Here is a 227,973-nt window from a genome sequence, read left to right as displayed (position 1 = left end):
AGGCGATGGGCATCCGTCCTCGGACGGAGAAAAAGCTGGCAGGCTATTCCAGTTGGTACAACCGCTATCAAAACATCACCGAGGACACCATCCGGGAGGACATGACCGGCTGCCGCAGCCTGCTTTGCCCGGGAGACCTGTTCCAGATCGATGATGGCTGGGAGCCGAAGGTGGGGGATTGGCTGGAAACGGATACGCAGAAATTCCACCACGGGCTGAAAGGCATGGTGGAGGAGATCCACGCCAGTGGCTTTCAGGCCGGGCTATGGCTTGCACCCTTTGTGTGCGAAAAGGACTCTGCCCTTTTCCGGCAGCACCCGGACTGGCTGCTGAAGGTGAACGGTGCGCCATGGTGCTGCGGCAGCAACTGGAGCAGTTTCTATGCGCTGGATATCGACAACCCGGCCGTGCTGGACTATCTGCGCCGGGTGTTTGACCGGGTGCTGAACGATTGGGGCTTCGACCTTGTCAAGCTGGATTTTCTGTACGGCGCTGCCCCCTTTGGCAACGCCCGTGAGAGCCGGGCAGCCCGGATGTACCGTGCTATGGAGCTTTTGCGCACATGGTGCGGGCAAAAGCAGATTCTCGGCTGCGGCGTACCGGTGATGCCTGCCTTCGGGCTGGTGGATTACTGCCGTGTCAGCTGTGACGTAGGGCTGGACTGGGACGATGTGTGGTATATGCGCCTGTTCCACCGGGAGCGGGTATCCACAAAACAGGCCATCAACAACACTGTATTCCGGCGGCAGCTCAATGGCCGCGCCTACGGCAGCGACCCGGATGTGTTCTTTCTCCGGAAGGAAAACTGCAAGCTGACGGCAGAACAAAAGCACACCCTTGCCACGGTCAATGCCCTGCTGGGCGATGTGTTCCTTACCTCGGATATGCCGTCCCGCTACACACAAGCGCAGCGGGCAGAGTACCGCCGCCTGCGCACCCTCTTTGAGCGTGCCACGCAAGTGCAGGTGGAAATGGAAAACGGCCGTCTCTATATCCGGTATCTGCTGGGTGGAACACCGCAAAAACTTTGTTTCGACCCGTTTTGACAGTGCAAACAAACCACAATCAAACAACAACACCCGCCCATATACTGTGCTTTGCACACGATACATGGGCGGGTGTTTTGCTGTTCTGCCAGTATGATTTCTCAGCTTTTCAAATGTAGCTTGGGTCTGTGCAGCGCCGCCGAGGTTTTATACGTCCTACTGCTTTTCCCGTGCTTCAAAATGACACCGGCTCTATTATAATGGATGGAAATGCTGGGAACAAGATGAAAGATACCGGTGTATAGGATCTGTCCCCGGAGAGTTGTAACAAGCCATCCGGGGACATTTTTGTTTTTCGGTATCTATTCTGTAGGAAAAAAGCATGGTATACTGAACAAAACAACTTGGAATTTGTGGAGAAAAACCCGATGGAAGAAAAAACGTATCGTACCCGTTGCGGAACGATCCACTATTGGGCAAGTGTGTCAAACCTGAATCTTTTCAAGTTTGCGGCGACCAAAGGCAATCTTTCCGCAGTAGACGGGATTTTTCAGAATGGCCCGAATCAATGTTGCGCTGAAAAGGGGAGAGGTACCGTTCTGACGGGCGAGTTTCTGAAAACCGTGGGTCTCCAGATATTTGGAAAGACCATTTGCACCTGTGTCCGTATTTACATATTGCTCAAAAATCGTGCGTATGGCAGGGGCTTCATCCTCATTGATTTGCAGCACACAGTCAACCAAACGATAGCCATAAGGCGCAAAGCCGCCGTTCCAGTGGCCTTCTCGTGCCTTGTCCACTACCTGCTTGTGGGTCACACTGCCATTTCCAACAAGAAGGCGCTCACCGCTCATGGTTAAAATGCGGTCAAGGTGGTTTGCCCAATCCTGCATGGCCATGGGCTGTTCGCGTTCTGCCTGACGTTCTGCGAAATCCAGATAACCGGAAACCAACTGCCCCATAGCACGAAGCTCTTTCTCGTTCAGATAATTTTTGGCAATAGTAGCTTCTCGTAAGGTGGGTTGATTTCCTACAAAAGTGGTCAGACCCATAAATCCCTTTTCGGCATCTGCACGGTTGTAAATGACCTCGGCGGCAGTCTGACCGTGGATGGCATAATGAATTTTATTCTGAACTTTTTTGAAGAATTGGACGGAGACTTCTGCTTTTGGGTCGTAGTCAATGCTGGTTGCATAGATTTCCAGAATTTGACGGTAGAACACCTTTTCAGAAGCACGGATGTCGCGGATGCGTTCCAACAGCTCTTTGAAATATCCACCGCCGCCCAAATTTTTCAGGCGTTCATCATCCAGCGCAAATCCCTTGCGCATATATTCTTTCAAAATGCCAGTTGCCCAGATACGGAATTGTGTGCCTCGTTTGGATTTGACGCGGTAACCAACGGAAATGATAACATCAAGATTATAGTAATCCACGTCGTATGTTTTTCCATCAGCGGCAGTGTAGGCAAATTTTGCCCACACTGATTCCTTTTGGAGTTCATCTTCTTTGAAAATGTTTCGAATGTGTTTTCCGATAACGCTGCGGTCACGTTGGAACAAATCGGCCATCTGGTCAATGGAAAGCTAGACAGTGTCACCATCAAAGGTAGTATCGATTTTGGTTGGTTGTTGAGGATACGGCGTTGTCTATTTCCAAGGCCGATGCGTACTTCTCGATCACATCGGCTAGAAAAGCTGCGAATGCGCTCCATTCATCGAGTGTGGGCGTAGAGCATTCCGAAGAGGTGGGATTGTTTTCTGTACGGTGGCAATTATTCAATGGGCATCTCCATTTCCTTGTAGCAGAACTTTGACTGTCCTGCGAATTTTAGAAACATCCCTTGATTCATCCGCTCAAAAGTTTCAGTCGCTCCAGCTTTTCCTGCGCTGTTTCTTTGTGGAAACTCACGCCGATGCAGGAAACAGGAACGCACATTTCCAATAGGCGGTCATAGATGCGGGCATGAGCAGTATCTTGTGGGTGCCGTTCTCTCTGCACGGACTTCCTACCCCCTTCCAGCGGCGTTTTCCGGCTCTCCCTTGCGGGGTCATGGCCGGGTATCCCATGCAGACGGTCATTCGGTTCTCAAGGTTCGATGAAGGCTTGTAGAAAGCCTATCACAATTAAATAAGTGTTTTTAGGACGTATCAGGTCCGGTTTTGAGGGAGAAAACCGGACTTGGGAGGTTCGGTTCTTGTGAACGGCTCTGGATAGAGCATACCATAAAATTGCTCGATTTTTTAGGAAGTGATACTTCCGCTTTTTGCCTTCAAAACCGGAAGTAATAGTTCCGGTTTTGCGCAATATTGAATGAATCAACGACAATTTTTCGGAAACGATTTTTTCTACAAGAAATTTGCTTATTCAGCGTCTGTTAAGATACGCAGTCGGCACAGTTTATGTGCTGAATATCGGGTTTTGGCGAAGCCCAACAAGTGTTTTTGAAGTCGGATTTGAAAAATCTGATTCAAAACTTGTGAGTTGGCACCAACTCGCCCTGCTTGCTGCGGTTGCAAACTCGAAAATTTTTGTGCAGAAAAATAACCGCCCGCTTCAAGGTGAACTTGAAAGCTGACGGTCTGATTTGCAAAATGATTTTCAAATTTGGAAGTCGCATTGAGAGGTTTCATAGCGCCTGCAAGCAATGCAGACGTATATACATCTGCGAACTTGTCGGGGCGAGGCCCCTCCATCTGCTGTCGCAGACCGTTCTGTCGCTTAAAAGCCCCACTGGGGCTTTCATTGCTGCGCTACGCTCCGCAAACGCGAATTTTGCTCTGCAAAATACTTGTTGGGAACACCCAAACCCTCGAACTGCATCCCGTGGATGCAGGCTGTTTTAAGCAAACAAAAAGGAAAACGGTTTTACTTTTTGCGAAATTCTCCATACAGCCACTCTGCCAGAGCTGACATAATAGCCTTGTACTTGCTGGTGTCCTCAAACAGAGAAGAGAAGGTGTCCTGCGCTTCGAGATAGCTGTCCTGTGCGGCAGTATCAAAAGCCTTGGGGAAGATGCTCTCGGTGAAGATCTGCGGGTCGGAGCTGCGCGCCAGCTTTGCCAGCTTCGGGTCGGCCAGCAGACGGTCATGCAGAGCAGTAAGCAGCACCCGGTCGGCATTGGTGAACTCGCCCTTGAACTTCTCGTTGATCTTCAAAATGATCTCGTCCAGCGGCTCCTTGGGGTCGTGGCCGAGAGCGCCTTTCTGGGTGACTGGCTCATAGACACCCTTGGCGTGTTCCAACTCGATGGCACCGGCAAAGGTCTTTTGCAGCTTGTAATACTCCAGCTGCAATTTGCCCTCCAAGTCCAACGGAGAGACCTCGTCCGGCGGCAGCAGCTTGAGCAGGTAAGCGCAGAATACGTTCTCCTTGTGCAACTCTTCATCGAACATCCGTGCCACCTGCGAAACGTAGCCGTACCACTTGACAAGGCTGCGCAGCAGGCGGCGGAACTGGTACCGCTCGGCCTGCGTTTTCTGGTTGTAGCGGTCTGCCACCGGCTTCAAGACGCTGCTCATGCGGCCTACGGCGTTTTTATCCTGCTTGGTGCTGCGGAAATACTCCTTGGCAAAGGCTTCCACGTCTGCATCGGAATAGACGGCAAAGCTCCGTAGCTCCTTCTGGGTCTTGTAAATGAGGTCGGTGTTGACCTCCTGCTCCAGAAAGGTCTCCTGATAAAACGGCTGGAAGGCCTCCCGGATGTCCTCTGCCTTGTTTACAAAATCCAGCACAAAGGTGTCGGTTTTACCGGGACAGGTACGGTTTAATCGGGAGAGGGTCTGCACCGCCTTGACGCCCTTCAGTTTTTTGTCCACGATCATGGTGTGGAGCAGCGGTTCGTCAAAACCTGTCTGGTATTTTTCTGCCACGATGAGCACATTGAAGCTGTTGTGGAACTCCTTTTTGGTCTGGCTCTCTGCAATGTGGCTACCGTCGGCGCGGACGTTCAGGGACTGCTCCGTGTATTCCACGCCGCCGTCCGGTACGGCACCGGAAAACGCCGCTAAGATCTGCACATCATCATAGCCCTGCTCCGCAATGTAGCGCTTGACCTCGTGAAAGTACCGTACCGCCGCCAGCCGGGAGGAGGTGACTACCATCATCTTGCCCCGCCCGCCGATCTTGTGGCTAGTGGTCTCCCGGAAGGTCTCTACAATGATCTTTGCCTTCTGGCTGATGTTGTAGGGGTGCAACTCTTCATACTTGCGGATGAGCTTTGCCGCCCGGCTGGCAGGCAGGTCGGGGTTGTCCGGGATGGTCTTGGCGATCTTGAAGCAGGTGGAATAGGTCATGTAGTTTTGTAGCACATCCAGAATGAACCCTTCCTCAATAGCCTGCCGCATACTGTAAATGTGGAAGGGGTGGTGGCTGCCGTCCGGGTACTCGGTGCCGAACAGCTCCAGCGTGGCGGCTTTTGGGGTGGCGGTAAAGGCAAAGAAGGACAGGTTCTTGTGCCGTCCGTGGGAGGTCAGCTCCTTCACCAGTGCATCCTCCGGGTCGATCTCGTCCTCCGCTTTGCCTTCTAGCTCGGCATATTCCCGCAGCGCATCCTCGGTGTCGGCAAGGGCGGCTTTCAGCTTCAAAGCAGAGGTGCCGGTCTGGGAGGAGTGCGCTTCGTCGATGATAACGGCATAGTTCTTCCCGGCGGTCTTGTTCACCTCAGTGTAGATGACCGGGAACTTTTGCAGTGTGGTGATGATGATGCGTGCGCCGTTGTTGATGGCATCCCGCAGGTCGCCGGAGTTTTTATCCTCGCCGATGGCCTCCACCGCACCCAGCGTATGGTCGAAGCCGGAGATGGTCTCCTGCAGCTGTGCGTCCAGCACGGTGCGGTCAGTCACCACGATGACGCTGGCAAACACCGGCTTGTTCTCGGTGTTGAACAGGGAAGCCAGCCGGTACGCCGTCCAAGCAATGGAGTTGGACTTGCCCGACCCGGCGCTGTGCTGGATGAGATAGTGCTGCCCGGCACCCTTCTGCCGCACATCTGCCACCAGCTTGCGCACCACGTCCAGCTGATGGTACCGGGGAAAAATCAGGGTCTTGCCGTCCTGCAGGCTCATGAACTTTTGCAGGATGTCCATCATGCTGTCCTTCTGGAACACTTCTTCCCAGAGGTAGGCGGTAAGGTAGCCGTTGGGGTTGGGCGGGTTGCCTGCACCGCCGTCCCGCCCGGCACCGTTAGAGCCCTGATTGAAGGGCAGAAAGCGGGTGTCCTTGCCTGCCAGCCGGGTGGCCATCCACACCTCGGTCAGGTCTACGCAAAAGTAGCCCAGAATGCGCTTGTTGAACTGGAAACACACCTCCCGGGGGTCTCGGTCGTGCATCCACTGCTGTTTGGCGTTCTCCACGGTCTGCCCGGTGAACTGGTTCTTCAGCTCAAAGGCGAACACCGGGATGCCGTTTACCGCCAGCACCATGTCCACCGAGTTGTGGGTGGTGTCGGAGTAGAACCACTGCCGGTTGCAGGTGATCTCGTTTTGAGCGTAGCGCTGGGCGTCCTTCTGGTTCAGCGCGGACTCCGGCTGAAAATAGCACACCCGGAACCGCCGTCCCCGGTGCTTGAACCCATACCGCAGCACCGAAAGCAGCCCGTCCGCATCGCAGGCATTGTTAAAGGCCGTGCAGAACTTCCGCACAGGGTTTACCGGGTTCTGCTTTTCAAAAAATGCCCACTCGTTGGGCTGGGTCTTTTGCACAAAGCGAATCAGGGTATCCACAAACAGCCCCAGCTTGGGGTCGTAGCAATCCCCGTTGCGGGTGTAGCCCCCGGCAGGGGAGAGCATCGCCGCCGCAATGTCCGATTCAAACTGCTTTTCGGTGGTGTTGAGGGACATGGTTAGACCTCCTTATATGATTGACCTGAAAGTCTGGATGAAAGTTGAGAATGCTTTAACGAGAGAGTTTAAAAAGGCTGCAACAGGTTCTGTGTTTTCGGGAAAAATGAGAAAATAAAGAGTTATAACAGAAGCAATCATGCTGAACCAAGAGAATTTACTATTTTTAGATTCGTTTTTATAGTCGGCAAGATGTTGGAGAATCTCGGTCTTTCGGTCAAATTCCTGACGGATTGATAGGATTCTCTTTTCTAGTAAACGGGTCTTTTCGAGAGGAGGTTTTGTCAATTTACGGTAATCGGTTTGAAATCCGAGAGAGTCAAAAGTTTTTCCATGAAAAGCCTCTGAAATCAGAGATGCGGAATAATCAAGAATATCGTGGTCATTCGCAAGAAGGAGATAAGCATCAATAGACTTTTCAAATTGGTACCGATATTTAAGCAGTCGTTTAAGATTTTTTCTCGCAAGCTTTATACGTGTCAGTTTCTGGAGATAGTAGGCAACAGATTCTTCTGCTGAAGAAGAAAGGGCTTCGAGTAATTTAAAATTAAATACCGCTGTAGAAAACTCATAGGAACACGCACTGACGGCTTGAAAATCTTTCGTGATGTAACCGGGCTCTAACTCTATTTTATCTATATTTACAACATAAGCGATGTCGTTACATTTTTTGCCAGTAGACAAAGCTGTCCTACTCAATCTGAAGAAGAGCTTGTCATAGTCTTCTAGAAATTGCCCTTCGGTATCCTCAATGCCGATTGATAGCCAGAAAAACCGTGTATCTTTATTTTTGTAATCAATATTTGTCTTGTAAATGATAATTGCAGGTGGAATCTCAGAAGAGGAGTGAAGAAACGTTTTAAAAAACTTGTTTACTTCGTGAAAGAAAAGCCATTTTTTAATACAGAGGTTTTCATAGAGCTGGTTGCTTTTTGCTGAAAAAGAATCGGTGAATGTGACAGAATAGTGCTTCTTGCATCTGCGGGTGTTTTTGGAAGCCTGCAAATAAGGCTTAACGGAATTTAGAGATTTTGGATGGCCTGTATTTATAATGGAATTCAACTCTTCCATATAGGAAGCAGAAAAGAAAATCCGAAACTCGATAGCCCAATAAGAAGAATTGATATCGGCAATTTTAAAATCAAAATAATCTATGAATGGACAATTTGGAAATTCTAAACTATGAAGATAGATTTGAGAAAATGAAGATGAAATTTTAGAGTCGGTGTTATCAAGAATCTCTTCGAGATGATCAAAAGAGAAGGTGTTTGGAAAAAATCGAGCAGAAGTGCATTGTATAAGTAGTTTTTTAAGGCCGTGCTTAAAGGAAATGCTATTTTCCCGTGGAACTAAGTCGGATACAATCATGCAGAAAGGTGTACAGTATCCCCCTGCTGGAATTGAACAATCAAGATTAGGGTGATTTAGCGGAGGATAAAAAGAAAATTGATAGTGGCTTTTTCGGTGAGAGCGCTTGACTGAATCTAGACATGTATAACAAGAAAGTTTGCGGCGCAGGCGGACGGAGTGATATAAAAGGGTACGCTTAAAAGTGGCATGTTTAATTCCATAATAACGCAATCTTACACCTCCCTTTTCCCCGTTACAACCTCATAAATCAAACTTTTCTTGTAGCTTTCCAGTTCTTTTACCAGCTGCTCCTTCTTTGCAATCAGTTTGTCAATCTCGGCGCACTTGGCGTCAAGGTAGTCGGCAATTTCTTTTTGCTCTTCAAGTGGTGGCAACAAAACAGGCATGGATTTAAGGAGGCTCTGCCCAAGACTAGCCCGTGTTACAAGATTCATTTCCTTAACAAGATAAAACCGTAAGTGAGTGCTTCTAAAATAATACTTTGCATACGGCGTATGCAATTTGTCTGAAAATGGACGTACTCGGATGAGAAAACCAGCAAACGTGGCATTGGGAATATCCTTTTCACAAACACAAGAAAATCCAACTTCTTCGATCGTTTCGGAAGTCCGGGTAAAGAAAATGTCTCCCTCCTTTACAGAGTATCGCTCTTGTTCTTCTGGAGTGGACTCGACTAATCCAGATACGGCAAAAGGCAGAGAGTAATTTTTATAAACATCACTATAACTTACAAATGGAAAACCTTTTCCAAAAAATTCGCTGCTCTTACTTATACCGTTCTGCGTATCTCCAACATTGCGGAGTTTACCAAGAACCCACTTAGCTGGAATTTGACCAATATAGTCAATCCCACTATCCTTCATCTCCCGCTCACCACGCACGCCTTTGGTAACCGACTGCGTAATAACTGCCTGCTTGAGCTTTTTGTATTCCTCGATGCTGGAACGAGTTTTGGAGAGCAGATTATCAATTTTAGAACATTTTGATTCAAGATAACAGACGATGAGTTTTTGTTCATTAAGATTGGGAACAGGAACAAACTCGTCTGCGAGCATGGAAGATAAATCAAGGTTTTGGATGCCGGTTGTTTGCTTAATATAGTTCTGTGTATAACGATTTTTGTAGAATGTAACAAATACATACTGAAGATATTGAGGAAGAATAAAGTCGGAACAACGCAACCGATCCATAAAATTTGCAAAAAGTGCAGGATACTCTTTGTCAAATAGTACAGTCCGCCCAACGGGCGTCTTTTCACCGCCGCCTGATTTTTCTATAAGAATGTCATTTTTCTGTAAAAGAAGCTTCTTTATAATGGGTGATGCATAATGCCGGATCGTTAAGTTATTGGAATCAGTAAAACGAAAATGCCCATAATCAAAATCGGCGATTCGCAAACAAATGCAGTCGCCCGTTTCGCCGGTGGCTTCATCGCCCCAAGCACCACCGTCTCTTTGTGAGATGCAGGATTTCATGCGATGAACCTCCCACCCCTCCGGAATCTCCCCAATCCATTCAATGCCGCTGTCTTTCATTTTCCGTGCCATGGTCAGCCCTCCTTATGGAACAGTTCTGCCAGCCCGGCGGAGATATCCTGTTCCAGTGCGGTAATGCGTGCCACGATATCCTCCACGGCTTCCGGCGCCTGATACTCGTAGAAATAGCGGGTCATGGGGATCTCGTAGCCCACCTTGGTCTTGCTGTGGTCGATCCATGCGTCGGGGGCGTAGGGCAGAACTTCCCGGGCAAAGTAGGCGTCAATATCCTGCACCAGCGGCACGTTTTCAGTGTCCCGCAGGCTGGTGTCCGGCACAGGCTTGCCGCGCTTCAGGATAACGTTGCCCGCTTCGTCCCGCTGGGGGCGCTCCACCACGATCTTGTTGTAGCCGAACTCCACGCTCTCGAACACCTTGCTCTCGCAGTAGATGCCGTTTTTGTCGCCGTACACCTTGCCGTTGGCAAACTCGCCGTAGGCGGTGACGATCAGTTCCCGGCAGGCATCGGTGATGTCGTTGCGCTTGGTGCCGATGCTCTTGCGGCGTGGCTCGAAGCAGTGGCTGGCGTCAATAAGCTGCACCTTGCCCGCACGGTGGGCGGGCTTATCCTTGCTGAGCACCCAGATGTAGGTGGAGATGCCGGTGTTCATGAACATATCGGTGGAAAGCTGGATGATGCAGTCCAGCCAGTCGTTTTCCAGAATATACTGCCGGATGTTGCTGGGCCCGCTGCCGGCATCGCCGCTGAACAGGGGAGAGCCGTTCTGGATAATGGCCATCTTGCCCTTGTTTGCCAGCTTGGCAAGGCCGTTCAGCACAAAAAGTTGCTGCCCATCGCTGATCTTGGGCAGACCGGGGGCGAAACGCCCCATCTCGCCCCGGGCAGCCTCGGCTTCCACCGCCTTCTGCTCCCGCTTCCAGTCGATGCCGAAGGGCGGGTTGGAGATGATGTACTGGAAGGTGAACCCGGGAAACTGATCCTCCGACAGAGTGTCACCGAACCGCATATTGTTAGGGTCGCCGCCGCGGATCATCATGTCCGCCTTGGCGATGGCAAAGGTGGAGGGGTTGAACTCCTGCCCGAAGCAGGTCACCTCAATGTCGCTGTTCAGCTCGTGGATGCGCTCCTCCATGCAGCTCAGCATCTGGCTGGTGCCCATGGCCATATCGTAAACGGTCATGCTGCTGGTGTCCAGGTCAGCTTCGGACAGCAGCAGGTCGGTCATCAGATAGATGATGTCCCGGCTGGTGAAGTGCGCTCCGGCTTCCTCGCCAAAGCTCTCGGAGAACCGCCGCACCAAGTCCTCAAAGATGTAGCCGCAGTCCACGGCGCTGATCTTGTCCGGGCCAAGATAGCCCTTCTCAGAGCCGAACTCCTTGATGACGAGGTAGAGGGTGTTGCTCTCTACCATCCGCTTGATGATGTTGTCAAAGTCGAACTTTGCCAGCACGTCCTGTGCGTTGGCAGAGAAGCCGGACAGGTAATCCCGGAAGTTGGATTCAATGTTGTCCGGGTCTGCCAGCAAGGTCTCGAAGGTGAACCGGCTGGTGTTATAGAACTGGTAGCCGGAGGCCTTCTGCAAAAAGCCGTCGATGACCTGCAGCTTTTTCACCTTTTCGTAGGTGTCCAGCACTGCCTGATGGGTGGGCAGCAGGCAGTCGTGAAACCGCTTCACCACGGTCATGGGCAGAATGACCAGACCGTACTCGTGGGGCTTGAACGGCCCCCGCAGCATATCGGCTACGTTCCAGATCATGGCGGCTTTTTCGGCAATGTTGGCACCTACGGCGGTGATCTTATCGTTTGGCATACGTTGCTCCTTGTTTTTTGTGATAGGTGGACATCCTGATTTTACAAAAATGGGTGTCCTATAAATCGGATAGCAGGGGGCTTCTCCTGAAAAATGATTCTTGCACCTATTGTACCACGATAAAAGTGGAAACACCATATTCCGGCAAAAGAAAATGCCCGCCTGAAAACCAGACGGGCGGGTGACGGATAATGGGTTTTGAGGCTTCCTTAATGACCACCGATTGTGCTTATAAGCCGGCAGCATCGGTACCCTTGGAAAGTGCAATGACACATTCCACATGCTCATTATTGTCCAAACTCAAGTTCATATCTTCCTCAATAATGGGAAGCCTAAAACGAATGGATTTTAACCACTGGCCGTTAGGCTGGCGATCTTCATGAATCTGAATTTCAGAGATGAGCGCTTCCATTACTCGACGCCGTTCCACATCATTCATGGCTGTATACAATTTATCAAAGCACATCAATACCTTATAGATGTTATCACCGGTCAATTTCTCAGCTTCAATCGCCTGCCTTTTGGCTCTTGCCTCAATCATTTGCGATTCTTCATCTTCTATCTTATCATACATCCGATAAAGACGATCATCAAGATCTGCTTTCCGTTTGAAATAGTGACGGTCATCAGGGTCAAGGGAATCTATTTCTTCCATCAGTTTCGATTTTATAGAATAGAACTGACGTAGCTGCTTTTCATGGTTTGCAATCTCCTGATCCAACATGGAAGTGTCTACTTTCATGTTGATTTTTTCCTGCATCATAGATGCAAATTTAGGCTTGCTAACCAATGCTACAATAACCTCTGTCACCGCATCGTCTAACAGTTCCTCACGAATCTGCTTTCTGTACTCGCATTTGTGCCCCCGTGTCATGGTACGATGCTTGCAGCCATAATAATAAAAATCCTTGTACTTTGTACCATCTTTTTTATGCTTGATACATTTATTTCCGTACATCCCTGCGCCACAAATCGGACACTTCACAATGCCTGAAAGCAGGTGGGTTCTGGTATCTTTGCCTTTGTTCACATGCTCATATTTTTTTGCTTGTGCAAGCAGCTTAACCTGTGCGGCCTGCCAGACTTCTTCAGAAATAATAGCTTCATGCAATCCATCTACCAGCAAATAATTATCTTGTTCAACAAGATGATAATCGTTTCTGGTTCCATGAACTTTTTCGGTTCTTCTGCGTCCATAAGCAATTTTCCCACAGTATACTGGATTTTTTAGAATCAAACGAATTAAATGGGCATCAAACAAAGGATTCTTTCCATTCTGCCGCTGGATTTTTCGTATTCCATGATTCTCCAGATATTTTGCAATGCCATTGGAGCCAATGTCCGTATTAACATAACGATCAAAAATCACCCGGATTGCGGCAGCTTCTTCTTCGTTGATCTGTAATTCGCCATCAACAAGCTGATAACCATAAGGGGCAAAACCACCATTCCATTTTCCCTCTCTGGCTTTCTGGATACGCCCCTCCATTGTTTGGACACGAATATTTTCACGCTCAATCTCAGCAACCGCAGAGAGAACCGAAATCATCAGTTTACCGGCATCCTTAGAAGAATCAATTCCGTCCTCAACGCAGATAAGGTTTACCCCAAAATCCTGCATAACCTGTAAAGTTGAAAGCACATCCGCCGCATTTCTTCCAAAACGAGAAAGTTTAAAAACAAGAACAAAGGAAACGCCGTCTTTTCCCGACTTAATATCATCCATCATTTGATTGAACTGTATCCGTCCCTCGATGGATTTTCCAGATTTTCCGGCATCTTCATATTCTCTAACAATCTCATAATCGTTATAATCAGCAAAGGCTTTTATCCTGGACTTCTGGGCATCCAGAGAATATCCGTCAATCTGCATTGTCGTTGACACTCTTTTATAGGTATACACTTTCACTCTTTCTCTGTTCATATTCAACCTCGCTCATAGTGCCACAACAATGCACTACTTAATTGTTATTCGTTTTTGCCTTAACACTTAAGCCGAATTTATTTGATGCTGCTCTACAGAGCTGCACACTTCTTCGTCAAGTGTTTGGACTTAATTATCACGATACAATTATATCATGCGGCCTTTTGGTTTTCAACGCTTTCTTGCTTTAAAGTGCTAAATTCTTTTGACTTTTTTATCTTCGGCGGTTCTGGCAAATTATCAATATCCAATTCGTCTGCATACTTCTCAATCAAGTTAGCAAGTAAATCTGCAAAACCGCTCCATTCATCTCCCATAGGCTACCTCCATAGATAGAAAAAGCCAGCCTCCTACCACATCATCACACCTTTCTATATCAAAAAGAAGTGCTGCACCGGAATAGTCCAGTGCAGCACCGCTTTAATCTTATTTTTGATACCGTATTATCTGGACAGCAGGACTGCCCATCAGCACACCCCCGGTACTGGGAATATTCAAGCCGGTTCAGGGTTTCCAGCCAGATGGCTGCTGAACCGCCGCATACCGCCGATAGGTGGTTGACACCATATTCGCAGTAAGTTTCGGTGAGTGGCTCGGTTTCTTATGCTGCGTGTTATGGCACTTTCCAGCCCACCACAGGCCGGTTATCAGCCACCAAATAACCGCTCGGCCCCTTTGATGTCATCGTGTTGACGGATGCTCTGACCATCCGCAGGGGGTCTTGGCGTTTGTGCTATGTGATGCTCGGCGCAGCACTCAAAAACTTGAATACTGGATATGAACGGTTGCCCGCTGTTTGTCAAGGTTCCATGAGTGAAAAGGGAAGATTTCCCCTTTCACTATAAAGGACTGGGAACGGGCAAAAGTTGTTATCACGCAGCCAGCTTTTTCTGAATTTTCTTCAGTGCCACCTTTGCGGAACGCATCACGGTTGACTTATTGCTTCCCTCCATTTTTGCGATCTCCATGTATGTATACCCGTAGGCAAAATGGAGCAAGAAGCGCCGCCGCTGTTTCGGAGTAAACTCATTGAGAGCTTCCTGGATTTCATGCAAAGTCCTTATGCGCTCATAGGTCTGCTCCAGCGTTTCCGTAGATACTTCAAAGATCAGGCAGGTATCCCAGGAACGGGCATCACGGTGTCTAAAATCCGCCTTGCGCTGACGTTCAACTTCACGCTCGTAATCAACAAATACCTGATAGATTTCACGGGATACCTCAACCGTAACCGGGATTCCATTTTCATCCAAAATCGTAACTCTGCACATTGGATACTCCTTATGCGGCTTCATCCAGCCGCACCAGAATGCCATCAAGAAAAGGAGCATCCTCACAGATGTCATTCTGCATCATGCAGGCACAGCAGCACGGGCAGGGCGCAGGCTCGTCCTCTGCCAAAATGACAACTGCTTCACCGGGTTGTAATTTAATGACTCGTACCAATTTTTCCATCTTATAACCTCCAAAATTATATTGAGGGCTTGTCCCTCTACTTATCGGAGATGCCAGAGGGGAAAAATTAAGGAGTAGAAGAAATTTTTTGAAAAACTCTATTACTGAATAGACAAAAGTAACGACAGCATCTCAACTTGTGGGATGCTGCCGTTGCTTTTACCTATCCATCAGATAAACACGGAGCCGTTTATAAACTCTGTGCATCAAATCTGTTACCGCCGCCGGACTACAACCAAACATCGTTGCAATCTCTTTGCATTGATACCCTTTCCAAAAATAAAGCTCAATGACTTGCCGCTGCCGGTCGGTTAAATGCCGTAAACCCTCCGCCAATCGCTCATTCTGTATGGTATCTATGAAGTCCCGGATTTCACACTGGACTGTAAAATCTTCTTGTATGTAGAAGCAGCGCTCCTGGAATGTCAATTCCTCACTCATACTCTCAAGAGAATTACAGTGATACCGGTACTTGCGATCTGAATTGCTCAATAGACGATCTTCCTCTTTTAAGACCGCCACCCAATATTCTTCGGTCAATGCCGTATGCTCCTTTCATCAGTTTTTGGGCAGAAACTGATAAAAGGCGGGCCACGGCATCTATACCCATCGGGGGATTCTCCTAAAAATCGATAAACAAAAACGCCAGGAAGCTGTTGAAACTTCCTGGCGCTCAAACACTCCGTTTGATATGGGGATTCATAATGCTGTTTTAATATATACTCTAGTGCGGTTTTTAGAGCGGAAAGCTGTGCTTTGAAAATACCAATTTTTTTGGTATTATCCTCGGTCTATTCTTATGTTCTGGATAAAGAAAAATGCCCATGACCTTCTCCGACAGCTAGTCACAGGCAGTAACTCAATTAAACCCTGCTGTGAAAAGCCGTTTTTTTTATTGGCTATCAACAGGGCTTAATTCAATTCAAGTTAAAATATAAAAATCGGCATAGTAGCACGTTTTCTATACATACTTTAGAGTGATTCCTTTTCGCTTATCGGTACGATAGAATATATTTGAGGTGAGCCACTATGCCGGAAGATAAGCTTAAGTTTTTGGGTGACCGCATTCGCTCGGCACGAAAAGACTGTGGATTGACCCAACAGGCGCTGGCTGATCAGGCTGATTTGGCGGTTAAGACCATTCAAGACGTAGAACGAGGGAGAAAGAATACAACTTATGAAACCCTTTGCCAGCTAATTGAGCGGTTGGGGATTTCTCCTAATTCACTGTTCCCATCGCAGATGTCCCCGGAAGATGAAGCAATCCAACGCTTTATAGGTAAATTTAGGGCTTGCGATCCTGAAAACCAGGAGATCCTCCTCAGTACATTGGATTTTCTGGCTGAAAAACTGTTGGCTCGTCAACATACATCTGAATCAGACAGTTCCAAGTGAACCAGCAGACAAGAAATTCTTGTTTCTGCTGGTTTTTATTTTATCTCTCAAAAAATGGACGGAAATTCTTTCGATATTCAATAGGAAAAATTATTTTAATGTCTTGTTCGACAAAATTCTTCTTGCATAGCAAAAGCCAGCAGGTAAAAGACTTTACCCACTGGCTTTTCTACATTAACGGCTATCTAAATCAAGAAAACCGGGCTTTACTTCAGCATATTAATCGCCACTGTTTTGTTTTCGATATTCAGCCGGTGCGATCTTCAAAACATCCCGAAAAGCTGTTGCAAACTTGCTCTGATTTTCATACCCGACCTGGTTGGCGATTTCCGCTATGGTTGCCTGTGTCTGCCGGAGCAGAATAGCAGCCTGTTTAATTCGGTATTCTTTCATGTAGGTTCCGATGGGTTGTCCATAAATTCCCTTGAATGTATCTTTTAAAGTCGCAGTATTGATAAGATATTTTTTGGAAAGCTCCTCAATCGTTGGCCGTTTCTGTAAATCGGAAATCAGCATTTTGTGAATCTCTTTTACAACCTCCACCTGGGGAGAAGTATAGATCTCACGTTGCTTTTCTTTTTTTACATCGACCAAATACAAGAACAGAAGCAATTCTTGTACTTTAATCTGAAAATAAGGTTTTTGCAAACAATCCGGTACAGAGTAAAGTTCGGAAAAGATATGCTCAATTTCGTCTTTCGCCCTCATAATGAAGCAGGCTCCGTCCGTGCAGAACTTTTCCTTAAATTGCAGAATGTCAATGCCGCTTTCAGCCAATGTTCCCGGAGGATTCTTTGCCACAGCTTCCAAATTCAGCACAACGGAAATTCCACGGTAATGCTTGAGTGGGAAAGACATTTCCGATGCACAGTTATCCATTGTGTGGATGGATAAGTCACCCTCGCCCAGATAAAGACAGGAACCGCTGGGCAAGCGGCAGCCCTCACGCCCCTCTCGGCAATGGTTGATTTCCAGTATATTTTTATCAATATTTCCATCCCAATAACAGCCCGTTGCTTCAAAATCATTGTAAATAAGCTGTATGCCGGGATAGACCTGATAAACCGTCATAAGACCCAGGCCATCTGCACAATCCATTTTATAGACGGTACAATACCCGTCATTATCTTTCGGAATGACAGCAGATAACCCTTTTGACATGGTAATAGGGTTCTCGTCCATAACATTCCTTTCTGGTGTTCCAGAGTTATTTATTTGCTCTGCCAAAATCTTTCTGGCATCTTTTATTATATATTCTTTTCTCATTTTATTCCGCTCCAATCAGCAGGATTTACAATCCAATTTGAATTATATTACATCCCTGCCAACTGTGCAAATGGAGAAAAGAAGCCGATGCCCTCCGTTCAGAAAGCATCGGCTGAACATCTATTTATTTGCTGCAATATTCCTTGCCTACACAGCCGGAGCAGCTACCGCCGCAGCAGGAGCCGTTCTTGCGATCCTTTCGGATTTTCCGAACAGCCCATACCGCATAGACCGCTACTCCCAAAACGATAATACCCGTAACAAGCATTTTATCCGCTCCTTTCTCAGATGAAAAGTCCGATACGATAAACAATAAATGTGACAACCCAAGCCACAACCAACTGGAACAATGCCGATAAAAGCATCCAACGGGTGCTGCCTGATTCCTTACGGATCGTTGCCAAAGCTGCCGCACAGGGAATATAAAGCAGACAGAAAACCATCAGACAAAACGCATTAAGCTGTCCAAAGCCGGAAGCACTCAGGATGCCGACCAGCGTATCCATTCCTGCCCCGGAATTGATATTCGGAACACCAAACAGAACGGCGCAGCTGGACACCACAACTTCCTTTGCGGAGATACCAGCAATCAGCGCAACCGCAATCTGCCAGAAGCCCAGACCAATCGGCGCAAAGAACGGCACCAGCCAATGACCCAAGATTGCCCCGAAACTGTCTGCCATTTCCGTGGTGTAACCCTGCGGCCCGAAGTTTAAGATCACCCACATCAGGATAGATGCCACAAAAATCGTAGTTCCCGCTTTGGTGAGGTAGTCCTTTACCTTTTCCCACACATAGATTGCCACGGTTCTGGAACTGGGGATTTTATATTCCGGCAGCTCGATCAGCAGATAGTTTTCCGACTTTCTGCGGTCGATCAGATGAATGACCGCAGCGACCAGGATAGCGACCAGCAAGCCGATTAGGTACATGGAGTAGGCTACCAGCATGGCGTGTTCCTGAAAGAACATCTCTGCAAACAGGATATAGATTGGCAGACGGGCGCTGCAACTCATAAATGGTGTAATCAGCATGACTTTGAAGCGGTCACGCCGGTTCTCCAAAGCCCTGGACGCCATAATTGCCGGAACCGTACAGCCAAAGCCCAGTATCATGGGAATGAAAGCCCTACCGGATAAGCCCAGCTTACTCATAATACCCTCCATGACATAGGCGACACGGGCCATGTATCCGCTGTCCTCCAGGAATGCCAATGCCAGGAACAGGATAAAAATGTTTGGCAGAAAAGTGAGGATTCCACCTACACCAGCTACAATACCGTCCACCAGCAAGGAACGCAGCATCTCGTTTACCCCGGCAGCGACTAAGCCATCGCTCAACAGTGCTGACAGGCTTTCAATGCCCATTTCAAAATATCCTTTCAGCCAGTCGCCAATGGTAAACGTCAGGAAAAATACCACCGCCATGATACCAAGGAAAATCGGGATACCCCAAACCCGGTGGGTCAGTGCCTGGTCTACTTTTTCAGTCAAGGCATCCTGCCGGTCTTTATTTACCAATACTTCCCTGATGATCTCCTGGATAAAATCGTACTTCTCATTGATGATGTCCGATTCATAGTTCCGGTCGATCACATCCGGGAGGCTTACCGGATAGCGTTCGGAGATTTCCTTATCCTGCTCCAACAGCTTAATTGCGTGCCACCGGTAATTCGTTAGGTTCGGATATTTCCGTTTCAGTTCCGCCATAATAAGGTCAATCTTGTCCTCAATAGCGTCGCTGTAAACCATCGCATATTCTGAATGATGGTCGTGCCGGTGCTTTGGCTTGTATTTGTGGTGATGAATCAAGCACTCCGGGTCTTTGCAGTCCTTGTGATGTGCCGCTGCGTGAAGAAGCACATCCAGGCCGATTCGCTTTCTGGCTGAAACCGGAATGACCGGGATGCCCAGCATTTCCGGCAGTCTGTGTGTGTCAATTTCCATGCCACGCTTCTCCACAATATCCATCATGTTTAACGCCAGCACGACCGGCTTGCCCAGCTCCAAAAGCTGCAAAGTCAAGTATAAGTTTCGCTCCAGAGCGGAAGCGTCCGCAACATCAATAATCACATCGACTTCATCACTTAGTATGAACTGCCTGGATACCTGTTCCTCCATCGTGTAGGAGGTCAGGCTGTATGTGCCGGGAAGATCAACCAGACGAATATTCAAATCATGGTCTTTAATGGCACCCTCTACTTTTTCAACCGTAACTCCCGGCCAGTTCGCCACTTTTAAGTTTGCGCCGGTATACGCATTAAAAAGCGTAGTCTTTCCGCAGTTCGGATTTCCGATGAAGCCTATTGTCAAGTTTTCTCTCATCGGAATTTACCCCACTAAAATATTTTTGGTGATATTGCGCCCAAGAGCAAACCGTGTTCCTCTCACCTTGACGATCAGAACACCGTGGCTTTTGCTGTTCAGAACGGCAACGGAAGTCCCACGGGTCATGCCCAGGGCTTCCAGCCGCTTTTCCATATTGGTGGGCAGCTCAATATCTGAAACTTTGTAGTTATTTCCTATCTTTCCATCGCAGAGGTACATATACGGCCCTCCTTATCGCTTTACGCTGGAAGTCGCCGGCATCTTGCCAAACTCATACAGCATCATGGAAATCGTGATAACGACGAGGATCGCATCGGTCAGCGCAATCGCCAGCCACACGCCACGGATGCCCATGCCGCCGATCATCGGCAGAATGACGCAAAGCGGGATAAACAGGATAATCTGACGGAACAGCACCAGCCAGGTCGCCTTATTTGCCTTGCCCAAGGACTGGAACAAAGTTACGGCAATCAAGAAGCTGCCTTGCAGGATATAGGTGCTGAACATGATACGGAAGTTCGTGGCTCCCGATGCGGCGATACCCGGTGTTGTTAAGAACATAGACAAAATCTTTTCCGGGAACAGCTCCACCGGAATGTAGAATACCAGTGACAGTAACGTAGCGGCAATGATAAACACCTTTGTCAGCTTCTTTACACGGTCATAATCCTTTGCGCCGTAGTTCGTACCGGCGGCAGGCTGGAAGCCCTGGCTGATACCCCAAAGAGGAACAAAAGAGAAGTTCCAGAACCGGAGTGCTGCTCCCAAAAGAAGCTGGGAGGTTTCGCCGCCATAGTTGGATGCCACACGATAAATTACAGTCTGCTGTACCAGCGTCAGGATCTGCATCAACAGAGCAGATACGCCGACCGAAAGAACCTGCGGGAGCAGCGTGCCGTCGATGCGGATGCGTCCGATTTTCACGTTTGGGCTTTTCTTCTTGAAATACCACAGGGTAACAGCGGCCTGGATAAACTGGGAAAGGACGGTCGCATAAGCAGCGGCCTCAATGCCCATGCCATAGGGATTTAAGATCGTAATAAAAATCGGGTCGAGAATGATGTTAAGGATTGCACCGCTGGCGATGATGGTCATTGCTTTTTTAAGCTGCCCCTCACCACGGATTACCATGTTTGCACTCTGGAAGAAGTTTACGAACAGAGAACCGGCAAACACGATCCGCAGATATTTTTCAGCATAGTTCAGAATATTGTCGCTTGCACCGGCCAGGGACAGAAGCTGACGGGTAAACGTCATGCCGATCACTGTGTATATCACCGACAGCAGAAGAACCATAGCAACCAGGTTGCCCATGATCTTTTTGACGGTGTTTTCGTCCTTTTTGCCAATGGCACGGGACAGCACCGAAGCGGAACCCACGCCCAGCATAGCGGCTGAACCAGCGTTGATTAAGGTAAACGGATAGGATACAGAAACGGCTCCCATCTGCACGTCGCCCACCAACTGGCCGACAAAGATGGAATCCATCATGTTGTAAAGCCCGACAACCACCATGCCCAGGACAGCAGGGATGCTCAGTTCCAGCATGAGAGGCCAGGGACTTTTCGTTAAAAGTTTTGTTCTTGTGTCAAGTGCCTGTTTCATCACTTATTTCCTCCTGATCTTCATTCATTAGCCACATCTAACCACCTAAAGTATATAAAATTAGGGCTTTTTTGTACGCTCCTAATTGCAGGATTTACAATCCAATCCGAAACGAAATTAGGAGCGGAAAGGCAAGAATCCCTTTCCGCTCCTGGTATTACCGTGCCATTTTTTCAAGTAGTTTCAGGGCTTCCTCCAGCTTCGGATTTTCTGCATCGGTTTGCAAAGCCTCCCGGACACAGTTTCGGATATGTGCCTGTAGAATCTGTTGATTTACGCTCTTTAACAAAGCCTGCACGGACTGAAGCTGCGTGGATATATCTACACAATAGCGATCTTCCTCAATCATTTGCAGGATACCGTCTATTTGTCCTCTGGCAATCTTCAATTTGTGGGTAATATCATCTTTTTTTGCTTTCATAGGCCGCCCGTTTACTGGATACCCACAACCTGATAGCCCGCATCCTCAATCGCCGCTTTCAATACTTCATCCGGCACATCCTGATTAAGCTGCACCTGTGCCGATTTGTTTTCAAGGCTGACAGAAACCTCCCTGATGCCCTGGATTTCACGCAGCGCCTTGTCAACGTGCTTTACGCAGTTCATGCAGACCATCCCCTCAATATTCAATACTTTTTCCATTTCAATCGCTCCTTTGCTTATTTTTTTAGCTGGTGTTTCTGCATACGATTGGGCCGTGTCTGGCTCCGTATGGGATAAATGCTTTGCCTTGAACCATCTCAGCCGCAGGGCGTTCGATACCACAAATACAGAGCTGAAGCTCATGGCAAACGCACCGATCATTGGATTCAATTTCAGGTCAAAAGGCAGGTAGAAAAGCCCTGCTGCCACCGGAATCCCGATAATGTTATAGATAAATGCCCAGAACAGATTCTGCTTGATGTTGCGGATCACCGCCTTACTAAGCTGAATTGCCGTCGATACATCCAGCAGGTCACTTTTCATTAAGACAATATCTGCGGATTCAATCGCCACATCGGTTCCCGCTCCGATGGCGATACCGACATCTGCTCTGGCAAGTGCCGGTGCATCATTGATGCCGTCGCCAACCATCGCAACCTTTTTCCACTCGTTCTGTAATCGCCGGATCTCCTTTTCCTTGTCCTGGGGAAACACCTCGGCAACCACACGGTTCACACCGACTTGACGCCGGATTGCTTCAGCAGTCTTGGCATTATCCCCGGTCAGCATGACGACTTCAATCCCCATGCGGGCCAGTTCCTGCACCGCCTGTCTGCTGGTGGGCTTCACTACATCGGCCACGGCAATGACACCAATGAGCTGCCCGCCACGGGCAAAGAACAGCGGTGTTTTGCCATCCACAGCCATTTCCTCGCCCAACTGGAGGAGTGCGCCGCCCTGGATATCATTTGCCTCTATTAACCGGCGATTGCCGGCAAGGCAGGTATCATCACCGATCCAACCGACAATACCCTGGCCGGGAATCTGCTTAAAAGCGCTCACCGGCAGGAAAGAAAGCCCCTCTTTTTCAGCTTCTGTTACAATCGCATCTGCCAAAGGATGTTCGGACAGTTTTTCCAGAGAAGCCGCAATTTGCAGCAGCTCTTTTGAGCGGATACCCTCTTTGCAGAGCATATTTGTTACCACAGGTGTACCCTGGGTAATGGTTCCGGTCTTGTCCAGAACGACCGTATCAATGTTATGGGCGGTTTCCAGGGCTTCCGCTGATTTAATCAGGATGCCATTTGTCGCACCTTTGCCGGTTCCAACCATAATAGCAGTAGGTGTTGCCAGTCCCAGCGCACAGGGGCAGGAAATGACCAGAATGGAGATACCGATAGAAAGGGCAAATTCAAATCCATAGCCCAACAACAGCCAGACTACAACGGCAATCAGGGAAATCGTGATAACTACCGGTACGAATACGCCGCTAACTTTATCAGCCAGCTTTGCAATGGGGGCTTTTGAACTGGTCGCCTCATCCACCAGGCGGACGATCTGCGCCAGCGTTGTATCATCGCCCACTTTGGTAGCCTGCATTTTGAAATAGCCGGACTTACTTGTTGTCGCACCGATCACTTTGTCCCCAATATGCTTTTCCACCGGGATGCTCTCACCGGTTAAGGCGGATTCATCAACAGAGGAGAATCCCTCAATCACAATGCCATCCACCGGCACGGATTCTCCGGCCTTGACAATCAGGGTTTCACCTATCTGCACATCTTCAACAGGAACTTGAAGTTCCTGGCCGTCCCGCTCCACGGTAGCAGTCTTGGGAGCCAGGTTCATCAGTTTTGTAATCGCATCAGAAGTTTTGCCCTTTGCACGGGCTTCCAGAGTCTTGCCCAGCGTAATCAGGGTTAGGATCATACCTGCGGATTCAAAATACAAATCCATCATAAAGCTGTGAACCGTAGCCATATCCCCGTGACCGAATCCGATGCCGATTTTATAAATGGCATAAATACCATAGACGATTGCCGCACTGGAACCTATGGCAATCAGGGAATCCATATTGGGCGAACCGTGGAACAAAGTCTTGAATCCCATGCGATAGTATTTGAAATTGATAAATACCACCGGGATCAGCAGAAGAAACTGGGTAAATGCAAAACTCATCGCATTTTCCATGCCCAGCAGAAAACCGGGCAAGGGCCAGCCCATCATGTGACCCATAGAGATATAAAACAACGGTATCGTAAAGAGCGCAGACAGCAAAAGCCGTTGTTTCATCTGCTTATATTCTGCCTGCGCTGTGCTGGCTTCCGGCTTTGCTGCCGGGGCAGCCGTGTGGCTTTTCGTTTGTGCCGGAGTTTTTGGAAACGCACCATATCCGGCTTTTTCAACTGCCTGGACAATTCCCGCCGTGTCCAAAACAGACTCATCATAAGAAGCAACCATGCTATTCTTCAGCAGATTGACGGACACTTCTTTGATGCCGGGGAGCTTGCCCACGCTCTTTTCAATCCTGGCAGAGCAGGCCGAGCAAGTCATACCCGTAATGTCAAATTGCTCCTTTTGCAAAAATTATCCCTTCTTTCTTTTTGGGTATTGTGCGAGTACCCTCCCCCCGTAGGGCACTAAAAACCGTTATGGAAAGGGGCGTTTGGCATCTTTGGGGGAAAGATACCTGTCCGCCCCAGTCATAGCGTTGCACGAATGGTCATTACTTGACCGTGCATTATTATACTTGCCAGCACCGTTTTTTGTCTGCTCCAATGGGTAGGCTTTCAAATCCATTTAGCTGTTTTCTGAAAAGAAAAAGGGAGCTTGCTTCAGCAGCAAACTCCCCGTGTGGCAGAGTATTATTTTTTCGGCTCGAAAGAATCCCCGAAATACCAAAGATCAATCCAGTTACCAGAGATATTACCGCTAAAACCAGAATGATAAAAGCTGAATCATTTCCGTTGAAGCCAAGTGCTGTTAAAGTATAGAGAAATACAAGAGTGAGCATCAAGCAAAAGATACCGAAAAGGATTTTAGTGTTATCGCTCATATTTATCAGCCTCTCTCCTAATTAGCTCTAAGTGTGACCGGAGCTGCTGTGTACTTTGAATATAGAGTATTATTTTTCTGGCATAAAACGGTTTCCAAAATCAGCGGTCTTTTCCTTTTGATAGTAAATATATAATAGCCGCTCCAATAATGCTAACCGACATTACTACCCCGATGCCTGGATTGAAAAAAGCAAACCAAGTTCCAACTATTGCGCTAACAAGTCCAATCAAAACAGCAATAACAATTCTCATGATTTCACCTAATAGCTAAAAGTTTTCTGATTGCCTCGTTCGTCAGAGGAACCGAGATTTTTATTCATAGAATACTTTCTCTCAAAAAGGCACCTTATCTGCTTGGTTAGAGTTATTATATGAAATATCGCTTTTTGTGTCCGCTCCATAAAGGAGATTTTTTTACCCAAAAAGCAAGAGATTTTTTGAGTAAAAATCCAATCAGCAGGTTTTCCAATCCAAAGGGCAATATCAGCTCCCAAGCCATTGACTAAGGGCTTTTTTGTGAATATACTGGCGGCATGAACGATTAAACATCCTTTTAATTGTTCAGCCATGTCAAACCAACCAAATCACAAAAAGAAAGGGGGCTATCTCCATGAAAAAGACAATTAAGCTGATTGACCTGGATTGTGGTCACTGTGCGGACAAAATCCAGAACGCCGTAAAGAAAATCGACGGTGTTACCAGCGTATCCGTCAACTTCCTGGGCCAGAAGATGGTTCTGGAAGCGCCGGATGACAAGTTTGATGCCGTCCTGGCCGAAGCAAAGGCACTGATTAAAAAGATCGAGCCGGATGTAACCGTCAAGGCGTAATAAAAGCCATCCACCGGCTGCCATCCCTGGTAGCCGGTGTTTTCATGAAAGGAGAACTTAACTTATGACACGAAAACAAAAGCATCTGCTTACACGCATCCTTGTGGCGGCGGTGCTGTTCCTTGCAGGCAGTCTGCTCCATCTCCCCGAATATGTGGAGATGGGAGTATTCCTTGTCTGCTATGCAGTAGTTGGGTGGGATATTGTTTGGAAAGCAATTACGAACATTCTGCATGGGCAGGTGTTTGATGAAAATTTCCTGATGACGATTGCCACCATCGGCGCATTGATTTTAGGCGAACATTCAGAGGGTGTCGCCGTTATGCTGTTCTATCAGGTTGGAGAATGGTTCCAATCTTATGCGGTTTCCAAATCCAGAAAATCTATTGCCAGCCTGATGGATATTCGACCGGACTATGCGAACGTCGAACAGGACGGCAAACTGGTGCAGGTTGACCCTGACGAAGTTCAGATCGGTTCTGTTATCGTAGTAAAGCCGGGTGAACGTATCCCGTTGGATGGAACCATCATCAAAGGTTCTTCCGCTCTGGATACATCCGCCCTCACAGGCGAATCCATGCCTCGTGAGGTGGAACCGGGAATGGAGGTCATCAGCGGCTGCATCAACCAGACTGGTATCTTGACTATCCAGACAACAAAAGAGTTTGGGGAATCCACCGTAGCGAAAATCCTTGACCTGGTTGAAAATGCAAGCGATAAAAAAGGAAAAACCGAGAACTTTATTACACGCTTTGCCCGTTACTACACGCCTGCGGTGGTGTTTGCCGCCCTTGCGCTGGCAGTCCTGCCGCCGCTTATTACTGGGCAGGCGTTTGGCGTCTGGATTTACAGAGCCTTGACTTTCCTGGTTATTTCCTGTCCTTGTGCGCTGGTCATTTCCATCCCGCTTAGCTTCTTTGGCGGTATCGGCGGTGCTTCCAAGATTGGTGTTCTCGTAAAGGGCAGCAACTATCTGGAATCTCTGGCTCATGCCGAAGTTGTAGTCTTTGATAAGACTGGCACTTTGACCAAAGGATCTTTTGCGGTAAGTGAAATCCATCCCAATGGCATGAAAGAGGAAAAACTTCTGGAGCTGGCGGCATACGCAGAGGATTATTCCAACCATCCTATTTCGCTCTCGATCAAGAAAGCCTATGGGAAGAAAATCGACAACAGCCGTATTTCCAACGTGCAGGAAATTGCCGGTCATGGTGTGCAGGCTGTCATTGACGGCAAATCGGTTCTGGCTGGCAACGCCAAACTAATGGAAAAGGAACACATCAAGTACAAACCGTCTGTTTCCATTGGTACAGTGGTTTATCTGGCCTGTGACGGAAAATATGCCGGGTGTATTGTCATCGAAGATGAAGTCAAGGAAGATGCACCGGCAGCTATTAAGCTGCTGAAATCTTCCGGTATCCGCAAAACTGTTATGCTGACCGGTGATGCAGATGCGGTTGGGCAAAAGGTAGCCGGCCGCCTTGGTCTGGATCAGGCATATACCGAACTGCTCCCGGCTGACAAGGTTGACCGTGTGGAAGATCTGCTGAAGCAGAAAAGCGAAAAGGGCAAGCTGGTCTTTGTCGGGGATGGTATCAATGATGCCCCTGTGCTGGCAAGAGCCGATATAGGTATTGCTATGGGAGGTTTGGGTTCCGACGCTGCTATCGAAGCTGCCGACGTCGTTCTGATGACGGATGAACCGTCCAAGATTGCCGCCGTTATGAAGATTGCCCGTAAGACCATTGGTATTGCCAATCAGAACATCGTATTTGCCCTGGGCGTTAAATTCCTGGTACTGGTTTTAGGCGCTTTGGGGTATGCAAATATGTGGGCGGCGGTATTCGCTGACGTAGGTGTTTCTGTCATCGCTATCCTGAACGCAATCCGGGCCATGCGTGTGAAGCAGCCGAATATGACTGCGTAAAGAAAATACAGGTTGGAGAATAAAAGCAGAAATGCGCCGCTGTTTTCTTCTGCGGCGCATTTCTCTATTACAAATCAGTCGGACATGATATTTCAAACAACGCATCTATGGAACGATGCAGCAGCTTTGCCTGTGGCGTGTCGGCTAAAGAATAATAGACTTCCTTTCCGTCCCTCCGGCTGGATATAATGCCGCTTTTCTTTAGTATCCGCAGATGATGCGATACAGCCGGGGCACTCATATCAACAGCCGCCGCAATATTGCAGACACATTCGTCGCAATGGCACAAAAGCCATAATATCCGCAGGCGTGTCGGATCTCCAAGTTGCTGAAACAGAAAAGCTATATCTGTGAAGTCCTCTGTGTGAGGCATTTTATTTAAAACCCGTTCCATATTCTGCCCGTGGTTATGAGGTAAATTATAATGCGGCATAAGGCTCAGCTCCTTCCTGAAATAATGATACCTGCATCTATTTTATCTGTCAAACAGCTTATATAGATTGGAGAAAATACATGGACAAAACAGAAAAAATTGTTTCCGCAATTCCCAGTGCTGCCGAATTAGAGCAACTGGCTGAATTGCATAAGGCAATGGGCGACCATACCCGAATGCGAATCCTCTGGCATCTAACGCAGAAAGAATACTGCGTCAGTGATCTTGCCAAGGAAATCGGTGTTACAGAATCCGCTTTATCCCACCAACTCCGTGCATTGCGGATTGTTCGATTAGTCCGGTCACGCAAAGAGGGAAAGAAAGTAATCTATTCCTTGCAGGATGAACATATCGGATGGGTACTGGAAGAAACCTATGCCCATATTTCAGAAAGATGAAAAGGCAGCCCCTGCGTTGTGGGCAGGGGCTGCGCTGGACGCTCGTTACAGGTTTTCGTAGGAAACCAACTGGCTCATCGGGATACGCTGGGAATCGAAACGATTGGTGTCAGCGTCCTCCTCATCTGAGTAGCCGACAACCAGGATGTTGACCGGCTCCAAGTTGGCCGGGAGGTTAAATTCCTGCTTCAGCACATCAGGCTGGAAATAGCAAACCCATACCGTGCCAAGTCCCAGCTCTGTGGCCTGGAGCATCATGTGATCTGTCAAAATGGAAGCGTCGATGTCACCGCTCTGCTTCTTATCGAAAGGCCGTGTCCATGCCTTATTGTGATCGGCGCACACGATGATTGCCAGGGGCGCACCGTAGATGCCCGCTGCCTTGCTGATTTTAGCAAGGCCCTCCTCACTCTGAACGACAAGCAGATGAACCGGCTGGAGGTTCGCCGCAGTCGGAGCCACATGAGCGGCTTCCAAAATCTGCTCCAGCTTTTCCGGCTCAACTTTCTGGTTAGTGTAACTGCGTACCGAGTGACGCTGTTTTGCGATATTGATAAAATCCATAGTATGAAGTCCTTTCTGTAATCATGTATTGTGTCAAATCAACCGTTGAATTTATTGTAGCACTTAGAATGAAAACCGCAAGAATGCACTTTTTTGATAGGCACTATCCCAAAAGATAGCAGCTTGCGTGAAAGGAGTTATCTTAAATGAAATGCGAAACGAACCCAAATAACTGCCCTATTGAAGTAACATTGTCCTTAATCGGCGGCAAATATAAGCCGGTGATTCTCTGGTTTCTGATAGACCATCCCCTGCACTATGCTGAATTGCAGCGACTCATACCAAAAGCAACCCCTAAAATGCTCTCTCAACAGCTCCATGATCTGGAAAACAGTGGTATCATTCATCGTGAAGTTATACCGGAAAAGCCACCAAAGACTCTGTATTCCCTCACTGCTTTTGGCAGGAGCCTTATCCCTATTTTGGACGCAATGTGCCAATGGGGAAACAGTTATCTGGACGGGCTGGATGTTCAGGCACCATGCTGTCAAAATCATAACTCTCAATAATACAAAAATTGGATAATCGCCTTTTCATGGTAACTACCCGTATGTTGTGCTTTGTTAGAATGTGTTGTATCATAAGAACCAAACTGTCATAATATGAGCCAATAAATCTGGAATTTGTAAAGGAGATATAGAAAGAAAATTGAGAAATCAAATTTGGGATTGCCTAATATAATTACACAGCGCAACAAAGTCAACATCTGGACTTTTACCCAAAATATTTTTCAAGCTTTCTTCCGCCTTTTTATGCAGCTCCGGCTTTTTCAGATCATCCAGCAGAAAGAAAATGTTGAGCCGCCTGCCAATCGTAAAAAGAAGTTTTTCATCCGGGGATAAAGACAAAAACCGATCAATCGCCGATAGCATTTCCTGTTTCTCTGTCCGCAAATTGCCCCGGACTTCCAGAAGAAGATTGATGATGTGTTCATTTACATAGTAGCTGTCCATCGCTTGTAACTGCTGCAAAAACATCTTTTGCTCTATTACAATTTCTTCTTCTGATTGCAAGGTGAAAGAGCCATCACGGACGAACTCCCCCAGCTTGGATTCCGGTTTAATACCCGTAGCATGGACACGGATAAAATCAGGCTGGATCACGTTCAATGCTTTTGCCGTCTGGATCGCATTTTCTTCCGATAACTCTTTACCGCCGATCCCAAGCAATATAAACTCTGACAAAATCATGTCAGCGTCTTTTGCCATGCAGCCACTTCGTACAACCGTATCTGAATCGAATCCTTTATTTATTAGTCTCAATATCTGAGCTGAACCGGTTTCCATTCCGCAGTAGAGATGATTTAGTCCAGCTTGCCGGAGTATCTTTAACTCTGCTGGAGTTTTCCGAGTGATACTATCCGCACGGGCATAGGAAGTGATGTATTGAATGTCGGGGAAATACTGATTGATTGCGTCCAATATGCGAAGCAAATAATCTGTTTTCAACACCAGAGCATCCCCGTCCTGCAAGAAACAGGAATTGATTTTCTTGCCCTGATAAAACTGGGCTTGCTGTCTAATGTCCTCTATGGTTTCGTCGATGGGACGCATGGAAAACTGCATGGATTTATAAAGCCCACAAAAATAGCACTTATTCCAATGACATCCTCTTGTAACTCGTATCAGTAGGCTATTACTCTCAGAGGGCGGGCGAATAGGCCCAATTTCTATATCTTTCATGAGTATATGTCCTTTCTATGTATTCATGTTTAGGGTATCATCCCGGACAAATCTAAACAAGAATGTACTTTTTTGAAAGGCACTATCCTTTTGGAAAGTAGCAAGATGCGGTACACGGGAGCAAATAACGAAAGATTTTGCAAGCAATGGAAAGGGATATCCTTTTGCCCTCCACCCCTTATGGGGCGGAGGGCAGAAGTTTATCCCTTTCCGCTTGTTGGGGAGTTCCCCAAGCCCCCGGCAGAGTGCTGGCGCAACTCTGACCGAACACCACATAATTGTGGTGGCTACGCTTCGCTTATAAAAGAAAAAACCGGAAGCTGGACACTATGCCACGGCTTCCGGTTTTCCTAATACCTTAGCGGTCTTGCTCCTGTTTTTTCTCTTGTTCCTGTTCTTTCTTTTCTTCCTGCTTAATCTGAAGCAGACTGTCCACATTTGACTTGACCGCCTGCAATTCCTGATTTTCCTGCCGCAGCCGCTTGAAATCCTCATAGGCTGCTTTTTTCTTTGCCAGCAGGTCGGTGTACTCCGCTTGCAGCACCTTAACCGTCGGCAGCTTCTTCACGCCTTGGGCATCAAACGCCCGCTTCGCCGCTTCATGCAGAAGCAGATCCGTTTCATGGGCTGCCCTAAACGCCGGTTTATCCGCAGCTTTTGTTTTCCGGTAAGCCAGATAGGTATTCCGGGTCTTGGCATAGTTGATGATATGCGTCTTTAAGGCTGCGATCTGTTCCATACGATGTTCTATCTGCTTGATAGAGGTAGAAACCGCTTCAAAATCTGCCGAAGCCGTTTCTGCTTTGGATACCAGAACATCATACTCCGTGATACCATGCTCTGTAAGATAGTTGAGGGTTTTTGCGGCCTCTTTCAGATTGTGAATCTTCATCCACCGCTCCATGCCAGGGCCACGCCCTTGCAGGCGGGCCTGAATGTCCATAAGCAGATTGATACGGGTATCCTTTTCCAGATTGACTTTCTTTTTACGGCGGGGTAACTGGGTCTTTCCAATACGCTCTTGCAGGGCTTCCAGCGTGTAATCGGCTCCCAGTGTCCGGGAGCGGGTAAAACGCTCCTGTCCCTGGGCACGAAATTTCAGAATCTTTTTACTCTGGACGACCTCATAGCCCTCCTGCCGCATAGCTTCCAGAAATTCATCAAAAGTCTTAACCGCAGGCAGTATCCGGTCAATATTTTTCCGCAAGAGATTTTTCCAACTCTTGCCGTTTTTCTCTGCCGCCCACTCCGCATAGTGCTTGCCTTTTTCCTGGGGTTCTTCAATGATGTTCAAGCCAAATTCCTGGCATATCCGGTCATTGGCTTTCCGTAGAGGGAGAAAGCTGTTTTTCACATTGTTGAACTTGTGGGAGCAGTCCAGAGCGGTGCTGTTAAATTCGATGTGATTATGGATATGCTTCTTATCCACATGGGTCGCCACAATAAATTGATGTTCTCCACCAGTAAACTCCAAAGCCAATTTATATCCCAGCTTATTGGCATCCTCCGGCGTGATGGTTCCCGGCTCAAAGGACTGGATAATCAGATAAGAAATCACATCCTGATCCGGGGCACGTTTGCGCCCGGTTGTAGCGGTATAAATCTGCTTGGACACCGCAAATTCCTGCCATGCCGTATCCGGGGAACACTGATAGCCAGTGACCAGTAAGCCGCCGTCTGTTTTCTCTGGATTCTTGTCATAGTCCAGCCGGTCTTTTAACACAGCGGCAATGCTGCGCCCCTCGCTGGCATGGCGGGGTTTGAGTTTTGAGATCGCCATACAGCGGCTCCTTTCTGTCAAAAGTAAGGGCACGGCAGCTTGAAAATACTGCCGTGCCCGGTTGGGGTTATGCTGTTAAATTGCCTTTCGCATACTGTTTATATCGTCTACTTGTTCTGTCAGCCAGACAGCCGCCCCCGGCGGTTCACAAATCCTCAAACTTGGAGAGCAGGGAGCTGAACGCTCCCCACAGTTCTCCGTATCTGGTTTTTAAATCTGCGATGTCCTCCCCATACAGATTGCCGGTGCTGTTCACACGCCTTGCGATCTGGTTCAAATTGTTGGAGCAGGTGCGCAGCAGGGCGGCCAGTTCCTTAACGTCTGTCATATCTACCCGGACAACGTAGCCGTCCACCGCCATTTTTCTGAGGTACGCCCTCTGGTTGTGCGTGCCGAGCAGTTCCATCTTTTTGTCAATAATCTCTTTTTCTTCGGGCGATACCTTGAAATACAAGGGAATGGTGCGCCCACTGCGTGGATTCATTAAATTGCCACCTCCATTTCTTTATCTTTCTTTGGTGCTGCACTGGCGGCGGACTCCACACCCATACGGCGCAAAAGCCGCTTGATGGAAGTCTTGCCGTCATGCTTTTGCCGTTCCCGGCTGTTTGGTTTGTCTTTGCCGCCGATATTTAACGCCACATTTAAGGCAGCCAGCCGCTCCGATTTTTCCGCAAGCTCCGCTTCCTGGGGGAATGGACGCTTGACCTCAACCTTGGCGTCCTCCATCTGCTGGAGTAGGTTTCCAAGAACCGTCTGATGCTGTTTCAGGTTATCCCGCATTCCCTCCAGCACATTGTCCATACGGGTAATGTTGCCAAAGGGGTCGCTGCCCGGTTCAAAGGTGTGGGAGCGTGTATGCTTCAAAGTAATCTGAAGTTTCGGAGATAGGCCGCTGTCGGATACCCATAACGTCATGGGAAAACCACGATATTCGCCCAGTTCCACCTTGTCGCTCAAATCTTTCAGGCTTTCAAATGCAGCGATGATCGCCTGACCTGCTTCTTTCTTCTCGGTGTAAGTAGTGCCCCTGACCGTCATGGAAAAATGCTCCTTGTCCGGCGGCGTATGGGCTTCCAAGTGCCGGATGTCTGTCTCCAGGTCAGCAATCGTTTCCTGTTCCCGTTTGATTGCCTGGGGATAGAACTTAATCAGGTTATCCTCCAGGGCATACCGCTGGCTTTCATGGTTGGCTTTTAACAGCTTTAGCTTCGTGACCTGCCCATCCAGTTCGGTCTTTTCCATAATCCTGGGGTCGCCGGATGCCAGCGCCTTGACTTCTGCATAGGAAAGAGCAGCTTCGTCCACATCCTCGCAAGAGCGGGATGGGTTTTTGCCGCTCATAAGCTGGCCGATGAATTTCTGTTTGTTCTCAATCAGCCCCCAGTTATAAGCATCAAAGGTTCCCTCGGTCACATACTTAAAGATCTTGACGCTCTTAAACTGGTTGCCCTGGCGCAGAATACGCCCTTCTCGCTGTTCGATATCCGCAGGCCGCCACGGACAGTCCAAATGGTGGAGCGCCGCAAGCCGTGTCTGGACATTGGTGCCAGCCCCCATCTTGGAGGTGGAGCCTAAGAGGACACGCACCTGTCCTTTCCGTACTTTGGAAAAAAGCTCCGCTTTCTGAACGTCGGTCTTTGCGTCATGGATAAAAGCAATCTGTTCCGGCGGAACGCCCTGCGCCATCAGCTTCTGTTTGATGTCATCGTACACATTAAAGGAATTATCCCCGTGGGGTGTGGAAAGGTCGCAGAAAACAAGCTGGGCACCTTTCTGGGGTTCCGTATCCCGCCAGACTTTTAGCACATTTCCCACACAGGCATTGACTTTGCTTTCCGGGTCGTCAGGCAGTTCAGGATATGCCAGACGCTGATCCAGCGCCAGCTTCCTGCCGTCCGATGTAATCTTGAGCATATTGTCCTCCCTGGGGTCCACTAAGCGGTTTCTTACATCCTCCGCACGTTCTCCCAGTTCAGCAACCAGCTCTTTTTGAAATTCGCTGGGCTTTGTAACTACCGTGATATTTTCCGATGCCGGAACCGGCAGCTTTAACATTTCAGCAGTCTGGATGTCCGCCGCCTCTTTCCACATGGCCATCAGTTCCGGCAGGTTGAAAAACTTGGCAAACCGGGTCTTGGCACGGAAACCGCCGCCCTCCGGGGCCAGCTCCAGCGCCGTGACCGTTTCGCCAAATGCTGCCGCCCAGCTATCAAAATGGTCAAGGCCGGTTTCTTTTAGCAGGTCATATTGCAGGTAGCGCATCATGGTGTAAAGTTCCACCATGCTGTTGCTGACCGGGGTTCCGGTGGCAAACACCACGCCTTTCCCTCCGGTCAGATCGTCCAGATACCGGCACTTGGCAAACATATCACTGGATTTCTGGGCTTCGGACTGCCCGATACCGGCAACATTCCGCATTTTTGTTGTGAGGAAAAGATTTTTAAATCCGTGCGCCTCGTCCACAAACAGCTTATCCACGCCCAGTTCCTCAAAAGTGACCACATCATCCTTGCGGCTCTGGTCATTTAGCTTTTCCAGTTTTGCCTGCAAGGATTTCCGGGATTTTTCAAGCTGTTTGATGGTGTAGCGTTCACCGTTCTGGGCTTTGGCTTCCTCAATGCCGTCAATCACCTGGTCGATCTGCTCCCGCAGGATTGCTTTCTGCCGCTCCGGGGAGAGGGGGATTTTCTCAAACTGGGAATGCCCGATCACCACCGCATCATAATCACCGGTGGCAATCCGGGAGCAAAATTTCTTCCGGTTCTGGGGTTCAAAGTCTTTCTTTGTGGCAACCAGCACTTTGGCACCGGGATAGAGCCGCAGAAAATCTGCGCCCCATTGTTCCGTCAGATGGTTAGGAACCACTACAAGGTTTTTCCGGCATAAGCCCAGTCGTTTGCCCTCCATAGCCGCCGCAATAATTTCAAAGGATAGCGATAGGTAATCCTTTGGGCAGGATATGCAGCCGCAGGCTGCATATCCGTTCCTCCAGATTTTCCCCCGCTCCAAACCGTGCGTGACAGTTTCCCATCACACGGCTTTCCATCGTCAACAATTTTTATGACAATCTATACATCAAACAGATTTGCCCTTTAGAAAACGAGTTCCGGCATTTCTGCCAGCACACGGAGCTTATTGAGCTTTGCCAACTGCTTCTTATCAGGATTTAGCACTTTCAGGTATTTTCGGATGGTGCGCTCATTGCTGGAATGAATGAGGATGTGAACCACATCGGAAACAATAATCAGGTTTTGATAACTGTCATTGCCCCCAAGCACCAACGGCTTTTTGTGGTGACAGTCCACTTGATTTGCTTCCAGTTCCACACCGGAAACAGCACATTTTCCTTTCTGCGCAACATAGAGCGCAATGCGGTTGTCGTTGTACTCCACACTTTGCTTGCCGCAGGGATTGTTCATCAGATAATAGAGGACAGCCATATTGATACCGGCAAGATTCTTGTGAATCTCACCCCGTCCCTCAGGCGTGTACTTATTTACCCGACTTTTCTTGTCCATGGGTACTCTGTGCTGAACATAGGCAATCGGGACGATGGCGTGACCATTCAGATAACGCACCTCCCGGCTTGTGCCGTATTTCTCCTTGATATACCTGTTTGTGATTTGACCTTTCTTTTGCAGTCTGTGCTTCAATCTGTTGTAAAGGCTCTTTTTGACATCGAAAGCAATTTTGTGAAAGTCAATATTCACATGGGTTGCAATGCTGTAATAGTTATGAACGCCCATGACATAGGAGTTGTATTTCTGTATCAGACGATATTCCATTCCTGGGTCATAGGTCTGCCGTATCTGCCCAATGATTTCCTTGCTTTTCTTCCGGATTTTCTGCAATGCTTTATCCTTGATATGCGCTTCTACTACATACCTTGGTTGTCCATCTGGCTTCTTTCCTTTTGTTCGAACTTTCAGCTTAAAGCCAAGAAATTCAGAGTAATGGCGTTTCAGATTTACGATCTTTGACTTCTCCGGGCTGATTTCCAGTCCCAGACGATCTAAAAGCCATTGTTTCGTAGCCTCGAACAGCTTGATTGCATCCGACCGCTTTTTGCAAAAGATTTTGAAATCATCTGCATAACGGACAACATAGCACTCTTTTAGATTCGTGTAGTTACGCAGAGTACGGATGGTACTGCTTTTGTCGGGAGTTCCATTCGCATAGATTCTGTGTACATAGTTCCTTTGGGTGGGCATTTCCTCCCACTGGCTGACAATCCACCAATCCAGTTCATTTAGAACGATGTTTGACAACAGTGGGGAAATGATACCGCCCTGCGGCGTGCCCTTTTCGGGAAAACCGATTCCAGCCACTTCTGCCTTTAACATGGTAGAAATGATGGATAACAGCTTTTTGTCCCGGATACCAAGTGTCCACATCTGCTTCAGCAGCTTGCCGTGGTTCACATTGTCAAAGAAAGATTTAATATCGATATCAATGACGTAATGACAACCGACGTTCTGTATCATTCTTTCCGCTTGGGCAATGGCATTTTCCGCACTGTGGTTTGGCCTGAAGCCATTGCTTCGCTTGAAGAATTTTGCTTCACAGATAGGTTCTAATACTTGCAGAATACATTGCTGAATGAGCCTGTCCATAATCGTGGGTATTCCGAGGGGACGGGTTTTCCCGTTATCCTTTGGTATTTCCACTCTACGGACAGCGTTGGGAACATACCAGTCCAGCTTGCGCTGAACATGGGCAACTAAGGCATTTTCGTTCCACTTATTCAAATCGCTTATTGTCTTGTTATCCACACCCGCCGTCCGACTGCCGCTGTTCTTTCGGGTATTCCTATATGCCAACTTGATGTTTTCAGGGCGTTTTATCAGTTCCACAAGATTGCAGAACCGCTGCCCCTTGACACTTGCGGCATACAGTTCGTCAAAAACAAGCTGCATATCGTAGTATTCAGAGTTGCGGATTTTCTGTTTCTTTAAGGGTTTCTTCTTGTTTGCCAAAGTCAGGTACTTTCCTCCTTGTATGGGGGATTTCGCTTTTCTTAGTCATACTCGAACCTTTGTGTCTGTATAGTTTTCAATTTATTGATTGCTGACGACTAATGGCCATCCCTCCACCGTATTTCTACGGCTTCAACGGTACTGTGCCATCTCTCTCAGCTGGATAAAGGATTGTTATACGCAATGCGCTTTCCAATCCAACACCTCATAGCCTGTAACTGGCTCCGTGTTCCAGCCTTTCCACGTTCCAATATTCCTATCTGTACATATCTGCCCTTAGGTGTCCCTCTGAGCCTGTATGCTGGGCGGTGCCTGTAACACCGCAAGGACTTTCATAGTAAAAATTCTTACTCATCCTCACATACTTCCGTAATCGGAAAGGAACATTTCTGCTCCTGCGCCTTTTAGACCCGTACATTCGGGATTTCGTCAGTCATCGTGACATTCTGACCATAGGCAGTTTTTAGACCTCCGGCGTATCATGCACACATCCCACCGCTGAGATACTTTCCACGGCATAACCTGTTTGGGTACATTTCCGCCGACTTTAGCGAGCGTTATACCGCAATCCTTGTTACAGAGGACTGCCGCATATCGCAGTTTATAAGGTAGGCGTTTCAGGGCGTTACCCCATCATTCCACCTATCGGAATATTAGTTCTCCAAGTCTTTTCAGGGACTCCTTTCCAGTTCCCGATTCTATTGTTAGCTGACTTGTGCGTAACCTTTTCAGTTACGAACGTGTCGCACTCTTGCCAGCGCCCACACAGTGGGCAAGCAGGCTGTTCCCGCCGTAAAGCATCCGGGCAACGGCATTCTGCTGGTGAGGACGCAGCTTGATTTCCGGTGTCATACCGGTAAAGCGGATATGGCTGCCGTCATATTCACGGGGTTTGATGCTGTTGAAGATTTCATTGTATTTCTGGCACAGCGCTTCCCGGCGCTCCGGGTCTTTCCATATCCAGGATTTAAAGGCTTCCCGCACCATTTCCTGTTTCTGCTGGGCCAGCATGGTTTCTTTCGTGTTGAGGACACGCTTTTCCGTGCCGTCTGCATCGTGGATGGTGTCATAAACCCGGCAGTCCCGCAGATTCAGGCTGTCCTCAATGATAGCATAGGCGTTCTTGCGCTTGGTTCCGTAAGTCACATAGGCAAGCGTATTGTTCGTACTGTCACGGGCCTTGCCGCTGATGTTCCACTCGCCGGTAGCAGAGGAATACCGTGCGGCAATGGTATCGCCCCTGAGATAGCCGGGGGTCTTTAAAAGTTCATAGGTAAACTGGGTGTAATACTTCGGGTCAATCCAGGTTGCGCCGATCCGCACATCAATCTCAGCCGCAGAGAGGTCTTTGGGCTGTGACTGCTCCAGCGCAGATACGTTGACCGCATACGCCGGGTCATGTTCTGCCGCAGCCCTGGCAGCCGCCAGTTTCTTCCGCACGTTGCCGGAAAGGTACTCGTCAGCGTTTTCCCAGCCTGCCAGCGGATGATCCAGCCCTTTTTCCGGGTTCTTAAAGATCACGCCGGAGAGTTCCTTGGCAATCTCCAGTTCCTCGCCGGGGCGGTCTAATATCTCCGCCATAAAGGAAAGGTCAACTCCGGCCCGCTCCCCAATGGACACAGCCAGGGCTTCCACCGGGGTATCCACATGGTTAATGCGCTTTTCCTGGTTGATGGTGCGCTTGGAAAACATATCCGCTTTGCGCTCCAGGTTCCTGTCCTCGTCCAGCACTTCCAGGGAACATAACAGGCAGTAGGAGCTGTCCTGCTCAAACGCACGCTTGTTGCCGGTGCTGTTGAGAAGCCCCCATTTTGCAGTGAAGCTGTCATAGGCCGAGTTCAGCCGTGTCTGAAGCTGTGCAATCTGCGCATCGGAACCGCCGTTTAGCTGGGTTTCAATTAAGTTCCGGGTAATGTCCCGCAGGGCGATCATGCCCCGGATGCGTTCCTCCGTGGCAGCCGGGACTTCGACCGGAATCAGCCCGCCATCTTCCTTGTAGTAAAGTTTTCCGTTTGCTTCGGTGTAACTGAAATTGCGGACTTCGGCAGGGGCGTCCAGGGGTTCGGCTTCCTGCTCCGGTGCAGCCGCTTCCCGCATCAGCAGGGCTTTGTCCGGTGCGCTTAAATTTGCCACCGCAGCGGCAAGCTGTTCTTTCAAGTCGGCATCCGGCAGCGGCTTGCAGGCGGTTTCCTGCCCGTAGGGGCCGCCTTCCCATACCATAGAACCCAGAACCATTTCCGGGTGCTGTTCAAAATATTTGTTGACGGGAATGCCGGCAGCGGTCTGGGAAACGTCTACCCAGTCCGGCATCTGTTCCGGCGGAGCGGCCCGTTTCTGCAAAAAGATGATGTCGCTGGTCACTTCCGTACCAGCATTTTTAAACGCATTGTCCGGCAGGCGGACAGCGCCCAAAAGGTCGGCTCTCTCTGCCAGGTATTCCCGGACGGCGGTGTTCGGCTTATCCAGTGTGCCTTTTGATGTGATAAATGCCACGATACCGCCTGGACGCACTTTATCCAACGTCTTTCCAAAGAAATAATCGTGGATGAAAAAGTGCTGCTTATCATACCGGGCGTCGGCTATCTGGTAGTTGCCAAAGGGCACGTTGCCCACCGCCAGGTCAAACCGGTTATCGGCAAAGTTGACACGCTCGAACCCGTCCACTGTGATATGCGCCTGGGGATAAAGCTGCTTGGCGATCCTGCCCGTGATGGAATCCAGTTCCACGCCGTAAAGGGCAGTATCTTTCATGGAATCCGGCACCATGCCAAAAAAATTGCCGGTGCCCATCGCAGGCTCCAGCATGGTTTTTGGTTCTAAGCCCATCTGCTCCACGGCATGATAAATGCTTTCAATGATGACCGGTGCGGTGTAATGGGCGTTTAGGGTCGAACCTCTGGCGGCTTCATATTCAGCCGGGGTTAAAAGCCCTTTCAGTTCGGCATATTCTGTTTTCCACTTTTCATCGGAACCGTCAAACGCCTGGGGAATGCCGCCCCAGCCCACATAACGGGACAGGATTTCCTGTTCCTCCGGCGTGGCATTTCGGCCACCGGCTTCCAGTTCCTTTAACAGCCGGATGGCCGCCACATTCGCCTGATACTTTGCTTTCGGGCCGCCCACTCCCAGATCGGGAGCAGTAATGCGGAAATTTTCTGCTTTGGGCGGTTGGTGCTGCACAGGTGCTGCCGGTTCGGACGGCTCCGACAGCGGAGCGCCGGATGCAGCCAGTTCTTCCAGTTCCTTGTCCTGGGCGTCTTTGACCAGTTCCCGGACGTAAGACACCGGCTCATTCCTGAAAACCGGGAATCCGGTTCCGGCAGCAAAGGTATCATCCCGCAGGCTGACCGAGCCGAAATCATAGTCTACGCTGTCAATGGTAAAAGTGCGCCCCTCGTCTGTGACCTGCATCCCGATGGGGATATAGTCTGCAATCTCCAGGACTTTCTGGACTTCGTAGGTTTCTCCCTCCGGGCGAGCAAACAGGGCGCTGTTTCCGTGCTGGAGCAGCTTTTCCCCCAATGCCTGCCAGCTTGCGGCAGAGCCGGTGACGGCAGTTTCCCCAAGTCCCGGAATCTCCCTGGTAACGATCTTGCTCCCCAGGGCTTTGGCGGCAGTTTCCGCATCCTTGCCATAGAACAGGTACAGATCATCCACTCGGACACCTGCCACATGGCCGGGGTATTCTGCTTTGAGCTTTAAGTATTCTTCGGTCAGCGGCGTAAGGTTCGGCTCCGGCTGGGGGCTTTCTTCCTCTGACGGTGCGCCCGCACGGGTTTCCCTGTCAGTACGTTCCGGCTGGGGCAGGGTACTTTCCTGTCCGGCTTCCTTTAAGGTCAGTGTGCGCCCCAGGGCGGTATAAGTTTCGCCGTTATCCTGGAAGAACACCGCAGGCAGGCCCGCCGTCTGTAACCGGTCAGCGGCTTCCTGCCAGCCCTCCCGGATACCTGCCACGGTCACTTCGCCTATTCCCGGCAGATCAACCGGCAGAAGCCAGGATACCGGCACCGCTTCAAAGGCAGTCCGGGCATCTTCACCGTAAAACAGGCAATACCCGCCGTTTTGGATACCGACCAATTCTTTCGGGTGCTTTTCTTTTAAGGCGTTGTAGGCATCCACATGGGGTAAAAGGGTTGTAGAGCCAGACGTTTCAGCCGGTTCTTCCGGTTCTGTCTTTCCCGTTACCCACGCAGGAGCATCGGGGTCATTTTCGTGCTGTTCCACGCTGGTACGGCGATCCGTTACCATATCCTGATAAGTACGCTCTAAAATATCGTCGATTAAGTATTCCCTGAAATCCGGCAGCGTGGTGTAGGCTTCATAAAGGGCGGGACGGCTGTCTTTCAGACCGGACAGCAGTTCGTCCAGTTTTGCTGAAAGTTCTTCCTGGGCATCCAGCACATCTGTATCCCGGTCACGCAGGAAAGGATAGATCTCACTCTGTTCGATCAATCCGATCAGTTCCGGCAGCGCCGCTTCATAAAGCCGTTTCGGGGTAAGGGCTGCCTGTTCCGTTGCCTGGGCAAGCACTTCCTTGTGCAGACGGTTATGGAAAGCGGACACATCAAAATAGGCTTTGGTCAGTTCCACATCGTCCACGGCAAGCACCGCCCGCCTGATAGCGACGTCGCACTCGATTTTGATATTTTCCTCATCGGAATTTTCCAGGGCGTTGGCAAAGGCGTTATCCTGTAAGACCTGGGCTAAGACCACGGGCTGGAATTGCTCATAAATATCCCGGACAGTGCGCTTTGCCGGTTCCGGCTCCAGGGCGGCCTCCGCTTCGTCACGCTCCAGCATAGACCGGGTGTGGTCTGCCAGTTCCTCCGGCTTCGGGGTTTCACTTCCCAATTCCTCAAAAGCGTCATTCAAATATTCTTCAGAAACCACAAGCCCTTGTTTATCCAACAGTTCCTGTGCCTGTAAAATGATTTTCTCACGGGAGGATGGAGCATCCGGTTTTTCCGGTTCCGTCTGCACCGCACTTTCCGAAAAATCAAAGGAAAGCTGTTCCGGTTCGTCCGCTTTTGCCGTTTTGTGGCTCTGGCTCTTTAACCGCCGCAGGGCAGACTGGGCGGCATCCAGGGGCTTCTGTTCCCGGCTGGCTTTCGGCTGTTTCGCCGGTGCCGCCTTTTGGGGCATATCCGCCGCCCTTTGGATCAGCGAATAGGAGCCGTCTTTGTAAGCGGAAAGCCTGTCATACGCCCTGGTGCAGACTTCATAGCCATACTGTTTGGGTGTCAGGGACTGCAAGCCGTCTTTCATCACAGACAGCAGGCCGTCCACCTGCGCCGGATTATCAAGCATGGGGCGAACCTGCTTCCAGCCGTCAAAGAATCCCTCCACCTGATAAGGACGCTGTTCTTTGGCTGCATAGTGGAAAAAGGAATCCACATCACGGGAGAGGATAAAACGCTCATATTCCGGGAACCGTGCCTTATCGTCCGGGGTAAGGAACCGCCCGCTTTCCATAAGCTGATGGATACGGCGCTCGGCCTGGTTCCAGTTCAAAGAAGTTTCCGCATAAGGCTTCCCATAGCTGCGCTTGATCTTCATGCCTTTGGCATCATGCCAGGTATCACGGATAGAGCTGCCACTGCCGCCAGTGCCAAAAGACTCTTTCAGATAATCCTGTCTTTCTTTGCGGTCTGTGTGATTCTGGAAAAACACATACGCCGCCAGCTTGCTGTCCGAATAGCCGCCGCCAGGGGCAAGCACCTCATTGATTTCGTCCTCTGTAATGAAAGTGGGGCGTTCTTCCTTGAACTGCCCATCCAGGGGAAAGACTTCTGCCGGGATCTGCGCCTGCTCAAGCCGGTGCAAAATGGCGTTGGGGCGGTGAAAATGGAACCGCAGGATTTCCCGGTTCTCCTGGTAAGCATCGCAGAAGCCCTCCATTTCTTTTACAACAGCCGCCAACTGCTCCGGGGATTGCAGCAGCTTTTCTAACTTAGCCGTATCCTCCGGGAAACCGCCCCTCTGCATATAGACTCCATCCACAGTGGGGAGAAGTCCGGCTTCCTTTGCCCCATCGCCAAAATCCTGCCTAAGATACCAAAGCTGCGCCGCCAGCTCTTTAAATTCATTCCCTTTGACCCGGCCTGCCTGTTCCGCAGAAAGATATTTGCCGGTTTCCACCAGCCTGCGGATACGGCTTTCTACCTCCGTCCAGGACAGGCGCAGGCTCTCTTTGTCATAGCGGGCACTTTTGCCGCTGTTGATAGAAAACCCGTTTTCATCAAACCAGACCGCATAGGGAGTGCCGTCTATGGTAAAGCCACGCCCGCCGGTGCCGAACTCTTTGCGCAAAGATACCGCCATTTCTCCCGCAGGAGCGCCAGCCTGATACTGGGCATAAATACGGAGCGCCCCGGCAGGCTCGTTGGTTCCGGCAGACAAAATCCTCTCAACTGCCTGCTCCGGCACCATGCTCACAGAAAAAGCGGGGGCGCTTGCCTCCGCTTGTGACTGGGCGATCTGTTCAATCTGTTCCTCCACGGTGGGGAACAGGGACATTTGTGTAAAAGTCGGGCTGGCATCGGAATACGGGCCGTCCATCTCCACAGACGATAAAACGGCAGGCCCGCCGCCTGCCGTCCGGGTGTCTGTATTTAACTGTAAATCAAGTCTGCCATCACGATCTCCTCGGCTCTCTGCCGGATGTTGTTCATCCGCTGTACCCATTCCATCTGGTTGGCTGCTTTCAGTTCCTCCGTCACGCCCTCGCTCATCGCCAGTTCCGCCATCATGCTCTCTACCTGCTGGTTCGCCGCCTGGTCGATCTCCGTCAGATGTGCCCACAGGGTTCCTTTCAGCAGCATCGCCGTGTAAGCCGCTTTCCTGTGTTCCATCAGATATTTCTCCCTCGCCCTGCCGTACCGGGTCAGGGTTTCCGGTTCGTTCTCCCTGCTGTCCATCACGATGTTCGGAATCTGATAACCGTTCCGGTTGGTGTATGTCAATTCGCTCATCTTCGCCACTCCTTTCGCGCTTTAAAGTGTTAAACTGTTCATCTTTATTATAGGACACATCCGGCTGTTTGGCAAGGCTTTTTTTCGCCTGTCTGACCTGTTCCAGTTGGATATTTTTCACCGCCTCGCCGATCTCCATTAAAATGGTGCGGTTGGCTTCGGCAGTGGCAGTGCCCAGGCAGGCCAGGGTGCCCACGTTGTTAAAGTTCGTAATGCCCCGCAGATCGTCTGCGTCGATATAGAGGGAAGCGTCCAGCCCGCAGCGGGTTAAAACCGCATACTGGACGCTGGCTTTTATGGTGTCACGGAAAATGACCTCTATGTTGTGGTCGTCCAGTCCCTCTAAAAAGCTGTCCTCCACCTCATAGTGCAGATCACGGAGATATTCCCCATAGTGTTCCTCCGACACCTTTGAAGCCGCTTCCATCAGGCACTCGCCCAGGTCGCCGCCCTCCGGGATGCCAAACGCTTTTGCCAGCCGTTCCATAACCGGGGCATGATAGGCTTCCTCCATTCTCCAAAGCCACGGGTCTTTGCCGCCTTTTACCCTATGGGTATCGGAAACATCGTGGACGTTCTGGATATAGGGCCTGCCGCCTGTGCCTTTGCGGATCAAGCCGATTGCATTGGAACCGGCGTTGACCCAGCGGTGCATCTTGTTATTCCACGTTTCGATGTCCGCACAGGCGACTGCATCCGGGCGCTGGATATAGATTAAAAGCTGGTCGTCAAAATCATAGCTTTTATAAAATCGGGATGCCGTGGTCAGAAACTTCTGCCAGTTTTCCGGTGTTCTTGTGACTTCCTGCTGGGCTTTCTGCGCCAGCTCAGAAATATACAGAAACCATCTGTTTGCCATTGTGACCTCCTTTCAAACGAAAAACACCCAGAACCTGCTTTTTTACAAGTTCTGGGTGTAGTTTACAAATAGGATTCTTTAATAATTTTGTTTTGCCTGTTCCGATAAATGGCGGATCAATTCTTCTGGGGTTGGGATTTCTCCCTTGCACGGAACACGGCTTTGATAGGCTTTGGTTATCTCGTTATTATTTAGTGGATTAGTATATGCGTCCGTAATAGCAGCCTGCATTTCCCGCTTGACTTCTTCCACGCTGACACCGTATTCTTTCGCCACTTTCCGGTATATCTTCCTCATGTTCATAAAAACTTCCTCCTAAGTAAATACTGTAATCGCCTGGATGATTCGATTATAAGCGATATTAACACTCGTTTCAACAGAAACAGGCGTTACAATCGCTCGGTTTTGGCTTCGGCGTGACTTATGATTATCTACAAGGAGGGAGCAGCAAATGGAAGAACAATTTATTCGTGACCGGCTTTCCAAACTTCGGGAAGAAAAGCAGGTTTCAGAACGAAAAATGAGCCTGGATTTAGGACACAGCACCAGTTATATCCGTGGCATCACATCCGGCAGGTCGCTCCCGTCCATGAGCGAGTTCCTTTATATCTGTGAATACTTAGGTATCACACCATCAGAATTCTTCAAAGAAGAAAAAGAAACCACTTTGACCCAACAAAAAGCGATTGACTATATCTATACCATGACGGATGAGGACATCCAGTTACTAATTGGATTTATTGAACGGATGAAGCACACAGACGAATAACAGGCGGTATCTGAAAAGAACGGACACCGCCTGTTTCTTATTGTCGGCGTTCTTTATTTTTCCGGTTCATATCCTCCAAAACCTTTTTCTGTGCTTCAGACAACACCCTGGGAGGGGCAACCTTGACCCACTTCTTGGGAAGTGAGTATGTCAGGCCGCCGTAGCCATTGTCGCCGGTCTGCGTGACCTGCTCCGGGTGGCTCTGGCACAAGCTGTTCAGCGTGTTCTGCAAGCCTGTGTTGTAGGTATAAACCGCAGCAGTAGATTCACTCTCATTAAAGAGGATGATCGTTTCCTGCTCATACTTTGTTAATCTCATAGGCATTACCTCTCCAAATCTTTCCGCTTCGCCGGGGGCTTGGCTGCCGTATGCTGCTCCGGCTTTTTCGCAAGCTGCTCCCGGATCGAGGGCTTTTTTTCCGTTTTCTTTTGCGGCTGCTCCCTGGAAAAATCCTTTTCCCGCATCTGCCTAAAAGCGGTGATCCTGCCGGTTTCATCCGTGACAGGGGTATACATTTTCGGAATCTTAAACATCATGCCGTCCAGACTGATGCCGCCGTAATAATTCCCGTGGGCGTCCCGTTCTTTCTGAAGCAGCACGGTCTTATCGGAAAGGATAAAGCCCTCCATTTCATGCTTATACACCAGGCCGCAGGGAATCCCGCCAGACTGGGTAATGGCGATTTCTTTGCCCACCGGCTCAAAGGGATTCTCCACCGGCGCATCTTCCACCACACGAAAAGCGGTAGGCCTGCCCCGTTTGCTCCGCTCGGCAACTTCATAGATATGGGCATCAATATAGCTGCCGTTTACCCTGCGGTTGGAGGACTCATAAAAATCCGGGGTGGACGCACAAGGCGTTAAAAGGATGCCGCCTTTGACAATGTACTGATCCTGGGTAATCTCACCGGGTTCGATATACCGTTCAAAGCGGTTGACCGGCACGACCCGCAAAATCGGCGTTTCCTGTTTTTGCTTCTGCATTTCCTGTGCCGCCAGCACCGCCGCACGCTTTTCCTTTTCAGCAGCTTCCGCCTGTTCCACTAAAAACGCATAGTCCAAGGCTTCCAGCTTTGCCTCCTGCAAACGTTCATCGGAGAGAAGTTCATAGATTGCCCTCGACATGGAAAATTCCGGGTTGTCAAGCTGCCCGCCGTCCAATTCCTGAAAATCCTGATTGAAAAAAGTGTAATCGTAGCCGCTGTCACAGGTCTGGATTGCCAGGTAACGGGAACCGCCGTCAATGGACAATCCCACTTCTTCCGGATTTGGCAGGTTGTTGAGAATCCCGTCGATCATGTTGCAGTTTTGCTCCATGCTCATTTCGGCGGTTCGCAAAGCATTTTGCGGGATGATTTCTTCCAGCCGCTTCATAAGTTCCTGTGCTGCCTGCACCGCCTGGGGATCACGGTCATCGTCGATAAAGCCCAGCAGATAGTTTTTCAGCCCATCCGTTTTTCCCGCAAGCAGCATCGCTTCGGTATCCCGGATGTTCTGTTCTTTGTCCTCAACGGTATCCATGTACTCATAAGGGTCAAAATCCGCCCCAAACTGGTCAAGGGCAGCCGCCAGACCGTGAATCTCCTCCGGGGCAGGTACTTTTTCTTCATTCCGGTTTATATTCGCCATAGGTTACTCCTTTCCTTTGGTTTTCGGTCTGGGCGGCAGCTCGATCTTGTAATTCACATACTTTTCGCCGGTATCCGCCAGCACCACCACAGCATCATAGAGTACGCCTTTTTTCTCGCTGAACAGACCTTTCATCTTGATACGCCCATTCTTTAAGAGCGCCGCCGCCATCGGTTTGGTCAGTTCCTTGTGCTTGGAAGTGAAAAAGCGGTCGTCTTTCCACATGGAAAACTGGCACTCCCGGTTGGAGCAGTAAAAATTCTTCTTGCCCTCCAGCACATCAGAGCCGCAGCGGGGGCATTTCCCGATAACCTCCCTCTGTTGGAACAGGGAAGTATCCGCTTTGACGGCACTGTACTGGGCAACCAGATCGGACACCATCTGTTCAATGCCGCCCATAAACACATCGGGAGCCTGTTCGCCACGCTCCACAGCTTTTAAGCCAGCTTCCCACTGGGCGGTCAGCCTGGCGGACTTCACGCTGTCCGGCAGCACCACAATCAGGTTGAACCCCTTTTTTGTGGGGAGAAGCTGCCTGCCCTTGCGTTCCAGGAAACCGCCACGCACCAGCTTTTCCAACACACCGGCACGGGTGGCAGGTGTGCCCAGGCCCGTGCGCTCTGCGCCCTCGATCTCGGCAAATTCTTCGGCGCTGGCGTGTTCCATAGCCGATAAAAGCAGATCTTCCGTGAAGTGCCGGGGCGGGCTGGTGGTTCCCTCTTTGGTAGAAGCCCTGACCTTTTCAAAGGTCTGCCCCTCTATAAGCGGCGGCAGGGCTTTGGCGTCCTCGTCCTTGGAATCGTCCTCCGGCTTCTTTTTCAGCGTAGCAAAGAAAGCCTGTTCCACCGCCTTAAAACCGGGCGATACCACCACACGCCCTTTTGCCGTAAATGTAACGCCGCCGCAGAGAAGAACAGCCGTGGTATCCTCATAAAGATGTTTTTCCCCCACAGCGCACAACAGCCGCACCGTTACCAATGTCAGGATATTGCGCTCCCCGGCAGGAAGCGAGGAGAGGTCAGTGCCAGAAATCTGCTTTGTGGGCAGTAATGCGTGGTGGTCGCTGACCTTGCTGTTATTGATGATACGGGACGCATCCACGCTGAGAGCCGCCACGGAAAACGGCAGGGCGGACGTCGCCAGCTCACACAGCGCCGGAATGGTATCTTTCATATCCTCCGTCAGATAGTTGGAATCCGTCCGTGGGTAGGTCAGCAGCTTTTTCTCATACAACGCCTGGGCGTAGTCAAGCACCTGCTGGGCCGTATATCCAAACAGCCGGTTCCCGTCCCGCTGAAGCGAAGTCAGGTCATAGAGCTTGGGCGGCTGTGTGGACTTCTGCTTCTTTTCCACGGACTGCACAACAGCAGCCTGCGTGCTGCAGGCGGCTGAAAGATGGTCGGCGGCTTTTCGGTTCTCACACCGTTCACTGGCGGCGGTAAACTTCCCGCAGTCCAGCACCACCGTATAAAACTTTTCCTTTTTAAAATCGGAAATGGCAGTTTCCCGGTCTACTACCAGGGCAAGGGTCGGGGTCATAACCCTGCCGATGTTCAAAGTTTTCCGGTACAGGGTAGAAAACAGCCTGGTGCCGGAAATGCCCACCAGCCAGTCCGCCTTGGCACGGCACAGGGCAGCTTGATACAAAAGATCATACTCTGCACCGGGGCGCAGGTTCTCAAATCCCTCCCGGATTGCGGAATCTTCCATACTGCTGATCCACAGCCGTTCAAAGGGCTTTGTGCATCCGGCATGGTCATAGACCAGCCGGAAAATCAATTCCCCCTCACGCCCCGCATCCGTAGCGCACACCATGCTTTCCACATCCGGGCGGTTCATCAGGGAAACCAGCACCTCATACTGGTCTTTTTTATCCGGTGCCACCGTGTATTTCCATTCTTCCGGGATAATGGGCAGATCTTCATAGCACCATTTGGAATACCGGGCATCATAAGCGTCAGCCGCCGCCAGCCCGATGAGATGCCCCACACACCAGGACACCACATAGCCGTTACCCTGCAAATATCCCTGTCCACGTTCCTTTGCGCCCAGCACGGCGGCTAAACTCTGCGCCACACTGGGCTTTTCTGCAATTACTAACTTCAAGCCGTTTTCCTCCTTTCGCCCATCAGCTTCTTGTAGCAGATACCCACACAGCGCCGCCCCTTGCCATAACCACAGTCATAGCAGGGGGAATCGGGGGCAGGTGCCGGCCTTTCCTCCGACACCTGCCGCCCAGCGGGTTTCTGCTGCATCATCCGTTCCAGTCCGGGGTTATCAGAAAACAAGGTCATCGTCGCCCTCGATGGGAATATCCTCGTTATCTTCCTCATAAAGCCTGCGCTGTTCGGCTTCTTCTTCCTCGGAAAGTTCCTCCTGACCTGCATCCTCGCCGGTTGCTTCCTCATCTTCGTTGACAGTAGGCTCCTCCGGCCCCTCAAACTCAAAATCGTCGATGTCCTCGGCATCATCCAGATCATGCTTCGGCCTATAAACCTTGAAATAGTAGCCCAGGCCGCCAGCCGCCAGCGCAGCCACGATCACAAGGAACATCATACTGTTGTTACTCTTGGGGGCGGGCTGCTCCGGTTCGGGTTCCGATGTTTCCGGTTCTGACGGTTCCTCCGGCTCGGCAGGAGCGGCGGGTTCCGGCTCTGACGGTGCGGTCGGTGTGACAGTCTGGCTGTCCGTGTCTTTTTGTGCCAGCGCCATCAGGTCGCTTTCCGTTACGGCATTGAGGAAATACACATTTTCGCTGTCACGCTGCTTGTCGATAATAAGGTAAAACACATTTTCATCCGGGGTCATAATGGTATAGAACTCCTTGCCCTGTTCATCGCTAGCGTTATCAACCACCGTGGCGCTGCCATCCGGGGTAAACGGGTTATCCTCCGTTTCCTCCGTGGCAACCGGGCTTACCGCAGACGGGTCTTTTTCGGTATCCGCTTTGTTAGAGGAAGAAATAGTGCCGCCGGTAGGCTTTGCCGTCTGCCCGGTAGAAGCAGTCCCGCCAGTGCCAGACTGTGAAAGCGTGGTGCCGGTGCCCCCGCCCGTGGGCGTTGTAACCGTGGATGCAGGGATAGACGGACTGGTGGGAGAACTGGAAGTCTTATCGCTGTCTTTTTTCGGTTCCTCATAATAGGGATTGTTAAGCTGGGTCATGCGGCTTTTATTCCCAGCACGGTCAGTGGCCTGGATCGTGATCTGCTCATAATTGTCCGCATAATCTTTCAGGCGAATATCCAGAGTGCCATTATTCAGCTTGGAAAAGGAATTGCCGCAGACGTAGATTTTATCCACGCCGGAAAGGTCATCGCTTGCTTCCACACGGAGCAGCTCGCCCTCAATCCCCGCACGGATCGTCGGGGCTTCCCGGTCAAAGACCTCAATGTAACGGTTCTTGGTGTGGGACTTCCCGTTTTTATCGGTCACGGTCACATAAATAGTGCAGTTTTCGGAGATTTCCAGGGATACCTTGTCTTTATCCACCAGATCGTCCGTTAAATCAATCCAACTGCCGCCGCTGTTGATTTTGGCTTCCACGGTATCCCAGCCGGTTTTATTGACATCCTTAATGCGGATTTCCACGTTTGCCCGATTGGTGTACCAGCCGTCCGGGGCAAGAATGGAAATGGTAAACTTGGGGTCAACCACTTCCGGCTCCTTGCCCTCGCATTTTGTCAGGTTATTCTTGCAGATCTCGCATCCTGTATTGACCGCACCAGCGGCACATTTATCGGTGCAGGTGCATTTTTCCGGTTCGGCAGGCGGTTCCGGCTCCGTGGGCGTATCCGGTGCTTTCCCGATGCACTGTGCCCGGTCAGACTGGCAGACAGCACAGTCAGGATTCACCGCACCCTCCTGGCACAGAACCGTGCAGATACAAACTGCCGGTTCTCCTGCCGGGGGAGCGGTACACAAATCCATATCGGCAGCGCAGGCGGGGCACTCGGTATTGTGATCGTCCTTGGTGCATTTCTTCTCGCAAAAGCAGGGCAGCATGTTCGGCTCTGCCGCCTGCCCTTTGCAGGCATCGGCATTTCCCTTGCACACCGGGCATTCCTGATTGGGATTTTCCACCGAGCATTTCGTATCACAAATGCAGGCAGGCGCATCGTTGCCCGATACGTCCTGCGCCGCAGCCATGCCCAAAAGGGGCATCGTCAAAAGGAAGATAGAGAGCATCATGCAGACCATTCCGGTCAGCCGCTTACTCCGCTTCATGTTCAGATTCTTCATGTTCGTTATCCTCGCTTTCCATAAAATCAGGCGTCCCGGCTTTAGAGCCACGGAACGCCTTGATAAATGCTGCCAGTTCCTCCGGGGCTACATCCAGCCCGCGAACCATACCGACAATCTCCATATTTTCCAGTTCGGTCTTTTGCTGCTCCAGTTCCCTAAGCCGGGTCTGCTGGACAGCGATTTTTTCTTTTACCTTGTCGATCTCCGACAAGACTTTCTGCAACTTGTTACTCAAGTCAAAACCTCCTTAATTTAATCTGCCGATGGCATAGAAATGCTGCGACCAATAGCTGCTGTCAGTCCTTGCGTACTGGATGGGCGACCCACAGTGAATCATCATATTGTTGCCGACGTAAATTCCCACATGGCTCACCGGCCCTGGGGAGTTATAAGTGCCGGTAAAGAAAATAATGTCGCCGGGCTTTGCCTCTGACATTGGGATATGGGCGCATTGGTTATAAATGCCCTGGGCGGTGGTGCGGGGCAGGTTGTGGACGCCGCTGTGCGTGTAAACGTAGCAGACAAATCCGCTGCAATCAAAGCTGGTGCTTGGAGAAGAACCGCCCCAGACGTAGGGGAACCCTAAGTATTTTTCGGCTTCTGCGATCAGTGCGGCAAAATCAGGGTCAGCCAGGGCTTCCCCCGGAATGTCGTAATCTTCACCGGCGCTTTCATTGGCGTAAATATCGCTGCCGAACAGATAGGGCTTATTCCCCTTTAAGGAAAGGGTGGCCGTATAGCGTTCTTTCTGCTCCTCGTCCAAGTTCTCCAGGGCAACCGCCCCGAACCCTTTATTTCTAAGGGTCACATAGAGGATGTAATACTCATATTCCTCCTCATCCTCCGTGGTTTCCCCGGTTTCCGGGTCGGTGGAAGTAACCGTGCGGGTTCTGATCTCCACCACCTCACGGGTGGTCAGACTGTACTGCCTGTCGAACATGGCTTCCAGTTCTGCCTGCACCTGGGCAGGGGTAAAAGCGTCAAACTTTGCCGTCAGATAGGAAATCAGTTCATTGGGGTTATGCCCGATGCTGTCCACATCGTACCGGTATTCATCATAGCCAGGGTGGGTGCGCTCGATATTTGCCAGTTCATTTTGCAAAGCGGTTTCCAGGGCGGTGTAATTGGCTTCTGTCTGAATGATGTCGGGATCTTCCGAAGTGTAGGAAGTGCCCAGCACGGCGCTCATGGCTCCATCCATCATCACAGAGCAGGAAGAAAGGGACGAAAACACCATAATAATCAGCATGGCAATCGCACCAGCCATCACCAGCCCGCCTTTATGCTCCTGCACCGCAGTCGCCACGGTCTGACCGATACTGCCAAACATATCCTTTGCTTTCTGAACAAAAGCTGATCCCTGTTTCTCAGCCTGCTTTGCTTTCCGAAACTCTTTGGCATACTGGCGCTTGATGCGCTGTTTCTGAATAAGACGCTTGACGGCGTTTTCCTGCAATTCCGGGTTATCCCGGACAGCGGCACGATAAGCGGCACTGACATTCGCCCGGTTGACCTGGGCTTCCAGCTTCTCCACACGCTTATACGGGGCGTTCTGCCGGTACTTGCGGATTTCATGGCTGGCGAGAGCAGCGGCCCCCTCAGACGCAAGCTCTGTCCGATGGGCGGCTTTCGTACCCACGTTTTCTTCCTCCACCTGATGAATCTTGGAGTGGACGGTGGCGCTGGCACTCTGTACCATGCGCCTGCCCGCCTTTTTCGGCAGGGTTTCCTGCCCACGTTTTTTCTCCACTTCCTCAAACCGGAGTGTGTGCTTCAGCCTGCTTTTTTCGGGATCAAGTTCTTTTTGCAGACGCAGTTTTTTCTTCTTAGGCACTTTCTTTTTCGCCTTTTCCAGCTTCGTACCCAAAACCTCCGCCTTGTGTTCCGCACGGGCAGCCCGTTCCTCCGGGGTGAAATTCAGCCGTTTGCTGCGCTCCACATCATCAGCATCGTAGATGTTGGCTTTTTTCTTCATGGCAGACCTCCTTATGCTGCCAAATCCGCAGGCTTCGTAGTCATAACCTGGTACAGCTTCGTATCCGTGGGGAACTTATCGACAAAGGGAATGATTTTATCTCCAAAGAACAAAAGCCCCTCACCGGCGTCACTGTTCGTGATGTGACCCAGCTCTTGGGGAGAGATACCAAGACGCTGCGCCAGAATGTTCCGGTCGCTGGCCGCCTGGTTCAGCATCAGGATAAAATCGCTGTTTTCCAGGATATTTTCAATCTCCGGGCTTTCCAGCAGATCCTTGACGTTCTGCGTCAGAGCTGTCGGGATGCCATTCCATTTTCGGAATCTCTTGTAGATTTCTGCGGTGTAGGCAGCCGTCTGCGGCTCCTTTAAAAGCAAGTGGAACTCATCTAAGTAGATGCGGGTGGTCTTTCCGGCATAGCGGTTTACGGTGGTGCGCTGCCAGATGTTATTTTGGACGGTCAGCATACCGGGCTTTTTCAGGTTCTGCCCCAGACCGCTGATGTCATAGCAGGCCACACGGTTATCAACATTGACGTTGGTTCGGTGGTTCAGATAATTGAGGGAACCAAACACATACAGTTCCAGTGCCGTGGCAAGTTCCTGTGCCTGTTCTTCCTGCTGTGCCCGCAGGCACTCATACAAATCCCCCAGGATCGGCATATTTTCCGGTCTGGGGTCTTTGATGAGCTGGCGGTAGATTTTCGGGATACAGCGGTCAATGACCGATTTCTCAATGGGCTTTAGGCCGCCCTGAGCGGCGGACAAAATCAGTTCACAGAATGACATGATAAAGTCCGCTTTCATCAGAAGCGGATTCTCGCCGGTATTCGTGGTCAGGTCTACATCCAGCGGATTGATATAATCGTGGCTGTCCGGGGCAAGCCGGATCACCTGTCCTGAAAGCTGCTGGCACAGGGAAGTATATTCATTCTCAGGATCGAGGAACAAAATGTCATCCGTGGTATGCAGATAGACGTCTGCCGCTTCCCGCTTGCAGCTAAAGGATTTACCGGAACCGGGCGTGCCAAGCACCACTCCGTTGGGGCACTTGAGCGTTTTGCGGTCAGCCAGAATCATCCGGTTTGTGGTGGCGTTTAACCCATAGTAAACGCCTTTGGGCTGGAATACCTCACAGGCACGGAACGGCAAAAAGATTGCCGTTCCGCTGGTGGTAAGCCCACGCTGGATTTCCACCTGGTTGATGCCGATGGGCAGCGCAGACACAAAGCCCTGTTCCTGCTGATAGTCCAGCCGGATCAGATCGCAGTTCTGAGTATTGGTAATGCCGTTTGCGGAGTAGATCAGATTTTCCAGCTTCTGACGGCTGGACGCCGCATGGACAACCAGGATTGTGACCATAAACATTTTCTCGTCATGGTTCTGCAAATCCTCCAAAAGTTTCTGGGCTTCTTTGCCGAATGTCACAAGGTCGGGCGGCAGGATGTCCATATCAAAACCGGAGCGGACGGCCCTTTTCTGTTCGTCGATCTTTGCCTTGTCCAGATCACTTAGCTTGCGCTTGACCGCTTTCAGAGCGGCATTCTGGTCGAGGGCTTTGGCATGGATGCTGATGATCTGGCTCCCTTCCATGTTCAAAATGCTGTTTAACAGCGTGTCATACAGTTTGGTCGCCCGGATCTGCAAAAAAGAAACCGCCCCGAAAGATGCGCCGGAGCGGAAATAGCGCCCATCCTTGAAGAAAAACGAGCTGGGGGCGATATAGTCTTTGCTGGACAGCCCGGTGTGGTTTAAGGAATCCCAGTTAAAACGGAACTTCCGGTTCTCCTCCAGATGCAGGCACCGATGGAGAAGCGTCAACCGTTCATAACCGTCCATCGGATGTGCGGCAACCGTCAGGGCACGGAAATGCCCCACCACATCATTGTCGATCTGCTCCAGGCGGGAACGGGCCTGCCTGATGCCGTCTGCTTCGATAGTATAGGTCAGGCAGATACGGCGCTCATACCGGCTCTTGGAAACCTGCCGCACCAGCATATCGCTGTATTCCTTTCGGATTTCATCGAACTGGTCGCCCTGGGGGTTAAGGGCAAGCATTTTCCGGTATTCCACCAGGTCTGCCGGATAGCAGATCACGGAAAGTTCAAAGCCCACAGACGGCCCGAAATAGTTGACCAGTTTGCAGTAAAGCTCAAACAGAACCGCCTTTTCATCGTCAGACGCTTCGGCATAGTTGATGTCATCGCAGAGGACGCTTTTACTGTAAAGCCGGTTCGTGATGCGGCAGATGCCGTCCGGGTACATTTCTTCATAGGGAATGGTCTGCTGGGCGGTCTTTGCGATTTTACCCTCTTTTTTTGCCCGCCGGATTGCCTTTTCCACACGCCTTTTGTCGGCGGCGGTCAGCTTGGTGTCGGGCCGGATCACGAGATGTTCCCAGCCCACGGCTGTTTTTGCCGGTGGCTTTGTTCTGAATGGAAACAAGTTGTTGTACCTCCTTTTCATAGCGTGCCTGCCGCTCCAGGGCGGCAAACCGGTTGTTGGTCTGGTAAGGTCTGGCCGCAGGTGCGAGCAGCCGGACACGGATGATATTTTTCAGAATCTTTTCCAATGGCTGACCGTTCTTCTCATACAGCCCGAACAGCATAAAGGGCGCTGCCAGGGCAATCAGAAGAAGCAGGGCAAGGTCATTCCCCAGGGAGTGCCGGGTTAAGAAGTAAGTGCCCACGCCTGCAATCCCGCCCAGGGAAAAGCAGACAATCTGGCGCTTGGTCAGCCCAAAAGCCACTTTGTCCTTGACCTCGGTCAAATCTTTGGTAATCGTCACATAAGCCAATCGAAACCCTCCTTTCTCAAAACTTAGTGTGCGTTTAGGATGCTTTTCGCCACGGAGCCGGTCTTAAACAGGCTGAAGCACAGAAGCACCGTGTAGGCGGCGCAGCTCCAGATGGAAGCCTGCAAATCCCCACCCAGGGAAAGAGCATTGACCAGCACGGCATAGATGCCGACACAGATCATGATTAAGAAGCCTTGCAGCCCCAGGGCGGCAAGCCCCCGGACGTAGTTGGTGCCGATGTTGCCCCATTCCCGGTTCATAAAGGTGGCAAAGGGCAGCGGGCCGACACTGGCGTAAATATAAATTTCAATCATCCTGCCATACAAAATGACCGTGATGATAAGCCCCATCGCTTTCATGGCAAAGGATACGACCCAGGTTTCCAGCATCAAGGCAAACAGATCTCCCAGCCCCGTGGCCTGAAGCTCCGTCGTGATGTTGGCGATTGCAGAGGAAATGTCGATGCTGGCGTTGGTATCTATGACACCGGCACTCCTTTGAACCATTGTCTGTGCAACCTGGAAAATCGCCATGATGAAATCAAAGGTATGATTAACGATGATTGCCGCCGCCGCTGACTTGAACGCCCATTTGAAGAACATAAAGGTATCAATGTCGTGCATATTGTTCTTCTCGATAATCATGGAAATCAGTTCATACGTCAGGACGGCGGCTATCACAAGCCCCGCTATGGGGACTACCACATTCTTAGACAGCGTAAGAATAATGGAAAAGACGCTGGAGTTCCAGGACTCCGGCGTCTTTCCCACTTCGGTTGCGATTGTGGCGACCTTGCTGTTGACATCGCTAAACATACTCGACAGATTGCCAGTGATGGCTCCGATTAAGAAGTCTTTCAGCCACTGTTCAATGGCGTCGATTATGCTTTGCATAAGCCGCTACCCGTGCCGATTAGACGGTAATCAGGCTGGACAGCAGCGGAACCACTTTCAGACCGAGAAGCATAATGCCGCCGCCCGCCATAAGCTGTTTTATCCCCAATTAGGTGTAAAACTCTGCTCGATGGCGGGCGGCGGCGTACAAAAAATCTATATGGTGTTTTTAAGAGAACCGTCCCGGCGGGACAGGTCAGGCAGTGACCTGTTCCACCTCTGGGATGGGTTTGAGATTAAAATGAATTTCGATAGAAATGTGTCTTGTTTTATCTTCGTCAATGCGCTCATGCACGACGATTTCTTTGATTAAGCGGTTGAGGGTGGCTGCGTCCAGCTCTGTGATATTGGCGTATTCCTGAATGGCTTCCACCCATTGTTTTGCGTCATTGGCAAGCTGGACTTCATCGGACAGCCGCTTTCTGCCCTCGGACACTTTTGCTTTAAGCTCCGCTTGCTCGGTCTGTGTCTTTTCCAGCATGGTGTTGAAATTCTGCTCACTGATACGCCCTGCAATCATATCCTCATAAAGCCGCATGACCATTTTATCCAGAACCTCAATCCGTTCCTCGTCCCTTGTAAGGGAGCGTTCCATTGCTTCCCGCTGTTCCCGCTGCTCGGCTTCACAGGTATTAGTCAGGCGGTCGGCAACCGCTTTCCCGTCCATCAGGGCAGCTCTGGCACATTCCCGGATTTTCCGCAGCACATGGCTGTAAAGGGTGTCATAGTCAATCCGGTGCTGGGTGCAGTGGTTCTTTCCAAAGGCATTGTAGGTCTTGCAGGAATAAATCTGCTGGGGATGTTTTGCGTTTGTGTAGCGTATCGTCAGCGACTTCCCACACTCGCCGCATTTTATCAGTCCGGCAAACAGGCTGATTTCATTGGTCTGCCCCGGACGCTGGCGGGATTTCAGCTTGTTCTGCACAATGTCAAAGCTCATGCGGTCAATCAGCGGTTCATGCTGTCCCTCCACCACAATCCAGTCCTCCGGCTTCTTTTCTCCAATCGTGCCGATTTTGAAACGGTAGTCTTTTTTCTGGGAAGCAATCGCCCCGGTGTAGACGGGATTCATCAAGAGGTCTTTGATAACGGAGAAGTCCCACATATACCGTCCGTTTTCTGGGTCTTTCTTTTCCCATTTGGTGCGGGTATTGCGAAGCCCCCGTTCCCGGTTCCACCATGTGGGGCAGGGGATTTTTTCTTCCTCCAGCCGTCTGCGGATATAGTTCGGACCATGACCGTTCAGGGCATATCCGAAAATCAGCCGCACAATCGGGGCGGTTTCCTCGTCAATGAGCAGATGGTTTCTGTCCTCTGGGTCTTTCCGATACCCAAAGGGGGCAAGACACCCGGTAAACTGTCCTTTCTGCGCTTTCAGAAGATAAGAGGAATGGACTTTCTTGGAAATATCCTTGCTGTACATCTCGTTCAGGATATTCTTGAACGGGGCAATATCGTTGTTATCCCGCAGGGTGTCGATACCGTCATTCATGGCGATATAGCGGACACCGTTTCTTGGGAAAAAGTCCTCAATCAAATGCCCGGTTTGCAGATAGTTACGCCCCAGTCGGCTGAGGTCTTTCGTGATGACAAGGTTGATTTGCCTGCGCTCAATGGCTCTCAACATTCTCTGTAAATCAGGACGCTCCATATTAAGACCTGTGAAGCCATCGTCCTGATAGACTGCCACAACCTCCCATCCCTGCTTTTCGCAGTATTTTTCCAGCATATCACGCTGGTTTGCGATACTGGCACTTTCGCCTTGCAGGTCATCGTCCTTTGACAGCCTGCAATAGACCGCTGCACGATACCCTCCGGCAAGTGCCGAACCGATTGTTCTGTATTCCATTTCGTTCATCATAGCCATTTACCCACACAATCCAGACGGTATCTGGCTCTTTTGAACCTCATCTTCATTATAGCTCATATCTTTCCTTTTAGCAAGATATTCTTTCGTATTTGTCTTACCGTATTTCTGGGAAATCAGGCTGACGAACACATCGGTTGCGTCCAGTTCCCCGTCAAATACCGTTGTAACATGAATCTCTGTTTTGTTTTTTGCCATAGGCAGTTATCCTCCATACATGAAAATAGCCAGACAGAGGGTGTCGGCAACGAAGTCCGGCAACGGGCTTCAAAAGACCTTGCAAACAATCTCAATCTGGCGATGGTTACTATTTATACTTTTCTTTTATTTTTCTGTTGTTTTGGTTGTCATAGGGGAGAAAAGCCGATAGTTTCGGGATTTTCCCCGGCAACCGGCTCGGCAACGGGATAGCAACAGGGGGTGCAACGGGCTGCCATTTTCAGAACGGAAGCTCCATCTGTTCTGTGACCTCCACAAAACCGTCCATCGTTTTTTCAGACGGGTTGCCGGAGTCCGTTGCCGGGTTTTCACGCTCCCAGCCCTTTTGTCTGCCATATTCGGAAAACATTCTTGGGTTCGGGAAGTACCGCCAGCCAGAAATGCACTGGTTCATAATCTCGTTGATTTCCCGGATTTCCCATTGCTTCGGCTCGTCAAAGGCATGGTTCAAGGCTTCCTTATAGAGCTGCTTGGAGCAGACCATGCTCCCGGTGTACTTATCAAGATACGCCTGTATCATCCCGGCTTTGGTGTCCTCCGGCATAAAATCCCGCTGGTGTTCTTTGAGATACCGCTGCATGGCAGGGCTGAAAGCCAGCTTGAACCTGCCGCTTCTGTAAATTTCCATCGCTTCTGCCCACATCTGCTCGATATAGGCTCTGGAAGCGGCTTCGTCCTCCAAAATGTGAACCTCGGCTTGCTCCGGGTACACCATGACGGGGATAAAGCGGCGGTTGCCGGAACGGTCAAGGGGCAGGAAGTCAAGGGCATTGGAAGTGCCGCCAAACACGCACTGACGGGGGCGGTCTGCTGGGTGGGTTTCATAGGGTATCTTGTAAACCTCTTTCTGTCGGCTTAAAAATGACTTGATTTCCTCAATGCTCTTGGCGTTTGCGGTTGCCATCATTTCCGACATTTCGATAATCCAGTGACCTTGCAGCTTACGGTACACATTGTCATCGTCCAGCTTCCGCAAATCATCGGAGAACCACTCGTCCCGGACTGCCAGCAGACGGAAGAAGGTGGACTTTCCAGCCCCCTGACCGCCTACCAGACAGAGCATGATTTCAAACTTGCACCCCGGCTGAAAGGCTCGTGAGATTGCACCCAGCAGGAACAGCTTCAACGCTTCATAGGTGTAATCGTCTGCGTCAGCCCCCAGAAAGTGCCGCAGACAGAAACGGATTCGTTCTGTCCCGTCCCACACAAGGGCACTTAGGTAGTCCCGGATGGGATGGTACTTGTTTTCATTCGCCACAATCCCGATGGCATTATCAATCTTTTTCTCATTGGTAAGCCCATAGGTTTCTTCCAGATAGAGAAGCAGATACTTCATATCCGTATCGTTCAGGGCTGTGCTTTCTCTGTGAAAACCGATGGGCTTTATGATGTCCTTGCGGTCGGTCAGGATGTTGTATGCGATAGCCCCGGAAAGCAGAGGGTCACGCTGGAATACGGTCAGGCAGTTCCGTATGCTCTGGCGGACACCGCCTTTCTCGGTGGTTTCCAGCCCCGCCTTGATTTCCTCAATGCTCTGGGGCGGCTGCATGGCGTTCATGGTGTTTTTTAGTTCTTGCTGCGTCTGCGGCTGCAAGCTCTGCCATTCGCTGTTCAAGCTGTATCACATCCTTTCCGTAGTCCGCAATCAAAGCCGCTTTTTCCTCTGTCTCCCCGAACAGCAGCACATCCAGCAGATATTCCACATGGGCTTGCTTTTGTAAGGCTTCCACAAACCGGGGATGAAAGGCTTCCTCTGGGGAGTGCGGGGCATATTCCGTTCTCCATGCCATAAGCAAGTGGAGATAATCGGCAAGGATACGGAAGCAGCGGTTCTTTGCTTCCTGAAACTGTTCCTCCGGGGATTTCTGCCGGGGCTTGGGCTTTTTTGCCTTTCCCGGCGGTTTCCAGTCCTCATAGGAAAGCCCGAAGTCATTTGCCAGTTGTACGGCGGCTTCTTTCTTTGCCAGCCCATACAGGGCGGCGGCAAAATCAATCACATCCCCATCCGCACCGCAGCCGAAGCAGTGGTAACGCCGATCCAGCTTCATGCTTGGGGTTTTATCATTATGGAACGGGCAGCAAGCCATCCCGTTCCGACCTACATGGATTCCATAATGCTCCGCAGCCTGTCTTGTTGTGACGGACTGCTTCACAGCTTCAAATACATTCAAATCTATCCCTCCTTGAAAATAAGAAAAGCACCTGACATTCTCTGATTGAAAATGGCAAGTGCCTGTTAAAGTTCCATATCCTGTTGTCTGTGTTTCGCCTGTGCCGGGGCGGTTCTTTGAGCCTTTTTCTCGTCTGCCTTATCCTGCAAGACTTCCTTGATGGGCTGCTTCTTGGGCGGCTCTTTACTTTCCTCTGTGCCGGGTGTGGCTTTCCGTACCCAGTAGCGGATGTCCCGCAGCTTCTTCAAATCCTCCTGTACCTCGGTCAGTGGTACTTTCAACTCTGCGATTTCTTCCAGAAGCGTTTCCTGCTCCTCTTGCAGCTCCTTTTGGGTACTGTCCTTATCATCTGGGTGCTTGGCAAGGTGGGTGGCGGCTTTTTCATACCGGGCAACCTCCGGGTGTTCCTGTTTGAATTTCTCCTTTGTTTTCTTAAAAAATATCTTCTGGTACTTCTCATAGACAGGCTTACATTCCTTGCAGTCTGTCCGGCTGGCAAGAATCCCGTCAATCACTTTGCTTCGGGCTTCCTTTGGCTTCATCTGATTGCGGTAATCTGCGGCTGATTTCCCGGAAGATTCCAGAAATGCTTCTAAGTCCTCCACAGTGGAAAGCCCCTTTTGCTGGAGATAGGACAGGGCTTCGCTGACTGCCTTTAAGTCCTGTGAAGTCCCCCGGTTCTGTCCAGACCTCGTCCAGTCCTTCCGTTCTTCCTTTCGTATCTCCATATATTTCATCAGTAGATTGGGAAGAAGTGTCGCTTCCTCCGCCGCCTTTTGTGCAAGCAGTTCTTTCCGTTTTTCTCCCAGCTCGGTAATCCAGCCTTTGAGGTTTTGGATAAGCTGCCGGATGGACTTCATCAGGCGGTTGGCGGCTCTGATTTCCCGGTTCAGGTTGCCGATGTTCGTCTGGATACCCCGCTTTTCCATCTGCCGGACAGCAGCTCCCTCATGGACAGTAGGGATAATATCAAGCCCCTGTCTGGCATAAGAACGCAAGTCCACACGCTCTGGGCGGTCATTGGCTTCCAGATAGCGGTTCTGGATGACCTCCCATTCATGCCGCCAGATTTCGCAATACTTCTGGTCGTTCCAGTCAACCGTATCCTCCTTGTGGCTTTTCCATCTGCCGGACGGAAGTTTTATCCGTTCCCCGTTTTCGTCAAGGTCATAAACCTTGCGGCTCTTGGGAAGCCATTTTCCATGTTCGTCCATTGCCCTCATAGTGAGCATGACATGGGCGTGGGGATTGTGTCCCGGCGGATGGGGGTCATGGATTGCAAAATCAGCAATCATGCCTTTGGAAACAAACTGCTGCTCACAAAACTCCCGGACAAGGACAGCATACTGGTCGGGCGGTATCTCTCTGGGGATGGTAAGCACCCACCGCCTTGCAAGCTGGGAGTTCCATTGTTTTTCCACCGCTTCGGCGGCGTTCCACAAAGTATTGCGGTCTGCATATTCCTGTGGGGCATTAGGTGGGAGCAGGATTTCATTGTGGACAATACCACGCTTTTCCGGGTAGTGCTTCACTTGCTGGTCGTATTCACAGAACAGCTTTTCGCCGCTTTGGTAAGCAGCGGCGGCAACCGCAGACTGCCGCTGGCTGCGCTGAACAATCGTGATTTCGTTGTGTGGGCAGGGCATTTCGTGTCCCTCCTTTCGGTAATTGGTGGATGGGGTGGCGTTTTACCACCTCATTTTGGCAGAAAAAAAGCAGGAGACCTTTTTCAGATTTCCTGCTCGGTGTGCCGCTGTGAAGGCGGCGGATATTTAGCTGTAAAAGTTCGGGACAAGTTGACCCGATGTGTGGGTGGCAAACTTGAATTTTACGATTTTTTGTTTTTCAAAAAGTCAATAGTTCTTTTCACGATAAATACGATACATATCAAACCTACAATCCCACAAACAATAGAGTCCTTTAAGTCTGCAAATCCTCCTGTGTACTGCATTGCATAATAATAAACTGTCCATATCAGTATCAATACGAACACACTAATACTTAACCAATAAGACTTTTTCTTCATCTAATTTTCCTCACATTGAACTTCCGATTAGTCGTTGACTTCATTATACTTTATTCGACCGTCAAAGTATAGAGAGATTTTGTAAAACTTGTCGGCTGGGAACAACTTGCAACGCAAGGTGTCCCCAGATGGCAAGTCCACAAAAGGGTAGCTGGCGGCAGCCAGCGCAGGGGAAGCGTAGCGTCCCCTGTTTGATTTGGAGCAGACCATGACTGCGGAAAATCACAGCCCTCCGGTGAGGAGCCTTCGGAGAACGCAATGCACCAACCTCTGGGTGGTGTATAATTGCGCCCTTAGTAAACTAAGGGGTTTTCGGCTTCTTCCGTTCCAGCAGTTTTTTCAATAGTTCCTGCGTGTCCTGCCTGTGAAAAATGAGTTTCAATAACAGCATGACATCATCATCTGTCAGGCGTTCCGGCTCTTGCAGAAAACTTTCCAGCATACCGCCACGGGTACAGAGCCGGTGCGTCCGTTCCTTTCGGGTAAGCTGTTTTAACTGGTGCTGCAATGCCTTTTCATCATTGATGGCTTTCCGCAGTTTCTTTTCGCTTTTCTCCAGCTCCCGGTTGAGCTTTTCCAGCTTTGAGGTATCAGGCAAGGGCAGCGTCCTCCTTTCCCGGTATCAGCACATAAATCCTGTTTGGTTCTCCAACGCCCTGACGCACCCGCATGATAAGTCCGGCGGTTTCCAGTTCATTCAGAGAACGCTTGACCGTCATAGAGCTGCGGGACAAGACTGCGGCAATGGCTGTAACAGGGAAGCAGACAAACAGGATTCCGTTTTCGTCCTCCTGCCCTTTGGATAGCATAGCGTCCAACATCCGGCAGTACATGACCTTTGCGGTGCTGCTGACTGGAAATCCTGTCAACGCTCTGGGAAAGGGCATACAGGGCGGCAATGGTGTGTCTATCGTCATAAATTCAAAATTCATTCTGTGTGTTCCTCCTTTTTCTTTGCTCGCTTGGATAAATAACGGGGGCAGTCAATCACAACCGCCCGGAAGCTCTGCCTGCACCCATGCTGGCATTTCCGGCATAATTCGTTGTAAGTGACACGCCCCCGGTCATTGAGGTAAAAGGAAAGCTCATGCTTCCTCTTTTTGCTCATTCTCGGCATATTGCGCTTCCTCCCGTTTTCGTGTATGGTTTCGGGGCGATTTTCGGCAAAATTACAGCCATAGAGCCGCTTAAAATCTCCCGAAGTATCAGCGATAGGGTAGACTGTCCCCCTATCAGATTGTCGTGTTTCGGTATCATTTCGGTGTCAGTTCGCCAGTTCTCCCCGGTGTCGTTCCTCCCCTGAATCTCACAGCGGCGTATCGCTCCCTTTGGTATGCTCGTTTTGGTAAGGGTTCCTCCATATCCCTGCCAAAAGTCATGGCACTACATCGCCGGGGAAGCATATCCCACACAGGCTGGTCATTCGATTGGAATAATCCATCGATGAACTACCTGTATCATAGAACATTTTTGTGCCCTGTGCCGTATGTCCACAAAGTAGGAATTAGGGGTAAAAATCAGAAATTTCCACGATTGCGGAAAGTGTGATATAATCCAGATAAGCGGCAGCAATCAAACCACCGGAAAGGAGCGTGCGCCCATGAAAGGAGCGACAAGCATACAGGAACGCCTTTGGGAACTCCGCAAGGACAAAGGCTTAAATCTGGAAGAGTTGTCAGAGTTGACGGGTATTTCCAAATCAGCTCTTGGAAGTTATGAGAAAGAGGATTATAAAGAAATCAATCATGGCAACCTTATCACACTGGCAGACTTCTATGGGGTTTCCGTTGATTATCTGCTGTGCCGGACAGAGAACAGGGAGCAGATCAACACGCCATTGACGGAGTTGCATTTGAATGATGAGATGGTTGCTCTCCTGAAAAGCGGTCGGATTAACAACCGTCTGCTCTGTGAGCTTGCCACACATAAAGATTTTATCAAGTTTCTTGCGGACATTGAGATTTATGTGGACGGGATTGCCACCATGCAGATTCAAAACCTCAATGCCCTTGTTGATACTGTCCGACATGAAATCATTGAACGGTATCGCCCTGGCGAAGACGACCCCCATTTGAAAGTGCTACAAGCCGCCCATATCAGTGATGATGAATATTTCAGTCAGATGGTACGGGATGACCTCAACCTCATTATCCGGGATATTCGAGAAGCCCATAAAAAGGACAGTGAGAGTGCACCCCAGACCACTGTTGCCAATGAACTGAAAGAAAATCTGGAAGCGGTCGAAAATTTCAAGGGCAGCCGGGATGAAAAGCTGGTTGTCCTTTACTGTAAACAGCTCGGTATCAACTATAAAAATCTGTCAGACGAAGAATTTCGCTGGTTGATTCGGATTCTCAAAAAATCAAAGAAAATGGGAACGCCTATCAGCCAAAGGAAAAAACGGTAAAGAAAAACCGCTGTTGCATGGTTTGTTGGCTTCCATGTAGCAGCGGTTTTTGCTGGGATTATTCAGTTGAATTTTTAGAACGACAAACTGGGATTTGGTTACTTCTTCTTATCGTTGAAGTAGATGATAAATCCACCCATAACTGCAATTGCAAGAACAATACCCCATTCGGGTGCATTGACCCAGTTTGCAAAGATGGCACTACTCATAAAACCAACAATTACAGTTACAATCATTGCTAAAATCGCTTTACCCATACAATCACACTCCTTTGTCAAATTGGAATTGGTCAGTCTTTCTTGCTATCATCAACAATGGCAAGAACCAATCCGACAGCACCTACTGCCAATGTAAGCAACTCCATTCCCGAACTACACATTTGCAGTAAAATAGCGAACAACAAAATAGCGATACCCTTATTCTTTTTCATACAATCACGCTCCTTTGTCAATTTGGAATTAGTTAGGTTGCCTTTTTCTTTGATCTGTAAATCAGCACGATAATCGTATGGACAATAATGGCAACAACCGAAATGACGATAATCAGACCGTAGGAAGTAAAAGGCTTGAAATAGTGTCCCATCGGCTCCATACCAGACAGTTTTGCAACTGCATAGGAAGAACCAAAGCTCAATAAATTGCCGATTTGTCATAATCATTCTATCATACCGTTATGAATAAATCATCTCTTGCAAAATAATTTCTTCTGCCCGGTTGTGAATGTTATTGCAACGCCGCACCCATTCCATTTCTTGGGTTCGTTTCAATTCCTCGGTCACGCCCTCGGCATCTTTCATCTGCTCCATGATGGTGTCTAACCGTTCCTGTGCCTGTTCGTTCAGGTCTGCAAGGTATGTCCATAACTCCCCGGTCAAGGTCAATGTGTTCAATCTGACTGGGTGGACTTCCCTTAAATATTCCCTGTGCATCCGTCCGTACTTTCCAATAGGGCGGTGTTCCTTCGGCAGCTTCAAATCCGGGATATAGTAATCTCCGACAAGGATATAATCAATTCCGTTTTCCGTTATTCTTGGTTTCAGTTCGCTCATGTTCCTTACCTCCTGTGGAAGTAGGCTCGTCTGGTACTAACTCAATCACATCGGTAATCTCACAATTCAGCGTTTCGCAGATACGGGCTAATGTGTCCATGCTGATGTGCTTTCCCTCTTTACTCATGTTGGCAATCATATTCGTTGTCATACCAGCGGCAAGCCTTAAATCTTCTTTTCGCATATCACGCTCTAACAGTGTGTGCCAGAGTGGTTTATAGCTGATGTGCATATTGTTTTCCTGCCTTTCTACCCATACCACCGGGGCGGCTGCCCCGGCAGGAGCTTTTCTCTTATTATAACACCAATCTTGTGAAATCACAATTTATTCTTGTAGCCTGCCGCTGATACCGTCTGGATTGGTTTTTCCTTTCTTTTTGTTCCCTTTAATTAGCCATGAACTGCTTGACACCCTGGCTTTTGGAAGCAGGGTTGTCGGCCCCGTAACCCTCCATGAGGTTGACCACACCCCACACGCCAACGCCGCCGCCCAGGGCAACAACCAGAGTAGACATCGTAGAAACAGCAGTCGTAAAGAAACTCATAATAAAATCCTCCTTGAATTTAAAAAACGTGTTGATATGTTGTCGGTTTGGTTTTTGGATTGGAGCAGCCCCCTTTCAGGCTCTGCCCGGACGGGCGGACGGATATGCTTTTTCATCCGCACCGCCGTTTTGGAAAATTCCGGGCAGATCGGGGTTTTCTCCGGGGAGCGGTTATAAAAATCTGCCATTGAACCGTAATAAAAAGCGCCGTTTAACGCCCTGGCTATCGTTTCCAATACATGAACCGCTTCGTCGTAAAATCCCATTTTGACCTCCCATGTGATGAAATTGCCGGTGTCCGGCTGGTTTTGGGCAAAAAAAGAAAAGGCTCCACCGATTTCAAAGCCCACAAAGGGGCATCGGTGGAGCCTTTAGGCAGCCGCTTGGGGCTGTTCTATCTCTCCGAGGTCATAGACCTCAAATTCTTCTTCCGGCTTGACTTTGAGCCGGTGTTGCAGGTATGTCTTTACATCAAAGGTAAACTTGGGGTTGGCGTCTGCCGTGTACTTGTACTGGGGATGCTTCGTCAGATCATACTTCTTGGAGTAGAATGGGCGGACACCCTGCACCTGGACGATGCAGCGACTGGAGGGCATGACAGCCAGCTCATCCACGCTCATCAGTTCTTTGCCCAGCTTCTGATAGTTCAGACCGTAGGTACGCTGGGCACCACGGGAATCGCTTTCATTCATGGTGTCAATGGTTTCTTTTCCCAAAAGCCCGGACACCATCTTTAAGCTGCTTTCCTCTTTCCCGCCCAGAAACAGCATGGTTGAGCAGCACCCGGCAACGGTTTCCGCATTGTCCTTATACATTCCTTTAAGCTGGCTGAACGTCTGGAGGACGATGTGGGCAGATATATTCCTCGACCGGATCACGGAAACCAAATGCTCCCAGTTCGGAATTTTTTGGTTTGCGAACTCATCAAACAGGCAGGTTACATGGATCGGGAGCCTGCCATGATAGACTTTCAACGCCCGGTCGCACAGTACGTTGAACATCTGGGAGTACATCATGGCTGAAATGAAGTTGAACGTCGGGTCGGTATCGGAAACCACCGCAAAGAGGGCGGTTTTCTCGTCACCCAGCTTTTCAAGCTCTAATTCATCATAGGACATCATCTCCCGGACGGCGGCAATATCAAATGGGGCTAATCTGGCCCCGCAGGAAATAAGTATGCTTTTTAGAGTTTTTCCCGCCGCCATCTTAAATTTTTTATACTGCCTTGCCGCAAAGTGGTCGGGATTGCGCTGTTCCAACTGTTCAAACAGCAGGTCAACCGCTGATTTAAAGTTCTCGTCGTCCTCCCGGCACTCGCAGGCATTGAGCATATCCAGCAGGGTATTCATGTTGCGTTCCTCGGCTGGGGCTTCATAGTAGATATAAGCGATCAGTGCCTGATACAACAGGGCTTCCGCTTTCTGCCAGAAATCGTCCCCGCCTTTGGCTTCTCCCTGGGTATTGGTCATAATAACCGTGACAAGGGTGAGAATGTCCGTTTCGCTATGGAGATAGACAAATGGGTTGTAGTGCATGGAACAGGAAAAATCAATGGTATTTAAAACCTTGATTTTGTACCCGCCACGCACCAGTGCCCGCCCGACTTCCTCGATAACCGTACCCTTTGGATCGGAGCAGACATACGATGCGTTCATCTGGAGAAGATTGGGCTTAATGTGGTAGCGGGTCTTTCCCGAACCACTCCCCCCAATGACCAGCACATTCAGATTGACGTTTCTCTTTTCGGGGTCTGCAATTTTTCCCAGCGTCAGACGTTCCGTTTCGGACAGCAGGATATTCTGCGAAAAATCCGGGTCGATGAACGGCTCAATATCTTTTGCATTTCCCCATCGGGCAGTCCCATACTCCGCACCACGCCGGTATTTCCGGGCATTCTTGGATTTCTGGTATACGATAAACCACAGCAGAGCGCCGCAGGCAGCCCCCACCAGCAGGTCAAACGGATGCAGGCTGGGCAGGGGATTGGTAAAGGCTTCCCCGATTTTGAGGAACGCCCCAAAAATCCGATCCAGCACATCGCCGCCGGATGCCATGCGGTACGCCTGCCCCAGCTTGGTAGCCATCAGGCCGACCAGGATATACGGCAAAGCCGCTTTTAGCAGCTTGGAAGTATTGATTTTTGGCAATTTCTTCATCTGTCCACCTCCTGGCTCTTGTTCCGGGAGAGGGATTTTGCCATATCCTTGACCACTTCCTGGAGTTTGGAAAGCTGCTTGCGGATGGACGGCTTCTCCTTGGACTGGCTTTTCACGACTTTACCGGAATATTCCCGGAATGCCGCCGTCAGTGCGTCGGCATCTTTACTCTTGAAAAAGACCAGATACCGGGGCGGCTGTGTAGAAACATCCTTTTTGAGAGCAAAGTCAATACCGTATTTCCGGGCAACTTTCTCAAAAGACTTGATGTTGCCGTCCGTGATTTCGATGTTGCTGACCCCAACTCCCTGCCGGACAAGGTGTTTCACACTCTGTTTGCCCTTGTAGACCTTGGGATTTTTCTGCTTTTTCTCCATTTCCGCAAGGGCTTTCAGGAGTGCGGCTTTCAGCACATTGGCAGTCAGCTTGGTGGCTTTGATACTAATCGCCACCGATTTGTTTTCAACTTCTTCCTGCAAACCTCATCACTCCTTTCTCTGGCAGGAATGCTGAAAAAGGAAATGGTCTAAGGCGGAACCACCAGCCGGTGCAGCAGATAGATAATCGCTTTCCGATACACAGTTACTCCTTTCTCAAGACGAATTAACCCGCCAAAGGCAAACTGGACTGTTCTTCCTGGAAAAATCGTTCTTCCAGTCGTTGCACAGTCCAGTCTTTTTTGAATTGCCCTAACGGGCCGGGGCCAAATTGTTCCAGTGCCCGGTTATCCATCTCCCGCAGATGTTTCCACAGTTCGGGATGATGTTGCCGCAGCTTACGCAGTTCATCAATCCGTTGGAATGGACAGCACCAGCAGGATGCCCGATGATAAATCTCATACAAGCCCCCAAAATCAAACCCACGATCATAGCAGATTTTAAGGGCTTCTACTTCCGTAATTTTCCAGTCAACAAGCGGGTACTGCTCACACTTGCAGCGATTGCGCTCATCATAGGCAATTCCAACATAATGCAGGGCATGATATTTTCCCTTTAACTCATTGACTTTCTTGGTAATCAGATGTGTTTTAAGCTGTCCCGTACACCAACGGACACGGATACCTGGCCAGCCGTTCCCATATAACGGAACTCCATCACGCAGCCGCCGCTCAATAGCAGAGGGCTTTTGCTTGGGTTCTTCAAACATGAGCCATTCAAACCCTTTCGGATGCCGCAGGGTGGTAATGTGGATATTGCGCTTTTCGTAAAGAAATGCGTCCACTTTTGCCAGATGCTCATACATTTCCGGGAACTCCATGCCCGTATCGGCCGATAAAACGATGTCAATCGGCATATCCCGCTCAATCATCAGCAGGAGCATAGCAGTGCTGTCTTTACCGCCAGAAAGAGATACCGCATGATAACAGCCTTTCTCGGATTCTTTAGGCGCATTTTCGCTTTTGTATATCATGGTTTTAGACCTCCTTTGTAATCTCACAGCAAGTTGCGGTTTGATACGCTAAGGAGGAATCACAAAGAAGTAGAAAAAGTCAGACGGCATCAGTATCACGCCCCTGCTCCTTGATTTTGAGAACACCATCCAGGGTAGTGGCGGTAATGCCCAGCCGCTGTGCCACGGCAATATCGTTTTTAACGGACTCGTCAACTTCGTCCCCGCAGACGATCAGCACATGGCTCCGGCGCAGAAGTTCACGCCCAATGTCAATGCCGTCCTTGTGTTCGGCAGGAATGGAATCACGCAGGAAATGGGGAAGATAGAGAACCGGGCAGATCGGGGTAAACCCGGCTTCATAGACTTTGCGGCAGTACACCGCCGCCTGGTCAATGACGGTAAACTCGCCGCCTTTCCAGACGGCTGTAATGTAGGCAAATGGCTTTTTCATGGGGAAGCTCCTTTCTCCGGCTGTGCTGGGTAGCAAACGAGCAACCCCGTGTCAAGAATGAAAATGAACGCACACCGTGCGTTCTTGACACAGTGCTGCTCATTTGCATTTTTGCAGTTAAGGGGGCTGGCCAGGAACTGGCGCAGCCGCCCATAGGTGATTATGAAAAAAGCAGTTACCCACCGCCGTAAAGGTCATGGTTGACCAAAGCTGTGTAGTAACTGCTGATAGTGGTAGGGGCATTATACAAGGCGGTAAGCAGATACGCCCGGATATTTCGGACTTTGGTGGTGTTAGATTTCAAACTGCTCACCACATAGCTGATATGCTCCGAATTGAGTTTTAGCAGGCGGCTCTTTACAACCTCTAAGGGGAAGTCCTGGCCGCCTATGCGGATCATGGGCTTTGTGCTGCAAACCGTGTCCACCATGATGTCAACAATCTCGTCCAGAATGTCAGCATCATAGCCGAGCTGCCTGCGAGTGATGTCGTACTCAATATTCTCCATGATAATCTGACGATAGACACGCATCGTATCCATCGCATCTGCCGCAGGCGATCTATCTTCCGGCAGCCCCCTGGCCGGATAGATAGATGGTTCAGTATCACTCAATTCAGTATCTTTTATCTCAGTATTATTAGAGGCCGTTTTTTGGAAGTCTTGACTTCCAGATTGCGGAACTTTAGACTTCCGTTTTTCGGAAGTCAAGACTTCCGCATTCCGAACAAAGTTCTTAACGTAGATTTTTGTCGGCTTTCCCTGGCCTTGCTTTTTGCGCTCGATCAAGCCCGCCTTATCCAGTTCCCCAAAAAGGGAAACGGCTTTGGTATGCCCGCAGCACAGATATTCCAAAGCATCCTCCAGGGTAAAGAAAATGAATACCCGGTTGTATTCGTCCAGCCAGCCATTCCGAACTGACAGCCCCATACGGTCAAGCATAAGCCCATACAGGATTTTGGCGTCGGAAGATATGCGCCGGTAGCTGGGGTCAGTGAACAGCACTTTGGGTATCCGGTAAAAAGTGAACTGTTCCGCTTCATCTCCGTAGAAGTAGTCCAGCATGGCAAGGTCTGGCATGAATTACACCTCCCTCCTAAAAAATTCTAAATGCTTAAAGCAAAAGGTGCTGCTCGAAAGCAACACCTTTTAAATCTGAAACTGGCATCTCTATTCCGTTTTTCTATGGAATCATCTGGAAATGCTTGAGTGCATCCATAATCGCCGCTTCTTTCTCTGGCGGGCACTTCGGCACTTTGGCATCTTCTTTTTTTGACTGGTTATAGTTCTTTCTCTCGATAATGCCACATTTCCGTTTTATTTGGGCGATATAAAGCTGACTGACTTTAAAGCCGAATTTTTCAAGTACATAAGCCTTGATTTCATCGTAAGTGGCTTTACTCTCCGCTGCCGTCAAATCCAACTCATCCATCGTGATTTCCACCTCGATATGATGCTTGACATTTAGTTTGGACAATAAACATACCGTTTCGACCATTGTTTCATTTTCCAAGGGCAATTCTGTCACTTCTGTTCCATTCACCGGGACAGGGAAGTTGAAGATAATCTTCCTAATCCAGTTGCCATCCGGCTGCTTTTCCGGGAATAACTCAATCCGCTCAATAAACGCCCGCATGAACTCCTTCCGCTCCACTTCGGAGGCTGCTTCATAGACCTGATCGAATGCCAGCAACAGGCGGTAGATATTATTACCCGAAATTTTCTCCTGCCGGATGCTCCGTATCTGGCTTTGCACATCGTCAATCTGGACTTCAATCTCATCTATTCTACCATATTGCTCGTCATAGCGACGCTGCAAATCAGAAATTTTCCGGTCATAATACGGGTCATTCACATCCAAACCGTCCATCTGCCGTTCCAGGCGGGCTTTTGTGCCTAACGTCTGCCGAAGCTGCGCTTGCAACGCTTCCAGCTGTTTCTCTAAGTCGTTCGTATCGACAGCGGAGCCAATTTTCGCCTTGATTGCATCCGCAAACCGTGGGTCGCTGACCATAGCGGAGATAATTGACGCTACCATGCGGTTCATCTCTGTCTGTTCAATGTTCAGCCGGAAAGTGCACTCGTGGCCTGTTGGCGTTACCGTATTCTTGCAGTAATAGTAATAGCGGGTCTTTTTGTCCTTGCTGTGGGCTTTTGCAATATTCCCATATAGGCTTTTACCACAGCAGGGGCATTTCAGAATGCCGGACAGAATATGCGCATGGGTAGGATCGTTGACCTTCTCGCGCCGATAAGCATTGACTTTCCGTTTCTCCTGCGCGAGATTCCAATCTTCTTCAGAAATGATAGCCTCGTGCTTTCCCTCGTACACGGGAAACTCCGACTGTTCAACCACGTGCATCTCATTCCGGGTACCAATCTTCTTCTCTGTCCGGCGTCTGCCATAGGCAATTTTCCCCATATATACCGGATTGTCAATGATACTTTTCACAAAGCTGGCGGAAAAACCGGGAATGGTGCCGTTCTGCCGCAGCTTCTTCACAAAGCCCTGCCGGTTCAGATATTTCGCCACACCGCTGACGCCATCGTTGGTGTGAATATAGCGGTCAAAGATGGTGCGGATCACGTCCACTTCATCCTCAGCAATCAACAGTTCGCCTTTTTCAAGACGGTATCCATAAGGGGCAAAGCCGCCGTTCCATTTTCCTTCACGGGCTTTCTGCTCCCGTCCGGCCATCGTCTGTGTCCGAATATTTTCACGCTCTATCTCTGCCACCGCAGAAAGGACAGAAATCATCAGCTTGCCGGAATCTTTGGAACTGTCAATGCCGTCTTCCACACAAATCAGATTGACACCGAAATCCTGCATCAGCTGCAAGGAATTCAGAACGTCAGCGGCATTCCTGCCAAACCGGGACAGCTTGAACACCAGCACATATTCCACACCGTCTTTGCCGTCCTGAATGTCTTGCAGCATCCGCTGAAATTCGTGCCTGCCCTGAATATTCTTGCCGGAAAAGCCTTCATCAGAATATTCACCAGCCACTACCATATCTTCGTATTCAGCGTATTTCCGCAGTTTGTCTCGCTGAGCATCCAGACTGTATCCGTCCACCTGCATGGAAGTAGATACCCGTGTGTAGAGATAGCATTTTGTTTTAGTTTTTTTCATGCAGGCCGCCCCTTTCTTCCATCTCTGAACATTCATCCGTAACTTTCTTCTTCGCCAGACCTTCATTCTGAATGTAGTACTCCAACAAACGGAGCACATATTCCGGCGCATGGCGGTTATCCAGTTCCCATTCTGTCACAGTCCGATAGGGAATCTGAAAATATTTACAAAATTCCTTGCGATTCATGCCAGTGCTTTCCCGCAATTCTTTTATTTTGGTTTTGCAGTCCATTTCATTTACCCCATAAAGCAAAAATACACGTTGCGTATTTATTATAGCATACGCCAAACAAATACGCAACGTGTAAATTTAATTTATATCAAGCGGCTTTGTCAAATTCCTGATACACAGGAACGGGTTGCTTTCCTGATACCGCAGACTGTGTACGGCCATCCTTCTCAGTCTCCTGCATCTGCCCCAACAGCTGTGGCCCGTACTTCTGCAACAGCCGCGCCATCACATCAACACAGCGGTCAAATGCCGCATTATATTTCGGATCATCATAAACTTTGCTCAATAGGCCGCTCCTTTCCTCTATGGCTGCTCTGCGCATAGATGTTCAAAACTTCTGCCGGTATCTGTTCCAAAATCGCCACGGCACTGTCATAGTCGCGCCGCAGCTTGAGGTCTTCGATCTGCTTTAGGGTGCTGACCTTCTGCGCCGATGCAAGAGATTCTTCCAGCTCGGCATTTTTCGTTTTCAGCTTTTTGTTTTCGGATGCTGTTTTCGTAAAAGCCACGCCATATTTCCGCAGCAGCGTGTCCATCTTCTCCACGCTGGGAATATAGCTATCCAGAATCTTGCAGATTTCCTCCGCCCGGCTTTTGGCGTTAAAGGGATTGATTCCAGTGAGCAGATCCTCCAGTTTGCTTTTCTGTTTGGTCAGTCTGGTCATCTCCTTAAATACGCGGGGCGGGATATGGTCGCGCCCGGTCAGGCTGGCGCTCTCGCCACGCTCCAAATCTGGAAACTTCTTGACCATGTGTTTCCAAAACTCATCCTGCCACCAGGTCAGCTTCTTTTTATTGCCCATGATGTCTTTGGCGCTGAGCCTGCCATCCTCCGTCAAAGGGACAAAACAAAGGTGCATATGGGGCGTTTTCTCGTCCATATGCACCACGGCGGATATAATTGTCTCTTTGGACTGATGCTGTTCCAGAAAGTGCAGAGCTTCCTCGAAAAATACCCGAATTTCCGCCCGTTTCTTTCCCTTAAAGAACTCCGGGCTGGCTGTGAACAGCGTCTCGATCATACGGATACTGTCTTTCCGGGTACGGCATCCGGCAGCGGCAATTTGCCTCTCTGACTCGGCCCGGTACTTGCCGGGCGGTTTGACCAGATGGAAGTTGTACTTGCTTCGGCTGGTATCCACATCGGGATTACTGGCGTACTTTTCCTTTGTGCGCTCGTTATGGGCCTCGATATTGCCGATTTCAGGCCCCTTATATTTGGCAAATCGCATAATCGCGTATTGTGCTTTTTCCATACTCAATCCCTCCGTTTCTGCCAGACAATGTCATATCCCAGCACGTCAGCCAACTCCACGGCCTCCCGATACCGCAGCGATTCCCGCTGCAATTTTCCGGAAAGATTGGATACGCTGTCGCTCCACCCATACTCATCGTGCAGCTGGTCAACGACTTCCTGCATGGTGTAACCGGCGCGGATGATCTGCGCCTTGATTTCGTTTCGGATACTTGACTTCATAAAATATATTCCTCCATTTTCGCAAGTGAAGCCCTTTGTCACTTGATAGATAAAACATGATTTTCGGTTGCGTCATAAAAAGAACCGGCTACGCTGGGGAGCGCACCGGCTTTGGTCAATGGTGAAATTTGTGCAAATGCTGTTTTGCGATAGAAATGATTCCCTGCGTATCGTTGGTCAACGGCGGAATATTCGACTTCACAGAAATGCGGGACTTTTCACTGTTCGGGCTGTATTGTCACAAAATGCTGCAATCTGTACGTCGTTCCGTGAGCCGCCATCCGGCGAACTGTATACGGATAAAAGAGAAACATTTCGCTGTTTTGAGATTGCTCTAAAATATGCCTGCAAAATTACCGCTTTTACTGACCGCTTCAGGTGTGGTCAAAATGACCACACCTGTTTCACAGCACAAAAGCGCGAAGAATTTCACGGTTCTGGTGGTGGACAAAATATCCATAACCACTTTTACACATCAAAATAGGTGTACCCAAAATGGGCACGACCACTTTATCCAAATGAAGCGCCTCTACAATATATGAGGTAACAGGGTCAATCGCTGCGTACATACGTACCGGCGACCAGATCGGAAATCAATCCCGCCAGTCTTCCGGTACGTACGTACACTGTGAAGCGTCCGTAAACTCGTTTATATGCGGCCTTGCCACTGCCTCGATCCCCATAAAGCCCCATACCCGGCGTCCTGCCGAATTGGTAATCGTGTTGCAGTGTTCCAGATTGTACTTACCGCAGGCTGCCACCAGCGCATCGCTGAAGCTGCGGCGTTTGAGTGCAGTCAGGCTATTTTCCTCGCACCACATCCGGTAAATGTCGTAGCAATCCTTTGAACTGATGGACGCATCCGCTTTCAGCCGGATATAGCCCTCGGATTCCAGAAAATCAAACACGTTATTGTTGTCCCGCTTGACGGCCTCCCGGTTCTCTCTGGTGCGCTGGCTCTCGGTGAACTTGAAGTTGTTCGCTACCAACCGCTGCAATCCCGCAAAAGCCCACAGCAGAATGCCCTCCACCTCGGCCTTCATCTTCTCTGCCAGGTCGGGATCATCCACACGGTCGGCAGGTTTCTCTTTGGCGGTCAGCACCAACTGCCGCCGATAAAAGCCATCACTGCGGTCAAAGAGAGCCTGCAAGTCGCCATTGCTGAATGCCAGCAGCCGGGCGCACATCCATCCCTGATAGCTCTGCTTGCCTTTACGCTCCAAATCCATTTTACCCTGTGCGGTGACGATGGATTTGACATAGTTGGTCTGCCGCAGTGCCTCCATCCGCATATCATCGTCCACACACAGCAGAATGTGTTCCAGATCAGCGCGGGCAAAACGGTTCTCGGAAATTTTGCCGATGCTGCCGTCCTTCATGTTGCTGCCGAACAGGGCGGACAGCACCGCGCCGATCTGGCTCTTACCCTCGCCGCCATTGCCCTTAATGACCATCATGCGCTGTCCCTTGTTGCTGGGGATCAGGCAGTAGCCGATATATTCCTGCAAAGTGGGAATGTCCTCCGGGTAAAGAAGCCCATACAGAAAAGCCAGCCAGCGGGTCGGCGTGGGCGCATCGGGATTATAGGCCACCGGCAGGCGGCAACGCACGATGTCCGGTTTTCCCTCCGTAAAGGAGCCATCCAGAAACAACGTGCCGTTTGCCAGATGAATGCGGTCAGCCTCCGGCGGGAAATCCTCTACCAGCGCCGCCAGCTTCATCAGCTCCACGATATTGCTGATTTTGCGGGGGATATTGCTGACCGCACAGCATTTCAGTTCCTCAAAAATTTCTCCACGCAGTGGCAGCTCATCGGTCACGCGGCCATCAGGCGTGAAAAAAGCCCCGTTTGTGTAGATGATTTTGTGTCTGCCGAGAAAATCATCACAAAACAGGGCTTCATTGATACTCTTGCCGTCAAACCAGATGGGCTGGTTGGCCTCACGCGATTGCTCGTTCTTCGCCACGGTGCTGCACCTCCTTTTCCAGACGTCTGAGCCGCTGCTCCAGCGCGGTGATAGTGCCGTCCTTCAGCAGCATATCCACCGCTTTCACACGCTGCTTCAGTTCCGCAAACATGAGAACGTCCAACAAATCATTTACATACTCGATCATATGACAGGCTTCCACAAAGCGGTCATCCAGTTCATCCTCCGGCGATTGCGGGGCATATTCGACCTTCCAGCGTTCCAGCAGATGCAGATAATCGCAGAGCACCCGCTGGCAGTGTATCTCATCGTTGCGGAAATCCTGCGCCAGCGGATAGGGCTTTTTCAAAGCCATCGCTGCCGGGGGCTTGTCCGGGTCGATGCCAAAGTCATAGGCCAGCTTCTTTGCGGCCTCGTAGCTGCTCAGGCCGAACAGCCGCGCCACAAAATCGATCACATCCCCGGTAGCCCCGCAGCCAAAGCAATAGAAATAATCCCTGTTCAGCTTCATGCTGGGATGCCGGTCATCGTGGAAGGGGCAGCAGATCATATCGCCCCGGTTGACCTTACAGCCGTAGTATTCGGCGGCCTGCTTCACGGTGACAGCGGATTTTACAGTTTCAAATAAATTCATAGGCTTTGTCCTCCATTATTTATTGACGGTATCTGCCCGTCTGCCTGAATATACGGGGAAAAAGCCTATAAACCGAAAAATCCGCTAAAAGTGCAAGAAATGAAAAAACGCCGCCCTGAAATCTTGCAAAAATGCAAGACCTCAGAGCGGCGAAGCCAGCGGAAAGCATTTGCCCGCGCTGGTTTTATCAGGTATAATGGATAAAGAGAGTTTTCAGAAGAGAGGTGCGTCACATGGAGGGAGCCTATCTGCCCGGCAATATCCGGCAGCGGATGCAGGAGCTTATGAAGGAACATAAAATTACCCAGGCACAGCTGGCGACCCGCATCGGCAGCACCGAGAGCGCCATCAGCCGGTTTGTCAGCGGTAAGACTGATAAGATCAGCACAGAACATTTGCTCCGCATTGCGAAAGTGTTTGAAGTCTCCACAGATTTCCTGCTGGGGGAAGTCAACACGCCCGACCGGACAAATTTTGATATTGAAGAACTGGGCCTGTCGGTGCAGGCGGCGCGGAATCTGTACACCGGAAAAGCCAATGCAGAGATCGTCAACCGCCTTTTGGAAAGCCCTCGCTTTGCAGAAGTCACCTATATGATTGAGCAATATTTTGACGATACGCTGGCCGCCGGTTTCGCCGGACAGAACCAGATGCTTACTACTCTCAGCGCCATGCTACGCCGAAACAATAAAACAGACGCTGCGGTGCAGGCGGCCAGAACTGTCAACCGGCAGAAAGTTCCCGTATATCAGGCAGACCTGACGATGATACAGAACACATTTATGGCGGCGCTGCGGGAAGTGAAGAAAGAGATCGGCAACGATTTCACAGCAGCGCAGTCCTTGACCAAGGGCATCACTCAGCAGATGTTTACCGAACTCACCAAAGGGGCGGATGTTCATACTCCGACCATCACGCCCGAAATGATTTCCGCCGCCGTTACCCAGAGCGCAGCGGGGATGGACGGTGTGCAAAAGGAAGCATTAGACAAGTTCGGTCAGGCGCTGACGGAATTTCTCCAATCCACCTTAGACCACGCGCAGGAGAAGCAAAATGCCGACCCGGAGCAATGAGCAGCTGTGCAGACTGGCACAGAAAGGGGATACGGCTGCCCGTGACATTCTGCTGGAAAAGAATCTGGGATTCATCCGAAAAATTGCGCTGGAGCAATACCGAAACATGGGGCTGGATGAAAATGATATTGGAATTGATTTGGATGATTTGATGCAGGAGGGAAGTATCGGCCTGCTGAACGCGATCCCTTTGTTTGATGCCGGACGGGGCATGAAATTTCTGACCTATGCAGCACCGGCGCTCCGCAACGCCATGACGGACTGCATCCGCGCCGCCCTCGGTTTATTTGAGCAACGGATGGTGGATAAGAAAGACGCCCCCGGCTTCCAGAGAGTATATCTGGATGACGTTCTCTCAGAGGATGAACGGATGCTGCGGATCGAAGCCATAGCCGACCCTCACACCCAAACGCCGGAGCAAATCTATATCCAAAAAGAGCAGCTGATAGAATTGTATGCGGCGCTGGACAAGCTGACAGCCAGAGAGCAGACCTATCTGCTGTACCGCTATGGCTTTACCGATGGAATCGAGCACCCGCTGATCGGCGCGGCGCTCCATTTCCATCTCAGCGAGAGCCGGACAAAGAAGGTGGAGGGCGAGGCGATGGACAGCCTGCGCGGAAAGCTGCCGTGGTGGTTCTGATACGATGGGAAGCAGCGGCTGACGGGGGCTTTGATATACCTTTGTTCCGCAAATGACACGGCTGACAGACAGTGCTTGCCCGCACCGCCTGCCAGCCTTTTTCTGTCGCTTATGCTGCCCCGCAAGGGGCAACCTTTCCCGCCAGAACGCCGCAACTGTGGCCACACTTTTCAGGGTGTGCTACAATTCCGGCTGCCATCTGCTCCACAAAGGTATAACACACTAGACTTTCCTACGGAAAATCGTGTGCCACGAAACCGCCGGTTTCTTTGGATTCTTCCGGTCAAAGGGGAACACTATCCCCTCTGAACACCCCAGACAAAGGAGAACGCTGTTCCCTTTTGGAATCCCCTTGCCAATAGGGATGCTACCGCCCTATTGAATGATTTAGATAAAAAACAAAATAAAGCATAGTTTGCCAGCACACCGCTATTCTGTCATTACCTTACACAGACATCTTGTAACTTTTTCGTTAAGCCTATTGACTCTGATACTTCGGAAGAGATATAATATAGTTGCTACTTAGCGAGCCTAAATAGCAAAGCTAAAGAGAGGCGACGATATGAATAACAAATATGTCCAGCAATTCAAAAAAGGCTCTCTGGAAATGATACTTTTGTGCCTAATCGGACGCAAGGAAACTTATGGATATGAAATTATAACTGAATTGAACAATAGTGCGTCTGTTTTGGGATATGCGAAAGAGGGAACCATTTACCCCATTTTGTATCGTTTGCAGGAAGCAGAACTAATCAAATGCCGATTGGCTCCGGCTGCGGCAAATGGCGGCTCAAAAAAGTATTATTCTTTAACGGATAAAGGCAGGAATGTACTTGATGAACTAATCTTATTTTGGTCAAGCTATGAAAACTGCGTAAACGGCTTTATAGAAAGTTATCAACAAGCGAGGGTATCCAAATGAAAGAACAATATATCAAACAGGTTGAAAAGGAACTATCTTTACCACGCAAAATGAAAAAAGAGGTTGTACGTGACTTGAATGAAGTTTTTGCGTCTGCTATGGAGCATGGAGAAACAGAGCAGCAGATTATCCAGCGTTTGGGGACGCCAAAAGAATTTGCAGACAGCACCGCAGAACAGTTTGGCATTGATAACACCAAATCGAAAAAACGGAACGGTATCATTTCTACTCTTGCTGCGCTTGTTATCGCGGCTGCTGCCTTTTCGGTATATGCTGTTACACAATCAGGAAAAGTACCAGAAGGAGCAATCGGACAAGCCGACGCGACAACAAATATACAGATTGAGGGCGCGTTTGCCTTTGATATTTCGCAAATCCTTTTGGCTATTGGGTTTGCAGCAACAGCTATTGCTCTTTTGTTAATTATCCGAACCATACACAAAAACAGGAGGTAACCAATGAAGAAATATATTTCTGTATTCACAATCATGATTATGATTTTTTTGGCTGCGTGTTCTAATCAAAATACCTCATCTACACCGACAAGCAATGAGAACAATACGCAATCTAATAGTGTTACAAAATTGGACGAGGGTGTTTGGCCTGAGAATGAGTACACAGAGGGGCTTCCTGTTGCGCCTGGTACGGTTGCATGGGCTACACTTGATACAGAACATGAGAATTGTAATATCAACCTTACCGGTATTAGCGAAAACGACTATAACGAGTATATGGAGCTTTTGAACCAAGAAGGCTTTTCCGTAATTGAAAATGTGTCAGAGGAAATCGAGGGAGAAAACTATGTTTCTATCGGGACACTTTTATCAAACGACGAAAAGTGGTTAAGTATCAGCTACATACCCAATAGTCTAACTATCTACATTTCCTTTGACAATAACTGAAAGAGATCACGGAATAGCAAAGCCAGCCGAGCCAGTCAACGGTCAAGATGAACGGCGCAAGCGCCGCCGTTGACAGCCCCGCCCGCCTTTGCAGATAGGCAATCAAGGGGCGACAGCAAGGAGTGCTGCCGCCCACAGTATTATCAGAGAGGGAGAATTCTATGAGAAATCGGATTGTAAAAGTGACAGAAGTTGTAGTCAGAAGCGCTTTTTACATCATCTCAAACTATGTATTTGTTAGCATGGGACTATCATTTCATACTCAATGGATTTCAATTCTATTTTTGCTTTCAATGGTATGGTCTACTATTGATTACGGAAAGTCCATAAATGAAATAATCGAAAAAAAGGTAATTGCTGAAATACTATGTATATGTTGCATTGCACTGAGTATAGCGATGGCATATTTTGTGGGATATATTCAAGGAGCATTCGTTTCCCTCTGAAAATACAGGGCCACAACTTTCCGCTTAATATATCAGTATGGAACAAGTTATCAAAAAGTCATGAATGCTCGTAGCTCACCGGCCCGGCCAGCAAAAGCAGTAAATCTGAAATTGATTTACTGCTTTTTTGCTCAATAGACTCTTAAATCATCTGAAAATATTTCAACGCATCCCTGATCGCCGCTTCCTTCTCCGGCGGACATTTTGGCACTTTAGCATCTTCCTTCTTTGACAGATTATAATTTTGCCCCACATCCAGCCCGCACTTGCGCTTTATTTGCGAGATGTAGAGGGAAGACACCTTCAAGCCAGTATGCTCCAACACATACGCCTTGATCTGCTCGTAGGTCGCCCCCTTCTGGAACCCGGACATATCCATATCCTCCAGTGAGAACTCCACACGAACCTTCTTCGAGTCGATTTCTCCCTTGGAAAGCAAGACAACCGTCTCCACATGCTTCGTCCTTGGAAACAGATCCACCGGCTGTACCTTCTCTGCATGGTATCCCTTCTGCTCCAGCCATGCGGCGTCTCGGGCGGCGGTGGCGGGGTTGCAGCTGACATACACCACCCGGCGGGGGGCCATGCGCACCACAGCGGAGAGCGTGGCTTCATCGCAGCCCTTGCGGGGCGGGTCCAGCATTACGATATCCGGGTGCAAGCCCTCGGCGGCCAGCTGGGTGGCAGCCTGTCCGGCATCGGCGCAGAAAAAGCGGCTCTTGGCAGCTACAGCCTCGCCCATGCGGGCGGCGTTGGCCTTGGCGCTCTCGATAGCCTCCGGCACGATCTCCACGCCGATCAGCTCCCGGCATTGATCTGCCATGGAAAGGCCGATGGTGCCCATGCCGCAGTAGAGATCCAGCAGCGCGTCATCCGAGGTCAGCTGCGCGTACTGCGCGGCAACCCCGTACAGCCGCTCGGCAGCCAGCGTGTTGACTTGATAGAAGGACAGCGGCCCCAACCGCACCGGTACGCCGCAAAGAGTGTCCTCGATGTAGCCCGGGCCGTACAGGATATGGTTCTCACTGCCCAGAATGACGTTGGTGTTTTTGGCGTTGACGTTGAGCAGGATGGTGCTGATGGCAGGGAACTGCTCCCGCAGTGCGGTGCAAAGCTGCTCTGCATGGGGCAGCTTTGCCCGGGTGCATACCAGACACACCATGATCTGCCCGCTGTGCGCACCGCGCCGCAGGAAGATGTGCCGCACCAGCCCCTTGCCGCTCTGCTCGTCGTAAGGGCGGATGCCCTGCTGTGCAAAAAAAGCGCATAGTGCGTTGCCGATCTCGTTCAGCACGCCGGGCTGCAGCTTGCAGTCCGGGCAGGGGACGATGCGGTGGGTACGTCCGGCGTAGAAGCCGATGCAGGGTACGCCGTTCTTGTCCACGCCCACAGGGAACTGCACCTTGTTGCGGTAGCGGTCCACCTCCGGGGAGGGTAGGATATCCAGCACCGGAACCTCCAGCCCGCCGATGCGGCGGAAGGCGTCCAGCACGCTTTCCTGTTTGGCGCGCAGCTCGGCAGTGTAGGCCAGATGCCGCAGGCTGCACCCGCCGCAGGGACCTGCCACCGGGCAGTCCACCGGAATACGATCCGGCGAGGGAGTGAGCAGCTCGTCCAGAATGCCAAAGGCATACCGGCCGCAGTCCTTCACGATGCGCACCCGGGCTTCGTCCCCCGGGGCAGTGCCGGGCACGAATACGGCCTCGCCATCGGCACTGTGGGCAACGCCGCTGCCGTCGCTGGAAAGGCGCTCGATGCGCAGGGTCAGGATCTGGTTTTTCTGTAAAGGCATGGTTTCTCCTTGTGTGATGGGCTCAGGTTACAGTTGGGCAGGGTCTGCCGGGTCGGCGTCCTGCTGGGCGGCAAAATACTTGCTGGGCGGCACGCCTTTGGCGCGCTTGAACACCCGCGAGAAGTAGAACTGGTCGAAGAAGCCTACCGACACCGCTACCTCTGCAATGGAAAGGCTGCCGGCGCGCAGCAGCTTGCAGGCTTCGTTGATGCGGTACTCGGTCAGGTAGTCAATGGGGCTTTTGCCCACGTTCAGCATGAACACCCGGTACAGATGACTGCGAGAAACACCCACGCTCTTGGCTACGTCGTCAATGGAGATGTCGTGGGAGTAGTTGAACTGGATGTACTTGATGGCGTTCAGCACATACTGGCTGGAGGAGGAGGCCGTGTGGGGCTTGCCTGCGCTGGTCTCCCGCATCAGAGCGGCGATGAACAGGTACAGATACCCCACCATGGCGGCTTCGTCCTGCGGCTGCAGCCCGCGGGAGGAGTAGATGTTGTTCAGGGCTGCCCGCATCCCGTCCGGGTCGCTGGTGTGGTGCACAGGGGCATCGTCCGTAAAGGGCAGCTGCGCGGCAAGCTTGTGGGCACAGGCACCGTTAAAGCCTACCCAGCTGTACTCCCACGGCTGCTGCTCGTCGGCGGTATAGCGGATCAGCTGGCTGGGACGGGCGAAGAACAGATCGCCCTCGCTCACCTCCCAAGTGCGGCCGCCCACCTCAAAGATGCCCTTGCCGGATACCACCAGATGGATCAGGTAGTGGTCACGGATGCCGGGACCCCATGTCTGCCCCGGAGCGCACCGCTCCAGGCCGCAGTTGAAGATGGACAATTCAATGTTGTTGGTGTAATTCTGCTTAAAGGATTGCTTATAAACGTCTGGCATGGCAGCTTTACCTCCGTCCTGTCACATTCTGCACCCAGTATACCATAGAACACCCTGCAAATTCAACAAAAGTACATCTTATTCTTTGCGCCTGACGCCGAAATTTGGATTTTTAAGGCAAATAAATTGAAAAATCGCCCGAAATGCATTACAATAGGCAAAAAAGCAGAATCGTTCATTCTTGAGGGGAGGAGCTGTCATGGCCACCAGTGCACAACTCAGAAAACAGATCCTGCAGGGCAGCTGGGACGCCGCACTTGCTGCACTTTACGGGGCAGACCCGGCGGTACTGCAGCGGCAGCGCGGGCGTTATGCGGCAGCGCTGGAGCAGTTCGAGTTATATTTCGGTCCCGGACGGCAGGTGCAGGTGTACTCTGCACCCGGGCGGGCAGAGTTGGGCGGCAACCACACGGATCATCAGGGCGGCTGCGGTCTTGCGGCTGCGGTCACGCTGGATCTGGTGGCGGTGGCAGCCCGCAGTACGGATGGCTATGTGCGGGTCAAGTCCCGGGGCTTCAACAAGCTGGATGTCATTGATCTTGCCACCGCAGAGCCGCAGGCAGGGGAGAGCACCCACTCGGCCAGCCTGATCCGCGGCATTGCCGAGGGCTTCCGCGCGGTGGGCAGGCAGATCGGCGGCTTTGACGCCTATACCGCCAGCGATGTGCTGCGCGGCTCCGGGCTGTCCAGCTCGGCGGCATTTGAGATGGGCATGGCCTCCATCTGGAACGAGGAATACAGCACCGGGCTGACCCCGGCAGAGCTGGCCGGCATCTGCCAGTATGCGGAAAACACCTATTTCGGCAAGCCCAGCGGACTGCTGGATCAGCTGACCAGTGCGGTGGGCGGTATTATTTTTGCAGATTTTGCCGATCCGCGTGCCCCAAAGATCGAAAAGCTCCATGCGGACGGTCTGCTGCCGGAGGGGATGTTCCTCTGCGTCACCGATACCCGGGGCAGCCACAGCGAGCTGACCGGCGAGTTTGCAGCCATCCGGCAGGAAATGGAGCAGGTGGCTGCCTGCTTTGGCAAGCCGCTGCTGGGTCAGGTGGAAGAGAGTGCGTTCTGGGCGGCACTGCCTGCCCTGCGCAGCCGCTGCGGAGACCGTGCGGTGCTGCGGGCGATCCATTATTTTGAAGAGAACGCCCGTACACTAGCGCAGCGGGAGGCGCTTTATGCAAGGCGATTCCCGGTGTTTGCAGAGCTGGTCAAACAGAGCGGACAAGCTTCCTTTGCGCTGTGCCAGAACGTGTACTGCACAGCGGATGTGCGGCATCAGGGGCTGTCGGTGGCTCTGGCTCTGAGCCAGAGCATCCTGCAGGGCAGTGAGGGCGCATGGCGGGTGCAGGGCGGCGGCTTTGCAGGTACCATTCAGGCTTATGTGCCCGGGCGGCTACTCAAGCGGTACCATACAGCCATCGAGCAGGTGTTCGGGCAGGGCAGCTGCTATGTGCTGCGCCTGCGGGAACAGGGTGCAGTCCGGGTGATCTGAACATAAAAAAAAGCCGTGCATGGCCGGAAAGCTCCGGGATGCACGGCTTTTTTATGGCTTACTGCTGCAGAGAAAAGGGCTGGGGGAGAGAGTTTGTAACGGGACGATCCTTTCTCTGCTGTTGGATACTGTCCAGATACTGGACGGTAGTGGTGGCGGCTTCGCTGGTCACACCAAGCAAACGGGCGAACTGCTGGTACAGCTTGATGCCGGTCTGTACGCCTACCTTGATCATGCGGAAAAACAGCATGGGCACAAAGGTGAAGGAGAACGAGAGCAGCCCGCCCTCCCAGAAGAAATCACCGAAGTGCAGGTTATCAAAAAAGCTGCCGACAGCATCGCCGAATTCGCTTCCGCCAAAGGCAGTGCGCTGCTCTTCTGGAGAAAGCGCTGCATAGGAAGCAGGCAGCTGAAGCTTTTTCATAAAGAGGAACACTCCTTTCAGGTACGATAAAAACTTAGCACAGGGCTACCAGCGTAGGCAGGCAGTTCTGCTGCTCGGTCTCCTGTGCAGCGTTCTTGTTGGCCTTATACTCGTCAATGGACTCCTTGATGGCAGTTACCAGATTCTTGACGGAGAGATAGATGCTGCGGGCCTGAATATAGGCGTAGTAGCCGCCCAGACCGGCCAGACCGATAGAAGCTACCTTGCTCCAGGTGTTCAGCTGACCCCAGTAGTGCCCCACGGCATCACCAACGTCCAAACCATCGTTCAAGGCATTCTGCATACCGGAGACAGCGCCTTGGAATGCATAACGGCCCATCATGCCCAGCAGATTTACAGTAACGGTCATGCCAAAGGCCATGACCTGCTGCGGGGTGATATTGATGGAAAGAGCACCGCCCTCGGTGTAGGTCATCTCCTCGGCAGAGAGCACAGCGTAGCCGGCAGGCAGCTGCAGAGGGCGCTGATATGTATGATCCATGATGGAAAACTCCTTTCGCACACAGAACTCCCCAAGGGGCAGTTCATCTAGTAACTGAATTGTAGCATATCTGCACAAAAATGACAAGAGAGCGCGGGTTTAAAAATCATGATACATTTGTGAATATATTGTGATGAGCATTTACAAAATAGACTGTGATACGATATAAATACAAAAAACAACCGTTTTTATCACAGTGAAAAAATGTTGTAGAGGAAAGCAGGACCGTAAAAATAAAAAACAACAAAGGCATCTGCCCGTGCCCGCTGCGCAGGATACAGCAGGGAAAGCAGATGCCTTGTGGCTTTGCAGGATAGAAAGCAAAAGGGGAGTGGGCGTTTAACGCTTTTCCGGTACACGCTCATACAGCGTGGTCAACGCAGCGATGTGCCCGGCCAATGCTGCGGGCAGGGGCTGCGTCAGCCGCCAGCGCCAGTTTGCACCCTGTGTGCTGGGGGTATTGATGCGGGCCTCGCTGCCCAGATGCAGCCAATCTGCCAGCGGGATGATGGCGGTATCCGAAACGCTGGCAAGGCAGGCGCAGATCATGCCCTCGGTCAGGGTCTCCGGTGTGCAGCGCAGATACCGGCAGGCGTAGGCCACATCCTCGGCACTGGCGTTGCTGCGCCAGCCCTCGGTGGTCACGTTGTCGTGGGTGCCGGTGTACACCACACTGTTGCGGGGGTAGGTGTGGGGCAGATAATTGCCCGATTCCCGGCTGTCGAAAGCGAACTGCATGATCTTCATGCCCGGATAACCGCTCTCGGCCCGCATGGCCTTCACCTCCGGGGTCAGGTAGCCCAGATCCTCGGCGATGATATTGCCGCCGCCCAGCGTCTGCTGCATGGCGTGGATAAAGTCCCGGTCAGGGCCTTTTTCCCAGTGACCGCCCGCAGCCGTGGTGCTTCCGGCGGGGATGGAATAGTAGCTCTCAAAGCCGCGGAAGTGGTCGATGCGTACCACATCGTAGATGGAGGTGGCGTGCTTCATGCGCTGCTTCCACCAGCCAAAGCCGGTGGCCTTGTGGGTGGGCCAGTCGTACAGCGGGTTGCCCCACAGCTGACCGTCTGCCGCAAAGGCATCCGGCGGACAGCCGGCTACATGGGTCAGGTGCATCTGTCCGTCAGTCTGGAACAGCTCCGGGTGGGTCCACAGGTCACTGGAATCCGGGCTGACGTAGATGGGGATATCGCCCACAAGCAGGACACCCTTGCGGTTGGCGTAGGACTTCAGCGCGTTCCACTGGGTGTAGAAGAAGAACTGTACTGCCTTGTGGTAGCTGATCTGGTCAGCCAGCCGTGCCTTTGCGGCGGCAATGGCTTCCGGCTCCCGGCAGCGCAGGGCGTCCGGCCAGTCGGCAAGGCCAGCCTGCCCCTGTTCGGCCTTTACCGCCATGAACAGGGCGTAGTCCTCCAGCCAGAAGCTCTGCGCTGCGCAGAAGGCTTCGTAAGCAGGGGAGGGAGCCGCCAACAGCCGGTCAACAGCCTTTTTCAGCAGCACCGGGCGCTGGTTGTACAGCGCACCGTAGTCGACGGTGTCCACCGGCTGCGCGGCGGGGAGCTCTTCGGCGGTCAGATAGCCGTCTGCCGCCAGTAAACGGAAATCGATAAAGTAGGGGTTTCCGGCAAAGGCGGAAAAGCTCTGGTAGGGGCTGTCACCGTAGCCGGTAGGGCCGATGGGCAAGATCTGCCAATAGGTCTGCTTTGCCTCGGCCAGAAAATCAACGAATGCGGTCGCTTCACTGCCCAGCGTACCGATGCCAAAAGGCCCCGGCAGGCTGAACACCGGCATCAAAATGCCGCTTGCACGCATACCGTGCACCTCCTTAGCCCTTTACAGCACCGGCCACGACACCCTCGATGATGTACTTCTGGCAGGTCATGTAGAGGATAATAATGGGGATGATTGCAATGATGATGCAGGCCATCATGGGAGCCAGCTCCACGCGGCCGTAGCCGCCGCGGAAATACTGGATGGCCATGGGGATGGTGCGGTATTTCTTGATATCCAGCACCAGCGTGGGCAGCAGATAGTCGTTCCATACCCACATGGTCTCCAGAATAGCGGTGGAGATCATGGTAGGCTTCAGGATGGGGAACACGACCTTGAAGAAGATCTGGATGGGGTTGCAGCCGTCGATCATGGCTGCTTCCTCGATCTCCATGGGCACGCTCTTCATAAAGCCGGTGAACATGAACACGGCCAGACCGGCGCCGAAGCCCAGATAGATGATGCAGATGTTCCAAGGGTTGTTCAGCTTCAGCCGGTCAGCGGTCTTGGACAGGGTGAACATGACCATCTGGAAGGGGACGACCATGGAGAACACGATCAGCAGGTTCATGAACTTGCTCAGCTTGTTGTTCACACGGGTCAGGTACCAACCGGTCATGGAGCAGCACAGCAGGATCAGCACCACGCTGGTAACGGTGATCAGAAGGCTGTAACCCATGCTGGAGAGAAAGTCCATCTTGGTCACGCCATAAACGTAGTTGCGCAGTCCGGCAAAAGTTTCGGCGGTGGGCAGACGGAACACCGTGGAGGTGGTAAAGCTGCCCTCGGTTTTCAAGCTGTTCAGCAGGATCAGCACGATGGGGTAGATCCACAGCAGGCAGAGAAGCACCATTACAACAGCAAGGATGACATCCCAAGTTCTTTTCTGTTTCGACATTACTGCTGCACCTCCTTAGAGCGGGTAAAGTGGAGCTGGATCAGCGAGATGACCACAACGATCAGGAAGAACACAACAGCCTTAGCCTGACCGATGCCCTTCCACTGCGCACCGGAGCGGCCGTAGAAGGTGTTGTAGATGTTCAGAGCCAGCATTTCACTTGCGTTGGCGGGCTCGCCTGCGGTCAAGGCCACGTTCTGGTCGAACAGCTTGAAGCTGTTGGTCAGGGTCAGGAAGGTGCAGATGGTCACGCTGGGCATGACCATGGGAATCTTGATCTTGAACAGGATCTCGCGGTCGTTGGCACCGTCGATCTTAGCGGCCTCGATCAGGTCGCCGGGCACGCTCTGCAGTCCGGCCACATAGATGATCATCATGTAGCCGATCTGCTGCCAGCACATCAGGATGACCAGACCGACAAAACCGGCCTTGGCATCCAGAGCCAGCAGGGGCTTCTGCAGGTTTGCCAGCACACCGTTGAGCAGGATCTGCCAGATGTAGCCCAGCAGGATGCCGCCGATCAGGTTGGGCATAAAGAACACGGTACGGAAGATGTTGGTGCCCTTGATGCCACGGGTCAGCACCAGTGCAATGGCAAAGGCGCACACGTTGATGAGCACGGTGCTTACCACGGTAAACACCGCCGTAAAGCCAAAGGCGTGCAGGAAGGTGGAATCCTGAAATACCGAGAGGTAGTTCTGGATGCCTACAAAGGTGGTCTTGGAAACGGTAGTGAACCGCTGGAAGGACAGGTAAACGCCCCAGATAAAGGGCCAGATGAAGCCGATGATAAAGGCGACCAGAGTAGGAAGCACAAATATCGGCCAGTATTTACTAATGGCTTTTTGCATGATATACCTCCTGAGGGAGCTGTCTGATAAAAAAGGAAAGGAGGCGGGCGAACTTTTCGCCCGCCTCCCTTTTTAATTCCTAGGGAGATCTCCGGTCAAAGACTTAGCCGTTGGCCAGCTTGTACTCCTTGGCCCAGCCGTCCACAAATGCGGTGACAACGTCGTCCCACTTGCCGGTACCTGCTGCGTATGCAGTCAGAGCGCTGCCCACGCCGTTCTTCCACTCCTCGGAAGGCATGGTGGAGAAGCACCAGTCAACACTGGTCTTGCCGTCGGCCACATACTGGTTTGCAATGGTGATCAGGGGGTTGGTGGAGTCCTTGGCCTTCTTGAAGGGGATGACGAAGCCCATCTTGTCAGCCATCGCGCTGGTGCCGGCCTCAGAGGTGACACACCAGTACAGGAAGTCCAGAGTAGCCTGAATGTCAGCCTCGGAAGAGGTGTTGTTGACACACCAGAAGTTCTCGGAACCGGTGCACAGACCCTGATTTTCCTCGCCGTCCACGCCGATGTAAATGGGCAGCATACCCAGATTGTCGTCGCCCAGATCCTTCACATCATTGTAAGCCCAAGTGCCGTTCTGATAGAACACGGCCTTCTTGCCCACAAACTCAGCCACAGCGTCGTTGCCGGTCTTGGAAGCCAGCAGCTTGGGGTCGCAGGTGGAATCGGTGATGTACAGATCCCAGATCTGCTTGTAGTTGTCCAGATAGGTGCCCTTGATGGCGTCGGTGGAGCCAATGCCGTCTGCCTTGTACTCGTAGTAGATGGGCAGGTTTGCCAGATGGGTCTTGAAGCGCCAGTCAGAAGAACCGTCCATGCCGGCAGAGGTGAAAGCACCGTCCACGCCCAGCTCAGCCTTACGGGCCTGAATGTCATCAGCGACCTTCTTCAGGTCGGCAAAGCCCTTGATGTCCTCCTGCTTGTAACCGGCAGCGGTCAGCAGTTCCTTGTTGTAGATGATGCCGTAGGTCTCAATGACATATGCAATGCTGGTAACAGCGTCGCCATCCTTCAGTGCAAAGGAATCGCTGGTCAGCTCGCCGTACAGCTGGCTGCCGGACAGATCGTAGCAGTAATCCTTCCAGTTTGCCAGACCAACAGGGCCGTTCACCTGGAACAGGGTGGGAGCCTCGCTCTTCTCCATCTCGCTCATCAGGGTGGTCTCGTACTGGCCGGAAGCGGCGGTGACAACGGTCACGGGCACGCCGGTCTCCTTGGTGTACTCAGCGGCCAGATCCTGCCAATCCTGATCCTGCTCGGGCTTGAAGTTCAGGTAGTAGACCTTGCCGTCTGCCTTTGCAGCGGTGCTGGAAGCAGCGGTAGAACTGGCAGCAGAAGAAGCGGTGCTGCTGGAAGAGCCGCCGCAGGCAGCCAGACCCAGAGCAGCGGCAGAAACGCCAGCGGCCTTCAGGAAGTTACGACGAGTGATCATCTTTTTCATAATAAGTTCTCCTTCTTATTAAAATTACAGATCAACTATATACTCTCCGTCCTTCGACGGAGGGAATACAAAATTTAAATTGCCCTTACGCTTTCGCCCTGCTGCAATTCCGGCTGCAGGGTCACGGTCTGGGCAGGGGAGCCATGCTCGATCTGCCGTACCAGCAGCTCGATGCTTTGTAGCGCGATCTGCTCACTGGGCTGGACGATAGTGGTCATCACCGGCACGCAGTAGCGGGACATCGTGATGCCGTCAAAGCCGATCACCGAAACATCTTCCGGCACCCGGAACCCGGCACTTACCAGCGCCCGGATGGCACCAAAGGCGATGACGTCGCTCATGGCGAACAGGGCGGTGAAATCTGCCCGGCGGGCCAGCAGGCTGTTCATGGCGTGGTAGGCGGACTCGAAATCGTAGTTGGACAGGCCGTACAGCTTGTCGTTGAACAGGATGCCTGCATTCTCCATGGCCTGCTGTGCGCCCTTGCGGCGCATCAAGCTAGGGTAGCTGGTCACCGGACCGCCCAGAACGGCGATCTTGCGGTGCCCTTGCCGGATGAGGTAGTCCACAGCGGTATAGGCCGCTGCTCGGTCATCCACGCCCACCATGGAAAGGTTGGGAAAGTTCAGCTCATCTGTGACCAGCGTGGTGAGTACCGAAGGGACATTGATGCTGTCAAAGCCCCGTTGGAAGTTGGCCACGCTGCCGCCCAGAAAGATGATGCCTTTGGGTTTGATCTCCCGTAGAATCTTTTCGGCGGCGTCGATCTCGTTGGCGTTCTCGTCCAGATAAGAGACGATGCCGTTGTACCCGTACAGGGTGGCGGCACGCTGGAGCTGCACCAGAAAATCGGAAAAGAAGATGTTCCGGGTGCCCTTTACCACAAACACAAGGCTGCGGGACTGCTGGATCTTCAGCTGTCGGGCGTTGGTGTTGGGCACGAACCCGGCCTCCCGCATCACTTTCAGAACGTGCTCCTTGGTCTCCGGGCGAACATCCGGCCTGTCGTTGATCACACGGGAGATGGTGCTGACGGAACAGCCGCTGATCCGTGCGATATCCTTGATGGTCAGATTTGCCATGTCGGCGAGCCTCGCTTTCTGAAAGTGTTTCGGGAACGTTGTCGGGAACGTTTCCAGTGACATTAGTATGGCACATTCTGTATAAAAAATCAATAAGGTTAATTCAACTTTGTACAAGGTGTGCAATGCTGCCCCTCGCATTTGTGCAGTTTGATTTGCGTGCAAAGCAGCAAAACCGAAAATACCGATAATTACCGGTACAAGTCAGAAAAGACCGGAAATTATCGTACCGCTTTGTAACTTTTTGCACGACACTAGTAGAGAATTTGTAATTTGTATACAAGAACAAAGCAGCGGAAACGTTCCCGAAAAATGCTCCGGCACTGCATTCTGAACAGCCGTGATGCGGGAGCTGCTGCGCAAAAAGGCGAAGCGGACACCGCATTGCGCCGCAGATAGAGTCAAGTCAACGGGGCAGGGGAGCTGCTGCCCCCAAAGCGCAGCAAAAAAGCGCTCTCACCTTGTCATCGGTGAGAGCGCTTTGCTGATTGCTGATTATTTTGATCGGGTTGGTTTTTTAAAGATTAGTCGCTGACGTAGGGCATCAGAGCAACGTGACGAGCACGCTTGATGGCGATGGTCAGTGCGCGCTGATGGTAAGCGCAGGTGCCGGTCACACGGCGGGGAATGATCTTAGCACGCTCAGAGACGTACTTACGCAGACGGGGAACGTCCTTGTAATCGATGGTGTCGATGCGATCGACACAGAAGCTGCAAACCTTCTTGCGGCCGCGACGCATGGGGCGTGCGGGGCGAGAGCCTTCGGTTCTTTCAAAAGCCATTGCTTATTACCTCCTATTGGATTTTTAACGGATGGACCGTTTCGTGTCAGAACGGCAGGTCATCGCTGTCATCAATGACGGCGAAGTCGTCTGCATTACCGGCAGAATAGCTGGGAGCTGCCTCCACGGCGGCCGGGCGGGCAGGCGCTGCGTTCTGGTAGGACGGAGCGGCATTCTGATAGCCGTTTCCGTTGCCTGCATTGCTGCTTTTGGGGCCTGCAAAGTTGATGTTGTTTGCCACAACCTCTACTGCGGTGCGGTTGTTGCCGTTCTTATCCTGATACTGACGGGACTGCAGACTGCCTTCAATGGCGATCAGGCTGCCCTTCTGGAAATACTTGCTCACAAACTCCGCCTGCTGACGCCATGCAACGATATCAATGAAATCGGCCTGACGCTGCTCGCCCTGACGCGCAAAATTGCGGTCGCAGGCAATGCGGAAGCTGCACACATTGGTTCCCTGCGTAGTGGTACGCAGTTCCGGGTCTGCCACAAGGCGGCCCATGATAGCAACAACATTCAACATAGTACGGTCTCCCTTTCTGTCACAGAAGAATTACTCCTCGTGAGCAATGATCAGGCTGCGCATAACGCCTTCAGTGATCTTGTACACACGGTCCAGCTCAGCGGGGAAGCTGGGCTCGCTGGTGAAGTTGATCACGGTGTAGACGCCCTCTTCCTCGTCGTTGATGGGGTAGGCCAGACGGCGCTTGCCCCACTCGTCGATAGAATCGATCGTACCGTTAGCCTCGATCAGGGACTTGAACTTACCCACCAGAGCGGCGGAAGCCTCCTCATCGAGAGCGGCGCTGGTAATCAGCATGGTTTCGTACTTTGCCATTTTTGTAGCACCTCCTTTTGGACTTGAGGGCCCTGCGGATCTGCAAGGCCAAGGGTACACAGGCTGCGGCATCGCGGCCTGTGTGGCGTGTCTGTTCAGACAGCAATTTATTATAGCAAGCTTCTTCGCTTCTGTCAAGCTTTTTTGACAAAAAGCGCGATAAAAAATGTTTTGCATTTTTTGGTAAAAAGGACTATAATGTATACGCTTTCCTGTATTATGGCAGGGCCGGGGCTCCGGCAGTGGCAGGGAAGTGGGAAAAATTAAAGGAGGATAATCCATGTATTCGTTGTTTCGAGATCTGGCGATCATAATCCTGAGCGCGAAATTCTTCGGACTGGTGGCGCGTAAGTGCAAGGCTCCGCAGGTGGTGGGTGAGATCATCGCCGGCCTGCTCATCGGCCCCTGTTTGCTGAACCTGGTGCAGACCAGCGACTCCATCTCCATCTTTGCAGAGATCGGCGTTGTGATGCTCATGTTCACCACCGGCCTCGGCACCAACCTGAAAGAGCTGATCAAGGCAGGCCCCATCGCCACCCTGATCGCCACCGTTGGTGTGGCTGTGCCTTTGGTGGGCGGCACCTTATTATATGGTGCGTTCTACGGCTTTGCCGCAGTGGGCAGCCCGGAGTTCTACCGTGCGCTGTTCATCGGCACTATCATGACCGCCACCAGCGTGTCCATCACGGTGGCTACCCTGCAGGAGCTTGGACACCTGAAGAGCTTTCTGGGCACCACCATCGTCAGCGCCGCTGTCATTGATGATGTCATCGGCATCGTGGTGCTCACCTGCGTGCTGGGTGCCAGCAGCGGTACCGGTACGGGTCTGGGCAAGGTGCTGTTCAACACCCTGCTGTTCTTTGCCACCGCACTGGGCGTTGGCCTTGTGGTGCACTACGCCATGAAGTGGCTGGATCAGCGCAATCCCCACACCCAGCGCATTACCATCGTGAGTATGGCGTTCTGCTTTGCTATGGCCTACATTGCAGAGGAATACTTCGGCATCGCCGATATCACCGGTGCTTACATTGCAGGCATCGTGCTGTGCACCATGGATGACGCACCCTATGTGGAGCGCCGGGTGGATATCAGCAACTACGTTATCTTTGCGCCGATCTTCTTTGCGTCCATCGGTCTCAAGACCGATATCAGCGGCCTGACTCCGGAGATCTTACTGTTCTGCGTCTGCTTCGTGGTGGTGGCACTGATCACCAAGATCATCGGCTGCGGTCTGGCTGCAAAGATCTGCCGCTTCAACTGGGACGATTCCCTGAAGGTTGGCGTTGGTATGATGACCCGCGGCGAGGTGGCACTGATCGTGGCACAGAAGGGCCTGGCTATCGGCGTGGTAGACCCGGTCTACTTCACCGCTGTGATCCTGCTGATCGTGGTGTCCAGCGTGGCCACCCCGCTGGCACTCAAGGCCATGTTCACCAAGCGCCCGCCCGTGCCGCATCCCAGTCAGGCAAAATAAATCAGATTTGTATTTGGGGTTCAGAAACGTCTGCGGGCGTTTCTGAACCCCTTTTTCATCTGAGTATATGCAAAAACGGGGCTGCTGCACATGGTTTCGTGCAGCAGCCCCGTTTTTATTATTTGCGCAGCATATTTACAGCGTTTTGCAGAACTCCTTCAGGTAGGCGCGGAACTCCTCGCCGATCTCGGGATGCTGCAGTGCCAGCTCCACCTGAGCCTCCACAACCTTGAGCTTGTTGCCCATATCGTAGTGCTTGCCGGTAAACTCCACAGCGGTCATGCCGCCGCGGGTGCGGGCATACTCTGCCATAGCATCGGTCAGCTGAATCTCGCCGCCGGCACCGGGCTTGGTGTGGGCAAGGATCTCGTAGATCTCCGGGGTCAGCAGCACGCGGCCCAGAATGGAATAGTTGCTGAACTCCTGCCCCTTCTTGGGCTTCTCGATCATATCATCCACAAAGAAGTAGTTGTCGTGGAGGGGAGTGGTCTTTAAGCTACAATAGCGGCTCACGTCCTCCCAAGGCACAGCGGATACGCCGGCAGCCGGGCGGCCGAACTCCTCGTAGGCGCGGATCAGCTGGGCGCAGACCGGATCCTCGCCCCAGATCACGTCGTCGCCGTAGATGACCACAAAGGGATCATCGCCGGTAAAGGCTTTGGCGGTGTTGACTGCGTGACCCAGACCCAGCGTCTCCTTCTGGCGCACGAACAGAATGTTGGCCATATTTGCAATGCCCAGACACTCCTCCAGCATTTTTTCCTTGCCGGGCTTAGCCAGCTTTTCCTCCAGCTCGGGGCTGCGGTCAAAGTGATCCTCAATAATGCTCTGGTTGCGGCCCAGAATGATCAGGATATCGGTAATGCCGGAGCGGACGGCCTCCTCCACCAGATACTGAATGGCGGGCTTGTCTACGAGGGGCAGCATTCCCTTGGGCATTGCCTTGGTAGCGGGCAGCACACGGGTGCCAAGACCCGCAGCCGGAATAACGGCCTTGGTGACTTTTTTCATAATGATTCTCCCATATTCTCATTTTATGCACGGCGAACCGCGCTTTTCAGCAGGATCCCCATCCTGCGTGAACCATGGTCAGATAAAGGTGCCTACCAGTGCGTTCAGGTCCGGCCCCAGCAGCATGGAGCAAAGGCTGCCTACGATCATCAGCAGGATGAACGCGCCAATGCAGGCTGCAATGCTGACACCGCCCTGTGCGTTCAGCACAGCGCGGCGCTGCTCCGGATCCGGGAACTCGGCACGGATGCGGCGGATGCGTGCCGCAGCGCTGCGGCGGTAGAACCATTTGCCGTACAGCCCCCGCACCAGCATCAGTGCAAAGCTGAGGAAAGACATGATGCGGCTCAGCGCCACCAGTGCGGAAGCACTGATGCCGGCGGTCAGCGGGCTGCCGGTGGTCTGCATCATACTGATCAAAGTAGGGACGAACAGCAGCAGCTCTGCGGCCAGAAAGCCGAAAGCGGGCTTCCACGCCTTGCGGTAGAAAAAGTAGAACGGGCCGAACAGCAGCGCCGAAAAGCTCATGGAGATCTTGGAATGGCGCAGCTGCATCTGGCTGTAATCATTCAGATAGACCGGTGCAGCCGTGCCGATATAATCCACCCAGTCCTGATAAGGGACACCATCGATCAGCTCGTCCTTGCCAAAGGCCGCGCGCACGTTGCGGTGCACCGGGTCGATGACTTTTTCGGTAAAGCTGCGGTACATTTCGTCCCGGTACATCCCGCTGTAATCAAAATCCCGGTTCTGCTCGGCGCTGGCGGCAGCGCGGTCGTTGGGCTGCTCTGCGCTCTCGGGGGGCAGGGCAGCGCCGCAGCAGCGGCAGACGCTCTCGCTGCGCAGGGTACGCTCCCCACAGGCGGGGCAGGTGCGCAGCTGGGCATCCTGATAAGGGAACTTCCACTCGTAGCCTGCGCCATGGGCAGGGGCGTGGATGCACAGACCCATTTTTTCGTAACAGGTGCGGTGGTAGGGTGCACCGCAGTCCGGGCAGACCACGATGTCGTCCTGAAGGGTCAGCGGCTTGCCGCAGCCCTCACAGGGACAGCCATAATATTTCGGCATGATATCCTCCTGTGAAATCGATCATACTGGTATTATACTCCCCCGGGAATGAAAAGAAAAGGTGAAAATCTTTAAAAATCCGGCAAGATAGTATTTTTCCTCTTTACTTTATCACAGATTCTCGGTATACTAATGAAGTATCTGTGTATAAACTGTGTCTTTTGGCGGGGCTGAAAATGCACGCCGCCGGGACATTATCTGCTATGACGGAAACCCTTGAACGAGAGGAACTTAGAGAATGATCACGACTGATGAACTGAAGGTGCAGCTGGCCGAGCACGCCAAGGCCGTTAAGGACCTGGAAGAAGCACTGGCCATTGAAGCAAGCCGCAAGCGCGTGCAGGAGCTGGAGCACACCATGTCCCGCCCCGGCTTTTATGATGATGCAGAGCTGAGCAAAAAGGTGTTTGACGAGGTCGGCGACCTGAAGGGTAAGCTGAACCGCTTTGAAAAGCTGCAGGGTCTGTACGACGACGCCGAGACCATGCTGGAAATGCTGGACGAGGAGTACGACCCCGCCATGATCCCTGAAGCCGAGGAGGCTGTGAATACTGTGGGCAAGGCTGTGGAGGAGCTGCAGCTGATGACCATGCTGAACGGCGAGTACGACCACAGCAATGCCATCCTTACCTTCCACGCAGGCACCGGCGGCACCGAAGCACAGGACTGGGCCGAGATGCTGTACCGTATGTATAATAAGTGGGCACAGGCACACGGCATGACCGTGGAGGTGCTGGACTATCAGGACGGCGACGAAGCCGGCCTGAAGAGCGCTTCTATGATGGTCAAGGGCGCCAACGCCTACGGCCTGCTCAAGAGCGAGAACGGCGTGCACCGTCTGGTGCGTGTCTCTCCCTTTGACGCCAATGCCCGCCGCCAGACCAGCTTTGCTTCTCTGGAAGTCATGCCGGAGCTGGACAATACCATTCAGGTGGACATCCGCCCCGAGGATATCGAGATGCAGGTGTACCGCTCCTCCGGTGCCGGCGGCCAGCACATCAATAAGACCTCTTCTGCTGTCCGTCTGATCCACAAGCCCACCGGCGTCGTGGTCAGCTGCCAGACCCAGCGCAGCCAGTTCCAGAACCGCGACTACGCCATGGAAATGCTGAAGGCAAAGCTCTACCAGATCGCCAAGCAGCAGCACATGGATAAGATCGACGACATCAAGGGCGTGCAGAACGAGATCGCATGGGGTCACCAGATCCGCAGCTATGTGTTCATGCCCTACACCATGGTCAAAGATCACCGCACCAATTACGAGACCGGCAACGTGGATGCCGTGATGGATGGCGATATCGATGAGTTCATCTTCGCCTACCTCAAGGCCGCCAGCCGCGGCGAGCTGCAGGACGCATAAGCGCCCGCTCTTTTACAGATTTGGCAGAAAGGCTGCTGCACAGTGTTTTGTGCAGCGGCCCTTTTTGCGGTATGCGCGGCAGGGGCAGACTGAAATCAGGATATCTCTTGATTTATCCCCTGAAAAGCGTATAATAAAACAGTACACAAGACGTTAAAGGAGGATTCCTGTATATGGAACGCACCTATATCAATGAGGCTCAAAAGGCCATCGGCGGCACGGTGAAGGTGCAGGGCTTTATCGAGAACCTGCGCAACAGCAAGTATATGGCATTTATCGTGCTGAAGGATATTACCGGCAAGCTGCAGATCACGGTGGAAAAGGCCGACCACCCCGAACTGGTGGATATCATCGACCAGCTCACCCCGGACTCTGTCATCACCGTTACCGGCAAGGTGATGGAGAACGATTACGTCAAGATGGGCGGCGTGGAGATGATCCCCGAGAGCATTGAGGTGGAGAGCACCGCCGATGCACTGCCCATCGTCCGCAAGGAGATCGCAGCCACCAAGAAAAAGAAGGCTGTGGAGCGCTCCAGCATCGACCAGCGCATCGACTACCGCTGGATCGACCTGCGCACCGACGAGAACCAGCTGATGTTCAAGGCACAGAGCTGCTTTGTCAACGCCATGCGCAAGTTCCTGCTGGACCGCAACTTCATCGAGATCCACACCCCCAAGCTGATCGCTGCTGCCAGCGAGAGCGGCTCTGAGGTGTTCAAGGTGGACTACTTCGACCGCAACGCCTATCTGGCACAGAGCCCTCAGTTCTACAAGCAGATGGCTATGGCTGCCGGTTTTGAGCGTATCTTCGAGACCGGTCCCGTGTTCCGCGCCGAGAAGAGCTATACCAACAAGCACGCTACCGAGTTCTCCGGCTTCGATCTGGAGTTCAGCTACATCACCTCCTTCAAGGACGTGATGAAGATGGAAGAGGAGCTGCTGACCGCCGGTCTGCAGGCCGTTAAAGATAACTACGGCGAGCAGATCAAGGAGCTGTTCGGGCAGGAAGTCATCGTGCCCACCACCCCGTTCCCGGTGGTCAAGCTGGCAGACCTGTACAAGGCTCTGGAGGAAGAGTTCGGCTATACTGTGGACGAGAGCGAGAAGGGCGACCTGACCACTGAAGCCGAGCGTCTGAGCTACGACTGGGTCAAGAAGCACTACGGCCACGAGTTCCTGTTCATCACTGATTACTCTGCCGAGAAGCGTGCTTTCTACCATATGCGTGATGAGAACGGTGTGCCGCAGGGCTACGACCTGATCTGGCGCGGCGTGGAGATCACCACCGGTGCCCAGCGTGAGCACCGCTATGAAGTGCTGAAGAAGCAGGCCGAGGAGAAGGGTCTGGCCGAGGATGTCAAGTTCTATCTGGAGTTCTTCCAGTACGGCTGCCCGCCCCACGGCGGCTTCGGTCTGGGCATCGACCGCCTGACCATGCTGCTGTGCGGCCTGAGCATCAAGGACGCCGAGTTCCTGTTCCGTGGCCCCAACCGCCTGACCCCGTGATTTTATAAAACCTTTCCGAGAGCTGCTGTGTTTTGCACGGCAGCTCTTTTTTATAGATACTATAATTTTGGCTGGCTCGCCCTCTCAGTCAAATCCTTCGGATTTGCCAGCTCCCCCAAAGTGGGAGCCCTTGGCAGTCCACGCAAAGTTCATCTCTTTGCCAAGGCCTCTCCCTTTGGGAGAGGTGTCACCGTAGGTGACGGAGAGGGCGAGGATGCTGCCCTTATGCCCAGAGCAAAGCGGAGGGCATTTAAGATCGTTCCGGCATAATAAGCGCTCCCTTTTCATACGATACAACGAGCACACCCACCCCTACGGGCGCGGTGCGCAGCGCAACAGGAAGGGGAGAAGGACCTTGGAGAAACAGGAACAGAACAGCATCTGTCGCGAGATCGGCGCACGCACCGGCGGGGATATCTACATCGGTGTGGTGGGCCCGGTGCGCAGCGGCAAATCCACCTTTATCAAGCGGTTCATGGAGCAGCTGGTGCTGCCCGCAATGTCCGGCTCTGCCGCTGCCCGGGAGCGTGCCCGGGACGAGCTGCCGCAGTCGGCAGCGGGGCGCACCATCATGACCACTGAGCCAAAATTCATCCCGGAGACCGCCGTGCCCCTGCAGCTGGAGGGCGGCGGGGCGTGCCGGGTGCGGCTGATCGACTGCGTGGGCTACATGGTGGAGGGTGCCATGGGGCACGAGGAGGACGCAAAGCCCCGCATGGTCAAAAGCCCGTGGTTCGAGCAGGAGGTGCCCTTTGACCTTGCCGCAGAGACCGGCACCCGCAAGGTGATCTGTGAGCACTCCACCATCGGGGTAGTGGTCACCACCGACGGTTCGGTCAGCGACATCCCCCGGGCGGGCTACGCAGAAGCGGAAAGGAGGGTCATCACCGAACTGGAAGCGCTGGGCAAGCCCTATATCATCCTGCTCAACAGCACCCACCCGGACGCGCCGGAGACCCGGCAGCTGGCTGAGGGCATGGCGCGGGACTACCGCCGCACCGTGCTGCCGGTGAGCTGTGTGGACTTGGACGCCGCCATGCTGGGGGAGATCCTGCGGCGGGTGCTGTACGAGTTCCCTGTGCAGGAGCTGGATTTTGCTCTGCCCCGCTGGGTGACCATGCTGGAATCCGGGCACTGGCTGCAAACGCAGGTATACGCAGCCGCCATGCAGCTGGCAGAGCGGGTGTCCCGCATGAAGGATCTGCCCGCCGGAACGGACGCTCCTGCGCTGGAATGCGAGGCTGTGCAGCGCTCGGCGGTGGCAGGGGCAGACCTTGCCGCCGGCAGTGTGCGGGTGAGCGTGGAGCTGAAGCCGGAGATCTTTTATCAGGTGCTCAGTGAGCAGACCGGGCTGGACATCGGGGATGAAGCCGGGCTGATGCCCTGCATCATGGAACTTGCCCGGGCAAAGCGCGCCTACGAGAAGGTGCGCAGTGCCTTGGAGCAGGTGGAAGCCACCGGCTACGGCATCGTGATGCCCTCCATCGACGAGCTGCATCTGGAACCACCGGAGATCGTGCATCAGGACGGGCGCTGCGGCGTCCGGCTGCAAGCCTGTGCGCCCTCTATCCAGATGATGAAAGCCACCATCCACACGGAGCTCAGCCCCATCGTGGGCACCGAGAAGCAGAGCGAGGACTTGGTGCAGAGCCTGCTGGCCGACTTTGCGGACGACCCGGTGCAGCTGTGGGAGTCCAACATCTTTGGCAAAAGCCTGCACGAGCTGGTGAACGACGGGCTACAGAACAAGCTGCTGCACATCCCGCAGGAAGCCCGCACCCGCCTGCAGGAAACGCTGGAACGGGTCATCAACGAGGGCTGCACCGGGCTGATCTGTATCCTGATCTAGGGTGTATCTGAAAAAATCCCCGCCCGCCGTAAGTTCTGCTTGCGGCGGGCGGGGATCGTTCTGCTTTATTTTTCTTCCTCGGTCAGCTTGTTGATCAGCAGCTGATAGATCTCGTTGCCCTTCAGGATGAACTGCTTTTTCACCAGTTCGGCGCTCAGCCGGTCGGGCGCGCCCAGTTCCAGGCAGAACAGTTCGCTGTCCAGCCCCTTTACGGTGCAGCGCACGGTGCAGTGACCGTCTGCCTTTTCGGTGATGCGGGCGCTGTATTTGGCCTCCTTGCGGGCCCATGTCTGGCAGCGCAGCACGGCGGCCACCGCCCGCTCCCGCACGGTGCGGGGCAGATCGTAGGCCAGCTCCTGCGCCACCTTGCGGCCCTTGTCAGTAATGGCATAGCTGTCGCCGGTCAGGGTGACCAGCTCCTGCTTTGTGATATCGTCCAGACAGGAGCCAATCTCAAAATAGTTGACAAGGGCTTCCTCCATCAGGGCGTTCTCAATCTCCTGCCGGGTAATGGGACCGGCGTTTTTCACCAGATAACACAGCAGCAGCCGGATCTCGGTGCTGCTGGTCAGGCCGCCGGGACGGACACCGGCGGTAAAAGCATCATTGGCGCTCATCGTTCCTTACATCCCCCTTGCGCTTTCACATGGTATCAAAGGCCTGCGCCGCTGCGGAAAGGGCGGGCAGCGGGCAGACAAAAACTCTTTCTATTAGTATAAAGGCTTTCAGCCCGGATTGCAAGCCGCAACGGCAAAATCTGTCTCAATGCGCTTGGGACATTCCGGTGTGGAGTACACCCACCGGTCCAGATGCCCCTCGGTGACAAAGTACCGCAGCTCAAACCGGTGGGACTGGCTCAGGGCGTGGTTCACGATGACCAGCTTGATCTTCATCTTCTCCGGCAAAATGTTTTTGATGTAGACGCTTACCGCCTGCCCGGGAGCAAGACCGGTGCAGCTTTCCGCAAGGCCGGCAAGGTTCGGCGCGATCTCTACAAAGGTGCCGTATTCCTCCACGCTGCGCACGATGCCCACCACCGTTTCGCCTACGGTGAACCGGGCGGCATTCTCCGCCCATGTGCCCAGCAGCTCCCGGATGGTCAGCACAAAGCGCCCCTGTGCGTCCCGGTTTTTGATGGCGCACAAGATCTGCTGCCCTACGCTTACCCGGTCGGCAGGGGAGGAGATGCGGCTTACCGACATACAGTCGATGGGCAGCAGGGCGCTGATGCCGCAGCCTACGTCACAAAACGCGCCGAACGGCTCGATGTGGGTCACTGTGCAGGGCAGGATGTCCCCGGGCGAGAGAGTGTCCAGATACTCTGCCTTGCACAGCTGCTGCGCCTTGGCGCGGGATAGCCGGTAGCAGGGCGCACCGTCCTCGTCCGTTTCCAGCCCCTCGATGACAAAGCAGGTGGGGCGTCCCACCCGGGTCAGCACCGCAATATCCCGCACAGTGCCGGTCTCGGCACCGTCTGCGCACTGGGCAAAGGGCATTACCGCCTTTACGCCGCCTAACTCAAACCGCAGCTGCCGCCGGGTATCAAAGGCAAGGGCGGTGGCCTGCAAAATCTCGCCGCTGGCCATGGCAGCCCGCAGTTCGGCAGGGGACAGGCGGGCGGCAGAACGGTAACTGTTTTCGGTACGATAAGCTTGCATCATGTTTCATTCCTCTTTCTATATAGTTTTCGGGTCTCTGTGCGATGCTACAACGATATGCAGCAGTGTGCGCAGATATTTGCATTTTGTGCGGCTTTGCATTATACTATATCTGTATGCGCAGCACCCGCTATGCGGGCGGCGGCACACACTGGCTCTGCCGGGCGTCTGCGCGGCAGAAAAGAAGGGAGAGGTCGGATAAATATGGACATCGCTGTGGGCGATACCATCCTCACCCGCAAAAAGCACCCCTGCGGGGCATCCAGCTTCGAGGTGCTGCGGGTGGGCATGGATTTTAAGATCCGCTGCACCGGCTGCGGACGCGAGGTCATGCTGCCCCGCGCCAAAATTGAAAAGAACATCAAAAAGGTGATAAAGCCCGGCAGCGCGCAGTAGCGCAGCCAACGCACCCGAACCGGAACGAATTTGTAAGGAGAACTGCAAGGATGCAAGATATTTCTTCCCGGATGGATGCGGTCTGCCGCCGCTTTGAGGAGCTTTCCATGCGGCTGAACCAGCCCGATACCGCCGCCGACCCGGCACTGTTCCGCAAGCTGATGCGGGAGTACCACGACACCGAGCCGGTGGTGGAGGCTTACCGGGACTGGCAGACCGCGCTGGATCATCTGGCGCAGGCCAAAGCTCTGCTGGAGGAGTCCGGAACACTTGACCCGGACTTCAAGCAGATGATACAGCAGGAAATCAGCGAAAAAAGTCAAGATGTGGCAAAGCTGGAAAATAATCTCAAAATTTTGCTGTTGCCCAAGGACGTGAACGATGGCAAAAACGTCATCATGGAGATCCGCGGCGGTGCCGGCGGCGAGGAAGCCGCCCTGTTTGCCCACAGTCTGCTGCGGATGTACACCATGTACGCCCAGAACCGCGGCTGGACGCTGGAAGTGCTCAACCTGAACGAGACGGAGCTTGGCGGCGTAAAGGAAGCCATCGTCTCGGTGGACGGCGCAGGTGCGTATAACCGCCTCAAGTACGAGAGCGGGGTGCACCGGGTACAGCGTGTGCCGGAGACCGAGACCCAAGGCCGCATCCACACCTCAACCGCCACCGTGGCGGTAATGCCGCAGGCAGAGGAGGTGGACTTTGCGCTGGATATAAAGGACCTGCGCATCGATACCTTCCGCTCCTCCGGTGCGGGCGGTCAGCACATCAACAAGACCTCCAGTGCCATCCGCGTGACCCATATCCCCACAGGTACGGTGGTGGAGTGCCAGAACGAGCGCAGCCAGTTCCAGAACAAGGATAAAGCATTGGAGATCCTGCGCAGCCGGTTGCTTGCGCAAAAGCAGAAGGAGCAGCAGGACGCCATCAACGCCCAGCGTCAGGGGCAGGTGGGCACCGGCGACCGCAGCGAGAAGATCCGCACCTACAACTTCCCGCAGGATCGCTGCACCGACCACCGCATCGGCCTGACCGTCCACAATCTGGAAAAGATCATGGACGGTAATCTGGACGAGGTGATCGACGCCCTTGCCACCCGCGAGCAGACCGAAAAGCTGCAAAAGCTGGGTGGATAAGCGCCGGTTCAGCAGATGCAGAATGACCGTAAAACGATAGAAAAGTCTGACAAGCAACTATACTTTACAGATAGAAAGAACGATGATTCGTATGAAAATCAAAACCAGAGTTTTGCCTGCCGATGAAGCAGGAGTCGCCGAAGCCGCGCAGCTGCTGCGGCAGGGACAGCTTGTAGCCCTGCCCACCGAGACGGTCTACGGCATTGCCGCCGATGCCCGCAACGGCGCGGCGGTGCGCGATATCTTTGTAGCCAAGGGACGCCCGCAGGATAACCCCCTCATCGTCCACGTCACAGGGCCGGAGATGCTGCCGGGTCTTGTCAGCGAGGTGCCGGAGCGTGCCCAGCTGCTGATGGCAGCTTTCTGCCCCGGACCGCTGACCATCATCATGCCGCGCGGGTCGGAGGTGGCAGATGAATGCTGCGCCGGGCTGGATACCGTGGGCATCCGTATGCCCAGCCACCCGGTGGCGCGGGCAGTCATCCAGCAGAGCGGCTGCGCCTTTGCCGCCCCCAGCGCCAACCTTTCCGGTAAGCCCAGCCCCACCAACGCGCAGGACGTGTTCACCGATATGGACGGCCGCCTGCCGCTGATCTTGGACGGCGGCGAGTGCGATGTGGGTGTGGAGAGCACCGTGGTGTCGGTGGTGGGGGAGAAACCCACCCTGTTCCGCCCCGGCCATATCACGCTGGAGGACTTGGAACGCGCCCTCGGCGAAGAGGTAGAGGTGTCCAAGGCCATTCTGGAAAAGCTGCCGGAGGGCGCCGTGGTGCGCAGCCCGGGCATGAAGTATAAGCACTACGCCCCCAAGGCCGATGTGACCCTGCTCAACGGCACCTTTGAGCAGTTCAAGGCCTATGTGGACGCCCATAAAAACGAGAACCCCAGCTGCCTGTGCTTTACCGGCGAAAGCGCAAAGCTGGATGTGCCCTGCGTGGAATACGGCCGCGAGGGGGACGGTGCCGATCAGGCAAAGCACATCTTCCGCTCCCTGCGGGCGTTGGATGAGCAGGGCGATGGCGTGGTCTACGCCCGTTGCCCGCAAAAGGATGGCCTGTCCATGGCGGTGTACAACCGCCTGATCCGCGCCGCCGCCTTCCGGGTGATCGACCTATGATAACTTTAGGCATCACGGGGCGCAGCGGCTGCGGCAAGTCCACGGTTACGGCGGTATTTGCCGCCCACGGCGTGCCGCTGGCAGACGCCGACCAGCTCAGCCGGGAGATCTTGCTGCCCGGCTCGCCGCTGCTGCCGCAGCTTGCGGCACGGTTCGGCGGGGAGATCCTCCGCCCGGACGGTACGCTGGATCGCCGCCTGCTGGCTGACCGTGCCTTTGCCACCCCGGAGGGCAAGGCCGCGCTGGACAGCCTGACCCACCCCGCCATCGTGGCACGCATCCGCGCGGCAAAGCAGGCGGCACAGGCCGCCGGAGCGTCCCTTTTTGTGCTGGACGGGGCGGTCATCGTGGGCACGGCGGCGCAGGCCGAGTGCGACCGCCTGTGCGTGGTCACTGCACCCTTTGAAATCAGCGTGGCGCGCATCGTGGCGCGGGACGGCATCTCGCCGGAGATGGCTGCCCGCCGACTGAACGCCCAGACCCCGGAACAGACCCTGACCGCACAGGCGGACTACACCCTGCACAACGACGCCGGGCTGGAGGCGCTGCAAGCCGCAGCCGCCCGCCTGTGTGAGCGGCTGCAGGCAGAAGGGGGCGTGACGGCAGCGCTTTGAACGAACAAAATTATGAAAAAGTCTACGACCCTATCGCCGCCCGGGAGCGCCGCGCCGCGCGGGAAAAACTGCATCGCCGCAAACAGCAGCGCCGCCGCCGGATGGTGCGGAGACTGGTCGCTTTGTGCTTGGCAGTGGTGCTTACGGTGTGTGCCGTGCCGCCCCTGTGCAACCGGGCAGAGCGGCTTTTGTACCCCCGCAAGTACGAGCAGCTGGTGGAAAAATGGGCAGCCGCCTACGAGCTGGATCCGCTTTTAGTCTACGCCTTTATCCGCACCGAAAGCGGCTTTGACCCGCAGGCTACTTCCAGCGTGGACGCCCGCGGTCTGATGCAGATGACCGAGGAGACCTTTCTCTGGATGCGCAGCAAGATCGCCCCGGAGGAGCCGCTGACCTTTGCCGACCTCTACAGCCCCGACACCGCCATTCGCTTTGGGTGCTATTACCTGCACCTTTGCATGGTGCGCTACAAAGGGGATGTATCCACGGCGGCAGCGGCTTACCACAGCGGCTGGGGCACGGTGGATCAGCTGCTGCAAATGGAGGAACACTCCGCAGACGGGGAGACCCTGCAGGGCTTTCCCTATAACCAGATGCACCACTACGTCAACAAGATCACCGCCTGCTACCAGACCTATCAGCGTCTGTACGCAGGTCAATGATAAAAAGTTAAGGAGCAAAAAATCATGAGTGAGAAACTTACTGCAAAAGAGTACGCCGAAAAGCTGCTCTACACCCCCGAATACGCTGCCGACAAGCAGGCAGATGTAAAGGAAAAGGCTGCTGCCTTTGCTGAGGGCTACAAGAAATTTATGGACAGCGCCAAGACCGAGCGCGAGGCTGCCGTTGTCAGCGAGCAGATGCTGCTGGCTGCCGGCTACAAGGCTTTTGAGCCCAAAAAGGCTTATGCCCCCGGCGAGAAGGTCTACTTCATTCAGGAGAACAAGGCCGTTGTGGCGGCTACCATCGGTCAGAAGCCCTATGAGGAGGGTTTCCGTCTGGTCATCGCCCACATCGACTGCCCCCGTCTGGATCTGCGCCCCAACCCCCTGTACGAGTCTGACCACATGAGCTACTTCCGCACCCACTACTACGGCGGTGTGCGCAAGTACCAGTGGGCTACCATCCCGCTGGCCATCCACGGCGTGTTCACCCGCGCCGACGGTTCCAGTGTCAACTTTGCCATTGGTGAGGACGAGAACGATCCCGTGTTCTGCATCACCGACCTGCTGCCCCATCTGGGTGCCGAGCAGAACGAGCGCAAGCTCAGCGAGGGCATCAAGGGCGAGGAGCTGAACGTGCTCATCGGCTCTGACACCGTGGAGGAAGAGGACGTCAAGGAGGCTGTCAAGCTGAACACCCTCATCCTGCTGAACCAGAAGTACGGCATTACCGAGCGCGACTTCACCCGCGCCGAGATCGAGGTGGTGCCCGCTGCCAAGGCACGCGACGTGGGCTTTGACCGCTCCATGATCGGTGCCTACGGCCACGACGACCGCGTGGATGCTTACCCCGCACTGCTGGCCGAGATCGAGACCAAGGACCCTGTGCACACCACCATCTGCGTGCTGACCGATAAGGAAGAGATCGGCTCCGACGGCGTGACCGGTATGCAGAGTATGTATGTGTTCCACTTTATGCAGCTGCTCTGCCGCGCTGCCGGCCAGGACGACATTCTGGCCTTCCGCAACAGCGTGTGCCTGTCTGCGGACGTGACCGCCGCCTTCGACCCCTCCTGGGCAAGCGCCTTTGAGAAGCAGAACGGCACCTACGCCGGCCGCGGCATTGCCATCTTCAAGTACACCGGCAGCCGCGGCAAGAGCTCTGCCAGCGATGCCAACGCCGAGCTGCTGGGCGACATCACCCGTATGCTGGATGCCAACAACGTGGCATGGCAGATCGGCGAGATGGGCCGTCTGGATCTGGGCGGCGGCGGCACCATTGCCAAGTATGTGGCAAACCGCGGCATCAAGGTGCTGGATATGGGTGTGCCTGTGCTGTCCATGCACTCTCCCTTTGAGGTCATCCACAAGACCGACCTGTACATGGCTTACCGCACCTTCTCTGTGTTCTGCCAGTCTGCTGACTGATTCCCCGCGCTGACGGATATTTTGCATTAAAAAACCGAGCTGCCTGCACATTTTTGTGCGGCGGCTCGGTTTTTTTGCGCAAAAGCCTTGACCTTCAACCGGCTTTAAGGTGTAATGTAAGGGCGGAGGTGAAGCAAATGAACATCAAACAGGCTTCCGAACAAAGCGGCGTGTCCGCCCCGAACATCCGCTTTTACGAAAAAGAAGGGCTTCTCACACCGGCACGCAGGCAGGGCAATGACTACCGCGATTACACCGCCGGGGATGTCCGCACGCTTAAACTTATCCGTATGCTGCGGATGCTGGATGTGCCGCTGCCTACCATCAAGGCGGTACTGCGCGGGGAACAGCCCCTGCAACAGGCGCTGCAAGCCCAGCAGACCGTGCTGGAGCAGCAGGCGGCGCAGCTGGCGGTAGCCATGCAGTTCTGCGCCGACCTTGCCCGGCAGGCTCCGCAGATGGACACACTGGACGTGGACGCCTGTCTGACCCGCATGGAAAGCCCCGCCCCGCAGCAGGGGTTCTTCTCCGGCTGGCTGCAGGATTACTGCACGCTGGCGCAGGTGCAGCATCAGAAGCACTTTTTCTTTATCCCGCAGGGCAGCATCAACACCCCGCAGGAGTTTACAGCGGCGTTGCAGGCTTATGCAGAGGAAAAGGGAATGCAATTCGCCCTGACCAAAGAGGGAATGTACCCGGAGTTTTCGCTGGACGGCATCGCGTATAAAGCCTACCGCAACCCGGGCAAGTACCGGGACGAGATCTGCTGCGATGCCATGCACCCCGAGCAGCTGGACGCAGGACTGCCGCCCCGGCGGGAGAAGCTGCTGCGCATCCTGCGGATCGCTATGCCGCCGGTGTGCACCTTTTCCGCCATTCTGGCGGCAGGGTGGGTGGTCACCGGCGGTGCAGGCTGGCTCTGGCTTGCGGTGCTGGTCTCTGCCGGGGTGCTGCTAGGGCGTTGCCTTGAAAGGTGGCTGTAAGGCGCGTTACCCCAGCGGCAGCGCCTCGGCTACGGTCAAAAAGGCATAGCCGTTGTCCGCATACCACCGGATGATATCCGGCAGTGCTTCGGCGGTGGTGCGGGTGGTGGCAGAGTCGTGCATCAGCACCACGCAATGGGTCTGCTCGCCGGTTTCCCGCACCACATTGCGGTAGATGGTATCCGCACTGGGGTGCCCACCCACGGCGTCCTCGGCGCAGACGTTCCAGTCCACCCACTGCCAGCCGCGCTGCTCTACCTCGGTTTTTAACTGCTGCATCAGCCCCTTGCCGCCGTAACGGCGGCTCACGGTGTTGGTGCTGCCGCCGGGAAAGCGCAGGTATCGGATGCTCTCTGCATCCACATAGGGGGCAATGCGCTCCTTCAGCAGGGCGATATCCTTCCAGTAGGCGGCGCTGTTGCGGTAGATGTCGCTGTATTCGTGGGAGGCAGAGTGCAGCGCGATCTGGTGCCCGGCGGCAGCGGCCTGCGTGAGCAAAGGCAGATATTTCTCGTTGTAGCCGGTAGCTACCACAAAAAAGGTGCCGTGCACCCCGGCGGCATCCAGAGCCGCCAGCACCTCCGGGGTGGTCTTGCTGGGACCATCGTCAAAGGTCAGGCAGACCCATTTTTCCGGCAGGGAAGGAGCGGCGGGCGCACCGGTATCGGATGCAGCAACAACCGGTGCGGCAGGAGAAAAGGGCGAAAAATCTGGTGCGGCGGTCAGCTCGTTCAGCTTGCAGCCCGCCGGTGCGCGTACCGGCATCAGCCACCCCGCCGCAAACGCTGCCAGTGCTGCTGCCAGCAGCCCGCCCCATAGTCCGATGCGCCCGCCGGTGCGCCGCACAAAAAGTTTCATACACGAACCCCCTCCTTTGCTCTGGGCGCAGCGCCGCAGGCAGGCTTTCCGCGCACAAATGACCTGTGAAATTGCCCGGAAAGCTGCCTTTGCGCGCACTCTGCGCTGCTATTATAGATATGAAACTTAAAAAAACTTATGAGAAACAAAGAAACCACTTGACGAATTGCCGGAAATGTGTTACTATATGCAAGCAGTCCGCACCAACGGTTTTCTACCTCAAAAACCGGAGAACTGTACAACAGGTATGCGAGGGTGGCGGAACTGGCAGACGCGCACGTTTGAGGTGCGTGTGGTTTATCCTTGGGGGTTCGAGTCCCCTCCCTCGCACCAGAAGGCAAGTCGGTTTTTGACTTGCCTTTTTTCTATGAGCAGAAGTGGTGGAATGGCAGACACGCTGGTTTTAGGCACCAGTTCCTAGTGAGTGAGGGTTCAAGTCCCTTCTTCTGCACCAGCTAAAAGACCCGCAGCAGCCCTGAAAGGTTCAAGTGCGGCCTGCGGGTCTTTTGCTTTTTATGTGCGCTGAAAAGCGGCAGAGAAAAATGGCACGAAACGCCCTTTAAATGACACGAAACGCCCCGGGAATGTGTTGACCGGCTTTTTTCAGAATGGTATAATTTTAAGGGAAAGGTGTCATTTTATGCGGAAACTGACACACGGTATTTGTGCATATTTTAAAGCTTTGTGCGCCTGGCTTTGATGTAAGGATCAGGGAAAGCGTATACGGGAAGAAACTTGGCTACGGGGCAGTCAGGGGGAAACGACCATATGAAGAAGAAACGAAAAAATATCCTGCTCATAGCGGGGATGCTGCTGGCACTGCTGGTCGGCATCCTTGTTTACACTGATTATACGCAGGAGCAGATCTATCAGGAAAGCACGGAAAACCTGCTTTCCACCTATGGGCAGTCTGCCAAGACCTTTACCATGTTTGCGCAGCGCAACTGGAACATCCTGACCGACTGGGACAGCTACCTGGGCACCCTTGCGGAGCGGGGAGAACAGGAGGGGCAGTGGCAGGAGTATATCGCCCAAAAGGCTACCTGGCAGTACACTGATTTTTATCTGTTCAACGAGCAGTGCGAGTTTTGGACCACCGCCGGGCGGCAGGGCACGGCAGAGCATATGAGGGCGGCTTTTGAGGAGCTGTATACTGCAAACGAGCCGATGATCACCAGCTACACCTCTAGTCAGGGCGTCCGCAAGATCATGTTTGCCATGCCTATGGAACAGCCCTTGCAGCTGGGTGACACCACCTATACGGCGCTGGCGGTCAGCTACGACAACGCCGTGCTGGAAAAGCTGCTGGGCAGCATGGTCTATGAGGGACAGAGCGATTGCTATATTGTGCGCTCAAACGGCGATGTGGTGCTTTCCACCGAGACAAAGACCGAGATCCCCGAGCAGATGACTAACCTTTTTGACTATCTGAGCCAGAACGCCAAGGTGGATCAGCCTTACTTTGACACCATGGTGCAGACCCTGCCGCAGGGCGGCGAGGGCTGTGCGCTGTACACCTTGAATAAACAGAGCTATTACCTGATCTATCAGCCGCTGGGCATTCTGGATTGGGGCATCATCGGCATCGTGCCCACCGGGGTGGTGGATGCCGGGATGCGCCGGGTGCAAAACGCTACCATTTTAGTCATTGCGCTGCTGGGGCTTCTGATCATGGCAGGCGTGGTAAAGATCCAGCGTGACGCCGAGCGCAACCGCCGCAGGGAGCTGGAGCGCCGCCGGGAAAAGAGTGATATGATGTTTGCGGGCATGGCGCGCGTTGTGGAGCGTTTTGCAGTGTGCGATCTGGACCGTGACCGCTACCAGTACTACGAGCGGCACGGAGAAGCATTGTACCCGCCGGAGGGCTCTTACCAGCAGCTGCTGGAGCAGATATCGCGCAAGTATGTGGTGCTGACCGACAGCGAAAACGCCAAGATCCCCCAGATGCTGGCCCCGGAGAACCTGCGCAGGCAGATCAAAACGGACAACGACTCCCTCAAGCTGGAATACGCCGCCCGCGATAAGAGTGCATTTTTCATGATGACGGTGGTTCCCATGGCGTGGAAGGGCGACCGCCTGACCCGCGTGATGATGATCGTGCAGGATATGGGAGAGCAGCACCTGCTGCAAAGCCTTGCCAACACCGATGGCCTGACCGGCCTGCTGAACAAGCGCTATTTTGACCGGGTGCTGACAGTGCTGGAACAGCACTGCCAGCCCTTTGCGCTGTTCTATATGGACTTGGACCGCTTCAAGCCGGTCAACGATACCTACGGTCATGATGTGGGCGATGAGCTGCTGAAGGGCGTTGCCCAGCGGCTGCAGGGATGCATCCGCAGCCGGGACTACGCTTTCCGTCTGGGCGGCGACGAGTTCGCCCTGCTGCTGCTCGGCCCGATGACGCAGGAGACCTGCGCCCGCAAGATGGACATGATCTGTGAGATGATCGCCGTGCCCTACGAGATCGACGGTAACGCCGTAAGCGTAGGTGCCAGCTGCGGCTATGCCTTGTACCCCGCCGAAAGCATTGATGTACAGCAGGTGTGCTACATCGCCGATCAGCGGATGTACGAGAATAAGCAGAAAAACCACGCCAGACAGGACGGCGCGGAAGGCATTTAAAATTGTCTTACACAAAGCAAGGCCGCAGCACGGTATTTGTGCTGCGGCCTTGCCCGTTATATTATGCTGTTACAGATGCAGCATATCCCGCTGGGCGGCAGCGCGGTAGCGCAGCGCAGCGGCGATAAAGCCCTTGAACAGGGGATGTGCGCGGTTGGGGCGGCTCTTGAACTCCGGGTGGAACTGTGCACCCAGATGGAAGTCGCGGCCGGGCAGCTCCACAGTCTCCACCAGATGGCCGTCCGGGCTTGTGCCGGAAATGACCAGCCCGGCGTCCTGCATCTCCTGCCGGAAGTCGTTGTTGAATTCATAGCGGTGGCGGTGGCGCTCCCAGATCTCGCTCTCGCCGTAACATTCGGCCATCTTGGTGCCGGGCTTCACCGTGCAGGGGTACTTGCCCAGACGCATGGTGCCGCCCTTGGGGATGTTGCCCTGCTGATCCGGCATCAGGGAGATGACGTTGTGGGCACCGTCCGGGGTGAACTCGCTGGAATTAGCGTCCTTGTAGCCCAGCACATTGCGGGCAAATTCAATGACCATGATCTGCATACCAAGGCAGATGCCAAAGCAGGGCACATGGTTCTCGCGGGCGTACTGGGCGGCTTGGATCATGCCCTCGATGCCGCGGTCGCCAAAGCCGCCGGGCACGATGATGCCGTCCACGTCTGCAAAAGCTTCCTTGCAGGCAGCCTGATCGGTCAGATCCTCGCTTTCCACCCAGCGGATCTCCACCTGACTGTCGTTCTCAAACCCGGCGTGGTACAAGCTTTCCATCACCGAGAGGTATGCATCGTGCAGCTTGACGTACTTGCCCACCAGTGCAATGGTGCAGGTCTTGCTGCGGGTGGCAATGCGGGAGACCACCTGCTTCCACTCGGTCAGGTCGGCAGGGGGAACATCCAGATGCAGCTGCTGCACCACCACATCGTCCAGACCGTTGGTGTGCAGCATCAGCGGGCACTGGTAGAGACTGGGCATGGTCAGGTTCTCGATGACGCACTCCGGCTTGACGTTGCAGAAGGTGCTGATCTTGCGGCGGATATCGCTGCCCACGCTGCCGTCTGCGCGCAGGATGATGATATCGGGGCTTACGCCCATGCCCTGCAGCTCCTTGACCGAGTGCTGGGCGGGCTTGGATTTGTATTCGTCCGAGCCGGAGATGTAGGGCACCAGCACCACATGGATGAAGCAGCAGTTCTCCCGTCCCTGCTCCAGACCCACCTGACGGATGGCCTCAAGGAAGGGCTGGCTCTCGATATCGCCGGTGGTGCCGCCGATCTCGGTAATGACCACGTCCGCTTCGGTAGAGGATGCCAGATTGTAGATGTAGCTCTTGATCTCGTTGGTGATGTGGGGGATGATTTGCACCGTCTGCCCCAGATAAGCGCCCTGACGCTCCTTGTTCAGCACGTTCCAGTATACCTTGCCGGTGGTCAGGTTGGAGTATTTGTTCAGGTTTTCGTCGATGAAACGCTCGTAATGACCCAAATCCAGATCGGTCTCGGTGCCGTCATCGGTCACGAACACCTCGCCGTGCTGCAAGGGGCTCATGGTGCCCGGGTCCACGTTCACATAGGGATCCAGTTTCTGGCTGGCCACCTTCAGGCCGCGGCACTTCAAAAGCCGACCCAGAGATGCAGCAGTAATGCCTTTGCCCAGACCGGAGACCACGCCGCCGGTCACAAAAATAAATTTTGCCATAAAAATATACCTTCCTCTGTCGTAAAATAAAACTCTCCTATAAAAGGCTCACTCCCGGCGCACCCCTTTCCCGGCGGGTGCGGGGCGAAGCCCTGCTTATTATTCGCTTCTGTCAGCGTACTCCTCCAGCACCTCCTGCGCCACCTCGGCGCGGTCGCGGCGGGTGTCCATGGCCTGTTTTTCAAGGTAGCGGTGCGCTTCGGCCTCGGTCATGTGGGCGTGCTCTACCAGACAGCACTTTGCCCGGCTGATCAGCCGCAGCTGCCCGATCTTGTCCTGCAGGCGGGCATTCTCCTGCCGCAGACGCTGCAGGCGGTGGTTGCCGGCAGCCGCCATGTGCATGGCCTGCAAAAACAACGGGGTGGTGAAGGGCTTGCTCAGCAGCAGCACCCCTTGCTCGTTCAAGGGGGCAAGCAGCTGCTCGGCCTGTGCAGCCTTTACCAGAAAGACCACACCGGCATCGGTCTGCTCCACAGCGGTGATGCACAGTTCGTGCCCGAACTCATCGGGCAGGGGAGCGTTGACCACGATCAACTCAAAATCAGATTCCGACATTCTGCGCCGCGCCTCGGCTCCGCTGGGAATGATCACCGGGCGGCTGTAACCCATCTCGGACAGCCGTGCGGCGATATACTCGTTGGAGTTGGCACCGGCGCTTACGATCAGTGCGCGTCCCATTTTCCGCACTCCTTTCTCCTGCGCTGGCAGGGATCAGATGGCGTTAAAATAGTAGACGCGCTCGTGCTCGGCCTGGTCAGGCGCATTCCGCAATGCGGCGCAGCGCTTGAGTTCCTCCGAGAAATAGCGCTTAGAAAGCCCCTCCGGCAGCACTTTGCGCAAAAACTCGCTCTCCTCGGCTACCTGCACCGCCTCCTCAAGGGTGGCGGGCAGGGTCTCAAGGCCCAGTCCTTCGGCCTCGGCGGCATCGAACAGGTTGCGGTTCACCGGCGGGGGCAGCACCATGCGCTTTTCAATGCCGTCCAGTCCGGCGGCAAGAATCAGGCCAATGGCCAGATACGGGTTGCAGGCGGGGTCCGGGCTGCGCAGCTCCATGCGGCAGCTGTCGCCCTTGACCATGGGGATGCGCACCAGCTGGCTGCGGTTCTGGCGGCTCCAGCTCACATAGCGGGGCGCTTCGTCACAGCCAAAGCGCTGGTAGCTGTTGGGCAGGGGATTGGTGAACACGGTCAGTTCCCGGCTGTGTGCCAGCACACCGGCCATAAAGCTGCCTGCTACGCTGTCCGGGGCAATATCGCCCTCAAACAGGTTTTTGCCGTCCATGTAAAGCGAGAGGTTGATGTGCAGCCCGCTGCCGGCCTGCTGGGGCAGGGGCTTGGGCAGAAAGCTGGCGTGCAGGCCGTTGCGCATGGCAATGGCACGGACGATCTGCTTAAAGGTCATTACGTTGTCGGCGGTTTTCAGCGGCCCTGCGTAGCGGCAGTCGATCTCGTTCTGGCCGTTGCCGCTCTCGTGGTGGCTGTGCTGGGGTGCCATACCCATCTGCTCCATGGTCAGGCAGATGTCCCGGCGCAGGTTCTCGCCCGCATCCAGCGGCGCAACGTCAAAATATCCGCCAAAGTCGATGGGAATGCAGGTGGGACGGCCGCGGTCGTCCTTTTCAAACAGATAAAACTCGCACTCAGTGCCCACGTTGCAGGTAAGCCCCAGCTTTTTGAACTTGCGGTTCACATCCCGCAAAAAGCCCCGGCAGTTGCCGCCAAAGGATGCGCCGTCCGGCTTTTCCACATCGCAGAAGAACTGCATCACCCGCCCCTCGGTGGGACGCCACGGCAGGATGGTCACGGTGGAAAGATCCGGCCGCAGCACAAGGTCGCTTTCCTCAACGTGCATAAAGCCCGCAATAGAGCTGCCGTCAAAGCATACGCCCTCTTCCAGCGCCTTGGACAGATTGCTGGCCAGCACGGCAATGTTCTTCTGGGTGCCAAAAATATCACAGAAGGCAAAGCGCACAAATTTGACGTTGTTGTCCTCCACGAAATCCAGAATATCCTGTTGGGTGGAATAGCTCATAAATAACCCCCCTTACAAAAAATTCATTTCAAGTAAAACGCCCAAAGGCCTGCCCTCAAAAAGGGAGCAGGTCTTTGGGCTGGTGTAAGAAATAGGAAAAGGAGAATGGCTAATTGATCCGGCAGCCGGCGGATGCTTATTTTTTACGCGGTCAGGAGATTATCAGACGTAGTAAAGCATCTTGCTGTAGCTGGGCAGAGGCCAGTAATCCTCGCCGCAGATGGTCTCGGCATCGTCGGCAGCGGCGCGCAGGGCGTCCATCACCGGGAGAACGTTATCGTGGAAGGCAACAGCCTTCTCGCTCTCGGTGGACAGTGCCTTTGCGGCATTCACGGCATCCTGCAGGGTGTCGATGGCATCGCTCATAGCATCGGCGTCAGAAGAAAGCTTTTCCAAAGTCTTGGTCTCGCTGCGCACGCTGATGTGCTCGCTGACAGCCAGCTTGGAGGCGGCGGTATTGGCAACCTCGCTCATGTAGGCGTTGATGGCGGGCAGCAGCTGCTTGCGTGCCATCTCCAGCATGGTCAGAGCCTCGATGTTGATGATCTTGGAGTAATGCTCCATCTCCACCTCGTAGCGGCTTTCCATCTCCACCTTGGTCAGCACGCCGAACTCTTCCATCAGGGCGATGTTCTTGGGCTCGACCAGTGCGGGCAGAGCAGCGGGGGTATTCTTCTTGTTGGGCAGGCCGCGCTTGGCTGCCTCGGCCTCCCACTCGGCGGTGTAACCGTTGCCGTTGAAGATAACGCGGCGATGGTCACGGATGGTGCGCTTGACCAGAGCGATGGCTGCGCTGGTAAAGTCCTCAGCGCCCTCCAGCTCGTCGGCGTAGCTCTTCAGTTCCTTGGCGACAGCGGTGTTCAGAATGGTATCGCAGTCGCTCAGGTTCTGAGAAGAGCCGGGCATACGGAACTCGAACTTGTTGCCGGTGAAGGCGAAAGGAGAGGTGCGGTTGCGGTCGGTGGTGTCCTTGCTGAACTTGGGCAGGACGTCCACGCCCAGATCCATCTTCATCTTGACGGGGCCGGCATAGGGAGAATCAGATGCAATGGCATCGATGACGGCTTCCAGCTCCTCGCCCACGAAGATAGAGATGATGGCCGGAGGTGCCTCGTTGGCACCCAGACGGTGATCGTTGCCCGGCGTAGCCACAGAGGTGCGCAGCAGATCAGCGTACTCATCCACAGCCTTGATGACAGCGGCCAGGAAGATCAGGAACTGCAGGTTCTCCATGGGGGTGTCGCCGGGATCCAGCAGGTTCTCCTCGGTGGTGGACAGCGACCAGTTGTTGTGCTTGCCGCTGCCGTTCACGCCCTCAAAGGGCTTCTCGTGCTGCAGGCAGATCAGGCCGTACTTGGGGGCGATCTTGCGCATCATTTCCATGGTCAGCAGGTTGTGGTCAATGGCCACGTTGGTGGTGTCGTAAATGGGAGCAAGCTCGTGCTGGCAGGGAGCAACCTCGTTGTGCTTGGTCTTGGCGGGTACGCCCAGCTTCCACAGCTCTTCGTCCAGTTCCTTCATGAACGCAGAAACCTCGGGACGGATGACGCCGAAGTAGTGCTCTTCCAGCTCCTGACCCTTTGCAGAGGGAGCGCCGAACAGGGTGCGGCCGGTGAGGATCAGATCCTGACGTGCCTCGTAGTCCTCCTTCTTGACCAGGAAGTACTCCTGCTCGGGGCCAACGGTGGTGGAGACGTAGTCCACATCCTTGCCGAACAGCTTCAGGATGCGGACGGCCTGACCGGACAGTGCGTTCATGGAACGCAGCAGGGGGGTCTTTTTATCCAGAGCCTCGCCGGTGTAGCTGACGAATGCGGTGGGGATGCACAGCACGTCATCCTTCACAAAGGCGTAGCTGGTGGGATCCCATGCGGTGTAGCCGCGTGCTTCGCAGGTAGCGCGCAGACCGCCGGAGGGGAAGGAGGAAGCATCGGGCTCGCCGCGTACCAGCTCCTTGCCGGAGAACTCCATGATGGCGGTGCCGTCGCCCACAGGGCTGACGAAGCCATCGTGCTTCTCGCTGGTGATGCCGGTCAGGGGCTGGAACCAGTGGGTGTAATGGGTAGCACCCAGCTCCATAGCCCAGCGCTTCATCACGCTGGCGACAACGTTTGCCACCTCAATATCCAGCGGAGCACCCTTGTGCAGGGTGTTCTTCAAGCTCTTGTAAGTAGCGCTGGGCAGGCGCTCCTTCATAACGTGCTCATTAAAGACCTTGCTGCCGTAGATCTCCATAACATTTGCTGCCATAAATCCTACTCCTTACTTGATCTTACTTTTTTCTTTCGCCTTGGGTCTGCCGCAATGCAGAAACCCAAAGCTTGCTTACATCCTAGGGTGTATCTGAAAAGTCGAAAATTTAGTCTATTTCTACAAGCACAGCCGGATTTTGCGTTAAACAGCCTTGAAATCCACAAAGGATTCCAGCGGCTATTTGCCTTAAATCCCGCTTGTGCTTGCGAAATATTCGTCATTTTCTTTGTTTTCAGATACACCTTAACAAAAACGGCGCTGCGAGTCAGGAGGTGACCCACAGCGCCGTTGCTGTCTATGGCTAGATTATAGTCTTTGCGGGCAAAAAAGGCAATTGACAAAACTGACGATTCTGTACAAACACGATCCCGGATTTTTGGAACAACCGCGATTAGTATGACTTTTGTACCGAAAAAGCCCCATTCAGGACGGCTTTCTTCGGCTGAAAGGTGCGCAGCGCGCGGCAATTGTTCTTATTGTAAAAGCATCAGATGACCTGAAACAGGAAAAACTTGAGGTAATTCGTTTCCGGCACGCCCCACAGAATGGGATGATCCGGTGCCTGCTGCTTTACCTCGATCTGCCGCAGCTGCCGGTGGGCGTCCTTAGCGGCAGCGCGCAGCATCTTGATGAACAACTCCTCGGTGGCAAAGTGGGAGCAGCTGGCAGTGGCCAGATACCCGCCCCGGGGCAGCAGCTTCATGGCGCGGTAGTTGATCTCCTTGTAGCCGCGCATGGCATTCTCCACCGTGCGGCGCGCCTTGGTAAAGGCAGGGGGATCCAGAATGATAAAGTCGTAGGGGTGGCCCTCCTTTTCCAGCCGGGGCAGCAGGGCAAAGGTGTCCTCGCAGAGGAAATCCATGTTGTCGAGGTTGTTGCGGTCGGCGTTGCGCTTTGCCATGGCAATGGCTTCGGCGCTGATGTCGGCGGCGGTCACCCGGGCAGCACCGCCCTTGGCGGCGTTCAGGGCAAAGCTGCCGGTGTGGGTAAAGCAGTCAAGCACGGTGTGCCCGGCGGCAAGGCGCGCCACCGCCCGGCGGTTATATTTCTGGTCAAGGAAAAAGCCGGTCTTTTGGCCGTTTTCAAAGTCCACATGGTAGTACACGCCGTTTTCACAGATCTCGGTCTGGGTGGTTTCCGGGTGGCTCTCGCCGGGCAGGGCAAACCAGCCCTTGTTCTGTTCCAGCCCCTCCTTGGCGCGCAGGGCTTCATCGTTGCGCTCGTAGATGCCGTCAATGGTCTGTCCGTCTGCCCGCAGCACCTCAGCCAAAAGCGGGAAGAGCACCGGCTTCAGCTTTTCCATGCCCACGCTCAAAGTCTGGGTGACCAGAACGTTGTTGAACCGGTCCACCGTCAGGCCGGGGAACTGGTCCGCCTCGCCAAAGATGAAGCGGCAGGCGGAAAGGTCGGCAGGCTCCAGCACGGTCTTACGGTAAGCCCATGCGTACTCCACCCGGCGCCGCCAGAAGGCGGTATCAAAGGTATCGTTGGCGTTGCGGGAAATGAGCCGCACCCGGATCTTGCTTTGCAGCGAGAGAAAACCGGTGCCGAGGTATGCGCCCTTGGGACTGACCACATCCACCAGCGTGCCGTTTTCCGGCTCGGTGCCGGGGGCTTCCAGAATATCGTTCTCGTATACCCATGGATGCCCGCCCACCAAAAGACCCTCGGCGTGCTTATTGACTTTATATACAGGATAAGTGCGTTCGCTTTTCATAAAATGCTCCTTCAACTAAGAATGCGCAAAATGATGCTCGTTCTGCTCTTTATCATAACATAAAAATATGGTAGAATAAATACAAAATTTTGCGGAAGGAAGAAAACGCTATGGAGATCGAACGCAAATGGATGGTGACCGGCTGGCCGGTGGGGCTGCCCCTTGAGGAAGAATTCACCATGCGGCAGGGCTATATCAGCGTGCAGCCCACGGTGCGCATCCGGGAGGAAGCACTGACCGGCGGCAGTACCGACTATATCCTCTGCTTCAAGTCCGCAGGGGGCTTGGCACGGGAGGAGATCGAGCGCAGCATCGATAAAGACCTGTTTGTGCAGCTGGAAGAGAAGATCATCGGCAAGCCCCTGATCAAAAAGGTGCGCCGGAGCTACCGCTTGCCGGATGGTGCGGTGCTGGAGGTGAACCATGTGGACGAGGGCCTGCCTACAGCGTTCTGGTACGCCGAGGTGGAGTACCCCACGGTGGAAGCCGCGCTCCGCTGGCAGCCTGCGGCCTGCGGCCTTGCGGCATACCTCAACGATGAAGTGACGAACCAGCCCGGCCAGAGCATGGGCGCATACTGGGCACAAACCAGAGGATAACGCCGACAATACTGTGAAGGGAATGACTGTTTACGAAAAAGATCAAGCTGAAACTGGAACTCCAGTATAACTCGCCGGTGATCCTTACCTTTTTTCTGCTGTCCATGCTGGTGCTGCTGGCAGACGGCTGGACGAACGGCTGGAGCACCATGAACCTTTTCTGCGTGTACCGCTCCTCGTGGCGGGACCCGCTGGGCTACATCCGGCTGTTCGGTCATGTGCTGGGCCATGCCAACTGGGAGCATTTTCTCAATAATATGCTGCTGCTGTTGGTAGTGGGCCCGCCCATGGAGGAAAAATACGGCAGCATCCCGCTGCTCAAGGGGATTCTGTTCACCGCGCTGGTCACCGGCGTGCTGCAATGCATCCTGTTCCCCCACACGGGGCTGTTGGGTGCGTCCGGCATCGTGTTCATGCTCATCATGCTGTCCTCACTGGCAGGCTTTTCCGGCGGCATCCCGGTCACCATGCTGCTGGTGGCGGCGCTGTACTTCGGCCAGCAGGTGTATGATATCATCTTTGTGCACGATAACGTGGCAAACTTTATGCACATCGTAGGCGGCCTGTGCGGTACCGCCTTCGGCTATTACTGCGCCCTCCACCGCCGCCCGGCGCGCGGACGCAGATAAAAGAGAAAAATTATAGATAAAAACGGGATACCGGCGCGTCTGCGGACGCGCCGGTATCCCGTTTTTACGAGAAAGAAAATAATGAGTGCGGCAAACTGAAATTTACAAACTACTTTTTAACAAGTTTTAGCTCTATATTTCTTCTATCAGCAATTTTTTGAAGTATATCAACTATATATGAACATTGTTCTTTGACGGACAAGACAGACAATTCATCATTTTGTTGTATTTGTTTCATAGCTTCTTGTAATTCTGAAAGCTCTAATAAATTGACTGCTACACAGAAGAAATTTTTTCTGCGACCGTCATTATAGTTAGCAAGTAAATGAGAAAGAATTTGCATTTTTTCCCGTTGTTGAAGATTATACTGTTCAACACCAATGTCCTGTATCATTTTCAAGTCTGCTTTTTGGCGTTTATGAGTTATAAAAGAATCATATTTATCAATATACCGATATTTTTCACATGGATAACTTTCACATTCATAACAATATTCAATTTTACCATGTTCAAGGCTACACTTAGCAATTCCGCACGATTGATTACCATTCCCGCAACCGCCACAGTGCTTTCCTAAAAACATAGGGCATAACCCACAATTCAATCCGCAAAGGGAAAATAATTGATTTTTTCGCTCAAATCCTTTCATATTATCAGTTCCTTATAAATTTCGATTTGTTGAACTAAGCCGAGTATACCATACCAGCCAATAAAAGAATACCCCTCTAGGGGAGAATTGGCTGAAAAAAGCGTTCAAAGTGCGCCGCAGAGCACTTTGAACGCGAACCATAAAAATATTATTTCCACCCCCGGTCGGTGGGGTCCAGCATCCCGGCGGCGGAATACACCAGCGCGTTGCAGATGGCAGCAGCAACATTGCTGCCGCCCTTACGCCCCATGGCAACAATGGCGGGCACGCCGTGGGCGGTGCACACCTCAAACAGCCGCTCCTTGCTCTCCACCACGTTCACAAAGCCCACCGGCACCCCGATGACCAGCGCAGGGCGCAGCCCGGCGGTTTCGATCAGATCGGCAATGGTCAGCAGCGCCGTGGGGGCGTTGCCCACTGCAAGGATGGCACCGGGATGCTCGGCGGCGGCTCTTTGCATGGACGCCACCGCCCGGGTGGTGCCGTTGGCCTTTGCCAACGCGGCTACCTCCGGGTCTGCCATGTAGCACAGCGCTGTGCCGCCCAGCCGCGCAAGGCCCGGCTTTGTAATGCCGGAAAGCGCCATGTTGGTGTCGGTAACAATGGGTGCAGCGGCTTGCAGCGCCGCCACGCCCGCCGCTACCGCACCGGGGGTAAAGCGCAGGTTGCGGGCGTAGTCGAAATCTGCGGTGGTGTGGATCACCCGCTTGACCACAGCGGCAGTCTCCGGCGGCGGGGTCAGACCCATTGCGTCCAGCTCTGCGGTGATAATAGAAAGGCTCGTCCGCTCGATGTCGGCGGGCAGATGGTGCTGCGGGGTCATAGGGTGTTCCTCCTTTCCAGTCCCATGGCGGCGTACAGGGCGTTCATGTCCAGCGCCCGGCGCACGCCGTCGGCCAGCAGGTCGAACTGCTGCTGCCGGTACTCTGCCATGGAGAGCAGCGGCGCATCGGCAGGGGAGATGCCCTTGCGGCTGCACAGCAGCTGCACCAGCTTTTCGGTCAGCTCTCCGGTATCGAACAGGCCGTGCAGATAAGTGCCCGCCACGTTGCCCTGTACGCAGCCCTCGGCGCTGCCGTCCGCAAGGCGGCAGAAGGGAACACCCTGCACGGCAGTGCGCCCGGTATGGATCTGGTAGCCGGTCAGCGCTGCCCCCGCCAGCTGTGGCGCGGTGACGGTTGCGGCGTCCTGCGTGCGGTGCTTTGCGTCCGTAAACACGGTTTGGGTGGGCAGCAGCCCCAGCCCGCGCACGGTCTGGCTGCGTCCGCTCTCAGTGCCCTCCGGGTCGGCGAGAGTATCGCCCAGCATCTGGTAGCCGCCGCACACGCCCAGCACCGGCGTGCCGGAAGCCGCCAGCTTTTGCACCGCAGCTTCCAGCCCGCACTGCCGCAGCCAGAGCAGGTCATCGATGGTGTTTTTTGTACCCGGCAGAATGACCACATCCGGTGCGCCCAGATGCCGGGGGCTTTGCACATACCGCACGCTCAGCAGCGGGTGCTGTTCCAGCGGCATGAAATCCGTAAAATTGGAGATATGCGGCAGCCGCAGAATGGCAGCATCCAGCGGCTTGACGGCGCTGCTGCTTTCCAGCCGGGAGGAGAGGGAGTCCTCGTCCTCGATATCCACCCGCAGGTAGGGCACAACGCCCAGCACCGGCAGATGGGTCTTTTCTTCCAGCATGGTAAGGCCGGGTTTCAGGATGGCGGCATCGCCCCGGAATTTGTTGATGACCAGACCCATGATGCGTGCCCGCTCGGCGGGTTCCAGCAGCTCCACCGTGCCGTACAGCTGTGCAAACACGCCGCCCCGGTCGATATCGCCAGCCAGCAGCACCGGTGCATCCACCAGCTTTGCCAGACCCATGTTGACGATATCGTCCGCTTTTAAATTGATCTCTGCCGGGCTGCCTGCGCCCTCAATAACGATGATATCCACCTCTTCGGCCAGACTATTGTACGCGGCTAAAATATCCGGGATCAGGCTCTTTTTCAGCTTGAAATAGGTGGCTGCGGGCATCTGTCCGCGCACCTCGCCGTTCACGATGACCTGACTGCCCACATCGCTGCTGGGTTTGAGCAGAATGGGATTCATGCGCACATCCGGCTCCATGCCGGCGGCCTGTGCCTGCACCACCTGTGCCCGGCCCATTTCCAGCCCGTCTCGGGTGACAAAGCTGTTCAGCGCCATGTTCTGGCTTTTAAAGGGGGCTACCCGGTAGCCGTCCTGTGCAAAAATACGGCACAGCGCGGTGCACAGCAGACTTTTGCCCGCACCGCTCATCGTGCCCTGTACCATGATACATTTTGCCCGGCTCATGCAAGCACCTCCCGTAAGGCTTCTATAAGCTGCTGGTTTTCCGGCGCGGTGCGCACGGCAGTGCGGTACCAGCTGCCGTCCAGTCCGGGGTAGTTGCCGCAGCTGCGCAGCACGATACCGCGCTGCCGCAGGATGTTGCCCAGCGTTTCCGGTGCCTGGAACAGCAGATAATTCGCGCTACCATCCAGCACCCGCAGCCCCAGCGCACGCAAGCCGTCCCGCAAAACAGGACGCTGCTGCGCGATAAGCGCCTGCACCCGGGCTACATAGACAGTCTCGTCCAGCGCCGCCAGCCCCGCCGCCTGTGCAAGGCTGGAGACAGCCCACGGCTGCCCGGCTGTCTGCATTTTCTCCAGCAGAGCGGTGTTGCTGCACAGGCAGTAGCCCAGCCGCACCCCGGCCATGCCGTACAGCTTTGTAAAGGCTTTCAGGATGATGAGGTTCGGGCTTGCCAGCAGCTTTTTGGCAGACAGCACCTCACTTTGCGGCAGAAAGTCCAGAAAGCACTCGTCCACCACCAGCAGCGCACCGCAGCGTTCGCACCGGCGCAGCAGCGCTTCCACCAGCGGCAGCGGCGTCAGCTGCCCGGTGGGGTTATTGGGCTGGCAGAGGAATACCATGTCGGTGTCCTCGTCCACTGCGGAAACAAACGCTTCCGTCACTGCAAAATCTTCTTTTTCCTGCAGAAAATGCCGCCGGACGGTGCAGCCTGCCGTTTCCAGCGCGGCGGCATACTCCGCAAAGGTAGGGGCGGGCAGCAGCGCCGTGCGGGGCTTTGCCGTCCACACCAGACGGAAGATGAGGTCTGCCGCGCCGTTGCCGCAGAGGATGTGCTCCATGGGCACCTTCTCGTGCACTGCCAGCTTTGCCCGCAAAGCGCGGCAGAGAGGGTCGGGGTAGCGGTCGGCGGTGGCAAGCGCGGCAGTAATGGCCTTTGCCACCCCCTCCGGCAATCCCAGCGGGCTGACATTGGCCGAAAAGTCCAGCGCATCCTGTCCGTACTGCGCCCGGTAACCTGCCCAGTCGCCGCCATGTACCAGCTGCATCATAAAATACCTCGTATCAATAGCCCAAGCGCCAGCGCCAGCAGGCTTTCGGCATACATCATGCGGTCTGCGCGGCGGATATCCTCCGGCTCAATGGGACGCACGGCATCGCCGATGGTGGGCTTAGGGTAGTATTCACCAAAATAATAGGCGGGCCCGGCAAGCTGCACGTTCAGCGCACCGGCGCAGGCGCTCTCGGTCTGGGCGCTGTTGGGGCTGGCGTGGTTGTGGCGGTCCCGCCGCCAGATGCGCCACGCATTGCGGGCATCGTTGCCGGTCAGGGCAGCAGCCGCCACCCACAGCAAAGCGGCAATGCGGCTGGGCAGGTAGTTTGCAACATCGTCCAGTTTTGCCGCTGCACGGCCAAAATAAAGATACTGCGTGTTTTTATAGCCCACCATGCTGTCCATGGTGTTGATGGCTTTATAAGTGAGCGCCAGAGGTGCGCCGCCCAGCAGCATATACAACAGCGGTGCGATCACCCCGTCGCTGGCGTTTTCGGCAACCGTTTCCACAGCGGCTTTGGTCACGCCTTCCGCAGTCAGTGCCTGCGTATCCCGCCCCACGATGCGGCTCACGGCAATGCGGGCGGCAGGCAGGTCGGGCTTTGTCAGCTCCCGGTAGACGTTCATGCTCTCCTGCACCAGCCCCTTTGCCGCCAGTGCCTGCCCGCACCAGAACATCTGTACTGTCAGCCCCAGCAGCGGGTGCAGGGCGGCGGCTCCCATGCAGACAAGGCTTGCAAGCGCAAAGGTGCCCACCGGTAAGCAAAAGGCCAAGATGCGCCCGCCCCAAAGCTCGCCCTCCGGCGTTTTGGGCAGGCGGGTACGCAGTCCCTTTTCCAGCGCAGAGATGGCCTTGCCCATGTACACTACCGGATGCGGCAGCCACGCAGGGTCGCCGAAAACGGCATCCAGTACAAAGCCGCCCAGTACCGCGTAGCCGATCATGCCTGCGCCTCCTTTGTGTACTGCACGGTTTTTATCAAATGCAGTACCCGCTTTGCCGCCCAGTCCTTAGCGTCCAGCACAAAGCCGCCGGCGTTGGGGGCGCACCATTCGTAGTAATCCTTGTGGGGCAGGGCGTAGCGCTCCATGGCAGCCATCTGGGTGCCGCCGTGGGCTAAGATGACCAGCATCTCCTCGCCGCTTGCAAGGGCTTTGTCCACCAGTGCAGAAAAGGCCGCACAAATGCGCTCACAAAACGCGGCCTTGGTCTCGCCGTCCGGGCAGGGGCTTTCACAGTTGGCGGCTACCCATGCAAGGTAGTCCGGGTCGTGCTCCATTTCAATATAGTTTCTCCCCTCAAAGCTGCCAAAGCACATCTCCTTCAGGTCGTCTATCTCCACGAGCCTTGCGCCCGGAAACAGTACCTCGGCGGTCTGCCGGGTACGGCAAAGAGGGGTAATGTACACGGTCTTGGGGGAAATGTCTGCCCGGCACAGCATAGCGCGCCCGGCGGCAGAAAGCGGGATATCCCGCTGCCCCTGATAGCGCTTTTCGGCGTTGTATTCAGTCAGGCCGTGACGCAATAAATAGATCAGCATTCCGGCAATTCTCCTTTCAAAACGGTGGGGATGCCGCAGAACATCTGCACCACACACGCAGCACGCGCCGCCAGCAGACAGGCCAGCCGCCCGGCGTTTTCCCGTGCGGCACGCTCGGCCGGGTCTATGGGCACCACACCGCCGCCCACCTCGGTGGACAGCACGATATCATAAGCGGATAATTTGTCCGCGAGTTTCTCAAGTTCGGCTTTGTCTTTGCACCCGGCGGCAAGCTGCTGCACGTCTGCAATGCAGCGGCCGGGCAGGGTGCGGGCAAAGGTACGCTTGCCGCTGTAAAGCGGCCCGGTGATCAGGATCATAACAGCCCTCCCCATTGGCAGGCGCACAGCGCCGCCAGCATCCAAAGCTCAGTCTTTTGCAAAAACCACCCGGCAAGATCGCCGGTAATGCCGCCCAGCTGCTGCACAGCTACATGGTGATACCACAAGAACAGCAAAATTGCAACTGCTGCCAGTGCCCCGCCGCCTAAAGCCAGCAGCGCCCCGCAAAGCAGGATCACCAGCACTGCCAGTACATTGCGCACAGCGGTGCGGTCGGCGGCAGTGGCAAAGGTGTGGGCAAGACCGGTGTTTTTCGCCATGGGAAAGGCCGCCACCGCAAGGCCGGAAAGTGCCCGTTCCAAAATCAGCGCCAACGTCCACAGCGCGCCCACCCGGGGCGTGAACTGCACGCAGGCGGCAAGGCAGAGATAAGCCGCAAAATAGCTGCACAGCCGGATAACGGCAAAGGCACCGCAGTGCGGGTCTTTTAAAATTTCCAGCTTCTTTTCCCGGTCGCCGTAGCTGGCAAGGGCGTCACAGGTGTCGGCGTAGCCATCCAGATGGATGCCGCCGGTCACCCATACCGGCACAAGGCAGAACCCTGCCGCCCGCGCTGGGGCAGGCAGGGGCAGCACCCCGCACACGCACCACAGCGCCCCGCATAAAAGCCCCACCAGCGGAAAGGCGCATAGCGCGTACCGCATATTCTTTTCGTTCCACGCAAACTGCGGCACCGGCACCGCCGAAAACATGGCAAAGGCCACCGCAATGGTCTGCAAAACGATCATTTTTCCACTCCTTTATAATAGACAGGGATGCCGCACACCACCCGCACTACGGCGTCTGCCCGGGCGGCAAGGGCGTTGTTCACCCGTGCCAGCGCCAGCAGATAGCGGTCGGTATCCCCGGCATAGTCCGCGCCGCCGCTGAATACCTCGTTGGAAACTACGATCAAGTTTTCGCACTGCGCGGCAAGGCTCTCCAGCCCCTGCAAAATGTGCTCGGCGGCGGCATCGCCCGCCCCGGCGGGGTCGTACAGCTCGTTGGCGGTCAGGTTGCCCAAGTCCTCCAGCAGTGCGGTACCCCTGCGGGGCAAATGCACCGTCTCTAAATGCAGCGGGCACTCGAGGGTCTCAAACTGCTTTGCAGCGCGCATTTTGCGGTGTTTTTCCACCCGGGCAATGCACTCGGCATCCCACACCTGCATGGTAGCCAGATAGTACCGCGGCAAACCGCAGTGCAGCACAAGGGCTTCGGCGTATTCACTTTTGCCGCTGGCAGCGCCGCCCAGCACCAGCGTCAGCATTGGGGCGTATACGGCACAATGCCGCCCTCCGCAAAGGAATAGCACCCCTCGTACACCGCCAGCGCCATGTCCCACAGCGGGATGCTGGCCACTGCGCCGGTGCCTTCGCCCAGATGCAGCCCGGCGGTGAGCAGGGGTGTTTTGCCCAGCGTGTCCAGCACCAGCCGGGCGGCGGGCTCGGTGGAGCAGTGGCTGGCAAACACGGCCTTGGCTGCTGCCGGGCACAGCCGCACGGCGCACAGCGCCGCCACCCCGCTGATGAAGCCGTCCATCAGCACTGGCACACCCGCCAGCGCCCCGCCCAGAAACATCCCGCACAGCCCGGCGATATCAAAACCGCCCAGCTTGCTCAGTACGTCCAAGGCGTCATCAGAGTCGGGATTGTTGCAGGCAATACCCCGCCGGATGGCGTCCACCTTGCGGGCAAGCCCTGCATCGGAAAGCCCCGCACCGCGCCCGGTCATGGTCTGCACCGGCTGTGCCAGCAGCACGGCAGCCACGGCGCTGGAGGAGGTGGTGTTGCCAATGCCCATCTCGCCGGTAGCCACCAGCCCGTAACCCTCGGCGGCAAGCTGCCAGGTCAGGGCGATGCCCCGGCCTATGGCATCCACCGCTTCGGCGCGGGTCATGGCGGGGCCTTTGGTAAAGTCCGCAGTTCCGGCAGCAATGCGGTGGTCCAGCACGCCGGGCACCGGTGCACCGGCGATGCCCATATCCACCGGCAGCACATCGCAGTGCGCCGCCTGCGCCATCCGGCAGACGCTGGTGCGCCGTGCGGCAAGGTTCTCGGCTACGGTGCGAGTCACGCTCTGGTCGGTCTGGCTTACACCCTGCGCCACCACACCGTTGTCCGCGCAGAGCACCGCCACCGCCCGGCGGGAAAAATCAAACTGCGCCGTGCCGGTCAGCGCGGCGGCATCCTCCAGCATCGTCTCCAGCGCACCCAGCCCGCCCAAGGGCTTGGCAAGGATTGCCCAGTGGGCGTGGGCGGCGGCGCGGGCGGCTTCGTCCGGCGGGGTGATGGCAGCAAGCAGCTGCATCAGTTCAGCTTCGGTCATTTTCGTCATCCTTTGTGTTTCAAAAAGTGCTGCGCCGCCTGCACAAAGCGGCGGGGCAGGGCAGTGCCCGCCCAGTAAAGATGCGGGAAACCGGCATACAAATGCGTGTTTGCAAAGCCGCATTCCCAATGCCTTTTTTCGGTTTTGCGCACAGAAAAGTCTGCACCATTCTCAGAGGAATCCCAGTGGTGGAATTCATGGATGGGAAACGCTTCTCCGGCGCGGAAAAGCATACTGTCGGCCTTTGCCGTCATAGCGGCATAGCCAAAGCGTACCAGCCGCCCGGCGTTGTGCCCGCTGCCCGGCAGCACACCCGCCATGGGGTAAACCTTGCCGTCCACACCCTCCAACGCCTGCCCTAGGTACAGAAAACCGCCGCACTCGGCAGCAGTGGGCAGCCCCTCTTGCACGGCGTCCCGGATAGCAGCACGCAGGGCGCAGTTTTCGCTCAGCTGCCGGGCGTACAGCTCCGGGTAGCCCCCGGGCAGATACAGCCCGCCGATATTTTCCGGCAGAGCGGCGTCCCGCAGCGGACTGAAAAACACAAGTTCCGCACCCGCATCCCGCAAGGCATCCAGCGTTTCGGCGTAGGCAAAGCAGAAGGCTTCGTCCCGCGCCACGGCAATGCGCACAGCAGGTGCACACGGCGTAGGAAGCGGCGGCGCAGCCGGGGCAGGGCGGTCGGTCAGCGCCGCCAGCTGTGCCCAGTCCAGTACAAGGGCATCGGCTAATTGCAACAGCTTTTGCTGCAAGTCAACGATCTCCCCGGCGGTTTTCAGCCCAAGGTGACGGCTCTCAATGGCGCACCCCGGCAGATGGGGCAGATACCCCACCACCGGCAGACCGGCCTCGGCTTCCAGCATCGGGCGCAGCGTTTTGTACAAGGCTTCAGAGCAATCATTGAGCAGAATGCCCACGATATGGCTGGGTGTGCGGAACTGCAAAAGCCCCTGCAGCTCGGCGGCAAGGGTGATGCTTGCCCCCTTTGGCTGCACCACCAGCAGCACCGGCAGTGCCAGCGTGTCGGCCAGTTCCCATGCGCTTGCGCGGGTGGTCAGCCCCTGCCCATCGTAAAAGCCCATGGCACCCTCGCATACGGCAGCGCCGTGCCCAGCAGCATACCGGGCATAAAGTGTGCGCACCGTATCCGGGGCAGAGAGGTAGAGGTCTAAATTGTGGCTTTCCACCCCCAGCGCACTGCGGTGGAACATAGGGTCGATGTAGTCCGGACCGCATTTGAAGGCGCAGGGGTCAGCTCCGCGCCGCTGCAGCGCGGTCAGCACGGCACAGGTAACGGTGGTCTTGCCGCTGCCGGAGCGCGGCGCGGCGATGAGAAACTGCATCATGTCCGTGCCCCCGTAATGAGGAATACCGGGTTGTTGGCCATCAGCAGATGCAGACTGCCCGCCGTTTTTGTGCGGCTGACAGAAATCTGTGTCACCTCGGCGGCAAGGCCGTGGGCGGTCAGAGCAGCCACGGCGACGCTGAGTGTTTCCAGCGCAATGGCGGCGATGCACAGCCGCACGGCTGGATTTTTGTGCAGCACAGCGTTTATAACGGTGTCCATATTGCCCTTTGTGCCGCCGATGAATACAGCATCCGGTGTAGGCAGTGCGTCCAAGGCTTCGGGCGCTTTACCCTCAATCACGGTCAGATTATAGGCTGCAAATTTCTCCCGGTTTTGCTGGATGAGTGCACAGGCTTTCGGGTCACACTCTACGGCATATACCTGTCCGGCATGAGCGGAAAGCGCCAGCTCCACGCTTACGCTGCCAGTGCCCGCGCCCACGTCCCATAGGTTGTCCGTTGGAGTCACCGCCAGCTTTGCCAGCGCGGCGGCGCGCACCTCCTGCTTTGTCATGGGCACAGCGCCCCGGATAAAAGCATCGTCCGGCAGGCCGGGCGTGCGGCGGGGCGGCAGGGCTTCCCGCTCGATAAGCAATACGCTCAGCGGTGCAAAACTCTGCGCTGCCAGCTCCCGGGCAAGGCCAAAGCGGATGGCTTCTGCCGGGGTGCCAAGGTTTTCGCCCACAAGGGCGTGAGCAGCGCCCAGCCCGGCGGCGGTCAACTTCGAGCAGAGAGTGGCAGGGGAGTCCCCGCCGCCGGTAAGAAAAAATACCTGTGGATGCGACAAAACTTCGGTCACGGGGTCGCAGACACGGCCATGGGCAGATACCAGCTTCCAGTCCTGCCAAGGGCGTCCCACAGCTGCGGCTAAAAGCTGCACACTGGAAAGCCCGGGCAGCACCCGGACAGAGTAGCCCATAGTCCGCAGCAGGGGCAGCAGCTTTGCCGCACCGGAGTAAAACCCGGTGTCGCCGCTGTACAAAATAGCGGTGTCGGTATCCGGCTGCGCAGCAAGACACGCAAGGATTTCCTCTGGTTTATACACGGCTTTGCAGTTATCAGTGCACCCCGCCGGTAAATGTTCCAACAGGCGCTTTGCCCCAAGAATCAGTCCTGCGCCTTGCAGTGCGGCAAGCCCTTGTGCGGTCAGGCTTTCCGGGCAGCCGGAGCCCATTCCGATCAGAGAGATCATACCAGAACCTCCTTGCAGCGTGCCAGAATTTGTGCGGCAGTTTGTCCATTTTCAGCCGGACGACGCACCACGATCAGCTGTGCGCCGGTGTCCTGTGCGGCCTGTGCCTTTTCGGCAAAGCCGCCCACAGCACCGCCGTCTTTCGTGACTAGATACCGGATGGAGAATTGCTTCATCAAGGCGCAGTTCAGCGCATAGCTGAAAGGCCCCTGCATGGCAATGATGTTCCTGTGTGGGACACCGGCGGTCTCGCAGGCGGCAATGCCCTCCCGCGTGGGCAGCACCCGGGGGAACAGCCGCTCCGGGCTGAGCGGCGCAAAGGCGGCAAGTTCTTTTGCGCCGGTGGTCAGCAGCACATTGCCGCTGCACCCGGCCAGAAACGCAGCTGCGTGGGCGGCGGTGGCAAACACCATGCTCCCGGCGGGCAGCAGGCTTTCTTCCCGCAGCAGCCGGTGATACTCCACCCCGGCAGCGGCGCACGCAGCCCGGATGTTTTTGGTGGCGTCCACCGCGTAGGGGTGGGTGGCGTCTACACACAGGGCAGCGCCCTGCAAAAGGGCGGTCATTTCCTCGGGGGTCAGCCGCCCGCAGTGCACAGTGATGCCGTCCGCTTCGCCCTGCTCCTCCGCACCCAGCGGGGTGGCTACGCTGACCAGCACCTGTGCGCCCAGTGCCGCCAGCTGCCGGGAGAACACCCGCCCCTCGGTGGTGCCGCTGAAAACCACTGCCTTCATCTGCGGTACCCCCGTGGGGTGACCATTTTACCGCCCAGCTGCTTTGTGGCGGTGTTGCCGATGTAAACGGTGGTGAACATATCCACCGCTGTACTTTCCAGCTGCGCAAGGGACAGAACACGGGCGGTCTGACCATCCCGGCCGATGTTGCGCACAAGGCCGCAGACGGTGTCGGCGCTTTTGCCGTTTTCCAGCAGGATGCGCACCGCCTTTGCCAGATAGTCCGGCCTGCCCTTGGAGGAGGGATTGTACAGCGCAACGCAGAAATCCCCCATGGCGGCGCAGGCCAACCGTTTCTCAATGACCTCCCACGGGGTCAGCCGGTCGGAAAGGGAAATAACGCAGAAATCGTGCGCCAGCGGCGCACCCAGCACCGCCCCGCCGCTGAGGGCAGCGGTCAGTCCGGGCACGATGTCCACGGCAACGTCCGGGTAATCCGGGGCCAGCTCCAGCAGGGGACTTGCCATGCCGTACACCCCGGCATCGCCGGAGCAGACCAGCGCCACCCGCTTGCCGGTGCTTGCTTTTTCCAGCGCCCAGCGGCAGCGGTCGATTTCCTGCGTCATGCCGGTAGAATAGTATTCCTCGCAGGGGAATTCATCGCGGATGAGGTCAAGATAGACCTTATACCCACAGATGGCGTCAACGCTTTCCAGCGTGTTCGCAGCCTGCTGGGTCATATAAAAAGGCTCGCCGGGGCCAAGCCCCACGACATAGACCACCTTCTCGGGACGGTCGATATCAATTTCCATCACGTCAACCATTCTGCCACCTCCAGTCCGGGGCAAAGGGCCTGCACGCCAGCGCAAAGGTTACGCCGCTACAGGCAAATTTGGGGTAAAACAGGCGACCGCCTGCGTCCAGCACCGCTGCCCGCTCACAGACATTGTCCACCCCGGTCACGCTCTGTACAAAAGGGGAGGGGGTGAACTGCCCGGGCGCGCTGCGCAGCTGTGCGGCAGTGTAAAACCGCACCGGCCAGCCGTGTGCCTGACAAAAGGACAGCAAGCCCGGCTCGTTCTGCTTCAGGTCGATGCTTGCGGCGGCGGTAACTGTCTGCGCAGCAAGGCCGTGCCGGGCGCAGAAGGCGGCAAAAGCGGCCTCCAGCGTGTCAGCGCTTGTGCCCCGCTTGCAGCCGATGCCCAGCACCCCGATGCGCGGCACAAGATGCAGTGCCTGTCCGGTGGGGCAGAGGGTGAGTGCAAGGTCGGCTTTTTCCGGGGCTTCTGCCGGGAATAACCCGGCGGGCGCAGTGCCCGTTACAGTGATATCTGCCCAGTAATAGGCCGGCTGTCCTGCCAGTAACTTGCCGCTGACCAGCTTGATACGCTCCGGTTCCAGCACCATGCAGTTTTGGTGCTTTGCCCACTCGTCCACTGCAAAAATGCCATGGGCATCGGTAGCGGTGGTGATCACCGGCACAGCACCGCATACAGCAGCAATGATCCGCGCCAGATCATTTGCGCCGCCCAGATGCCCGGACAAAATGGGCACGGCAAACCGCCCGCATTCATCCACCACCACCACAGCGGGGTCGGTGGTCTTGCTCTTGCAGTGGGGCGCGATAGCCCGCACCGCAATGCCCGCAGCGCCTACAAATATCAGCGCATCCGACTGCACAAACTGCACGCCTGTCCATTTTGCAAGAGAAGTGCCATCCTGCCCGCACCGGGCAACGCTGCCGGGCAGGGCAGCGGCAAGGCGCTTTGCCAGTGCAAGGCCGGTATCCGTAAAGGCAAGGTAGGCGCAGATCATACCGGCTCTCCTTTGCGGAACTCGGTGGTAAAGGCGGGGTCGTACAGCTTGCTGCGCTCGTACTGTGTGCCGAGAAAATCTCCCACTACGATAAGCGCCGTCTTGGTAATGCCTGCCGCGCGGGTGCTCTCTGCCAGAGAACCAACCGTGCACCGCACGATTTTTTCTTCCGGCCAGCTGGCCTTGTACACCACGGCGGCGGGAGTGCCCGGTTTGTACGCACCCTGCAAAAGCGCCGCCTGCACCTTATCGATCAGCCCGATGGACAGAAAGATCACCATGGTCGCACCGTGTGCGGCAAGGCTTGCCAGCCTTTCCCGCTCCGGCACGGGGGTGCGTCCCTCCATGCGGGTGATGATGACCGTCTGGCTGACTGTGGGCAGGGTATACTCGGCGTTCAGTGCAGCGGCAGCGCCGCAAAAGCTGGAAACACCGGGGGTGTCATCGTAACAAATGCCGTCTGCGTCCAGTGCATCCATCTGTTCTCGGATGGCACCGTACAGGCAGGGGTCGCCGGTGTGCAGACGCACGGTGGTCTTACCTGCGGCTTCCATCCGGCGCATCACGTCCAGTACCTGCTCCAGCGTCATCTCGGCGCTGTTGTAGATGGTACAGTCCGGCTTTGCCAGCCCCAGCAGCGCCGGGTTGACCAGACTGCCCGCATAAATAATGCAGTCTGCGGCTTGTAAAAATGCTGCACCGCGCCGGGTGATCAGATCCGGTGCGCCGGGCCCGGCGCCCACAAAATGTACCATGTGCATTACTCCTTCCATTCATTCAGCAGGCGGGCGGCAGTTTCGGTCTGTCCCAGCGGGCCGAACTGGTTTGAAAACAGCACCGCGCCCACCCGGAACGCCCCGCCCGCGCGGCGGTCAAGATGCAGCTGGATGGCGGCAAGCAGGCTTTGCAGCACCGGTTCCCGCAGCCCGGCAGTGTCCAGAATCTCCAGACAGGCGTCTGTGGTGGCGGCATTGTACAGCGCGGTGCAAACCTCCCGGTCGGCACCGCACAGGGCGGCGTGGGTGCAAAACAGCTCCGTGCGGCAGTCTGCCGTGTGGGAGTGGGTGTTCATAATGCCGCCCGCCAGCTTGCACAGCTTGCCGACGTGCCCCACCAGCAGCACCTGCTCAAAGTGTGCCGCTGCCGCCATGTCCAGTGTATCCCCGATAAAGTTGGAGGTCTTGACCACCGGGATGGCGGCAAACTGCGGGTAGGTTTCGTGCAGATAGTCCAGCCCGTAGTTGCCCGGGGCAAGGATGAGCCGCCGGTGGCTTTTTGCCCGCAGCGCCGCCTGATTCATCTCCAATTGGATGGTGTCCAGAATGGCCTGCTGGCTCATAGGCTCTACGATGCCGCTGGTGCCCAGCACCGACAGCCCGCCCTCCACCCCGATATGGGGATTGAAGGTGCGCCGGGCTACCTCCTCACCGCCGGGGATGGAGATGGTCACGGCAAAGCCGCCGGGGTAGCAGGCGGCTTCTGCCTCCCGGCGCAGCGCTTCGGTGATCATCTGCCGGGGCACATGGTTGATGGCGGCTTGCCCGACCGGCTGGTCCAGCCCGGGTTTTGTCACCCGGCCTACCCCCGCGCCGCCGGTAATGCGTACCCCGGGTGTGCCGGGCAGCAGCGTCACCGTGGCGGTCACCGGCAGACCGGTGGTCACGTCCACGTCATCGCCGCCGTCCTTTTCAATGGCGCATTCCGCGCCGTTTGTAGAGGTACGGCAGAACAGGGGAGCTACCTCCACCACGATGCCCTTGGGCGTGCGCAGAGCAACGGTTTCCGGCGCAATGCCGGTCAGCAGCAATCGGGCAGCCCCGGCTGCTGCCAGTGCCGCACAGGTGCCGGTGGTGTAGCCGCAGCGCAGCAGCTTTTGCCCGCTGCGCACATAGTGCTCGAATTGAGGCTTTTCCGGCTTCGGCGAGTCAAAAACAGCGCTGTATTGTTCTTCCGTCAGGCCGTAGAGCGCCTTGATATTTTCCCGGGCAAAGGCCTGCGCCGGGGGCATGGGGGCAGAGACGCCATGCGGCGAAACGCAGACCACCGCGTCCGCGATCTTCTGCGCCATGTCCAGCTCGTGCAGGGTAACAATGACCGCAAGCTGTTGCGTATGCGCCAGTTTTTGTAGAATGGTCAGCAGCTCTATCTTGCCTTTTACATCTAAAAATGACGTGGGCTCGTCCAGCAATAGCACCTGCGGCTGCTGACAGACCGCCCGCGCCAGCAAAATGCGCTGCCGCTGCCCATCGCTGACGCAGTTGAAGTCCCGGTCGGCCAGATGTGCCGCGCCCACCAGTTCCAGCGCATTCTGCACCTGTTTTTTGTCCTCGGCAGAAAGGATGCCCAACCGCCCGGTGTAGGGAATGCGCCCCGCCGCCGCAAATTCAAAGCAGGTGGTCAATTCTGTGCGGCGTGTGTGGGGCAGCATCAGCGCCAGCTTTTGCGCCCGGGCGTTGCCGGGGATGCGGGCAAGCTCCTGCCCGTCCAGCAGCACTGCGCCGCCCAAAGGGGTAAGCTGCCCCGCCAAGGTTTTGAGCAGGGTGGATTTGCCCGCGCCGTTCGGGCCGATGAGCGCCAGCACCTGCCCCTTGGCAGCACCCAGCGCGATATCCCGTGCAAGGGCAGCTTTGCCGTAGCCGATGGCAAGGGCTTTGGTTTCAACGGAGTTTTTCATCGCACATCCTCCCGGTTGCGGCGCAGCAGCAGCCCAATGACCACCGGTGCACCGAATACAGCGGTGACCGCGCTGATGGAAAGCTCCATGGGCGCAAACAGGCTGCGGGCAATTAAATCACACAGCAGGCAGAACGCCGCCCCGCCCAGACAGCAACCCGGCAGCACATACAGCGGGCGGGCGCTGCCCAGCAGCTGCTTGACAAGGTGCGGCACGGCGATACCCACAAAGGAGATCGGCCCCGCAAAGGCGGTAACGCAGGCGGCCAGCAGGCTGGAAAGCAGCACCAAAAGCCGGGAGAACCGCCGCACATCCACGCCCACGCTCCGGGCGTAGGCTTCACCCATCTGGTAAGCGGCCATGGGCTTTGCAAGGCAGAAGGCCGCCGCCAGCGCAGGCAGCACCACCAGCGCCGCCGTGCGCACATTGCTCCACGTCATGCCGGAAAAGCTGCCCTGCGACCAGTTGTGCAGGTTGACGATGCTGCTGTCCTGCGCAAAGGCCACCACAAACTCGGTGATGGCAGAGCAGATGTAACCGATCATTACGCCGCATATTACAAGGATGCTCATGCGCTGCACCCGGCGGGCAGCGGCCAGCACAAAGGCCATAGCCGCCATAGCGCCCGCAAAGGCCGCCAGAATGAGCACGGCAGAACTTGTCAGCAGGCCGTAGTTCAAAAACAGCACCATCACCAGCGCCACCGCCAGCTTAGCCCCGCTGGAAATGCCCATCACGAAAGGGCCGGCAATGGGGTTTGCAAAAAAGGTCTGCAGCAGGTAGCCCGCCGCCGAGAGTGCTGCGCCCAGCAATGCGGCCATCACCGCGCGGGGCAGGCGCAGCTGGGTAATGATGCCCACACTCAGCGCGTCCTGCCCGCGTCCGGTCAAAGCGGCAAGCACGGCCTGCGGGGTGAGCGCAACGCTGCCCCAGAACAGGCTCACGGCAAACAGCACCGCCAGTAGCAGGGCAAGGCAGCAGTAAGATAAAACAAGGCGTTTGCGGCTGGTCATAAGCGGCTCCTCAGGTGATCCTAGTCAAAAAATGCAGGGTGTCGGGGTCGGCAGTTGCCCCGGTAAAAACGGCATGGAGGTCCAGCATAAAATCTGCCAGTGCCATGCTTTGCTGGAAAAAGCTGGGCGTCGTGCACCAGATATTCCCGCTTTGCACCGCCTTGCATTCTGCCAGCAACGCGCAGCGGGCAAGCAGCTCTTCTTTTGTGGAGATGGTGCCTTCGATGGTGCCGTTGTAGATGAGCACATCGGCGTCCTTGACTCCGGCGTAAAGGTCCTCCAGCGGGATATTCATGGTAGAAAGGCTGTTGCCGCTGTCGGCAAGGTCTGCAAAAACATATTCGCCCCCGGCCATGCCGATCATCTGCGCCACATAGTCTCCGCTTTTGCGCACAGTGGCAAGGCCGCTTGATGTAATAGAGAAAAACGCGCAGCGTTTGCCGGTGGAGGGCTGTTCCAGCAGCGGCGCAATGCGCTGTGCCTGCTGCGCAAAAACCTCCTCGGCAAGGGCTTCTTTGCCCAGCAAAATGCCGTACAGCTTGATCCATTCCATCCGCGCCAGCGGGCTGCTCTCGTAGCTGGAACGCTCCACCAGCACCGGAATGCCGAACCGCTCCAGCTGCTCCTTCACCTCCGGGGTGTGGTAGATCATGGTATTTTCCACCGCAAGGCCGCATTCTGCGGTCAGGATGCGCTCGTAGTCCGGGGCGCTGTACTTGCCCGCGTAGGCAATGAGCCCGGCCTGCATGGCCTGCTTTGCCTCGTCCAGATACCAGCCCTCGGCGCGGGTACCGGAAAGGGCAATGCTGTCCAGCGCGTCCAGATGGAGGAATAAATCCATGGCAGAGGTGGACACCAGATAGATATTCTGCACCGGCTGCTGCAAAACGGTCACGCCCTCGGGTACGGTGCGCAGAGTGGCAGCGCCCTCCGGACGGACAAGGAACTTTGCCTGCGCATCCGGGATGGTCAGCAGGGTAGAGCCGTCCGCGTAGCAGTCGGCGGTAAACTGGGTGGCATAGTCCAGCGGATAGGCGTGGTCAAACACCAGCTCGTCCGTATCGGCGGGTGCGGTGGGCGCGGCCGTGCAGCCTGCAAGCACCAGCGCGGCGGCAGGCAGAGCCTTTAAAAATTGAGCGCGGGTCAGCTTCATGGAAGGTTACTCCAAGGTAAAGGTCAGGGTGTATTCGATCTCGTGGGGCTTGCTCATGGCAACGGTGTCGGCGGTAACAGCCAGCGGGGTGCTCAGAGCAGCTACCGGGATCTCAAAGGTGGAGTTGCCCTCGGTGTTGGTGGGCAGATACTTCTCGCCGTCCACGACCATGTAGTCATAGTTGGGGCTGCTCCACACGATGGTAGCGGTCATCTTGCCATCTGCCACGGTCAGGGCAGCGGGGCTTTCCACGGTGGCGCGGCCAGAGCCGCCCTCCAGCACCACGGCAGCGGTGTATGCACCGTCTGCGGGGGTCTCAGCAGCCTGCTCCGTCTTAGGCTCGGCGTTGCGCACGCTTACGGTGTGGTCGTACCACTTGCCCTTGGTGCCCAGCAAAGCCAGCTGAAAGTCGGTGTCCAGTGCTTCCACCGGGATGTCGTAACCGTACACCTCCTCGGTGGTGCCATCCGCGTAGGTAACGGTGTCCACGGTGGGGATGAGCCATGCAGTCTTGTTGGCCTCGGCATCGGCGGCAAGGCCGGGGTAGAGGTTTACGATCTTTTTGGAAGCCAGACTGACGTGGAAGGTCATCACGCCGTTTTCCACGGTCAAAGTGCCCTTGCCGTTGCAGGCTTCGCTTGCGTGGAACATACTGCTGTCGGTCTCAAAGTCAGCGGTGTATACGCCGTCCGGCAGGGCAGCTTCGGCAGCGGCAGAGGAAACCACCACGGAAGAAGCAGCCACAGAGCTTGCCGCAGCGGATGAGGCGGGGGCAGCCCCGCCGCAGCCTGCCAGAGAAGCAGCCAGCACCACACCGGCCAGAGAAACGAAGATAAACTGTTTGCAGCGCATAAAATAAATACCTCAGTATCCTAAATTTTTTGCCCGGCATCTAAACTGCCGGGGTGGGGGCGTTTTCTCCTCGTGCGGGGAATGCGCCCATAAAAGAAAGCCCTCTCCGTGTGCAGGGCAGCGCCGGAGAGGGCTTCTGAATCCATTAGCCGTTCAGAAGATCCATAGCGGCCTTGGTATGTGCAATGTACAGCTGCTGGACATCCGCAATGCGGCCCAGACCAGAGATCTGGCAGTCCACATCCTCAAAGCAGCCTGCGGCGGTAAACTGGCTCAGCCAGCTGTCGGCATCCTCACCGGCCATGTCGTTGTTGGCGTGGTCGCCTGCCACCACCATCAGCGGGCGCAGGATGACCTTGGTGTAACCGGCAGCCTTCACGGCCTCGATGACAGCCTCGCAGGAGGTCTCCTCGGGCTCGCCCTCCACCGTGCCGATGAACACGTTGTCGTAGCCCAAGGTCTGCATGGTGGTCTGCATCTGGCTGTAGCTCACCTTAGCGGTGTGGGAGGTGCCGTGACCCATAAAGACGAAAGCGGTCTTGTCGGCAGCGGCAGCGGCGGCGCTGTCGTAACCGGCTTCCTTCACAGCGGCAGCGGTAACAGCCTTGGCAACAGCTTCCTTATCTGCATTGATGACGGAAGCATCCGCGCCGACCTCGCCCAGCAGGGGCTCAGCCACAGCAACGCTCTCGAACTTGTCGCGGTACTGGTCCAGCATCTCGTTCATCTCGTCATACTCTGCACCGTGCATCAGATGGGTAGGCTGCACGATCAGGTTCTTCACGCCGTTTGCCACAGCGCGATCCAGTGCCTGCTGCATATTGTCGATCTTCTCTCCATCGCGAGCCTGCACATGGTTGATGATGATCTGTGCGGTAAAGGCGCGGCGCACGCTCCAGTCGGGGTAAGCGGCCTGCAAAGCGTCCTCAATGCCCTTGATGTCGGCAGCGCGGCTGTCGTTGAAGGAGGTGCCGAAGGACACCACCAGCAGCTCGTTCTCGCCGATCTCATCGGCGTTGCGGGCATCGTCCTTGGAAGCATCGCCGGTGTCGCGGCCAAAGTAGTCGGGGTCGGCGTTCTCGCCCTCCACCAGCTCCTTCTGGGCATCGGTCAAAGCGTCCCAAGCGGCCTTTGCAGCTTCGCACTGGGCGTCGGTGTCATCGGTGCGCTGCTGCACATAGATGGCGTCGATCAGGTCTGCCACGTTCTGTGCGGCCAGTGCGTCAGCGTCTGCGCCGGAAGCTTCGCTGCTGGCGGCAGAACTGGCAGCAACAGAGGAAGCCGTGCTGGATGCAGCCCCGCCGCAGCCGGTCAGTACACCGGCGCACAGAGCCAGAGCGGTCAGAGCGGCCGCCGTTTTGCGGATGTTGCGTTTTTTCATCTTGTTTTCCTTTCCTGATGTGGGTAAAATACGGCACCGAACAGAAGGGTACAGGAAAGAGAACCTAGGGTGTATCTGCAAAAACGGGGCCTTTTGCTTGCGAAATGGCAAAGCAAAAAGGCCCCGTATTTTACAGGCTTTTTGGTACAACCAATTCCTCGTGATCTGGGGCGGCAAAGCCCCGGTACCAACAGCAGGCAGGTTTCCTGACTCAAAGCTCAACGCCCGCTGCCGCCTTCCCAAGCCGGATGGCTCAGTGACCGGTGCAAAAGCACCCTGACAGTAGACTCCCTTATCACAGTGACGAGATCGTGCGGGATTTGCACCCGCTTCCCTTTTAACGTTCCTGCCGCCGCCCGATGGGGCAAAGTGACGGAACGCACCTGTTGTTTTCTGTTCAGTTCGACAAAAAGTATAGCACAGCCCCTTACAAAACGCAAGAAAAACCGGAGAAATGCTTGACCTTCCCCCCGCCGGAAGGTGTATACTTGGCTCAAAACTGAAAGCAAGGAGGCAGCTCATGTTAAAGATAGAACATCTGACCAAAACCTACGGCGGCAAACCCGCCGTGCAGGACCTTTGCCTGCACATCCGCCCGGGGGAGCTGTGCGCCTTTATCGGGCACAATGGCGCGGGCAAGACCACTACTTTAAAATGCTGCTGCGGCATCCAGCAATTTGATGCCGGTGAAATTTATGTGGACGGCATTTCCGTGCGGGACGACCCGCTGGAATGCAAGCGCCGTCTGGCCTACCTGCCGGACGACCCGCAGCTTTACGATTATATGACCGGTATCCAGTACCTTGATTTTATTGCAGACATTTTTGGCGTAAGCGCCGCACAGCGTGCGCAGCGCATCCGGCAGTATGGCGATGCCTTTGGCCTGACGCCGGACTTGGCACAGTCCATCGGGGCATACTCCCACGGCATGAAGCAGAAGCTGGCCATCATTGCGGCGCTGCTGCACGAGCCGAAGCTGATTTTAATGGACGAGCCTTTTGTCGGGCTGGACCCGCTGGCTTCCCATCAGCTCAAGACCCAGATGAAAGCCTTCTGTGCGCAGGGCGGGGCCATCTTTTTCTCCACCCATGTGCTGGAGGTGGCAGAGAAACTTTGCGACCGGGTAGCCATTCTGCGCAAAGGCCAGCTGGTGCGCGAGGGTTCCATGGAGCAGGTGCGCGGCGACGACACGCTGGAAGAGGTATTTCTGGAGCTGGAGGATACGGGGGAAGCGCTATGATCCGTGCATTGCTCAAAAAACAGCTTCTGGAGCTGTGCGCAGCCTTTGTGCGCAGCAGCAAAACGGGCAAGCGGCGCTCCCGGGTGGGGACGTTTGGCTACACGCTGCTGTTTACAGTGCTGATGCTGCTTGTGATGCTCAGCTTTGGCTCGATGGCGCTGCCGCTGGCGGTAACGCTGGTGCCGCAGGGCCTCGCATGGCTCTATTTTGTGCTGATGGAGCTTTCGGCGCTGACGGTCAGTGTGCTAGCAAGTGCTTTTACCAGCTACGGGCATTTGTTCCGCTGCCGGGATAACCAGCAGCTGCTGGCACTGCCCATCCCGCCGGGCGCAATTTTTGCGGTGCGCTGCGGCGGGGTGTACCTGACCGGACTGATTTATCTGCTGCTGGCATGGGTGCCCTCGGTGGTCTGCTATGCACTGGCAGCACCCTGTCCCGGCGGTGCACTGCTGGCGGCGCTGCCGGTGGCACTGGCGCTGGCGGGAGTTTCCATGGTGCTGGCCGTTCTGCTGGGCTGGGCGGTGGCACTGCTCAACCGCCGCGCCCGGCACAAAAGCCTTGTCACCGTGGTTGGTACGCTGCTGTTTCTGGCGGTCTACTATGCAGTGTTCCAATGGGTGGGCAACGCGGTAGATGCCCTTGCGCTGGATGCCGTGCAGGCGGGCGCATCGGCAAGCCGTGCTGCTGCGCCGCTGCGTCTGCTGGGTCTGGCGGCAGTGGGCAATGTTCCGGCGCTGCTGCTGTTGCTGGCAGCGGCAGCGGCCTGTATGGCGCTTTGCGGCAAGGCGCTGGCAAAGCCGTATCTGCGGCTGTTGACCCTTGAGCCGGGCAGAACCAAAGCGGAATACCGCGCAAAGACACAAAAAAAGCAGCCCCCGCGCCGGGCATTGCTGCGGCGGGAACTGCTGCATCTGGGCGCTTGCCCCATGTGGCTGCTCAACTGCGCACTGAGCAGTCTGCTGTTGCCGGTGCTGGGCGCAGCGGCGTTGTGGAAGGCCGCAGACCTGCGCGCCTTTACTGTTGCTTACCTGCCGGAGAGCCTGCCCATGCTGGTGTGTGGGATGGTGTGCACCATAGCCGCCATGAACTTTATCACCGCGCCGTCGGTGTCGCTGGAAGGTAGCACCCTCTGGCTGCTGCAAAGCCTGCCGGTTGCCCCGCAGCAGGTGCTGCGGGTAAAGGTGGAGCTGCAATTGCTGCTCACGCTGCCGGGGGCGTGGTTTTGCGCCGGGTGCGCCATGGCGGCGCTGCGCATTCCGGCAGGGCAGGGGCTGCTGGTGTTGGTGGTGCTGGCAGCCTTTGTGTGGCTGACGGCGCAAATGGGCCTTGCCTTGGGACTGTGCCTGCCCAACCTCCACTGGGTCAGCGAAGCCGCCGTGGTCAAACGGAGCGCCGCCAGTATGCTTGCCATGTTCGGCGGGTGGCTGCTGGCGGGCGGGGTGCTGTTTTTGCCCCTGACCTTACTGGACTACGCCGTGCCGCCGCTGGCCGCACAGGGGTGTTGTCTGGCTGTGCTGCTGGGGCTGGATTTACTGCTGCACCGCTGGCTGTGCACCCGCGGCGCAGCCCGGTTTGCCGCCCTGCATTGAGGTGGGAAGAATTTTATCAGAGAAAAATCGGGCAGCTTGCGGACTGCCCGTTTTTGCATTTTCACGGGAGGGAACGTAATGGAAAACAGCCACTGCCGGCAGACCGGTGAAGCTTTTTGTTTTGCAGTTATAGCGCATCCAATGCGGTGCGGGCGGCGCGGATATTCTCCTCGCTGGTCTGCCAGATCTCAAACTCGGAAAAGCCTGGCAGACCCATGGGCACGCCCTCCCGCCGGAAGGTCATGCGACTATCCAGCACCTGCTTGCCGGAAAGGTGGAACGCCCGGGCACCGGTCTGGGCGGCAAGGGCAGGGATGTTGGCGGCAGATACGCCTGCACCAACCAGAATCTCCACCTCCTGTCCAGCAGCTTCCACCAGCTGCCGCAGCAGGGCAGCGCCCTGTGGGGCGCTTGCTGCCTGTCCGCTGGTCAGGATGGTGGCAAGCTCCAGCTGCTTTGCGGCTTCCAGCGCGGCAAAGGGGTCGCAGCAGACATCAAAGGCGCGGTGCAGGGTGCAGTCCACGGTGCGGTGTGCTTTTTCTGCCGCCTGCCGGGCTGCGGCGTAGATGGGGCGCAGGGCGTCTAAGTCCAGCGCGCCCGCCGGGGTCAGTACGCCGGTCACGATGCCGTCGGCACCGGCGGCTACCAGCTCGGCGGCGCATTCAGCCATCTGTGCCAGCTCGTAGCGGTCGTAGCAGAAATCGCCAAAGCGGGGACGGAGCAGCGCCCGCACCGGCAGACCGGTCTCGGCTTTGACCTGCCGCAGCAGGGCAGGGGAAGGAGTGGTGCCGCCGATAATAAGGTTGGCGCACAGCTCCAGCCGGTCAGCGCCGCCGCGTTTTGCCGCCAGCGCACTGGCGGTGCTGTCTACGCATACTTCCAAAGTGCAGTGCATAGCGATACCTCCATCTACAAAAAACGATTTTGAATGGCCGCCGCGCTGCTTTGGCCATTTTCAGCGGAATGAATATTTTAATTTATCAATGGGAAAATCTGCGGATTTTCCCATTGATTTTTTCACAGGGGGAGAGCAAAGGAAAAGTGCTTTTGTTCGATGCTGTGCTCTAAAAAAGGCTGTTGCGCCATGATATGTGCAACAGCCTGGGGGTTATGGTTTATTTTACGCTTTCAAGGAAGCGGACAAAACCGGCGCGGCCTGCTTCATCCAGCTTGTACACACCGGCATCTGCCAGCACCTGTGCGAACACATGGCCTACCTCGTCCTGCAGGATCAGGTGCACATTGTCGGCGTTCAGCTCCGGGTGCTTTGCAAGGATCTCCTCCGCCCACGCGGCGTGCTTTTGCAGGCTTTCGGGGTATTCTGCGGTGGGCAGGTGCGCCACCAGCACATCAGCAAGGTCGAACAGCTCCTGCTTCAGGCGGCTGGGCAGCACAGCCAGACCCATCACCTCGATGAGGCCGATATTCTCCTTTTTGATGTGGTGCAGCTTGGCATGGGGATGGTACACGCCCAGCGGATGCTCCGGGGTGGTGATGTTGTTGCGCAGCACCAAGTCCAGCTGATACCTGCCGTCCCGCATCCGGGCAATGGGCGTGATGGTGTTGTGGGGCTCGCCATCGGTCTCGGCGAAGATAAAGCAGCTCTCGTCGGTGTAGCCGCGCCAAGCAGCCAGCAGCTTATCGGCCAGTTCCACAAGGCGTGCATCATCCGCACAGGTCAGACGGATGCAGCTCATGGGCCAGTGCACGATACCGGCTTCCACGTCCTCAAAGCCGGGGAACACCCAAGGTTTTTCAATAGGAGCTTTGGCCATGGCAAACTCATAATGGCCGCCCTGAAAGTGGTCGTGGCTCAGGATGCTGCCGCCCACGATGGGCAGGTCAGCGTTGCTGCCCACAAAGTAGTGAGGGAACAGACCCACAAAATCCAGCAGCTTGCGGAAGGTCGCCCGCTCGATCTTCATGGGGGTGTGCTGATTGTTGAACACGATGCAGTGCTCGTTGTAGTAAACGTAGGGGCTGTACTGCAAATTCCATGCGCTGTCGTTGATGGTCAGCGGGATGATGCGGTGATTTTCGCGCGCGGGGTGGTTCATGCGGCCGGCGTAGCCCTCGTTCTCCGCACACAGCTGGCACTTGGGGTAAGCGCTCTGGGGCGCAAGCTTTGCGGCGGCAATGGCCTTGGGGTCTTTTTCCGGCTTGGACAGGTTGATGGTGATATCCAGATCGCCGTACGCGGTCTTGGTGACCCACTTCAGGTCGCGCTTGATACGGTAGCGGCGGATGTAGTCGGTGTCCTGACTGAACTTGTAGAACCAGTCGGTGGCGGCCTGCGGACCCTCGTTCTCGTACCGCTCCTCAAAGTTTGCGCGCACGATGCTGGGGCGCGGGGTCAGCACGCCCATCAGCTTGGTGTCAAACAGATCGCGTGCGGTGGAGTTGTCCTCGCACACGCCGCGGGCAACGGCATCGTCCACAAGGGTCTTGAGGATGCTTTCCAGATCGGTGTAGCACACTTCGCTGTCCGGGGCGGTAAAGTCGTCCAGCTGCATGGTCATCAGCAGCTGGTTGCGGATATAGATCTCATCATCGGGCAGGATCAGCCCGGTGTCCAGCCCGTAGTTCACGAGCTGCTGGATGGCGGTGGAGATCACAGCACAGCACCCCCCTCGGGACGGATGTTCAGCACATGGCAGCGGCCAGCGCCGAGGATCTTTTCCATGTTGGCTTTAAAGTCTGCCAGCATCTCCACCGGCACAAAGGCCTGCACCGTACCGGCAAAACCGCCGCCGTGCACGCGCACAGCGCCCTTACCGCCCAGATAATGCTTGGCAGCGGCGATGGTCACAGCCACCTCCTGATGCTCCTTGTAACCGGCGGGGATGACGTTCTGCAGGTATTCCCAGCTGCTGTCGCCGGAGGCAGTCACCATCTGCAAAAAGGCATCAAAGTCGCCCTCGCGCAGGGCAGCTACCTGCTGGGGCACGCGGTCATTATCGGCGTAGAAGTGGAAGGCGCGCAGCACAGCGCGGTCGCCGCACTGCTTGCGGCAGGCCGGGATATTGGCAAGGAAGGTCTCAAAGGGCACGTCCCGCAGCACCTCGCCACCGCACACAGCGGCCACAGCGCGGCACTCGTTGGGGATGGCGGCGTACTCGTCGGTCAGGTCGGCATGGTCTGCACCGGAGTCCAGAATGCACAGCGCCAGACCGGCCTTGGAAAAGTCCACCTGCACCGGCTCCACATCAGGGTTTGCCTTGTCGGCAAAGTCGATGGTGATAATGTTGCCCACGCTGGAAGCCATCTGATCCATCAGGCCGCAGGGCTTGCCAAAGTAGACGTTCTCTGCCCACTGGCCGATCTGTGCAATGGCGATGGGGGAGACCTTTTCGGCCATGAAGCAGTCGTTCAAGATCACACCGACCAGCACCTCAAAGGCGGCAGAGGAAGAAACGCCGCTGCCCTTGGGCACATTGGAGGAGATGTACACGTCCAGACCAGAAAGCTTTGCGCCGCGCTGACGGAAGGCTTCGCACTCGCCGCGCAGCAGGGAAGCGGTGGTGTTCTCCTCCTCCTTGCGGGCGGTCAGGTCGTCAAGGTCGATGACGCACAGGTCGTAGCCCTCGCTCTGCACGCGCAGCTGGTTCAGGCTGTTGGGGGCGGCAGCAGCAATCATATCAATATTCACGCTGCCTGCCAGCACACGGCCATGCTGATGGTCGGTGTGGTTGCCGCCGATCTCGGTGCGGCCGGGGGCACTATACAGACCGGCTTCGGTATGTGCGCCGAAGGTGGTCTCTAACCCGTCCAGAACAGCCGCATAGCGGGCTGCCTGTGCAGGGGTCTGGTCGGGGGTGCAGCAGTACAGCGCAGCCAGACGCGCAGCGTGTGCGCCCTCAGTCAGCTCCTGCTTCCAGGTGGAAATGGACTTCATCATGGAAATTTCCTCCTACTATTATGATCGGAAAAGTCGATGCAGCCGTTCGCAGCTGCCGTAGCTGCTTCTATAATAGTCAAACACAACGCAAAAAACCATGTGTTATTGTTGCATCTCGATGAAAAGTTGCAAAAAACACCCGCGCAGCCCGATTAGCTGCTGCCGAACAAATAAAATAAAAATTTTTCCGGCAAATCAAAATGCTTGGCATAAATGCACACAAATCCCGGAATTTTGAGCGCAGCGCCCAAAAAAGACGGGATGGAAAATTGCACTTTGCACAAAAAAAACATTCCCGCACCGATGCAGCCATCGGGTGCGGGGATGTGGTTCAGCGGGTAAATTCGCTGCCGGTCAGGCCGTCAAGGTTCAGCATTCCTTCCAGTGCGGCAATGTCGGCGTTCACGTCCAGTGCATCGGCTTGGAACAGCTTGTCCAGTTGGTTTTCAAAGGCGGTCACCAGCAGGTCCATGCTGCGCTCGATGCTGTGTTTGGCTTCGGTGATGTTCGTGCCCTCCACTGCCTGCCGGGAAAGGCTGGCGTAGGTGTTCAGCAGCTTGAGCGCAGTGGGCAGATAGTAGTTCATAAACTTTTGCAGCTGCGCCTTTTTCTCCGGGTCCTTCTGCGCCAGCGCAAAAATACGCCCGCTGACCTCTTCCAGCCGGGAGATCTTCTGGCTCATCACCGGGTCAGGGATGGCATCGTTCACCTCCCGCAGCTGGCGCAGCAGAGCGGCGTATTCGTCCTCTGCGGCGGGCTGAGCTTTAGGTGTCGGAGCGGGTGCGGGCTTTTTAGGCTGCGGTGCCGCGCCCCGCACCACCAGCGTGTCGGTGCGGTTGTCAATGTAGGCATCCGCGCCGAAGTATCCGTGCTCGATGGCGCTTTTTACGGCGGCACGTCCCCGGGCGGCGTCCACCCCGGCAGCGGCAAACAGTTCCGGCAGGGGGATGTTATCCCGTTCGCCTACCACCTTGTCCAGCAGCCGCTCCAGCTTGTGGGTGTGGTTCATCCGCAGGCCGGTCAGCAGCGCACCGCCGCCGCCGATGGCCATGACGATATCGGAAAACAGCTCCCCGGGGTCAGGCAGCACCTGCCATGCACCGATGATATCCACTGTATCCATCACCCCGGCAAACAGGAAAACGGCACCCATGATGGTGCAGAGGGTGGCAATATTCTTGTGCCACTGTTTGGCGCTTTTCTGCTCTGCCGTTGGGATGTCCTGCCCATAGGATGCGTTTGCTTTCTGCGTTGAGGCAGGTTCCGGGGCGGGGCGGTAGCCGCCCCGGGCAGCGGCGGCTTCCTGCTCCTCCTTCTGCACCTTCTGGTCGATGCCTTTCAGGATAAACAACAGCACCCCCAACGGCCCGGACATCGCCATCACGATAAAGATGGCAATGGTGGGGATCTTTGCAAAATAATGTTTTCTCGGCTCCATGAAATAAATTTCCTTTCACAGAAAGATAAAAATAAAAGACCGCGTTCCACTCTATTATAGCGGAGCGCGGCCTTTTTGTTAAGGGGGTATTTCTGTGCGCGAAAAGTTTACTTCATCAGGCTACAAACGGCTTCGGCATAAGCGGCGGGGTCGTCCACGGGCAGACCCTCGATCAGCTGTGCCTGTGCGTACAGCAGGGCGCTGTACTTGTTCAGCTTCTCGGTGTCGCCAGCCTCCTGTGCGGCCTTCAGGGCGGCAAACACGGGGTGGTTCACGTTCAGCTCCAGCACCTTGTCGCTCTTCACGCCCTCGCTGCCGGGCTGCTTGGACAGCACCTTCTCCATCTCAATGGACAGCGGGCCGTCAGCGCTCAGGCAGACGGGGTGATCCTTCAGGCGAGTGGAGACCTTGACCTCCTTCACCTTGCCGTTCAAAGCGTCCTTCATGGCATCGAACAGAGCCTTGTTCTCAGCAGTGGCATCCTCGGCGGCTTTCTTCTCCTCCTCGGATTCCAGACCCAGATCACCGCTGTTCACGTTCTTGAACTCCACGGTGCCGTCCTTGCCCTCGGCATCCTTGCGGGGGTAGCTGTGCAGGATCTGCAGGCAGAACTCGTCCACGTCCTCGGTCAGCAGCAGCACGTCAAAGCCCTTATCCAGCACCAGCTCTGCGGAGGGCAGCTTTGCCAGACGGTCGGTGGAGTCGCCTGCGGCAAAGTAGATGTACTTCTGCTCGGCGGGCATCTTGTCGATGTACTCCTGCAGGGTGACCATCTTCTGCTCCTTGGCAGACCAGAACAGCAGCAGGTCGCGCAGCAGCTCGGCGTGCATACCGTAATCAGAATAAGCACCAAACTTGATCTGACGGCCGAACTCCTTCCAGAACTCCTCGTACTTTGCACGGTCGTTGTTCAGCATGGCGTGCAGCTCGTTCTTGATCTTTTTTTCCAGTGCATTGTGGATCAGCTTCAGCTGGCTGTCCTTCTGCAGCATCTCACGGCTGATGTTCAGGCTCAGGTCCTGACTGTCCACGATGCCCTTTACAAAGCTGAAGTAATCCGGCAGCAGGTCGGCGCACTTTTCCATAATCAGCACACCGGAAGCGTACAGCGCCAGACCCTTTTCGTAGTCCTTGGTGTAGAAGTCGTAGGGACGGTGGCTGGGCACGAACAGCAGGGCGTTGTAGTTGGCAGTACCCTCGGTGCGGCTCACGATGACCCGGGCGGGATCGGCGTAATCGCCGAACTTATCCTTATAGAAGCTGTTGTACTCCTCGTCGGTCACTTCGCTCTTCTGCTTCTTCCAGATGGGGATCATGCTGTTCAGGGTCTCCAACTCGGTGTAGGTCTCCCACTCGGGCTTGTAGTCCTCGGGCTTGGGGTCCGGTTCCGGCTTCTGACGGCTCTTTTCACGTTCCATCTGGATGGGGTAGCGCACATAGTCGCTGTACTTCTTCACGATAGCCACGATGCCGTATTCGTCCAGGAAGTTGTCGTATTTCTCAGTGTCGGTATCCGGCTTGATGTGCAGAATGATCTGGGTGCCCACGGTATCCTTCTGGGCGGGGGTCATCTCGTAGCCGTCCACACCGGAGGACTCCCACTGCCAAGCCTCGTCCGAGCCGTAAGCCTTGGAGATGACGGTCAGCTTATCGGCCACCATAAAGGCGGAGTAGAAGCCCACGCCGAACTGACCAATGATATCAATGTTCTCGTCCTTGTTGTCCTTTTTGAAATCCAGAGAGCCGGAGTGAGCAATGGTGCCCAGATTCTGCTCCAGCTCTTCCTTGGTCATACCAATGCCGTTATCCTCCACGGTCAGGATGCGGTTTTCCTTATCGCGGGTGATGAGGATGCGAAAATCGCCCTTGTTCATGCCCACGGAGGTGTCGGTCAGGCTCTTATAGTACAGCTTATCAATGGCGTCCGAAGCGTTGGAGATCAGCTCCCGCAGGAAGATCTCTTTATTGGTATAGATGGAGTTGATCATCATGTCCATCAGTTTTTTGCTCTCTGCCTGAAATTCTTTCTTGGCCATAATACAAAACCTCTTTTATCACATATTTGGTGCGCCGTGTCCGGCAAAACGCCGGATTGCTTAGCACTCATAACTTCTGAGTGCTAATATACAACGACTTGCAGGGAAAATCAAGGCTTTTCATAAAAAGTTAAAAAAGTAAAAGATTTGCTCCCCGGTGCACGAAACGGCGCGCCCGGATCGTTTCTTATATGAAGGACGAAATTTTTTCGGAAAAGCTTTCCCACTTTTGCGCAGACTGTGCTATAATGGAGCGAGTATGCCGGAAGGATGTGAGAAAATGTCAAAACAGGGCGATGCCGCCTACGCATGGTTCTTAAAGGGCTATAATTGCAGTCAGAGCGTGGTGGCGGCGTTTGCACCCCAGCTTGGCCTGACCGAAGAAACAGCGCTGCGCCTTTCCGCAGGCTTTGGCGCGGGTATTGGCCGGATGCGGGAGGTGTGCGGGGCGTTCTGCGGCGTGGTGACCGTGCTGAGCATGGTCTATGCCGACCCAGCCGACCCCAAGGATAAATCCCGGATGTACGCACTGGTGCAACAGGCGGCAGAGCAGTACCGCACCCGCAACGGCGGCGGCAGCATCATCTGCCGGGAATTGCTGGCAAAGGCGGGTGCTGCCCCTGCCGGGGGCACGGCGGCAGAGGACCGCACCGCAGATTACTATAAAAAGCGCCCCTGCCCGGAGCTGTGCCGCCTGTGCGCAGACCTGTGCACAGAATTTATTGCGGCGCACCCGGAGGGACGGCACGGATTTTATAAGGAGGATGCGTAAATGCAGCTTGAACAACTGGAACTGACCGGCGGCGGTACGCTGACGCTCTACCTGCGGGAGAGCGTGGAGGCCATGCCGCATTTCCGGCAGCGCCCGCTGGTATTGGTGGTGCCCGGCGGCGGCTATACCCACGTCAGCCCCCGGGAGGGCGACCCCGTAGCGCTGCAATTTGCGGCAGCTGGCTACCACACGGCGGTACTGCACTACGCAGTAGGGGAGAGCGCCCGGGATGCGCTGCCCATGCGGCAGCTGGCACAGGCCATCGGCCTTGTGCGGCAGCACGCAGAACAGTGGAATATTTTGCCGGATAAGATCGCTTTGTGCGGCTTTTCTGCCGGCGGGCATCTGGCACTGTCCGGTGCAGTGTGGGAGATCCCCGGCATGGCAGACCAGCCGCGGCCCAACGCCCTGCTGCTGGCATACCCGGTGGTCACCGCCGGGGAATACGCCCACAGGGACAGCTTTGTGCAGCTGACCGGTACGCAGGATATTGCCGCCCACCAGCGCTTTACGCTGGAGGATAAGATCACCCCCGCCACACCACCGGCGTTCGTCTGGCATACCATGGAGGACGAAACTGTCCCGGTGGAAAACACCCTACTGTTACTGAACGCCCTGCACAAGGCAGGCGTGCCATGCGAAGTGCACCTGTTCGAAAAGGGCTGCCACGGCACCAGCATCTCCACCCCGGAGGTGGACGCCGACAGCACCCACCGCCACCGCTGGGTCAAGCTTGCGGTGGAATGGCTGAACGATACCTTTTCCTTCCACGCCTGAGATAACCGACTGAAACAGGGAAAGCGTTTGTAAATTTTGGCCGTACCTACAAAAAATTCACAAATAAACCGTTGACTTGCACAGGCGTATGCCGTATACTGTCCAACGGGGATAAAACCACGAAAGAAGGAAACAAAAATGGTTATGGATCCCACACTGCCGCGCATCAAGGTGCGCGATCTGCTCATGCAGGCATTTCTCACCGGCTGGGAGCGCTCGGATAAGAGCACCTCGCAGGACGAGTACCTGCAAAGCTCCATTCAGGTCATTGAGATGCTGCAGGTGGAGCCGGAAAACCTCTACGCAGAGGAAGGTCTTGGCCTGCCGGACGGCGAAGAGGTGGATCATCTGGACGATCTGCTGCGGGCAGATGGCTTCTGGCTGTACTACGGGGTGGAAGCGGAAAACTTCTTCCTGATCCAGTGGTACCCGGACGAAGCCGCTGCCAATGCAAAGCTTGCTCAGCTGGAAGAACTGGGCGATGGCAAGCAGTATCTGGTGGATCTGACCCTCAAGCGGGCAAACCCCTCCAAGGCCGAAAACTTCGGCAATTCCAACCCGGTGCAGCTCCGCTCCTGACATTTTGAGTTGAAAGGAAATTTTGCTCATGCAGCTTTCTGTTACGGAACGCGAACAGCTTTATGCCATTCTGGAAAAATACGATCAGAACCCCAAGGTGCAGCAGATGCGGGAGTTCATCCAGCACGGGGACGTTACCACCTATCAGCACTGCAAGAACGTGGTGCTGGTCAGCTGCTGGCTGAACCACCGCCTGCATCTGGGTGCAGACGAGACCTCACTGGCTGTCGGAGCTTTCCTGCACGATTTTTACCTGTATGACTGGCACAAAAAAGGCACCTTCCACGGCATCCGCCGCCTGTTCGAGATGCACGGCTTCTCCCACCCGGGTCGTGCCTGCGTCAATGCGGAACAGGTGTTCCATATCACCAAAAAGGAACAGAGCATCATTTCCAGCCATATGTGGCCGCTGACCTTCCGTCATGTGCCCAGCTGCCGCGAGGCCATTATCGTCTGCCTTGCCGATAAGTACTGTGCTGTGGTGGAAAGTATGTTCAAGCACAGCCGTGTGGCTGCCGCCAAAAACGCCGACGGCGAATACGACGAGTGGTAAAATTGAATTATTGCAAATAACAGGAGCCGCTGCACCCAAAAAGTGCAGCGGCTCCTTCTGCTTTATACTATATACGCCGTGAAAAGGCAGACAGGGAAAATCCGCAGATTTTCCCCCTCTGCAAATAAAAATAATTCTGCGCCAAGCGGCTGGTCACAGCTTTTTGAACCCCTCCGGTTCGTCTGCGGCGGCGCGGCGCTCCATCAGATAGGTGTCCAGCCAGCGGCCGTGGCAGTCCCGCGCAATGCGTTCCCGGCGTCCCACCAGCCGGAAGCCGCACTTGGCGTGCAGCGCACGGCTGGCGGCGTTGTCCTGCAAAACGGTGGATTGCAGCGTCCAGTACCCGGCTTTTTCGGCAGCGGCGCACAGGGCGCTCAACAGCTGGATGCCCAGCCCGTGCCCGCGGAACTGCTCGCCTACATAAATGCTTACCTCAGCCACGCCCCGGTAGCACCAGCGGGGATCTACCCGGTGCAGGGCGCACCACCCCGCCAGCACTCCGCCGGAAAGAATGACCAGACGGCACTCCTTTGTGTGGGAAGCGTCCCACGCGGTGTAGGGTGGGCATTCGGTCTGGAAGGTTGCGTATTCCGTGGCAATGCCCTCAACATAGATTCTGGAGACCGTGCTCCAGTCCTCCGGCGTCATAGGCCGAATGATGATCTTATCCATACTTTCATCCTCGGCGGGCCAAAAATTGCCCGCATTCTCTTTCCACTCCCGGATAAATTCCAGTATAGCAGAATTTGCCGGATGGTACAAGAAGCGGACTGCACAGAAATTGCTTTGACATCCCCCTCATTTGTGATACAATAAAGGGACAAGAATGCACAGAGCGGCGCATCTGTACTGGCAGATGCAGCCGTATGCAGGGCGCGGCATTCTGCTGTGGGAAAAGGAGTAGAGAATATGAAGGACTGGAATACCTGTTTTGCATACCTGAACATGGAGCTGCCGGACGATATCCGCCGCCTGAAGGAGGCGGGCTACTACGATGCCGCCATTGCGCGCATCGATGCCTGCTTGGCCGAGGACTGGACTGCCAGCCAGAACCAGCCCCTGCACCCGCAGGGTGCGCTGCCGGTAAACCCCACCCCACACGGCGTGGATGCATGGCGGCAGGGTCTGCTGGCGCACCGGGAAATTCTGCGCCGTCTGCCGCAGGACTACACTCTCACCGCCGAGCAGCTGCTGAACCAGCTGCAAGCCACCCTGCGGGACTTTACCGCCGAGGAGTTCGCCGCGCTGGATGCTGCCGGTCAGATGGACTGGCGCTTTGTGGAAGGCCAGAAGCGCTACATCTACCGCGCTGCCGAAACGCTGGTGGCCACCCATCCCGACCTTGCTGCCCGTCAGCTGGACCCGCCCGTCCCGGAGCGCAGCTGGGATCGTTTTGAGCCCCAGCACGACCAGATGGTGCGCACCGGTGCAGTCAGTGCAGACATCACCCTGCGCACCAGCATCGGCATGACCGATGAGACCTTTGCCCGTGCCCTTGCCGCCGCAAAGGCCGAAGGCAGAGACACCGTGCACGTCAAGGTGTGGCTGCCGCTGCCCGCTGCCTGCCCGGCGCAGAGTAATATCACGCTGGACAGCTTTACCGTGCAGCCCACTTATATCGCCCCGGAAACTGCACCCCAGCGCACCGCATACTGGGAGGCAGACCTTGCCGAGAACTGCCGCTTTGGGGCACAGTACAGCTACCGCAGCACCGCGCACTACGCCGCCCCGCTGGAAATGCACGCCGACCCGGTGCAGCCGGATTTCGACACCGCCGAGCAGCTGCCCCACATCGCCTTTACCCCCTATATGAAGGCACTGGCTGCGCAGCTGACCGAGGGCATCACCGACCCGGTGCAGAAGGCAAAGCGCATTTATGATTTTGTCACCCTGAACGTGCACTACCACTTCCAGCCCATGTATTTTGTGCACGAGAACATCACCGATAACTGCGCCCGCAGCCGCCGGGGCGATTGCGGCGTGATGGCTGCTACCTTTATCACCCTTTGCCGCATTGCAGGCATCCCGGCCAAGTGGCAGAGCGGCATGGTGGCACGGCCGGAGACAGCCGGCTGCCACGACTGGGCAATGTTCTACATCGCGCCCAAGGGTTGGATGTACGCCGATTGCTCTGCCGGTGCGTCTATGGCGCGTGCGGGCAACGAGAAGATGCGTCTGCACTACTTCGGCAATCTGGATACCGACCGCATGGTGGCCAACAGCGACATCTGCGCTCCCTTCGACCCGCCCATGTGTTCCTTCCGCGCCGACCCCTGCGATAATCAGGTAGGCGAGATAGAGGTAGACGGCGTGGGTCTGTACGGCCAGCAGGTGGAGACTACACATGAAATCGTAAAGCATCAGGAAGTATAAACAGATCCGGGTCTGCCATTACCGCAAGACCCGGATTTTTGAGTTAAAGGAGAATGTCTATGGGATTTTTGGCAGGACTGTATACGCTTTTGCTGGTGGCCATCTGCCTGTTGCAGGCACTTTTGCTGTACCGCACCGGCAAGCCCGCCGTCCGGCAGGATGATGAAGCCCTGAAGGAGTGGCTGCGCCAGCAGCTGGAAGCACAGGCGCGGGTGCTGGAAGAAAAGCAGGCGCAGCAGGCACAGCAGAATCTGGCCGCAATGGCACACATCAGCGATACCCTGCAAACCGCAGTGCAGGGCATGAGCAGCACCCTGACGGCAGGACAGAACACCCAGCAGCAGACCATGGAGCAGCGTTTGCAGGGGCTGGAAGCCTCCAACGCCCGCAAGCTGGAGGAAATGCGCAAAGCGCTGGCAGACGGTCTTGCCGCCATGCAGGCACAGAACGCCCAGAAGCTGGACGAGATCCGCCACACCGTGGACGAGCAATTGCAGGACGCACTGCAAAAGCGGGTGACTGAAAGCTTTAAGGCGGTCAACGACCAGCTGGAGCAGGTGTATAAGGGCTTGGGCGAGATGCAGAGCCTTGCCGCGGATGTGGGCGGACTGAAGCAGGTACTTTCCGGCGTCAAGACCCGTGGCATTCTGGGCGAGATCCAGCTGGGCGCGATTCTGGAAGAGATCCTTGCGCCGGAGCAGTACGACACCAACGTAGCCACCATCCCCGGCAGCACCCAGCGGGTGGAGTACGCCATCCGTATGCCCGGTGTGGACGGCAACAGCGTCTGGCTGCCCATCGACTCCAAATTTCCCGGCGATACCTACGCCCACTTGCAGGACGCACAGGCTTCCGGCGATGCGCAGGCGGTGGAAAACGCCCGCCACGCGCTGGAACTGGTGCTGCGCAGCGAAGCAAAGGATATCCGGGAAAAATATGTGGAGCCGCCCTATACCACGGCCTTCGGTATCCTGTTTCTGCCCTTTGAGGGTCTGTATGCCGAGGTGGTGAACGCCGGGCTGCTGGAAGTTTTGCAGCGGGATTATCAGGTGAACGTGGCCGGCCCCAGCACCATGGCGGCGTTGCTCAACAGCCTGCAAATGGGCTTCAAGACCCTTGCCATCCAGAAGCGCTCCGGCGAGGTGTGGCAGCTGCTGGGCGCGGTCAAGACCGAGTTCGATAAGTTCGGGCAGGGGCTTTCCAAGATGCAGCAGCGCCTGCGCCAGACCGATGAAGAGCTGGATAACCTCATCGGGGTGCGCAGCCGCGCCATCAGCCGCAAGCTGCGTGCGGTGCAGACGCTGGACGAAAACACTGCCGCCACCCTGCTGGAACTGGACACCGAGCCGGGCAGACCGGTAACGGCACGTCTGCCGGAGAGCGGGGAAGAGCTTTGATGCGCAGAAGCTCCCCGCATTATCCCTTGCGAAATTTCTGACGATGTGCTACAATAGGAATTGTTATCAGAAATATTTGCCAATTCACGGCACAAGATAAACCCAAAAGGAGTCTGAACGGTATGAGCATGAAAAAAATCAGCGAAGCCATCCTTGGTGCGGGCGTGGACGATACCACCATCGACCTGTTCGAGAGCCAGTATCCGGTGCCCACCGGGGTCAGCTATAATTCCTATGTCATTCTGGACGAAAAGACCACCATTCTGGACACGGTGGACGCCCGCGCCACCGAGCCTTGGCTGGAAAATCTTGCCGAAGCACTGGGCGGCTGCAAGCCCGCCTATCTGGTGGTCTCCCATATGGAGCCGGACCACGGCGCCAACGTGGCAAAGCTGGCAGCCCTCTACCCGGAGATGCAGGTGGTGGGCAACGCCAAGACCTTCCAGTATATGGAGCAGTTCTTTGGTGCAGATGCCATTGCCCCGGAGCGCCGCGTGGTGGTAAAGGACGGCGAGAGCCTGAGCCTTGGCACCCACACCCTTACCTTTGTGTTTGCCCCCATGGTGCACTGGCCGGAGGTTATGGTCAGCTACGAGAGCAGCGAGAAGGTGCTGTTCTCCGCCGATGGCTTTGGCCGCTTTGGCGCGGTGGCAAAGTTTGACGAAAATGCCGACTGGGCAAGCGAAGCCCGCCGCTACTACCTGAACATTGTGGGCAAGTACGGCCCGCAGGTGCAGGCACTGCTCAAAAAAGCTGCTGCACTGGATATCAAGACCATCTGCCCGCTGCACGGCCCGGTGCTTACCGGGGATCTGAGCAAGTACCTGAACTACTACGATCTCTGGTCCAGCTACAAGGCCGAGGAGCCGGAAAAGATTCTGGTGGCCAGTGCCTCCATCCACGGTCACACCCGTGCCGCCGCCCACACCATGGCCGAAAAGCTGCGCGCACAGGGCGCAAAGGTGGTGGAGATGGACTTGACCCGTACCGATGTTTCCTACGCCGTTACCGAAGCCTTCCGCTGCGGCAAGATCGTGCTGGCCTGCGCTACCTACGATGGCTTCCTCTTCCCGCCGATGGAGAACCTGCTGGCTCACCTCAAGACCAAGAGCTTCCAGAACCGCACCATCGGCCTGATGGAAAACGGCACTTGGGCACCCATGGCTGCAAAACTCATGCGTGCCGAGCTGGAGAGCATGAAGAATATCACCCTCTGCGAGAACGTGGTCACCATCCGTTCTGCCGCCAACGCTGCCGCCGAGGCACAGATGGACGCCCTTGCCGCAGAACTCGTGGCAAAGTAACACGATATAAAATCAGTTGAACGCAAACACTCCCGGGTCTTCCTACAAAAAGCCCGGGAGTGTTTTTTGTTCCTTTGTTTGTTTGATTATCTGCTAGATTATGAGCGAAAAACACGAATTTTTACGTCGTTTTTTGAAATGTCAACAAACAAAAAAGCGGTGAAACGAACAAATTCTGAACGTTTCACCGCTATATTCTGGAGCAGGATACGGGACTCGAACCCGCCGCCTACTGCTTGGGAAGCAGTCGCTCTACCGGATGAGCTAACCCTGCAAGTGCTCCACTATTGTAACAAAGCAGGGCAGGAATGTCAAGGCTTTTCCGCACGAAATTTGCGGTCAGCTCATTTTGGCCCATGTCAGATCCAGCACCGGGAAAAACGGGTCGAATACCAAGTCGCGCACGCCGTTCGCCAGCAACAGACGCTTCTGCTGTGCCATCAGGGGCACTACGGTGCAGCTTTCCAGCAGCTGCTGCTCACACTGCGCCAGCAGGGCACAGCGGGCTTTGCCGGTCTGCTGGGCGCTCAGTGCCAGCCGGTCGGCATAAACGGTATCAGCATAGCCGGTCAGACTGCCGCCTGCGGTGGTGAACTGCTGCAGCATCTGGTACACGCTGCCGCCCTCGGCACGGATGGGCGCAAGGGCAATGGTGTATTTCCCGGCGGCAATGCGGGCGTCAAACTCGTCCTGCTCTACCTCTTCCACCGAGAAGAACAGGGAGCACTCCTTCTGCCATGCGCTGTTGATCTGGTCGGCCAGCTCGCTCAGTCCGGCGTTCTTGGGCAGCAGCAGGGTCACGCCGGAAAAATCCGAGGTAGCCATGCCCTGCCGGGCAGCCAGATACAGGGCCTTCGGCTCCGGGATAGCGGGCAGGGGATCGCCGGCAGTTTCGCGGTAGTCCAGCCCATCCACGGTCAGCCCATCCGGCACAAGCCCCTTTGCGGCTGTGTATAGGCCGCTGGAGGGCACATCGGCGTTTTCCCGGGCAATACCGGCCAGCGCCTGCCGCAGCTGCTGGTTCTGGAACACCGACCCCTCCGCCGCGTTGAACAGCAGCGCCCATGTGGTGTCGGAATAGCTCACCGTCTGTAAGCTGGTGGCTTCGCCGCTCTCGTCCAGCGCGGCAGAGCATTTGCCGTCGGCAATAAGCTGGGCCGCGCTCTTGCCGCTGCCGCTGGTGTCCTGCACCAGACGCAGACTGCCGACCAGCGGGCTTTCCACAGTGCGGCGCAAAAACAGGCCGTTTGCCGTCCAGTTATACAGATAAAAGCTCCCGCTGGAAAGCGTAGTCTTGTCGGTCAGCCCATAGGTGCCCCGGGTGCTCTCAAAAAAGGCCTCGTCACAGGGGGCTGCACCGGGCATGGCCAGCTTTGCTAAAAAGTTATCGTCCCGCTCGCTCAGCCGGAACACCAACGACAGTGCCCCATTGGCTGAAACGCCCAGACTGCTTTCGTCCGCCAGCCCCGCCAGCACGGCGGCGCTGTTCTGAATAGCCGAAAACTCCACCGCATAGGGCGAGGCGGTATCGGCGCGGAAAATGCGCCGGAACGCAAACACAAAATCCTCGGCGGTAATATCGTACTCTGTAGCTGCACCCTTGGCGGCTGCATAGCGCAGGCCGTCCTTCAGGGTAAAGGTGTAGGTCAGCCCGTCCGGGGACACCGTCCACTCTTCGCAGAGCCCCGGCACAAGCTCGCCGTCCGGGTCTTTGCGCACCAGCGTGCCGTACAGATTCTCACAGGCGATCACGTCCGACGCACCGGAAGCCACCTGCGGGTCCAGATTTGCGGGGATGCTGTCCACGAACCATGTAAAGCTGGCAGAGTTTGTGGAGCTGCCGCAGCCGGTCAGGGCAAAAAGAAACGCAGCAGCCAGCACCGCTGCGGTAAAACGCAACCATCGTTTCAAAAAGAACAACCTCATTCCGTTCATCTTCGCGCAGAAACGGCAAAAAACGCTCTGCAACGACAAGTGTAGCAGAAAGCAGCAGAAAAAACAATTGCCTTTTTGTGAATTTACCGGGCTTTTTGAAGCAGACTGTGCGGTTTTCCGTTGCCAATTGCGCGCAAATGGACTATAATGGTACAGCAAAGTGATCCCCGCGCTGCCCGTGCGGCGCGGTGTTATACCATGATCCTATAGAGGAGGAACTGTTTTTATGCAGAAAGATCAGCAGAAGCTTGCCCAGCTTATTCAGGGCAAAAAGGTCGCCTTTATCGGCGCAGGCGTCAGCCATAAGACCCTCATCAAGGAGTTTGTGGAACTGGGCGCTCATGTGACCCTGTGCGACCAGAAAAAGAGCGTGGAGGACTTTGGCGATTACGCTGCCACCATCCGGGAACTGGGCATCGACCTGAGCCTTGGCGAAAACTATCTGGACGGCTTCAAGGGACAGGACATCATCATGCGCACCCCGGGCTTTGTGGGCTATTTTGAAAAGCCCCTGCAGGATGCCATGGCTGCCGGCACCATGGTTACCAGTGAGGTGGAACTGTTCTTCGACTTCTGCCCCTGCGAGATCGTGGCAGTGACCGGCTCGGACGGCAAAACCACCACCACCACCCTCATCTCCAAGTTCTACGAGGCCGCAGGCCGCAAGGTGCATCTGGGCGGCAACATCGGCGCAGCCCTGCTGCCCATGCTGCCGGAGGTGTCCCCGGAGGACGTGGCTGTGGTGGAGCTTTCCAGCTTCCAGCTGATCAGTATGCACGCAAGCCCCAACATTGCCGTGGTCACCAATGTGACCCCGAACCATCTGGATCACCACAAGGATATGCAGGAATACATTGATGCCAAGCGCAATATCCTGCTGTACCAGAAGCAGCCCTGCCGCGCCGTGCTGGGGTATGAGAACGAGATCAGCCGCTCCATGCAGGCAGACTGCAAGGGCAAGCAGGTGTGGTTTACCCGCCTGCATGATACTGACAACGGTGCCTTCCTGCGCAAGGATGGGATGCTCTGCATGGCCGAGGATGGCGTCGTGACTCCCTTCCTTGCCCAGAAGGATGTCAAGCTGCGTGGCCTGCACAACATCGAAAACCTGCTGGCTGCTGCCGCTGCCGTGTGGGGCGAGGTGCCCGTAGAAGCCATTCGTCAGGTGGGCAGCACCTTCACCGGCGTGGAGCACCGCATCGAGCCGGTGCGTACTCTGGACGGCGTGCTGTACTATAACGATTCCATCGGCACCAGCCCCACCCGCACCATTGCCGGTCTGCGCAGCTTTGACCAGAAGGTTATCCTCATCGCAGGCGGCTACGATAAGCACATCCCCTACGAGCCGCTGGCACCGGAGATCATTGCCCACGTCAAAAATCTGGTGCTGATGGGCGCTACCGGCCCCCGCATCGAAAAGGCTGTGCGGGAGTGCCCCGGCTTTGACGAGACTGCGCTGCCCATTCAGCACGCAGATGATATGCAGCACGCCGTAGAGTTGGCGCGCGCCGCCGCAAAGCCCGGAGATATCATCATCCTGTCCCCGGCAAGCGCCTCCTTTGACCTGTACCCCAACTTTGAGGTGCGCGGCCGCGAGTTCAAAAAGATCGTCAACGCGCTCAAGTGATCGCACAGGTAAAGGATGCAAAGCGCCGCACCCGGTTCGCAAATGCCTGCCGGGGTCTGCCGGTGCTGGACGCTCTGCTGCCGCTGGACTGCGCGCTCTTTCGCAATAGCCAGCCGTGGCGGTTCTATGCCGGCCCTACGCTGGCACTGGAACTTTCCGGCAGCACGGCATGGCTGGCCGGGCACGCAAACCCCGCAGAGCTGGCAAGCTTTTTATCCTTCTGCGGGTGCGAGGGCGCCATTCTGGACGAAGCCGTCTGCCCGCCGCCGGACGGCTGGCACAAGGCAGAAACGTTGACGGTGTTCGGCTTGCCGCAGGGCGGGCTGCTGCCCCTGCCTGCCGTGGACGAAGCTTTGTGGGCGCAGCTGACCCTCTGCCGGGAAGCGCCCGCCGCCCGGGTGGCACAGGCGCTTTACCCCGCAGACTCCGCCCGGCAGGCGGATTTTTACTCAGAGCTATGCACAAAGCGCAGCCGGGGCAGGGCAGTGGCATGGACGCTGGAGCAGGGAAGTACAGTCGTCTGCACCGTAGGTGCTTATGCCCTGTGCAACGGGCAAGCCTACATGGCCTGTGGGCAGACCGCAGAGCCGCTGCGGGGCAAGGGCATCGGCGGGCGGCTCATTGTGGAAATGGCAAACAGCTTTGCCGCCGAGGGTCTGCGTCCGGTATTCCTCTGCGCGCCGGAGCGGGTGCGGTTTTATAGCCGTCTCGGCTTTGCAAAGCAGGCCGAGTACGCCCGCTATGTGTCCGAGAAATGATAAAGCTTTTTACGCAAAATGCAAGAACCCAAAATAACAGGAAGGAACTATCACGTTATAATGTCGATTCTGAACCACTTTTTTGATTATAAGCCCGAGGTGCTGGCGCTGGACGAAAAGGCTATGGAGCTGTGCCAGCCCTACTTCCGCCAGATGGAGGAAATCCGGGATTTCAACCAGCTGAAGATGCTCAAGGCTTTTGCCGATACCCAGATGTCCTCCACCGATATGCTGGGCACCACCGGTTACGGTCTGTGGGATACCGGCCGCGCCAAGCTGGAGCAGATCTTTGCACAGGTCATGGGCGCAGAGGACGCGCTGGTGCGCAGCCAGTTCCAGAGCGGCACCCACACGCTGGCGGTGGCACTGTTCGGTCTGCTGCGGGCAGGGGACACCCTGCTGGCCGCCACCGGCCGCCCCTACGATACGCTGGAGGGCGTCATCGGTCTGGACGGCAAGGGCAAGGGCACCGGCACCCTGATGGACTACGGCGTAAACTACGACGAAGCTCCCCTCAAGCCCGACTTCACCCCGGACTACGATCTGATCGCCCAGAAAGCCCCCGGCGCAAAGGTGTGCCACATCCAGCGCAGCCGCGGTTATTTACAGCGCAACGCCTTTGATCTGTCTACAATCCGCAAGATCGCCGATACCGCCCGCGCCGCAAACCCGGAGATCATCATCTTTGTGGACAACTGCTACGGTGAGTTCACCCAAACGCAGGAGCCCTGTCAGGTGGGCGCGGATATTGCAGTAGGCAGCCTGATCAAAAACCCCGGCGGCGGCATTGCACCCACCGGCGGCTACATCGTAGGACGCAGGGATCTGGTGGAACTGTGTGCTTACCGCCTGAATGCCCCCGGCCTTGGCAAGGAGCTGGGCTGCACGCTGGAGACCCCCCGGGATATGTATCTGGGCTTCTACTACGCCCCCGGCGTGGTGTGCGAGGCCATCAAGACCGCCATCTACGCCCAGTGTATGCTGGAGCTGCTGGGCAAAAAGCCCATCCCGCGCTACTGTGAGGATCACAACGATATCGTCACCTGCTTTGATGCCGGTACGGCAGAAGCGCTCATCGGCTTCTGTCAGGGCATTCAGGCCGCCAGCCCCGTGGACAGCTACGCCGCCCCGGAACCCAGCCCGGAGCCGGGCTATACCGACGAGGTGGTCATGGCCAGCGGCAGCTTTACGCAGGGCAGCACCATTGAGCTTTCCTGCGATGGCCCCCTGCGTGCCCCCTATACCTGCTATCTGCAGGGCGGCTTGAACTTTGCCGCCAGCCGCGCCGGTGTGCTGCTGGCTGTCCAGAAAGCATATTTTAAGGAGTAATGCTTGCCCGGCGGGCAAATAACACGCAAACAAAAAGGAGCTATCGCACAACACGCTGCGATAGCTCCTTTTTTCCCTCTATACACAAAGTAACACACAAATAAACGCTTACACGGCACGGGCCTGCACGGCGGGGAGCGGCTCGATCAAGGCCGGGTGCATTCCCTCGCGGTAGTCCAGATCTCCCTGATCCAGACCACGCAGCAGAACCTCTGCGGTAGCAATGTTGGTGGCAATAGGGACGCTGTGCATATCGCACAAACGCAGCAGATTCTGCTCGGTCAGGCTGGCGGCATCGGCCTTCAGCGGGTCGCGGAAGAACAGCACCAGATCCACCTCATCGCAGGCAACGCGGGAGGTGATCTGCTGCACACCGCCCAGTTTGCCGGAAAGGTAGCAGTGCACCGGCAGGCCGGTGGTCTGCGCAAGCATCCGGCCGGTGGTACCGGTGGCGATAACATTATTGCGGGAAAGGATGGCACTGTAAGCGGTACAGAATTGCAGAGCCAGTTCTTTGCGGGAATCGTGGGCAAGAATTGCGATCGTCATAGGATGCTCTCTCCTTTACTTATTTTTACATAGTACCAGTTGTGATGTACGAATTTTGAAATCCTGTGAAACGGAAGTGAAATCGATATCAAGTCTTACAATATAGTTTTACCGCATCAAAAACGCTCTGTCAAGAGAAAACTTTGCTTTTTTAACCTATAAAAACATAAAAGTAATACTTTAACATTGTGAGAAACGGCAAAATCTTGGATACATACCACTATCCAAGGACATCCGTTTTCTGGGAAAAGTGAAATATTTTTCACTTTATGTGCTTGTTTTGAAACACAGTCCATCCCGATAAAACAAAAATACAGACCAAAGCAGCTTGCATCGGCCTGTACAGGAAATTTTTTTCAACTATCAAAAACTTGCTCTGCCGCGCCCGCAGGCCGGACAGAATTGTAAAAAAATTATGAAGAAGCCGGGGCGAGGAAACTCACCGGATCTGCCCGTCACCGTGGATGACGTATTTGTAGCTGCAAAGCTCCTCCAGCCCCATGGGGCCCCGGGCGTGCAGCTTCTGGGTAGAGATGCCCATCTCGCAGCCCAGACCAAACTCTCCGCCGTCGGTAAAGCGGGTGGAGCAGTTCACATACACGGCGGCGCTGTCCACCGCAGCGGTAAAGTGGTCGGCGTCTGCCTGTGTCTGGGTCAGGATAGCCTCGCTGTGACCGGTGGAGTGCTGTGCAATGTGAGCAATGGCTTCGCCTACGCTGTCCACCACCTTGACGGCAAGGATATAGTCCAGAAACTCGGTGTCAAAGTCCGCAGGACCGGCGGGCGTACCGGGAATGATGGCGGCGGCGCGTGCGTCCAGCCGCAGCTCTACCGGCTGCTTGCCCGCAGCAACGCGGTCGGGGCCAAGACGCTGTGCGAGCTTGGGCAGAAACTCCTGCGCAATGGCAGAATGCACCAAACACACCTCCTCGGCGTTGCACACGCTGGGGCGGCTGGCCTTGGCGTTTTCAATAATGTCCAGTGCCTTTGCCTGATCGGCGGTATCGTCCACAAAAATGTGGCAGATGCCGGTACCGGTCTGGATGCAGGGCACCTTGGCATTCTCCACGCAGGCGCGGATCAGCCCTGCACCGCCCCGGGGGATCAGCAGATCCACATAGCCCACGGCAGTCATCAGGGCGTTGGCGGAAGCGTGGGTGGTGTCCTCGATCAGGCAGACTGCGTTTTCCGGCAGGCCGTTCTCCCGCAGCCCCTGCCGCAGTGCCTGCACGATGGCGTTGGCGCTGCGCCATGCCTCCTTGCCGCAGCGCAGGATGCAGGCGTTGCCGCTCTTGATGGCAAGGGCGGCGGCATCGCTGGTCACGTTGGGACGGCTCTCGTAGATGATGGCGATCACACCCATGGGCACGGCGGTCTTTTCGATCACCAGTCCGTTGGGGCGCTCCACCCGCTTCAGCACCCGGCCCACCGGATCGGGCAGGGCGGCAACCTCTTCAATGCCCTTTGCCATGGCGCGGATGCGCTCCTCGGTCAGGGCAAGACGATCCAGCATCACCTCGCTGATATGCCCCTTTGCAGCGGCCATATCAGCGGCGTTGGCGGCAAGGATGGCCGTCATGCTTGCGGGGCTGCACAGCTGCGCAGCCATACTGCGCAGTGCTTGTGCGCGGGCAGCGCCATCAGCCAGTGCCAGCGCAGCCTTTGCCCCGCGGGCGGCTTCCAGAATTTCCTGTGTTGTCATAGCTCAAACCTCCTGTGTGGACAGTGCGGGCTGCTTGTGCCCGGCAAAGCGGGTGCCGATGGGCTTGCCCGCAGCGATATCATACAGCAGCTCCGGGTGTGCGCCGTTGGCAATGACCATATCTGCGCCGCTGCCGGTCACCATGCGGGCAGCCCGCAGCTTGGTAGCCATGCCGCCGGTGCCCAGTGCCGAACCTGCACCGTCTGCCAGTGCCATCACCTCCGGGGTGATCTCTTCCACCAGCGGGATGAGTGCCGCATCCGGGTGGGTGTGGGGGTTCGCGGTGTACAGACCGTCGATGTCGCTCAGCAGCACAAGCAGGTCGGCCTTGCAGCAGCAGGCCACAATAGCGGCCAGCGTGTCGTTGTCGCCAATGGAGGTGATCTCATCGGTGGCAACGCTGTCGTTCTCATTGATGATGGGCAGTGCACCCAGCTCCAGCAGGCGGGTCAGAGTGTTCTGGATGTTCACCCGGCGCTCGGTGTGCTCCACGTCTACGCCGGTAAGCAAGATCTGCGCTACCGTGTGATCGTAGGCACTGAACAGCCGGTCGTAGGTGTACATCAGCTCGCACTGCCCCACGGCGGCGCAGGCCTGCTTGGTGGTGGTATCCTTGGGGCGTGCAGGCAGCGAAAGCTTGCCCACGCCCATGCCGATAGCGCCGGAGGACACCAGAATCACCTCGTGTCCCTCGTTCTTTAAATCGCTCAATACCTTGACCAGTTCCTCTGCATGGCGGATGTTCAGCCGCCCGGTGGGGTATGCCAATGTGGAGGTGCCCACTTTCACAACGATGCGCATGATTCCATTAACCCTTTCCCATTTCCTTTGTTTTGTCGTAAGCAGCCAGCACGGCATCCATCACCGCACCGCGCAGCCCATGTTCTTCCAGTACCCGCACGCCCTGAATGGTGCTGCCGCCGGGGCTGCACACAGCGTCCTTCAGCGCACCGGGGTGCTTGCCGCTTTCCAGCACCAGCTTTGCGCTGCCCAGCACCATCTGTGCGGCGTACTCCTGTGCCTTTGCCCGGGGCAGACCGCAGGCCACGCCGCCATCGGCCAGCGCTTCAATAAACTGGTACACCCATGCCGGGCCGCAGCCGGAAACGCAGCTTGCAGCATCGATCATGCCCTCGGCTACGGCGTCCAGACGCCCGGCGGGAGCCATCAGCTGACAGAAAGCTTCCTCTTCCTCGGCGGTCACGTTGACGGAGCAGTACTGGATCATGCCTTCGCCCACCGATGCCGGGGTGTTGGGCATGATGCGGATGACGGGGTAGTCGCCGCCCGCCATCTCCTGAATGCGTGCCACCGGCAGGCCGGCAGCCATGGTGCACAGCACGAACCGATTGCTGCGCTCGGCAAGGATGAACCGCAGCGGCTCCAGCATGGCTTCCATCATCTGGGGCTTCACCGCCAGAAAGATCAAATCGCAGTCACCGGCGACCTCGGCGTTGGTAGCCGTTTGGCAGCCCAGTTCTGCGGCCAGCGCCTCGGCCTTGGCAGCCGTGCGGTTCGCCAGAAATACATTCTCAGGCTCGGTAGCCTTGCACACGGCGCGGGCAATAGCCCCGCCCATGTTTCCACAGCCTAAAAACCCAATGGTTTTCATCATAATAATAACCCTCCCTCGGCAGGTATGCACTGCATAAAATTCTGCTTCTTATTCATTCTAAGCATAGGGCGGGAGAAAATCAAGACTTTTGTCTTATTTTGGGCGGCTATAATGTAAAAACAGCACCTTCGGGGCGGGCAGTGCACACACAAACTTCATAAAAAGGTAAGAATCTTTACTTGAAATAAGGTCACATTTTGCGGTAAAATAGATCATGGGGTATCATTCACGGAAACGGCAGCGGCGACTGCCGGGAAAGGATGGGTTTTTGTGTCACAAACGACAAAACGGGCACTGGAGGCATCTTTAAAGAAGCTGCTGCTGGAAAAGCCCCTGAACAAGATCACGATCAACGATATCACCGAGGACTGCGGGGTAAACCGCATGACCTTTTATTACCATTTCAAGGATATTTACGATCTGGTGGACTGGATCTTAGCAGAGGATGCCGCCAAGGCGATGGAAGGCCGCCGGGGCTTTGGTACATGGAGCGAAGCCTATCTGGACGTTCTGCACCAGCTGCAGGACAACAAGACCCTTGTGCTCAATGTTTACCGCTCGGTGGGCAGGGAACAGGTGGAGCAGTACCTTTATAGATTGCTGGACCCCATCCTGAAGGACTTTGCAGACCGCGAATGCCACGATATCACCGTACAGGATGCAGACAAACAGTTTGTTGTCGATTTTTACAAGTATGCACTGGTGGGCATGACGCTGGAATGGACCCGCCGGGATATGAAGAACGACCCCAAGCAGATGGTGGAGCGCGTAAGCACCATGATCCACGGGGATTTCCGCCGTGCACTGTGCCGCCTGAGCACCGGCAGCCTGAAAATAGAGGAATGAAGCGTTTTTTGTCCGTGCGGCTTCAATAAAATTTTATCAAATGGTACGCCGTGATGGGTTTTCCATCACGGCGTATTTTCTGTTTATGGCACAAAAACACGCAAAGTAGTAAGATGTGGTCAAGCAAAATAAGAATTTCCAAAGGAATCATTTCGGGAGGAAAAGTTATGAATACATCTCTTGAGAACCTGACCCACAAGATGCAGCGTGCTGCACTTGGTAAAATAGTGGACGTGGCGCTTTCCCACGCCGAGCAAGACCGTGAAAAAACAATGTGCCAGCTGGTAGATGCTGCAAAGCAGTTCTACGGCAGCGGCTTCAGCGATGAGACCTACGAGAACGCCAAAAAGGTGCTGACCGACCCCGACAGCAAGTGGACGAAACTTATCAACTGCGTGCTGGATCAGACCGACCCCCATGTGGCGCGTACCACCGCGCTGAATCTGGGCTACGAAGCCTTCTTCCGCGGAACCAAGACCATCCGCGAGAACCGCGTCAAGTACCAGTGCAATATCCCCTGGCTGATCTTGTTCGACCCCACCTCTGCCTGCAATATGCACTGCGTGGGCTGCTGGGCAGGCGAGTACGGCAACAAGAACAACCTCAGCTTTGAGGATATGGACAAGATCGTTACGCAGGGAAAGGAGCTGGGCGTGTACCTGTATATGCTGACCGGCGGCGAGCCGCTGGTGCGCAAGAAGGATGTGCTCAAGCTGGCAGAAAAGCACAACGATGTGCAGTTTGCCATCTACACCAACTCCACCCTCATCGACGAGCCATTCTGTGAAGAGGTGCAGCGTCTGGGCAATATCGCCTTTATGCTGTCCATCGAGGGCACCCCGGAGACCAACGATGCCCGCCGCGGCGAAGGCCATTATGCCGCTGTGATGCACGCCATGGATCTGCTCAAGAAGTACGGCATCCTCTTCGGCACCTCCATCTGCTACACCCGTCAGAACATCGACGCTGTTACCAACGATGAGTTCATGCGTTTCCTGTGCGAGAAGGGCGCGCACTTCGGCTTCTACTTCCACTATATGCCCGTTGGCAACGAGGCCGCCCCGGAGCTGATGCCCACCCCGGAGCAGCGCAAGTATATGATCGACCGCATCCGGTATCTGCGCTCTTCCGAGTGCGATATCCCGTTCTATCCTATGGACTTCCAGAACGACGGTGAGTTCGTGGGCGGCTGCATCGCCGGCGGCCGCAACTACTTCCATATCAACTCTGCCGGTGACGCCGAGCCCTGCGTGTTCATCCACTACTCCAACGCCAATATCCACGACCAGTCTATTCTTGAGATTCTGCACAGCCCGCTGTTCATGGCTTACCACAACGGCCAGCCCTTCAACAAGAACCATCTGCGTCCCTGCCCGATGCTGGAAAACCCCGAGCTGCTGGAAAAGATGGTGCACGAGACCGGTGCCCACAGCACCGACCTGCAGTCCCCGGAAAGCGTCGAGCACCTGTGCGAGAAGTGCAAGGCTTACGCCGCCGACTGGCAGCCCACCGCAGACGAAGTGTGGTCCCACCACAAGATCCGCGAGAGCCGGTATGAGAACTATAAGGATTGGAAGCCCTCTCAGCCGCTGGATTGAGCTGAAATCTGAATCAAAGCAATAAACGACCCCCGCCCTGTGTTCCTGACTGGAACATAAGGCGGGGGTCTTGCTGTGCATGTTGGCGGCTATTTATTTCTTATCGCTTTCTTTAATTGCCTTTAGAATACAAATTCCCATAGCTAAAACAGGAAACAGCACTCTGAGAGCTAAAAACCCTTGTGGGTCTCCAAAATCGATGTTTGCGTCTGCAAATAGCCCAACGAACCATGCCGCTAAAGTAGAAATGATCGCGATTGTGTAAGTCATTTGTCAAACCTTCGTGAATTATTTCTCGGTTGTGTTTTTGCCCCGTACAAGCATACCGGCAATTGTGATTAAAAGACCTGCGGCTCCACCAACAAAAGCAAAAATATTACTTATAGATAAGGCAATCCCAGCCAGAATAACGGCGATACCCAATAACATCATTTTAATACCCATTAAATCGTTCTCCTTTATATACGTTCTTATAATACGGCATGGCTAAAAAATACCCCGCATCGGAAGTGCTCTGATGCGGGGCAGGGAAGGGTTACTGGTTTTCAGCAGGTTGCGGTGCAGCGGGCTGTGCGGCTGCATCGTCTGCGGGGTCGCCGAACTGGTCGTGATAGCTGTTCAGCAGGGTCAGCTCCTGATTGCGCTGCAAGCCGTGGATGACCAGCTTTTTGATGACATCGTAGATAACGGCAAACAGCGGCACGCCAACGATCATGCCCACAAAGCCCCACAGGCCGCCAAACAGCAGGATGGCGAACAGTACCCAGAAGCTGGAAAGGCCGGTGGTGTTGCCCAGAATTTTGGGTCCGATGATGTTGCCGTCCAGCTGCTGCAAAATCAGCACGAACAGCACGAACCACAGCGCCTTGATGGGGCTCTGGATGAGAATGAGCAGGGTGGCGGGAATGGCACCGATGAAGGGGCCGAAGAAGGGGATGACGTTGGTCACACCGATGATCACCGACACCAGCAGCGCACTGGGGAACTTGAAGATCAGACAGCCGATATAGCACAGCACGCCAATGATGGCAGAATCCATGATCTTGCCGTTGATGAAGCCGCCGAACATCCGGTCTGCGTATTTCACTTCCTCGGTGATCAGCTGCGCCCAGCGGGGACGGACGATGCTGTGCAGCACCAGCTTGCCCTGCTGGACGAACCGCTTGCGGCTGGCCAGCATATACACCGCCACGATGATGCCGATGATCAGGTTCTTGGCCACCGTCACCACGTTCAGCACGCCGATGGCTGCGCCGCTTACGATGTTCTGCATGGAGGGCAGCAGGGTGTTCTTGATCCACGTGTCAAGATTGGTATTCAGGGCAGCATAGGCCGAATTGAGCAGCTCCATGATCTGTTCGTTGTTTTCAATAAACTCCAGATGGTTTGCCCAGTACATGAACCTTGTAATGTTGGCCTGCGCGGTGTAGTACAGGGTCGTCACGCTGGTGATCAGCTGCGGCACGATCATCATGACCAGCGCATACACCAGCAAAAGTCCGAACAGGATGGTGAGTGCCACGGACAGCGCGTTGATCAGACCGTTCATCTTTTCCGGGATGAACCGGCGCAGAAAGTTTTCGATGCTGTTGCATACCGGCTTGAGCAGATAGGCAATGACGGCACCGTAGATAAAGGGCATCAGGATGCCGGTCAGGGTAGAGATAGCTGAGCCAAAGCCGTCAAAGCGGTAGATAAGGAAAAAGAAGATGATGCTCAGTGCAATGGCACCAAACCCTGCGAGCATCCCATAGAGATACGGTTTGATGTGCGGCTTTTTGTCCATCATGACAAACTCCATTCCTGCTGCGGGCAGCGGGAATACCCACAGCGCTTATTAAATTTTGTTGCTTCTGCGCCAGATGTGCAGCTTTTCAGCCTCGCGGATCAGCTCCTCGCGGAAGTCCGGGTGTGCGACGCTGATCAGAGCCTCGGCCTTTTCCCAGGAGGTCAGGCCCTTCAGGTTCACGCAGCCATACTCGGTGCACAGGTAGTGCACGTTGGCGCGGGTGTCGGTAACGATGCTGCCATTCTCCAGCGTGGGACGGATACGGCTTTCCAGCTGGCCGGTCTTTTTATTAAAGAAGGTGGAGGACAGGCAGATAAAGCTCTTGCCGCCCTTAGAAAGGTATGCGCCCAGCACGAAGTCCAGCTGACCGCCTGCACCGGAAATGTGCTTCACACCGGCGCTCTCGGCGTTCACCTGACCAAACAGGTCGATATCCACGGCATTGTTGATGGAGATAAAGTTGTCCAGTGCGGAAATGCTGCGGATGTCGTTGGTGTAGTCCACCGGGGCAGACATACACTCCGGGTTATCGTTCAGGTAATCGTACATCTTCTGGGTGCCGGCACCAAAGGCGTAGACCTGACGGCCCTTGTCCAGCTGCTTGCGGCTGCCGTTGATCTTGCCGGCCTTGGCAATATCCACAAAGGCATCCACATACATCTCGGTGTGCACGCCCAGATCCTTCAAATCGCTCTGCGCGATCAGCCCGCCGATGGCGTTGGGCATACCACCGATGCCCAGCTGCAGGCAGGCACCGTTGGGGATCTGCGGCACAATGAGGTTGGCTACCTTCAGGTCCACCTCGGTAGCGGCACCGGCAGCAGCCATCTGACCGATGGGGGGATTTGCGCCCTCCACAATGCCGCTCACCTGAGAAACGTGTACGCAGTTCTCCATGCCGCCAAGGCAGCGCGGCATATTGGTGTTGACCTCCACGATGATCTTCTTGGCCTTTTCACACACGGCACCCAGATGCGAAGCGCTGGGGCCAAAGTTGAAGTAGCCGTGCTCGTCCATGGGGGTCACCTGAAATACTGCCACATCCACGGGGTCACTGCTCTCGCGGTAGTAGCGGGGCAGCTCAGAGTAGCGGATGGGGGAGTAGAAGGAGAAGCCCTGCGCAATGGCCTTGCGCTCAATGCCGCCCATGTGCCAGCTGTTCCAAGTCATGTGGGCAGCGGGGTCGTCGATCTGGAAGATCTCCGGCACCCACATCAGGATGCCGCCCCGGAAGTTGACCCCTTCCAGCTCCGGCAGGCGCTTTGCCAGCTCGGCATCCACGGCCACAGGGGTGTTCACAGCCCAGCCGTAATCCACCCAGTCGCCGCTTTTGACCAGAGCGGCAGCCTGCGCAGCAGTCATAAGCTTCTGTGCGTACAGTTCCTTGCAATCCATTATAAACCATCCTCTCTTAAAATACATAAAAGAATTGTAAACAATTCTGTGCGGACAAATGATGCAGCTGTTTTACGCCTGTTTTACGCCTGTTTTGCGGAATGCACACCGTTTTGCCACATCTGTATGGTAACCTTATAAACAAGGCAGCAGTGTGTGCTCAGCTCCGCGCAGAACAGCTCAACTTAGTTATAACATTAACAAAGTGTAGAATCAATAGTTTTGGCTAAAAAACAGCCAGTATAGCATAATAAACAGTTTTCTTAGCTTTATGTGGGGATTGTTTGGTACGCAAAAAACAAAAAAGTTGAGAAAAAGTCTTGATAAAATTTTGACGATGTGCTTTACTAATAGCGTGGGAAGCAACTGCGGAGCAGTGCGGAATGGTTCGTTTAAAATTTAACGATAAATCGCACCGCAGCAGTTTCAGGTTGCACCCAAAGCTGGAAAGTGCTATCATGGCAGAACCACATCGCGCTTAGTAATTACAGCGCACAAGGAGGACACTGACCGATGGCAACAGCAGTTTATCCCGGGTCGTTCGATCCGGTCACCAAGGGACATCTTGATATCATCAAGCGCGCAGCAAAGATCAACGACCACCTCATTGTGGCGGTGCTGATCAACAGTGCCAAGCATCCGCTGTTCACAGTGGAAGAGCGGGTGGCTATGCTGCAGGAATGTTGCAAGAACATCCCCAACGTGACCGTGGAAAGCTTCGACGGCCTGACCGTGGAGTTCGCAAAAAAGCGCCACGCATCCGTCATGGTGCGCGGGCTGCGGGCGGTAACGGACTTTGAAAACGAGATCCAGCTTGCGCAGACCAACCACGCACTGATGCCCGGCATCGAGACCATGTTCCTTGCCACCAGCATCAAATGGAGTTATCTTTCCTCCACCATTGTAAAGGAAGCAGCGTATTACGGCAGTGACATCAGCAAGTTCGTCACACCCAATGTGGAAAAGGCCGTCAGCGAAAAATACGCCCAGCTCCGGGAGAGGGAAGAGACCTGATATCGCAAAAATGCCGCAGGGCGTTTTGATAACTGGGTAACCGATAAGTAACACACATACACAATTCAGGAGGCTATTCACATGAAAAAGATCGTTATCGCATCTGCATGCCGCACCGCTATCGGCAAGTTCGGTGGCACTCTGGCCAACGTTCCCGCTGTTGAGCTGGGCTCCATCGTCATCAAGGAGGCTCTGGACCGTGCAAACGTCAAGCCCGAGCAGGTCGATCATGTTTACATGGGCTGCGTCATTCAGGCTGGTCTGGGCCAGAACGTCGCTCGTCAGGCTGCCCTGAAGGCTGGTCTGCCCATCGAGACCCCCGCTGTCACCGTCAACGTGGTCTGCGGCTCCGGTCTGAACTGCGTGAACATGGCTGCTCAGATGATCGAGGCAGGCGATGCTGATATCGTTGTTGCAGGCGGCATGGAGAACATGGATATGGCTCCCTTCGCACTGCAGAAGGCTCGCTACGGCTACCGCATGGGCGCTCCCATGGGCAAGAGCGAGATCGTGGATACCATGGTCAACGATGCACTGTGGGATGCCTGCGGCTTCAACAAGCACATGGGCATGACCGCTGAGAACGTCTGCACCAACGAGACCTACCAGAAGAAGTACGGCTACAGCCCCATCACCCGCGAGATGCTGGACGAGTTCTCATACAACAGCCAGCTGAAGGCTGACAAGGCCATCAAGGACGGCGCCTTCAAGGACGAGATCGTTCCTGTTGTCATCAAGGGCAAGAAGGGCGACACCGTGTTCGATACCGATGAGGGTCCCCGTCTGAGCGCTCCCGAGGTTCTGGCAAAGCTGAAGCCCGCCTTCACCAAAGACGGCATCGTCACCGCTGGTAACTCTTCCGCCATCAACGACGGCGCTGCTGCTCTGGTCGTCATGAGCGAGGAGAAGGCTAAGGAACTGGGCGTGAAGCCTCTGGCAACCTGGGTCGCCGGTGCTCTGGCAGGCGTTGAGCCCGAGGTCATGGGTCTGGGCCCCATCGCTGCTACCAAGAAGGTCATGGCTAAGACCGGCATGACCGTTGCTGATATGGATCTGGTCGAGGCCAACGAGGCATTCGCAGCACAGTCCATCGCTGTCGGCGAGGCTCTGGGCTTTGATAAGGACAAGCTGAACGTCAACGGCGGCGCAATCGCTCTGGGTCACCCGGTCGGCGCTTCCGGCGCTCGTATCCTGGTCACCCTGCTGTACGCTATGAAGCACCGTGGTGCTCACAAGGGTCTGGCTACCCTGTGCATCGGCGGCGGCATGGGCTGCGCTACCATCGTTGAGATGGACTAAGCACTTTTTCTCTGAATCCTGATTGAACCACAGACCCGGAGCGCCGGAGGGAACCGGAGAGCCCTCCTGCGTTCCGGGGGCTGTTTTGAAAAAACTGAACTGTATGAAATGGAGGTTTTCACAATGGCATTTGTAAAAACCGAGGTGCAGGGCGCTGTTGAGATCATTACCATCGACCGTCCCAAGGCACTGAACGCCCTGAACCCCGAGGTTCTGGCTGACCTGAAGGCTGCTTTTGAGGCAGTCGATCAGGAGACTATCCGCTGCATTGTTCTGACCGGCGAAGGCGACAAGAGCTTTGTTGCCGGTGCCGATATCGGCTCCATGAGCACCATGACCAAGGCAGAAGGCGAAGCTTTCGGCAAGCTGGGCAATGATGTGTTCCTGATGATCGAGCATTTCCCCATCCCCGTCATCGCAGCCGTCAATGGCTTTGCACTGGGCGGCGGCAACGAGCTGGCTATGAGCTGCGATTTCCGCATCTGCTCTGACAACGCTGTGTTCGGTCAGCCGGAAGTCGGTCTGGGCATCACCCCGGGCTTTGGCGGTACCCAGCGTCTGGCTCGTCTGGTCGGCATGGGCATGGCAAAGCAGCTGGTCTACTCTGCTCTGAACATCAAGGCTGACGAAGCTTACCGCATTGGTCTGGTCAACGCCGTGTATCCGCAGGCTGAGCTGATGGAGAACGTCCTGAAGCTGGCCGGCAAGATCGCAAAGAACGCTCCCATTGCTGTGCGCAACTGCAAGAAGGCAATGAACGACGGCATCAGCCTGCCCATCGAGAAGGCTGTTGAGGTCGAGGAGAAGCTGTTCGGCGATTGCTTCGAGACCCACGACCAGAAGGAAGGCATGGCCTGCTTCCTGTCCCGTGAGAAACCGAAGCCCAAGGCAGTGTTCACCAACAACTAATCCATTACATAATTTTTGATATTAAAGGAGAGATTTCCTATGAAGATCGGTGTTATCGGCGCTGGCACTATGGGTCAGGGCATCGCAAAGGCATTTGCACAGGTTGAGGGCAACACCGTTGCTCTGTGCGACATCAAGCAGGAGTGGGCCGAGAATGGTCTGGCAAAGATCAAGAAGGGCTACGAGAAGCTGGTCGCTAAGGGAAAGATGACCCAGGAGAAGGCTGACGCGATCGTCGCCGCCATCACCCCGGGCCTGAAGGAAGATCTGTGCGCAGACTGCGATCTGGTCGTTGAGGCTGCTTTCGAGGATATGAAGGTCAAGCAGACCACCTTCGGCGAGCTGGATAAGATCTGCAAGCCCGAGTGCGTCTTCGCTTCCAACACTTCTTCTCTGTCCATCACCGAGATCGGCAAGGGTCTGACCCGTCCCCTGATCGGTATGCATTTCTTCAACCCCGCAGACCGCATGAAGCTGATCGAGGTCATCGCCGGCTGCAACACTCCCGTTGAGACCGTTGAGAAGATCAAGGAGATCTCCGTTGCTATCGGCAAGACCCCCGTTCAGGTCAACGAGGCTGCCGGCTTTGTGGTCAACCGCATCCTGATCCCCATGATCAATGAGGCTGCCTTCATCAAGATGGAGGGCGTTTCTGATATCGCCGGCATCGACACCGCTATGAAGCTGGGTGCTAACCACCCCATGGGACCTCTGGAACTGGGCGACTTCATCGGTCTGGACATCTGCCTGGCCATCATGGACGTGCTGTACAACGAGACCGGCGACAGCAAGTACCGTGCCTGCCCGCTGATCCGCAAGATGGTGCGCGGCGGCAATCTGGGCTGCAAGACCGGTAAGGGCTTCTACGTTTACAACGCAGACCGCACCAAGACCCCGGTTGACCAGCTGTAAGTTCTGATAAACATTTCTCCCGGCTGCGGGGAAAGCAGTCGGGAGGAATTTGTTTGCACCGGGCTATTCCGGTAAATGAAAAAAGACCTGTTAGGAGGATATAGCGATGGATTTTACTCTGTCCAAGCAGCAGCAGATGGTGCAGAAAATGTACCGCGAGTTTGCTGAGAACGAAGTCAAGCCTCTGGCAAAGAAGGTTGACGCAGAGGAATACTTCCCCAAGGAGACCGTCGAAAAGATGGGCAAGCTGGGCATGATGGGCATCTATTTCCCGACTGAGGTCGGCGGTGCAGGCGGCGATGTGCTGTCCTACGTCATGGCCGTGGAGGAGCTGAGCAAGGTCTGCGGCACCACCGGTGTCATCGTCTCTGCTCACACCAGCCTGTGCGCTGCTCCCATTTACGAGAACGGCACCCCCGAGCAGAAGGCTAAGTATCTGCCGAAGCTCTGCAGCGGCGAGTGGCTGGGCGCTTTCGGCCTGACCGAGCCGGGCGCAGGTACTGATGCGCAGGGTCAGCAGACCATTGCCAAGGAAGATGGCGATTACTGGGTGCTGAACGGCTCCAAGATCTTCATCACCAACGCCGGCTTTGCTGATGTGTTCATCGTCATCGCCGTTACCGATAACGTGTTGGATAAGCGCGGCCGTCCCACTAAGCTCTGCTCCGCCTTCATCGTGGAGCGCACCGACCCGGGCTTCTCTGTTGGTAAGGCAGAGGACAAGATGGGCATCCGCGGTTCTTCTACCTGCGAGCTGATCTTTGAGGATTGCCGTATCCCGAAGGATCGTATGCTGGGCGTGCGCGGCAAGGGCTTCCAGCTGGCTATGGCTACGCTGGACGGCGGCCGTATCGGCATCGCTTCTCAGGCTCTGGGCATTGCTGAGGGCGCTCTGGAGGAGACCGTTGCTTACGTCAAGGAGCGCAAGCAGTTCGGCCGTGCTATTGCTGCTTTCCAGAACACCCAGTTCGAGCTGGCTGAGATGAAGGCTCGTGTTGAGGCTGCGAAGTATCTGGTTTATGCTGCCGCTCTGAAGAAGCAGCAGGCTATGGATGGCGCAAAGGTTCGTTACAGCGTCGAGGCTGCACAGGCCAAGCTGATCGCAGCCCGCACCGCAAGCGATGTGACCCGTCGCTGCCTGCAGCTGTTCGGTGGTTACGGCTACACCCGTGACTACCCCATCGAGCGCATGATGCGTGATGCCAAGATCACCGAGATCTACGAGGGCACCAGCGAAGTGCAGATGATGGTCATTTCCGGCGCGCTGCTGAAGTAAGGGAGGCAAGAGTTACAATGAAAGCAATTGTTTGTGTAAAGCAGGTTCCTGATACCTCCGGCAAGGTGTCCGTCAAGCCCGATGGCACTCTGGATCGTGCATCCATGGCAACCATCACCAACCCCGATGACCTGAATGCTCTGGAGGCTGCTCTGAAGCTGAAGGACGCCACCGGCTGTGAAGTCGTTGTTGTCACCATGGGTCCCCCGCCGGCAGAGGGTATGCTGCGTGAGCTGCTGGCCCGTGGCGCTGATAAGGCCGTTCTGGTCTCCGGCCGTGAGTTCGGCGGGTCCGATACCTTTGCAACCAGCCAGATCCTGGCTGCTGCCGTCAACAAGATCGGCGTTGGCCCCGAGGACGTTGTGTTCTGCGGCCGTCAGGCAATCGATGGCGATACCGCACAGGTCGGCCCCCAGATCGCTGAAAAGCTGCATCTGCCGCAGGTCACTTACGTTGCCGACATCCAGAAGGATGGCAACACGCTGACCGTGAAGCGTATGCTGGAGGACGGCTACATGATGGTCAAGGTGCAGACTCCCTGCCTGCTGACCTGCATCAAGGAGCTGAACGACCCCCGCTACATGAGCGTGAACGGCATCTTTACCTGCTACGACAAGCCCATGGAAGTGTTCGACTACAACGCATTGAAGGACGATCCGCTGATCGAGGTGGACACCATTGGCCTGAAGGGTTCTCCGACGAACGTCTTTAAGTCCTTCACTCCTCCGCAGAAGGGCGCAGGCACCATGCTGCAGGGCGACGATGTTGCTGCCCAGCTGGCTGGCATCCTGGCCAAGAAGCACCTGATCTGATGAAAGGAGCATAGGATTACAATGGCTGATTTTAACGAATACAAGGGCGTATGGGTCTTTTGCGAGCAGCGCCAGGGCGCACTGATGTCCACTGACTTCGAGCTGGTTAGCGAGGCCCGTAAGCTGGCCGACGAGCTGGGCTGCGAGGTCACCGGCCTGCTGCTGGGCGACAACGTGGAGGGCATTGCCAAGGAGCTGGGCGGCTACGGTGCCGACAAGGTTCTGGTGTGCGACAGCCCCCTGCTGAAGAATTACACCACCGACGCATACGCTAAGGTCGTGTGCGATATGGTCAACGAGTACAAGCCTGAGGTGCTGCTGATCGGCGCTACCAACATCGGCCGCGACCTCGGCCCCCGCTGCGCAGCCCGTCTGCACACCGGCCTGACCGCCGACGCTACCCATCTGGATATCGACACTGCAAAGTACATCGACTTCCTGAAGGAGAGCTCCACCATCGACCTGTCCAAGCAGAAGTTCGATATGGAAGACCGCAACCTGAAGATGACCCGTCCCGCATTCGGCGGCCATCTGATGGCTACCATCATCTGCCCCCGTTTCCGTCCCCAGATGTCCACCGTGCGTCCCGGCGTTATGAAGAAGGCTCCCTTCGATCAGGCCAAGGCTGATGCCTGCCAGATCGTCAAGCCCGCCTTCAGCCTGACCGCTGAGGACATCAAGACCGAAGTGCTGAGCGTGGAGAAGGCCGCTGAGAAGCTGGTCGACCTGATCGGCGCAGATGTCATCGTCTCCGTGGGCCGTGGCATCAGCAAGGATGTCAACAAGGGCATCGAGCTGGCCGAGCAGCTGGCAGCCGCTCTGGGCGGCGGTGTCGTGGGCGCTTCCCGTGCCGTCACCGATGCAGGCTGGATGACCGCTGACCATCAGGTCGGTCAGACCGGCAAGACCGTGCACCCCAAGATCTATGTGGCTCTGGGTATCTCCGGTGCCATCCAGCACACCGCCGGTATGCAGGATTCTGAGTGCATCATCGCCGTCAACAAGAACGAGGGTGCTCCCATCTTTGGTGTTGCAGACTACGGCATCGTGGGCGACCTGTTCAAGGTCGTGCCCGAGCTGATCAAGCAGATCGAGGCAGCAAAGGCTGCTCTGTGATCATCTGTCCCCGAGCATATTTACAATAGCATAGCCTGAATTGTGGGAGGGCGGTTCTTCGGAGCCGCTCTCCTTTTTTGCGTGCCGCTTACACCAGCCGCCGGGCAAGCCATTCCAGCCGCTCCACCTCTACCTGTGCGCGGCGCAGCTCGCCCAGCGCATCCTCGGTGGCCTGCTGCTCAAGGTATCCGTCCGCCGCCCGCAGTGCAGCTTCCAGCTCTGTGTAGTCAGCAGTGCGCAACAGATGGCTCATGGTCTGGCGCATGGTGTCGCACAGCTCTGCGCCCTCGGCAAGCGCCTGCCGTGCAGTGGGGAGATCCTTCTGCCGCGCAGCTTCAAGGGCGCAGTCCAAGTCAGCCGAGATGTCCTGCGCAAAGCCCTGCACCCGTCCGCTGCTATAAAGAGATATCCCCAGCAGCGCAGCTACGATCAGGATACACGCATAGATCCGCTTCATCGTTTCCCTCCCGGCTGACGGCCTTCCTTTTTCAGCAGAAAATAGTCCTCGGTCTCGTTGCCGATAAGCAGTAAGATCTCCTGTGGCAAAACCGTGTTTGCCGTGGCGGTGCGTTCCAGCCACGCACGGTCTTTGCCGCACCAGCGCAGATTATCCTCCAGCACCTGTCCGTCCAGCACAAAGGGGATGGTGGCCTGTGTCTGCTGCACCTTCAGCTGCAAGTCGGACAGGGTGGCTGCTTCCTGCTCCGGGCGAAGCGCCGCCGACAATGTGCCGTTCGTTTCAATGACGGCGTAAGACACCCTGCGTGGGTCAAAGATATCCTTGCCGCGCAGCGCCTCCATCAGGTCAGCGGTGGTCAGCCGCAGCATCCGCAAAGCGTTCTGATCGATCTTTCCGTCCAGAATGACCGTTTTGGGTCGCCCGGAGAGAAAATTGAAGAATTTCTGGCTGCGGAAGCTCACCACTGAACCCAGCAGTTCCAGCGCCGCAATGAGGAACAGCGGGATAAGACTGGCGGTGATTGGCACATCCTCCGATTCAATGGAGATGGACGCCAGATTGGAGATCAGGATGGTGGATACCAGCTCCTCCGGCTGCAACTCTCCCAGCTGACGCTTGCCCATCAGCCGCATGGCAAACAAAACGCAGAGATACAGGATAATGGTGCGGCAAAGCAGCAGTTTCATGCACAAACCCTCCCGGTGCGGTGTGCGCGGCGTATTCCGCTGCGGCAAAGCGGGCATACTGCACATACAAAGGAGTGATAGATGTGCAGCAGCTTTCGCAAAGCCTTGCGGAAAACCTGTCCGCGCTTGATGCTAGGTTTGGCAAGTCGGCAGATTATTATGCGAAGAAGATCGTTTTATATGGCTGTCCGGGATGTATCGTAATGTTTGACGGCATGGCAAGCTTAGATTCGCTCTGGGAACTGTTGCTGGACGCTGCCGGACGCCAGTCTGCTTCTGTCCGGCTTACCGGCACACAGGCCTATGCGCATATCCTGCACGGTTCGGCTTTTCCGGCTGAGAGCGCCCCAGTGCAGGATCTGCCGCAGCTCGTAGCGCGGCTGACAGCCGGCATGGCTGTGCTGCTGTTAGAGGGATGCAGCAGCGGTATTGTTTTTTCGGTGCAGGGGCTCAAGTTCCGCTCTGTGGAAGAGCCATCCGGCGAGGGCAATCTGCGCGGCAGCAGGGAAGGCTTTACCGATCTGCTGCGGGTGAACCTGAGCCTTTTGCGCCGTCTTGTCCGCACCGACACCCTTGTGCAGGAGGCTGCACAGGCGCACACCTGCTGCAATACAGAGTACGCCCTTTGCTACTGCAAGGACCGTGCCGACCCCGCCATGGTGCGCCGGGTACGTGCCATTTTGCAAAGTGCAAGGCCGGAGCTGCTGCTGGATTCCAGCTATTTTGTGCCGTGGCTGCTGCCCGGCAAGGCGCGGCTGTTCACCCCGGTACACTATACCGAGCGCCCGGCGGTCGCCGCCGCGAAGCTCTGCGAGGGCAAGCTGGTAATTTTGGTCAACGGCAGCCCCTCAGCGCTGGTGCTGCCGGCGCTCTTTAGTGAACAGTTCGAGTGTCTGGATGATTACGCTTCTACGGCGGCGTTTTCCTCTTTTCTGCGGGTGCTGAAATATTTTTCTTTCTACCTTACGGTGTTCTTACCGGGGGTCTTTGTGTGCGTGGCGGTGTATCTGCCGGAGCTTTTGCCCCCGCAGCTGCTGTATAAGATCGAAGCAGCCGAAAAGGCTACGCCGCTGCCCCTTTTTGCCGAGATGCTGCTGGTGATCCTGATCTTAGAGATCATCCGGGAGGCCGGGCTGCGGATGCCGCAGTCGCTGGGGCACTCGGTCAGTCTGGTGTCGGCGCTCATCATCGGAGACGCCGCCATTGCCACTGGGCTTATGAGCACCCCGGTCATCTTTGTGGCTAGTATTACGGCCATTGCGGTCTTTGTCACCCCGGGACTGTATGAGCCCGCCACCCTTTTGCGCATCGGCACGGTGCTGCTGGCAGGGCTTGCCGGGCCGGTAGGGCTGGCAGCGGCGTTTTTCGGCTTTCTGCTCAGTATCGTCAGCACCGAAGCACTGGGCGTGCCATACCTTGCGCCGCATCCGTTCCCACAGCAGCCGCTTTCCGAGGATGGTGTTCTGCGCCGCAACTACCAGCAGCTGTCCCGGCACGGGTTCAATATCTGGCAAAAACGGGAGAGGGGGAAGCGGCAGACATGAAGCAGAAAGCAGGATATTTTACCCCAGCAGCGCTGACCCTCAGCGTGGTCACAGCAGCGCTGGCAGATGGCATCCCGCAGGGTGTCCCGGTGCGCCGGGCACTGTGGCTGGGCGCAGTCAGCACGGTGTGCCTGTGCATTCTTTCAGCGCTGGCTGCGGCGGCGCTGCTGAACAAAGCACCCTCCTTCGCGGTACGGTTGGCATTGACAGCAGGGCTTTTTATGGAGCTGGCACACATCATCGTGCAGGCACAAGGGCTGTGCGCGGCAGAGTTTTCCTCCATGGCGCTGCTGGGCTTTCTGCCGCTGCTGCTCTGGGCGGGGTGGGGCATCCGCCCCGCAAGCTGGAATGCCTCGGCGCGGGTGCTGTGGTGGTTTGTAGCCGTGGGCGGCGTTATCTGCCTGCTTGGGCTTGCAGGACAGCTGCACTGGTACCGGCTGTTCACCCCGGCACAGCCGACTGGAACAAACTGGAGCGTACCGGTCTATGCAGAATACTTTGCCGGAGCCCTTTTGTGCAGCGCCCGGTCTGTTCGCCGCACGGTCTGGCTGCCGGTATGGGGCTTTGCGGTGCAGGCTGCGGCCTTGCTGGGCGGCGCTTTGCTGTTTGGCAGCGGCACATACCCCCGGTTGGAGCTGCTGCGGGCGTGGAGCAGCGGCAGCTTTTCCCGCATGGATGCGCTGCTTTTGCTGCTGTGGCTGCTGTGCGCTGTCTACCGGGCGGCCATGCTGTGTGCCGCCATCCGCTTGCTCTGGCAGCAGCCGGAAGCTGAGGTGCAGCCATGAGAAACGCAAAATCTTACAAGCTGCTGCTGTTTTTACTGCTGACAGGGTGGTGCCTTTTGTTCCTGCGGTGCGAGAGCACCGAGAAAAGCATGGTGCGGGCAGTGTATCTGGCACAGAGCGAACAGGGGTATCAGGCAGGGCTGCTTTATCAGGCACCGCAGGCCGCCGCCGATGCTGCCGATGTCACTGCTGCATTGCAGTTTGTGCAGGCAGAGGGCCAAACGATGGAGCGGGCACTGGATGCGGCAGAGCAGGCACTGCCCCAAACCGCAAGCTACCGCCTGTGTGATTACCTGCTTCTGTCAAAAGCGGAAGAACCCTTATTAACAGAATACGAACAGCTTGTGCTGCGGCGCGGCTGCGGACGCACGGCGGCAAGGCTGCTTTGCGCCGAAGGGGAGATAGACCGCCTTGCCGCACAGGCCGCTTTACCGGACGCCCTGATGGCACAGCTAAAGACCGCAGCGCCCACCGCACCCCGGCTGTATGAGCACACAGAGCAGGGGCTTCTGCCCATTCTCCGGTGGAACGCGGAAGAGGTGTCTTTGCAGGAGGGCGGTGTTCTGCACACTGTGGTGGGTAATACGCTTTTGTCCCCGGAGCAGGCCGAGGTGTACCGTCTGCTTACCGAACAAGACGGCACCCGGCAGCTCTGGCTGGAAGGGGAGCGCATCGGCATCCGGCGCTGCACCGTTTCAGTTACCCTGCAAAAGGCGCAGGTACTTGTGCGGCTGGACTGTCAGCGTGCCGCCCACAGCCCGCTGCCCACGCAGGCGCAGCAGCAACAGCTTGCGGCGCAGTGCACGGCCCTTTTGCAAAGCTGCTGGCAGCAGGGCGTGGATGTGCTGCACCTGCAAGCCCGGGCAGCGCTGCGGGACGGCAGCGGCGCAAGTTTTGACCCAACAAAAAACGCCTGCCCGCAATTGCGGACAGACGTGCATTTCATGCTGTATTAAGAGGCAGTGGGGAAGGTAACGGTGATGGTGGTTCCAACGTCTACCTGACTTTCCAGCTTGATGCGGGCATTGTGGATGCGGGCAATGTGCTTGACGATGGCAAGCCCAAGTCCGGTGCCGCCGGTGGCCTTGCTGCGGCTCTTATCCACCCGGTAGAAGCGCTCGAACACGCTGGACTGTGCCTCCCGCGGGATGCCGATGCCGTTATCTGTTACGGTCAGGGAGCAGTGCCCGTCCCGGCTGCAAGCGGTAATGATCTGCACCTTGCCGCCCGGGCGGTTGTAGCGGATGGCGTTGTCGCACAGGTTCTGGCACAGTTCATCCAGCAGCGCGCGGCTGCCCAGCACCGGGGCACTCTCGCCCAGATAGGTCAGGGAGATATAGGCGCGGCGTGCATTCAGTTTCTGGCGCTCCACGCATTCCTTGGCAACATCCAAAAGGTCTACCGTTTCCATCACCGGGGCGTCCCCGGTCTCGCTTACGGTATCCAGTTTGGAAAGCTGCAAAATGTCGTTGACCAGCTGGATCATGCGGGTGGCTTCGCTGTGGATCTTGCGGCCGAAATCCGGCACATCCTCCGGCTTTGCAATGCCGGTCTCAATCAGCTCTGCATAGCCGGAAATGCTGGTCAGTGGGGTCTTGAGCTCGTGGCTGACATTGGCGGTAAACTCCTGCCGCATTTTCTCGTTGTTCTCCCGCAGAATGCGGTCAGAATGGATGCTTTCCGCAAAGGGAATCAGCTCCCGGTAGGGCACGTTTTCCTGAATGTGATCCAGATCCTCGGTCATGTTCAGCACCGGCTGTACCAATGCCTTGGTCAGCAGAGCAGCCAGCACCGCAGCGGCCAGCATCAGCGCTACACAGCTCAGTACGATGGCCGGGATAGTGGAGTCGTAGATAGACCATACGGTCTCGGCGTCCTGCGCCACGCGCAGCACGTCCCCGCCGGAAAGCCGGAGCGCGTAGTAATAGGTCTCGTAGCCCATGGTCTGGGAATCGCGGATGTTCCGTCCCTCGCCGTTTGCAATGGCATCGCGGATCTCCGGGCGGGTCAGATGATTTTCCATAGGCTGGTCGGTGGCAGATTCAAACAGTACGCTGCCGTCCTGACTGATCAGTGTCACGCGCAGATCATCGGTCACAAAGGCACTCAGCTGCGCGGGGTCTCCGGTCTGCTCGTACCCGGCGCGCACAAGGTCGCTCTCGCGCTCCAGCCCCGACCACGCCTGCGCCGTAAAGGCTTTATGGAATACAAAAATGCACAGCGCTGCGGTGAATATAAGCCCCAGAAAGCCCATCAGGAACAACCGGTAGCTGATTTTTTCTTCCATGCTGCGCAGCTTCATTCTTCTTCGGCCTCCTCATCGGTCAGCTTGTAGCCCACCTTGCGCACGGTGCAGATGTAACGCCCCGCGTCGCCCAGCTTTTTGCGCAGGGTGCGGATGTGCATATCCACGGTACGGCTCTCCACCGAGATGTCGGTGCCCCACACCACCTGCAAAATGGTCTCGCGGGTCACTACCAGACTGGTGTTTTCCAGCAACAGCCGCAGCAGGCAGTATTCTTTGTAGGTCAGCTCCACAGGGGTGCTGTTTACCGTAACGCTGTGGCGGGCGTTGTCCAGCTGAATTTCATGGAACACCAGCACGTCCGGTCTTACCTCCGGGGCAGAGCGCCGTAGTGCCACACGCACCCGGCTGAGAAACTCCATAATGCCAAAGGGCTTTGCAATGTAATCATCCGCGCCGCAGTCCAGCCCGCGCACGGTGTCCAGCTCGCTGGATTTTGCAGTGACCATAATGATGGGCAGTTTGCGCAGGGAAGGGGTATTGCGCAGCTTTTTCAGGATGGAAAAGCCATCCTCGCCGGGCAGCATCACGTCTAAGATCACAAGTTCCGGCTCGGCGGCACGCATAGCCTGCCAGAAGGGCTCGGCACTTTCAAAGCCCTGCACCTCGTAGCCATTGGATTGCAGGGCATACTGCTCCAGTTCCCGGATGGAAGCGTCGTCCTCTACGATATAGATCATAATTCAGTTCTCCTCAGCAGTCTGTCCGTCCGGGAACAGATACCGCTCACGGTAGCGGCCCAGACGGCGATGGAATTCTTCGCTTTCCTTGGTGTCGTTGCCGTGACGCAGGTCGTTCAGGTAGGCGTGGGTGTCAAAGCTGTCCTGCGCCACCTCGATCTGTGCAACCGCCACATTGCTGCAATGGTCGCACACACGCTCGTAGTTGGTCAGCAGATCGTCCAGCACAAAACCGTACTCGATGGAGCAGCTGCCGGCCTGCAGGCGGGCAACGTGCCGCGCCTTGATGGCACGCACCAGCTCGTTGACCACAGCCTCCAGTGGCTCCACCTTAGAAGCAAGGTGCAGATCGCCCTTGCGGAAGGCATCGGTGGTGCGGCTCAGGGTGTCCTGCACCGCATCCTCCAGCACCTGCAGCTCCTCCTGTGCATCCTTGGAAAAGTGGATGTCCTTCTGGTGCATCTCCTCGGCGGATTCCAGAAGGTTGACGGAATGGTCGCTGATGCGCTCAAAATCGCTGATGGTGTGCAGCAGGGTGTTCACGCTCTGGCTGTCGGCGTGGTTCAGTTCCCGGCTGGACAGCTTGACCAGATAAGTGCCCAGCGCGTCCTCGTACCGGTCCACCCGGCACTCCTCGTCCCGCACCTTCTGGGCTAGCTCGTCGCTCCATTCATGGGTCAGGCTCATGGCCTGCACCACGCCCACCCGGGCAAGTTCTGCCATTTCAGCGGTAGCGGCACGGGCACGCTCCACAGCCATAGCAGGGGTGTTCAGCAGACGGTCATCCAGCAGAGCAAACTCCTCTTTTTCCGGGGAATCGGGAATAGTCAGGATAGCCAGCTTTTCCAGCCCAGTGGCAAAGGGCAGCAGAATGACAGTGGCCAGAATGTTGAACACCGAGTGCACGATTGCGATGCCCCAGGCCTCAATGGTGGTATTCACAAAGGCAAAGCGGCAGACAGCGTTGAGCCCGTAGAAACCGAACAGGAAAATAGTCACACCGATGATGTTGAAGTACAGGTGCACCATAGCAGCGCGGCGGGCGTTTTTGTTCGCACCCACCGAGGACAGCAGTGCAGTTACACAGGTGCCGATGTTCTGACCCATGATGATGGGGATGGCACTGCCGTAGGTGATGACACCGGTGGCGCTCAGCGCCTGCAGGATGCCCACGCTGGCGCTGGAGCTCTGGATGATGCCGGTGACCAGTGCGCCCACCAGAACGCCCAGCAGGGGGTTGGAGAAGCGGGTGAACAGACTGGTGAACCATGCCTCGTTCTGCAGCGGCAGCACCGCGTTGGACATGGTGGTCATGCCGGTCATCAGCACGGCAAAGCCGATGAGGATAGTGCCCACGCCTTTTTTCTTCTCACTCTTACACATATACAGCAAAATGCCGATAAATGCAAGCACCGGGCTGAAAGAAGTAGGTTTGAGCAGCTGGATGAACAGGCTGTCGCCCTGCAAACCGGAAAGGCTCAAGATCCAGCTGGTCACGGTGGTGCCCACGTTGCTGCCCATGATCACGCCAATGGCCTGATGCAGCTCCATGATGCCGCTGTTGACAAAGCCCACCACCATAACGGTGGTAGCGCTGGAGCTCTGGATGACGGCGGTCACACACAGACCCAAAAAAAAGCCCTTGAGGGGGTTATCGGTCAGTTTGCTGAGAATTTTTTGCAGCTGGCCGCCGGCCTGCTTTTCCAGTGCCTTGCCCATGATGTCCATACCGAACAAAAACAGAGCCAGACCTCCCAGCAGCGAAAAGACATTAAAAATGGTCATAAGTGTTTTCCTCACTTTATCTTGACGTGTTTTTCTCCTGTGCTTTAAGTATAGAAAAATAATGTAAAATTTGAAATCGACGAAATGTAAAACCCATGTAAAGTAAGAAAAATGTAAAAATCCTGTGCACGGGCAGCGATGCAGCGTCGGTTTCCTGCCTGCAGTACAAAAACAGCGCCCCGGGCGTTGTATTTGACGCCAAATTTTATTATAATAAGAATAAGAGTGCCCGCAGCACGGCGCGGCAATAGGATACAGGAGGAACCAGGATGGGTACGTTCAATGTTTCGCTTAAAACGCTGACCGACCGCGTCAGCATGGAAGTAGTATACACCCCCCGGGAGCTGGATGAGATCAGTGTGGAGATCGCTGAGGTCAACCGCCCGGGTCTGTTTCTGGCTGGCTACTATGATTACTTCGATAAGCTCCGCCTGCAGATCATGGGTCTGGCAGAGATGAACTTTCTGTCCGGTCTGACGGCAGAAAAGCGCTACGAAGCGCTGGAGCAGCTGTTCCGGCAGCAGCCCCCGGCGGTCATCGTCTGCCGCAGCGAGGAGCTGGCGCCCTTCCCGGAGATGCAGGAACTGGCGCAGAAGCACGCGGTCGCCCTGCTGCGCTCCAACGAGACGACCTGTACCCTGATGGGCAGCCTGATCAGCGTGCTGAATCTGGAGCTTGCGCCCCGCATCACCCGGCACGGCGTGCTGGTGGAGGTGTACGGCGAGGGCATCCTGATCCTTGGCGACAGCGGCATCGGCAAAAGCGAGCTGGCCATTGAGCTGGTCAAGCGCGGCCACCGTCTGGTGGCAGATGATGCCGTGGAGCTGCGCAAGGTGTCCAACCGTCAGATCATGGGCACTGCACCGGAAAACATCCGCCACTTCATTGAGCTGCGCGGCATCGGCATCGTCAACGTAGCCCGCGTGTACGGTGTGGGTGCTGTCAAGCTGAGCGAAAGTCTGGATCTGGTGGTGCAGCTGGAGGCGTGGGACCCCACCAAGAACTACCAGCGCACCGGTCTGGAAAGCGAATACTACGACATTCTGGGCGTGAGCATCCCCAGCACCAGCATCCCGGTCTCTCCCGGCCGCAATCTGGCTGTTGTGCTGGAGACCGCAGCCATCAATAACCGCCAGAAGAAGATGGGCTACAACGCAGCCAAGGAGCTGCTGATCCGGCTGGGACTGGATGACAAAATGGACTGAAACTCTCTATAAAAAGGAGCCTGACCCTATGGAACAACTCAAGCAGCTGCTGACCGCAGCAGGCATTGCTTATAAAGAAAACGAGCCGCTGGCAGCGCACTGTACCTTTAAGATCGGCGGGCCGGCGCGGCTGTTCGTGCAGCCGACAGACCGGGCGCAGCTTTGCCGCGCCGTTGCCTTGTGCAAGGCGCAGGGCGTCCGGTATTATCTGCTGGGCAATGGCAGTAATATCCTGTTTGCCGATGAAGGCTACAACGGCGCAGTGCTGGATGTTTCCTCCATGCAGGACGCTGTGGAGGTGCACGGCACACAGCTCACCGCCGGGGCGGGCGTGCGGCTTTCGGCACTGTGCAAAACGGCGCTGGAACACGGCCTGACCGGACTGGAATTTGCTTATGGCATCCCCGGCACGGTGGGCGGCGCAGTCTACATGAACGCCGGTGCCTACGGCGGTGAGATGAAGGACGTGCTGACCACGGTGCAGTACCTTACCGCCGAAGGCGAAGTGAAAGAGTCGGCAGCATCGGAGCTTGACCTGCGCTACCGCCACAGCATTTTTGAAGAAAACGGCGGCTGCATCCTTTCAGCGCAGTTTGCCCTGACCCCGGGCGAGCCGGAAGCCATCCGCGCTAAAATGGACGAACTGATGGCAAAACGGCTGGACAAGCAGCCGCTGGATAAGCCCAGCGCCGGCAGTACTTTCAAGCGCCCGGTGGGTGCTTTTGCCGCTGCCCTCATCGACCAGTGTGGTCTGCGGGGCTACCGGCACGGCGGTGCCGCCGTCAGCGAGAAGCACTGCGGCTTTGTGGTGAACCTTGGCGGCGCAACTTGCGCTGATGTGCTGGCACTGTGCGAGGAAGTACGCACCATCGTAAAAGAAAAGACCGGCTATGATTTGGAAAAAGAGATCCGCGTAGTGCGCTGAGCTGCGGGAATAGAGGGAGTGGGGAACACAGATGGAGCTGTTGATCGTCAGCGGACTTTCCGGCGCGGGAAAGTCAGTGGCTATGAATGCGCTGGAGGATATCGGATTTTTCTGCATTGATAACGTCCCGGCGGGGCTGCTGCCCAGCATTACGGCGTTTTCCAAGGCGGGCGACAACCAGTTGGAGCGGGTGGCGCTTTCCATGGATGTGCGCGGCTGCCGCAGCAGGGAACAGATCGAGACGGCCCTGCAGCAGCTGGATGACCAGAAAACACCCTATAAGATCCTGTTTCTGGATGCACCGGATGATGTGCTGATGCGCCGTTACAGCGAGACCCGCCGCCGCCACCCCATCAGCATTGCAGAAGGCATCTCCACCCGGGATGCCTTTTTGAAGGAGCGGCAGATCCTGCAGCCCTTAAAGGAACGTGCAAACTATACCATCAATACCGGCCTGCTCTCCACCTCCCAGAATAAAGAGCGTATCTGCGATCTGTTCATGAAAAACGGCGGGGCAAAAAATGCCATGCGGCTCACCATCATGTCCTTCGGGTTCAAGTTTGGTCTGCCGCCGGAAGCCGACCTTGTGCTGGATGTGCGCTGCCTGCCCAACCCCTTCTATGTGCCGGAACTGAAGCACAAGACCGGGCTGGATCAGGAGGTGGTGGATTTTGTCATGAGCCACCCCGAAGCACAGGAGCTGCTGCATCGGTACGAGAACTTTTTGCAGTACGCCCTGCCACTCTATGTCAAGGAAGGCAAAAGCCAGCTGACTATTGCGGTGGGCTGCACGGGCGGCAAGCACCGCTCCATCACATTCGCACGCAAGCTTGCGGAATACTGCACCTCTCTGGGCTATGAGCCCGGGGTGCAGCACCGGGACGCCGTGCGCTGAAAACAGAGGAACTACTATGAGTTTTGCATCCAGTGCGCGGGAGGAGATCGCGCAGCGCAGCCCTACCAAGGAATGCTGTGTGCGTGCAGCTGCCTATGGCATTGCCTGCTTTGCCAAATACTTTGATGCCCGCGGCCTTGTGCTGCAAACCGAGCAGCCCCATACCGTGCAGCTGGCACAGCAGCTGTTTGCCCGCTGCGGCATCCGGGGCGAGATCTTGGAAAAGCCCCGCGCCAGCGGTGTGCTGTACGAGTTCAATATCCGCGATGCGGAGCAGGTTGCCCGCCTGCACGAGCTGTTCGGCACCACCGGCAGGGAGACCAGTTTGCAGATCGACCCTGGGCTTATCCGCTGCCAGACCTGTGTCAGCACCTATATCGCCATGGCCTTTTTGTGCAGCGGCACGGTTACCGACCCGCAAAAGGAATATAATCTGGAATTTCTCACCTCCCGGACGAACCTCGCCCGGGATTTTGAAGCACTGCTCGCTGAGCACGAGTTTGCGCCCCACCGCACCCGCCGCAACGGCGTGAACCTGATCTACGTCAAGACCGGTGCCAATGTGGAGCGCTTGCTCCGCTTTATGGGCGCTGCGGATGCCGCAACGCAAATTAGCGTGCTCAAGGCGTTCAAGCAGGTGCGCAACCAGACCAACCGGCAGACGAACTGCGATACCGCAAACCTTGGCAAAACGGCGCGGGCAAACGCCCAGACCTTGAAAGCCATCCGCTATTTGCAGGAGCAGCACGCGCTGGAAACTTTGCCGGAAGTATTGCAGCAGGCAGCGGAAAAGCGTCTGCAATACCCGGATCTCTCGCTTACCGCGCTGTGCGGCTGCTTTGACCCGGCGGTGAGCAAATCCGGCTTATCGCACCGGATGAAAAAACTGGAGGCACTGGCGGAAAATCTGCGCCAGCGCCAGCAGGAGGGACAGGAGGCAGTACAATGAGTGAACCCACCGCAAATACCCGTCCCTTTGCCCACCTGCATATCCATACGGAATACAGCCTTCTGGACGGTGCCTGCCGCATCGACCAGCTGATGGAGCGGGTGAAGGAGTGCGGACAGACCGCTATTGCCTGCACCGACCACGGCGTAATGTACGGTTGTGTGCAGTTTTATAAAGCCGCTAAAAAGGCGGGCATCAAGCCCATCATCGGGTGTGAAGTCTATGTTGCCACCCGCACCCGCTTTGATAAGGTAAATAAGATAGACGGCAATAACCACCTGATCTTATTGTGCAAAAACGAGACCGGCTATAAGAACCTTATAAAAATGGTCTCTGCCGGTTTCGTGGAGGGCTTTTACTCCAAACCCCGCGTGGATAAGCAGCTTTTGGAGCAATACCACGAGGGGCTTATCTGCCTTTCGGCCTGTCTGGCGGGCGAGATCCCGCAAGCCATTCTGGCAGGGGACTACGAACGCGCAAAGGCAACGGCGCTGTGGTACCGGGACTTGTTCGGTGCAGAGAATTACTACATCGAATTGCAGGATCACGGCCTGAAGGAGGATACCACCGTTCTGCCGCAGCTTATCAAGCTTTCCCGGGAGACGGGCATCCCCATGGCAGCCACCAACGACGCCCATTATCTGCGCAAAGAGGACGCCAAGATGCAAAGCATCCTGCTGTGCATCCAGACCGGTAAGACCATTCAGGATGCCGACCGCATGGAGTTCCAGACTGATGAATTCTACGTCAAGACCACAGACGAGATGTACGAGCTGTTCTCCATGGTGCCGGAAGCCTGCGCCAACACGGCAAAGATCGCCGAGCAGTGCAATTTTGACTTTGAGTTCGGTCACACCAAGATCCCTTACTACAAAGCCCCGGACGGCATGGACAATCAGGCCTACTTTGAAAAACTCTGCTGGGACGGCTTGGAGCGCCGCTACGGCCCGGATGTACCGCAGGCCAACATCGACCGCCTGAAATACGAGATCGGTGTGGTCAAGACCATGGGGTATACCAACTACTACCTCATCGTGTGGGACTATATCAATTTTGCAAAAAGTCAGGGCATCCCGGTAGGGCCGGGACGTGGTTCCGGCGCGGGCAGTATTGCCGCCTACTGTGTGGGCATCACAGATATCGACCCCATCCGCTATAACCTGATTTTCGAGCGCTTTTTGAACCCCGAGCGCGTTAGTATGCCGGATTTTGACGTGGACTTCTGTTACGAGCGCCGACAGGAGGTCATCGACTACGTCAACCGCAAATACGGTGCGGACCATGTGGCGCAGATCGTTACCTTTGGTACTATGGCCGCACGCAACGCCATCCGGGACGTGGGACGGGTGATGGGTATCCCGTACCAGCAGGTGGATGTGGTAGCAAAGCTTGTGCCCATGGAACTGAAGATGACCCTGAAACGGGCGTTGGAAGTTTCCAGCGAGCTGAAAAAGCTTTATGACACTGACCCGCAGGTGACCGAGCTCATCGACACCGCTTTAAAAGTAGAGGGAATGCCCCGGCACGCCTCCACCCACGCGGCGGGCGTGGTCATCACGCCGGAGCCGACCGATTATTATCTGCCGCTTGCCACCAACGACGGCCTGCCGGTGACCCAGTTCAACATGACCGAGATCGAGGAACTGGGTCTTTTGAAGATGGACTTTCTGGGCTTGCGCACCTTGACCGTCATCCGGGACGCAGAGGTTGCGGTGCAAAAGCAGCACCCGGAGTTCTCCATCCGAAAGCTGGATTATGATGACCCGGACACCTATAAAATGCTGGGTCAGGGCGATACCGAGGGTGTGTTCCAGCTGGAATCCTCCGGCATGAAGCAGGTGCTTGTGGGGTTGCAGCCCCAGAACCTTGAAGATGTCATCGCTCTGATCAGTCTGTACCGCCCGGGCCCCATGGACTCCATTCCCACCTATCTGCGCAACCGGCACGAGCCGGACAAAATCAGCTACAAGACCCCGCAGCTGGCGCACATTCTGGATGTGACCAACGGCTGCATCGTCTATCAGGAGCAGGTTATGCAGATCTTCCGGGAGCTGGCGGGTTTCTCCTTCGGGCAGGCAGATAACGTTCGCCGCGCCATGAGCAAAAAGAAGCACGCCGTCATGGAAGCCGAGCGGGAACATTTTGTGCACGGCTGCACCGAGCCCGGCCACGAGTGTCCGGGCTGTGTTGCCAACGGCATCCCGGAGCAGGTGGCAAACCAGATCTACGACGAGATGTCCAGCTTTGCGTCCTACGCCTTCAACAAGAGCCATGCGGCCTGCTACGCTTATGTGGCATTCCAGACGGCTTATCTCAAGTGCCATTACCCCAGCCAGTTCATGGCAGCACTGCTCACCAGCGTGTTAGATAATACCGATAAGGTCATTGAGTATTCCGGCGAGTGCGCCCGTTTGGGCATCAAGGTGCTGCCGCCGGACGTGAACATCTCCAACGGCGGCTTTACCGCCGATGATAACGGGCAGATCCGTTTTGGCCTGAACGCCGTGAAAAACGTAGGCCGTAACCTCATTGAGAACGCAGTTACTGAGCGCAGGGAAAAGCCCTACACCAGCCTTTACGATTTCTGCAAGCGGATGCACGGCAGCGAGCTGAACCGCCGCTCAGTGGAAAGCCTGATCAAAGCCGGTGCCTTTGACTGCTTTGGTTCCAACCGCCACAGTATGGTGGAGGCGGTAGAGGGCATCCTCAAGAGCATCGAGACCGACTCCCGCCGCAATCTGGAAGGGCAGTTGGATCTGTTCTCCGTCATGAGCGGGGAAGTGCAGCAAGGTCCGCAGGAGGATGTCTACGAAATTCGCCCCTTGGCAGAGTACACCCCTGCCGAGCTGTTGCAACAGGAAAAAGAGGTCAGCGGCCTGTACCTGTCCGGCCATCCGCTGGATGCTTACCGGGAAAAGTCTGCCCGTATCGGCTCCCACACCATCAAGGCTCTCACCGGCGAGGATGCCCATGTGCAGGACGGCGAAAAGGTGCGCATCGTGTGTGCGGTGGTCAAAAACCGCATGATGACAACAAAATCTAACAGCATGATGGCCTTTACCAGTGTGGAAGATCTGACCGGTACCATGGAGGTGATCGTGTTCCCCAAGGTGCTGGACAGGTTCCGAGATGCCATTCAGGAAAACGCTGTTGTGGTCATCGACGGCCGGCTCTCCGTGCGGGAGGATGAAGCTTCCAAGCTGCTGGCAGACAGCATTCTGCCCATTGACAGCTACGACCCGACCCGCTTGGACAAAGGCCGCCCGGATCCTGTCAAAACCGCTGCCCGGCGGGTGTTCATCCGTCTGCCGTCCCGCAGCTGCCCCCAGTACGATAAAGTGGTGAACCTGTTGGAAATCTTCGATGGCGATATCCCGGTGATTTTGTATCTGGAAGATACCAAGCAGAAGCTGGCAGCACCGCGCCGGCTTTACACCTCCGGGCATCCGCTTTTCTTCAAAGAGCTGGAGCGGCTGCTGGGTGCAGAAAACGTTGCAACAAAATAACATATTTGTGCACGAATGGCACCGCATGGGGCGATTTTAAATTTGATGAGTTGCATAAACTGCAAAAATAACGCGATATAACGCTATTATATCGTGCTGCATAGATTTGCATAAAGTCTCAAAACCCTATTGAAATTTGTCTGGATGGTGTGCTATAATCATTAAAGGCGAATCAAAGCTGTTGCAAAGCAACAAGCCTGTTTCGGGAAGAAGAGGTTACAGGCAAAAGGGTAAATGAAGAACTGAACTGTAAATTGGAGGGAATCTCTCGTATGGAAAAGCAAATCAAAACGATTGGCGTGCTTACAAGCGGTGGTGATGCTCCCGGCATGAACGCTGCTGTGCGCGCTGTGGTACGCACCGGCCTGCATAAGGGCTTCCGTATGATCGGCATTCAGCGCGGCTACAATGGCCTGCTGAACGGCGAGTGCTTTGAAATGAACCTGCGCAGCGTTTCTAACATCATCTCTGCTGGCGGCACCATTCTGTATACGGCACGCTGCCTGGAGTTCAAGACCAAGGAAGGTCAGGATAAGGGCGCTGAAAAGTGCCGCGAGCTGGGCATTGATGCGCTGGTCGTTATCGGCGGCGACGGCTCCTATCGCGGTGCCCGCGCACTGGCACACCGCGGCATCCCCATGATCGGCCTGCCCGGCACCATTGATAACGATATCGGCTGCACCGATTACACCATCGGCTACGATACCGCCATGAACACCGCGCTGGAAATGATCGACAAGCTGCGCGACACCACCCAGAGCCACGACCGCTGCAGTGTGGTCGAGGTCATGGGCCGCAACGCCGGTTACATCGCTCTGAACGTGGCCATCGCCTCCGGCGCTATGGCTGTGCTGCTGCCCGAGAAGGAATTCGATATGCAGCGCGACATTCTGGATAAGATCGCCGAGACCCAAAAGACCGGCAAGCGTCACTTTATCATCATTGTGGCCGAGGGTGTGGGTCATGCACAGGAGATCGCCAACGAGATCCAAGCACGCACCGGCATCGATTCCCGCGCAACCATTCTGGGTCATGTGCAGCGCGGTGGCTCTCCCACTCTGCGCGACCGCGTGAATGCTTCTGCCATGGGCTATCAGGCTGTCTGCCTGCTGGAGCAGGGCAAGTATAACCGCATCGTCGGCATGAAGGGTGAGAAGCTGGTGGACTACCCCGTGGACGAGGCTTTGGAGATGACCAAGGGCCTTGACCCCGTGCTGGTGGATGTGTGCAACACCATTTCCATCTGATTTTAACGTTAAATACAAGAGCTATCCGTTCGTTTTTTCTGAGCGGATGGCTCTTTTTGCTGTCAATTTTTCAGAGATGACGTATTACGAGTGAAATCCAACAACTTTTTGTTTACAAGTGCTTCCGAATAAGTTATACTGAGAAAAAACGGAGGTGCCGCCATGAAATACAGCTGGATTGACGCAGAGCTTCTGCAAAAGCCTAGCGTTACCAAAGACTTACAAGCAGAGTGGAACTGGATAAGATATCACATCGGCGGCAAAATGTTTGCAGCCGTCTGTCTGGATGATGCCACGGGAAAGCCGGTGTATATCACCTGCAAGCTGGACCCCGCCGAGGGCGATTTTCTGCGCAGACAGTATAAGGACATCATTCCGGGCTACTACATGAACAAGGTGCATTGGAACTCTGTAAAAGCAGATGGAAACGTACCGGACGCACTGCTGCGGGAGATGCTGGAAAAATCTTACCGGCTGGTACTGGGCAGCTTCAGCAAAAAGAAGCAGCGTGCGCTGCTGGAAGGAGAGAAGAAAGATGCCGTTTGATTATAAGAAGGAATATAAAGAGTTTTACCTCCCGACGAAGAAACCGCAGATCGTTACCGTCCCTGCGATAAATTTTGTGGCGGTGCAGGGGAAAGGCGACCCCAACGACCCGGCAGGGGAATACAAGGCAGCGATGGAACTGCTGTACGGCATTGCGTTTACCATTAAAATGAGCTATAAGGGCAGCCACAAGATGGACGGCTATTTTGAATATGTTGTTCCACCGCTGGAGGGACTGTGGCATCAGCCCGGGACAGAGGGTGTGGATTTTTCCAACAAGGAAACCTTTATCTGGACCTCTATGATCCGTCTGCCGGAATTTGTCACCCGTGTCGAATTTGACTGGGCAGTGCAGGAAGCCACCGCCAAAAAGAAAAAAGACTTTTCTAAGGTGGAGTTTTTTACCTACGATGAAGGTCTGTGCGTGCAGTGTATGCACATCGGCCCCTACGACACCGAGCCGGAGACCCTGCGGCAGCTGGATGCGTTTGCAGAGGAGCAGGGATATTGCCCGGATTTTTCAGACACGCGCTTCCATCACGAGATCTATCTGGGCGACCCGCGCCGCACTGCACCGGAGAAGCTGAAAACCGTGCTGCGGCATCCGATCCGCAAAATAGAATAACAGAAAACTTCACAAAAACTGTCGCTTTTTGTTGTAAGATGTGCTATACTAAATTTATCTGTAAAACACATTTTAAAATGGAGGAAAACATCATGCAGCATGAAACTGTCATCGTGCTGGACTTTGGCGGACAGTACAATCAGCTGATTGCCCGCCGCGTCCGAGAAAATAATGTCTACTGCGAGATCTATTCCTATAAAACCGATCTTTCGGTCATCAAGGCCAAGAATCCCAAGGGCATTATCTTCACCGGCGGCCCCAACAGCGTTTATCTGGAGGATTCTCCCACCATCGACCCCGAGATCTTCAGCTGGGGCGTGCCTGTGCTGGGCATCTGCTACGGCAGCCAGCTGATGATGCACCTGCTGGGCGGTCATGTCTGCCGCGCTCCCGAGCGTGAGTACGGCAAGACCGAGGTGTTTGTGAACACCGAGAGCAAGCTGTTCACCGATGTGCAGCCTTCTACCATCTGCTGGATGAGCCACAATGACTACATCGAGCAGGCGGCTCCCGGCTTCCAGATCACTGCCCACACCGCAAACTGCCCTGTGGCAGCCGTTGAAAATGCCGAAAAGGGTCTGTACGCTGTGCAGTTCCACCCGGAGGTGCTGCACACCGCCGAGGGTAAGAAGATGCTGCGCAACTTCGTGTACAACGTCTGCGGCTGCTCCGGCGACTGGAAGATGGATTCCTTTGTAGAGAATAACGTCAAGGCTCTGCGGGAGCGCATTGGCGAGGGTAAGGTGCTGTGCGCCCTGTCCGGCGGCGTGGATTCCTCCGTGCTGGCCGCTATGCTGGCTAAGGCCATCGGCAAGCAGCTGACCTGCGTGTTCGTGGATCACGGTCTGCTGCGTAAGAACGAAAAGGAAGAGGTCTGCTCTGTCTTTGGCCCGGGTAATGCCAACGGCTTCGACATCAACTTCATCTGTGTGGATGCCCGCGACCGCTACTTCAGCAAGCTGAAGGGCGTCACCGAGCCGGAGCGCAAGCGCAAGATCATCGGCGAAGAGTTCATCCGCGTGTTCGAGGAAGAGGCCAAGAAGATCGGCAAGGTGGACTTCCTTGCACAGGGCACCATCTACCCCGACGTGGTGGAGAGCGGTCTGGGCGGCGAGTCCACCGTCATCAAGAGTCACCACAACGTGGGCGGCCTGCCCGATACTGTGGACTTCAAGGAACTGGTGGAGCCTCTGCGCAACCTGTTCAAGGACGAAGTCCGTCAGGCCGGTCGCGAGCTGGGTCTGCCCGAGTATCTGGTCAGCCGTCAGCCGTTCCCCGGCCCCGGTCTGGGCATCCGCATCATCGGCGAGGTGACCCCCGAGAAGGTCACCATTGTGCAGGACGCTGACGCCATCTGGCGCGAAGAAATCGCCAAGGCCGGTCTGGATAAGGAGATCAGCCAGTATTACGCTGCGCTGACCAATATGCACAGCGTTGGCGTTATGGGCGACGAGCGCACCTACGACTACGCCGTTGCGCTGCGCGCTGTGACCACTACTGATTTCATGACCGCAGAAAGCTACGATATGCCGTGGGATGTTCTGGGCACTGTCACCAGCCGCATCGTCAACGAAGTCAAGCACGTCAACCGCGTGTTCTACGATTGCACCGGTAAGCCGCCTGCAACGATTGAGCTCGAATAATGGAATATCTGAAAAATAAACGTGTCTACGATTGAAAAATGAGCAAAAATCGACTTCTGACATCATTTTGACATCATCTATGGCAAAAAGCACCTGCTGGATGTGCCGGAAATGGTAGCGCGGTTTATTATCGGAGAATAATTTGAAAGCCCCGGAAAGTAACGAGAAATCGAAACTTTCTGGGGCTTTTGTGACATCGTGACATCATAAAACGAGCTGTGACATCATTTGTTTTCGGCTTAGACGAGTGGCATCAAATCGGATTCATCCTTGGAGGAAGAGGAAGTACTGAGAGTTTCCAGCCTTGACACGAGTTCCTGCTGCTTATTGGGGTACAGATGGGCGTATGTCCGCATGACAACAGGAACAGTATCCCCGATCCGCTTGGCCACCAGAACAATAGAGTACCCAAGTTCGATACAGAGAGAAACGTGGCTGTGCCGAAGATCGTGGACACGAATGTCCGGCAGATAGGTTATCTGGGTGCAGCGGGTCAATTCTTTGTTGAGGGCTGTACAGGTCATGTAAAATACCCGGTCATCTGGGGTCAGGCCGTATAGTTTAGAACAGTAGGTACGAAATTCTTCTGCCAGCCAATGGGGGATAGGCACATTTCTGTTGCCGCCCTTTTTGCTATTCTTGGTGGGGCCGAGAATGTCTTGACCCTTTTTCCGGTGATAAGTTTTATAGATTCGCAACTGGTCATCATCAGTCAGGTCTTTCGGCAGCAGCGCCAACATTTCACCTTCACGGCATCCTGTCCAGAATAGAATATCAAATGCCAGAAGATAGGCCTCATTGCGAAATTCTTTTCGTAAAATCTCGTACTGGTCTTTTGTGATGATAAGCATTTCACCGGCGATAGAGGACCCCATGTAGCCGGCTGCATCGCACGGATTGAATTGCAGACCGTAGAATGTCTGGGCATAGTTAAAGAGGGCAGTCAACTGTGCATGAATGGTATAGAGATACGTTTCAGCATACGGCAGACCAGTGGCTTCGCCCATCTCCTTGACCCGCTGTTGCCAGTCTCGAATGTCCAGGGCTGTGATTTCGTTCATTTTCCGATTTCCGAGAAGCGGAACAATTTTGGTGTCAAAAATATTTCGCTTAGTGTCCATTGTGGTGCCACGGACATGATGCTCCCGGTCGTTGAAGTATAACTCCACAAAGCTGGCAAGTGTCATATCACAGCTTTTGGCTTTCTGCAGATGAAATTCCCGCTCCCACTCCTGCGCTTCGCGGCGGGTTTTGAAGCCGCGCTTGCGCTTTTGCTTCTGCGCTCCGGTGAAATCAGTATATCGAAACTGGCAATACCAAGTTCCCGTTTTTTCGTCTTTATAGCAGGGCATAGAATATACCTCCTGAAGAGTTTATAAATCCCCGACCATTTTTATAATGGCCGGGGTCTTTTTTTATTGTGGAAGAATTGCCTTGAACTGGTCTACGTTGTCGGAATTGCTAAGCAGAAAATAAATATTTAGTCCGCTGTCAGAGCGGATGCGCAGCCTGCCGTATTCGCAGACAAGGCATTTCTTGTTGTTCTTATAGCGTCGGTCGGGGGAACCATCGGCATTGACCCGGAGCCAAGTTTCTTTGACCACCTTGCTATCCGCCGGTAGATGCTCCTGATCCGTGACACAGTTGACAGAATCGACATTGAAAGAGACCTCCGAAAGGTCGTATGCGCTGATTTTGCTATTGTGGAGATAGAACACCTTATCCGGGAAAATATAAATGGACTCCTTCTTATTCAGAGCGGCCGAAAAAACAGGCACATTTGTTCTGAGAAAATAGGGGAGTGCAGGCATTCCGAGAGCTTTTTCTTCGGATACGGTTTTCTCGGCACCGCCATTCTTTTTTGCGCTGCTGTTGGTGTGGGTTTCGGGTACATAGAAAACGGTATCACAGGCAAATAATTTACGCCAGGCGTTATACCATTCTTCGTAGGCATCAAACTGTTCATCGGTGAAGTCGTATTCCAAATTTACAGGAGCAATATAGTGGGCATAGAGAAATACGATGAATGACAAAATGGTCAGGAAAAGCCGCTGCGGTGTATGAAGAACGATGAAAGCGAGCAGGCCGATAGCCCCAACGATAAGTGAGGCTTTATTGAGAAAGCAAACCCGGTTGATTCGCTTCATAAGCGCCTTGAAGTCGGAATCTTTATAGTCTGCGCGGTCGGTAGATTGAATAACTTCCGTATCTGTATATGGTTCTTCTTTTAGAGCGCTTTTTCGTGCAGATTTATAAATGGATTCCTCGGTCGAATAACTCAGTCCGGTTCCCGGGATGGAGGCGGTTTGCCGGATTTTTCCGTTCGCTGTTTTGGTGATTCGATACCCGGGAACACCCCATGAGTATCCAACACCGCTACCAGAAATATTGATGCGGAACCCACCACCAAGCCGAATGCTTTTTCTATACCTGAATCCCATATCACACCATAACCTTTCCTGTTATTTTATCACGAGCATTGGTATATGTTTCCAAAAGCTGGAAATGCAAAGTACAGATGTCATACTCTTTCAATGGCCTATCTGTAAGCCGGGAAGGAGTGATGGCACATGGCAGCATCGGATGAACACCCGAAGCACGGAGAAGTGCTGGATGAAGTTCTGCGGGACGAAATCAAGGATTTACCCCCTGAACAGATCCGGCAGGTGCTTGAGTACATCGGGCAGCTGAAGGAGCAGTAACGCATCCTTCAGCATGGGCAGGCTCCCTTATTGGGGGTCTGCCTTTTGTTCTGCATCCAGAAATTTCAGGAAGCGAACGTATTCTATAACCTTTAGCATTTCATCATCGGCCAGGCTCTGAACGCTGTCTAAAAGCTGCTGCTGTAAGGCGTTCTTAACACTTGACTCCGGTACGTCTACCTCTCCGCGAAGATAGGCGACAGATACCCCATAAAGGTCTGCAATGGCTGCTAGGTCCGAGTCGGTAGGGGCGGCTTTGCCGTCTTTCCAACCTGCAATTAGAGAACGGCTCTTTCCACATAGGCGCGCTATAAAAGCGCCTGATGTGCCATAGTGTTCGGTCAGATCGACGATGCGTTGTACTGTAACCGTCATACGTTTTACCAGCTTTCTTCTAAGAATCTTGTGCACGGTGCTGAAATCTAACAAATGTTTGCTTTGCGGTCTTGTCCTCTAACAAGTGTTGGATTATTATATAATCACAATCAAACATTTGTTAGATTGCAAGAGCCAATGGAGGACAGGACAATGAGAACAGTAAAATACAGCGAATTGAGCCGGGCGATGCATGATTTCACAAAGCAGATTGACACGCTGGATGAGTGCATCGAAGTTGGCTTGGTTTCAGGCGAAAAGGTGCAGATTAGCATTTCGGCTAGCTGCCCGGAAGCAACCCCGGAGAGAGTAGCAGAGTTCGCAAAGCATCTGTCTGAAGTTGCAGTGGCGGCAAAGAACTTTAAATACGCCGGTTGTACAATTGTTCGATAAGGAGGATTCGATTATGACGTATGCAGACATCAACAAAATGTTCACCGCTGAGGTAAGCAAGTACTTGGCGCGTGGATATCACTTCAACGCAGCGAGCATGAGTGGGAGCCAAGGTGAAACTGCCAAGGTTGATCTGACCAACGGCACGGAGATAATTCGAGTTCTGCTTCGAACCTTTTCCGATGGCTGGGATAAGCAGGGAACGGAACTGTTTGTTGGCCGTGTGGCCGAGAAAGAGAATGTACGTCGGGATGTGGCTTACTGCGTCAACACGATTTGGAATAACCGTCTGGAGCCGGTCAGCAGCCAGCGCTTCTACGAAGTGAATGGATATGGAGATTCCAACAAGTTCTATGGCACAGAAGCGGATGCGGAAGCCGTTAGCAAGGTACGGATGCGCCGCTATGCACAATGCCCGAGCCGCCAGAATAAGGACATGACCAACGCCCAAACCATCAAGATTGCCGTTCCGTTCATTCGCCGGAAACTGGGCATCAAGAACGTGGATAAGAGCCGCATTGAGGTATTCCGCACGCCGGATTACCGGTACATCATCAGCTATCGCGGCACTGGGTACCAGCTGAACAGAAAGGAGGACTGAACCACAGTAACATGACCGGAACCAACACGTTTGAAACACAGGAGGATTGACTATGTATTGCAACAAGTTTTTTAAGACCGAGGATGAAGCCAAAGCGTTCCAGAAGTCCCACGGCGGGGCTCTGTACAAGAACGTCAAGCGGAGTCGCACCCGGGAATCGTACCGGGTGGAAGCCGCAATGGCTGTGCAGGGCGGCTGGATGCACGGCACTGATCTGGATGCACACCCGTACTGCGTGGCATGGAATGGCGAACCGCTGAAAGCAAGAAAGGAGAATTAAGCCATGAAAGCACTGAAAATTGAGCCGGGCAAAGCCCCGGAACGCATTAACATTGCCAACGAACTTGCAAGCCTGCAGAGCCTCGTAGGCGGCTATATTGAGGTGATTTACCCGGATGAACGCCGCCCGGTCGGCCTGATCTGCAATGAGGAGGGCAAGTGCTGCGGGCTTGAACTGAACCGGGCGTTGTACAAGAATGGTAAGCCCTACGACATCATTGCCGGCACGTTCTTGGTAGTTGGGCTCTCGGCAGAGGACTTCGCGGATCTGCGGGAAGAAGATGCAGCCTATTTCGAGAAGCTGTTTCGCTCACCGGAAAAGTTTCAGCGATTCGCCGGGAGGCTCGTTATCTCCAAGGTGGTTCCTGGCGGGGTGTAAACCCCGCCTTTTTCAAAAACCGAAAAAACCGAATGGGTTTCTTCGGTTACGTTCGCTTTTTTGGGTTTTGAAAAACACGAACATAAAAGTGAAATTCAAGGTCGAAAAGTCAAATTTGAAGGTCAAATATCAAAATTGAATTCAAAATAGTTCTTGATAAATCGATTGTTTTTCTAAATGTGCATGAAATGTGAAAACCCATTGGGTTTTTTAAAAACCGAAAAAACCCATCTTCTTAAGAAAAGAAGAAGAAAAAGAATAAGAAGATATGAAGACTATCGTCTTCATAACGCGCGGGCGCGCGTTATAAGGCTGATGACGAGGACGAATCCAATTGATGAAGAACAGGATCATCGGTGCGGCCAAGCAGGTAGTCAACGGAACAGTCCAGTTTGTCCGCAAGCAGCATGAGTGTTTTTCCAGACGGAGGATCTTCTGCATTCTTCCAGCGCGTGACAGCTCCAGATGAGATGCCAAGCTCTTTGGCAAGCGGATTTGGCTTTGTTCCGCGGATTTCGCACATCCGATAAAAACGTTCCCAAAACAACAAATAGAACACCACCTTTTTGTGCAAAAGCATGAATCTCACAAAAATGAGAATATCGTATTGATATCTCACTTTTGTGAGATTATAATATATCTAACAAATGATTCATTCACCTGTTAGACAGAAAGGAAAAACAACATGGAGAGATTTGTAGCACCCATGGCTACATGGGAAATCGTGGGCGGCGACCTGCCGCCTGTCCGGGTTCGTGCCCGGACGTTCGATGAAGCACTTGCAAAGGCAAGGCTTCGCGATCCCGGCTATTGTGCCGGATGGGTCGTTGAGGAGGGCTGAACCATGGAAATCAAAAACGTGCACTGCGAGAAGCAAGCGCTGGAGCTTTTCAGGATGATGCCGGACAACAAGAAGTCATCTCTCCACAATGCGTTGAGCCGAAACCTTGAGTTTACCACTTCTTGGGGACTGGAACTTGGCGAACTCCGTGCTTATCAGAACGGTGTTTACATCACTCTCCAAGGTACGCGCTGCAGTTTTTCCGTGTATGCAGAGTTGGTGAACGGAAAGCCTGTTTTCAAGCGCAAGCCCCCTGAAAGCAAGCTCAGCCTGAAATTCAGAAGCGGCCTGCTGTTCGATGCTGGAGACTTCAACGAATTCTAAACAATATTGGAGGACAAGACAATGTTTAAGATCACCGACGCCGAGAAGCTGAGAGACGCTTACACCCTGCTGGCATTCATCCGGGACGACGTTCCCACCACCGTCGAACAGAAGTCCGGCATGGCCGCCTTTATGGTCAGCATCAAGAAGGAGATCCGGGCCTACAACAACCGCCCGGCACCTGACAGCCGCATTGTCGAGGAGCGCGGCATTGATGGCTACATTGAGCTGGTGCAGCTCCCGAACGAACTGGACAAGGCCAGCAAGACCGATGCGGCCGAGTGGTTCCGGGAAAACCGCTACTACGAGTTTTACCCGACGGCCTATGACTGCTCTGGGCAGCGCTTCACAAACTGGTACAAGCTGCACCGCCGCTGCGGGCACTGGTTCGCATATCATTCGGTCAGCCTTGACGTTTAATCAAATTGGAGGTCTGAACGATGAAAAAGATTGCAAACAAGTCCATTCCACTTTTTCAGCTGGAAGAGAGCCATTTGGAGAGCAAGTACCGCAGCGAGGGCTTCACGTATATGATCGTCAACGGCTATGAAGTCCGCTGGCCGAGGTGGGAGAACTTCGTGGCTGCGCTTGAAGATCGTACAGCGGAGTTCTTTCTCCCCGGTGGGACATGGGAGACACTGGGCGATGAAAGACCGGACTACTAAGACCCCGCCTGATGATGGCCGCCGGTATCGGCCGAAACCATTTTCGTGGCATCACGAAGATGGTCGCGGGAACCAACACCGCAAGCTAAAGGAGGTGACAAGAATGTCGATAGGTAAACAAATCAAGGCGATGCGCAAGATTCGAGGGCTGACGCAAAAAGAACTTGCCGAAAAATGCAGCATGGCTGATTCGGCAGTGCGGAAATACGAGTCGGGAAAGATCGTTCCGAAAATCGAAATGCTAAAAAGAATAGCAGATGCACTTGAAATGCCGGTTGGTGCGTTTCTTCCATCCATGGGGCTAGGAGAGAGCACCGGCAGCAGAATCAAGATTGCGAGGGAACGCCAAGGCGTGACACAAGCGGAACTGGCCGAGAAAATGGGCGTAACGCCGCAGTCTATTAGCCAGTACGAACGAAATATCATAAATCCAAAGCCGGAGACCATCAAAAAGTTTGCCGATGCCTTGGGCGTTGATGCTCGCTGGTTGGAAGTTGGGGAATACGAGGACAACAGCTTGTCCGGAGAGGAACAGCAGCTTCTTCGCTATTTCAGAATCATGTCCCCCGAAGGGCAGCATGTTGCGCTTGAGCGCATGGATGAACTTTCCCAGCATCCGAGATACAAAAAAGACTTTTGACCTCAAGACACAGAAAGGACAATCAACATGAAGTATGAGATCTACCAGCTGAAAGAGGACACCATGGAGCAGGTAAAACTGCGGTTCATGGCATCCGATCAGGCCGCACAGCTGGGCGGCATCCACCGGGAGAACTACCGCCGGGTATACGGCGGTGAGATTCCGTCTGTCCCGGAAGTGGTCAGGATGCTTCTTCGCCTGTTCGCACTCTTCAACGGGTCGAATCGACCCGTTGATTTCTCTGGCCACAGCATGAGCGTGTCCGATATCGTGCGGCTCACCGAGAATGGTGCATCCAGCTGGTGGTACTGCGACCCCTACGGCTGGATGGAACTGAATGGGGAAGAATGGGGGCAGATCTGATGCGTCACTACACAAAAGCGGAGTGGCGCAAGATCCCAGAGTCCTACAAGGGACGTTGGGAAGCGTCTCCGTACAACCTTGAACGAGTGAAGCGGGGCGAACTGCCAGCTGAGTACATCGGCAAACGGACAACCATCGTCAATGACGAGCATCGCGGTACGGTGCTTATCACCGAGGGCGCGCACTTCGTCATTGATGGCTGATTTCGCCAAATCGAACAAACGTCCACAAAGAAGCGATTTGAGCCGCATATCCTGCCGGACGGCAAATTCCATGCGGGAGAATAGAAAACGCAAAATAGAGCCATCGGAGCGGCTCTGAGCATTATTTCCGCTGGCTCAGAATGAACTGAAGGAAATCTGTAACCTTTTGGCGTTCTTCATCTGTTAACTCCATACGCTGCACAGCGGGGTCAACGGTGCGGCCCATGAGGAAGTCCATGGAGCAGTCCAAGTAGTCAGCGATGCGCGCCAGACTGTCGGCGGCAATCATGCGACCGGTTCGCAAGTTGGAAAGAACGCCTTTGCTCATTCCGAGTTCGGCGTACATATCCTTCAGCTGGATATTGCGTGCCTTTGCCTGAATTTTGATGTTTTCCGCAAGGGCGATAGAATCATACAAATTTTCGGTTGTCATTTTGTGTATCCTCACAAAATCCATCAATTGATGCTCAAACAGCTTGAAACGTTGCAATTGATGGATTATAATACACTTGTACAGAACAAATGTTAAGTGAAAGGGTACAGCGCTTACCATTCAGCGCGTTCCCCCAGAACCTCTCAGCAAAGGGGTTCATTCGTACCACGCAATACGAACCATGAACGTTGACCTCCTAAAGACAAGCGCCGCTGCAAAGCATAGCGGACAACAGCCGCAAGTTGGATGCTGTGCAGTTATAGCGCCGCTCCCATGACAGCTTCGCTTAACGACAGGGGAACGCGTTGAATGGTGGGTACTGGCTCTTTCATTTTATCAGAAATCTAACAAGTGTTCAATACACTTGTTAGATAAATCTTTGTTAGGAAGGAGAAAAAGCATGAAAAAGACTACGATGCCGGATTGGTGCGTGGCTGTCAAGAAGGCCATGATCGACCATGACGATATGACCGTTACGGAACTGGCAAAGGAAACGGGCTTTTCTCGCTCGCATATCAGCCAAGTCGTCAATGGTGTGCTGGTGCCGTCCGAGAACGTCCAGGGCGCAATCGAAAAGTGCCTGAACATCAGCGGGGTGGCGTACCGGAGCTAACCTACATCTCAAGTATACCAGAAAGGACGGCGTGAAAAAATGGCGATTGAAAGCCAGAATATTTACAAAAATGCGCGGAAATCTGCTGGTTTTACGCAGGAAAAAGCATCGCAGCTTTTGAACGTGTCGGTTGACAGCCTGCGGGACTATGAGCAGAGCCAGCGTCCAGTGCCCAGCGATGTAGCGAGCGCCATGTGTGACGTGTATCAAGCCCCATATCTGGCCGTGCAGCATCTGCGGTTGACATCAGATCTCGGCAAACGGGTCGTGCCTGAGATCCAGTTGAAAGACCTGCCGGAAGCTGTGCTGGGCGTTCTGGCGGCGGTTCAGCGCTTCTGTGCAAAGCGGGAGGCAATGGTAGAAATCGCCGCAGATGGCCAGATCGCTGAGAGCGAGCAAGCCGAATGGGACGAAATCATGTGCTTGGCCAACGACCTGAATGTGGCAATGAACAATATGCGTTTTTCGAAAGGAGGACGGCAGTCGTGAGCAAAGAGTCGTATTTCATCGGTTGTGCAGAGGTTGCGGAACTGGTTGGCTGTGGCAAGTCCCGGGCATATAAGTACATCCAGCAGATGAATCGGGAGCTGGAAGCAAGGGGAAACCTCACGTTTCCCGGCCGGGTGCCCCGGCGGTATGCGATGGAACGCTTTGGTCTTTTGGGGGAGGTGCAGGAGGATGAAAGCACAAACGCTCGTGCCGCTGGCAGCGGCGGCAGCGGCGCAGCTTCTGGTGGTCGGAAACATCGCCGCGGCGTTCGCTTTCCAGCAGAAGCCGCCGGTTGAAACGCTGGTTACGGTACCGGTGGTGGCCGAGATCGAGCAGGTTGAATGCGTTCGTCAGGACCCGGTTCCGTATGAGCCGGTTACATATCAGGTGCCGCTGGATGCGGAACTACAGTCCTACACGGAGAAAATGTGCGACCTCTACGATGTGCCCTTGGAACTGGCTTATGCTGTCATGCAGGTCGAGAGTGGCTTTACCCCGGCGGCGCACAGCTCTACCGGGGATTATGGATTGATGCAGATAAACAGCATCAACGCCGGGTGGCTCAAAGATGAACTTGGCATAACGGATTTGCTGGATGCCCGCCAGAACATTCAGGCCGGGTGCTATATGCTGGGTATGTATCTCAGCGAGTACGAGGGCAATGTGAATTGCGCTCTGATGGCCTATAACCTTGGCGCAACCGGAGCCAAAAAGGCTTGGTCTGCTGGCACGTATAGCACAGCCTACACGGACAAGGTGTGGAACGCAATGGTAGGGCTGCTGGAAGGAGAAAGGGATGTTTCATAAGATGGCGCAAATGATTCAGATGCACACCGAGAAGAAGCTGCTGGACGAAGTTTTTGCAACGTATCGGGATGTTCAGGATGCTGCCGCCGAAATGGCGCAGGTACTTCCGTGCCCTCGATGCGGAAAGCAGACCATGAAGATGCGCTTACACAGCAATGCTCTTTCCCGTCAAGTTCCGGGCATCACGATTTGTGACCGCTGCGGAACCGAAGAAGCACTGGAAGATGCTGTTCACCAGCCGATGGATGTTCGCAAGTGGGCACTGATCGAAACCTACATGAAGGGGGCAAACCTGAAATGAAACGCAAAGAAAGGCATTTGACCGTGACGGGCTGGGTCGTTGTTGGACTGCTGGACACGCTGGCCGGCGTAATTTCCGGTGGGCTTATGGCCTTGTGGCAGCTGCCCAGTACATATCGCTGGCGCGGCTACTGGGCAATCGGCGGGGAGTGGATTCTCATTGTTGGTGTAATCATTATTGCATCCCGCCTGATGCACGAACTGCAGATGCAGGCGCTTTTTGGAGGAAAGAAGAAGAATGACAAGGTGCGCTCGGTGTCACAGGGTCATTACAGATCCAGCGGCAATCGAAGTGGGGTACGGCGCGAAGTGTTACGTCAAGGAGTTCGGAAAACGGCTCCGAGCACCCGCAAAGCCCCGCAGAATCAGGACTGCCACACAGCCTAAAATCACCGCTGAGCGCCAGATTGTAGGGCAGCTCTCGGTGTGGGATATACTCGCCGCACACGAAAAAAGCGCTGACCAGAACGGCCAGCGCGCTACAAATGGATAGAGACCCACACATTCCGTTGGCGCTTGATGCAGGAACATCAAGCCGGAAAATGCAGGTCTCCACCACACACAACCATATTGTAGCACAATCGGTTGATTTTTTCAACAGGTATGAAGCGGCGGTCAGGAGCGTTCCTACTGCCGTTTTTCTATACAGAAAATCAGGAGGTACACATGGAAAAGGAAATTACTACCACCAATCAGACCACGGCGTTGGCAGATAGTCTGATTGTGGTGCAGCAGCTTCCTATCATCAAGGAGCAGCTGCACAGCATCAAAGCACAGGCTCAGGAGTCCGTCAAGGAGGCGCTTTCGCTGGCCTGCACGGAAGAAACCCTCAAAGTTGTCAAGGAGCGCCGGGCGGCGCTGAACCGTGACCGCAAGGATCTGGATGCCCGGCGCATGGCCGTGAAGAAGCAGATCATGCAACCGTTTGAGGACTTCGACGAGGTTTACAAAGAATGCGTTACGGACGTGTACGGCCCGGCAGATGAAGCGCTGAAGGGCAAAATCACGGACGTGGAAGCCGGACTGAAAGCCGACAAGGAAAAAAAGGTCAAGGATTACTTTGCTGAGATGGTCAAGGCCAGCGGCGTTGAGTGGGTCACCTATGAGGATGTCGGCGTTGCAGTCACGTTGACCGCAAGCCTGAAATCCCTGAAAGCCAAGGTCAAGGAGTATGTGGAAAAGGTTGCGGCTGACGTAGCCTGCATCAACGGCATGGAAAATGCCCCGGAGATCATGGCCGAGTATAAGTTGTGCGGAAGTTTGGCTGTTGCCATTAACAGCGTGAGCCAGCGCAAAGACCGTATTGCCCGGGAAGAAGCCGAGCGCAAGCAGCGTCTGGAAGCCCAGCTTCGGGCACAAGAAGCAGAAAAGGCCGTTCTGGATGTGGCAGAGGAAGAACTGTCTGCGCCTCAGGTCATGGGCACCGAACCGCCCGTTATGGACGAGCAGGAGACTGAGGACTCCCAGAAGGAGAGCACGGAACAGGTCATGAACGCAAAGTTTGCTTTTATGGGACGCACGTTCCAGTGCCGCGGCACTCTGACCCAGCTGCGGGAACTGAAGTCTTTCGTAAATGACAAAGTCGATGAGATCCAGAAGTACATGGATTCCATTGGCATTGAGAATCAGGAGGTAAATAACAATGGCTAAAGCAATGCAGCCGCAGAAAATGCGCTTTTCGCAGGCAATCCAGACTCCGATGTACAAAAATCTCGTGAATAACACGTTGGGCGATCCGGCGCGCGGCGCTCGCTTCATTGCCAATATCACTAGCGCCGTTGCTGTCAATCCGGCCTTGCAGGAATGCAACCCAGGCACGATTTTGGCAGGTGCCCTTTTGGGCGAAAGCCTGCTCTTGCAGCCTTCGCCCCAGTTGGGTCAGTTCTATCTGGTGCCCTTTAAGTCCAAGGCGAAGCGTGACCGGCAGGGCAATGTGATTGAGCCTGCAAGCGTAAAGGCGCAGTTTGTGCTGGGGTATAAGGGCTATATCCAGTTGGCACTGCGGACTGGCCAATATAAGCGCCTGAATGTGCTGGAGGTCAAGGCCGGGGAACTGAGCGGATGGGATCCGTTTGAAGAACGGTTCCATGAGATGCACTTTATCGAAGATTTTGAAAAGCGTGCAGCAATGCCGACGGTGGGTTACATTGCACACTTCGAGTACATCAACGGCTTTGAGAAAACGCTGTATTGGACAGCAGACCAGATGATGGCTCATGCGGACAAGTACAGTCAGGCGTTCAGTGCAGCAGCATATAAGAAGCTGCTGAACGGCGAAATCCCGCAGGACGAGCTGTGGAAGTACTCTAGCTTTTGGTATAAGAATTTTGACGGGATGAGCAAAAAGACAATGCTGCGTCAGCTGATTTCCAAGTGGGGCATCATGACCGCCGAAATGACCACAGCTTATGAGCGGGACGGGCGCGTTATGATGCCGGACAGCACAGGCAGCGGCCTGTTGCCGGAAGCTGCGGAGTATGCAGATGCCGGGCAGAGTGAGCAGGAGCCGCCCAAAATCGAGCGAACAGCCAAGACGATGGACCTGCCGGAGCCGGAAGCAGATGCCGTTGAGGAAGCCGTTGATTTGGCGGCACTCTGATGGTCAAGTACAACATTATCAGCACCGGCAGCGATGGTAACGCCACGATTCTGGAAGATTTCGTGCTGGTAGACTGCGGCGTGCCGTATAAGGCGTTGGAGCCGTATGTTCCGAAACTGAAGCTTGTGCTTCTGACGCATATCCACTCAGATCACTTCCAGAAGCGAACCATCAAGCGGCTTGCCAGTGAGCGACCGACACTCCGCTTCGGGTGTTGCCGCTGGCTGGTGCCGCCGCTCATAGCTGCAGGGGTGCCGGAGCGTCAGATTGATGTACTGGCCCCGCGAACGTTGTATGGGTACGGCCTGTGCAATGTGATTCCGGTAATGCTAGCCCATAACGTACCAAACTGTGGGTATAAGGTGCATTTTCCGTCTGGCAAGGTGATTTATGCCACTGATACTAACAATTTGGATGGCATTCAGGCGATCGGCTATGACCTTTATCTGATAGAATCGAACTACCGGGATGAAGATATACAAGCCAAAATCCAAGAGAAAAAGGTAGCTGGGCAGTATGCCTACGAACTGCAGGTGCTCAGAAATCACCTGTCAGAAGCGAAATGCAATGACTTTTTGGAACGGAATATGAAAGCAAACAGCGTTTATATTCCGATGCACGTCCATGTGGACAAGGAGAACGCGCATGATTGTGACAGCGAAAATTGAGAAGCTGGAGAACGGAAAGCTTGTCCTGAAACCCGACGTAGACATCAGCCGGTTTCTGGCGCAGAAGCGCCCCCGGCGGGTAGAAGTCCGTCTGGATGATGGTCGAACCATTTCCGCAGACCAGCGCCGCAAGATTTTCGCTATTATCCGAGATATTTCTTTGTGGTCAGGGCAGGAGCCGGAAGAACTTCGGCTTTATCTGGAATGGGATTTCTGCTCCCGCTGCCTGCGGGAGTGGTTCTCCCTCTCGAATTGCGATATGACCACGGCCCGAGAGTTTATTACATATCTGATTCAGTTTTGCTTCCATTGGGGGGTGCCCACAAAGGACAGCCTGCTCACCCAGACGGACGATATTGGCAAGTACCTGTATCTCTGCCTTGAAAATCGCCGGTGTGCAATTTGCAACCAGCCTGCAGAGGTGCACCATGTTGACCGCGTGGGCATGGGGCGAGATAGAGAAGCTATCGTCCATGTCGGGCTGAACGCGATAGCCCTTTGTCGGCGGCACCATGAAGAAGCGCACCGCAGAGAAAAAGCCCTGTTTGCTGATTACCATATCTATGGCATCGAGCTGGATCGGCATCTATGTAAAGTGCTTTCGCTCAATCAAAAACCGAAAGGGGAGGTGGAGCGTGGCGAATGATTACATAAAACTGTGGGTGAAGGATTACAGAGCATTGCTAGAACCGTTCAATGAAGCGGAACGGGGCCGAATTCTATGGGCTATGATGGATTACAAGGAAACTGGTTCAGAACCAAAGTTTCTGGGGAATGAGCGCTTTGTTTGGGCGGCGATAAAAGCCAAAATCGATGCTTCCAATGAAGCATACGAGCGTCAGGCCGCTGCCAATAGGGCAAACGGTGCCAGAGGTGGCAGGCCTCGCAAATCAAAAGAAAATCAGGAAACCCCAGAAAACCGAATGGGTTTTGAAGAATCCACAACTGAGGAAAACACAGAAAAATCAACCGGCCCGCCTGATGACACCCCGGAAAGCTACTGGGTCTGGGCTGGATGCGACAGTATGCTTACGCCCTACATGGCAGCAGAATTTCGGGATTTGCGAGAAACCGGGGTGGAAGATGCTTTGGTGGTTGCTACGCTGGAAGAAGCGATGCGCCACCAAGCGAAGCACCCATGGTGCTATGCCAAGCGCCTGCTCGATCAGGCAGCGGCGCAGCACGTTACAACGTTTGCAGAGTGGGAAAAAACTCACATCAAAAATAAAGGAAATCGGGTTGACCGAGAAACGCCGAGCGGAAACAACATTCTAGGTCTTACTGACAGCCTTGGACGAATAAAGAGAAGACCGTTCAAAAAACAGGATGTTCCGCAGGGCAAAGGGGGCGATTCCAATGGGGAGTGATGTTCGCCATGTCCGGGGTGAAGCACAGAAGGAACTTGTAAAAAAGTTTGAAGTGTTTTCGAGCAATGGTCGGTCACGCTGGCAGGTCTGGAGCGATTGGATCACCATGAGTGCTATTGCGGTGTCCAATGCGACAGATCAGAGCCACTTTGACGAACGCGAGAAGCAGTACTTATCAATCGCAGGAAAATACACGCGGCCGGAAATGGAAGCATTTACGGAAATGCTGGCCTTGTTGGTCGTGGCACTGGAGGACAACCCGGAACAGGACTTCCTTGGCGAGTTGTATATGTGCTTGGGGCTTGGAAACGACCATTCGGGACAATTCTTTACGCCATATCACATTTGCGAGGTCATGTCCGCTGTGACAACCCCGACAGAAGAATTCCAACAGAAAATCGGAGATAGGGGATGGGTTGCGGTCTGTGATCCGACCTGCGGCGCTGGGGCCTTGCTGGTGGCGTTCGCAAACGAATGCAGAAAGAAAGGCATCAATTATCAGACGAATGTGCTGTTTGTGGCGCAGGACATTGACTACATCGTGGGCATGATGTGCTATCTGCAAATGAGTCTGCTTGGAATGCCGGGGTATGTCGTCATCGGTGATACGCTTGCAAGCCCGTCTGTGTCTTATGACAAAAGGGGACTGCTTCCGGTTGACAAAGGGAACGTCTGGTATACGCCGATGCTCAGGATCTCGGTTTGGCAATATCGAATCTTTATGGCGCAGATGGAACTGGTCACTCAATCGATAAGGAAAGAGCGTGTTGCAGATGCGCCAAAATCTGAACCACAAAAATCCCCTGAAGCCCCTAAAAAACTCGAGAAACCAAAGAACACGGAAAAGCCAAAAGCCGCTAAAAAGCCGCAAAGAGCGCCGGAACAGGAACCGGTGTTCTCCGAGGGCAAGGGTGGGCAACTTAGCTTTTTCTGATAGGAGGACAATATGGATTCCACCACACACACCACAACCACAGTTGAGTTCGTCGATTGGCGAGCTAAAGCAAAAGCAAAGCTGGAAGCTGAGGACAAGCTGTTCAAGGGCAGTCGTGCCGCAAAGAGCGTGCAGAGTTATGTTCTGCGGACACTGCTTGGCTTTGTAGACCAGGAGCCGCGGTTCGCAGAGGTCGTCTGCAACACGCAGCGCACGTTCTCCGAATGTTGCGCCGCTGTTGTCAACAACGCAGGCGAAGTTCTGTCCGACCTCGAAACCTACCGCCGCGCCGTGCAGTTTTACTTTCCGAATGCCGAGGTTTCGTTCAGCATGAACATCAAACTGACTGGCGCACCGCCTACGGAAGCTGAGATGCAGGCTCCGGCCACCGTCAAACCGGAAGAGGCATCCCCCAATGTTCCGAAGCAGGCGGCACCAGCTCACACAACCAAGCCTGCGTCCAAAGCAGAAAAGAAAACGGATGCGAAAAAGCCGGCAAAAAAGAAGAAGGAAACGCCTGCGGAAGACGATATGCAGCTTTCCTTGGATGGGTGGCTCTGATGATTTTAGGATTCAAAGGATTCAAGCCGGGGCTGATTGCTACGCTCGGCGATGGCAGCTATCAGTACCAGCCGGGCGAAGTGAGCAAGACCGAAAAGGCAAAATGCGCCAATACGGGCTTCCATTACTGTCTGGATCCGCTGGACTGCCTTAACTGGTATGCTTGGGACGGGAAAAACGAGTTCTGGGCCATCGCAGCTGGCGGTGATATCGATGAGGATGACTACCGGACGCGGAGTAGCTGTACCGAAATTGTACCGCTTCGCAGGCTGAAAGAAGACGAGTTCCTTCTTATGCACGCAAATTATGTATTTGAGCATCCGGCAGAAAAATTCGAAGATTGCTTCAAGAGACCGTTCCACATCGCGTATGGTCAGGGCAAGGAACTGGCTGGTGCACGTGGCGAGTGGCTCTGCTTCATCGTCCGGGAAGAAAACGAATTTACTTGCATTGCTCAACAGGTCGATGGAGTGAAGGTTTTGCCCGGGAAAAATTACACGTCGGAGAGTTTGGAGGCGGCACACGATGAAAAAGGCTGAAGAATTGAAACTTTATGCGCCGGAGCCGAAGCGGCCAGAGTTGGATGCGGCGCTGTGTATGTCAGTTGCCGAGGGGCAGGGCGTGGGTCGCTACATCAAGGGAAAGGTGCTGACGGTGGCCGTCTGGGACAAAAAGGAAAAGCCGCTGGTTGTGTGGCGTTTTTTCGGAGGCTACTGGACGGGGGAACTTCGCGGGAATGAGAATCCGAAAAAGAACGAGCTTTCGCCGCGTCAAATTGAGGTCAAGCCCTGCCAGTGTTTGACATGGAGAACCGAAGTGCCGGCAACAAAGGGAGAATCGGAACTCCTGCAAAACTATTTTGATGACCGCAGACCGGGCTATCTGATTGGCATTGTAGAAGATGCGCTGTCGGCTCATGCCAGGAAGAAACGCGAAGAGCGCAACGCCAGACAGGCGGCTGAGACCCAGAAGCTCTTTGAAAATCTGCCGGAGCCGCCGGAAGATTTCAGTAAACAAGTTTTGAAGGTGTGCAGTGATGCGGGCTTTCTCTGGGTCACCAATGACAAACAGGGCGTAATCGAACCCGGCGGCGTTGAGAAGAAAATCTTAATTCAGCGGGCAAGGTGCGATAGCTGCGGTGGTGAATATACGCCGTCAGAACTGCTCAAGCACAAGAGCACAGCGGTGTGCGAGTGCTGCGGGGAGAAGATGCGGGTTCGCAATACCCGCTATTCGGTCAAAAGGTTATGGGCCGCAAGGACATTCCTTTGGTGCAAGCCGCAGGGGGATGGAATCTGGATTCGCCGTTATCTGGTGTACTTCGATTTCAGCAATCATCGGGCAGAACCGGAATTTCATGGCCGTGGAATCTGGTGGACGGACGGAAAGTCCATCAAGCAGTGGAAACGAAGTTGGGGCGAAAAAACTGAGTATATCATGTGCCAGCGCCCAAAGCTGTCCGCGATGCTGCTGGCCCCCTCTGGCCCGTATCAGCCGTACACATTGGCGTCCCACACCGACCAATTTGAGAATGATGTTCGGAAAGTGCTGAAATCTGAATGGATGTACCAGTACGATAACCACCTCAATTTTCCATGGGAAGTTCGTCAGTGGGAAATCGTGAATCGGTATCCGATGGCTGAAAGCCTTGTCAAAACGGGCTGGGCTGATGCGCTGTGCTCTCAGGTGTATGACAGATATGAGCACGGCACACGCATCAATCTTCGCGCAAAGACCTACTACGGAGTGTTTGGCTTAAATCGTCAGGAGTTGGCCGCAGTCTCGCAGAGCAAAAAGTCGTTTCGAGAGGTGGATAATGCGCTGGAATGGAAAGATGCCGGCCTTGCAATCAATGGAAAGAACATGGCAATGACGGCCAACATCCGAAATCTCTCAGGAATGGCCAAGACATTACAGAAAAGCGGAATGACGCGAAGCCTGAAATATCTCCGCCAGCAAACAAGACGAATCACGGGTAGCTACAACGGTCATATCGCACTTAGAGTTGCACAGGATTGGTCTGACTACTTGGACATGGCTGAGAAAGCTGGTATGAATATGCAGCTTGAGAGCGTAATGTTCCCGCTTGACCTGAAACGCCGGCATGATGATCTCGTGCTGGAGCGTAATAAACAGCACCGGATGGAAGCCATGAAAGGCACGCAACACTCTATCAGAAGGGAAGCGGAACAGCTGGAAAAGCAGTTCCATATCGAAAATATCTACAAGAAGATCCGTAAAATCTACGAGTACGATGGAGCGGAGTACATTATCCGGGTGCCGGAGGGCGCAAAGGACATTTTGCAGGAGAGTAAGTTCCTTGACCACTGCATCCAGCGCGGAACCAGATACTTTGAGCGCATTTCTGTTCGGGAAAGCTACATTTTCTTCCTGCGAAAGAAGTCTGACCCCAATACGCCGTGGTACACCTTGGAGGTGGAGCCGGGCGGTACAGTTCGGCAGAAACGCAGTTATAGCAACGACCAGTATGCAGATCTGGAAGATGCCAAGCCGTTCATCGAGGAATGGCAGCAAGTGGTGCAAGGCCGAATGACAGCATCGGAAATTTCTTTTGCAAAGCAGTCCAAAGAAATCCGTGCACAGGAGTTTGCAGAGTTAAAGGAAAACGGAAACATTATTCGCACAGGCGCGAATGCCGGTAAGCTGCTGGTTGACGAGCTGATGCACGACCTGATGGAGGTAGAAAAGCGTGTTGGCTAAAATCGAACTTTCCCTTGCGCCGTCTAAGGCAAAAGGACTCTCGGAAGATGAACGCTTAGAGTTGGGACGGTTGCTCCTGAAAGCGGGGTATCGGGTTGACATCGTGCGCCGCCGTCCAAACGCCAACCCGGGCACCCAGTACGAGTACTATATGATTCTGGACAAGGGGGATAGCAATGCCTGATACCCGCAAAGGACACAACCCCAGCGGTGCGCCGGACCCCACCCGGGCGCGTGCTGAAAATAACATCCAGAAGGACGAGAAACGGGTGCATGATCTTATTCACGTTCTGCGGTATGTGGCAGATGCCGCAGGGTTTGAGATTGCAGAGCGCATTGTCCTGATCGACAGTCAGTCGGGGAGGATCTATCGGTGAACAGAACAAAAAACGAATTGGCGGATTACGCATGGAATCCTGTAACAGGATGTCTGAAAGACTGCCGATATTGCTACGCAAAAAAGAGCGCTTTACGCTTTGCCAGCGATTGGAGACGAAATCTTGCAGAACGTCCGAAGGTTCGGCAGGTCGGAGCGAACCTCTTTGAGTTGGACGCTCCATGGGAAACCACGAATAACCGCTTTCTGAACAACCCAACCGGATTTATGCCCACGATACATAGGTATCGTATGGATTGGCCACAAAAGGTCAAGGTAGGCTCAACCATCATGGTATGCACGGATGGTGACTTGTTTGGTCCGTGGGTGCCGGAAGATTGGATCCTTCAGGTATTCGCTGCGGCCGAAATGGCACCCCAGCACCAGTACATTTTCTTGACGCAGTATCCGGTGAGATATCAGAACCTTGCAAACCATGGGGTACTTCCACAGAAAAACAATTTCTGGTACGGCTCTACCGCAACGATTCTGTCAGACAGCGTGTGGGCAAACGAAAAGTATAATACGTTCGTAGCCATAGAGCCGCTTCTCGGACCGTTTGAAGGCGATGCAACAAAAACGTTCCGAAAGCTGAAATGGGCAGTTATTGGAGCGGAAACAGGCCAAAATGCCAAAAAGGTTATTCCAAAGGCTGGATGGATACAGGACATTCTGACATCGGCAGATGCAGCTGGTACGCCGGTGTTTATGCGGAGCAACATGGAAAGCATAGTGGGCGCTGAGAATATGCGCCGGGAAAAGCCTGCGGCATTTTTACAGAAAATCCCGACAGTGGAGCAGAAAAAGCGGCTGTGGGAACATTGTACCGTTTGCGGCAAGTACCGGCCTATGAAGGAAATGTACGCCCTGCTCCTGCGCAGAAAGCGTGGCGATAACCCGGAGCGGGTGGCTTATATGTGCCCTGAATGCTATGGAAAATTCAGCATGAAGCACTTTGAGAAAGGAGAAAAGGAAGATGAAGTTTGAGCGAAGCGAACTTGGAGCGCTGTTTTCCAAGTTGCGCACGGCGGTGCCGGAGGTTCGGGCGGTGGGCACCGATGATGCAGGAATCCTGTTGAGCGGCTCCAATGCATACGCCACCAATCTGGAACTGAGCGTCCGTGCTGGTCTGTCCAAACCGGTTGAGCAGGATGTGGTGGTTCCACCGCGCGGTGTTGATTTTATCAGCGGCACAGTAGCACCGGAAATCAGCATCGAGGCCGATAAAGGAATCCTTACCGTGAAATCCGGCACGGCCAGGGCACGCCTGAACACAACGCCGGCAGAGAACTACCCGGAGTTTTCTGGCCCGGGCAATGATGCAAAGCGGTGTATCGTGGAGGCCAACGATTTAAGCTGGGCAATCTCCAAAGTCCTCTATGCGGTGTCGAAGGACGAAAAACACCCTGCGCACCGTGGCCTGTGCTTCTCTCGGAAAGGCGAGGATGTGCTGGAAATCTGTGCGCTGGATGGATACCGAATGGCGATTGCCAGAATCAATTGCACAGCTGATGGTGATTTTCGCTTTACGCTTCCTGCGGCCACGGCAAAGGCAGTTGATACGCTTTCTATGGATGGTAGCGTGGAAATTGTGCGTGACCGAAAAAAGGCTGTTTTCAGTGACAGCAATTTCGAGGTGAGGTCCCGCCTGATTGCGGAACCGTTCTTGGACTATGGTAAGGTTGTGGCCCAGAGAAATGAAGGAACCCGAATTGCGCTTGACAGAAAAGAACTGCTGGGCGTTCTGGGTCGCGTCAAGCTGGCCCGGTCTGCAGACGCAAAGGAAAAGAGCGTTCTGGTAATGGATCTGGAGCCCGGCGGCACCGGCAGAGCATCAATGCGCAGCACGATCGCGCAAATGAATGAGGAGTTTTCCTTTAGCGGAAAGTTGGAAGACCCCTTGCGAATCGGCTTTAATCTGGAATTTTTGAGCGAGGCTTTGAAGTCGATGGAAGGAGACGAGGTCAGCGCATGGGTGGTCGGCCCTCTGTCCCCCGTAAAGCTGATTGAGCCGCAGTATGAAGCGCTGGTGCTTCCTGTCAAGGTTAGGGGGGAAGCATGATGCAAGGTAGAACTTTTCGCGGGCAGTCCCCAGATGGCACTTGGCATGAAGGGTTCCTGATTCGCTCCCCGGGCGTGAAGAACAGCCGCCCGGGTGAGGGCTGGTACATCAACTCCGAGCAAGAGCCGGCATACGCCCATCTGGTCAAGCCATTTACAATCGGCATGAGCACTGGCGTAAAGGACATGGAAGGAACGATGGTCTTTGAGGGCGACATCATCAAAACCACCGGCCCCAACGAGCGGATTTTCTCTGTGGAGTTTGGTGAGTACATTGCCTATGGCGTGGGCCATATCGGGTTCTACGCAAAGATTGCCGGCAAGAACTCACGCGACTACAACCCGTGCTGTCTTCGGGCGTTGCTCTACATTGGAAAAGTGGTTGGAAACATGAGCGACACGCCATACCTGATGAAAGAAGCTGGAGAGGAGCAGAAAAAATGAAATGGACTGAAACAATTACCCCGAAACAGGCAGCTGAAGAGCTGGGAGTACCTTATCACGGCTGGATGAGGGAGATGGATCGGGCATGGATCAGCGAAGACCAGAAGTACAGCGTGATGTCTCGCTTGCTCCGCACGGAATGGGGCAAGGTCGAACACGTCACGATTACGGCGGCAGAGGGCGTTGGCCGGAGTGACGGCAGCGGGGATATCCCGTGGGCCGTCAAGATGGAAATTAAAAACGACCTGTTCGGCGAGAAGCGAGTTGCCGTCGAAGTGTTCCCAACGCAGGACCGGCTGGTGGACGTCTGCGACTGCTATCACCTCTGGGGGTTTGAGAAAGGTTTCCAGCTTCCGTTCGGCATCCACCCGCGCGATAAGAAAACGGTGACGGTCAATCGCGGCAGTACCAGAGTTCGGGCCATTGACGGCGCGGGACGCGAACACAGCATCAAAGAGCTGCTGGAAGAGAATGGTGCGGCGGATGTTCCTAAACAGGCATATGCACAGGCTATGGCCGG

224 protein-coding genes, 3 tRNA genes, 4 pseudogenes and 1 riboswitch (2 of these 232 running past the window's edge) are annotated in these 227,973 nt (G+C 54.8%); of the genes and pseudogenes, 95 read left to right on the top strand and 136 right to left on the bottom strand.

Annotation, left to right across the window (positions count from 1 at the left end; all coding sequences use genetic code 11):
• Window positions 1-1,046, top strand: the 3' portion of a protein-coding gene (locus C4N24_RS02305; protein ID WP_112090147.1) for a glycoside hydrolase family 36 protein. Its footprint begins 556 nt before the window's first position; 1,046 of the gene's 1,602 nt are visible here — the last part of the coding sequence; its start codon lies off the left edge, out of view; its stop codon occupies window positions 1,044-1,046.
• Window positions 1,047-1,471: 425 nt separating this feature from the next.
• Here C4N24_RS02305 and rhuM read toward each other — a convergent pair.
• The 12 genes and pseudogenes from rhuM to C4N24_RS02255 form a co-directional block, all read right to left on the bottom strand.
• Window positions 1,472-2,605, bottom strand: a pseudogene (rhuM, locus tag C4N24_RS02300) (RhuM family protein).
• A 229-nt stretch (window positions 2,606-2,834) separates the two neighbouring features.
• Window positions 2,835-2,975: pseudogene (locus C4N24_RS15560) on the bottom strand (ATP-binding protein); the annotation flags it as partial.
• A 374-nt stretch (window positions 2,976-3,349) separates the two neighbouring features.
• Window positions 3,350-3,619, bottom strand: coding sequence for a hypothetical protein (locus tag C4N24_RS15265; protein ID WP_181573033.1), 270 nt, complete (start codon window positions 3,617-3,619; stop codon window positions 3,350-3,352).
• A 235-nt stretch (window positions 3,620-3,854) separates the two neighbouring features.
• The gene (locus C4N24_RS02285; protein WP_112090146.1) at window positions 3,855-6,827 is read right to left on the bottom strand and encodes a type I restriction endonuclease subunit R; all 2,973 of its coding nucleotides are present in this window, start codon (window positions 6,825-6,827) and stop codon (window positions 3,855-3,857) included.
• A gap of 12 nt (window positions 6,828-6,839) precedes the next feature.
• Complete coding sequence (locus tag C4N24_RS02280; RefSeq protein WP_146746786.1) at window positions 6,840-8,408, bottom strand: hypothetical protein; 1,569 nt, start codon at window positions 8,406-8,408, stop codon at window positions 6,840-6,842.
• Window positions 8,409-8,410: 2 nt separating this feature from the next.
• Window positions 8,411-9,745, bottom strand: coding sequence for a restriction endonuclease subunit S (locus C4N24_RS02275; RefSeq protein WP_112090144.1), 1,335 nt, complete (start codon window positions 9,743-9,745; stop codon window positions 8,411-8,413).
• Window positions 9,746-9,747: 2 nt separating this feature from the next.
• A complete protein-coding gene (locus tag C4N24_RS02270; RefSeq protein ID WP_112090143.1) occupies window positions 9,748-11,505 on the bottom strand; it encodes a type I restriction-modification system subunit M in 1,758 nt (585 codons plus the stop codon).
• A 229-nt stretch (window positions 11,506-11,734) separates the two neighbouring features.
• Window positions 11,735-13,429: a recombinase family protein gene (locus C4N24_RS02265; protein ID WP_112090142.1), complete on the bottom strand. Its 1,695-nt coding sequence runs from the start codon at window positions 13,427-13,429 to the stop codon at window positions 11,735-11,737.
• Window positions 13,430-13,581: 152 nt separating this feature from the next.
• Window positions 13,582-13,746 carry a hypothetical protein gene (locus C4N24_RS15260; protein ID WP_173016266.1) on the bottom strand — a complete coding sequence of 55 codons (165 nt, stop codon included), beginning with the start codon at window positions 13,744-13,746 and terminating at the stop codon, window positions 13,582-13,584.
• 555 nt (window positions 13,747-14,301) lie between these two features.
• On the bottom strand, window positions 14,302-14,742 hold the full coding sequence (locus tag C4N24_RS02260) for an RNA polymerase sigma factor (protein ID WP_242983162.1): 441 nt from the start codon (window positions 14,740-14,742) through the stop codon (window positions 14,302-14,304).
• Complete coding sequence (locus C4N24_RS15255) at window positions 14,708-14,881, bottom strand: hypothetical protein (protein WP_181573032.1); 174 nt, start codon at window positions 14,879-14,881, stop codon at window positions 14,708-14,710. The genes C4N24_RS02260 and C4N24_RS15255 overlap by 35 nt, the downstream gene beginning before the upstream one ends.
• A 159-nt stretch (window positions 14,882-15,040) precedes the next feature.
• On the bottom strand, window positions 15,041-15,421 hold the full coding sequence (locus tag C4N24_RS02255; RefSeq protein WP_112090140.1) for a sigma-70 family RNA polymerase sigma factor: 381 nt from the start codon (window positions 15,419-15,421) through the stop codon (window positions 15,041-15,043).
• 489 nt (window positions 15,422-15,910) lie between these two features.
• Between C4N24_RS02255 and C4N24_RS02250 the strand changes: the two genes are divergently transcribed.
• Entirely contained in the window at window positions 15,911-16,276 is a 366-nt protein-coding gene (locus tag C4N24_RS02250) for a helix-turn-helix domain-containing protein (RefSeq protein ID WP_112090139.1), read from the top strand.
• Between the two features lie 219 nt (window positions 16,277-16,495).
• On the opposite strand, the gene C4N24_RS02245 is transcribed toward C4N24_RS02250, so the two are convergent.
• The 9 genes from C4N24_RS02245 to C4N24_RS15115 form a co-directional block, all read right to left on the bottom strand.
• Window positions 16,496-17,542: a helix-turn-helix domain-containing protein gene (locus C4N24_RS02245; protein ID WP_112090138.1), complete on the bottom strand. Its 1,047-nt coding sequence runs from the start codon at window positions 17,540-17,542 to the stop codon at window positions 16,496-16,498.
• 124 nt (window positions 17,543-17,666) lie between these two features.
• Window positions 17,667-17,810 carry a FeoB-associated Cys-rich membrane protein gene (locus tag C4N24_RS02240; RefSeq protein WP_112090137.1) on the bottom strand — a complete coding sequence of 48 codons (144 nt, stop codon included), beginning with the start codon at window positions 17,808-17,810 and terminating at the stop codon, window positions 17,667-17,669.
• Window positions 17,811-17,826: 16 nt separating this feature from the next.
• Window positions 17,827-19,866 carry a ferrous iron transport protein B gene (gene feoB, locus C4N24_RS02235; RefSeq protein ID WP_112090136.1) on the bottom strand — a complete coding sequence of 680 codons (2,040 nt, stop codon included), beginning with the start codon at window positions 19,864-19,866 and terminating at the stop codon, window positions 17,827-17,829.
• A 6-nt stretch (window positions 19,867-19,872) separates the two neighbouring features.
• A complete protein-coding gene (locus C4N24_RS02230) occupies window positions 19,873-20,088 on the bottom strand; it encodes a FeoA family protein (protein WP_112090135.1) in 216 nt (71 codons plus the stop codon).
• Between the two features lie 12 nt (window positions 20,089-20,100).
• Window positions 20,101-21,474 carry an MATE family efflux transporter gene (locus C4N24_RS02225; RefSeq protein ID WP_112090134.1) on the bottom strand — a complete coding sequence of 458 codons (1,374 nt, stop codon included), beginning with the start codon at window positions 21,472-21,474 and terminating at the stop codon, window positions 20,101-20,103.
• Between the two features lie 157 nt (window positions 21,475-21,631).
• Entirely contained in the window at window positions 21,632-21,895 is a 264-nt protein-coding gene (locus tag C4N24_RS02220; RefSeq protein WP_112090133.1) for a metal-sensing transcriptional repressor, read from the bottom strand.
• An 11-nt stretch (window positions 21,896-21,906) separates the two neighbouring features.
• Complete coding sequence (locus C4N24_RS02215) at window positions 21,907-24,480, bottom strand: heavy metal translocating P-type ATPase (RefSeq protein ID WP_112090132.1); 2,574 nt, start codon at window positions 24,478-24,480, stop codon at window positions 21,907-21,909.
• A gap of 160 nt (window positions 24,481-24,640) precedes the next feature.
• Window positions 24,641-24,952 carry a hypothetical protein gene (locus C4N24_RS02210; RefSeq protein WP_112090131.1) on the bottom strand — a complete coding sequence of 104 codons (312 nt, stop codon included), beginning with the start codon at window positions 24,950-24,952 and terminating at the stop codon, window positions 24,641-24,643.
• A gap of 261 nt (window positions 24,953-25,213) precedes the next feature.
• On the bottom strand, window positions 25,214-25,522 hold the full coding sequence (locus C4N24_RS15115; RefSeq protein WP_146746785.1) for a hypothetical protein: 309 nt from the start codon (window positions 25,520-25,522) through the stop codon (window positions 25,214-25,216).
• Window positions 25,523-25,563: 41 nt separating this feature from the next.
• On the opposite strand from C4N24_RS15115, the gene C4N24_RS02205 reads away from it, so the two are divergent.
• Window positions 25,564-25,782 carry a heavy-metal-associated domain-containing protein gene (locus C4N24_RS02205; protein ID WP_112090130.1) on the top strand — a complete coding sequence of 73 codons (219 nt, stop codon included), beginning with the start codon at window positions 25,564-25,566 and terminating at the stop codon, window positions 25,780-25,782.
• Window positions 25,783-25,846: 64 nt separating this feature from the next.
• Window positions 25,847-27,709, top strand: a complete 1,863-nt coding sequence (locus C4N24_RS02200) for a heavy metal translocating P-type ATPase (RefSeq protein WP_112090129.1) — start codon at window positions 25,847-25,849, stop codon at window positions 27,707-27,709.
• 67 nt (window positions 27,710-27,776) lie between these two features.
• On the opposite strand, the gene C4N24_RS02195 is transcribed toward C4N24_RS02200, so the two are convergent.
• Complete coding sequence (locus tag C4N24_RS02195; RefSeq protein ID WP_112090128.1) at window positions 27,777-28,142, bottom strand: ArsR/SmtB family transcription factor; 366 nt, start codon at window positions 28,140-28,142, stop codon at window positions 27,777-27,779.
• Between the two features lie 80 nt (window positions 28,143-28,222).
• Between C4N24_RS02195 and C4N24_RS02190 the strand changes: the two genes are divergently transcribed.
• Complete coding sequence (locus C4N24_RS02190) at window positions 28,223-28,540, top strand: ArsR/SmtB family transcription factor (protein ID WP_112090127.1); 318 nt, start codon at window positions 28,223-28,225, stop codon at window positions 28,538-28,540.
• A 45-nt stretch (window positions 28,541-28,585) separates the two neighbouring features.
• On the opposite strand, the gene C4N24_RS02185 is transcribed toward C4N24_RS02190, so the two are convergent.
• Window positions 28,586-29,104, bottom strand: a complete 519-nt coding sequence (locus C4N24_RS02185) for a nitroreductase family protein (protein WP_112090126.1) — start codon at window positions 29,102-29,104, stop codon at window positions 28,586-28,588.
• Between the two features lie 146 nt (window positions 29,105-29,250).
• Between C4N24_RS02185 and C4N24_RS02180 the strand changes: the two genes are divergently transcribed.
• Window positions 29,251-29,613, top strand: coding sequence for a winged helix-turn-helix transcriptional regulator (locus C4N24_RS02180; RefSeq protein WP_112090125.1), 363 nt, complete (start codon window positions 29,251-29,253; stop codon window positions 29,611-29,613).
• Window positions 29,614-29,760: 147 nt separating this feature from the next.
• Here the strand turns inward: C4N24_RS02180 and C4N24_RS02175 are convergent, their stop codons facing one another.
• The 7 genes and pseudogenes from C4N24_RS02175 to C4N24_RS02140 form a co-directional block, all read right to left on the bottom strand.
• Window positions 29,761-30,786: a radical SAM protein gene (locus C4N24_RS02175; protein WP_112090124.1), complete on the bottom strand. Its 1,026-nt coding sequence runs from the start codon at window positions 30,784-30,786 to the stop codon at window positions 29,761-29,763.
• A 358-nt stretch (window positions 30,787-31,144) separates the two neighbouring features.
• Window positions 31,145-32,566 (bottom strand): relaxase/mobilization nuclease domain-containing protein, encoded by a 1,422-nt coding sequence (locus C4N24_RS02170; protein ID WP_112090123.1) that lies wholly within the window; start codon window positions 32,564-32,566, stop codon window positions 31,145-31,147.
• A 145-nt stretch (window positions 32,567-32,711) separates the two neighbouring features.
• A complete protein-coding gene (locus C4N24_RS02165) occupies window positions 32,712-33,050 on the bottom strand; it encodes a plasmid mobilization protein (RefSeq protein WP_112090122.1) in 339 nt (112 codons plus the stop codon).
• Window positions 33,050-35,500, bottom strand: a pseudogene (locus C4N24_RS02160) (helicase-related protein); the annotation flags it as partial. The gene C4N24_RS02165 and the pseudogene C4N24_RS02160, both read right to left, overlap by 1 nt.
• A gap of 161 nt (window positions 35,501-35,661) precedes the next feature.
• Window positions 35,662-37,545 (bottom strand): group II intron reverse transcriptase/maturase, encoded by a 1,884-nt coding sequence (ltrA, locus tag C4N24_RS02155; protein WP_112090120.1) that lies wholly within the window; start codon window positions 37,543-37,545, stop codon window positions 35,662-35,664.
• Between the two features lie 732 nt (window positions 37,546-38,277).
• Window positions 38,278-45,375 carry an N-6 DNA methylase gene (locus C4N24_RS15850; protein ID WP_431733121.1) on the bottom strand — a complete coding sequence of 2,366 codons (7,098 nt, stop codon included), beginning with the start codon at window positions 45,373-45,375 and terminating at the stop codon, window positions 38,278-38,280.
• Between the two features lie 78 nt (window positions 45,376-45,453).
• Complete coding sequence (locus tag C4N24_RS02140) at window positions 45,454-45,678, bottom strand: sporulation initiation factor Spo0A C-terminal domain-containing protein (protein ID WP_112090118.1); 225 nt, start codon at window positions 45,676-45,678, stop codon at window positions 45,454-45,456.
• Window positions 45,679-45,826: 148 nt separating this feature from the next.
• Between C4N24_RS02140 and C4N24_RS02135 the strand changes: the two genes are divergently transcribed.
• Window positions 45,827-46,144: a helix-turn-helix domain-containing protein gene (locus C4N24_RS02135; RefSeq protein ID WP_112090117.1), complete on the top strand. Its 318-nt coding sequence runs from the start codon at window positions 45,827-45,829 to the stop codon at window positions 46,142-46,144.
• A gap of 37 nt (window positions 46,145-46,181) precedes the next feature.
• Here C4N24_RS02135 and C4N24_RS02130 read toward each other — a convergent pair whose 3' ends face one another.
• From C4N24_RS02130 to C4N24_RS02030, 19 genes are all read right to left on the bottom strand, one after another.
• A complete protein-coding gene (locus C4N24_RS02130; RefSeq protein ID WP_112090173.1) occupies window positions 46,182-46,463 on the bottom strand; it encodes a hypothetical protein in 282 nt (93 codons plus the stop codon).
• Between the two features lie 5 nt (window positions 46,464-46,468).
• Window positions 46,469-47,773, bottom strand: a complete 1,305-nt coding sequence (locus C4N24_RS02125; RefSeq protein WP_112090116.1) for an LPD16 domain-containing protein — start codon at window positions 47,771-47,773, stop codon at window positions 46,469-46,471.
• Window positions 47,774-47,776: 3 nt separating this feature from the next.
• Complete coding sequence (locus C4N24_RS02120; RefSeq protein ID WP_112090115.1) at window positions 47,777-49,879, bottom strand: DNA topoisomerase 3; 2,103 nt, start codon at window positions 49,877-49,879, stop codon at window positions 47,777-47,779.
• Window positions 49,876-50,067: a hypothetical protein gene (locus C4N24_RS02115; RefSeq protein ID WP_112090114.1), complete on the bottom strand. Its 192-nt coding sequence runs from the start codon at window positions 50,065-50,067 to the stop codon at window positions 49,876-49,878. The genes C4N24_RS02120 and C4N24_RS02115 overlap by 4 nt, the downstream gene beginning before the upstream one ends.
• Window positions 50,051-52,012, bottom strand: coding sequence for a DUF4366 domain-containing protein (locus C4N24_RS02110; RefSeq protein ID WP_112090113.1), 1,962 nt, complete (start codon window positions 52,010-52,012; stop codon window positions 50,051-50,053). Before C4N24_RS02110 ends, C4N24_RS02115 begins: the two co-directional genes overlap by 17 nt.
• Window positions 51,984-52,250, bottom strand: a complete 267-nt coding sequence (locus tag C4N24_RS02105; RefSeq protein ID WP_112090112.1) for a DUF4315 family protein — start codon at window positions 52,248-52,250, stop codon at window positions 51,984-51,986. The genes C4N24_RS02110 and C4N24_RS02105 overlap by 29 nt, the downstream gene beginning before the upstream one ends.
• Before the next feature lie 12 nt (window positions 52,251-52,262).
• Window positions 52,263-53,990 carry a C40 family peptidase gene (locus C4N24_RS02100; protein WP_112090111.1) on the bottom strand — a complete coding sequence of 576 codons (1,728 nt, stop codon included), beginning with the start codon at window positions 53,988-53,990 and terminating at the stop codon, window positions 52,263-52,265.
• Window positions 53,991-54,001: 11 nt separating this feature from the next.
• Window positions 54,002-56,377, bottom strand: a complete 2,376-nt coding sequence (locus tag C4N24_RS02095) for a VirB4-like conjugal transfer ATPase, CD1110 family (RefSeq protein WP_207657263.1) — start codon at window positions 56,375-56,377, stop codon at window positions 54,002-54,004.
• Complete coding sequence (locus tag C4N24_RS02090; protein ID WP_242983159.1) at window positions 56,295-56,777, bottom strand: PrgI family protein; 483 nt, start codon at window positions 56,775-56,777, stop codon at window positions 56,295-56,297. Before C4N24_RS02090 ends, C4N24_RS02095 begins: the two co-directional genes overlap by 83 nt.
• A 32-nt stretch (window positions 56,778-56,809) precedes the next feature.
• Window positions 56,810-57,679 (bottom strand): VirB6/TrbL-like conjugal transfer protein, CD1112 family, encoded by an 870-nt coding sequence (locus C4N24_RS02085; protein WP_112090109.1) that lies wholly within the window; start codon window positions 57,677-57,679, stop codon window positions 56,810-56,812.
• Between the two features lie 19 nt (window positions 57,680-57,698).
• A complete protein-coding gene (locus C4N24_RS02080) occupies window positions 57,699-57,752 on the bottom strand; it encodes a hypothetical protein (protein ID WP_242983158.1) in 54 nt (17 codons plus the stop codon).
• A 123-nt stretch (window positions 57,753-57,875) separates the two neighbouring features.
• Window positions 57,876-59,546 (bottom strand): recombinase family protein, encoded by a 1,671-nt coding sequence (locus C4N24_RS02075; RefSeq protein ID WP_007887864.1) that lies wholly within the window; start codon window positions 59,544-59,546, stop codon window positions 57,876-57,878.
• Window positions 59,547-59,744, bottom strand: a complete 198-nt coding sequence (locus tag C4N24_RS02070; RefSeq protein WP_003020324.1) for a hypothetical protein — start codon at window positions 59,742-59,744, stop codon at window positions 59,547-59,549.
• 241 nt (window positions 59,745-59,985) lie between these two features.
• Complete coding sequence (locus C4N24_RS02060; RefSeq protein WP_003500111.1) at window positions 59,986-61,323, bottom strand: virulence-associated E family protein; 1,338 nt, start codon at window positions 61,321-61,323, stop codon at window positions 59,986-59,988.
• Window positions 61,292-61,936, bottom strand: a complete 645-nt coding sequence (locus C4N24_RS02055; RefSeq protein WP_007887871.1) for a CHC2 zinc finger domain-containing protein — start codon at window positions 61,934-61,936, stop codon at window positions 61,292-61,294. The genes C4N24_RS02060 and C4N24_RS02055 overlap by 32 nt, the downstream gene beginning before the upstream one ends.
• A 65-nt stretch (window positions 61,937-62,001) precedes the next feature.
• A complete protein-coding gene (gene mobQ / locus C4N24_RS02050; protein WP_007887873.1) occupies window positions 62,002-63,582 on the bottom strand; it encodes a MobQ family relaxase in 1,581 nt (526 codons plus the stop codon).
• Window positions 63,583-64,263: 681 nt separating this feature from the next.
• Window positions 64,264-64,560 carry a DUF3847 domain-containing protein gene (locus C4N24_RS02040; protein WP_112090108.1) on the bottom strand — a complete coding sequence of 99 codons (297 nt, stop codon included), beginning with the start codon at window positions 64,558-64,560 and terminating at the stop codon, window positions 64,264-64,266.
• Window positions 64,553-64,894: a DeoR family transcriptional regulator gene (locus C4N24_RS02035; RefSeq protein ID WP_097786107.1), complete on the bottom strand. Its 342-nt coding sequence runs from the start codon at window positions 64,892-64,894 to the stop codon at window positions 64,553-64,555. The genes C4N24_RS02040 and C4N24_RS02035 overlap by 8 nt, the downstream gene beginning before the upstream one ends.
• Window positions 64,891-65,079: a hypothetical protein gene (locus C4N24_RS02030; RefSeq protein ID WP_005930722.1), complete on the bottom strand. Its 189-nt coding sequence runs from the start codon at window positions 65,077-65,079 to the stop codon at window positions 64,891-64,893. Before C4N24_RS02030 ends, C4N24_RS02035 begins: the two co-directional genes overlap by 4 nt.
• A 483-nt stretch (window positions 65,080-65,562) precedes the next feature.
• Here C4N24_RS02030 and C4N24_RS02020 point away from each other — a divergent pair, with 483 nt between their 5' ends.
• Window positions 65,563-66,369, top strand: a complete 807-nt coding sequence (locus C4N24_RS02020; RefSeq protein WP_009323504.1) for a helix-turn-helix domain-containing protein — start codon at window positions 65,563-65,565, stop codon at window positions 66,367-66,369.
• Between the two features lie 98 nt (window positions 66,370-66,467).
• Here C4N24_RS02020 and C4N24_RS02015 read toward each other — a convergent pair whose 3' ends face one another.
• From C4N24_RS02015 to C4N24_RS01935, 18 genes and pseudogenes are all read right to left on the bottom strand, one after another.
• Window positions 66,468-66,626 (bottom strand): binding-protein-dependent transport permease, encoded by a 159-nt coding sequence (locus tag C4N24_RS02015; protein ID WP_112090107.1) that lies wholly within the window; start codon window positions 66,624-66,626, stop codon window positions 66,468-66,470.
• Window positions 66,627-66,658: 32 nt separating this feature from the next.
• Complete coding sequence (locus C4N24_RS15250) at window positions 66,659-66,799, bottom strand: hypothetical protein (protein WP_181573031.1); 141 nt, start codon at window positions 66,797-66,799, stop codon at window positions 66,659-66,661.
• Window positions 66,800-67,039: 240 nt separating this feature from the next.
• Window positions 67,040-67,417, bottom strand: coding sequence for a TnpV protein (locus C4N24_RS02010; protein ID WP_003020283.1), 378 nt, complete (start codon window positions 67,415-67,417; stop codon window positions 67,040-67,042).
• Window positions 67,377-67,739 (bottom strand): helix-turn-helix domain-containing protein, encoded by a 363-nt coding sequence (locus C4N24_RS02005; RefSeq protein ID WP_006060467.1) that lies wholly within the window; start codon window positions 67,737-67,739, stop codon window positions 67,377-67,379. The genes C4N24_RS02010 and C4N24_RS02005 overlap by 41 nt, the downstream gene beginning before the upstream one ends.
• A gap of 70 nt (window positions 67,740-67,809) precedes the next feature.
• Window positions 67,810-67,962 (bottom strand): annotated as a pseudogene (locus C4N24_RS02000) (Maff2 family mobile element protein); the annotation flags it as partial.
• Window positions 67,959-68,312: a hypothetical protein gene (locus tag C4N24_RS01995; protein WP_146746784.1), complete on the bottom strand. Its 354-nt coding sequence runs from the start codon at window positions 68,310-68,312 to the stop codon at window positions 67,959-67,961. The pseudogene C4N24_RS02000 and the gene C4N24_RS01995, both read right to left, overlap by 4 nt.
• 21 nt (window positions 68,313-68,333) lie before the next feature.
• Window positions 68,334-70,118: a VirD4-like conjugal transfer protein, CD1115 family gene (locus C4N24_RS01990; RefSeq protein ID WP_112090104.1), complete on the bottom strand. Its 1,785-nt coding sequence runs from the start codon at window positions 70,116-70,118 to the stop codon at window positions 68,334-68,336.
• A complete protein-coding gene (locus tag C4N24_RS01985) occupies window positions 70,115-70,597 on the bottom strand; it encodes a PcfB family protein (RefSeq protein WP_112090103.1) in 483 nt (160 codons plus the stop codon). Before C4N24_RS01985 ends, C4N24_RS01990 begins: the two co-directional genes overlap by 4 nt.
• A 124-nt stretch (window positions 70,598-70,721) precedes the next feature.
• Window positions 70,722-71,528 carry a phosphoadenosine phosphosulfate reductase family protein gene (locus C4N24_RS01980; protein ID WP_112090102.1) on the bottom strand — a complete coding sequence of 269 codons (807 nt, stop codon included), beginning with the start codon at window positions 71,526-71,528 and terminating at the stop codon, window positions 70,722-70,724.
• 79 nt (window positions 71,529-71,607) lie between these two features.
• On the bottom strand, window positions 71,608-71,961 hold the full coding sequence (locus C4N24_RS01975) for a hypothetical protein (protein ID WP_112090101.1): 354 nt from the start codon (window positions 71,959-71,961) through the stop codon (window positions 71,608-71,610).
• Between the two features lie 175 nt (window positions 71,962-72,136).
• Window positions 72,137-73,039: a DUF6017 domain-containing protein gene (locus tag C4N24_RS01970; protein ID WP_112090100.1), complete on the bottom strand. Its 903-nt coding sequence runs from the start codon at window positions 73,037-73,039 to the stop codon at window positions 72,137-72,139.
• 103 nt (window positions 73,040-73,142) lie between these two features.
• Window positions 73,143-75,092 carry a recombinase family protein gene (locus tag C4N24_RS01965; protein WP_112090099.1) on the bottom strand — a complete coding sequence of 650 codons (1,950 nt, stop codon included), beginning with the start codon at window positions 75,090-75,092 and terminating at the stop codon, window positions 73,143-73,145.
• On the bottom strand, window positions 75,079-75,324 hold the full coding sequence (locus tag C4N24_RS01960; protein WP_055040422.1) for a helix-turn-helix domain-containing protein: 246 nt from the start codon (window positions 75,322-75,324) through the stop codon (window positions 75,079-75,081). Before C4N24_RS01960 ends, C4N24_RS01965 begins: the two co-directional genes overlap by 14 nt.
• An 88-nt stretch (window positions 75,325-75,412) precedes the next feature.
• A complete protein-coding gene (locus tag C4N24_RS01955) occupies window positions 75,413-75,610 on the bottom strand; it encodes a hypothetical protein (RefSeq protein WP_055040423.1) in 198 nt (65 codons plus the stop codon).
• The gene (gene mobV / locus C4N24_RS01950) at window positions 75,594-76,580 is read right to left on the bottom strand and encodes a MobV family relaxase (protein WP_015534240.1); all 987 of its coding nucleotides are present in this window, start codon (window positions 76,578-76,580) and stop codon (window positions 75,594-75,596) included. Before mobV ends, C4N24_RS01955 begins: the two co-directional genes overlap by 17 nt.
• Before the next feature lie 2 nt (window positions 76,581-76,582).
• Window positions 76,583-76,801: a hypothetical protein gene (locus tag C4N24_RS01945; protein ID WP_015534241.1), complete on the bottom strand. Its 219-nt coding sequence runs from the start codon at window positions 76,799-76,801 to the stop codon at window positions 76,583-76,585.
• A gap of 593 nt (window positions 76,802-77,394) precedes the next feature.
• Window positions 77,395-78,768 (bottom strand): DNA primase family protein, encoded by a 1,374-nt coding sequence (locus C4N24_RS01940; RefSeq protein ID WP_055040425.1) that lies wholly within the window; start codon window positions 78,766-78,768, stop codon window positions 77,395-77,397.
• Window positions 78,743-79,363: a CHC2 zinc finger domain-containing protein gene (locus C4N24_RS01935; RefSeq protein ID WP_055040426.1), complete on the bottom strand. Its 621-nt coding sequence runs from the start codon at window positions 79,361-79,363 to the stop codon at window positions 78,743-78,745. Before C4N24_RS01935 ends, C4N24_RS01940 begins: the two co-directional genes overlap by 26 nt.
• A gap of 233 nt (window positions 79,364-79,596) precedes the next feature.
• Here C4N24_RS01935 and C4N24_RS01930 point away from each other — a divergent pair, with 233 nt between their 5' ends.
• The 5 genes from C4N24_RS01930 to C4N24_RS01910 all read left to right on the top strand — a co-directional run bounded on the left by C4N24_RS01930 (window position 79,597) and on the right by C4N24_RS01910 (window position 82,903).
• On the top strand, window positions 79,597-80,436 hold the full coding sequence (locus C4N24_RS01930; RefSeq protein ID WP_015534243.1) for a helix-turn-helix domain-containing protein: 840 nt from the start codon (window positions 79,597-79,599) through the stop codon (window positions 80,434-80,436).
• Entirely contained in the window at window positions 80,417-81,079 is a 663-nt protein-coding gene (locus tag C4N24_RS01925) for a sigma-70 family RNA polymerase sigma factor (RefSeq protein ID WP_015534244.1), read from the top strand. The genes C4N24_RS01930 and C4N24_RS01925 overlap by 20 nt, the downstream gene beginning before the upstream one ends.
• Window positions 81,080-81,641: 562 nt before the next feature.
• Window positions 81,642-82,001 carry a PadR family transcriptional regulator gene (locus C4N24_RS01920; protein WP_015534245.1) on the top strand — a complete coding sequence of 120 codons (360 nt, stop codon included), beginning with the start codon at window positions 81,642-81,644 and terminating at the stop codon, window positions 81,999-82,001.
• Entirely contained in the window at window positions 81,998-82,456 is a 459-nt protein-coding gene (locus tag C4N24_RS01915) for a DUF1700 domain-containing protein (protein WP_015537323.1), read from the top strand. Before C4N24_RS01920 ends, C4N24_RS01915 begins: the two co-directional genes overlap by 4 nt.
• A 3-nt stretch (window positions 82,457-82,459) precedes the next feature.
• Window positions 82,460-82,903, top strand: coding sequence for a hypothetical protein (locus C4N24_RS01910; RefSeq protein ID WP_015534247.1), 444 nt, complete (start codon window positions 82,460-82,462; stop codon window positions 82,901-82,903).
• 588 nt (window positions 82,904-83,491) lie between these two features.
• Here the strand turns inward: C4N24_RS01910 and rlmD are convergent.
• Both rlmD and C4N24_RS01900 read right to left on the bottom strand, forming a co-directional pair.
• Window positions 83,492-85,141, bottom strand: coding sequence for a 23S rRNA (uracil(1939)-C(5))-methyltransferase RlmD (rlmD, locus tag C4N24_RS01905; protein WP_112090098.1), 1,650 nt, complete (start codon window positions 85,139-85,141; stop codon window positions 83,492-83,494).
• A gap of 27 nt (window positions 85,142-85,168) precedes the next feature.
• Window positions 85,169-86,029 carry an AraC family transcriptional regulator gene (locus tag C4N24_RS01900; RefSeq protein ID WP_112090097.1) on the bottom strand — a complete coding sequence of 287 codons (861 nt, stop codon included), beginning with the start codon at window positions 86,027-86,029 and terminating at the stop codon, window positions 85,169-85,171.
• Between the two features lie 199 nt (window positions 86,030-86,228).
• On the opposite strand from C4N24_RS01900, the gene C4N24_RS01895 reads away from it, so the two are divergent.
• Complete coding sequence (locus C4N24_RS01895; RefSeq protein WP_112090096.1) at window positions 86,229-87,521, top strand: galactokinase; 1,293 nt, start codon at window positions 86,229-86,231, stop codon at window positions 87,519-87,521.
• A 58-nt stretch (window positions 87,522-87,579) separates the two neighbouring features.
• Here the strand turns inward: C4N24_RS01895 and C4N24_RS01890 are convergent, their stop codons facing one another.
• From C4N24_RS01890 to rpsF, 10 genes are all read right to left on the bottom strand, one after another.
• Window positions 87,580-87,945, bottom strand: coding sequence for a hypothetical protein (locus C4N24_RS01890; protein WP_112090095.1), 366 nt, complete (start codon window positions 87,943-87,945; stop codon window positions 87,580-87,582).
• Between the two features lie 34 nt (window positions 87,946-87,979).
• Window positions 87,980-88,447, bottom strand: a complete 468-nt coding sequence (locus C4N24_RS01885) for a hypothetical protein (protein WP_112090094.1) — start codon at window positions 88,445-88,447, stop codon at window positions 87,980-87,982.
• Window positions 88,448-88,786: 339 nt separating this feature from the next.
• A complete protein-coding gene (gene malQ / locus C4N24_RS01880; RefSeq protein WP_112090093.1) occupies window positions 88,787-90,259 on the bottom strand; it encodes a 4-alpha-glucanotransferase in 1,473 nt (490 codons plus the stop codon).
• A 13-nt stretch (window positions 90,260-90,272) separates the two neighbouring features.
• Entirely contained in the window at window positions 90,273-91,115 is an 843-nt protein-coding gene (locus C4N24_RS01875; protein WP_112090092.1) for a carbohydrate ABC transporter permease, read from the bottom strand.
• Window positions 91,115-91,966, bottom strand: coding sequence for a carbohydrate ABC transporter permease (locus C4N24_RS01870; protein WP_015538094.1), 852 nt, complete (start codon window positions 91,964-91,966; stop codon window positions 91,115-91,117). Before C4N24_RS01870 ends, C4N24_RS01875 begins: the two co-directional genes overlap by 1 nt.
• A 103-nt stretch (window positions 91,967-92,069) precedes the next feature.
• Window positions 92,070-93,410 carry an ABC transporter substrate-binding protein gene (locus C4N24_RS01865; RefSeq protein WP_055185147.1) on the bottom strand — a complete coding sequence of 447 codons (1,341 nt, stop codon included), beginning with the start codon at window positions 93,408-93,410 and terminating at the stop codon, window positions 92,070-92,072.
• Between the two features lie 74 nt (window positions 93,411-93,484).
• Entirely contained in the window at window positions 93,485-94,492 is a 1,008-nt protein-coding gene (locus C4N24_RS01860; protein ID WP_112090091.1) for a LacI family DNA-binding transcriptional regulator, read from the bottom strand.
• 524 nt (window positions 94,493-95,016) lie between these two features.
• A complete protein-coding gene (rpsR, locus tag C4N24_RS01855) occupies window positions 95,017-95,274 on the bottom strand; it encodes a 30S ribosomal protein S18 (RefSeq protein ID WP_015538096.1) in 258 nt (85 codons plus the stop codon).
• Between the two features lie 46 nt (window positions 95,275-95,320).
• The gene (locus tag C4N24_RS01850) at window positions 95,321-95,800 is read right to left on the bottom strand and encodes a single-stranded DNA-binding protein (RefSeq protein ID WP_112090090.1); all 480 of its coding nucleotides are present in this window, start codon (window positions 95,798-95,800) and stop codon (window positions 95,321-95,323) included.
• Window positions 95,801-95,830: 30 nt separating this feature from the next.
• Window positions 95,831-96,115 carry a 30S ribosomal protein S6 gene (gene rpsF, locus C4N24_RS01845; RefSeq protein ID WP_005923879.1) on the bottom strand — a complete coding sequence of 95 codons (285 nt, stop codon included), beginning with the start codon at window positions 96,113-96,115 and terminating at the stop codon, window positions 95,831-95,833.
• A gap of 280 nt (window positions 96,116-96,395) precedes the next feature.
• Here rpsF and C4N24_RS01840 point away from each other — a divergent pair, with 280 nt between their 5' ends.
• Entirely contained in the window at window positions 96,396-97,589 is a 1,194-nt protein-coding gene (locus tag C4N24_RS01840) for a cation:proton antiporter (protein WP_112090089.1), read from the top strand.
• Window positions 97,590-97,724: 135 nt separating this feature from the next.
• Here C4N24_RS01840 and C4N24_RS01835 read toward each other — a convergent pair whose 3' ends face one another.
• Both C4N24_RS01835 and C4N24_RS01830 read right to left on the bottom strand, forming a co-directional pair.
• The gene (locus C4N24_RS01835) at window positions 97,725-98,600 is read right to left on the bottom strand and encodes a UTP--glucose-1-phosphate uridylyltransferase (protein WP_112090088.1); all 876 of its coding nucleotides are present in this window, start codon (window positions 98,598-98,600) and stop codon (window positions 97,725-97,727) included.
• Between the two features lie 78 nt (window positions 98,601-98,678).
• Window positions 98,679-99,668 carry an RING finger protein gene (locus C4N24_RS01830; RefSeq protein ID WP_112090087.1) on the bottom strand — a complete coding sequence of 330 codons (990 nt, stop codon included), beginning with the start codon at window positions 99,666-99,668 and terminating at the stop codon, window positions 98,679-98,681.
• Window positions 99,669-99,906: 238 nt separating this feature from the next.
• On the opposite strand from C4N24_RS01830, the gene prfB reads away from it, so the two are divergent.
• The 3 genes from prfB (at window position 99,907) to spoIVA (ending at window position 104,385) form a co-directional block, all read left to right on the top strand.
• A complete protein-coding gene (gene prfB / locus C4N24_RS01825; protein WP_112090086.1) occupies window positions 99,907-101,028 on the top strand; it encodes a peptide chain release factor 2 in 1,122 nt (373 codons plus the stop codon).
• Between the two features lie 173 nt (window positions 101,029-101,201).
• On the top strand, window positions 101,202-102,536 hold the full coding sequence (gene aspS / locus C4N24_RS01820; protein WP_112090085.1) for an aspartate--tRNA(Asn) ligase: 1,335 nt from the start codon (window positions 101,202-101,204) through the stop codon (window positions 102,534-102,536).
• Between the two features lie 355 nt (window positions 102,537-102,891).
• Complete coding sequence (gene spoIVA / locus C4N24_RS01810) at window positions 102,892-104,385, top strand: stage IV sporulation protein A (protein ID WP_112090084.1); 1,494 nt, start codon at window positions 102,892-102,894, stop codon at window positions 104,383-104,385.
• Window positions 104,386-104,450: 65 nt separating this feature from the next.
• Here spoIVA and C4N24_RS01805 read toward each other — a convergent pair whose 3' ends face one another.
• Entirely contained in the window at window positions 104,451-105,002 is a 552-nt protein-coding gene (locus tag C4N24_RS01805; protein WP_112090083.1) for a DUF4364 family protein, read from the bottom strand.
• Window positions 105,003-105,110: 108 nt separating this feature from the next.
• On the bottom strand, window positions 105,111-106,046 hold the full coding sequence (locus C4N24_RS01800; protein ID WP_112090082.1) for a S1 RNA-binding domain-containing protein: 936 nt from the start codon (window positions 106,044-106,046) through the stop codon (window positions 105,111-105,113).
• Window positions 106,047-106,247: 201 nt separating this feature from the next.
• On the opposite strand from C4N24_RS01800, the gene C4N24_RS01795 reads away from it, so the two are divergent.
• The 7 genes from C4N24_RS01795 (at window position 106,248) to C4N24_RS01765 (ending at window position 112,379) form a co-directional block, all read left to right on the top strand.
• Entirely contained in the window at window positions 106,248-106,439 is a 192-nt protein-coding gene (locus C4N24_RS01795; protein ID WP_112090081.1) for a DUF951 domain-containing protein, read from the top strand.
• Window positions 106,440-106,489: 50 nt separating this feature from the next.
• The gene (gene prfA / locus C4N24_RS01790) at window positions 106,490-107,575 is read left to right on the top strand and encodes a peptide chain release factor 1 (RefSeq protein WP_112090080.1); all 1,086 of its coding nucleotides are present in this window, start codon (window positions 106,490-106,492) and stop codon (window positions 107,573-107,575) included.
• Window positions 107,576-107,666: 91 nt separating this feature from the next.
• Window positions 107,667-108,692 carry an L-threonylcarbamoyladenylate synthase gene (locus C4N24_RS01785; protein WP_112090079.1) on the top strand — a complete coding sequence of 342 codons (1,026 nt, stop codon included), beginning with the start codon at window positions 107,667-107,669 and terminating at the stop codon, window positions 108,690-108,692.
• Window positions 108,689-109,306, top strand: a complete 618-nt coding sequence (gene coaE, locus C4N24_RS01780) for a dephospho-CoA kinase (protein ID WP_112090078.1) — start codon at window positions 108,689-108,691, stop codon at window positions 109,304-109,306. Before C4N24_RS01785 ends, coaE begins: the two co-directional genes overlap by 4 nt.
• Entirely contained in the window at window positions 109,303-109,968 is a 666-nt protein-coding gene (locus C4N24_RS01775) for a lytic transglycosylase domain-containing protein (RefSeq protein ID WP_112090077.1), read from the top strand. The genes coaE and C4N24_RS01775 overlap by 4 nt, the downstream gene beginning before the upstream one ends.
• Window positions 109,969-109,992: 24 nt before the next feature.
• Window positions 109,993-111,396 (top strand): aminopeptidase, encoded by a 1,404-nt coding sequence (locus C4N24_RS01770; protein ID WP_112090076.1) that lies wholly within the window; start codon window positions 109,993-109,995, stop codon window positions 111,394-111,396.
• A 137-nt stretch (window positions 111,397-111,533) separates the two neighbouring features.
• A complete protein-coding gene (locus tag C4N24_RS01765; protein WP_112090075.1) occupies window positions 111,534-112,379 on the top strand; it encodes a MerR family transcriptional regulator in 846 nt (281 codons plus the stop codon).
• Between the two features lie 6 nt (window positions 112,380-112,385).
• Here C4N24_RS01765 and C4N24_RS01760 read toward each other — a convergent pair whose 3' ends face one another.
• On the bottom strand, window positions 112,386-113,237 hold the full coding sequence (locus C4N24_RS01760) for a polysaccharide deacetylase family protein (RefSeq protein WP_112090074.1): 852 nt from the start codon (window positions 113,235-113,237) through the stop codon (window positions 112,386-112,388).
• Between the two features lie 249 nt (window positions 113,238-113,486).
• On the opposite strand from C4N24_RS01760, the gene C4N24_RS01755 reads away from it, so the two are divergent.
• From C4N24_RS01755 to C4N24_RS01745, 3 genes are all read left to right on the top strand, one after another.
• Window positions 113,487-113,570: transfer RNA gene (locus C4N24_RS01755), tRNA-Leu, on the top strand.
• A gap of 38 nt (window positions 113,571-113,608) precedes the next feature.
• A tRNA-Leu gene (locus C4N24_RS01750) sits at window positions 113,609-113,691 on the top strand.
• Window positions 113,692-114,005: 314 nt separating this feature from the next.
• Window positions 114,006-115,859 (top strand): sensor domain-containing diguanylate cyclase, encoded by a 1,854-nt coding sequence (locus tag C4N24_RS01745; protein ID WP_242983153.1) that lies wholly within the window; start codon window positions 114,006-114,008, stop codon window positions 115,857-115,859.
• 69 nt (window positions 115,860-115,928) lie between these two features.
• Here the strand turns inward: C4N24_RS01745 and C4N24_RS01740 are convergent, their stop codons facing one another.
• The 5 genes from C4N24_RS01740 to C4N24_RS01720 form a co-directional block, all read right to left on the bottom strand.
• Entirely contained in the window at window positions 115,929-117,560 is a 1,632-nt protein-coding gene (locus tag C4N24_RS01740) for a CTP synthase (RefSeq protein ID WP_112090073.1), read from the bottom strand.
• A gap of 99 nt (window positions 117,561-117,659) precedes the next feature.
• On the bottom strand, window positions 117,660-118,238 hold the full coding sequence (locus C4N24_RS01735; protein ID WP_112090072.1) for an ANTAR domain-containing response regulator: 579 nt from the start codon (window positions 118,236-118,238) through the stop codon (window positions 117,660-117,662).
• 33 nt (window positions 118,239-118,271) lie between these two features.
• A complete protein-coding gene (locus tag C4N24_RS01730; protein ID WP_112090071.1) occupies window positions 118,272-119,591 on the bottom strand; it encodes a glutamine synthetase family protein in 1,320 nt (439 codons plus the stop codon).
• A 162-nt stretch (window positions 119,592-119,753) separates the two neighbouring features.
• Window positions 119,754-121,841, bottom strand: a complete 2,088-nt coding sequence (locus C4N24_RS01725) for a glutamine synthetase III (protein ID WP_112090070.1) — start codon at window positions 121,839-121,841, stop codon at window positions 119,754-119,756.
• Between the two features lie 490 nt (window positions 121,842-122,331).
• Window positions 122,332-123,561: a class I SAM-dependent rRNA methyltransferase gene (locus C4N24_RS01720; RefSeq protein ID WP_112090069.1), complete on the bottom strand. Its 1,230-nt coding sequence runs from the start codon at window positions 123,559-123,561 to the stop codon at window positions 122,332-122,334.
• Between the two features lie 110 nt (window positions 123,562-123,671).
• On the opposite strand from C4N24_RS01720, the gene C4N24_RS01715 reads away from it, so the two are divergent.
• Together C4N24_RS01715 and C4N24_RS01710 are read left to right on the top strand one after the other, a co-directional pair.
• On the top strand, window positions 123,672-124,160 hold the full coding sequence (locus C4N24_RS01715) for a CYTH domain-containing protein (protein WP_112090068.1): 489 nt from the start codon (window positions 123,672-123,674) through the stop codon (window positions 124,158-124,160).
• Between the two features lie 77 nt (window positions 124,161-124,237).
• Entirely contained in the window at window positions 124,238-124,789 is a 552-nt protein-coding gene (locus tag C4N24_RS01710) for a rhomboid family intramembrane serine protease (RefSeq protein ID WP_347475202.1), read from the top strand.
• A gap of 109 nt (window positions 124,790-124,898) precedes the next feature.
• On the opposite strand, the gene C4N24_RS01705 is transcribed toward C4N24_RS01710, so the two are convergent.
• The 21 genes from C4N24_RS01705 to C4N24_RS01605 all read right to left on the bottom strand — a co-directional run bounded on the left by C4N24_RS01705 (window position 124,899) and on the right by C4N24_RS01605 (window position 145,092).
• Window positions 124,899-125,438, bottom strand: a complete 540-nt coding sequence (locus tag C4N24_RS01705) for a DUF3795 domain-containing protein (RefSeq protein ID WP_112090066.1) — start codon at window positions 125,436-125,438, stop codon at window positions 124,899-124,901.
• A gap of 148 nt (window positions 125,439-125,586) precedes the next feature.
• Complete coding sequence (locus tag C4N24_RS01700; RefSeq protein WP_097783862.1) at window positions 125,587-126,261, bottom strand: precorrin-8X methylmutase; 675 nt, start codon at window positions 126,259-126,261, stop codon at window positions 125,587-125,589.
• Window positions 126,258-127,754, bottom strand: a complete 1,497-nt coding sequence (locus tag C4N24_RS01695) for a cobyric acid synthase (protein ID WP_112090065.1) — start codon at window positions 127,752-127,754, stop codon at window positions 126,258-126,260. The genes C4N24_RS01700 and C4N24_RS01695 overlap by 4 nt, the downstream gene beginning before the upstream one ends.
• The gene (gene cobD, locus C4N24_RS01690; protein ID WP_112090169.1) at window positions 127,751-128,800 is read right to left on the bottom strand and encodes a threonine-phosphate decarboxylase CobD; all 1,050 of its coding nucleotides are present in this window, start codon (window positions 128,798-128,800) and stop codon (window positions 127,751-127,753) included. The genes C4N24_RS01695 and cobD overlap by 4 nt, the downstream gene beginning before the upstream one ends.
• Entirely contained in the window at window positions 128,800-129,750 is a 951-nt protein-coding gene (gene cbiB, locus C4N24_RS01685; RefSeq protein WP_112090064.1) for an adenosylcobinamide-phosphate synthase CbiB, read from the bottom strand. Before cbiB ends, cobD begins: the two co-directional genes overlap by 1 nt.
• Window positions 129,747-130,346: a histidine phosphatase family protein gene (locus tag C4N24_RS01680; protein ID WP_112090063.1), complete on the bottom strand. Its 600-nt coding sequence runs from the start codon at window positions 130,344-130,346 to the stop codon at window positions 129,747-129,749. The genes cbiB and C4N24_RS01680 overlap by 4 nt, the downstream gene beginning before the upstream one ends.
• Entirely contained in the window at window positions 130,340-130,666 is a 327-nt protein-coding gene (locus C4N24_RS01675; RefSeq protein ID WP_112090062.1) for a bifunctional adenosylcobinamide kinase/adenosylcobinamide-phosphate guanylyltransferase, read from the bottom strand. Before C4N24_RS01675 ends, C4N24_RS01680 begins: the two co-directional genes overlap by 7 nt.
• The gene (locus C4N24_RS01670) at window positions 130,663-131,415 is read right to left on the bottom strand and encodes an adenosylcobinamide-GDP ribazoletransferase (protein WP_112090061.1); all 753 of its coding nucleotides are present in this window, start codon (window positions 131,413-131,415) and stop codon (window positions 130,663-130,665) included. The genes C4N24_RS01675 and C4N24_RS01670 overlap by 4 nt, the downstream gene beginning before the upstream one ends.
• On the bottom strand, window positions 131,412-131,933 hold the full coding sequence (locus C4N24_RS01665; protein WP_112090060.1) for a bifunctional adenosylcobinamide kinase/adenosylcobinamide-phosphate guanylyltransferase: 522 nt from the start codon (window positions 131,931-131,933) through the stop codon (window positions 131,412-131,414). Before C4N24_RS01665 ends, C4N24_RS01670 begins: the two co-directional genes overlap by 4 nt.
• The gene (gene cobT, locus C4N24_RS01660; protein WP_112090059.1) at window positions 131,927-132,991 is read right to left on the bottom strand and encodes a nicotinate-nucleotide--dimethylbenzimidazole phosphoribosyltransferase; all 1,065 of its coding nucleotides are present in this window, start codon (window positions 132,989-132,991) and stop codon (window positions 131,927-131,929) included. Before cobT ends, C4N24_RS01665 begins: the two co-directional genes overlap by 7 nt.
• A gap of 5 nt (window positions 132,992-132,996) precedes the next feature.
• Window positions 132,997-134,337 carry a cobyrinate a,c-diamide synthase gene (locus C4N24_RS01655; protein WP_112090058.1) on the bottom strand — a complete coding sequence of 447 codons (1,341 nt, stop codon included), beginning with the start codon at window positions 134,335-134,337 and terminating at the stop codon, window positions 132,997-132,999.
• Complete coding sequence (gene cbiE, locus C4N24_RS01650; protein WP_112090057.1) at window positions 134,334-135,530, bottom strand: precorrin-6y C5,15-methyltransferase (decarboxylating) subunit CbiE; 1,197 nt, start codon at window positions 135,528-135,530, stop codon at window positions 134,334-134,336. Before cbiE ends, C4N24_RS01655 begins: the two co-directional genes overlap by 4 nt.
• A complete protein-coding gene (cobK, locus tag C4N24_RS01645; RefSeq protein ID WP_112090056.1) occupies window positions 135,527-136,264 on the bottom strand; it encodes a precorrin-6A reductase in 738 nt (245 codons plus the stop codon). The genes cbiE and cobK overlap by 4 nt, the downstream gene beginning before the upstream one ends.
• Window positions 136,261-137,028: a precorrin-3B C(17)-methyltransferase gene (cobJ, locus tag C4N24_RS01640; RefSeq protein WP_112090055.1), complete on the bottom strand. Its 768-nt coding sequence runs from the start codon at window positions 137,026-137,028 to the stop codon at window positions 136,261-136,263. Before cobJ ends, cobK begins: the two co-directional genes overlap by 4 nt.
• Window positions 137,021-138,019: a cobalt-precorrin 5A hydrolase gene (locus tag C4N24_RS01635; RefSeq protein ID WP_112090054.1), complete on the bottom strand. Its 999-nt coding sequence runs from the start codon at window positions 138,017-138,019 to the stop codon at window positions 137,021-137,023. Before C4N24_RS01635 ends, cobJ begins: the two co-directional genes overlap by 8 nt.
• The gene (gene cobM, locus C4N24_RS01630; protein ID WP_112090053.1) at window positions 138,016-138,774 is read right to left on the bottom strand and encodes a precorrin-4 C(11)-methyltransferase; all 759 of its coding nucleotides are present in this window, start codon (window positions 138,772-138,774) and stop codon (window positions 138,016-138,018) included. The genes C4N24_RS01635 and cobM overlap by 4 nt, the downstream gene beginning before the upstream one ends.
• A gap of 5 nt (window positions 138,775-138,779) precedes the next feature.
• Window positions 138,780-140,693, bottom strand: coding sequence for a cobalt-precorrin-5B (C(1))-methyltransferase CbiD (gene cbiD, locus C4N24_RS01625; protein WP_112090052.1), 1,914 nt, complete (start codon window positions 140,691-140,693; stop codon window positions 138,780-138,782).
• On the bottom strand, window positions 140,690-141,706 hold the full coding sequence (locus C4N24_RS01620; RefSeq protein ID WP_112090051.1) for a FecCD family ABC transporter permease: 1,017 nt from the start codon (window positions 141,704-141,706) through the stop codon (window positions 140,690-140,692). Before C4N24_RS01620 ends, cbiD begins: the two co-directional genes overlap by 4 nt.
• A gap of 10 nt (window positions 141,707-141,716) precedes the next feature.
• On the bottom strand, window positions 141,717-142,859 hold the full coding sequence (locus C4N24_RS01615) for an ABC transporter substrate-binding protein (protein ID WP_112090050.1): 1,143 nt from the start codon (window positions 142,857-142,859) through the stop codon (window positions 141,717-141,719).
• 6 nt (window positions 142,860-142,865) lie between these two features.
• A complete protein-coding gene (locus tag C4N24_RS01610) occupies window positions 142,866-143,711 on the bottom strand; it encodes an iron transporter (RefSeq protein WP_112090049.1) in 846 nt (281 codons plus the stop codon).
• Between the two features lie 145 nt (window positions 143,712-143,856).
• Window positions 143,857-145,092: a sirohydrochlorin cobaltochelatase gene (locus C4N24_RS01605; protein ID WP_112090048.1), complete on the bottom strand. Its 1,236-nt coding sequence runs from the start codon at window positions 145,090-145,092 to the stop codon at window positions 143,857-143,859.
• 179 nt (window positions 145,093-145,271) lie between these two features.
• Window positions 145,272-145,491: riboswitch (cobalamin riboswitch) on the bottom strand.
• A gap of 121 nt (window positions 145,492-145,612) precedes the next feature.
• On the opposite strand from C4N24_RS01605, the gene C4N24_RS01600 reads away from it, so the two are divergent.
• Together C4N24_RS01600 and C4N24_RS01595 are read left to right on the top strand one after the other, a co-directional pair.
• Window positions 145,613-146,332 carry an ABC transporter ATP-binding protein gene (locus C4N24_RS01600; RefSeq protein ID WP_112090047.1) on the top strand — a complete coding sequence of 240 codons (720 nt, stop codon included), beginning with the start codon at window positions 145,613-145,615 and terminating at the stop codon, window positions 146,330-146,332.
• Window positions 146,329-147,921, top strand: a complete 1,593-nt coding sequence (locus C4N24_RS01595) for a hypothetical protein (RefSeq protein ID WP_112090046.1) — start codon at window positions 146,329-146,331, stop codon at window positions 147,919-147,921. The genes C4N24_RS01600 and C4N24_RS01595 overlap by 4 nt, the downstream gene beginning before the upstream one ends.
• A gap of 127 nt (window positions 147,922-148,048) precedes the next feature.
• On the opposite strand, the gene C4N24_RS01590 is transcribed toward C4N24_RS01595, so the two are convergent.
• The 5 genes from C4N24_RS01590 to htpG form a co-directional block, all read right to left on the bottom strand.
• Entirely contained in the window at window positions 148,049-148,816 is a 768-nt protein-coding gene (locus C4N24_RS01590; RefSeq protein WP_112090045.1) for a copper homeostasis protein CutC, read from the bottom strand.
• 220 nt (window positions 148,817-149,036) lie between these two features.
• Window positions 149,037-150,536, bottom strand: coding sequence for a UDP-glucose--hexose-1-phosphate uridylyltransferase (gene galT / locus C4N24_RS01585; RefSeq protein ID WP_112090044.1), 1,500 nt, complete (start codon window positions 150,534-150,536; stop codon window positions 149,037-149,039).
• The gene (locus tag C4N24_RS01580; RefSeq protein WP_112090043.1) at window positions 150,533-151,819 is read right to left on the bottom strand and encodes a galactokinase; all 1,287 of its coding nucleotides are present in this window, start codon (window positions 151,817-151,819) and stop codon (window positions 150,533-150,535) included. The genes galT and C4N24_RS01580 overlap by 4 nt, the downstream gene beginning before the upstream one ends.
• 331 nt (window positions 151,820-152,150) lie before the next feature.
• Entirely contained in the window at window positions 152,151-153,257 is a 1,107-nt protein-coding gene (locus C4N24_RS01575; RefSeq protein ID WP_112090042.1) for a 5-bromo-4-chloroindolyl phosphate hydrolysis family protein, read from the bottom strand.
• Window positions 153,258-153,364: 107 nt separating this feature from the next.
• Entirely contained in the window at window positions 153,365-155,293 is a 1,929-nt protein-coding gene (gene htpG / locus C4N24_RS01570) for a molecular chaperone HtpG (protein WP_112090041.1), read from the bottom strand.
• Between the two features lie 280 nt (window positions 155,294-155,573).
• Here htpG and C4N24_RS01565 point away from each other — a divergent pair, with 280 nt between their 5' ends.
• From C4N24_RS01565 to C4N24_RS01550, 4 genes are all read left to right on the top strand, one after another.
• Window positions 155,574-156,065 carry a C-GCAxxG-C-C family protein gene (locus C4N24_RS01565; protein WP_097780156.1) on the top strand — a complete coding sequence of 164 codons (492 nt, stop codon included), beginning with the start codon at window positions 155,574-155,576 and terminating at the stop codon, window positions 156,063-156,065.
• On the top strand, window positions 156,066-156,842 hold the full coding sequence (locus C4N24_RS01560; RefSeq protein ID WP_112090040.1) for an alpha/beta hydrolase: 777 nt from the start codon (window positions 156,066-156,068) through the stop codon (window positions 156,840-156,842).
• 138 nt (window positions 156,843-156,980) lie between these two features.
• Window positions 156,981-157,421: a hypothetical protein gene (locus C4N24_RS01555; protein WP_112090039.1), complete on the top strand. Its 441-nt coding sequence runs from the start codon at window positions 156,981-156,983 to the stop codon at window positions 157,419-157,421.
• A 28-nt stretch (window positions 157,422-157,449) separates the two neighbouring features.
• Window positions 157,450-157,974 carry an HD domain-containing protein gene (locus C4N24_RS01550; protein ID WP_112090038.1) on the top strand — a complete coding sequence of 175 codons (525 nt, stop codon included), beginning with the start codon at window positions 157,450-157,452 and terminating at the stop codon, window positions 157,972-157,974.
• A gap of 153 nt (window positions 157,975-158,127) precedes the next feature.
• Here the strand turns inward: C4N24_RS01550 and C4N24_RS01545 are convergent, their stop codons facing one another.
• Window positions 158,128-158,646, bottom strand: a complete 519-nt coding sequence (locus C4N24_RS01545; RefSeq protein WP_112090037.1) for a GNAT family N-acetyltransferase — start codon at window positions 158,644-158,646, stop codon at window positions 158,128-158,130.
• A 237-nt stretch (window positions 158,647-158,883) separates the two neighbouring features.
• Between C4N24_RS01545 and C4N24_RS01540 the strand changes: the two genes are divergently transcribed.
• From C4N24_RS01540 to C4N24_RS01530, 3 genes are all read left to right on the top strand, one after another.
• Window positions 158,884-160,347, top strand: coding sequence for a transglutaminase-like domain-containing protein (locus C4N24_RS01540; RefSeq protein ID WP_112090036.1), 1,464 nt, complete (start codon window positions 158,884-158,886; stop codon window positions 160,345-160,347).
• Window positions 160,348-160,406: 59 nt separating this feature from the next.
• A complete protein-coding gene (gene rmuC / locus C4N24_RS01535; RefSeq protein WP_112090035.1) occupies window positions 160,407-161,744 on the top strand; it encodes a DNA recombination protein RmuC in 1,338 nt (445 codons plus the stop codon).
• Window positions 161,745-161,866: 122 nt separating this feature from the next.
• Window positions 161,867-163,048: an FprA family A-type flavoprotein gene (locus C4N24_RS01530; protein ID WP_112090034.1), complete on the top strand. Its 1,182-nt coding sequence runs from the start codon at window positions 161,867-161,869 to the stop codon at window positions 163,046-163,048.
• Window positions 163,049-163,246: 198 nt separating this feature from the next.
• On the opposite strand, the gene C4N24_RS01525 is transcribed toward C4N24_RS01530, so the two are convergent.
• Window positions 163,247-163,322, bottom strand: a tRNA-Gly gene (locus C4N24_RS01525).
• 65 nt (window positions 163,323-163,387) lie between these two features.
• Window positions 163,388-164,959 (bottom strand): ABC transporter substrate-binding protein, encoded by a 1,572-nt coding sequence (locus C4N24_RS01520; RefSeq protein ID WP_242983152.1) that lies wholly within the window; start codon window positions 164,957-164,959, stop codon window positions 163,388-163,390.
• A 250-nt stretch (window positions 164,960-165,209) separates the two neighbouring features.
• Between C4N24_RS01520 and murD the strand changes: the two genes are divergently transcribed.
• Genes murD through C4N24_RS01505 form a run of 3 tightly spaced genes read left to right on the top strand, consistent with a single transcriptional unit; the run spans window position 165,210 to window position 168,697 of the window.
• Window positions 165,210-166,610 carry a UDP-N-acetylmuramoyl-L-alanine--D-glutamate ligase gene (gene murD, locus C4N24_RS01515; RefSeq protein WP_112090032.1) on the top strand — a complete coding sequence of 467 codons (1,401 nt, stop codon included), beginning with the start codon at window positions 165,210-165,212 and terminating at the stop codon, window positions 166,608-166,610.
• Window positions 166,607-167,368 carry a GNAT family N-acetyltransferase gene (locus C4N24_RS01510; RefSeq protein WP_112090031.1) on the top strand — a complete coding sequence of 254 codons (762 nt, stop codon included), beginning with the start codon at window positions 166,607-166,609 and terminating at the stop codon, window positions 167,366-167,368. The genes murD and C4N24_RS01510 overlap by 4 nt, the downstream gene beginning before the upstream one ends.
• A gap of 60 nt (window positions 167,369-167,428) precedes the next feature.
• On the top strand, window positions 167,429-168,697 hold the full coding sequence (locus C4N24_RS01505; protein ID WP_112090030.1) for an aminotransferase class I/II-fold pyridoxal phosphate-dependent enzyme: 1,269 nt from the start codon (window positions 167,429-167,431) through the stop codon (window positions 168,695-168,697).
• Window positions 168,698-168,805: 108 nt separating this feature from the next.
• Here the strand turns inward: C4N24_RS01505 and C4N24_RS01500 are convergent, their stop codons facing one another.
• The 4 genes from C4N24_RS01500 to proC all read right to left on the bottom strand — a co-directional run bounded on the left by C4N24_RS01500 (window position 168,806) and on the right by proC (window position 172,563).
• The gene (locus C4N24_RS01500) at window positions 168,806-169,246 is read right to left on the bottom strand and encodes a methylglyoxal synthase (protein WP_112090029.1); all 441 of its coding nucleotides are present in this window, start codon (window positions 169,244-169,246) and stop codon (window positions 168,806-168,808) included.
• A 439-nt stretch (window positions 169,247-169,685) separates the two neighbouring features.
• The gene (locus C4N24_RS01495) at window positions 169,686-170,948 is read right to left on the bottom strand and encodes a glutamate-5-semialdehyde dehydrogenase (protein WP_112090028.1); all 1,263 of its coding nucleotides are present in this window, start codon (window positions 170,946-170,948) and stop codon (window positions 169,686-169,688) included.
• A 3-nt stretch (window positions 170,949-170,951) separates the two neighbouring features.
• Window positions 170,952-171,749, bottom strand: coding sequence for a glutamate 5-kinase (proB, locus tag C4N24_RS01490; RefSeq protein ID WP_015538439.1), 798 nt, complete (start codon window positions 171,747-171,749; stop codon window positions 170,952-170,954).
• A 7-nt stretch (window positions 171,750-171,756) separates the two neighbouring features.
• The gene (proC, locus tag C4N24_RS01485) at window positions 171,757-172,563 is read right to left on the bottom strand and encodes a pyrroline-5-carboxylate reductase (RefSeq protein ID WP_112090027.1); all 807 of its coding nucleotides are present in this window, start codon (window positions 172,561-172,563) and stop codon (window positions 171,757-171,759) included.
• 270 nt (window positions 172,564-172,833) lie between these two features.
• Between proC and C4N24_RS01480 the strand changes: the two genes are divergently transcribed.
• Both C4N24_RS01480 and C4N24_RS01475 read left to right on the top strand, forming a co-directional pair.
• Window positions 172,834-173,409: a TetR-like C-terminal domain-containing protein gene (locus C4N24_RS01480; RefSeq protein WP_112090026.1), complete on the top strand. Its 576-nt coding sequence runs from the start codon at window positions 172,834-172,836 to the stop codon at window positions 173,407-173,409.
• Between the two features lie 167 nt (window positions 173,410-173,576).
• On the top strand, window positions 173,577-175,007 hold the full coding sequence (locus C4N24_RS01475) for a radical SAM protein (RefSeq protein WP_112090025.1): 1,431 nt from the start codon (window positions 173,577-173,579) through the stop codon (window positions 175,005-175,007).
• Between the two features lie 93 nt (window positions 175,008-175,100).
• Here C4N24_RS01475 and C4N24_RS15245 read toward each other — a convergent pair whose 3' ends face one another.
• The 4 genes from C4N24_RS15245 to C4N24_RS01465 form a co-directional block, all read right to left on the bottom strand.
• The gene (locus C4N24_RS15245; protein WP_181573030.1) at window positions 175,101-175,277 is read right to left on the bottom strand and encodes a hypothetical protein; all 177 of its coding nucleotides are present in this window, start codon (window positions 175,275-175,277) and stop codon (window positions 175,101-175,103) included.
• 18 nt (window positions 175,278-175,295) lie between these two features.
• Window positions 175,296-175,451 (bottom strand): hypothetical protein, encoded by a 156-nt coding sequence (locus C4N24_RS15240; RefSeq protein WP_154251456.1) that lies wholly within the window; start codon window positions 175,449-175,451, stop codon window positions 175,296-175,298.
• 91 nt (window positions 175,452-175,542) lie between these two features.
• Window positions 175,543-176,796 (bottom strand): AI-2E family transporter, encoded by a 1,254-nt coding sequence (locus tag C4N24_RS01470; protein ID WP_181573029.1) that lies wholly within the window; start codon window positions 176,794-176,796, stop codon window positions 175,543-175,545.
• 48 nt (window positions 176,797-176,844) lie between these two features.
• Window positions 176,845-178,191 (bottom strand): butyryl-CoA:acetate CoA-transferase, encoded by a 1,347-nt coding sequence (locus tag C4N24_RS01465; protein ID WP_097783900.1) that lies wholly within the window; start codon window positions 178,189-178,191, stop codon window positions 176,845-176,847.
• 513 nt (window positions 178,192-178,704) lie between these two features.
• On the opposite strand from C4N24_RS01465, the gene coaD reads away from it, so the two are divergent.
• The 7 genes from coaD to acrA all read left to right on the top strand — a co-directional run bounded on the left by coaD (window position 178,705) and on the right by acrA (window position 185,529).
• Entirely contained in the window at window positions 178,705-179,205 is a 501-nt protein-coding gene (coaD, locus tag C4N24_RS01460) for a pantetheine-phosphate adenylyltransferase (protein WP_112090023.1), read from the top strand.
• An 81-nt stretch (window positions 179,206-179,286) separates the two neighbouring features.
• The gene (locus C4N24_RS01455) at window positions 179,287-180,504 is read left to right on the top strand and encodes an acetyl-CoA C-acetyltransferase (RefSeq protein WP_112090022.1); all 1,218 of its coding nucleotides are present in this window, start codon (window positions 179,287-179,289) and stop codon (window positions 180,502-180,504) included.
• A 123-nt stretch (window positions 180,505-180,627) separates the two neighbouring features.
• On the top strand, window positions 180,628-181,413 hold the full coding sequence (locus C4N24_RS01450; protein WP_112090021.1) for an enoyl-CoA hydratase-related protein: 786 nt from the start codon (window positions 180,628-180,630) through the stop codon (window positions 181,411-181,413).
• A 39-nt stretch (window positions 181,414-181,452) separates the two neighbouring features.
• Window positions 181,453-182,325: a 3-hydroxyacyl-CoA dehydrogenase family protein gene (locus C4N24_RS01445; protein ID WP_112090020.1), complete on the top strand. Its 873-nt coding sequence runs from the start codon at window positions 181,453-181,455 to the stop codon at window positions 182,323-182,325.
• A gap of 106 nt (window positions 182,326-182,431) precedes the next feature.
• On the top strand, window positions 182,432-183,601 hold the full coding sequence (locus C4N24_RS01440) for an acyl-CoA dehydrogenase (RefSeq protein WP_112090019.1): 1,170 nt from the start codon (window positions 182,432-182,434) through the stop codon (window positions 183,599-183,601).
• 17 nt (window positions 183,602-183,618) lie between these two features.
• Entirely contained in the window at window positions 183,619-184,413 is a 795-nt protein-coding gene (gene acrB / locus C4N24_RS01435) for an acryloyl-CoA reductase electron transfer subunit gamma (RefSeq protein WP_005926210.1), read from the top strand.
• A gap of 21 nt (window positions 184,414-184,434) precedes the next feature.
• On the top strand, window positions 184,435-185,529 hold the full coding sequence (gene acrA, locus C4N24_RS01430) for an acryloyl-CoA reductase electron transfer subunit beta (RefSeq protein ID WP_112090018.1): 1,095 nt from the start codon (window positions 184,435-184,437) through the stop codon (window positions 185,527-185,529).
• An 88-nt stretch (window positions 185,530-185,617) separates the two neighbouring features.
• Here the strand turns inward: acrA and C4N24_RS01425 are convergent, their stop codons facing one another.
• Complete coding sequence (locus tag C4N24_RS01425; RefSeq protein WP_112090017.1) at window positions 185,618-185,986, bottom strand: DUF4363 family protein; 369 nt, start codon at window positions 185,984-185,986, stop codon at window positions 185,618-185,620.
• Complete coding sequence (locus C4N24_RS01420; protein WP_112090016.1) at window positions 185,983-186,675, bottom strand: DUF421 domain-containing protein; 693 nt, start codon at window positions 186,673-186,675, stop codon at window positions 185,983-185,985. The genes C4N24_RS01425 and C4N24_RS01420 overlap by 4 nt, the downstream gene beginning before the upstream one ends.
• 83 nt (window positions 186,676-186,758) lie before the next feature.
• Here C4N24_RS01420 and C4N24_RS01415 point away from each other — a divergent pair, with 83 nt between their 5' ends.
• Genes C4N24_RS01415 through C4N24_RS01405 form a run of 3 tightly spaced genes read left to right on the top strand, consistent with a single transcriptional unit; the run spans window position 186,759 to window position 189,960 of the window.
• Window positions 186,759-188,219, top strand: a complete 1,461-nt coding sequence (locus C4N24_RS01415) for a spore germination protein (protein WP_242983151.1) — start codon at window positions 186,759-186,761, stop codon at window positions 188,217-188,219.
• A complete protein-coding gene (locus C4N24_RS01410; RefSeq protein ID WP_112090014.1) occupies window positions 188,216-189,004 on the top strand; it encodes a hypothetical protein in 789 nt (262 codons plus the stop codon). The genes C4N24_RS01415 and C4N24_RS01410 overlap by 4 nt, the downstream gene beginning before the upstream one ends.
• Window positions 189,001-189,960 carry a hypothetical protein gene (locus tag C4N24_RS01405; RefSeq protein WP_112090013.1) on the top strand — a complete coding sequence of 320 codons (960 nt, stop codon included), beginning with the start codon at window positions 189,001-189,003 and terminating at the stop codon, window positions 189,958-189,960. Before C4N24_RS01410 ends, C4N24_RS01405 begins: the two co-directional genes overlap by 4 nt.
• Here the strand turns inward: C4N24_RS01405 and C4N24_RS01400 are convergent.
• From C4N24_RS01400 to C4N24_RS01390, 3 genes are read right to left on the bottom strand one after another with little or no spacing between them, the layout of a single operon-like run.
• Entirely contained in the window at window positions 189,957-191,306 is a 1,350-nt protein-coding gene (locus tag C4N24_RS01400) for a sensor histidine kinase (RefSeq protein ID WP_112090012.1), read from the bottom strand. The genes C4N24_RS01405 and C4N24_RS01400 overlap by 4 nt on opposite strands.
• Window positions 191,303-191,989: a response regulator transcription factor gene (locus C4N24_RS01395; RefSeq protein ID WP_015538540.1), complete on the bottom strand. Its 687-nt coding sequence runs from the start codon at window positions 191,987-191,989 to the stop codon at window positions 191,303-191,305. The genes C4N24_RS01400 and C4N24_RS01395 overlap by 4 nt, the downstream gene beginning before the upstream one ends.
• 3 nt (window positions 191,990-191,992) lie before the next feature.
• Complete coding sequence (locus C4N24_RS01390; protein ID WP_112090011.1) at window positions 191,993-193,774, bottom strand: Na/Pi cotransporter family protein; 1,782 nt, start codon at window positions 193,772-193,774, stop codon at window positions 191,993-191,995.
• A gap of 269 nt (window positions 193,775-194,043) precedes the next feature.
• Between C4N24_RS01390 and hprK the strand changes: the two genes are divergently transcribed.
• From hprK to guaA, 9 genes are all read left to right on the top strand, one after another.
• Window positions 194,044-194,979 (top strand): HPr(Ser) kinase/phosphatase, encoded by a 936-nt coding sequence (hprK, locus tag C4N24_RS01385; RefSeq protein WP_112090010.1) that lies wholly within the window; start codon window positions 194,044-194,046, stop codon window positions 194,977-194,979.
• Between the two features lie 28 nt (window positions 194,980-195,007).
• Complete coding sequence (gene murB, locus C4N24_RS01380) at window positions 195,008-195,904, top strand: UDP-N-acetylmuramate dehydrogenase (RefSeq protein ID WP_112090009.1); 897 nt, start codon at window positions 195,008-195,010, stop codon at window positions 195,902-195,904.
• Window positions 195,905-195,935: 31 nt separating this feature from the next.
• Entirely contained in the window at window positions 195,936-196,799 is an 864-nt protein-coding gene (gene rapZ, locus C4N24_RS01375; RefSeq protein ID WP_112090008.1) for an RNase adapter RapZ, read from the top strand.
• 16 nt (window positions 196,800-196,815) lie between these two features.
• A complete protein-coding gene (whiA, locus tag C4N24_RS01370; protein WP_112090007.1) occupies window positions 196,816-197,748 on the top strand; it encodes a DNA-binding protein WhiA in 933 nt (310 codons plus the stop codon).
• Window positions 197,745-201,254, top strand: coding sequence for a DNA polymerase III subunit alpha (locus C4N24_RS01365; protein WP_112090006.1), 3,510 nt, complete (start codon window positions 197,745-197,747; stop codon window positions 201,252-201,254). Before whiA ends, C4N24_RS01365 begins: the two co-directional genes overlap by 4 nt.
• Before the next feature lie 272 nt (window positions 201,255-201,526).
• Window positions 201,527-202,501 carry a 6-phosphofructokinase gene (gene pfkA / locus C4N24_RS01360; protein WP_112090005.1) on the top strand — a complete coding sequence of 325 codons (975 nt, stop codon included), beginning with the start codon at window positions 201,527-201,529 and terminating at the stop codon, window positions 202,499-202,501.
• A gap of 162 nt (window positions 202,502-202,663) precedes the next feature.
• The gene (locus tag C4N24_RS01355) at window positions 202,664-203,047 is read left to right on the top strand and encodes an MmcQ/YjbR family DNA-binding protein (protein ID WP_112090004.1); all 384 of its coding nucleotides are present in this window, start codon (window positions 202,664-202,666) and stop codon (window positions 203,045-203,047) included.
• Window positions 203,037-203,672: a GyrI-like domain-containing protein gene (locus C4N24_RS01350; protein WP_112090003.1), complete on the top strand. Its 636-nt coding sequence runs from the start codon at window positions 203,037-203,039 to the stop codon at window positions 203,670-203,672. The genes C4N24_RS01355 and C4N24_RS01350 overlap by 11 nt, the downstream gene beginning before the upstream one ends.
• Window positions 203,673-203,764: 92 nt before the next feature.
• A complete protein-coding gene (gene guaA / locus C4N24_RS01345) occupies window positions 203,765-205,315 on the top strand; it encodes a glutamine-hydrolyzing GMP synthase (protein ID WP_044960590.1) in 1,551 nt (516 codons plus the stop codon).
• A gap of 239 nt (window positions 205,316-205,554) precedes the next feature.
• On the opposite strand, the gene C4N24_RS01340 is transcribed toward guaA, so the two are convergent.
• The gene (locus C4N24_RS01340; protein ID WP_112090002.1) at window positions 205,555-206,667 is read right to left on the bottom strand and encodes a site-specific integrase; all 1,113 of its coding nucleotides are present in this window, start codon (window positions 206,665-206,667) and stop codon (window positions 205,555-205,557) included.
• Between the two features lie 63 nt (window positions 206,668-206,730).
• On the bottom strand, window positions 206,731-207,756 hold the full coding sequence (locus C4N24_RS01335) for a DUF4236 domain-containing protein (RefSeq protein WP_112090001.1): 1,026 nt from the start codon (window positions 207,754-207,756) through the stop codon (window positions 206,731-206,733).
• A gap of 129 nt (window positions 207,757-207,885) precedes the next feature.
• Between C4N24_RS01335 and C4N24_RS15745 the strand changes: the two genes are divergently transcribed.
• A complete protein-coding gene (locus tag C4N24_RS15745; RefSeq protein WP_263290509.1) occupies window positions 207,886-208,017 on the top strand; it encodes a hypothetical protein in 132 nt (43 codons plus the stop codon).
• A 27-nt stretch (window positions 208,018-208,044) separates the two neighbouring features.
• On the opposite strand, the gene C4N24_RS01330 is transcribed toward C4N24_RS15745, so the two are convergent.
• On the bottom strand, window positions 208,045-208,392 hold the full coding sequence (locus C4N24_RS01330) for a helix-turn-helix domain-containing protein (RefSeq protein WP_112090000.1): 348 nt from the start codon (window positions 208,390-208,392) through the stop codon (window positions 208,045-208,047).
• Between the two features lie 153 nt (window positions 208,393-208,545).
• Here C4N24_RS01330 and C4N24_RS01325 point away from each other — a divergent pair, with 153 nt between their 5' ends.
• From C4N24_RS01325 to C4N24_RS01310, 4 genes are read left to right on the top strand one after another with little or no spacing between them, the layout of a single operon-like run.
• A complete protein-coding gene (locus C4N24_RS01325; protein WP_112089999.1) occupies window positions 208,546-208,785 on the top strand; it encodes a hypothetical protein in 240 nt (79 codons plus the stop codon).
• A gap of 13 nt (window positions 208,786-208,798) precedes the next feature.
• The gene (locus C4N24_RS01320) at window positions 208,799-209,386 is read left to right on the top strand and encodes a hypothetical protein (RefSeq protein ID WP_112089998.1); all 588 of its coding nucleotides are present in this window, start codon (window positions 208,799-208,801) and stop codon (window positions 209,384-209,386) included.
• A gap of 52 nt (window positions 209,387-209,438) precedes the next feature.
• Window positions 209,439-209,666 carry a hypothetical protein gene (locus tag C4N24_RS01315; protein ID WP_112089997.1) on the top strand — a complete coding sequence of 76 codons (228 nt, stop codon included), beginning with the start codon at window positions 209,439-209,441 and terminating at the stop codon, window positions 209,664-209,666.
• A gap of 3 nt (window positions 209,667-209,669) precedes the next feature.
• Window positions 209,670-210,044, top strand: a complete 375-nt coding sequence (locus C4N24_RS01310) for a DUF3846 domain-containing protein (protein WP_112089996.1) — start codon at window positions 209,670-209,672, stop codon at window positions 210,042-210,044.
• Between the two features lie 304 nt (window positions 210,045-210,348).
• On the opposite strand, the gene C4N24_RS01305 is transcribed toward C4N24_RS01310, so the two are convergent.
• Entirely contained in the window at window positions 210,349-210,618 is a 270-nt protein-coding gene (locus C4N24_RS01305; protein ID WP_181573028.1) for a helix-turn-helix domain-containing protein, read from the bottom strand.
• Between the two features lie 111 nt (window positions 210,619-210,729).
• Between C4N24_RS01305 and C4N24_RS15235 the strand changes: the two genes are divergently transcribed.
• The 7 genes from C4N24_RS15235 (at window position 210,730) to C4N24_RS01275 (ending at window position 213,080) form a co-directional block, all read left to right on the top strand.
• Window positions 210,730-210,885 (top strand): hypothetical protein, encoded by a 156-nt coding sequence (locus tag C4N24_RS15235; protein ID WP_181573027.1) that lies wholly within the window; start codon window positions 210,730-210,732, stop codon window positions 210,883-210,885.
• 3 nt (window positions 210,886-210,888) lie between these two features.
• Window positions 210,889-211,209: a hypothetical protein gene (locus C4N24_RS01300; protein WP_112089994.1), complete on the top strand. Its 321-nt coding sequence runs from the start codon at window positions 210,889-210,891 to the stop codon at window positions 211,207-211,209.
• Window positions 211,210-211,230: 21 nt separating this feature from the next.
• Window positions 211,231-211,629 carry a hypothetical protein gene (locus C4N24_RS01295; RefSeq protein WP_112089993.1) on the top strand — a complete coding sequence of 133 codons (399 nt, stop codon included), beginning with the start codon at window positions 211,231-211,233 and terminating at the stop codon, window positions 211,627-211,629.
• A 20-nt stretch (window positions 211,630-211,649) separates the two neighbouring features.
• The gene (locus C4N24_RS01290; protein WP_112089992.1) at window positions 211,650-211,874 is read left to right on the top strand and encodes a hypothetical protein; all 225 of its coding nucleotides are present in this window, start codon (window positions 211,650-211,652) and stop codon (window positions 211,872-211,874) included.
• A 103-nt stretch (window positions 211,875-211,977) separates the two neighbouring features.
• Window positions 211,978-212,514 carry a helix-turn-helix domain-containing protein gene (locus tag C4N24_RS01285; protein WP_112089991.1) on the top strand — a complete coding sequence of 179 codons (537 nt, stop codon included), beginning with the start codon at window positions 211,978-211,980 and terminating at the stop codon, window positions 212,512-212,514.
• A 27-nt stretch (window positions 212,515-212,541) separates the two neighbouring features.
• Complete coding sequence (locus tag C4N24_RS01280) at window positions 212,542-212,877, top strand: YodL domain-containing protein (protein WP_112089990.1); 336 nt, start codon at window positions 212,542-212,544, stop codon at window positions 212,875-212,877.
• Window positions 212,877-213,080 (top strand): hypothetical protein, encoded by a 204-nt coding sequence (locus C4N24_RS01275; RefSeq protein ID WP_112089989.1) that lies wholly within the window; start codon window positions 212,877-212,879, stop codon window positions 213,078-213,080. Before C4N24_RS01280 ends, C4N24_RS01275 begins: the two co-directional genes overlap by 1 nt.
• Before the next feature lie 121 nt (window positions 213,081-213,201).
• Here the strand turns inward: C4N24_RS01275 and C4N24_RS01270 are convergent, their stop codons facing one another.
• On the bottom strand, window positions 213,202-213,513 hold the full coding sequence (locus C4N24_RS01270) for a helix-turn-helix domain-containing protein (RefSeq protein ID WP_181573026.1): 312 nt from the start codon (window positions 213,511-213,513) through the stop codon (window positions 213,202-213,204).
• Window positions 213,514-213,913: 400 nt separating this feature from the next.
• Between C4N24_RS01270 and C4N24_RS01265 the strand changes: the two genes are divergently transcribed.
• From C4N24_RS01265 to C4N24_RS01170, 20 genes are all read left to right on the top strand, one after another.
• Window positions 213,914-214,126, top strand: a complete 213-nt coding sequence (locus tag C4N24_RS01265) for a helix-turn-helix domain-containing protein (protein ID WP_112089987.1) — start codon at window positions 213,914-213,916, stop codon at window positions 214,124-214,126.
• A gap of 39 nt (window positions 214,127-214,165) precedes the next feature.
• Window positions 214,166-214,615, top strand: coding sequence for a helix-turn-helix domain-containing protein (locus tag C4N24_RS01260; protein WP_112089986.1), 450 nt, complete (start codon window positions 214,166-214,168; stop codon window positions 214,613-214,615).
• A gap of 189 nt (window positions 214,616-214,804) precedes the next feature.
• Entirely contained in the window at window positions 214,805-215,422 is a 618-nt protein-coding gene (locus tag C4N24_RS01255) for a lytic transglycosylase domain-containing protein (RefSeq protein WP_181573025.1), read from the top strand.
• Window position 215,423: 1 nt separating this feature from the next.
• A complete protein-coding gene (locus C4N24_RS01250) occupies window positions 215,424-215,723 on the top strand; it encodes a hypothetical protein (RefSeq protein ID WP_146746782.1) in 300 nt (99 codons plus the stop codon).
• 237 nt (window positions 215,724-215,960) lie between these two features.
• Window positions 215,961-216,215 (top strand): DUF6011 domain-containing protein, encoded by a 255-nt coding sequence (locus C4N24_RS15845; protein ID WP_431733122.1) that lies wholly within the window; start codon window positions 215,961-215,963, stop codon window positions 216,213-216,215.
• Between the two features lie 173 nt (window positions 216,216-216,388).
• Window positions 216,389-217,372 (top strand): DUF1351 domain-containing protein, encoded by a 984-nt coding sequence (locus C4N24_RS01240; protein WP_181573024.1) that lies wholly within the window; start codon window positions 216,389-216,391, stop codon window positions 217,370-217,372.
• The gene (locus tag C4N24_RS01235; RefSeq protein WP_242983150.1) at window positions 217,365-218,321 is read left to right on the top strand and encodes a recombinase RecT; all 957 of its coding nucleotides are present in this window, start codon (window positions 217,365-217,367) and stop codon (window positions 218,319-218,321) included. Before C4N24_RS01240 ends, C4N24_RS01235 begins: the two co-directional genes overlap by 8 nt.
• Window positions 218,321-218,989: an MBL fold metallo-hydrolase gene (locus C4N24_RS01230; RefSeq protein WP_112089980.1), complete on the top strand. Its 669-nt coding sequence runs from the start codon at window positions 218,321-218,323 to the stop codon at window positions 218,987-218,989. The genes C4N24_RS01235 and C4N24_RS01230 overlap by 1 nt, the downstream gene beginning before the upstream one ends.
• Window positions 218,973-219,635: a putative HNHc nuclease gene (locus C4N24_RS01225; RefSeq protein ID WP_181573023.1), complete on the top strand. Its 663-nt coding sequence runs from the start codon at window positions 218,973-218,975 to the stop codon at window positions 219,633-219,635. Before C4N24_RS01230 ends, C4N24_RS01225 begins: the two co-directional genes overlap by 17 nt.
• A complete protein-coding gene (locus C4N24_RS01220; protein WP_112089978.1) occupies window positions 219,625-220,356 on the top strand; it encodes a DUF6291 domain-containing protein in 732 nt (243 codons plus the stop codon). The genes C4N24_RS01225 and C4N24_RS01220 overlap by 11 nt, the downstream gene beginning before the upstream one ends.
• Complete coding sequence (locus C4N24_RS01215; RefSeq protein ID WP_181573022.1) at window positions 220,346-221,290, top strand: N-6 DNA methylase; 945 nt, start codon at window positions 220,346-220,348, stop codon at window positions 221,288-221,290. Before C4N24_RS01220 ends, C4N24_RS01215 begins: the two co-directional genes overlap by 11 nt.
• 12 nt (window positions 221,291-221,302) lie before the next feature.
• Entirely contained in the window at window positions 221,303-221,851 is a 549-nt protein-coding gene (locus C4N24_RS01210; RefSeq protein ID WP_112089976.1) for a Cas9 inhibitor AcrIIA9 family protein, read from the top strand.
• Complete coding sequence (locus C4N24_RS01205) at window positions 221,851-222,390, top strand: DUF7666 domain-containing protein (protein ID WP_112089975.1); 540 nt, start codon at window positions 221,851-221,853, stop codon at window positions 222,388-222,390. Before C4N24_RS01210 ends, C4N24_RS01205 begins: the two co-directional genes overlap by 1 nt.
• Window positions 222,377-224,572: a PcfJ domain-containing protein gene (locus C4N24_RS01200; RefSeq protein WP_112089974.1), complete on the top strand. Its 2,196-nt coding sequence runs from the start codon at window positions 222,377-222,379 to the stop codon at window positions 224,570-224,572. Before C4N24_RS01205 ends, C4N24_RS01200 begins: the two co-directional genes overlap by 14 nt.
• The gene (locus C4N24_RS01195; RefSeq protein ID WP_146746781.1) at window positions 224,565-224,756 is read left to right on the top strand and encodes a hypothetical protein; all 192 of its coding nucleotides are present in this window, start codon (window positions 224,565-224,567) and stop codon (window positions 224,754-224,756) included. Before C4N24_RS01200 ends, C4N24_RS01195 begins: the two co-directional genes overlap by 8 nt.
• Complete coding sequence (locus C4N24_RS01190) at window positions 224,749-224,949, top strand: hypothetical protein (RefSeq protein ID WP_112089972.1); 201 nt, start codon at window positions 224,749-224,751, stop codon at window positions 224,947-224,949. Before C4N24_RS01195 ends, C4N24_RS01190 begins: the two co-directional genes overlap by 8 nt.
• Window positions 224,946-225,935: a DUF5131 family protein gene (locus C4N24_RS01185; RefSeq protein WP_112089971.1), complete on the top strand. Its 990-nt coding sequence runs from the start codon at window positions 224,946-224,948 to the stop codon at window positions 225,933-225,935. The genes C4N24_RS01190 and C4N24_RS01185 overlap by 4 nt, the downstream gene beginning before the upstream one ends.
• Window positions 225,925-227,010, top strand: a complete 1,086-nt coding sequence (locus C4N24_RS01180; RefSeq protein ID WP_112089970.1) for a DNA polymerase III subunit beta — start codon at window positions 225,925-225,927, stop codon at window positions 227,008-227,010. Before C4N24_RS01185 ends, C4N24_RS01180 begins: the two co-directional genes overlap by 11 nt.
• Window positions 227,007-227,453: a YopX family protein gene (locus tag C4N24_RS01175; protein WP_112089969.1), complete on the top strand. Its 447-nt coding sequence runs from the start codon at window positions 227,007-227,009 to the stop codon at window positions 227,451-227,453. The genes C4N24_RS01180 and C4N24_RS01175 overlap by 4 nt, the downstream gene beginning before the upstream one ends.
• Window positions 227,450-227,973, top strand: the 5' portion of a protein-coding gene (locus tag C4N24_RS01170; protein WP_112089968.1) for a DUF7694 domain-containing protein. The gene runs 31 nt beyond the window's last position; only the first 524 of its 555 coding nucleotides appear in the window; the start codon lies at window positions 227,450-227,452; its stop codon lies beyond the right edge, outside the window. The genes C4N24_RS01175 and C4N24_RS01170 overlap by 4 nt, the downstream gene beginning before the upstream one ends.

The sequence above is a fragment of the Faecalibacterium prausnitzii genome, from assembly GCF_003287405.1.
GTDB classification, from domain to species: Bacteria; Bacillota; Clostridia; order Oscillospirales; family Ruminococcaceae; genus Faecalibacterium; species Faecalibacterium intestinale.
Note: the sequence above shows the minus strand (reverse complement) of the source record. Positions and strands in the feature narration are given on the sequence as shown.

Coding starts and splice junctions, on each gene's coding strand:
- C4N24_RS15265 (WP_181573033.1), bottom strand. CDS start 3,619: ATGAAACCTCTCAATGCGACTTCCAAATTTGAAAATCATTTTGCAAAT.
- C4N24_RS02285 (WP_112090146.1), bottom strand. CDS start 6,827: ATGTCCCTCAACACCACCGAAAAGCAGTTTGAATCGGACATTGCGGCG.
- C4N24_RS02275 (WP_112090144.1), bottom strand. CDS start 9,745: ATGGCACGGAAAATGAAAGACAGCGGCATTGAATGGATTGGGGAGATT.
- C4N24_RS02270 (WP_112090143.1), bottom strand. CDS start 11,505: ATGCCAAACGATAAGATCACCGCCGTAGGTGCCAACATTGCCGAAAAA.
- C4N24_RS02265 (WP_112090142.1), bottom strand. CDS start 13,429: ATGAACAGAGAAAGAGTGAAAGTGTATACCTATAAAAGAGTGTCAACG.
- C4N24_RS15260 (WP_173016266.1), bottom strand. CDS start 13,746: ATGGGAGATGAATGGAGCGGTTTTGCAGATTTACTTGCTAACTTGATT.
- C4N24_RS02260 (WP_242983162.1), bottom strand. CDS start 14,742: ATGGCATTCTGGTGCGGCTGGATGAAGCCGCATAAGGAGTATCCAATG.
- C4N24_RS15255 (WP_181573032.1), bottom strand. CDS start 14,881: ATGGAAAAATTGGTACGAGTCATTAAATTACAACCCGGTGAAGCAGTT.
- C4N24_RS02250 (WP_112090139.1), top strand. CDS start 15,911: ATGCCGGAAGATAAGCTTAAGTTTTTGGGTGACCGCATTCGCTCGGCA.
- C4N24_RS02245 (WP_112090138.1), bottom strand. CDS start 17,542: ATGAGAAAAGAATATATAATAAAAGATGCCAGAAAGATTTTGGCAGAG.
- C4N24_RS02240 (WP_112090137.1), bottom strand. CDS start 17,810: ATGCTTGTTACGGGTATTATCGTTTTGGGAGTAGCGGTCTATGCGGTA.
- feoB (WP_112090136.1), bottom strand. CDS start 19,866: ATGAGAGAAAACTTGACAATAGGCTTCATCGGAAATCCGAACTGCGGA.
- C4N24_RS02230 (WP_112090135.1), bottom strand. CDS start 20,088: ATGTACCTCTGCGATGGAAAGATAGGAAATAACTACAAAGTTTCAGAT.
- C4N24_RS02225 (WP_112090134.1), bottom strand. CDS start 21,474: ATGAAACAGGCACTTGACACAAGAACAAAACTTTTAACGAAAAGTCCC.
- C4N24_RS02220 (WP_112090133.1), bottom strand. CDS start 21,895: ATGAAAGCAAAAAAAGATGATATTACCCACAAATTGAAGATTGCCAGA.
- C4N24_RS02210 (WP_112090131.1), bottom strand. CDS start 24,952: ATGAGCGATAACACTAAAATCCTTTTCGGTATCTTTTGCTTGATGCTC.
- C4N24_RS15115 (WP_146746785.1), bottom strand. CDS start 25,522: ATGGCTGAACAATTAAAAGGATGTTTAATCGTTCATGCCGCCAGTATA.
- C4N24_RS02205 (WP_112090130.1), top strand. CDS start 25,564: ATGAAAAAGACAATTAAGCTGATTGACCTGGATTGTGGTCACTGTGCG.
- C4N24_RS02200 (WP_112090129.1), top strand. CDS start 25,847: ATGACACGAAAACAAAAGCATCTGCTTACACGCATCCTTGTGGCGGCG.
- C4N24_RS02195 (WP_112090128.1), bottom strand. CDS start 28,142: ATGCCGCATTATAATTTACCTCATAACCACGGGCAGAATATGGAACGG.
- C4N24_RS02190 (WP_112090127.1), top strand. CDS start 28,223: ATGGACAAAACAGAAAAAATTGTTTCCGCAATTCCCAGTGCTGCCGAA.
- C4N24_RS02185 (WP_112090126.1), bottom strand. CDS start 29,104: ATGGATTTTATCAATATCGCAAAACAGCGTCACTCGGTACGCAGTTAC.
- C4N24_RS02180 (WP_112090125.1), top strand. CDS start 29,251: ATGAAATGCGAAACGAACCCAAATAACTGCCCTATTGAAGTAACATTG.
- C4N24_RS02175 (WP_112090124.1), bottom strand. CDS start 30,786: ATGAAAGATATAGAAATTGGGCCTATTCGCCCGCCCTCTGAGAGTAAT.
- C4N24_RS02170 (WP_112090123.1), bottom strand. CDS start 32,566: ATGGCGATCTCAAAACTCAAACCCCGCCATGCCAGCGAGGGGCGCAGC.
- C4N24_RS02165 (WP_112090122.1), bottom strand. CDS start 33,050: ATGAATCCACGCAGTGGGCGCACCATTCCCTTGTATTTCAAGGTATCG.
- C4N24_RS15850 (WP_431733121.1), bottom strand. CDS start 45,375: ATGGCAAACAGATGGTTTCTGTATATTTCTGAGCTGGCGCAGAAAGCC.
- C4N24_RS02140 (WP_112090118.1), bottom strand. CDS start 45,678: ATGAACATGAGGAAGATATACCGGAAAGTGGCGAAAGAATACGGTGTC.
- C4N24_RS02135 (WP_112090117.1), top strand. CDS start 45,827: ATGGAAGAACAATTTATTCGTGACCGGCTTTCCAAACTTCGGGAAGAA.
- C4N24_RS02130 (WP_112090173.1), bottom strand. CDS start 46,463: ATGAGATTAACAAAGTATGAGCAGGAAACGATCATCCTCTTTAATGAG.
- C4N24_RS02125 (WP_112090116.1), bottom strand. CDS start 47,773: ATGGCGAATATAAACCGGAATGAAGAAAAAGTACCTGCCCCGGAGGAG.
- C4N24_RS02115 (WP_112090114.1), bottom strand. CDS start 50,067: ATGACCTTGTTTTCTGATAACCCCGGACTGGAACGGATGATGCAGCAG.
- C4N24_RS02110 (WP_112090113.1), bottom strand. CDS start 52,012: ATGAAGAATCTGAACATGAAGCGGAGTAAGCGGCTGACCGGAATGGTC.
- C4N24_RS02100 (WP_112090111.1), bottom strand. CDS start 53,990: ATGAAGAAAAAAGCCAACATCTACGATGCTGATGATGTGGAGCGCAGC.
- C4N24_RS02085 (WP_112090109.1), bottom strand. CDS start 57,679: ATGCAAAGCATAATCGACGCCATTGAACAGTGGCTGAAAGACTTCTTA.
- C4N24_RS02075 (WP_007887864.1), bottom strand. CDS start 59,546: ATGGCTATGATGAACGAAATGGAATACAGAACAATCGGTTCGGCACTT.
- C4N24_RS02070 (WP_003020324.1), bottom strand. CDS start 59,744: ATGGCAAAAAACAAAACAGAGATTCATGTTACAACGGTATTTGACGGG.
- C4N24_RS02060 (WP_003500111.1), bottom strand. CDS start 61,323: ATGAACGCCATGCAGCCGCCCCAGAGCATTGAGGAAATCAAGGCGGGG.
- mobQ (WP_007887873.1), bottom strand. CDS start 63,582: ATGCCCTGCCCACACAACGAAATCACGATTGTTCAGCGCAGCCAGCGG.
- C4N24_RS02035 (WP_097786107.1), bottom strand. CDS start 64,894: ATGAATTTTGAATTTATGACGATAGACACACCATTGCCGCCCTGTATG.
- C4N24_RS02030 (WP_005930722.1), bottom strand. CDS start 65,079: ATGCCGAGAATGAGCAAAAAGAGGAAGCATGAGCTTTCCTTTTACCTC.
- C4N24_RS02020 (WP_009323504.1), top strand. CDS start 65,563: ATGAAAGGAGCGACAAGCATACAGGAACGCCTTTGGGAACTCCGCAAG.
- C4N24_RS02015 (WP_112090107.1), bottom strand. CDS start 66,626: ATGGGTAAAGCGATTTTAGCAATGATTGTAACTGTAATTGTTGGTTTT.
- C4N24_RS15250 (WP_181573031.1), bottom strand. CDS start 66,799: ATGAAAAAGAATAAGGGTATCGCTATTTTGTTGTTCGCTATTTTACTG.
- C4N24_RS02010 (WP_003020283.1), bottom strand. CDS start 67,417: ATGAGCGAACTGAAACCAAGAATAACGGAAAACGGAATTGATTATATC.
- C4N24_RS01990 (WP_112090104.1), bottom strand. CDS start 70,118: ATGAAGAAATTGCCAAAAATCAATACTTCCAAGCTGCTAAAAGCGGCT.
- C4N24_RS01980 (WP_112090102.1), bottom strand. CDS start 71,528: ATGATATACAAAAGCGAAAATGCGCCTAAAGAATCCGAGAAAGGCTGT.
- C4N24_RS01975 (WP_112090101.1), bottom strand. CDS start 71,961: ATGAAAAAGCCATTTGCCTACATTACAGCCGTCTGGAAAGGCGGCGAG.
- C4N24_RS01970 (WP_112090100.1), bottom strand. CDS start 73,039: ATGCCAGACCTTGCCATGCTGGACTACTTCTACGGAGATGAAGCGGAA.
- C4N24_RS01965 (WP_112090099.1), bottom strand. CDS start 75,092: ATGAAAAAAACTAAAACAAAATGCTATCTCTACACACGGGTATCTACT.
- C4N24_RS01960 (WP_055040422.1), bottom strand. CDS start 75,324: ATGGACTGCAAAACCAAAATAAAAGAATTGCGGGAAAGCACTGGCATG.
- mobV (WP_015534240.1), bottom strand. CDS start 76,580: ATGGAAAAAGCACAATACGCGATTATGCGATTTGCCAAATATAAGGGG.
- C4N24_RS01945 (WP_015534241.1), bottom strand. CDS start 76,801: ATGAAGTCAAGTATCCGAAACGAAATCAAGGCGCAGATCATCCGCGCC.
- C4N24_RS01935 (WP_055040426.1), bottom strand. CDS start 79,363: ATGAATTTATTTGAAACTGTAAAATCCGCTGTCACCGTGAAGCAGGCC.
- C4N24_RS01930 (WP_015534243.1), top strand. CDS start 79,597: ATGGAGGGAGCCTATCTGCCCGGCAATATCCGGCAGCGGATGCAGGAG.
- C4N24_RS01925 (WP_015534244.1), top strand. CDS start 80,417: ATGCCGACCCGGAGCAATGAGCAGCTGTGCAGACTGGCACAGAAAGGG.
- C4N24_RS01920 (WP_015534245.1), top strand. CDS start 81,642: ATGAATAACAAATATGTCCAGCAATTCAAAAAAGGCTCTCTGGAAATG.
- C4N24_RS01915 (WP_015537323.1), top strand. CDS start 81,998: ATGAAAGAACAATATATCAAACAGGTTGAAAAGGAACTATCTTTACCA.
- C4N24_RS01910 (WP_015534247.1), top strand. CDS start 82,460: ATGAAGAAATATATTTCTGTATTCACAATCATGATTATGATTTTTTTG.
- rlmD (WP_112090098.1), bottom strand. CDS start 85,141: ATGCCTTTACAGAAAAACCAGATCCTGACCCTGCGCATCGAGCGCCTT.
- C4N24_RS01900 (WP_112090097.1), bottom strand. CDS start 86,029: ATGCCAGACGTTTATAAGCAATCCTTTAAGCAGAATTACACCAACAAC.
- C4N24_RS01895 (WP_112090096.1), top strand. CDS start 86,229: ATGGCCACCAGTGCACAACTCAGAAAACAGATCCTGCAGGGCAGCTGG.
- C4N24_RS01890 (WP_112090095.1), bottom strand. CDS start 87,945: ATGAAAAAGCTTCAGCTGCCTGCTTCCTATGCAGCGCTTTCTCCAGAA.
- C4N24_RS01885 (WP_112090094.1), bottom strand. CDS start 88,447: ATGGATCATACATATCAGCGCCCTCTGCAGCTGCCTGCCGGCTACGCT.
- malQ (WP_112090093.1), bottom strand. CDS start 90,259: ATGCGTGCAAGCGGCATTTTGATGCCGGTGTTCAGCCTGCCGGGGCCT.
- C4N24_RS01875 (WP_112090092.1), bottom strand. CDS start 91,115: ATGTCGAAACAGAAAAGAACTTGGGATGTCATCCTTGCTGTTGTAATG.
- C4N24_RS01870 (WP_015538094.1), bottom strand. CDS start 91,966: ATGCAAAAAGCCATTAGTAAATACTGGCCGATATTTGTGCTTCCTACT.
- C4N24_RS01865 (WP_055185147.1), bottom strand. CDS start 93,410: ATGAAAAAGATGATCACTCGTCGTAACTTCCTGAAGGCCGCTGGCGTT.
- C4N24_RS01860 (WP_112090091.1), bottom strand. CDS start 94,492: ATGGCAAATCTGACCATCAAGGATATCGCACGGATCAGCGGCTGTTCC.
- rpsR (WP_015538096.1), bottom strand. CDS start 95,274: ATGGCTTTTGAAAGAACCGAAGGCTCTCGCCCCGCACGCCCCATGCGT.
- C4N24_RS01850 (WP_112090090.1), bottom strand. CDS start 95,800: ATGTTGAATGTTGTTGCTATCATGGGCCGCCTTGTGGCAGACCCGGAA.
- rpsF (WP_005923879.1), bottom strand. CDS start 96,115: ATGGCAAAGTACGAAACCATGCTGATTACCAGCGCCGCTCTCGATGAG.
- C4N24_RS01840 (WP_112090089.1), top strand. CDS start 96,396: ATGTATTCGTTGTTTCGAGATCTGGCGATCATAATCCTGAGCGCGAAA.
- C4N24_RS01835 (WP_112090088.1), bottom strand. CDS start 98,600: ATGAAAAAAGTCACCAAGGCCGTTATTCCGGCTGCGGGTCTTGGCACC.
- C4N24_RS01830 (WP_112090087.1), bottom strand. CDS start 99,668: ATGCCGAAATATTATGGCTGTCCCTGTGAGGGCTGCGGCAAGCCGCTG.
- prfB (WP_112090086.1), top strand. CDS start 99,907: ATGATCACGACTGATGAACTGAAGGTGCAGCTGGCCGAGCACGCCAAG.
- aspS (WP_112090085.1), top strand. CDS start 101,202: ATGGAACGCACCTATATCAATGAGGCTCAAAAGGCCATCGGCGGCACG.
- C4N24_RS01805 (WP_112090083.1), bottom strand. CDS start 105,002: ATGAGCGCCAATGATGCTTTTACCGCCGGTGTCCGTCCCGGCGGCCTG.
- C4N24_RS01800 (WP_112090082.1), bottom strand. CDS start 106,046: ATGATGCAAGCTTATCGTACCGAAAACAGTTACCGTTCTGCCGCCCGC.
- C4N24_RS01795 (WP_112090081.1), top strand. CDS start 106,248: ATGGACATCGCTGTGGGCGATACCATCCTCACCCGCAAAAAGCACCCC.
- prfA (WP_112090080.1), top strand. CDS start 106,490: ATGCAAGATATTTCTTCCCGGATGGATGCGGTCTGCCGCCGCTTTGAG.
- C4N24_RS01785 (WP_112090079.1), top strand. CDS start 107,667: ATGAAAATCAAAACCAGAGTTTTGCCTGCCGATGAAGCAGGAGTCGCC.
- coaE (WP_112090078.1), top strand. CDS start 108,689: ATGATAACTTTAGGCATCACGGGGCGCAGCGGCTGCGGCAAGTCCACG.
- C4N24_RS01770 (WP_112090076.1), top strand. CDS start 109,993: ATGAGTGAGAAACTTACTGCAAAAGAGTACGCCGAAAAGCTGCTCTAC.
- C4N24_RS01765 (WP_112090075.1), top strand. CDS start 111,534: ATGAACATCAAACAGGCTTCCGAACAAAGCGGCGTGTCCGCCCCGAAC.
- C4N24_RS01760 (WP_112090074.1), bottom strand. CDS start 113,237: ATGAAACTTTTTGTGCGGCGCACCGGCGGGCGCATCGGACTATGGGGC.
- C4N24_RS01745 (WP_242983153.1), top strand. CDS start 114,006: ATGAAGAAGAAACGAAAAAATATCCTGCTCATAGCGGGGATGCTGCTG.
- C4N24_RS01740 (WP_112090073.1), bottom strand. CDS start 117,560: ATGGCAAAATTTATTTTTGTGACCGGCGGCGTGGTCTCCGGTCTGGGC.
- C4N24_RS01735 (WP_112090072.1), bottom strand. CDS start 118,238: ATGGGACGCGCACTGATCGTAAGCGCCGGTGCCAACTCCAACGAGTAT.
- C4N24_RS01730 (WP_112090071.1), bottom strand. CDS start 119,591: ATGAGCTATTCCACCCAACAGGATATTCTGGATTTCGTGGAGGACAAC.
- C4N24_RS01725 (WP_112090070.1), bottom strand. CDS start 121,841: ATGGCAGCAAATGTTATGGAGATCTACGGCAGCAAGGTCTTTAATGAG.
- C4N24_RS01720 (WP_112090069.1), bottom strand. CDS start 123,561: ATGAAAAGCGAACGCACTTATCCTGTATATAAAGTCAATAAGCACGCC.
- C4N24_RS01715 (WP_112090068.1), top strand. CDS start 123,672: ATGGAGATCGAACGCAAATGGATGGTGACCGGCTGGCCGGTGGGGCTG.
- C4N24_RS01705 (WP_112090066.1), bottom strand. CDS start 125,438: ATGAAAGGATTTGAGCGAAAAAATCAATTATTTTCCCTTTGCGGATTG.
- C4N24_RS01700 (WP_097783862.1), bottom strand. CDS start 126,261: ATGACCCCGCAGCACCATCTGCCCGCCGACATCGAGCGGACGAGCCTT.
- C4N24_RS01695 (WP_112090065.1), bottom strand. CDS start 127,754: ATGAGCCGGGCAAAATGTATCATGGTACAGGGCACGATGAGCGGTGCG.
- cobD (WP_112090169.1), bottom strand. CDS start 128,800: ATGCAGCTGGTACATGGCGGCGACTGGGCAGGTTACCGGGCGCAGTAC.
- cbiB (WP_112090064.1), bottom strand. CDS start 129,750: ATGATCGGCTACGCGGTACTGGGCGGCTTTGTACTGGATGCCGTTTTC.
- C4N24_RS01680 (WP_112090063.1), bottom strand. CDS start 130,346: ATGCTGATCTATTTATTGCGTCACGGCCTGACTGAATACAACGCCGAA.
- C4N24_RS01675 (WP_112090062.1), bottom strand. CDS start 130,666: ATGATCCTGATCACCGGGCCGCTTTACAGCGGCAAGCGTACCTTTGCC.
- C4N24_RS01670 (WP_112090061.1), bottom strand. CDS start 131,415: ATGATCGTTTTGCAGACCATTGCGGTGGCCTTTGCCATGTTTTCGGCG.
- C4N24_RS01665 (WP_112090060.1), bottom strand. CDS start 131,933: ATGCTGACGCTGGTGCTGGGCGGCGCTGCCAGCGGCAAAAGTGAATAC.
- cobT (WP_112090059.1), bottom strand. CDS start 132,991: ATGACCGAAGCTGAACTGATGCAGCTGCTTGCTGCCATCACCCCGCCG.
- C4N24_RS01655 (WP_112090058.1), bottom strand. CDS start 134,337: ATGATGCAGTTTCTCATCGCCGCGCCGCGCTCCGGCAGCGGCAAGACC.
- cbiE (WP_112090057.1), bottom strand. CDS start 135,530: ATGATCTCTCTGATCGGAATGGGCTCCGGCTGCCCGGAAAGCCTGACC.
- cobK (WP_112090056.1), bottom strand. CDS start 136,264: ATGAAGGCAGTGGTTTTCAGCGGCACCACCGAGGGGCGGGTGTTCTCC.
- cobJ (WP_112090055.1), bottom strand. CDS start 137,028: ATGGTTGACGTGATGGAAATTGATATCGACCGTCCCGAGAAGGTGGTC.
- C4N24_RS01635 (WP_112090054.1), bottom strand. CDS start 138,019: ATGATCTGCGCCTACCTTGCCTTTACGGATACCGGCCTTGCACTGGCA.
- cobM (WP_112090053.1), bottom strand. CDS start 138,774: ATGGTACATTTTGTGGGCGCCGGGCCCGGCGCACCGGATCTGATCACC.
- cbiD (WP_112090052.1), bottom strand. CDS start 140,693: ATGAAAAACTCCGTTGAAACCAAAGCCCTTGCCATCGGCTACGGCAAA.
- C4N24_RS01620 (WP_112090051.1), bottom strand. CDS start 141,706: ATGACCAGCCGCAAACGCCTTGTTTTATCTTACTGCTGCCTTGCCCTG.
- C4N24_RS01615 (WP_112090050.1), bottom strand. CDS start 142,859: ATGAAGCTGACCCGCGCTCAATTTTTAAAGGCTCTGCCTGCCGCCGCG.
- C4N24_RS01610 (WP_112090049.1), bottom strand. CDS start 143,711: ATGCGCTGCAAACAGTTTATCTTCGTTTCTCTGGCCGGTGTGGTGCTG.
- C4N24_RS01605 (WP_112090048.1), bottom strand. CDS start 145,092: ATGAAAAAACGCAACATCCGCAAAACGGCGGCCGCTCTGACCGCTCTG.
- C4N24_RS01600 (WP_112090047.1), top strand. CDS start 145,613: ATGTTAAAGATAGAACATCTGACCAAAACCTACGGCGGCAAACCCGCC.
- C4N24_RS01595 (WP_112090046.1), top strand. CDS start 146,329: ATGATCCGTGCATTGCTCAAAAAACAGCTTCTGGAGCTGTGCGCAGCC.
- C4N24_RS01590 (WP_112090045.1), bottom strand. CDS start 148,816: ATGCACTGCACTTTGGAAGTATGCGTAGACAGCACCGCCAGTGCGCTG.
- C4N24_RS01580 (WP_112090043.1), bottom strand. CDS start 151,819: ATGATGAAGTCCATTTCCACCTGGAAGCAGGAGCTGACTGAGGGCGCA.
- C4N24_RS01575 (WP_112090042.1), bottom strand. CDS start 153,257: ATGGAGCCGAGAAAACATTATTTTGCAAAGATCCCCACCATTGCCATC.
- htpG (WP_112090041.1), bottom strand. CDS start 155,293: ATGGCCAAGAAAGAATTTCAGGCAGAGAGCAAAAAACTGATGGACATG.
- C4N24_RS01565 (WP_097780156.1), top strand. CDS start 155,574: ATGTCAAAACAGGGCGATGCCGCCTACGCATGGTTCTTAAAGGGCTAT.
- C4N24_RS01560 (WP_112090040.1), top strand. CDS start 156,066: ATGCAGCTTGAACAACTGGAACTGACCGGCGGCGGTACGCTGACGCTC.
- C4N24_RS01555 (WP_112090039.1), top strand. CDS start 156,981: ATGGTTATGGATCCCACACTGCCGCGCATCAAGGTGCGCGATCTGCTC.
- C4N24_RS01550 (WP_112090038.1), top strand. CDS start 157,450: ATGCAGCTTTCTGTTACGGAACGCGAACAGCTTTATGCCATTCTGGAA.
- C4N24_RS01545 (WP_112090037.1), bottom strand. CDS start 158,646: ATGGATAAGATCATCATTCGGCCTATGACGCCGGAGGACTGGAGCACG.
- C4N24_RS01540 (WP_112090036.1), top strand. CDS start 158,884: ATGAAGGACTGGAATACCTGTTTTGCATACCTGAACATGGAGCTGCCG.
- rmuC (WP_112090035.1), top strand. CDS start 160,407: ATGGGATTTTTGGCAGGACTGTATACGCTTTTGCTGGTGGCCATCTGC.
- C4N24_RS01530 (WP_112090034.1), top strand. CDS start 161,867: ATGAGCATGAAAAAAATCAGCGAAGCCATCCTTGGTGCGGGCGTGGAC.
- murD (WP_112090032.1), top strand. CDS start 165,210: ATGCAGAAAGATCAGCAGAAGCTTGCCCAGCTTATTCAGGGCAAAAAG.
- C4N24_RS01505 (WP_112090030.1), top strand. CDS start 167,429: ATGTCGATTCTGAACCACTTTTTTGATTATAAGCCCGAGGTGCTGGCG.
- C4N24_RS01500 (WP_112090029.1), bottom strand. CDS start 169,246: ATGACGATCGCAATTCTTGCCCACGATTCCCGCAAAGAACTGGCTCTG.
- C4N24_RS01495 (WP_112090028.1), bottom strand. CDS start 170,948: ATGACAACACAGGAAATTCTGGAAGCCGCCCGCGGGGCAAAGGCTGCG.
- proB (WP_015538439.1), bottom strand. CDS start 171,749: ATGCGCATCGTTGTGAAAGTGGGCACCTCCACATTGGCATACCCCACC.
- proC (WP_112090027.1), bottom strand. CDS start 172,563: ATGATGAAAACCATTGGGTTTTTAGGCTGTGGAAACATGGGCGGGGCT.
- C4N24_RS01475 (WP_112090025.1), top strand. CDS start 173,577: ATGAATACATCTCTTGAGAACCTGACCCACAAGATGCAGCGTGCTGCA.
- C4N24_RS15245 (WP_181573030.1), bottom strand. CDS start 175,277: ATGACTTACACAATCGCGATCATTTCTACTTTAGCGGCATGGTTCGTT.
- C4N24_RS15240 (WP_154251456.1), bottom strand. CDS start 175,451: ATGGGTATTAAAATGATGTTATTGGGTATCGCCGTTATTCTGGCTGGG.
- C4N24_RS01470 (WP_181573029.1), bottom strand. CDS start 176,796: ATGATGGACAAAAAGCCGCACATCAAACCGTATCTCTATGGGATGCTC.
- C4N24_RS01465 (WP_097783900.1), bottom strand. CDS start 178,191: ATGGATTGCAAGGAACTGTACGCACAGAAGCTTATGACTGCTGCGCAG.
- coaD (WP_112090023.1), top strand. CDS start 178,705: ATGGCAACAGCAGTTTATCCCGGGTCGTTCGATCCGGTCACCAAGGGA.
- C4N24_RS01455 (WP_112090022.1), top strand. CDS start 179,287: ATGAAAAAGATCGTTATCGCATCTGCATGCCGCACCGCTATCGGCAAG.
- C4N24_RS01450 (WP_112090021.1), top strand. CDS start 180,628: ATGGCATTTGTAAAAACCGAGGTGCAGGGCGCTGTTGAGATCATTACC.
- C4N24_RS01445 (WP_112090020.1), top strand. CDS start 181,453: ATGAAGATCGGTGTTATCGGCGCTGGCACTATGGGTCAGGGCATCGCA.
- C4N24_RS01440 (WP_112090019.1), top strand. CDS start 182,432: ATGGATTTTACTCTGTCCAAGCAGCAGCAGATGGTGCAGAAAATGTAC.
- acrB (WP_005926210.1), top strand. CDS start 183,619: ATGAAAGCAATTGTTTGTGTAAAGCAGGTTCCTGATACCTCCGGCAAG.
- acrA (WP_112090018.1), top strand. CDS start 184,435: ATGGCTGATTTTAACGAATACAAGGGCGTATGGGTCTTTTGCGAGCAG.
- C4N24_RS01425 (WP_112090017.1), bottom strand. CDS start 185,986: ATGAAGCGGATCTATGCGTGTATCCTGATCGTAGCTGCGCTGCTGGGG.
- C4N24_RS01420 (WP_112090016.1), bottom strand. CDS start 186,675: ATGAAACTGCTGCTTTGCCGCACCATTATCCTGTATCTCTGCGTTTTG.
- C4N24_RS01410 (WP_112090014.1), top strand. CDS start 188,216: ATGAAGCAGAAAGCAGGATATTTTACCCCAGCAGCGCTGACCCTCAGC.
- C4N24_RS01405 (WP_112090013.1), top strand. CDS start 189,001: ATGAGAAACGCAAAATCTTACAAGCTGCTGCTGTTTTTACTGCTGACA.
- C4N24_RS01400 (WP_112090012.1), bottom strand. CDS start 191,306: ATGAAGCTGCGCAGCATGGAAGAAAAAATCAGCTACCGGTTGTTCCTG.
- C4N24_RS01395 (WP_015538540.1), bottom strand. CDS start 191,989: ATGATCTATATCGTAGAGGACGACGCTTCCATCCGGGAACTGGAGCAG.
- C4N24_RS01390 (WP_112090011.1), bottom strand. CDS start 193,774: ATGACCATTTTTAATGTCTTTTCGCTGCTGGGAGGTCTGGCTCTGTTT.
- hprK (WP_112090010.1), top strand. CDS start 194,044: ATGGGTACGTTCAATGTTTCGCTTAAAACGCTGACCGACCGCGTCAGC.
- murB (WP_112090009.1), top strand. CDS start 195,008: ATGGAACAACTCAAGCAGCTGCTGACCGCAGCAGGCATTGCTTATAAA.
- rapZ (WP_112090008.1), top strand. CDS start 195,936: ATGGAGCTGTTGATCGTCAGCGGACTTTCCGGCGCGGGAAAGTCAGTG.
- whiA (WP_112090007.1), top strand. CDS start 196,816: ATGAGTTTTGCATCCAGTGCGCGGGAGGAGATCGCGCAGCGCAGCCCT.
- C4N24_RS01365 (WP_112090006.1), top strand. CDS start 197,745: ATGAGTGAACCCACCGCAAATACCCGTCCCTTTGCCCACCTGCATATC.
- pfkA (WP_112090005.1), top strand. CDS start 201,527: ATGGAAAAGCAAATCAAAACGATTGGCGTGCTTACAAGCGGTGGTGAT.
- C4N24_RS01355 (WP_112090004.1), top strand. CDS start 202,664: ATGAAATACAGCTGGATTGACGCAGAGCTTCTGCAAAAGCCTAGCGTT.
- C4N24_RS01350 (WP_112090003.1), top strand. CDS start 203,037: ATGCCGTTTGATTATAAGAAGGAATATAAAGAGTTTTACCTCCCGACG.
- guaA (WP_044960590.1), top strand. CDS start 203,765: ATGCAGCATGAAACTGTCATCGTGCTGGACTTTGGCGGACAGTACAAT.
- C4N24_RS01340 (WP_112090002.1), bottom strand. CDS start 206,667: ATGCCCTGCTATAAAGACGAAAAAACGGGAACTTGGTATTGCCAGTTT.
- C4N24_RS01335 (WP_112090001.1), bottom strand. CDS start 207,756: ATGGGATTCAGGTATAGAAAAAGCATTCGGCTTGGTGGTGGGTTCCGC.
- C4N24_RS15745 (WP_263290509.1), top strand. CDS start 207,886: ATGGCAGCATCGGATGAACACCCGAAGCACGGAGAAGTGCTGGATGAA.
- C4N24_RS01330 (WP_112090000.1), bottom strand. CDS start 208,392: ATGACGGTTACAGTACAACGCATCGTCGATCTGACCGAACACTATGGC.
- C4N24_RS01325 (WP_112089999.1), top strand. CDS start 208,546: ATGAGAACAGTAAAATACAGCGAATTGAGCCGGGCGATGCATGATTTC.
- C4N24_RS01320 (WP_112089998.1), top strand. CDS start 208,799: ATGACGTATGCAGACATCAACAAAATGTTCACCGCTGAGGTAAGCAAG.
- C4N24_RS01315 (WP_112089997.1), top strand. CDS start 209,439: ATGTATTGCAACAAGTTTTTTAAGACCGAGGATGAAGCCAAAGCGTTC.
- C4N24_RS01310 (WP_112089996.1), top strand. CDS start 209,670: ATGAAAGCACTGAAAATTGAGCCGGGCAAAGCCCCGGAACGCATTAAC.
- C4N24_RS15235 (WP_181573027.1), top strand. CDS start 210,730: ATGGAGAGATTTGTAGCACCCATGGCTACATGGGAAATCGTGGGCGGC.
- C4N24_RS01300 (WP_112089994.1), top strand. CDS start 210,889: ATGGAAATCAAAAACGTGCACTGCGAGAAGCAAGCGCTGGAGCTTTTC.
- C4N24_RS01295 (WP_112089993.1), top strand. CDS start 211,231: ATGTTTAAGATCACCGACGCCGAGAAGCTGAGAGACGCTTACACCCTG.
- C4N24_RS01290 (WP_112089992.1), top strand. CDS start 211,650: ATGAAAAAGATTGCAAACAAGTCCATTCCACTTTTTCAGCTGGAAGAG.
- C4N24_RS01285 (WP_112089991.1), top strand. CDS start 211,978: ATGTCGATAGGTAAACAAATCAAGGCGATGCGCAAGATTCGAGGGCTG.
- C4N24_RS01280 (WP_112089990.1), top strand. CDS start 212,542: ATGAAGTATGAGATCTACCAGCTGAAAGAGGACACCATGGAGCAGGTA.
- C4N24_RS01275 (WP_112089989.1), top strand. CDS start 212,877: ATGCGTCACTACACAAAAGCGGAGTGGCGCAAGATCCCAGAGTCCTAC.
- C4N24_RS01270 (WP_181573026.1), bottom strand. CDS start 213,513: ATGACAACCGAAAATTTGTATGATTCTATCGCCCTTGCGGAAAACATC.
- C4N24_RS01265 (WP_112089987.1), top strand. CDS start 213,914: ATGAAAAAGACTACGATGCCGGATTGGTGCGTGGCTGTCAAGAAGGCC.
- C4N24_RS01260 (WP_112089986.1), top strand. CDS start 214,166: ATGGCGATTGAAAGCCAGAATATTTACAAAAATGCGCGGAAATCTGCT.
- C4N24_RS01255 (WP_181573025.1), top strand. CDS start 214,805: ATGAAAGCACAAACGCTCGTGCCGCTGGCAGCGGCGGCAGCGGCGCAG.
- C4N24_RS01250 (WP_146746782.1), top strand. CDS start 215,424: ATGGCGCAAATGATTCAGATGCACACCGAGAAGAAGCTGCTGGACGAA.
- C4N24_RS15845 (WP_431733122.1), top strand. CDS start 215,961: ATGACAAGGTGCGCTCGGTGTCACAGGGTCATTACAGATCCAGCGGCA.
- C4N24_RS01240 (WP_181573024.1), top strand. CDS start 216,389: ATGGAAAAGGAAATTACTACCACCAATCAGACCACGGCGTTGGCAGAT.
- C4N24_RS01235 (WP_242983150.1), top strand. CDS start 217,365: ATGGCTAAAGCAATGCAGCCGCAGAAAATGCGCTTTTCGCAGGCAATC.
- C4N24_RS01230 (WP_112089980.1), top strand. CDS start 218,321: ATGGTCAAGTACAACATTATCAGCACCGGCAGCGATGGTAACGCCACG.
- C4N24_RS01215 (WP_181573022.1), top strand. CDS start 220,346: ATGGGGAGTGATGTTCGCCATGTCCGGGGTGAAGCACAGAAGGAACTT.
- C4N24_RS01210 (WP_112089976.1), top strand. CDS start 221,303: ATGGATTCCACCACACACACCACAACCACAGTTGAGTTCGTCGATTGG.
- C4N24_RS01205 (WP_112089975.1), top strand. CDS start 221,851: ATGATTTTAGGATTCAAAGGATTCAAGCCGGGGCTGATTGCTACGCTC.
- C4N24_RS01200 (WP_112089974.1), top strand. CDS start 222,377: ATGAAAAAGGCTGAAGAATTGAAACTTTATGCGCCGGAGCCGAAGCGG.
- C4N24_RS01190 (WP_112089972.1), top strand. CDS start 224,749: ATGCCTGATACCCGCAAAGGACACAACCCCAGCGGTGCGCCGGACCCC.
- C4N24_RS01180 (WP_112089970.1), top strand. CDS start 225,925: ATGAAGTTTGAGCGAAGCGAACTTGGAGCGCTGTTTTCCAAGTTGCGC.
- C4N24_RS01175 (WP_112089969.1), top strand. CDS start 227,007: ATGATGCAAGGTAGAACTTTTCGCGGGCAGTCCCCAGATGGCACTTGG.